The following is a 224765-nucleotide window of genomic DNA, read 5'->3' on the forward strand; positions in this document are numbered from 1 at the left end:
TCTTGCGCCAGTGTCGGAAGGGTCGCGGTGAAACGGCGATTGTCTAACTCCAATGCTGGAGAAGCCTCGCTGTTGGGCAACTAGGCCGTGAACTCATAAATGCGAAATGACCGAGATGTGGTGGAAGCGGACTTAGCGCGATTTTGAAATAGGACTACCGCAAGGGCTGCCACCCGGCCCGATACTGCTCTTCGGGTTCCTCAGTTTGCATACGTCGGCGAGAAGAGCCGAGAAGTCCTCGGACGGTCCGATAGCGTGGCGCACAAATGCGGTGATGGATTTGCCTTCGCGCTCAGCTTGCCGAGAATGGGTCTCACCAGTGCTATCCCAAACCGTCCATACTGCAGCAAGATGCTGTTTGATTTGTATTGCTGCCGTGCAAATAGCGGTTTTGGAAGGCTCAAGATTCCGATCACAAACGACAGATGCTTCGTTAACCTTCAGTTGCATCGAATGAAGTTGGTCGGAGACGCGTTCGCCGCCAACGGTGAAATAGTTGTCGAACGCATCAAAATTCCTGTCGTTGACAACATAAAAGCGATTTTCCGGCATCGCCTGTTTAAGCGCCGCCCATGGGTCATCGCAAACGGACTTGGACCATTGCCGACTTAGCCGAGCACAGATTCTTTTGAACGGCTTCGGGTCGAGGTCATTCCATCCATACGCATACACCGCAATCTCAAGCTGATCGATCTTCGGCGCGGCTTGGGGGTTGATGGCAGCTTTGCGAAACGCCTCCAAGCGATCTGTCGCCGCCTGGCGATCTTGCTGTCTGTTGAGCGAGAATGAGGGTTTCGCGGCGACATAACCGGTGAGCGCAATAAAGGGCAAGACGAGAGGCACGTCGCCGACAACGACATGAGCATCGGAGGCGAGGAAGTCTATGTCAGCATCCGAGACAGGTTGTGGCGAGGGCGAGCACGATGCCAAGATGTTGCTAAGCATCACGAGGCAAGTGAGAAAAACGGACGAAGACAAGGAGCGTCGTATCATTCCCCGCCTCTACATGATGCCGATTGCGGAAGAGTTAGCGGTTGTCGCTGAATTGTCGCAACGTCAGCAATGCGTCGTTTTCCAACTGACGTCTTTCATATTGCACTGGATCCTGATTCAAGCTCGACATGAGCCGATATGATCTGACCGACTTCGAGTGGCGCGTGATCCAACCGCTCCTGCCCAACAAGCCGCGAGGAGTGCCGCGCGTCGATGACCGGCGGGTGCTCAACGGCATCTTCTGGGTGCTGCAATCCGGTGCGCCATGGCGCGATCTGCCAGAGCGATACGGCCCACGCACCACCTGCTACAACCGCTTTGTCCGATGGCGGAAAGCAGGTGTGTGGGACCGCCTCATGGCCGACATTACAAAAGCCCATGACGGCGAGGTGCAGATGATCGACACCTCCATTGTCCGCGTCCATCAGCAAGGCGCGACGGCAAAAAGGGGGTCGAGATTATTGCCTCGGTCGTTCTCGGGGCGGCCTGACCACCAAAATCCATGCCCTTGTCGACGCTCAAGGGAGGCCGATCAAGCTAACGCTAACGGCAGGCCAGAAGAGCGACATCGCCTCCGCAGTCGACTTGATCAGGGATTTTCCCAAGGGTGCCATGCTGCTCGCCGACAAGGGCTATGATGCGAACGCGTTGCGCACGGCCATCACCGAGCGAAAGGCTTGGGCTAACATCCCGCCCAAGGCCAACCGCAAGGACCCGATCTGCTTCAGTCCCTTCCTCTACAAGGCGCGCAACCTCGTAGAGCGCTTCTTCAATAAAGCCAAGCAGTTCCGGCGGATCGCGACACGCTACGACAAGCTGGCAGAAAACTATCTTGCTGCGCTCAAGCTCGTCTCAACTCGCATCTGGCTACGCAGTAATGAGTCTACGCCCTAGGGCGTCAGCTCGATCGCGTTAAGCGTCTCCAGGCGGATCAGCGCGGTGATCCTCTGGCGATCCTTTGCAGATTGTGACCAGCGCCGCCAGCCGAAGGCCTGCGTTCTATTCGGTAGCTACCAGTATCAGCGATACCAGCACCCCGCATGCCAAATCTTGAGGCGGAGATCGCAATAGGCCTCTCAGGAGTAGGCTGGCACGAGTCGAGTATCGCGAAGCGGCAGCGCCATCGTGAAATGCAGGCCGTCCCGGTCGTAGTTCAGCTCGACCTTGGCATCACACTGGACTGCCACCACCTTCTCCAGCAACGTCGTGCCGAACCCCCGCCGCTTGGGCGGCTCGACCTTCGGGCCGTCGTGCTCGCGCCAGTCGAGATTGACGATCTGAACGTTGCTGACGCTGCCCACCGACCAACGCACGTCGAGCCGTCCGTGCGGGCGCGAGAGCGCCCCGAATTTGGACGAGTTGGAGGCAAGTTCATGGAACGCCATGCCAACCGGTATCGCAATGTCGGCGACCAACGCCACATCAGGGCCTTCGAGCAGGATACGCGGCCTGTCGCGCGTCTCGTAGTGCCTGAGTTCGCCCTCCAGCAACTTCTTCAGCGAAGCGGTCTGCCAGTAATCGTCAGTCAGCATTGAGTGGGTATCGGCGAGCGACACGATCCTGGCCGAAAAGTCGCGCACGAAATCCTCGATGCTGCCGCTAGACCGTACCGTCGCGCCCATCATCGCCCTCACATTGGCCAGCGTGTTCTTGACGCGGTGATGCAACTCCCGGATCAACAGCTTCTGCCGATCGGCAACCTCTTGCCTCTGCTCGATGTAGGATCTGACCTCCAATTGACGTGCCCTGGCGCGCAGCGCCGACCGCACCGAGTTGGCAAGGCTGGAAGCCAGGAAGGGCCGCTCAAGCACGATCAGGTAGCGATCGAGAAACGCCAGCCGCTTGTCGAATTCGGTTCCGCGCATCACGAGGAGCACGATCGGAAAATCGGACCATGCCGGTTGGTTGTCCAGCCATGATGCGAATGCGGCACGATCAGAACTGATCAAGGCTTCCTCGGCAACGACCAGGCACTGCGCTTCCGCCAGCAACGGCACGGTCTCTTCAAGCGACGCACAAATACGAGTGCAAATCTGGCTGGTCGCCAGGATCGATGCGGCGATCTGGGCATCCCGCCCCAATGGAGTCAGGATCAGGACTTCAGGTTTCGTCGGCATCATGATGCCTCGTCACTCAGCAGATCGGATTGTTTGCCTTCGAAAAAGGGAACTCCGGTCAGAATGCCTCTGAACTGATCAAGTGGCTCGCCGACAGAAAGGCCCTGGCTGCTGATCCTGAATTCCCGGATCGTATCCTCATGCGAACCAACACGCTTTTTAACCACCGATATTGCCCTTCGAAGACGTCCACCGCTCTCGAAGAAGCGCAATAGCATCACGGCATCGCACAGATAGGTCATGTCCACCGGTGTTGCCATCTGGCCGATCAGCCCATGGTTTGCCAGCAACAGGATGGTGACCACTCCCTTCTGGTTCAAATAGGTCAGGATTTCATGCATCTGCAGCACCAGATGCTGCTCTTCCGACATGGCATTGAGATAGCCGGTGAGGCTGTCGATGACGACAATCCGGACGTTGGATTCATCCACGCCGGACTGGACGCGCGCTGACAGCTCACCCGGCGAAATCGCCGCTGGATCGATCTGTTCGAGCAGGAGGGCGCCGTCGTTGATGAACCTCTTGAAATCCATGCCAAGACCGGCCGCTCGGGTCAGAAAGATACGCTCGGTCTCGTCGAACAGAAGCACCTGAACGCGTTCGCCCCGAAGCAACGCGGCGTGACAATAGGTGCAGGCGATCGTCGACTTGCCGACTCCTGACGGTCCAATCAGCAGCGTGCTCGTGCCACGGTCAAGGCCCCCTCCGACAAGCGTGTCAACGGAGCTTTCACTGAGTGCCGGCGCTCCGTGCTCGGCTTCCTTGTGCTCGCCCGCCACGAGCCGGGGGAACACGGTGACGCCGCCCGGCCGGATGACGAAATCGTGGAACCCACCGCGGATTTCCACGCCCCTCATCTTGATGACACGCAGGCGGCGTCGCTCGCCACCGTAAATGGGCGATAGTTGTTCCATGCGGATAACGCCATGACTTATGGAATGCAGATTGAGGTCATCATGTTCAGCTGTCAGGTCGTCCAGCAGCAGCACGGTGGCGTTATTGAGAAGAAAGAAGCTCTTCAGCGCCAGGACCTGGCGGCGATAGCGAAGAGAGCCCTGTGATAACAGCCGAATTTCCGAGAGGGAGTCGAACACAACCCGGTCAGGTTTTATTCGCTCGATCTCGGCGAGTGCGGCCTGCACCGTTTCGCCAAGTTCGAGATCCGAGGAATGGACAAGCGTCTGCAGTTGTGACGGGTCGAGGCTCAATTCCGGGGGAACCAACTCCAGGATTTCTATGCCCTTGAGGTCCCAGCCATGCCGGTTGGCTACCGAGGTTAGTTCCCGTTTGCTCTCGGAGAGCGTGATGTAGAGACACCGCTCTTGATTGCGGGCGCCCTCGATCAAGAACTGAAGGCCAAGCGTGGTCTTGCCGGAACCAGGTCTCCCTTCGACGAGATGAGACCGAAACTTCGCGTATCCCCCTCTTAGCACATAGTCGAGGCCTTCTACGCCCGAAGCTATTGGTGTTGCATCGTCAAGGATCACGCTGCCCCCTTTTTGATACCCTTAGGGACTGCGTAACGCCGTGGATTTTCAATGGTTCCCGCACGGCAAGGCCCGTTGATGATTACCCTGTTGCCCGCCGACCGGTTTTGACTGGGGTATCGCCGCGACTGTGCCGGATGTGAAAACATCCACGCGCGCGCTTGAATCAAGGACAATGAGATGGGCTTCTTCAGCAAACTATTTTCAAATGTTGCGAGCACGCAATCGCCCGGGAGGAACACTCAGGCGATATGCACAAGGACACCGGCGCTGGGCCAGCGCTGGCGGCTCACTCCAAAGATGCGAAGCGCATGGCCCCCCGGTCAAAAATCCACAGGCAGCAAGGAAAGAAAAACCCAGAACTGACAACAGATGGCAATGAGGTCTCGCCAAGCGCTCAACGGCCGCTCTAGGCAGCCGTGCCTCGTGCGCTTAAGGCCCGAGGTTCCAACCTGGATAGGAGGCGCCATTATGGCTCAGGACAAAACAAGATCGCACGACGAGGAGCGTGAGGCGATCCGTCTGGCCGAATAACCCGACGTATCGCCGAAGCAGGCGAAGTATTTGTTGCGCGAGGACCGGCGGCGACTAGAAAAAGGCTATGGACAAGGCAAGAGGCGGAGGGTTAGTCGGCAGCCACAAGAAGGTTGAAACACAACCTCGCCGTCGCGGGCATGTACCTCGAAGCGCAGCACTACCCTTGGTCCCGTTTCCTACCCTTGCGATCCGACGATCCGCCTTCCTCGATAATCGCCTCAGCAATGTACTCCTTCAGGTCACCAACCTCGTCCTGGATGCCCTCGGCCGCAATGCCTTCCTCTCGCGCATCCGCGATGCACTGGCTGGCGAGTTCTGAAACAACGTCGACGCGGTCCGCGACGAGGGTGGCTTCTCGACTACATGCTCGTCAATCCAGTCTGCGACAAAATGGGCCGTTCGATTGACAATGAGATCAGCATCTTCGGACAGTTTGGCCTCACCTTCCAGGTCATCTTTGGTCAACGCCTTCATGGAACTCACCGTTTGTTGGATTTATCTCCAAACGCCCATCCGCCCCCAAAAAGATGCACGTGCCTGGCGATAATAATCGAAGCCGCATATGCGCTTCGGCAGTGAAGGAACAGGGAGCGCGCGCCCACGTTGTTGGGCGCGACTCGAACCAGGTTCGATGAATTTAGGAGGCGGGCGATGAAAGACCTGGCGTTCAAACATCGGCCAAGGTGGGCCTGCGTGAAGGCGCCAAGACCGGTGGATTGGTACCGTGCAGGAAGCATTCATTCTACTTGAAAGTGCGGATCGGCCTGGAGACCGGACGCGGCTTCATCGTGACGCTTGCGAAGTCGCGGACGACGCGCTGGGCGGCAATCGAATCGCGGAAGACCCACTCGACGCCTTTGTCCTGGAAGAAGGCCTTCGCCTTGAGCCTTCAGTGGCGATCGCTGAGCTGGGGCGCTCTCATCGCGACAGCGGTGTGGATCTCAGCTTCATGGCTCTTCTCCTTCTATCTGCAGCATTTTGCCAACTACAATGCGACATACGGATCGCTTGGCGCGGTCGTCGGTTTGATGATGTGGACGTGGATTTCAGTCATCGTCCTGATCGCCGCCGCCATCAACGCGGAAATGGAGCAGCAGCGGCCGTCGACTCCACCACGGGCCCGGCGCGGCCGATGGGAGAGCGCGGGACGGTGGTCGCTGACACGTTAGGCAAGATTGCGGATTAACGCGCTTGAGGCCGCTACGATCAATAGCCACCAATCACCGGCAGGATCTCTCCAGTGATGTAGCTGGAACATTGTGGCGATGCCAGAAACACATAGGCCGGTGCAATCTCTTCCGGCTGTGCTGGCCGCTTCATGGGCGTCTTCGCACCGAATTTCGAAACGTCGCCTGCCCGCTTTTCAGAAGGGTTCAGCGGTGTCCACACCGGACCGGGCGCGACTGCATTCACGCGGATTCCCTTGTCGATGAGGTTGCCCGATAGCGCCCTTGTGAAAGCGTGGATACCACCCTTGGTCATCGAGTAATCGATCAGTTCCTTTGACCCATCTATGCCCGTTATCGACCCGGTGTTGACGATTGCCGAGCCGGGCTGCATATGCGCGACAGCCTCCTGCGCCATATGAAAATATCCATAGAGGTTGGTCTTCAAGGTGGCGTCGAAATGCTCCTCGGTCAGGTCGGCGAAATCGGTCGAATGCACCTGGAATGCTGCGTTGTTGACGAGCACGTCGAGCCTTCCCAATTGCTTGACCGTATTCGCCACGGCCTTGCGGCAGAAGGTTCGGTCCGCCACATCTCCGCGCAGAATGATGCAGCGGCGGCCTTCGCTTTCCACCGCCTGCTTGGTCACCTCGGCGTCGGCATCCTCGGACAGATACACAATCGCCACATCGGCGCCTTCGCGTGCAAAAAGAACGGCGACGGCCCGCCCAATGCCGGAATCCCCTCCGGTGACCAGCGCCACCTTGCCCTCGAGCTTGCCAGAGCCGCGCCAAAATGGAGCATCGTAGAGCGGAGCTGGTTTGATCTCTGCTTCATGGCCGGGTTTGAGATGATGCTGCTTTGGAAATGGCGGCACCGGGTATTTTCGCGCACCCGCCTGCATCGCCCCGGTGGGTTTTGATTTCGGTTTTGCTCGATCGTCGGCATCGACCCTGCGCTGTATGCGCTGCTGCTTTTGCACGGTCGTCGAGGTCGCGGTTTTCCTATCGCTCGGCATCGCTGTCTCCTGGGTTGCTGAGGACAACGTGCGTCTAAGGAAAAGGTGGCTGGGTTCGCTGCAAAAAGCGCAGGTGTTCGATTCGTGGACGGTGGATTGCCAGATCGGGGGGGCGCCTGCTTGCTCCGAAATCGGCATCGTGGTTTGGACCTTGCGTCAATTAAAGTACAGCATTCATACCGCATGTGGGGCGGTAGACCTTGGTCATGGGGGCGGCAAAATCGCTTCACCGCCTCGTCTTCCGAACAAGCCAAGCCGAACTCCGCGCCAGCGAACCACCGAGGTCATGGCCACCATTTTGAATGTGTGACCCACGGCCCGGCTGGGCGGTGGCCGAGGCCAAACCGTGCAGCCTCAAGGCGCGAATGTTGCGCGCAGCCAAGCGAAGAAACCGAGCCTCGCCGATATTGCCGCATGCACACGAGAGGCCGCCCATCGCGGTCGTATCGTTGCCCCGACATGGCAATGGCAGACGATTTCGTGCAACTGCGGATCGGTCAATTCGAAGAAGCGCTTGGCTTCACCGTAAGTGTCGTCTCGCAAGCCTTGCGCGCGAAGAATCGCATCCTCGAAGGCAACGGTCAGCGGCGAGTTGTCGTGACGCATTTTTTTGCGTAGTTCCGGGGGCTCGTGTTCGGTGCCCGTAAGCGCCTCGAGACGCCGACCGGGATTTTGCTCCAGAAGTTTCGCCCAACGTTCGAGACGCTGGCTCCGAGTCGCAATAAGGTCCGTTGGTTCAGCGTGAACGTCGGCAACGCTAGAGAGTTGGTCAAGTGTCTGGTGCTTCATAGCCTCCTCCTGTTCAACAGGTGAGTTCTTCGTCCCTTCGCGAGGGGAATTGTGGCGCTCCAAGGGGCCGACAAGGTCCGCATGCGCGGACTATTCGATCACTTTTCTGATGCCGTGGCCTTGCCAAGCGCCACATGCCGCTGGGCCGCTCATCTGCCTGATGTGACGCCGATGTGTGAACCTGATTAAGGGGCTTCAGGCGGGGATCCGCACCAACGAGCTGACCGTGGCGGCCGCAAGGGCCATGTCGAAAACCATCTGAGCGAGACGGTATCGACGCAGGACGGCTTGTTATTCAGGAACCGGACAGCGGGGTCCCAGAACGCTTTCGCCTGCGTGCTCGATTTTGGTCGCCACGTCCGCAGCCGCAATCGAAGTCCGGGACGTTAGGCATCGCCATGTGCGCGGCAGAGACCAGCGCGGCGCACCTGTTGCAAGACGTCAAAATCCCCGAGACGCGAAACAGATGGCCCGGGAAACATCACGAGCGCGCGGCATCCGCCTGGCAAACGTTGCTGCGGTCCGCAGCAGGAACTCTGTCAATCGAGGTCCCCGCGCAGCGGTGTGCAGCTTTCCCCGACGATCAATGCCGGCTGAAAGACGATGTTGCGCGTGGGCTCGGATCCCCTTTCCTCGATCCGATCCACAAGCAGGCGCAGCGCTTCGTTGGTCATATCGGCAATGGGGTGCTCGGTTCTCGTCAGCCGTGGCTTCAAGCCACCGGCGCCCGCGACAGTATCCGTCGAGACAATCGAGACGTCCTGTGGACAGCGCAAGCCAAGATCGGCAATGGCGCGCATCACGCCGATTGCCATGACGCCATTGGCAACGTAGATCGCACTTGGGCGGTTTGGCGAGCCCATCATGTCCCGCGCGACCGAATAAGCGGCTTCTTCGCGAAATTCGCCGGACCGGACGTGGCCGGGCTGCGGTGCAAGCCCGCGTGCCGCCATCGCCTCGATCATGCCGTCGAGCCTGCCCCTGCTCGTCGACAGTTGCATCGGACCGGTGATCGAGCCGATACGCCGATGACCAAGGTCGAGCAGGTAATCGACGGCCTGACGTCCCGCCGCACGATTGTCTATAGTTACCGTATCGGCGCCGTTGCCTTCGATCGATCGCCCCAGAAGAACGGTCGCCATCCCATCGAACTCATGCGGTTGGTATTGATTGGCCGCGCCCACCGGAACCAGAACCATTCCGTCGCACCCAAGAGTACGAATTCGTGACAGGATGCGCCGCTCGGTGTCAGGCTTTTCATCGCTGTTGAAGAGGACGAGTGAATAGCCCCACGCGGCCACGGCGGCCTCCGCCGACCAGACAATGCGCGCGTAGAACGGGTTGGAGAGATCGGCCACCGCCAGGGCGATCAACTGGCTGCGGTTGCGGCGCAGGTTGCGGGCAGCCAGCGAGGGTTCATAGCGCAACTCGCGAATGGCGGTGACGACGCGAGCCCTCAGCTCGGGGCTGACAAACGCGGTATCGTTCATGACGGCGGAAACCGTTGCGGTCGATACGCCAGCCCTTCTGGCAACGTCCTTGATGGTGGCCATTGTGCCCTGATAGCTAATCGTTTCGCTGAAGTTTCGTTTAGATTTGTGGCGCTGTCTAGCGGATTCATACTTGCATTGGACCGCAATTTGCGGGACGTTAGCGAAACGGTTTGCTGTCAGGAGGCATTGGACGGCAAATGAGGCGAAGGGAGGAGTATATGAAGAATCTAGCTTGCATGATCGCCGCTGGGACGCTCTCGCTCATGGCGGCCGGTGCCGCGGCGCAGGACAAGCCGCTTCTTGGCATCGTGTCCATCAGCGCCACGGAAGCCAACAATGTCCGCTACATCCAGGGCGCCACGAAAGCCGCCGATGAACTTGGCTGGGCGACCAACGTCGTCGATGCCGCCGGCAGTGCCGATCAGGCGAACGCTGCCATCCAGAATTTTGCGCAGCTCAAGGCGCATGCGATCATCGACATGGTGTTTCCCTATTCGTCGATCGGCGCGGGTCTGGCCGCTGCAGGCGACGCTGGAATACCCGTCGTTACCTGGGGCGGTGGGCTTGGCTCTACCGTTGCTGCAACAAACGGCTCGGGTGGCCCGATGGCGATTCCGGTGGTGGATCTCATGGTCAAGAAAATGGACGGCAAGGGCTCGATCCTGGCCCTCACCTACAGGACCGGGGAAGTTTGCCGAAACCGCGAAGTCGTCATGGACGAGATCGTCGCCAAACATCCAGAGATCACCGTCACCAAAAACGAGGTGCGCATTCCCGGCTACTTCGAGGACGGAGCCCAATACGCCAATGCTTGGTTGGCCTCGCATCCGGCCGGCAAGGAAAAGCTGGCGATCTGGGGTTGCTGGGACGACCCGGCGATCGGCGCCATCGGCTCATTGCGTGCCCAGGGGCGTGACGACGTCCTGGTTTATGGCATCAATGGCAATGCCCAGGCGCTGGAAAACATAAAGAACGGCTTCATGACGGCAACGGCTTGGCAGGACAGCTTCACCGAAGGCTACAACATGGTCAAAATGCTGAAGGACATCAAGGACGCCGGCGGCGCGTGGCAAGCCAAGGCGGCTGAAGTTCCAGCCGTGCTGGTGACCAAGGAAACTGTCGATGCCTTTCTCAAGGACCATCCGGAAGCCATAAAGTAGGATCTGGTTTGGAGGCGGCGTACATGATGGGTGCGCCGCAGCCAGGCGGCGCTGAAAATGACAAGTCCATTCCTGGTTGCACGCGACATCGCAAAGGCCTTTGGCGGCACGCAGGCGCTGAAGGGCGTATCGCTCGACATTGCGCCGGGTGAAATCCATGGCCTTGTCGGTGCCAATGGCGCGGGCAAATCGACCTTCATCCGTATCCTGGCCGGACTGAACCATCCCGATGCCGGTTGTATCGAACTCGACGGCCACAGCCAGGAGATTGGCACGCCGCAGCGGGCAACCGAGCTCGGCATGAGCTTCATCCATCAGGAGCTTGCATTTGTGCCAGGCATGAACGTGCTGCAAAACATAATGCTGGGCGTTCCGAAGAAAACGCGCTTTGGGCTGACTGATTGGCGGGCGATCACGCGCGACGTTGCGCCGATCGCCAGGCGTGTGGGCATATCCGCGCCGCTCAACGCGAGCGTGAAGGGCCTGTCGACGGCCGAGATATGGCTGATCAACATTTGCCGCGCGCTGGTGCGCAAGGCGCGGCTGATCGTCATGGATGAGCCGACGGCATCACTTGCGGCAAGTGAGGCAGAAAGGCTGTTCGCGATCGTGCGCGATCTTTCTGCGTCGGGCGTGGCGGTTCTCTACATTTCGCATCGGCTGGACGAGATCCTGAGCCTGTGCACCCGCGTCTCGGTCTTTCGCGACGGCCGCTCCGTGACCGAACTCACCGGGGACGCGCTGCGCCGCCCCGCGCTGGTCGAGGCAATTGTTGGCGGTGCCATTCGGGACGCTCAACGGATAGCCCCCGTAGGGCCGCGCGGCGATATCGTGATGGAAGCCAAGAAGCTGACGCGGGCGCCGAAAGTCCGCGGTGTCACTCTGCAACTCCACGCCGGCGAAGTGCTGGGAATCGGCGGCCTTGTCGGCGCCGGGCGAACCGAACTCGCCCGACTGCTGTTCGGGGCGGATCGGCCCGACAGTGGCGAGATGACACTTGCCGGCCGGCCCTACGCCCCCGCCTCCCCCGCGGCGGCAGTCCGGGCCGGGCTTGGACTTGTCCCTGAGGAGCGACGTGCGGAAGCGCTCTTTCTCTCCAAGAGCATCGCCTTCAATTTAGGCATCGCCAATCTCGACAAACTTGTTGTCGGCCGATACCTGCCGCTGATGAACCGCCGCGCTCGGACGTCCCTGGCCGGCGAGGTGATGCGGTCGCTATCGATAAAAGCGCGCAGCGCAAGCACGCCCGTTGGCAGTCTCAGTGGCGGCAATCAGCAGAAAGTTGCGATCGGCCGCTGGCTCCAGCGCATCCCGAAGGTGCTGATCCTGGATGAGCCGACGCGGGGCGTCGATATCGGAGCGCGCGCGGAGATTCACCGACTGATCCGGCAGCAAGCTGAATCCGGAATGGCGGTGCTGGTGATCTCGTCGGAGCCGGACGAACTGCCCGAACTGTGCGACCGGGTTCTGGTGATGGCGGAAGGCCGCATTGTTCGTGAGCTCAGGGGGCCGGCGGTGTCGCGACGGTCGATCGTCGAGGCAAGCTATGTCGAGCCGGAAGCACTGATGGAGGGTCACCTGGCATGAGCGATGTTGCGATAACCGCCCGGCGTCTTTCGCCTGCGACCAAGGCGGCGCTTGGTATATTTGCCCGCTACGGCACAATCATCGGACTTCTGGCGATGATCGTCACATTTTCGATCCTGTCGCCCAGGGCCTTTCCCACCGTGGGCAACTTTACCAATGTGCTGAACCAGGCCTCGTTGGCCATGATCATTGCCGGCGGACTGACGCTTGCCGTGGTTGTTGGCGAACTCGACCTGTCGATCGGCTTCGCCGCCAGCCTGCACGGCATTCTGATCACCGGCCTTGTCGTCCACGACAAGCTGCCCATCCCGCTTGCGGTGCTTATCGTCATCGCATTGGGCGCGGTGATCGGTCTCGTCAATGGCTTCATCGTCACCAAGGTCAGGGTCAATTCCGTTATTGCCACGCTGGGAGTGGGGACCATCCTTACCGGCCTGGCCTTCGCCTATTCCGCCGGCGTCCCCATCGTGGCAGGCGTGCCGGAGGCTTTTCTCCAGCTTTCCCTTGGCCGTTGGCTGTTCGGTATCCCGAACAACATCATCGTCATGATCGTCGTTCTCGGCGGGCTTTGGGTTCTGGTCGAGCGGACACCCCTTGGCCAGGAGATTCAGGCCGTCGGCGGCAACGCCGTGGCCGCCCGCCTTGCCGGGGTGAATGTCGACCGCATCAAGATTCTCGGTTTTGTCATTTCAGGAATGTGCGCTGCGTTAACCGGGATCCTGCTCGCCTCCCGCCTTGGCAGCGGAACGGCAAGTGCCGCCGATTCCTATCTCCTCACCGCATTCGCGGCGGTGTTCCTTGGCTCGGCAACGCTGCGTGACGGTGAATTCCACGTGCTCGGCACGCTGGTCGGGGCGCTCATCATCGCCTTCGGCTTCAATGGGCTCAACATTTTCGGCGCCCCGACATTCTCGCAATATGTCCTGCAGGGCGCCATTCTGATCATCGCGGTGGGCATGGCGAGCCTGGGCCGCTCACTGGCGGAACGCTGAAGGAGAGAGCGATGACAAGCGAAACCATGTCTTGGGAGGTCTACGTCGTCGAATTCGCCCGATCCAAGCAGCAGCCTTGGGTGGATCTCGTCGCCGGCATGTATGACGACGGCAAGGTTGATCTGCCCTTTTCCTTTGTCCTGCTGAAGCGTGGCGACCGCAACGTCCTGGTCGACACCGGCTTCATTCAGGAATCGACCACGGCTTTCTCGCTGAAATTTGGCATTCCCTACTGGATCTCGCCGGTTCGCATGCTGGCCGAGCTTGGCGTTGGCCCCGACGCGATCACCGACATCTTCGTGACCCATGCGCATTTCGATCACATGGGGTCGATCGCCGAGTTTCCCAATGCAGTCCTCCATATCCAGAAAAGCGAGCTGCTGTCCTGGTACGAGGCCATCGCCTTGCCACGCCGTTTCGGCTACCTGACCGCCATCATTGATCCCGACACCTTGCGCGCCGCTCTTGATGCGTCGGTGGAGCACCGCGTCTCCTTGATTGACGGCGACAAGGACGACGTACTGCCAGGCATCCATGTGCGACTGGGCAGCGGCCACACGATCGGACAACAATTCGTCATCGTCCAGTCCGCGCGGGGCAGATTGGTAATCTCCGGCGACTGTGTCTATTCCACCCGCCAGATCACCGGACACAGGCACGACGGCGTGTACGCGCCGCTGAACAATGCTGTTGGCAGCGTCTGGGAGCAGCTGAAAACCATCGACCGCATCAACACCGAGATCGGCGGCGATCTTGGGCGATTAATCGTCCTCCATGACATAGAGCGATGGAATGGCCTGCCGGTCATCGCCGAGATTGAAGGATTCCGGATCGTCAGGGCCGGATAGCCGCCTCAATGGCCCACGCCAAGTTGGGCCGGCTTCGTGTGGGGCAGCTCATGCCCTGTTGCATTGATCCTGGAACACGACTCTCAGCCTTTGGCGCAGGAGGTTCGCTGCGCGCGTCGTCATTTCAAGCTGCGTGCGCTTTTCAGGGAAGCTGCCGGCGATGGCTCCAAAGTTTGAAGTGAAAGCCTCTGCTCCCGTTGGCGGTTAGTCACGGGTAGCGGGTTCCAAAGCGATGGTTGACAAAGCTTCACGCGTCGAACGTTCAATTCGGTCGTTGTCTTTGGCCACTCTGGGATGTGAAACCCACTATCGATGGCAGCCTTAATGCGGACCATCAACAGGACGTTCCTGCCGGAATCGATTGGTACGAAAGCGACTGCTTTGATATGCCTAGCCAGGGGCCTCGCCTCTTTTCAAGGTTAGATCGCGATACTTAGCTGTCCAGTCACGGCCGTTGCCGGTGCAGATCCGGGTTTCGTCTTCGTCCATTTGAGCGGCGAGCGGTAGCGGTCGATTTTGACTTCGTGAATCCAGCCGTCGTCCGCGGGAGGCTTGCCGGCGAGAATTTGGACGAATTGCGAGAGTTGCTGACGAGAAGCCCGTCTCGGACTGTCTGCCCCACCCGAGACGGGCTGTGGAAGCTGTAGAGGCAGCTTCCGAGGCCTTGGCCACGGGGAGTTAAAACCAAGGCAAAGTCAGAACTTCGCCGCACCAAGAATGTTCCCGCTCGCCCGGTCTGCCTCGTATCTGTGGACACCAAGCAGAAACAATCGCATCCTGCGTTCGGGGAGTGAGGGCGTGGACAATTGCCGATATGACAAGCGCTCGGTTCACAGGCGCAAACGGGGAGGCGCTCAGCCTGCGCGTCTGCTGGCAAGCGTCCCAACGCGACTCGTCTTCGTGACGTTAGCCGCGGTCGCGGCCTTTGGGACGCAGTTCGTCGTGCAGCACAGTGAAGGCGCCGGCTTGGACGTCACCCATTGGATTGGACCTACGCCGGCGCCGATTGCCGGCGCCGCCTCGATCATTGACGGCGACACGATCGAAATCCACGGCATGCGAATCCGATTCAACGGCATTGATGCGCCCGAGTCCGCCCAGCTATGCGACGATGCCAACGGCATACGCTACCGGTGCGGCGCGAAGGCCGCGGCAGCTCGACGGGTTCCTGGCCGCATCATGGCCAGTCCGCTGCACTTTCGTCGGTTGGGACCACTACCATCGCTTTGTCGGGAACTGCCTGCGCGCCGATGGCGCCAGCGTCTCCGCGTGGATGGTGGAGCATGGCCAGGCGCTTGACTGGCCCCGCTACAGCCATGGCGCCTACGCCGCGCAGCAGGCGAAGGCTGAGGCCGCCAGGGTAGGTCTTTGGGTCGGGACGTTCCAGGCGCCGTGGGATTGGCGGGCAAAGCACTCGCAAGGACCTTCTATCAGCCAATCGCTCGGCATCATGGACCGACGGCTGGTTGCGCAGAGCTACGCATGCCAGCCGCGGCGAACCTGTTCGCAGATCAGGTCCTGCGATGAGGCAAACTGGTATCTGGGCAACTGCCCCTGGGGAGGCAAGCTCGACCGCGACAAGGACGGGGTTCCATGTGAAAGCCTGTGCTAGGGGGACCTCGTGAGGATCGACAGAGCTCGTGTTCGGAAAAAGATGGCCCGGTGCCTCTTGGGACTGGTCGCCGCTATGACGGCTGGGTGCAGTTCGATCGACTATCACAAGCTGGCCGCAGGCCATCTGTCTGGAAGCCTTTTTGTCATGTGGGTTTCCGAGGGCAACACTTCTGGCGATGGAAATTTCCTGTTCGTGCCCGATCCACGCGATCCGTTGATCTTTCATCGAGCAGATCCGTCTTCTCCGGGCGGCACGATCCAGCCGGGTCTCATGTACACGGACGGCGGTTCGATCCCGAAGATCGCGCAAGTCTTCAAGGGGCTGTCGCCTTGGGGGTACGCGCCGGCCTACATGATCCACGACTGGGTCTTTGTTGCCCATCACTGCATAGTGGACGGCAGTGCCGAGAGCCGGTTCGACCAAGTTCGCGGAATCGGGTTTGACGATTCGGCCGCGATCCTTGGCGAAGCGATCAAAACCTTGATCAAGGCGCGCCAAGTGGCTTCAAACGATGTGGCGCCAGGGGCCATAACATCGGCCGTTGGGAGCGCTGTAGCAAAGAACCTGTGGGATGAGAAAGGAGCATGTAAGTCCCTGCAGGTCAGCGCAAGAGATATCGCTGCTGCGGAGGCTGCTATTCCGGGATCGACCACCAAGGCGCAGAACCTGAGAACCTTTCGGGTTCCAGAATCGATCTTGCTTGCGGTTCCGCCGGCAAAGCCGGCGAAGATCGTGGCTCGCGTGACATTTTGAGGGGGGGATGGATTTTTACGTTTATGAGAGTTGGACCCGTGATCGGGGAAGGATCCATCGATCCGATTGTGGCTTCTGCAATGATGGCCAAGGCACGCAGGTCAACGGGGGGGATAGGAACGGTCGCTGGCACGGCCCGTTTGACCGAGACGCTGCATTCGCAAAAGCCGCTCAACTCAATCGCGCTGATATACGCGCCTGCGCAATATGTGATCCGTAACGGCCGCTGGGACAGCGGACAGGGCGAAGTCTATGAACAGGGGGCAAGTATGGCTCCATCTGCCCGTGAGCTTCTCATAGCGGCTGGCATCGTGAACGGTGAATGTTGAGGTCACTCGACCCTCCTTAAGGCCCTGAGAGCCTGGACTTCGAGGCAGAGAATGCCAAGGCAGGGTGCAACCATGATGCCGTTGCAAATGCCGCTACAGGCGAGGCAGATGCCGCTACCGCCCAAAACGGAATGTCGGCGTCAATCAGCGGCCGAATTCGAGTGGGAACGTTGTGGTTCTGGCGATCGTTGAATGCTTTTGAGCGAGTCGTCGCAATGCATTTCGTCCAGATCCTATGCCCCCGCGCTGAAAACGCCGTTCGGCTCCAGCCTATTTGCAGGCGAGGCGCCGCGTTGAACGACGCTTCAGGCAGAATAGGGTGATCATTCATTATATACCGTGGCACTGATCTAGGCCAACCATGCCTTCGACGTCGATCCGTAAGACCGAATACAATCCGGAAACCAGGGTCCTCTCCGTCTGGTTCGTTGCCAGTGGCAAGCGTTACGATTACGAGGCCGTGCCGCCAGAGACTTACGCGGCGTTTCGCCAAGCCTTCGCGAAAGGCCGCTTCTTCAATGATTTCATCCGAGAACGTTTCCGCTACCGGCTCATAAAAGATTCATAGACATGATCTGCGCCGGATTTGACCCAATGCGTTTTTCTGCGGCCGCCAGGCTTGTTTCTGGACGCGCTTGCTCACAAGTGAACAAAAGGGGTGCCTCGACCGCGAGGCTGGCACGGCCTACGGTCGAAGAAGCGCGCCACCGAATTGCGCCCACAATCGCTCGCAGTCCCACGCCCTGAGACTTGCCGTGCCCGGTTCGCCATAGAAGACCATCGCAGAGCGAACATCGTAACCGAGCACTGATGCATTGGCCACGAAGTGGATGGCCCTGCCCAGGCTGATCGCGCCGATCTGGGCTTCAGATTTGTTGGTCAGGTCTACCACGCCGAGAATTTCAGCGTTCCCGTTCCTGCCAGCCAAGACAGTCATCGAGATCGCGTTCTCCATGGCAAGGAGCATTGTGATTTGTCCTCGGAAGGCCTCTGTAACTCACTTCCACCAACATTGTTCCTCAGCAACCCAAAGAGCGGGTCGGCTAATGGCTGCCTCGCGCATTCTGCTAAGGTCCCGACGCTGGGCTGCGCGGCCGCCGCCGGCGCCACTGCCCGGGCGTCTCGTGCAGCGTAACTTGGTGGGGGTCACGCATGTCGACCGGTTTGCCGCAAGTCGGGCACTTGTAGAAATACCTGCGTTCGTCGGCGAGGTCGCTGCCGTGGCGCTTGCCTACAATCTTTCAATCTTTGGCCCGAGATCCCGAATCTGCGTCATCGCTTCCCCAGGCCCTTATCCCTTCGCGGCAGCTGCCGCGCCAACCAGTCCGAAGCTGCGAGGCTCGCGACCACACCATAGGTGATTTGGCTTGTTCAGGCGCGTCAAGTCCCGTCTCGCGGCGCGTGGGCTGGCTTGCTGCCCAAGAGGCGCGCAGCGCCTCCGTTGAGCGCTCGCGCCGCGACCTGTCGTTGGAAGTGGAACGATCGACACTGGACATTGCCGTTTTCAAGCACGCGGACGACCCTTTGACCAAGCACCTCAACGGAGTTTTGACTGGCCACTCGCGTTCTCTCTATCCCGGCCTCGCCTAGCTCCCACGGATGATATTTGTCCTCCTCGGCGGATACGACTTGGCGCCGTCCCTTGCCTCCAGTCCGCCGCCAAAAAAGGCCCGCTGACGAAGGAGCGGGCCGTACGGAAATCTATTGGCGAGTGGGCGCCTACCGGCCTGCCCGGGAACGCTGCCCGACAGGTCAGCGAAATGGTGGGTCACCGTGCGCGAACGGTGAAATGCGTGGAACCTCGGCTGGCCTGCGTTGTTCTGTGCCACAGTTGTTCTGTGCATAGGAGGAAGAGCCATGGCAGACGATAAAAGCAAACGCGACTTTCGCGATCGCGACCGGGTGTCAGCTGATGAAGCCTATGAAGTGGAATATTTCGCCCGAAAGGCAGGAATCACAACACAGCAGGCGAAGGAATTGATCCAAAAGCACGGCAACGACCGAGCGACCTTGGAACGGGAAGCAACAGCGCTTAAGGACCGGTGACGAGCAATGCCAACTTACCAGGTAGAAGAACTGTCCGGCGATACAGTCGTCGCCTCCGAAACCGTCGTGGAGGGCAATCCCATGAAGGCGGTGGAACGGGTTGCGGGCTGCCCGGTCTCACCAAGAGCGCGGCAGGAACACTGGTTCCGCGTCGTCGATGAAGAGGCAGCCGTCGTCCACGAATTCAGCATTGCCGATGCTGAGGAGACACGTGATTTCTCGAAATGACTAGCCTATCGGCGATCAAGCTACAGCGCCTAAGGCAAGAAGCGGAGGCGCAAGGAAAACCCCCTCCCCGAATTCTTTCGTTGGGCGTGGCCGAACGAGCAGCTGAACCGAACCTTGCCATGCAGCCGCAGTCGAGCGCTGTCACGAGCTGCGCTCTCGCGGAGCCATTCCGCCGTCCGGGTAGTAACCGGAGGCAACACGGCAGATCTGATTGACCCTGCGCCAAGACCAGTTATCGGCAGCGGGGGTCACCCGCCTCGATAGCGGGAGAAGCGGGCCCGGCAAAAGCGCCCTTGGCCAGCAGCGAGGGGCTGCCATCACACAAACCAGCCTGCAAATGTGAGGTTCCGCTCATATGCAAAAAGGCCCGCCCGTATGGGAGCACGGGCGGGCAGGGTCTGGAGTGCTAGGGATCGACCCAGCTAAGGTCAACGAGCGGTGGACGTGTTGGTTGCGGCCGCCTCCACTCGAGCCCGGCAAGCTTGCTGGCCCTCAGCAGGACGTTCCGAGCGCCACGCCAACAATCAGCCTTCCCCGCCACCTAGGAAAACCCAAGGACGGACTACTCGGGCGATCGGGTGGAGTTCGTAGAAGCTGGCGTGTGAACGCGGGAGGATCGGGCGTGCGTCCATCGCAGGAGGGATAGAGGACAACTTGGTGAAGCGGTCTCGGTGGTGTTTCGCAGTGGTTCCTCGCCGCCTTGAATTTTCTTCCTCCAAGACTACCGACGCTCCGGTGCATTGGTTGGAACGCAACGTCGCCAGGTTCATTGCTGGAAGACAGGAGGTGTCCATGCCCAAATTTCGATTTGAGACCATTGAATTCGGACGCACCACGACCTGCGAGGAGGAACTGGCAAGTGCCGAACTCGCCAGTCCCAGAGCAATAGAGATGGCCCACGCCGCGCTCACTGCGGGCCGGCCCGCCGGCGTCGACCACTCTGGCTCGAGCACGAGGGTCTACGATGAAGCTGGATATCTTGTCGCGACGGTCAATTTTTCAGACGTGCTTCGTGAGCGCTGCGAACCATCCTCGGTCGGCTCCACGACAGAGGAGCCGGGAGTGATGCGGTCTGGTTGACCGAACCGCTGTCTGCGGCCGGTGCGTGTGGGCTACGTGCTCTCAAAGCTTAGGCGGAGCGGCTAGGTTAAAACCGAGTGAAAATGCGGATACCCGTCGCCAATCTGTGAGCGCGTCGAGGTATCCCCAGTTCTGCAAGAATTGGCATCTACCAGCACCTGAAAAGTGCGTTGAATCCTGCTGGTCGCGAGCCTTGTCGAGTCCCGCCAGTGACGCTGAGCATCACCTTCATGATCTTGTGCCGGATGCATTTGGTGGCACGGGACTTCGAGGACGGCGACAGCTTACATGCCAGATCCTGTGTGGGTCCTACTTGTTTGCCCGTCTCGCAGCCTCGGCCTCAGCGACATCAACTGTATAAAGCAGTTTGCCGTTTTCATCGGAGACCCGAACCAACCATCCGGATAGCGCGTCCGCGCCCGGTCGCAAGTCGACCAAGAGATCAACAGCACAGCGAATGGCTTCCGCGCGGGCGGCGTCAAAGCTCGGCATGCGCGATGGCGGTATCCTTCGGGCGGTTTCGCCGTCGCGATATTCAAAGACATAAACCTCGCCAGCCGTGTCGCGTGCCGACGGAACTGCAACTTTATCAAGATCGCCCTTGCTGGTAGCGCCGTCGTCCTTGACAGCGAAACCGAAATTAGCCGCGGTCTGGATCAGGATAGTCTGCGCGCGGGCCAATGCCGCTCCGCCATCACCATCGACCCTGGCCATATCCACGGTCACACATTCGCTCCCCTCACCGCGAAACATGACCCGAAGGATCGCTTGGCCGTTTGGCGCGGTGGCATTCACAACTTCGGTACGAACGATCTGCATTAGCCGGCTCCTTTCCGTCTCATCGTATTCGGCCCCGACCTAGGCTGAGCCTCGGGACTTCTCAGTCCTGATGCTCTGGCATGTTCTCAAGTTGGTTCTTCGTCCAGCTAGCGACAGCGTGAACGTCACCGTCCTCGTCGCGCATGAAGTCCACCTGATTGGCTGGTACAGCGACAGGCTTGGCGCCGATGCCGAGGAAGCCGCCGACATAAATCACAACCTGGCTTCCGTGGAGATGTGAGACTTTGCCGACCTTCTCGCCACCGGCACCGTACAGGATCGCGCCGTCAACAATTTCGGGGGTCAATTCATTGCTCGCGAGCCGAACATGGTTGGTGTGGTCCATAACTCGATTTCCTGATTTCCTGGTGGATGAGACTCCCGAAACCTACGAAGCGCTTAACTGTTCCAACAGTCGACGCACTGCAGCCGGCAATGAAGCCAGCGACGATGGCGGTTTGTATCGATTGCGGCGTTGAAGGAGCCCAATGCGCAATGAAGCATCGAGTTCACGTGCGGTTCGCAACCCGGCTTGCGTCACCCTTGGTTGGCGGCGTTTCTGACCTTGGTGATCAACGCGGCAACGCGCCGCCCGCTATGGACAGCCAGCCGGCCAAAGGCACAGCTTCCTCGTGCCGGTACGCGGGGTGCCACCAGCCCTTGGTCGGTGGAAGACAGATGTGCGCGATTTCGGCCTTGCTGTGGAACGACGGGCGCAGACGCAAGTTGTGGCGAGCGGAGCGCGGCAATGATCATCGATGCACACCTTCATACTTCTGGCCAGGAAACGACGGCGGACGTGCTTAGGTCCCTCGACGATGCCGGGGTCGACATCGCATTCCTTTTGGCTCCGTTTCTTACAGCGCCGTATTGTCTCGATGACAGGGCCTCTCTGCGTGCCGGCAATCGCTACCTTTCCGACTTGGTCAGGAGGCACCCGGATCGTCTCGTGGGATTCGCCGTTGTGAATCCGCAGCATCCGGAAGCGGCCGAGGATCTCGAGGAAGCGGCTGCGCTCCCGGGCATCCGCGCCCTGAAAATGGTGCCGACCGGCTGGTATCCCTATGATGACTGTGCGCATCGCGTGTATGCGGTGGCGGCGAGACTCGACCTACCGATCCTGTTTCACAGCGGTATCTTCATTGATGGACGCTCTGGCCGCTTCTGCCGACCTTCTTTCTACGAGGCGGTGCGGGATCATCCCGGCCTGCGTGTGACGCTGGCGCACCTGGGATGGCCATGGTGTGACGAAGCCAACGCCGTAGGCGTGATCGACCGGATCAACGGCATCGATCCGGCCGAAAGCCAGTTCCGGTTCGATCTTTCGTTCGGGCCACCGCCCATTTATCGCGAAGAGGTGTTCCGCAAGGCCATTGACGTCATCGGTCCCCGTTCGTTGCAATTCGGCAGCGACCGGTTTCTGCCTTGCAGCGGCGCTCATATCCGCGCCGCAATCGATGAAGTGACCGCCATTCTTGACCAGCTCGACGTCGCGGCAGCCGGACGGCAGGCCATCATGTGGAGTACCGCATCAGACTGGCTCAGGCTCAATCCATCACAGGAAGCCCACTGATGGCACGCACACCCCGATTGCTTCCCGGCGGCCAGGCTGACGAGCGCACACATATCCTTGAAGTCCTGGGGAACGCGATCGTCGGCGGAATGGAAAACTATGTGCGCAACCTTACCGCCAACCTTCCAGCGGCGGAATTCAAGATCTCGCTGCTGTGTCCTTTCGAGAGTGCCATGACGGAAGCGTTACGCGCCGCAGGATACGAGGTGTACATCGCACCGCTGCACGACGATCCGCCCTGGAGGTCGGTTGAACTGATCTGCACATTGGTCCGTGAGATCGGCGTCGACCTGCTGCACGCCCACCTGATGAACGCCCACACCGTCGCCGCCATCGCCGGCAGGTTGAGTGGGATACCGACTGTAGCCACGCTGCATGGCATGAGCTTGCAGTCACAGGAAATCAGCGTGGCACGCACGACCGGGAGCCATACCATCGTCGTCTGTCGGCAAGCCTGGTCACAGGCGCTCGCAGTCGGATTGCCGTCCGATCTCGTGAGCCTTGTTCCAAACGGCGTCGACCTCACAGTCTACCATCCCCTGTCGGCCGATCCGGCCGAGTTTCGACAAACCATTCATGTAGGCCCCTCCGATATGCTGATCGGCTTCGTTGGCAGGCTGGCGTGGGAAAAAGGCCCGGACAAGTTTCTGAAGGCGGCCGAGTTCATCTTGGAAAGGCGCCCTGACGTGCATTTCGCAATGGTCGGCACCGGATCCATGGAAAAGGACCTTGCCGCAGCCGTGCGGCGTGGCGGGCTTGAGTCGCACATCCACATGGTCGGCCTCGCCCGCGAGCCGCACCGGATCTATCCGGCGCTGAACCTGCTGTTGCACACGTCACGCGCGGATGCGATGCCGCTCACGATCCTCGAGGCGATGGCGTCTGGCGTTCCGGTGGTGGCGATCGGCGTTGGCGGTATTCCCGAGATCGTCGCTACGGGGGAGACCGGCATCCTGATCGGTACAGCCGAATGGCCGGGTATCGTCTCGGAGTACCCGGGAGGCTGGGAAGGCGTGGCAGAGGCGGCGCTCGCCGTCCTCGCCCAGCCAGAGCGGCTGAAGGCGATGGCCGTCGCGAGCGTCAAGCGGGCGCAGGCTTGCTTTGACATCCGTCAGTCGGCCGTCCTGACCAGTCAGATTTTCCGTCAGCTCCTCCGGTCGCGCCAGGACAAGGCCCGTTTGCACTCGGTGCCCTGAGCACAGCACCGGCGCGAGTTGCAAATCGACTACGCAGGAGATGAAGGCCCCCAAGATTTCGTGGCCCGGATGCCTGTGATGACAGGGTAGAGAGGGTCAACCACGTCGAGGCTGGCCCGGTCTACCTCCTCGAAGGCGAGTCCATGCAGGAACGCCGTGGCAGCCAGCACATTGCCATATTGCTGAACCTCGACGCAGGAAGGGCCGAACCTTTCCGAGAACAGGCGTCGCGCAGCGCTCTGGGTCATCGCCCAGAACCATTTTTCCGGTCCGTCATGAGCGTCGATGGACGTGATGCCTGGCACCGTCGCCAGCACTACTCCTCCCGGGGCCAGCGCACGATGGATCGTCGCAAGGGCCCCGCGAAGATTGTAGATCATGTGCAGTGTCTGGGTAACGATCATGCAATCGAAGCAGCAAGCCTCGATAGCCTCATCATTTTGGAGATCGACCCGTACGGTCGCGTTTGGATTGGCGGATTCAGGGGCATCGATGATGTCAGAGCGCACCACCCGTTCGCCGCCGAATCGGTGTGTGTACTCACGGTCCCCGATCTCTGCGACACGCCCCCTGACATCCGTGGCATGATGGCCCAGGAAGCTCTCAATGTAGTAGCGGTCAAGCGGCGTGCCGCGATCGCCGCCAAATGCCCGGCTGAATGGCTCAATCTGGGCGAAATCCCCAAACTCGACCGTTCCTGGCATGGGTGCCAAACGACTTTGGCCACTCGTCATGACGCCAATGAATCCAAGCTGCGATGTTAGGCCACAACTTAGGACAACATGCAAAGTTCCTCGGAACGGCGCGGCTCCGCTGCACGACATGGGCCAACGAGTCTGGCAAGTGCTTCGATGCGTTGCTGGCGAAACGAACGCTTGAGAGCGGGTCCGCAATCAGAGCTGCTTAGGTGCGCAAATGTCCGATCAGTCGCTCGAGGCAACCGTGGTTGTTCTTAGACCGAGGGCGGTACCATGGGTAGGCAACCAACCGTTCGCCGCCTGCCGCTGCGGCGGCCGTCACCGCGGGGATACCACGTATCCCAATTTCAAAACTGGCCTACGCGCCCCTTCGCGTCGGCGACTATCCGCCTGATCTCGGCCGCGCGACCACAGATCGAAGAGCGGGCCTTTTGTTTTCTTAGGGAACTTCAACCAACCAGCCGCTGCCATCGAGAACTCGCCGGTCGTTGCACGGCGCCCGCCGGGGGCCGCAGGACGTTGGACATTTTCATGGAACGGAAAGCCAAAAGTGAACTTGATTGGCTACGCACTTCGAAAGGACCCGCTATGTACGCAGGCGATATAACGCAACGGCGACTGAAAATCCTTATCGAGCAGTACGTCGAAGCCCGAAAAAAGAACCACGATTTCGTATCTACAGAACTTGCCTGCAAAGCGATCCGCCAGATTATTACCCCCCGGTCGGGCAAGTAACTCTCGATAACATGGTCGCAAGATGCGCGGTTGAGCACGGGCTTACTGTTCGTTTTGATCGTAAGGACGAACCAACGACTTGATCATGCCAACCCCCGCCCGCTGGAGCAAGCAGCGACGGGCCCTTTGTTCAGTTGATGGATCGACCAGTGGAGGGTCAACTGGCATGCTTGAGGCCCTGGTGGCGTGCCCGCATGGCGATGAGCAACATCGTCTCGTCGGTCATGCCACTCTGGAAAAGCCGCACCAGGTCTGCTGCTACCTTCCCAGCTTCCGGCGATCCTGGATGCAAATGGCCTTCTTCGCACAGCTGAATGAAAACGGCCTTGAAGGAGTTCAAGTCGTTCGGATAGAGGGCTGGGTCAATGTTTAGGCGGTCAATCATCTTGTCCTCCACGCGGGCGACAGGGTTGAACGAAATGAGCGTCAAACATGGCATCAGGCCCCGCTTGTCGTCATTTAAAAAAGACATGCCAATGTGCCTGGTACGAATCGCCCTCAGGGAACACTTTATGGCGATTATTCCGTACCCCCAAACACCGGCGGCTCAGGAGCATTCGCAACTGCGTGGCGTACACGGCAGATCCATGACGGTTACTCAAGGTGATCAGGAACGTCTGACGATCCAAGGTCGACCCGCCCGTTCGATGTTCCGCCTTAAACGGAACGCTATAGGCTCAGTCGCAGATAAAGCGCCGCAGGCATAAGCAGCTGGCCGGTACTGCTAGTTTTGGATTTGGAAGGAGATTAATGGCCCTTGGTCGGATCTATCGTCATCAAGCGTTCTTTGGCTGCGACCAAGCGCCTTTGCTCGGCCCGGATCCGGGCGCACAGTGCCAGATTAAGTGCGACGCCACCTTCCTCATCCAGCAAGTCATTCGCGCGCTTTAAGGAGGTCTCAGCGCGCTTTACGCGCAATCTGGCGTTGGCCGCTTCGAAGCTATGGATCTCAATCATGGTCCGTCCTTGGATGTTACGGTCCCTTCAAAAGATAACCGCCGCCGATCGCATTGGTTCCTTCCATGGCGGACCCCGCCTTGGAGGGCACGCGACGGGGTGCACCAAGGCCGATGTTTTTGCTCTCCTTGGCGGCAGACCGGCCGAGGCGGACCTGTCTTGTCCGGACCCCGGCTTGGCCGGGTGTGCGGACGACGCCAGCGCCCATGACCTCGTGCAAGCGGGTAACCGCGATGACCGATCGCTCTTGACTAACGTAGTGCGGCGATGGTCGCTACAAACATTCGGGCCAAAGAATTTAACGCGCGATAACCTCGCCATTGCCGCTGGAACCTCCATGCCACGAGAAGATTTTCGGAGGTATGCACAGCTTGAGAGCAGAACGATGAAACTCATTGGAGATCGACAAGGAAGTATTGAGATGGTTGCGCCAGCCGAGACCTCGCGCCGGGGCATTGATTGCAAAAATGCCCTTTCTCCTCATATCGAAGAGATTACACGCGTTGCCCTAGAAGCTGGCTGGGAGCCTTGCGAGGTGGGCCTCGCCCTGATGGCCTTGGCCGCTGGCCAACTGAAGGAACTCGGTTATGGTCAGACGTTGAATTGAGGCCATGCCAAGCCTCGCATTGACGTCCTCGGGGACGTCGACGTAGGAGCCTGCCCTGGCCCTAAATGAAGCTTCAACTCCCTGAACGCCATCTAGCCAAACCCCACCAAAACAGCTGCGGCAATTGCAGGTAGAAGTCAGCACATCCGGTCTGGCCAGTCTGTCGCTTAAGCGACGACGACCTGGCTTGGCTAATACCGGCGGCCGTGTCCGCCGCCCTTCGCATCGCGGCCGCAGATAACAACGCGCAACACTTGCGAACCGGAACGGACCAAGGCGGAACTTGTCCAGAGGAGGCTCGTTGTGAGGTTGTAACGGGTGCCGCGCCCGGCCCCTTGCAACGGGTCAAGCCGAGCGCGGCGTGCATCAACGAAACGCACAAGGAAAACATATCATGATCCGCAAACTTTTGACTACCTGCGCCGTGGTCACGCTGCTGTCATCTGGCCTGCTGGTATCCGGCGCTCATTCTGAAGATGCGACCAAGCCGGCTAACGCAACCAAGACAGCGACAACCGCGCCGGTGGCAGTCCCTGACGGCAACTTGGTGAGCAAGATCATGGGCGCTGCGGTCTACAACAGTGCCGCAGATGACGCTGAGAAGATCGGCGACGTAAAAGACATTGTCCTGACAAAGGACGGCAAGGCCCAGTTCATCATCATAGGCGTGGGGGGCTTCCTGGGCATTGGTGAAAAGAATGTCGCTTATGACTTCAGCAAGGCTGAATGGGCCGAAAAGAACGGCAGCCGCTGGCTGGTCGCCAAGACGACCAAGGAAGATCTCAAGGCCCAGCCTAACTTCGATACAAAGGCTTATGATAGGGTCGCCGCCGCGCCCGGTGTCCCGGCAGCAGCTGCCACTGACAAGACAGCCACCGCCGCCATCGACAAGTCCACTCTGTCAGAACTGCCGGTCGACAAGATCAGTGCGCAGAATCTAATCGGAACCACTGTATATGGCGCCGATGATGCCAAGGTTGGAGAGATTAGCGACGTCGTCTTAACCACCGATAAAAAGGTAGATGCCATCGTTGTCGACGTCGGCGGCTTTCTTGGAATCGGCGAAAAGTCCGTCGCAGTCGGAATGGAAAAGCTTAAGTTCATGACCGACAACAACGGCAACCGCTACCTTTACACAAACCTAACGAAAGCGCAGCTCGAGGCGCAGGTCGCCTACGATAAGGGTACTTATGCGCAGAATCGTGACCAGCAGCGCGTCATCGTTAACCCCTAAGCATTAGCTGCCTGGTGGCTCGCGTCACTGGGACGCGAGCCAATCGATAGAACGGCGAAGAAATAGCACCGTGCCGGGCATGGCGCCCGGCACCTACGCTGCGCAAGGCATCGTGATTGGACAGATGGCGTTGAGTCATGCCGCTCTTGGGCGGGCAATGGACCGAGCTTCGTCCCCATCGTCAGATTTGCCGGCCAGGGCCGCCCTCCGCGAGGATCCGGGTAGGGCGCACCGTCGCCAAGCACAGCCGTCCTCCGTCACGTGCACTGACGAAAATACCTGCTAGATGCCGTGGTCACATGGCTCGAAGCACATTGTGGATATGTGACGCGGCCGTGGCTGCTTGCCCAAATGCTACCGCGATCTGGTTGAGACCCTTGGCGACGTCGCCGATGGCGTAGAGGCCCGGAACCGAGGTTTCCAAGGCCTCGTTGACGACGATATAACCCTCGTCATCGCAGTGGGCGCCAAGTTGGATCGCCAGTTCCGCGCGTACGTCGCACCCCATGGACGGATAAATGACGTCGATCTCGGCGTTGGAGGCGCCGTTGGCCATGGCAACCGTGAAACCCTCGCCACGGGGGACTAAGTCATCGACCGAATCCCAAATTTCTATATGGGCCTGTGCCGCCCTCTCTCGGGTGGCCTTTGACACATCTTGCGGATGATTAAAAAGCATTGTGACGTGAGGACTGTAGTCCTTCAAGAAAAGCGCTTCCCGTAATGCCGATTGATCGGCGCCAACAACCCCGATCCGCTGTCCCCTCGCCTCGTAAGCATCGCAAACGGGACATAGGCGGATCGATCCGCTGTCAATTGCCTGGCGCAGTCGGGGGATGGCCGGTGCCCTGTCCACGATCCCGGTTGCGAGAATGACGCAAATTGCCGAAAAATGGCCAACGTCAGTCTCGAGCAAGAAAGCGCCGTCGGTTGTTACGACCTTTTCAACGGCGGCTTTGACCAGTGGAGCGCCGTGCGCCACAGCTTGGATTCTCAAGCGCGAAAGCAAGGCCTCCCCTTGCAGGCCCTCCGGAAAACCAGGGCAGTTTCGTGTACGCGGGATCAGTTTGGCCCTCCCGTCGTCAGCATCGAAAACCATCACTGACCGTAGAAATCTGGCAAGATAGACGGCGGCTGCAAGGCCCGCCGGCCCCCCGCCGACGATGGCGACATCAACCACGCCTGTACCCGAAACACAAACCATGCGGGCCAACCTCCAACACCGGGGAATGTTCCGCGGCCAAGTGGTGCGCCAAAATCTCGATCTGCGGCGCGAGGCGTTTCCGGCGTCGGCAGCATCAATCTTCGATGACTGCGGGCGCTTGAGCGCGGGTCCCCCAGCACGTGTCCCCGCCTATCCGCCGGCGGTGGGCCAGGCATTCTTAGGCAGACTGGCCGTCGAATGCGACACCCAGCCCGTGGGCTACTGCACTTGCCGCGATCATGTCATCGAGTGCCCTTCCTGTAACCGGGCACTCCCGCAGCACCGTCCTGATCGCCTTGCCCGCTTGCTGGATGTACACGATGTCATGACGTTTCTTTCTCACCTCGACATATTGCTCGATCAACATTTTCAGGTGGCGGCACGCGATGTTGTCCGCATCCATGTGTTCCTCCATTGCCGGTCAGGCGCCCGCCGCGACGCCAGAGGCAGCGGCGGGCTCGGGACGGTTGGTTATTTGCCACCAGGCGCTGGTTTCTGGCGGCGATCCGCTATTCTCGGTCTGTGCGGCCACAACAATTCAAGCGCACGCCAGCTCGGCTGTAGCCGCGAAAGCAGGTCCGCCGCGGTCGACCGGGCGTGGCTTGATAGTTGCGGGGCAAGGCGGTGGATCGTCATCATCATGGTCCGGAAAGCGGCGCGGCCAACGCCAGCGCCCCCGCTCCCTTTTCCGCCGGCGATCCATGGCCCGCCACATCAACACGCGTTGCTGTGCCTTCGGAGGTTGCTGCGGCACGTCGTCCAGCGACTGCAAGGCTCGCAGGACGTCTCGGAGCATTACGACCGTGCCATTTTCCAGCCGTCGCAACGTCGGTCGGTCGGGGACCGTGAAGGCATCAGACGCCCAAGCCGAGAGTTTGGCCCGTTTGGCGTCTCGATCGAGGTGGGGGTCGGTCAGGATTCCCACGATGGGGTCCAGAGAAGAACAAGAAGCGCCCTTTGGGGCGCGCTGTTCAGTGCAATGTCTTGTTGAAGCATCTCCGTTTCTCCGCAATCCAAGGCCTCCCGGCCAATGGCCGGGAGGGACCGCAGGTTGGCGTTCAGGGTATCAGGCGACCTTGCGTTCCGGCTCGACGTCCTGGGCGATCTGCTGGGGAGCGGCAGGGCCTGTTGTCGTGGCGATCTGGATCCGCCGCGGCTTCAGCTCCTCGGGGATTTCGCGCACGATGTCGATCAGAAGCAAGCCGCCGTCCAGGGTTGCCCCGGTTACCTTCATGTGGTCTGCCAGCTTGAATGCCTGTCGGAAGTTGCCCAGTGCCAGACCCTGATGAAGCAACTGGTGGCTCTGGGGTTCGGCGGCTTTCTGGCCGGTCACAACCAGTTCGTGACCGTTTTGGCTCAGCTCAACTTCATCAGTGCTGAAGCCCGCGATCGCCATGACGATGCGATAATCATTGTCGCCCCTTTTCTCAATGTTGTAGGGAGGCCAGTCAGGGCGGTTGCCACTGTCAAGCATGTCGAAGAGGCGGTCAAAACCGACCGTCGAGCGGTAAAGGGAGTCAAAGGTTCTCATAGCCACATCCTCCTTGAAGCAACATGGATACAAGGTGCGCCGCCTTTGCGGCGCCGCATGTCTAGCCATTCAGGCCTCGACGGCCGACGATTTGGGGATGGACATTTCTCCCGTCAAGAATGCGGCGCTAAAAATTCCTGTCGAGTAGATTTACGCGTCGGGTCCAACCTGGATCAGGTTGCGGGAGGGCGCGCGATGAGAGTTGGCGTATTGGCTGCGACCTCGGCCATTCTGACGCCGGAACACCGGCCATCCGTAAACGACCGGGGCGATTTACGCCAACGAGGTTTAGGGGAAGGCAAGTGCCCCGATAGGGGTTTATCGGCCGATGGCGCGGCTCGGCCCTGTAAGCGCCGCGCTCGATTCGGCGCGAGATCGGCGGGTGCGCTAGCCTACCTGATTCTAGCGTCGGCAGAATGGTAACGAGCCGGCCACCTGCCAATGCCGGTGCGAAGGCCAGCGGATAATGTGCTGATCCCTTGCTAAGTGCCGCGGGATGTCCATCATGTCTCAACCATACGATAGTGTGAATGGATCCCTTTGGTAAGGAGACATCCATGTGTAACGACTACGAGCAGCATGTCGCTTGGGCCGAATATTGCCGGATCATGGCGTCCCTGGCGCTCAAAATCCCCACCCATCAAACCGAATTGGATCTGCCCCAGGCGGACGACATTCGCATCAAGGACCCCGCACCAATAATGCGCTCCGCCGGGTATGCGATCGAACTGGCCTCGATGACGTTCGGATTTCCGCCTGCCCGACCAAAGGGCGGGCCGGTGTTCAACTTCCGCTCCGAAGGCCGGCAATTCGGAAACAGCAAACGCTGCCTCGTCCCGGCGTCCGCGTTCTTCGAATTCACCGGCACGAAATACCCGAAGGCGAAGCATCGCTTCACGCTCAACGGCTCGCCGTTCATGGCCATCGCAGGACTTTGGCGTGAGGCTGTCGGCAACACGCCCCCCACCTTCACCATGCTGACGACCGATCCGGGACCAGATGTCGCGCCGTATCACAATCGGCAGGTAGTGGTCCTTCAGCCGGTGGACTGGGAGGCCTGGATTAATTTAACAAAGCCTGAGGCCGAGCTGTTGCGGCCACTTCCGGCCGGGTCGCTCTCGGTCGAGACAGTTCGCCCCGAAAGCTCATGACCTAGCTGCGCAGGATCTCTGGCACGCTTAGCGGCCCGAGGTCGAGAACTGGCGTGTATTCGCCCGTTCGGCGCCAAGCTCCCCGCACCTTTCCATTCTCCCGATCCCGCCTTGGATCGAACGTCAGCCCCTCAAAGTGATCACGGAACGCCTCCGCCGATGCGGCATCGCTGAAGCAATGGAGCCGATAGGATTCGTATTTGCCGTTGGGCCATATCGCCTGCACATGCCGCGTCTGGTGCTTGAGCCCTCTTTCCTGGCAGAAGGTCGCGATTGTGGTGAAGTTCCGGGCGGTGCACAGGTCGTCGGGCAGCGCCACCTGGTGTGGCCAGTCGCGGTCGATGACTGATGGCGTTGGTGAGGCTCGACTGCGTTTGACCACTATTCGAAATGCACCGACTGGCCGCGCATCATGGCCAGCGTCAGCGCGATTGCGGGATTTGCCGGCGGCTTCTCCATGTGCAACGAACCGTCGAAATCACGCCACGCCGCCATGCGCAATGCATCATTGTCATCGCTGGCCGCCGGGTCGAAAACGTGGGCATCACAAGGATTTCGGTCAATCTCGATCGTCCAGTCCTTGAGTGCCTTGCGGGCCATCTCTTCGACCTGGGCGAGGTCGCTGGTGAAGAAGGGGATACGGTCTCCATCTTCCGAAAGCGGCTCGACCCGATCCAGCGTCGGCCGCTCGGGAACCCAACCCAGAACGAAGGCAATATCGAAATCGATCTGGCGGTCCGGGCCGGTCGTGATCTCCAGCCGCCTGACGACGTCAGGATAGAGCTGCCTCCGCTGCGGCCAGGTGTCTGGAATTGCCTCGGCCTGCAACTTCGTTCGGTCGACGTTGATCAGTTCCATGATTTGATGGCGCGGGATCTTGGCCTCCGGCCAGCCCGCACAACAGGCTGCCGCCGCAGCCTTGTCGGCTTCGATCCAGACGGCCGCAGCTTGGTTCTCGTCCTCGGTAGGCTTGTCGTCGTCGGGAAAGCCCTTGATATCCCAGCCTTCCAACGCAAACAGGCCTTCCGCGCCTTGCAAGGCCGTTATGCCGGAGCGTGCAAACACCGCCTCGGCCGCCGCGATGCCGCGTGCGAGCTCTTGGGGTGTTGCGTTCCCAATGTTCAAGCGAAGTTCCATCATTCGCCTCCTGATTGATCCTCTTATGGGAACAAAATAAGAACAAAGAGTCAAGCGCACCCCTTGACGAGAGAGGAATATGTTCCTTATTTCACGTGATCTGGAGCAGCAAGGGACCATGGCTCGGCGTCGATCGCGCTGGCCGGCGAAGCTATGGCAATAACGGCGGAAGACAATTTTCGGATCGAGGTCTGGGATCGCGACGAGCAGGCCCTGTGCGAAACCATCTCGCGGTCCCCCGATTCCACAGTGAGCCAGGCAGCCTGGCAGGCTGCCATTCGGCGCCGGCCAGGCATGTTGCTGATCCACTACAACAGTCGGCATGTGATGGAGAAAATCCTGACACCAGGCGAGGTGAAGATCCCGCCGCAGACGATCGTTGACGGCAGTGTTCACGCCAGCCTGGATGTGGCGCTCGGAGATCTTCGCGAGTGGCATGGTCTGCGGGCCTGGTGCAGATCCTGCTCGCACCATGCACCGGTAAGGCCTGCCGTACTCATCAAGCGCTACGGAAAAGACGCTCTGTTCAGTTCGGTCGAGCGCGTGATGTTCTGCACGAGTTGTGACAGGGGCGGCCCCGTCAGGCTGGAAATTCACAAGCTGCCCCGCAATTGAGTGGAGTTCTAGGAATGCAGGACCTCATCGATTTCTTCCAAGCGAACTCGGCGCTGGTGCTGGCCAATCCGGTCGCCTTCGCGACGATCGCGGTCCTTTTCGGGAGCGGCGGTTTCATCGTAGGGCGCTACTTCTTGACCGAGCGCATCGCTAATCTCGAGAGCCGCATTGCGCGTCGCGATGACGAAATTGGAGAACTCAAATCTCGGCGTTCAGCAACGAAGCCTGAGCTGCCCCTCGTTCCCATCATAGGCACCACCGCAATCGGCGGCCACGACACGGCAACGCCCCTTGGCAGGTTGCCAGATCGACGCCCGCTTGGCAGTCTTTCAGACAGGCGGCTTCGCGGAGCGAACTGACCTCCCTTCCCCTGGAAGGGGGCACTTGCTTGCCGATGCGCCTGAAAACGAAGCAGGCTCAGGTCCATTTGGGTAACCTGGACTGGCCAGACTGGCGCGCTCGTCCCCGTTTGCGATGGCAGCCTATACGCTTGTCAAGCGTCGTATTGCTCGAGGCCGGCCGGAGCGCCACTGGAGTGACACCACCATCCTTGATGGCCAGCGATCATGTCGAACGCCAGTCTGCGTCCGGCCCGCGACTATCCCACCTTGGGGCCAAAGCCGAAGCTTCGTCCAAAACGAAGGCATCGTCGTCTTGGCAAATGGAACCAGATCTGCCGCGCAACGTCATAGAAGCAGCTTCCCGTCTGTGATGCCGGAGTAACATCGATGATCAGGATCGTTCTTGGCCTAGCCGCTTTGTTCATTATCATGGGCGACGCCGAGACGGCGAGACTGGACATGGTCGCCATCAATAATGCTCAATTTGGCGAACGCGAGCCGAAAGGCATCGACGCCACGGTGGTAAAAGCGCAGATCCTTTTGGATCGCTCACGTTTCTCGCCGGGCTTGATCGATGGGCGCGGAGGAGAGAATTTTAACAAGGCGCTCCGTGCATTTCAGGCTGCTAACGGACTCAGTGCCGATGGCACGCTGACCCGAGAGACTTGGGACAAGCTAGTAGCAACCTCCTCGCGCCCCGCCCTGGTTCCCTACGACCTGACTCGCGAGGATGTGCAGGGGCCGTTTGCCAAGCGAATTCCGGCGCGCATGGAACGGATGGCCCAACTGCATAGGCTCGGTTATCAAAATGCAGTGGAAAAGATGGCGGAGCGCTTCCATACCAGCGAGCAACTGCTTGAAAGGCTCAATCCCGGCATCGGCTTCAGGAAGGCCGGCCAGAAATTGCTGGTGCCTGACGTCGGCCGAGGCGACCCGCCCGGAGGTATTGCGAACGTCGAGGTTGACAAGAGCGCTCGTCTGGTTCGTGTGCTTAACTCGGACGGCAAAGTGCTTGCGGCATATCCCGCGTCGATCGGGAGCCAGGAAAAGCCGGCGCCGAGCGGGCTGGCTGTGGTGAATCGGGTGGTCCACAACCCGACCTATCATTACAATCCAGATTTCCACTTCAAAGGGGTTAGAACAAACCGGCCCTTCACAATCGCTGCCGGACCGAACAATCCGGTGGGATCGGTCTGGATCGATTTGTCCATCAACGGTTACGGCATTCACGGGACTGCTGACCCAGGCAAGATTGGAAAGAGCTTCTCCCATGGATGTATCAGACTGACCAATTGGGATGCCGAAGATCTCGCCTCCGAGGTGCAAAAAGGCACAAAGGTCATTTTCAAGGACGAAACCGAGGAGGCACTTGACGATGGAGCTAAGTAGGACGCTGCAGGCTTCCTGGCCGCCTCGTGATTTCAGCAGTGACCAGCGAGTTTGCGGATCGCCGCGCAGGTGAAGCCGACTGAAAAGTATAACCCAGATCCGCCGCCCTGCATTCCTAAAGGGGTCTCCCAAGCCGCGCCGGACGCATGTCGCGTACGGTTAAGAGCGGTTGGAACATTGTGGTCGCTTGGAGCTTACTTTCGCGCGGCAGCTTCTCTCCACCCGAGGTGAGCCAAAATGTCAGTAGTAGGATTCGCACTGGTCTATTTTTTCGGCTTTTCAGTCGAAGATTTTGTTGCAGGGATTGTCCCGCTGCTCGTGTGCCTCGTCTTTTTCAATTTGGTATTGAGATACAATCCGAATCCCTAGCGGCAGGGTACGCTGAAATCGATGAAGGGCGGAAGGCCTCTACCGGACGCTTTCGCGTGGACTGTAGACTCCCCCGGTTTGCCTGAGTAGCCGATGGCGATCATTGCGGCACTGTCGGCGCAGCAAGACCGTTATCTTGTGTCCTGATCGAAGTTCTTCGTTCCTCATTCGAGGCAATCAAAAAGGAAGACCACTCATGCCAACGACCGAAGCAGCTTCACCCAAAGGCTTGGGAACTGTTCGACCGGGGCGCGGCTACTCTCTTGCGAGACAACTCGGCTGGCTCCGGGCGTGACGACTCGGCCGGTGGAGGCGTTCAGTCGGGCTAATCGACGTCCGGACTGTACGCTCTGAACCAAGGCCAATGCGGGATTGCTCTCATTCGGCGGGCGCTAGCTGTGGCAGTGGCGCCACCGAGATCGCCAGAGTGACCGACGGGAGCAAACCATCACCGGCAGCCTCGCGTCGGTCATTTCCAATGCTTCAGCGTTCTGGCGGCGCGGAAATCCTGTTAGGCGTGCCTCGCGCCTCGGCGGATCAACGGAACAATGGATAAAATTGTGCGTTTTGGATTGAACAACGGAGCAACGAAATGATGCGAAAATGCGCTATTGCTATAGCCCTGTTCAGTCAGTTGCCCACCTCGGCGTTTGCCGCCACGGAATATTGGGTGGCGAAAGACGCGGTCTCCAAGCAGTGCGAGGTCGTCACGAAGAAGCCCGACGGAACCCTGGTCATCGACCTTTCGAAAATCACTTACAAAACCGAGGCGGAGGCGAATGACGCGATGAAGAAAATGCCAAGCTGCAAAAAATAGTTATCTTCGAAGGTCGAGCTGATCGGCGCGATCCATAGGAGCCATTTTGGACATTCCTCCTCACGCTGAGGATTGGGTTCGCCCGCTTCGGGGAGCATACTCGTCCGGGTCACAAGGCTGCCTCTACCTCATGTATCTCCCGGGACGCATTCATTGCCTGTCGCCCTCTGGGGCTCGACTCCGACCGTATGGTCCCGCCCGCGTCACTGACGTCGGGCTAACCAGGCTAGGTCGGGGTTCGCACCGTTCCCGGGCAAATATTCAGCCCCTATTGGGCGTGCCCAGCCCAGTTCTGCAATGCGCGCCAGGACATAGTCGTAGTCGAGTTCGCCATGATCCGGCGTACTGCGATCAGGTACCGATGCGATCTGGATATGGCCTATAAGCGGCAGCAAAGCCGCGAGGCGCCGCGTCACGTCGCCCTCCATGATCTGGACGTGATAGCAATCGAACATCAGCCTCAAGTTCGGCTTGTCGACTTCACGGATGACGTCCAGGGCCTGCGCCGTCGTGCTCAGGAAATAACCCGGTGCATTGTAGTGGTTCAGTGGCTCGATCAGGACCGTGACGGCATCACCTGCCGCTTCACAGGCATAGACAAGGTTTTCGCAGAACGCGGCTCGGGCGCGCGGCCCGCTCGAGTTCCCGGCCATGACATGGACGGCCGACGCCGAAATGTCGGACGCATAGGCAAGTGCTTCGTCAATGGCGCTGCGTGCCGCCGTCTGCCGACCCGGCAGGGCCGCCAAGCCATTCTCTCCGCGGGCGACGTCACCACGCCGCGTGTTGAGCCCGAGCATCGAGAGGCCAGTCTCCTCCAGAGCCGCTTTCGTGACGGCTGCGGGCACGTCGAAGGGCCAATGGCATTCGACGGCGTCGAACCCTGCCGCCTTGGCAGCCCGAATGGCATCTGGAAGCGGACGGTCGGCCCACAGGAAGCCCAGGTTGGCCGAGAACCTCATGCATCCCACTCGACGTTGAACGTGCTCACGACATCGCGAAGTTGCGCTGTCGTGAGCAGACGCGGATAAAGACCGCGTGTCAGCATCGCCAGGCGGGCTGTAGCTTCCAGTTCCTCAATCGCATTACAGGCCGCCTCGACGTCTTTTCCCGCCACGACTGGCCCGTGGCTGGCAAGCATGACGGCCGAACGCTTGCCGGCGAGCCCGCGCACCGCGGCTCCCATGGCCGGGTCGCCGGGGCGGAAGAACGGGAGGAGCTTGACGCGGCCGAGCTGCATCACGGCATACGGCGTGAGCGGTGGCAAGAAATCGTCCTCATCGGGGTTCGAGATCATCGACAAAGCGACCGCGTGACAGCTGTGCAAATGAACGACCGCGCGCGTTTGGGTCCGGGTATCGTAGAAGGCGCTGTGGAGCGGCATTTCCTTGGTGGGCGGGTCCCCGTCGATATGTCGACCTGCCGCGTCAAAACAGCTCAGACGGGCCGGATCGAGCCGGCCGAAACTGGTGCCGGTGGGGGATACCAACAATCTACCTTCGGTCGTACGGGCGGAGATGTTTCCTGTCGAGCCGTGGGTTAGCCCACGATCGAACATCGACTTCGCCAACGCGCACATCTGTTCCCGAAGGCGGGCTTCCTCGGTCATGATTCCAGGGTCTCCAGCGCATGGCTAAAAAAGGTTTCGCCGCCGAAATTTCCCGACTTCAGCGTGATGGCAACCGGATGTCCACCCGATCGCGCAAAGCACCACGGTACGCCAGGGGCGATCTCCTTGCCGATATCGAGCTTGGCTATGCCAAGCGCCTTGGTAATTGCCCCGGATGTCTCGCCGCCAGCGACGACAAAGCGACGCGTCCCGAGGTCGCGAGCCTTCACAGCACAGGCGGCAAGCGCCTGCTCGACCAGCATGCTGGCGCGTTCAACGCCAAGCCTTTCCTGCGCCGTCCGGACAACGTCCGGCGCGGCCGTTGCATAGATGATGGGGCTCGCAGCCGGCGCCTGTCTTGACAGCCAGTCGAGCAGCTTGTCGGGGCCATGTTCATCAAGATCGAGAGGATCCAGTCGAAGGCTGGGCTGTCCGCTTGCCACGTAGGCCGACACTTGGCGGTTGGTCATAGCCGAACAGCTACCCGACAGCACGATCGCAGCGCCCTTGTCGGCTCTCAGTTTTTCGCCCGCATGGTCCCGCGGCAGGAGACCCTCGTTCAGCCAAATCTGGGGCAGGAACATTGCCACCGCGCTGCCGCCAGTCAGGAGCGTCATGTCGTGACAGGCTAGGTCGATAGCGTGAAGATCGTCATTGGCTACCGCGTCGACAACCACGTGGGCGATGCCATCGGAATCGAGCTGGGCAAGCTTGTCGCGTATCGCTTGCGGCCCTTTCGCGACGATAAGCCGATTCACCAGCCCGACGGCCGCGGTGACCTGCGGCTGCAGCAGACGCATGAGGTTTGAATCATTCATCGGCGTCAGCGGATGATCCTTCATCGGACTTTCGGCGAGAGGTTGTTCGCCGACGAACAGATTGCCCATGAAAATCGAGCGGCCGTTTTCGGGGAAGGCAGGGCAATAGATGGTCTGGCTTACGACTAGCGCCTTCATGAGCGCTTCGGCAACGGGGCCGATATTGCCTTGCCTCGTGGAATCGAATGTGGAGCAGTACTTCCAGAAAAACCGCTTGGCCCCAGCCCGACGAAGCCAGGCCAGCGCGGCAAGGCTGTCAGCCACGGCTTCGTTGACGGGAGCGGTCCTGCTTTTGAGAGCAATGATCTCGATCGCCGCGGTGTCGGCAGGCTGATCTGCCGGCACGCCCATGCGCAAAGAGACGGGCGCGCCGGAGCGCGCGAGGAGGCCTGCCAAATCGGTCGCGCCAGTGAAATCGTCTGCTATTGCGCCAAAGAATGTGGTCATGCCGTCGTCCGTCGTTCCAGCCTGAGGCTGATTAGTTCAGTGTGCGTCTGGCAGCTTCAGACCCGCGTTGCGGGCGTAGACTTTGGCAACGGCAGCATCGTCTTCGCGTCCCAGGCCCATGCCTGATGCGGCGACGAACTGCTGCAAGGCAGCCGCGGTTATAGGCGCGGCGAACTTTGAATTCCGCGCGACGTCGAGCACGATGCCAAGATCCTTGGGCCAGATATCGATGGCGGAGCGTGGGGTATAATCGCCATCAACTACATGCGGTGCCCGGTTTTCCAGCATCCAGCTGGTTCCCGCGCAAACGGGGATCACTTCGAGAAAGGTGTCCGGGGTGATCCCCTGGGTCATGCCGAAGGTGATCGCTTCCGCCATCGCCGCGATGTGGATGCCAGCCAGCATCTGGTTGACCGCTTTCATTGCCGATCCGGCACCAGCATTGTTCCCAAGTTCGAAAACCTTTTCGGCCATGGCGTCCAGTGCCGGGCGAGCCGCCGCGAAGGCGTCCGGTGCGCCAGAGCCCATAACAGAGAGCTTGCCCTCGGCCGCCTTGACCGATCCACCCGAAATGGGAGCGTCGAGGAATAACACCCCGCGTGCCGCGCACCGGTCGGCAGCACTGCGCGCATAATCTGGTGCAACCGTCACGCACATGATCACGACTGCACCCGGGGCAAGCCGAGGAGCCAGTCCCTGCTCGCCGAACAGCACCGTCTCGGTTTGTGCTGCGTTCAAGACCACGACGACGACCGCATTCAGTGCAGGCGCGGCGGACAGGACGTCCCTATTCGACCCGCCTTCGGCACGCAGACGCGTCACCGCGTCAGCATTGACATCGGCTCCATAAACGTCGTGGCCCGAGCGAAGCAGTGACATGGCAATGCCGTACCCCATCGAGCCGAGCCCAATTACGCCGATTTTCATAGCCGGTGACCTGCTTCGTTGTCGATTGGTGAAGTGTTGGACCCACGGATCGCCGCGATCACTGCGGCGGTGACGTCACGGGTCGTCGCTTTCCCGCCAGCGTCTGGCGTGGCCAATCCTGCCGCACAAACGTCCTCGATGGCTCTCATCAGGAGAGAGGCAGCGTCCATTTCGCCGAGATGCTCCAGCATGAGGCAGGCTGACCAGAACGTGGCGATCGGATTGGCGATCCCCTTCCCCGCGATATCAAAGGCGGAGCCATGGATGGGTTCGAACATGGAGGGAAACCGGCGTTCCGGATTGATGTTCGCGGTCGGGGCAATGCCAATGCTGCCTGCGAGGGCCCCGGCCAAATCGGAGAGTATGTCCGCATGCAGGTTTGTCGCTACGATGGTATCCAGACTTTCGGGATGCAGCGTCATGCGGACGGTCATGGCGTCGACCAGCATCTTGTCCCAGGCCACATCCGGAAACTCCAGGGCGACCTCCGCCGCGATCTCGTCCCACATCACCATGCCGTACCGCTGGGCATTCGACTTGGTTACGACAGTAAGCAGTTTGCGGTAACGAGATTGCGCCAGTCGGAATGCGTAGCGCATAATGCGCGTAACGCCCACGCGGGTGAAGATGGCGACCTCGGTTGCCACCTCCTCCGGCATACCCCGGTGGACGCGTCCGCCATGGCCCGAATATTCACCCTCCGAATTCTCGCGGACGATCACCCAGTCGAGATCTCCAGGACCCTTCCCTGACAATGGAGCGGAGATGCCGGGTAGAATTCGCGTCGGGCGAACATTCGCGTACTGGTCAAAACCCTGGCAGATCGCCAGGCGAAGGCCCCAAAGAGTGATATGGTCAGGAACATCCGGTGCGCCGACGGCGCCGAAATAAATCGCATCATAGGCTTTGAGCTGTTCAAGCCCGTCGTCGGGCATCATCTCCCCGTGAGCCTTATAATGGTCCGACCCCCAATCATAGCGCGTAACGTCGAGGCGAAAGTCGCCTGCCCGCTGGCTCAACGCAATGAGAACCTCGAGCCCCGCATCGATGACTTCCGGCCCAATGCCATCGGCTGCGATGGCGGCAATCGCGTATCTTCGCATCACCTCGCCCTGTATTCGACCTTGGGTATAGAGGCCGCCTCTTCCTCGAAACCGCAGACCGATCTCACCTCCAGGGCTTCGTCAAGCCCGAGTTTCCCCATCGAACGATCAATATCGGACTGCTTGTACCTGCCCTTGGGCGTCGCCGAAATGGTCGACGCGCCGTTGAAGGAGATCCGCCCTCCGCGCAATGTAGCCCTTCTGCGATCGCGACCGAATGTGTAGCACCAAGGTCCTCGGGACTGGCGATTTGCGACGTCTCCTTCGCGGTGGAATATGGAACCACTGCCAGCACCGGGCCAAAGATATGGCGCGTAATTTGACAATTCTGTTGTCGTCCAACGGCAGAAATCCAGGAGGCGCACGCGGCATGTTTCCACGCCAAGCCGAACCATTTCACCGTGGTATGGGAAAGACAAGGTGTTTTGCAGCCGACAGCCTGGATGAGAAGGTGAGTTTCTGGACAAACAGCCATCGGCTTTTGCCAGCGAATTGCAGCAATTATGCGCCGGAGTGGATTCGCCGGCAGTGGCGCGGAAATTCATCGAGCGCGCTTGCAATCGACCCTACACCTTTCGGCGATGGTCCTTCATGCCGATGCGCTGTGGCTCTTGCTTCAGGGTGAGCGCATGCTTCGGGTCAGCCAGCACAGCGCGCGTCCCCCGAGCCATGCTGGTCAGGCCCAGCGGCCATCGCTGCTAGTCCCCTACACGACCCAAGCCGCTGGGCCGTTCCGAAAACGCTCCCATCAGCGCTTGGCCTTCGGCGTGATCTCTGTCTGCGCCTCTCGTCTGATGCTCCGCAATCGTGGCGCGGCCTTCCTTTTGCTTTTAGCAAGCAAGGCCGATGCGATCACCGGGCTCGATCGTTGATCACAATCCCGCTTCCTAGAATCCTAACGCTTGCATAGTCTCCATGATCGCCGCCGTCAGGATGGATCGTGCGATTGGTTGAGGACTTCATACGTCGCTGGCACAGGAGCCACCCTGCGCGCAATTGCGCGCTCCATGCTCTCGCAAACCAAGCTTCAATCAAGAGAGGGACGTGACAGACTCGACCGACGGTCCGGATCGTGGCGTCTTGCTCTCTTCAGCCATCACCAGCAATGCCTCAAGCGTTACCGCGATACCCGACATCAGCGCGGAAATATCGGTATTGCCGCCGGGCAACGCGAGCTCGGCAGCCCTGGTTTGCATGCTGACGCTGAGTTCCCTCAATTTTAGGCGCAGATCATCGTCCATGACATTCCTCCAATTGGCTGGAGGCCTAACGCTGTTATCGGCGACCAGTTCCTTTAATGGCTCAGCCTGGGGAGGGGGCACCAGTTCTCGGTCAGCAGTTGGAACTGCATCGGGCAGCCGGCTTCTGGCTTTCAACCGCAGTTGTTGCCCATTTGGCGGATCGGTACAAAGACGCCGCCGAGTCTTGAGTCGAGAACGCTGTTGCCGTTCTCCCAAGCCGCGGCGTCACGGATAAGACGGTTTTTGAAGACCAATTGAGCGATGCCTTGGGCGTGTCAGCGTGCGATTTGGCGGCTCACGCCGATGCCACATCCCATGGGGTTCGGTGGGCTCGACAGTGACCGAGTCACCCTTGTCCGCGACCCTTCAGATCGGACCAACGCTGCGGCGTTCGAGTTGCGCCGATGTGAGAAGCGGTTCGCCCTTTCGCGCCGTCGTTCGATTCATTCCTTCGCTTCGACATAACCGTCGGCGCGGTGTCGGTCGCAACCCGCGTTCCGACAGCGGCTGCTCGAAAACGTCATTGCTGCCGGGCAGCCATCATCATTCCGTCTTACGGGCGAACGCCCAGACCATGAGCGGGTATTCTTCGTCATTGCTCAAGTCGCGCCACAGGCCGTAGGCACGCACGGGTCCGCCGATATGGGCCCTGGCGCAGGCCTTGTTGCCCCAGCCATGGACCTTGACTTTGGCTTCGGGAAAGCCGCCCTCGACCATCAGCTGTTTGAGGCCGGCGGGCGTCCATCTGTTGTAGTCGTGCGGCCTGGCATGCACCCGAAACAGGAAGGGCGTCGCCACCATCGCCCAGCCTCCGGGCCTGGTCATTGCATGAATATTCTGTGCCGCCGCGATCGGCCGCTGCACATGTTCCAATACCTGGTCGGCGATGACGATCGAATATTGCTCTTCGGTGCGGTCCTTGCAGATGTCGAAATCGGGGAAGTCGACCGACCTGTAATTGGGGCACAGCGCCCGCCAAGAGCGGTTCCAGCCGGGAGAGATTTCGATCACATCGGAGGCTTTGCGGTTCGCCGCTTCGAGAAAGAGCGTGAACGCCTCGATCTGGCGAATGCGCAGCCAGTTGCGGGAATCGTAGCCAAGCAGGCGCTTGGCCACCTGTTTGCCGCGGTTTCTCAGGGTGCCGGCAAGGCTTGTCATTATTACATCGACCTCCTGCGAGGCCCACCGCGTCATCCTTATAGCGTTGAGAGATGCGCAAAAGATGACATCGTTGCGATGCTTTGCGTCGGCGCCTGCCTCAGTGCGACGATGCCGCGACAGGCGACGCCATCCGGCTACGTCCCCTTCTCCAGCGACGGGAGAAAGGGACGATGTACCGCCTCTGCCTAATAGTTGCCGTTGTAGTAGCGGTCGTCGCAAGGCGCGGTGTAGATGCGGCCGTAGCGGTCCTGGTAGCGGCACAGCTGTTGGCCGCGGCGCTGCGGGGTGGTGGCTGAGCCGACGACGGCGCCGAGCAGGGCGCCGCTGGCCGCGCCGATGACCGTGCTCTTGGTGTTGCCGCCGATGGCCTGGCCGACGAGGGCGCCGCCGGCGCCGCCGATCAGCGCGCCAGTGGTGGCACGCTGCTGGCCTTCGGTCTGCGTCTCGCAGCCTGCAAGGGCCGCGGTCATGAGGACGGCCAAAATCGCTTTCTTGATGATCATCTGAAGAACCTCCTTTTGAGGCCACGCGGGCCGATACCCAGCCAAGTGCGGTTGCATTGCGGCGGAACGGCGGCGTTCTTTCTCACGAAGTGAATCATGGTTTCTCGGGCGTTGATGGGGGATTCAGGCAGAGTTTCGTTTCTTGTCTTACAGCGCCATGTTCAAACATGGCACCATTCGACGCAAAGTGATCGCGGCATCGCTGTTGCCGTTGCGCCTCGTTTAGGGCTGAGCGCCCCGGCCAGTGTAGGCTGATCAACCAGCAAGGAGCCCACCCGGTATTGACCTGAGGTTGCGTCTCGTTGACCGCCACGGGCATATAAACCGCGCTTGCTCCGAAGGGCCTTCAAACTGAACTGATCGGGTACCATCACCACGACCCGGACTGGGTTCGTGGCGAATTCCCCGCCTCGCCCCGTGATGGCGTCAAAGCGAGTCCCGGCGGCGCATCAGGGATTCCGACGGCTCCTGCGGCAGTGTTTGTCTGGTATCTGGTGATCGCCGGCCCCCAGAGTGGGTTGGTTGGCGAGCATATTCGACGTGCGCGAACAACGCGTCGCAGCAATCGGCGAATACCAGAAGCAGCCAATGCCATCAGGGTGCCGATGCAGTGCGTGCCTGGCGCCTCGCCCTTCCTTGAAAACGGCTCTGCGAGTAGGCATCACCCTCCGAACACCTTGGCCTGCGAAGCGTTTGAGCAGATGCTGCTCGTGACGGCCTGACCAAGCCTGAAAGTGGCCGCCAGCAACCATCCAGCTTCCATACCTCGAGATTCGGGTAGGGCCTCAGCGACGCCGCCATGATCGTACGATTGAAGCCCTAGATTTGAAGATGAGACAGCACCGAGCTTCTTTGTCGCTGGACCTTTTTCACCTGTCGCCCCTGGTCGAAAGGAGAGGGTTTGCTTGCCGCAAGGGAGCGGTGAACAAGCCCTATCGGCGCAGGAAGGGAGGTGGCTGCGCCGATGTGGTGAGCAGCTGCCGGTCATATGTTGCACCGTAAAACAAGTGCGATAGAACTTGATCGCCACCGCTAGCATCGAAGCAAGCAACCAGCGCGCTTGACCAACACCCCGGCCTATCAGCTGCCCCCCGCTATCCGCGAACAACGATGCAAAGCTCCCTCATCCGCGCAGCGCTTTGGGTAGCACCACTGCGTTTTAGCCATCAGCCTTTGGTCTGACATGACCTCAGACAAAAGCCCACGCCTGGAACATTTTCAGGTTTCTTAGGTTCGTTTGACCGGGCGCCTGACGATCCTGTCGGTGCCAGGTCTAGAACAGGAGGAAGTCATGAAAATGCATCTTAGCGGAGCTGCCGCGGGGTTCCTGCTCCTCGCAGGTATCGGCGCCGCCGCCGCCGAAGACGTCATTATCCAGCCCGAACAGGATACGGTCATCCGTGAATATGTGAAGAAGCAGCCGCTAGCCTCGATAAAGCTTCCCGGTGTGGAGCTCAATGTCGGCTCACCCCTGCCCGACACTGTCGAGCTTCATGAAGTTCCGAATGTCAAGTACCGCTACGTCGTGATCGACAACCGCACGGTTCTTGTGGACCCGGGCACCCACAAAATCGTCAAGGTCTACGACTGACTACCTTCAGCCTGAAGAGCCCGTCGCCCTGAGGGCGACGGGCTGGCAATGAAATGGATGAGCGTTACGATGTCCGAGCCCGAGGTCCTAAAATCCCACGTCTTGGAGGCGCGCGTTGACGAGCTCAAGACCAAATTGCAGAGAGCCTGCATTACCGAGGGCGAAATGAGGATCTTCCAGAAGATCGCGGCCATTATGGAGGACGGTCAGGGCCACATTGATGGCGACGACCTGATTGCGGCGTCGTTCCTCACGGATGCTCTGTCGTACCGGCAGACGCCTTGAGCCGACCATGCCTACAATCTGCAGACTTTTTGCCTCCCGGACGCAAGCAGCCATTGTCGCGGCCATCTGGTAGCGCCGGAGCGGTTCGCGTTCAGATTGCGGTCATCGGACCGTACAATGACGAAATGGAAATCTCCGGAAGGTCCTTGGGCTTCGTGCCCTGGTCGGAGCTGCCACCGGCGCCCTAGCGTGCGTCGGCGCTCACGGCTTTGATCCTCTTGCAGCCAGGTTAGGGATAGCGATGCCGATAGATACGACCGGCGGCGGCGTTGCCGGCGGTCTGCCGGGACGCAAATGACGTTCTTTGCGAGAATGCCTGTTGGCTCTGCCGTCCTGAAGCTTCGAGACTTGCGCATGAACCAGGCGATGGCGTGCTCATCTTGGACGGTCATCGGCGAACACGTGCTCTCGAAAAACAAAACCGCGGGCCTTGGCTCGATCGGTCAGTTGTCGTCGGTCTTCACGTGCGGAGCCGTCGGAGAGCCGTAGCGGGCCGGGTCTGGAATCAGCTTCTGGAAGATCGCATCGTTCTTCGCTCGCCATGCTTCATCCGCAAGCCACAGATATTCCTGGTCCGGCATCAACGGAACGGCTTTGACGTCGGCGCTGGAGATGCGCAGGTAGAAGCTGGTACGCTCCTGGTTGACCTGCAGATAGCGCAGCGGGACAACGATGCTGTCCTTGCCCGCGATGAAAAACCCGCCGGCGGCAACGACTGCGTAATCCCATCGGTCCTTGGTACCGATCACAACATTTCGGACTTCACCGACGATCTTGTCGTCCGAACTGCGCACCTCGGAGCCGACAATCTCGTCCAAGATCTTGCGCGCAAGGGTGTATCGAGCATCTCCACCAAGCCCGTGTCGTCCGATGAGTTGTTAAAAGTGTTTCAGGACATCCATTCGAGGAAGCTGCGCATCCAGCGCCGGGTCCTGGTGGCCGATCCAGATCCGGAACGCCGGTTGTCGCTGGTTGAAGCAATACGCGACGGTGTCACGTCGGTGACGGCAATCGCCAGGGTTGTCGCGAACGCCGATGATATCGATATCGCGTCATATGATGCGGTTGTGCTCGGCCTCGGACGGTCGGGCAAGGAGAACGCGCAGCTGCTCGACGACCTTGCCAGCCAATTCGCTGGCACCTTGCCGCCGCTTTTGGTGCCTCCGTACTTGCGGCTGGTGGTGCCGTCAGCCTGCTGGAAGGCCTCGAAGATCAGCTTCTGCTTGTCTTGCGGGATGCCGATGCCGGTGTCGGCGACCGCAATGGCCAGTGCTTTGGCGGGGTGTTTGTCGCTGGTGCGACGGCCGGACCGTTCGAGACGAAAACTCAGGCTTACCTCACCCTCGGAGGTAAACTTGAATGCATTCGAAAGCAGATTGAGAACGATCTGCTGCAAGCGCTTCTCGTCGGTGCGAACCGCCTCGGGAAGCGCGGGATCGACATGGATCGTGAAGCCAAGTCCTTTGTCGGCTGCAAGCTGACGGAATGTCCGCTCCATATGCTGCCTGAGATGCGCCATGGGCATATCGTTGATGTCGACCGAAACCGTTCCGGACTCGATCTTGGACAGATCGAGAATGTCATTGATGAGACTGAGCAGATCCGTTCCGGCCGAATTGATCGTGCGCGCAAATTCGACCTGTTTCTCGTTGAGATTGCCATGCTGGTTGGTGGCAAGCAGGTTCGAAAGGATGAGCAGCGAATTGAGGGGCGTCCGCAGCTCATGGCTCATGTTTGCAAGAAATTCGGACTTGTATTTGGAGGTAAGCGCCAGCTGCTCGGCCTTTTCCTCGAGCGCCCGGCGTGCCATCTCGATTTCGAGATTCTTGTTTTCGACCTGCTTCTTCTCATTCTCCAGAAGCTGAGCCTTTTCCTGCAGCTCTTCATTCGTGGCGTGCAACTCCTCCTGCTTCTTGGTCAGCTCCGTCTGGCGCGCCTGCAGCTCGGAGGTCAGCAACTGGGATTGCTTGAGCAGACCTTCGGTGCGCATCGTCGCCGCGATGGTGTTGAGAACGATGCCGACCGACTCCATCAGCTGATTGAGAAACGACTGATGCGTGTCGCGAAACTCGCTGAACGAGGCGAGCTCGATGACGGCCTTCACCTCATCTTCGAACAAAGCCGGAAGAATGATGATGTTCGCCGGCGATGCGCCGCCAAGACCTGAGGTGACGCGCAGGAAGTCCGGCGGCACGTTGTCAAGCATGATGGCCCGCTTGTCGGCCGCGCTTTGGCCGACAAGCCCTTCGCGCAGGTCGAGGCGTTGCTTGATGGCCGCCTTGCTCTCGGCCCCGTAGGAGGCCGCGAGTTCAAGATAGGATTCCTCCTCGTCGCGATTGGTCACGTAGAAAACGCCGTACTGCGCGTTCACCAAAGGAGCGAGCTCGGACATGATCAGGCGCGACACGGTCGCAAGATCGCGCTCGCCCTGCAGCATGCGTGAGAAACGAGCGAGGTTGGTTTTCAGCCAGTCCTGCTCCGCGTTCTTCAGCGTCTGATCCTTGAGGTTGCGGATCATCTCGTTGATGTTGTCCTTCAGCGCTGCGACTTCGCCGGAGGCCTCGACACTGATCGAGCGGGTGAGATCGCCCTTGGTGACAGCGGTCGAAACCTCCGCAATGGCGCGCACCTGGGTGGTCAGATTGGCTGCCAGCTGGTTGACGTTGTCAGTGAGATCTCGCCACAGGCCCGCGGCGCCGGGCACGCGTGCCTGACCACCGAGTTTGCCCTCGATGCCAACCTCCCGTGCCACATTGGTCACCTGGTCGGCGAAGGTCGCCAGCGTCTCGATCATGCCGTTGATCGTGTCAGCCAGCGACGCGATCTCGCCTTTCGCATCCACCGTCAGTTTCCGCTTGAGGTTGCCTTGTGCAACCGCCGTGACGACTTCGGCAATGCCGCGCACCTGATTGGTCAGGTTGGTTGCCATCAGATTGACGTTGTCGGTGAGATCTTTCCAGGTGCCGGCGACGCCTCGCACTTGCGCCTGCCCGCCGAGCTTGCCTTCGGTGCCCACTTCGCGCGCCACACGCGTCACCTCGCCGGCGAAGGAATTCAACTGGTCGACCATGGTGTTTATGGTCGACTTCAGTTCGAGGATTTCGCCTTTTACGTCCACGGTGATCTTCTTCGAGAGATCGCCGCGCGCCACCGCGGTCGTCACTTCGGCGATGTTGCGAACCTGTCCGGTGAGATTCTCCGCCATGGAATTCACATTGTCCGTCAGGTCCTTCCAGGTCCCGGCGACACCGCGCACCTGCGCCTGCCCGCCCAGTTTTCCTTCGGTGCCGACTTCGCGTGCGACACGCGTCACCTCGCCCGCAAATGAATTCAGCTGGTCGACCATCGTGTTGATGGTGGATTTGAGCTCAAGAATCTCCCCCTTCACGTCAACTGTAATCTTCTTGGAGAGGTCGCCGAGCGCCACCGCGGTCGTCACTTCGGCGATGTTGCGCACCTGACCAGTCAGGTTGGCGGCCATGGCATTCACATTGTCAGTCAGGTCTTTCCAGGTGCCGGCCACGCCTCGCACCTGTGCCTGGCCGCCGAGCTTGCCGTCCGAGCCAACCTCACGCGCAACGCGCGTCACTTCCGAGGCAAAGGAGTTCAACTGATCCACCATCGTGTTGATGACATCCTTGATCTGCAGGATCTCGCCCAATGCGTCGACGGTGATCTTCTGTGTAAGGTCCCCTGTCGCGATGGCCGTTGCGACCTTGGAGACGTCGCGCAGCTGCACCGTCAGGTTGCCCGCCATGGCGTTGACGTTGTCGGTCAGATCTTTCCATGTGCCGCCGACGCCTTCCACATGCGCCTGGCCGCCGAGCTTGCCTTCCGAGCCGACCTCGCGCGCCACCCGCGTGACCTCGGATGCAAAAGAGTTGAGCTGGTCGACCATCGTGTTGACGGTATCCTTGAGCTCCAGGATTTCGCCTTTGACATCCACGGTGATCTTTTTCGACAGATCACCGCGGGCGACGGCCGTGGTCACCTCGGCGATGTTGCGGACCTGGCCGGTCAGGTTTGCAGCCATCAGGTTGACGTTGTCGGTCAGATCCTTCCAGGTACCGCCGACACCCCTCACTTCCGCCTGGCCGCCCAGCTTGCCTTCCGTTCCCACTTCACGCGCCACGCGCGTCACCTCGGAGGCGAAAGAATTGAGCTGATCCACCATCGTGTTGATGGTGTCCTTCAGCTCCAGAATCTCTCCCTGGACAGCAACCGTGATCTTTTTCGACAAGTCGCCGGAGGCGACGGCGGTGGTGACTTCGGCGATGTTGCGCACCTGGCCGGTCAGGTTTTCAGCCATGGAATTGACGTTGTCGGTGAGGTCCTTCCAAGTGCCCGCGACGCCACGCACCTGCGCCTGTCCGCCGAGCTTGCCCTCGGTGCCGACTTCGCGCGCCACGCGCGTCACTTCCGAAGCGAAGGAATTGAGCTGATCGACCATCGTGTTGATGGTGTTCTTCAACTCCAGGATTTCGCCTTTCACATCGACCGTGATTTTCTTGGACAGGTCGCCCAGTGCCACGGCTGTCGTCACCTCTGCGATGTTGCGCACCTGACCCGTCAGGTTCTCCGCCATGGAGTTCACATTGTCGGTCAGGTCCTTCCACGTGCCTCCAACGCCTTCGACACGGGCTTGCCCACCGAGCTTGCCTTCGGTGCCGACCTCGCGCGCCACACGCGTCACTTCCGAGGCGAAGGAATTGAGCTGATCGACCATCGTGTTGATGGTGTTCTTGAGTTCGAGAATTTCGCCTTTCACATCGACCGTGATTTTTTTCGACAAGTCGCCGGAAGCGACCGCGGTGGTCACTTCCGCGATGTTTCGCACCTGGCCGGTTAGATTGGTGGCCATGGCATTGACGTTGTCGGTCAGATCTTTCCAGGTACCAGCCACGCCTTTCACGCGCGCCTGCCCACCCAGCTTTCCTTCCGTACCGACCTCGCGGGCGACACGCGTCACCTCAGAGGCAAACGAGGCCAGTTGCCCGACCATGGTGTTGACGATCTTGCCGATGCGCAGGAACTCGCCACGCAGCGGTCGGCCGTCGATTTCAACCATCATCGTCTGCGACAGGTCCCCCTTGGCAACAGCGCCGATGACGCGCGCCACTTCCGCCGTGGGCTGAACCATGTCTTCAATGAGATCGTTAGTGCGCGAACCAATCGATACACCGAGCCGACACAACATCCTTGTCAAAGTTGAATGCAAGTGCGGCAACCTACTCCTGCGCGGGTGCGACGATCAGCTGCGAGCGGTGGCCGTCGAACCTAGCTTTATGCTCTAACGCACGAACCGATTCCAAAGCGGCGAGTTCAACCGCCAAAGGCGCGTCTCAATTTCCAGGAGATCGGGGACACTGACTTTGAGGTGGTGCATCGTGCCTACGTTATGTCACACCGCTTGCGCAGCCGTAGGATCGTCATTGGGGGGCCTATGCGCAGCCGGCGCCTGTAAAGGGTCAGAGGGACGGCTGTCTCGTGTGGCCGACCAGCTCGGCGGGCGTCTTCCGGCAGCTCGGCGATGACGGTTTGCGGGTCCCCTCCTTGTCAAAATTGAGACCTGGGGCAAACGCGACAATCGCCGCCATCGGAAGGTATGATTAGTGCTATGGGCAGATCATGATGCGCGCATTCTTTCGATTGGTTGCCGTTGTGATGGTGGTGTCCGGCCTGACTGGCTGCATCAGTATTCCCTACTACGCGCAATCCGTGGAGGGGCATCTGCAGATCATGACGGCGCGCAAGGATGTCGAAAAACTGATCGAGGATCCGTCGACGCCGAAGGCGTTGCGCGCCCGACTGGCCTCGGCGAGCGCCATACGACAGTTTGCAACAGATGAACTGGCCCTTCCCGACAACAAAAGCTATCGCAGCTATGTCGATGTCGGCCGGGACGCGGTGACATGGGCCGTCTTTGCCGCGCCGGAATTTTCGCTGACGCCTCGAAGCTGGTGCTTTCCCGTTTTCGGCTGCGTCCCTTATCGCGGATATTTCTCCAGGAAGGCCGCGACTGAAACCGCTGTCGAACTTCAAGGCCAGGGCATGGACGTCTATGTGAGCGGCATTACCGCATATTCCACGCTTGGCTGGTCAAGTGACCCGCTGCTCAGCACGATGCTCAGCCAGGATGAAACGTATCTTGCAGGGCTGGTTTTCCATGAACTGGCCCACCAGCGCGTCTATGTGCACGACGATTCCGCATTCAACGAGGCGTTCGCTGTCGCCGTCGAAACAACGGGCGTGAAAAAATGGCTGCGCGCGGCTGGCAATGCTGCCGAGTTGCGCCGCTACGAAGCTGTCTTGAGGCGCAAAGCTGAATTTCTTTCGCTCGTCTCGCAAACCCGGAAGGAGCTGGCGCAAGTCTATCACAGCGCCGCCACCTCGGAGCAGAAGCGGGCGGCCAAGATGGCCGCGTTTGAACGGCTACGATTGCGTTACCGACATATGCGCGACAGCCGCTGGGGTCGATACCGGGGCTACGATGCCTGGTTCGCTTCCCCGATCAACAACGCAAAGCTCGCCGCGACTTCCGTCTATAGTGATCGGGTGCCCGCGTTTCTCCACCTGTTCGACTTGTGTTCAGGCGACTATGCACGGTTTTATGCGTTGGTTCGACGAATTGGCGCACAGGACAAAGCTCACCGCGGCGAAGCGCTTGCAGCGGCGCGTAGCTGTTATTAAGCCGATTAAACGTGAAGGCGCGAAGCGCCACGGTTTATGGATTGTTTTGGACGCTTCGCGGACACACTCGCGCAGCATAGAGGAGCTAAGTGGATCATTGGTCAGCCGAGCGCCAAAGTCTGACCGTGATCATCAAGGCCGAGCTGACGGTCAGTTGTCAGGCGGAAGACATCAGCGAAGCGGACGTTCCGCAGGCACCTGATTGCGGACCTAGATACTACGAGCAATCACTTTTGGAGGATGGCCCAAACCTAACAGCCTGGCATCGCGTAGCTCGGCGACAGTGACGATCCGTTGTCCGCGTCGAGCGCCAGTCGCTCGCAGCGCTCGCCGTCGGACTCATCAATGAAGCTCTCTAAATGTCTGAAGCCGAGCTTCGCCAATATCCGCCGCGACGCCACATTGCGCGCAGCCGCCTCGGCGGTCACCCGTTCAAGCGCCAGAGTTTCAAAGGCGTAGCGCAGGACTTCGCGCGCCGCCTCGCTGCCCAGTCCGCAGCCCCAATGCGCCCGCGCCAGCACAAATCCCAAGGCGGCCGCCTTGTCGTCAGTTGCGCTGAAGGTCAGGGTGATCGTCCCGATCGCGTCTGATCCTCCTGCTTGGTCGATGGACCACTGGATCGCCTTGCCGTCAGCGAACCGCTGACGCGATCGGGCAACCCATCGCTCCCCTGCGCTTATGTCGTCGGGAACGGGATCGCCGGCAAGAGAGGCCGCTTCGACATCTGTCGCGCGCGCAAACCATGCTGGGATATCCCGTTCGATCGGCGCCCGAAGCACGAGCCTTGGTGTCGTGAGCTGGGGAAATCGGATTGTCTCCATCGGGGGGATTTTCAACTTGAGGCGGTGCCAACGCAACGGCGCTGACGCGCACTTCAGGTCAGGTCAGATCAGGTCAGGTCAGGGCAGGTCAGGTCAGGTCAGGATAAGGACGATCTTCAGGTGTCCGGATCGACGATGACGATGCGACGGTCGGCCAATACGAAATACCTGTAGGTTCATAGGCTGGTATATCTTGACGATACGCGCCGGCAGACGATGCAGCCGAATCTTGTGCCGGGCACCCTCTATGGCAACAGAAATTTCGAAATCGCCATTGGACACAGTCCCATACGGCTCACGTCTGATCGTCGAACACCTTCGACTGACGGCAGAAACCGGACAACGGTTCCATCGACGTTCCCAGCATCGCCTCAGTTCAACCGTCGGCCGGTCGATTTGTCGAAAAGATGAATCGACCGGGGCTGACCAGTCAGATGGATCTCTTCTCCGACCGTGATCTCGGCGTCGCGGGGCAGTTCCACCGTCAACATGCGGGTATCGCCGATCTCCACATACGCATATGTTTGGCTCCCAAGGCGCTCCGCCACGACCACCTCTCCCGAAAACCAAGCCTGCTCGGGCAAACAGCTGGTGAGATCTTCCGGGCGAATGCCAAACACGGCGGAGGGAATGCGGCGTTCGCCGGCAAGTCCCATGGCATCGATCGAGCGCCCGAGAACGGTGATCGTATTGCCATCACCGAACGACGCATCGATGGTGTTCATCGTCGGGCTGCCAATGAAGCGTGCCACGAACAGGTTTGCCGGCCTGTGGTAGAGGTCCAGCGGCTTGCCGATCTGCTCGACCACACCCGCATTCATGACTGCGATCCTGTCGGCCAATGTCATGGCTTCGACCTGGTCATGGGTGACGTAGATCGTCGTCGCTTTCATGCGGTTGTGAAGCTTGGCGATCTCCAGGCGCATTTCGACGCGCAGGGCGGCATCGAGATTGGAGAGAGGTTCGTCGAAGAGAAATGCCGCCGGTTCGCGAACGATCGCGCGTCCCATGGCGACCCGCTGGCGCTGGCCGCCGGACAATTGCGCAGGCCGCCGCTTGAGAAAATCCTTGATCTTGAGAACATTGGCGGCGTCTCCCACGCGCCTGCCGATTTCGTCTTGAGACGCGCCACGCATCTTCAGCCCGAAGGACAAATTATCCTCCACAGTCATATGCGGGTACAGCGCGTAATCCTGAAACACCATCGCGATGTTGCGCTCGGACGGCGACAGGGTGTTGACCTTGCTGCCCGCAATCGCCAGATCACCGCCCGATATGTCCTCAAGCCCGGCGATCATGCGCAGAAGCGTCGACTTCCCGCAGCCGGACGGGCCAACCAGCACAAGAAATTCGCCGCTGGCAATCTCGAGGTCGATGTCGTGGATCACCGGAACCTCGCCATAGGACTTACGGATTTTCTTCAGCGTAATCGCCGCCATGGTATTTTTCCTCCCGAAGCGTTTCGGCCTTGACGGCCATTATCGATATCAATATCGATAATGATAAGGTGTCAAAAGTGCAACCGCAGCAGGCCGGATCGATGACTTATTTTTCAGCGCGCCCCTCGGTGAGCAGGCCACCCAAGGCGGCAACCGCCTTCAACGCCTTGAAGCGAGATATCATGTTGGGAAATCTGGCGGCCGGCACTAGCCTGACAGAGCTGGAACTGGCGGCGCATTTCCAGTGCAGCCAGGGGACGGTGCGTGAGGCTCTCCTGCAATTGCAGGAGGAAGGTCTCGTTCGCCGCCAAGGCCATCGCGGAACGCAGGTGTGTGAATGCACGGCGGACGAAGCCATCGAGATGTTTCGCCTGCGCACCCAGATCGAATGCAGCGGCCTGTCTCGCACGATGAGTTCGCCAGACCGGAAATTGATCCCGGAACTGAATGCCATGCTGGACGACATGCTTGCGGCGGCCGATTCCGACGATGAACTTCGACTTGCCTCCATCGATCGGGATTTTCATCGTCGTATTCTCGAAAGCGCCAACCTGTCCGCCCTGGACCCGATCCTGCACCGCTGTCTCGTGCACAATCACCGCTTCAAGATTTCGCGAAGCAAAATGGCACGCGATCTGCGGGCAACGGCCTTGCGTCATCGCAGCCTCATCGAAGCCATCGAAAGCGGCGACGTCGCCAACGCCATCACGGCCATGCGCCACCATATCGCAACCATCGTCGACTTCGGTCCCGAGGTTTTCCCGGATGGCAACAGGTGAGCGCGCATCAGCCAGATCCGGGCATCATCTCGCCGCAGATGCAAGCGCTGATGGAGAAGGTGGCGGCGGAAACCGGCCCTCAACCAGATCCGACCCTTTTGCCGGCCGCGGAAGGGCGGTCTGTGTCGGCGCGCAATAGCCGGCGCTGGAATGTCAACCTGCCGGAAATGGCAGCAGAAACGGAGGTGTGGATCCCTGCCGATCCGGCGCTCGGATCCGAGCGGTGCCGAATACGCATCTTGACACCGGACAATGCCGACAACGGCATCGTTTTTTTCGTTCACGGCGGAGGTTTCGCCTTTTGCAGCCCTGAAACACATGAGCGCTGTGGCCGGGTGCTCGCAAACGAAACCCGCATGCCGGTGGCCATGCCGGATTACAGGCTTGCACCGGAAAACCCGTTTCCCGCTGGACTGCTTGATGTCGTCGCCTGTCTGCGCGCGCTTCTGGACGGCCGGGTCGACGGAACGATCGCTCGTCCCTTTTTCGTGTCAGGAGATTCGGCCGGCGCCAATCTCGCGCTGGCGGCGATGCTGCACGAGCAGGCGGCGGAGCGAGCGCTCCCGGATGGTGGCCTGCTCTTCTACGGAAACTATGCCGACGATTTCAGCGCTCATTCCTATGCGCGTTTCGCCAACGGGCCCGGCCTGACGACCTCGAGAATGCAACGCTACTGGGACTGGTATGCCGGTGGTCGCGCGATCAGCGCCGATCCGCTCGCCTGTCCGCTCGCGGCGAGTGACGAGGCGCTGTTGCGGCTGCCGCCCCTATACCTGATGGCGGCCGGAGTCGATCCGCTGTTTTCAGACACTGTGACGTTGCACGCTCGACTGAAAGACCTGGGGCGCGCGGACGATATGGAGATCGTCCCCGGCGTGACCCACGGGTTCCTGCAGAACACCAACGAGCTCGAAGCCGCACGGGAGGCGCTGCGATCCGCAGGCGCGGCAGCAAGAAGGATGTAATCCCTACTTGAGACTGAATTGCTGAAAAACGGAGGAGACAACGGCAATGAAACTTTTCAGGAAACTCGCACTCGCACTCGCAGTGGCAACAGCCGCGTCGCTGGCGTTCAGCCCGACTCGGGCTGCCGAAACAGTCCGCTTCTGGTACCATTTCGACAATCCGGCAAATCCGATGTCGGACCTGGTGGCCAAGTTCGAGAAGGCCAATCCCGACATCAAGATCGAGGCTGAAAACGTTCCGTGGAACAGCTACTACGACAATCTCTATACCGCCCTCGTCGGCGGCAACGCGCCGGACGCGGCCATGGTCAAGCTGTTCGCCCAGCCGCGCCTGGCGGAGATGGGCGCTCTGGAACCGCTTGGCGAGCGGATCGACGCCTGGCCGGGCAAGGCCGACCTTCTCGACAACCTGCTTGAACTGAACAAGAGCGCGGACGGTCAGCAGTATTACCTGCCGATCCAGTATGTCGTGCTCTACCTCTATTACCGCACCGATCTGTTCGAGGCGGCCGGCCTCAAGCCGCCGACGACCTGCGAGGATTTCCGCGAGGCGGCGATCAAGCTTACCAAAGCGCCCGACACCTACGGCTTCGGCCTGCGCGGCGGCAAGGGCGGCTGGGACCAGTGGGGCGCCTTCGTATTCTCAAAGGGTGCCGAACTGAAGCCCGGCGGCCTGACGACACCGCAAGCAATTGCCGCCAACCAGTGGTTGCTCGACCTCTTCCAGAAGGACAAGGTCATTCCGCCATCCGCGCCGAATGACGGTTTCCAGGAAATCATCGCCGCCTTCAAAACCGGCAAGACGGCGATGACCATTCATCATATCGGCTCATCCAAGGATCTCGTGGCCGCGCTCGGCGACAAGGTTTCCGCCGTGCCGGTACCGAAATGCGGCGGCAAACAGTGGACCTCCTATGGCGATGAATCGCTGGCGATCTTCTCGTCGTCCTCGGTCAAGGATGCCGCCTGGAAATGGATCTCGTTCCTGGCGGAGGGCGAAAACAACGTCGCCTTCAACACGGCGACCGGCCAGATGACCGTCACGAAAAGCGGGGCAGCGAACTGGAAGCTGCATGAACGCCGCTTTGTCGATGCCACGGTTCAGTCCTTGCCGTTCGCGCATGTTCTGCCGCAAAGTTCAGGCACGTCCGAGTTCGTCAATACCGCCTGGCAGACGGCCATGCAGCAGGCGCTGACCGGTCAGATCACGTCGCAGCAGATGATGGAACAGCTCAACACGCTCTTTGCGCAATGAGGCTCTCGCGGTTTCGGCGGCCTGCCCGGCGGAACCGTCCCGTCGCAACAGCCTGAAAATCAGGAACGCCCGCATGTCGACGATCGTTTCAACGCCCGACGTCCACAAGGCAAAGCCCTTCTGGCAAAGCCAGCATTTCATGCCTTACTGGCTGCTGGCGCCGGCTGTTTTGGTCACCGCCGTGATCGTTTTCCTGCCGATGATCCAGGCTTTCTTCACCAGCTTCTACGATCTCGTCCTGTTCAAGCCGAACGCCAGTCGTTTCGTCGGCTTCGGCAATTATATCAGGCTGTTCAACGATCCGGTGTTCTGGACGGCGTTGTGGAACACGGTGATCTGGATCGGCCTGACGGTCCCTCTGCAGATGGGGCTCGGGCTGCTCACCGCACTGCTTCTCAACCGGGAGTTCCCATGGCGCGGACTTGCGCGGGCGCTGGTTATCATTCCCTGGGCGCTGCCGAGCGTCGTCATCGCGCTGATGTGGCGCTGGATCTACGATCCGAACACCGGCGTTCTCAACGATATTCTTCTCTATCTCCATGTGCTCCAGACGGCCGTTCCGTGGCTTGCCGATCCGGGCGTCGCGCTCTACGCGATCATCGCGACACTCACCTGGCAGGGCTTTCCCTTCTTTGCGGTGATGATCCTTGCTGGCCTTCAGGGCATTCCGAAAAGCCAGTACGAGGCGGCGTCCATCGATGGCGCGTCGGCATGGCGGCAGTTCGTGCATATCACCCTGCCCGGCATCGGCCCGGTCCTGGCCACTGCCGGTCTGCTGCGCGTGATCTGGGTCGCCAATTCGATGGATGTGATCTTCGTCATGACCGGCGGCGGGCCGGGCTATGCCACCCATACGTTGCCCCTCTATGCCTTCATCAAGGCGCGACAGAATCTCGATTTCGGCTACGGCACCACCATCGCCGTCACCTTCACCCTTTTCCTCGGCGTCTTCGTCGCCGTCTATCTGGCCCGCACCATGCGCGAGGTTGAACGATGAACAAACCCAGCACCCTGCGCCGCATCCTGACGACGGACCTGCCCGTCCTCCTGATCGTGTTTTTCGCCATGGCCCCCTTTGCCTGGATGATCCTGACATCGCTGACGCCCACGGCCGTTCTCAGTGCCACCGGCGTCTCGATTTCGCCCTCCGGCTGGAGTTTCGACAACTACGTCCGCCTGGTCGAGCAGACGTCGTTTCTGAAGAACATGCTGGACAGCCTGATCATCGCGGTGGGCACCGTCATCGTCGGCCTGCTGGTATCGGTCACCGCAGCCTATGCCTTCTCGCGCTTCCGGTTTGCCGGACGCAAGGCGATCATGCTGCAGTTTCTGCTGATCAACATGTTCCCGATCGTGCTTTTGATCTTGCCGCTCTTTGTGCTGTTTCGAAAGCTGAATATTCTCGACACGCATTTCGCGCTGATCCTGGCCAATGCGACGGCGGCCATTCCCTTCGCTGTCTGGATGCTGACGAGCTATGTCGGCGCGATCCCGAAGAGCCTCGACGAGGCGGCAATGACGGACGGCTGCTCGCGGCTGACGGCATTGCGCCGCATCGTGCTGCCGCTGATGATGCCCGGCATCATTTCCACCGGCATCTACATCTTCATCACGGCCTGGAACGAATATCTCTACGCGCTCACCCTCGGCGGCCGAAACGTTCGCCCGGTGACCGTCGCGATCCAGACGCTGATCGGTGAATATCAGATCGAATGGGGCCTGCTAGCCGCGGGCGCCGTCGTGGGTGCCCTGCCCGCCACGCTGCTGTTCCTTCTCGTGCAACGCCGCCTGATCGGCGGGCTGACCCAGGGTGCCGTAAAAGGCTGACCGCAATGCTGGCGTCGGCAACGATGCCGGGCCGACCGTGAAAGAGGACCGACACATGAACCCGATCGGGTTGATCTCCATGCAATATGCAAGGCCTTTCGTGGCCGAGCATTACCCGCTCTTTGCACGCATGCGCGAGCATGGCTACGATTTCGTCGAGCTCCTGGTTCCCGAAGTCGGCGAGATCGACACAAAGCAGGCGCGCAAGGCCTTGGATGATGCCGGGCTCGGCGTCGTTCTGGCCGCCCGCGTCAACCTGCAGCGCAATCTTTCCTCGGCGGACGACGACGCCCACCGGGCCGGCATTGACTACCTGAAATACACGGTCGACTGTGCCGGGGCGCTTGGCGCGCAGATCGTCGGGGGCCCGTTGACCGGCAATCCGCTGGTCTTTGCCGGCCGTCCGCCCCAGCCCGTAACGGAAGAAGAGCGCCTTGCCCGCAAGGCGCGCTGCGTGGCCGGCCTGCGCGAGGCCGGCGACTATGCGAGAGCCGCCGGCATCCTGCTTGCCGTCGAACCGCTCAACCGCTTCGAAAGCGACGTGCTGTGCACGACGCAGCAGGCAATCGAACTGCTGGATGCGGTCGACCATCCGGCAGTCCAGCTTATGCTCGATACCTTCCATATGCACATGGAGGAAAGCTCGATTGCCGAGGCCATTCTTCTCGGCGGCAGCCGGATCGTGCATTTCCAGGCCAACGAGAACCATCGCGGCTTTCCCGGAACCGGTGCTACCGATTGGGTCTCCGTCTGCCGAGCCTTGCATGCGGTCGGCTACAAGGGTCCCATTTCGCTCGAACCCTTCCGCCGTAGCGACGATCGTTTCGGTGTTCCCTTCGCGCAATGGCGCCCGCCGCATGAGGACGAAAGCGATCGCCTCAGCGCCTCCAGCGTCTTCATCAAGTCCCACCTCACACTGACGGAATATCGCCGATGACATTGAAAATTGGTTGGATCGGGTGCGGCATTCACGCCACCCAGATGCTGCTTCCCCAACTCGTTCGCCATGACGTCCAGATCGCCGCACTCTGCGATATCGACGGCAAGCGGCTTGCCGATGCGGGCCGCCAGTTTGGCGTCCGCACCCTGACCGGTGATGCCGAAACCCTGCTCCGCACCCCCGGCATCGATGCGGTCGGCATGGCGGTCGGGCCCGACCAACATTTGGCGTTTGGCAAGGCGGCGCTCGAACGCGGCCTCGGGGTCTTCATGGAGAAGCCTCCGTCAGGCACGGCCGCCGGCGCACGCGAGCTTCTCGCTGCTTCCGAAAAGGCGCAAAAGCCGCTCCTCGTAGGGTTCATGAAGCGCTACTCGGTCGGCAACAAAATCGTCGCCAACATCGTCAGGTCCGGCCGCTTCGGCGATGTGCTCGGCCTGACCGGCTATTACATGACGGCACCCGGCTATTTTGTCGGCAATGTCGATTATACCGGCTTCTTCCTGCATCATTGCGTGCACTACATGGACCTCGTCTCCTTCCTCGTCTCCCCGGTGCGCTCGATTTCCGCGCGCAAGGTGGAAAAGACTCCGGGCCGCGTTCTCTTTCATGTCGGCTTCGAATTCGAATGCGGCGCCATCGGCAATATTGCCATGGGCACCATCCAGTCGCGGGGCACCCCGGTCGAGCGTATCGAACTGATGGGCGACCATCAGCGCATCGAGGTGGAGGATGTCATCGAGGTTCGCTGGCATCGCAACCCGCCCTTTAAGATCGACGATCCTGCCGCGACGCTGTCCGACAACGTCGATACGCTGACCTGGAAACCCAACTTCACGGCCGCCGCCAACGAGGACCCCAAAGGTTATTACTCCTTGCTCGCCGACGTCGTCCCCGCCCTTGCCGGCGCGCAGACTGCAGCACCAACCATTGCCGATGGCGTCATCGCCATGGAACGTCTGGAGACGATGCGGCACGCACTGAGCCTGTAACCACACCCAGGCCCTTGGCTGAGAGGCATCCTGTCCTGAAGATACATATCCGTGAAGCGATGAAGCACCGCCGCGCGTGAAGATCGGCCCGCCTCTGCCCTGGTCTCGAAGCTATCGCCGGTGAGCGCGAGGTCGGTCCAAGGCGACATCGCCGGAGCCCCGACCGGTCGCACCGTGCCCTTAGTCTTGTCAGAGGCGAGAACCGACAGCAGCGCCAACGTCAGACCGCCGCCCGCCGGATCGCCAACGACCACGATCGGTTAGCGACCAGCCTCTTGAGCGAGGAGCACATTGGACACGTCGCCATTTCCCTGGCGCTGGCGGCCCATCCAGCGCGGGAGCTTATCTGAAGCGGTCAATCCGATGCCAACAGGCGATGCTGGCTGGTGATGCACACGTGTCAATCCATGGCGGGCCATTGGCAGCGGTTGGTGGAGGCCAACCGGGCAGCAAAGCGCCGTTCGCTGCCCCAGTGATGGTTAGCTGGCTTTGACCGGACCGGCGACTTACGGATTCGTAAGTCTAGCGCTTGTTTATCTTTGCTGTGACAGTCTCCCGCCGGAGCTTGTCACCGATCTCTTTGGCGCCATTTGCTTGCCATTCATGGCAAGGACCGTGCGCCTATGCGTTCTCGAGGGCGCTGACAAGGTAGGTTGTCACAGGCTTTCCGGTCATCTCATCGCTGATGAATTTGAAGTCCGCGTCTCTGGCGGAGAGCGCGGGCCGATCTAGGTTTTTGGACCTGATCTTCGGCAGGCAACACGAGGGAGCATCGCTTGCCGCGAATACAAACACGTAGAGCTCGCTCATGTTCCTCTGTGGCCATTGAAAGTCGGTGCCCAGGCGCTGTCGCGCTCCGACGTCCGCCAGGAGAACTGGCCGCGACATCAGCAAATGCCGCCGGAACCGAATGAGCAAACAACAATAGATTTCGCGCCAAGCGTCTCGGCGGCTGAAATCACGGTATCGGCCAGAACCTTCTTTTTCTGCCGAAGGGGACGCGCCACGCGAATCACCGATCTCCGGAAGGTCGAAAGCCAAAGTGAAGTGTCGCGTGCCAAGTTCCTCGATCACGCCGTCATACATCTGCCGAGTGTCGTCAGTATGGGCAAACTCGAACTCTGTACCGTGTCGGGATTGGACCAAGACACGTCCGCACGTTTCAGACCAGGCTTACTCATCACGTCAGGGAGGACCAAAATGGGAACGCAGCAAGAACGAGTCAAGTCTTGGCCGCGTCACTCCGGAGTGCCGGCGTCGAAGTGCACTATCGACTCGAGGATGGTGCGGTAAAGACTGTCGACCTCTTCGTCGATTTCTTCCCGCTTGATGCCGAGCGCCTTGGCGTCCGCGATGAGCTTGTGCGTGAGTTCGTCGACTGAGATGACATCCACCTTCGTCGTCTCGGGGACATTGTTGGCGATCCATTGACCGAGGAAATTGATGCCGCGTGCGCTCATCTGGCGACAAGCTCGCGAATGCGTTTCGGTTCCGGCGCGGCCTTCTGGGCGGATCGAAAATCGCACTTGCGAGTTTATGGATTGCGGGAAGGCGCCCCGTTCGGCTTCGCCAAACAGTTGAAGGAGGCGAAATGATCAATCCGCCTAGGCGACAGGGCGAATACCTCGACCGCGACGTCGACTGCCAGGAGGCCATGGAGCCCGGCTTTCAGGCAATCGTCGATTGCATGTTGGAAGTTGGCTGGACGCGAGGTGAAATTCAGCGATCACTGAGGCGGCTCATTGCCGCCGACAACATGACCCAGAAGGAGAACGCCAAGACGGAAGCGCAGCTGGCGATCGCGCGGGCCATGATGCGCGCCGGCAAACCGCTATAGGTGCGCGCGCCGTTGAATTTGCCGAGTCGACACCACCGGCAGGCATTTGGCAGGACGAGATGATCAGTCGACTAACAAACGGACGATTACTAAAGGTCAAGATGTCTAGTTTGACAGCGCCGCTAATCCGCAAGCTCGAAAGCCTTGGTCGACTTTCATCAGATGAGCGCGAGAGCGTCGAAGCTATGCCCCTTGTAGGTAAGGCGTTGAGGCCCGGTGAGGAGGTTGCGGTGGAAGGCAACGAACCAGGCCACTGCTGCCTGGTGATTGAAGGGCTCTTGCGGCGGTACAGCACTTTGAGCAACGGCACTGTGCAAACACTCTCAATTCACATCCCCGGCGATATACCCGATCTTCAAGGCCTGCACCTTAGAATCATGGACCACACGCTCGCGTCGATCGCTAGAAGCAAGGTTGCCCTCATTGCACACCGCAACATCCTCGAGGTTCTGCGTAAATCACCTCGCTTGGCAAATCTATTTTGGCGCGAAAGTTTGGTTGATGCAGCCGTTGCGCGCGCGTGGGTCAAGGTGTTGGGGGGCCATGATGCGTTAGGCAGGTTCGCCCACCTCGCCTGTGAGCTTTATGTGCGCATGGAGGTTATGGGGCTGGTAAGGGACAATGCTTATCCCTTGCCACTAACTCAGGTTCAGCTCGGCGAGACCATCGGGGTGGCCTGCTGCCGGTTTCGTGGACACCGAGATAAGGTGTTTAACGGAACTGGAGAGTGGGAATGCAGAGAAGGAAGTTCAGCCGCGAGTTCAAGCTTGAGGCGGTGAGATTGATCGAGGATCGGGGCGTTGCGGTGGCCCAGGCTGCCCGCGACCTCGATGTCCACGAGAATGTGCTGCGCAAATGGGTGCGCGAGCTATCGGCCGATCCGCAGCGTGCGTTTCCCGGTCATGGGCAGATGAAGCCGGAGCAGCAGGAGATTGACCGGCTGCGTAAGGAAGTCGCGAAGCTGAAGGCGGAGCGCGACATCCTAAAAAAGGCCGCAGCCTACTTCGCGAGGGAAGTGACATGAGGTTCGCTTTCATCGCGAGGCACCGGAACATCTGGCCGGTGGCATGGCTGTGCAGTGCGCTGGATGTGTCCCGCTCGGGCTTCCATGCCTGGCTCAACCGCAGCCCTAGCGTTCGCTCCCAGCATGACGAGATCCTCGTTTCCAGGATCGACCGAAGCTTCAAGAGCAGCGACCGCACCTACGGCGCGCGTCGGGTCTGGCACGACGTTCTGGCAGAGGGGCTTTCCTGCGGACTGCATCGCATCGAACGCCTCATGCGGGAGAACGGCCTCCGGGCACGTCCACGCCGGCGCGGACTGCCGAAGGATACCGGCGAGCGAGCCGCCGTGTCGGACAACCTCCTCGATCGCGCCTTCGAGGCATCGGCCCCGAACCAGAAGTGGGTCGCCGACTTCACCTATATCTGGACTGCGGAAGGATGGATCTACGTTGCCGCCGTCGTCGATCTGTTCTCCCGCCGTGTCGTCGGCTGGGCGATGAAGGCCGAGATGACCGCGCAGCTCGTCACCGACGCTCTCATCATGGCGATCTGGAGGAGAGGCAAGCCCGACAGCCTGCTGCACCACTCCGACCAGGGATCGCAATATACGAGCGAGCAGTTCCAGCGACTGATGGCCGACCACGGCATCACCTGCTCGATGAGCCGGTCGGGCAACGTCTGGGACAACGCTGCGATGGAGAGCTTTTTCTCGTCGCTCAAGACCGAGCGGACAGCCCGCAAGGTCTACAGGACGAGAGATGATGCGAGGGCGGATGTGTTCGATTACATCGAGCGCTTCTATAACCCTCGGCGAAGGCACTCGACGCTGGGCTATCTGAGCCCCGTGGAGTTCGAGGAACAAGCTATGTTAGCTTAACCTCGTGTCCGAAAAACCGGCAGCAGGCCAGGGCGAGCACTGTTCACGTAAATCGTATTTTGAAGAAGCTGCGCGCTGACCGCTTTTTAGAGCACAAAGAAGGGCGGCTAGTTATTATGAACTGGGACGGCTTAAGCGAGGCGGCAGACTTCGATCCCAGCTATCTAAACCTGCGAGATCCGCTCCATTTAGATCTAACACCAGCAGCCGACAGTTAGCCATCTCGATCCGTAGATCTCATGCGTCCGGCCCGCAATTTATGCTCGCCAGATTGTTCAAACGACATGCGGCGACGTCCTCCATAAGGCCGGAACGACGCCGCACCCTGATGGCCGCGTCTTGCTGAGACACTATTTTCCGGCTATATTACCGGGCATAGTCGGAGGGTTCAGTGGGCATCTCGCAAAAACGCGCCATCCAAAATTATCGATCTCGCCTTAGTGAGCGTGGCCTGACGCGCTTTGAGGTGCTTGGTCGTGACGTTGATCGCGACCTCATCCGGTCATTGGCTCGCCGGCTGGCAGAAGAAGGCCCCGATGCCTCGCGCCTTCGTGCGGCTGTCAGCCAGACCATCGCCGGCGAGCCGCCGAAGAAAGGTGGCATCCTTGCCGCGCTACGTCGCTCCCCGCTCGTCGGGGCCGATCTCGACCTTAGCCGTTCTCGCGAAGAAGGACGCAAGGTGGAGATTTGATGCGATATCTGCTTGATACGAACATCATCAGCAACATCACCAAACCGACACCATCGGAGCCCCTGCTCGCGTGGATGGCTGATCAAAACGACGATGACATGTTCATCGCCTCACTCACAGTCGCCGAAATTCGCCGCGGTGTGCTTGAGAGGCCTTCGGGAAAACGGCGGAACGAACTGGAAAAGTGGTTCTCCGGTCCGGAAGGTCCACAGATGCTTTTTGCAGGGCGGGTCCTATCGTTCGACGAGAAAGCCGGACTGATCTGGGCGCGCCTGATGGCCGGCAGTCGAGCAAAGGGCCGCCCTCGAAGCGCACTCGATACGATCATTGCTGCTGTTGCTGAAGCCAACGACTGCGTCGTTGTGACCGACAACGAAAAAGACTTCTTCGATATCAAGATCGTTAACCCGATCCGGGACAACAGCGCCTAACGGAAGTAACACCATCCCCGTCGTCAGTTGGGTCGACGGCCGGGTCGGCTTGCTGCTGGGAACCGTTATATATGCGGAACGAGCCGCAACGCTCGGAATAAATCGGCACGCGCGACGATAGCGCCTGGCTCGTCTCCAACCAGGTTCCATTAGAACGCTGCACTTTGGAGAACCAGGAGCCCTCAAACGGCACCCCCTCGCCCGGGTGTCTGGTGTTGATAAGAGGTCAGGGCCAGCTGTTGTCGCCGGCAGATACGTTGGCCTGCGCCCCCTCTATCGGATTACACCTATCGGGCGAATTGAATGCAAGGCGAGACGCGCTCACTATCCAGTCTTCCGAAGCCCAGCACATTTCAACCCATGCTGATCTTGCTATCGGATTGTTTGCCGAAAACCCGTCTTCCCCCCGAAGCAGCTCGGCAAGCAAAGGCGGACCCGTGTCCCCCGGGTCCGCCTTTTCGCCTTATGCCGCCCACGTCGGGGTCCTACATGTCTCACAGCTGGCCACGCAAGCCGCCCGGGTGCGACACCCGGCCACGATGCACGCCTGGGCGTTGATGACCGGCGGCGAGCGCTACAGGGAGCCAGTCGTCGCATAGAACGAAACAAGGCGCGCGATCGCCGACGAAGTTGGAAAGGGCGGACAGGAGCTAATCCACAAAGCAGGTTGAAACCGCCAGATCAGGAGAACCCACTGGGGCAGTGCACTTCAAGTGCGAGCTTCCGATCGGAACCTAAGACGCGCGAACAGCATCATGGCCATCGGCACATGACAGGCCGCACCAACAATGGCACAGACTCAGGGCGGCCAGCTGTCCGCATTCTGCGCCACGTTGGCGTTTTCGAGCAGGTTGAAGAAGGAAAAGTCCAGGTTCGCTCTCATAACTACATCCTCCTTGGAGCAACATAGGTACGAGGGAACGCCAAGAAGCGTGGCGCTCCCCGACACACCGGCCCTTACGCGGCGACCGACAAGCACGAGTTGGGAATTGATTTCTGCACCGTCAAGAGGGATCGGTATGGCGGCTTCGCGAAGGTCTTCTGCCTAGTGGCAAGCGCTCCATTGAATGCCCATCTACTTCGCGGATATGTCGAACACGGAGGAAGGGAATGACTATGACACGCCAAGACGTCGTCTCGGTCCTCGGATCTATAGACGACGTGACGATTGCGCAGATAATCGCGTCCGGTGCCTCGCTCGAGGACTTGAGAGAGGCTTCGGCCTGGGCCTTTGGTGATGAGGCGCTGATGAGCCAGGGACGACCATTGCCGGGAACACGGATAGCAGCGCTAATCGACCTGATCGAGCCCGATGACGAAGGCGACCTGGCAGATCAGGCCCAGGTGCATCCGGGCGTCGGCAATTGATCAGATGCATGGATCGCCACGACATTTCGACGATCCAGAGCGCGCCGTTTAAGGTCTAGAGGGTCCTCGCAGATTTGCGCCCCCTCGCCCCAACAGCTGGGTGTCGTTCGCATCAGAGTTGGCGAGGCCCGTCGCAGGTGTGCCAGGTTTCGAGTCCTCGTTCCTGAAAGACCGCGAAGACGACCTTTGGCCGATAGTGAAGGCCGCCCTGGCGGACCAGTTTCGCAAACAAGAGCGCGAAACATGCCATGATGACGACAATCATAATCAAGCCAATAAACGGCAAGCGTAGTCTCCGCTGGTCAAGCCTCGTCAACCGCCCCACGCTGCTTCTGTCTCGGGCATCGCTGCACAGGAGGCGATGGGCAAATTGCCGACGAGTTGGCAGCTCGCTAAGCTGGCGATGTGCTGCTTCCCGTCGATATCGCAAATGTCCAAGATCGCCCAGGGTCGCGGTCGAATTTCCTCCTCCCCGTGGCACCGGTGACGCGTCGATCGATGCGGCGGTACGATTTGCCGCCGCAAGCGAAATCAGCGGTCAAATTCCGTAGGATGGCCTGCCCCGCTAATCTCAGGCCCCGTCATCCACGGCGGCGCCACGGGAACATCCTCGATCACACCGACCCTGCGTGCCCAAGTCGTAAATGTCTTGTGCGCCGCATCGACGGACTTTCGACCATCATATGCGGAGTAGCAGGTATCACTCGCCGCTGCGTGAAGCAGGCCGCGCCTTTCGACAGGCCATTCCTCCAGAAACTCTATCGCATCCATGACACAACCGATCCTTCGGAGAGCGAAGCCATCGTCTCGTACGAAAATCGCGTGCTTGAACATTCCATCTTCCATGGTGACCTCCCTTCAAAAACCCTACCTCACGCCACCTGGCGAGGATGTCGTTTCCAGCAAGTCGACGAACTTGGACGAACGCCACGGCAGCGGATCGGACACAGCGTTCAGAACAGATCGTTCCATCCAATCGACCCGACATTGCGAAGCGGCGCTCGACATAGAAGAGATTGGAAAGGCCTCTTTTTGGTTCAAGAGGTGCCTGGCAATGGAAGGGCATGCACCGCCCATGGAACGCAATGGTGTCTTGCACATTGCATGGAACGGGAGTTTCCACGCCCAGCGCCGAAAGGCGCGATTGGGCGCAAGTTGATGCCAGCTCGACGGTTGGATTGCTCGGGCATGGTTGATTGGCAGATGCCTTTGAGGTCCTAAATGCCCAGCATCGCAACCTTCAACGTCAACGGTGTCAACGGGAGGTTGCCCGTGCTCCTGAAGTGGCTGAGCCAAACCAATTATGACATCGTTTGCCTTCAGGAGTTGAAGACATCCGACGAGAAATTTCCCGCTGATGCAATAAGGACGGCAGGTTACGGCGCGATCTGGCACGGGCAGAAGTCTTACAACGGCGTGGCGATTCTCACGCGGGGAATGGACCCGGTGGAACGTCGGCGTGGCCTGCCTGGAGACCCGGACGATACTCACAGCCGCTACATCGAGGCCGAAGTGAACGGGCTCATTGTTGGCTGCCTCTATTTGCCCAACGGCAACCCAGCGCCTGGTCCAAAGTTCGACTACAAGCTCCGGTGGTTCGATCGTTTGGGCAACTATGGCCGGCAGTTGCTCAGAGATGGTATGTCGAGCGTTCTGTGCGGTGATTACAATGTCGTCCCAACCCCGATCGATGCTGTGCAGCCGGAGCGATGGCAAGGAGACGCTGTCTTCTTCCCCGAGAGTCGGGACGCCTATGCCGCAATGCTTGACAATGGTTGGATCGATGCGCTCCGGCACATCCATCCGGAGAAGGGCATCTATACCTACTGGAACTTCTCCTTCCGCGGTGGTTACGATCGAAATTCCGGCCTCCGGATGGATCATCTTCTCGTGAGCCCTTCGCTGTCGGATAGACTACGCGACGCCGGCGTCGACGTTGAGGTGCGCGGGTGGGAAAAGCCAAGCGACCACGCCCCAGCCTGGATCAAACTTGACTAAAGGAATCGCCACTCGGCCGCTGACGTGCACCAGAGGCGGTGTCGACGAAGGGGCCAGCGGTTCAGGCCATCTTCGAGCGGGACGAGGACCACTGCGTGTATAGGCTTGAATTGGAGCCTCCCGCAGCAGGATCCTGCTATCAGGACCGCCCCTTCCTGCTGTCAGGACCGGACTCATCCCTCGCGGCGCGGTGCATCAATGACGGTCACGACCTGCCCGGCCTCTGCAACCGAAACCGGACCGAGTCCCGGGCTGCTGCAACAGGCTTATCGAAGCGTCGTAGCCTGGCAAATATACGAGAAGGACGGTGACCAATGCCGGCTTGCGGGCCGAGAGCGGCAGGGTCTGGAATTTCAGTAGGCTGGCGCCATACGTGAATGCGTATATCGGGCGCCTATGCGCATTCGCGTATAATCCCATATTATACCCGATCGCGTATATTGAGAAATCATACGCGAATGCGTGTACCAGCCTCTGGAGGGATTACTATGACCAGCCAGATCGCACGCCACGAAAAGCAACTCGGCGCCATCCTGCGTCGCGCCCGCAGGCAGGCCGACCTCACGCAAGAGACGCTTGGCAGTCAAATCCATCTGCGTCAGGCTACGGTGTCTCGCCTTGAAGCTGGCGTCAGCGGTGCAGGTCAGTACGTTGATGGCCGCTCTCTCGGCCCTGGACCTTGAACTGGTCGTTCGCCCGCGCAGCAAAAGCAGCGCTACCGAAATCGAGGACCTGTTCTGATGGCTCGGCGGCCGGCTCACATGCCGCTGCACGGCAATAGCCAAGCGCGCGTTGCTTCTCGCTGAGCCACAGTGATCGAGCTCAAAAAGTGGTCGGCCAAGAAATGCAGACCACCGATCGGTCGCTCCATACACCGCTCGAACATGCCGTCTCCGAATCCGGAAGATTGGACTATCGGTGCTGGCTGATTGAGGCAAATGGTTGCAATATTGGGTGGGCAAATGCAGCGCGTCGGCTTCGATGGAAAACACAATTAACCGCGAGCTGCGCGAGTTTCACGACGCGGTTCGGCGCGAGCTTGGCTGCGATCTGGACAGGGCCAGCGGCCAGGAGGCAGCGCAGCACGACGTCAGCCTATCGCACCGCGGCCACATGGATCGAGCAAGCGGGTGGCCTCGACCAAAACGACCGCTGCCTGTTCAACCCGATCTGCCGCATGGTCAACCTGGTCGAGCTTCTTCGCCAGCCTGTCGTGCAGCGTCGAAAGCCGTGCTGCGTGGTAGACGGCGCTTCGCTTTCGCCCGTCCAAGGTGAGCGGTTCAAAGAACATGGAGACTGCTCCTCACTGTACGAAGGCAATCTTTATGGCGCCTCATCACGGTTTGCGATTCCTTCAAAAGGAGAACGCCCTATCCCTTTGGTCCCGACCCGGCCTCAGAGTCGGGCCCAAGCACCGATATTAGTCGTCGCCGGCGTTCTCGATGATCAGGTGGCGATGGCGATGCATGGGGCGATCGTCGGAGTGCCTGATTACGGTGCCGGAGCGGTGCTTTGCCAATTGCGCTCGCCGTTATCGTAGAATGTCTCCGTGCCGTGCTTCCGATGACGGAGGCGCTGGTCATCATTGTTGATGCCGGGTGCGTCCGGAGCCGCAATCTTGACGTCAGCTCCATGCAGCCGGTCGGCCATACCGCATGGACCGGGGCGAGGCCGCACTGATGATTGGGGAACCCGGTTCATGCGAAGCCGTTGTGTACAATATGGATTGAGGTCCTGCGCTTGAACGAACCAGTCCCAAATACCGAGCGCGGGCCCCCAAGGAGTTACGGGCCTCGCCCGCCGGGTCGTACTGGTGGCGGTGCGTCCGCGCAAGTCAAAAACAGGCTTGTTGCGGGGTTGCTCGTAGCATGCCTCGTTATCGGCTTCGGGGTGCTCGCCGAGGACGTCCTGGAAGGCGACACGACCGAATTTGACCTTGCCATTATGTCGGCTCTTCGCGCAGCCGATCCGGCCTATCCGATCGGTCCGCCATGGCTTCAGGAAGCCGCCGGGGATGTGACCTCAGTCGGCAGCTTGGTGTTTCTTGGCTTCGTGTTGCTGACAGGAGTTGTCTATCTTCTTCTGATCCACAAGCGGGCTCTCGCCATCTGGATGGCGGTGGCGGTGGTTGGCGGCGAACTGCTCGGCACAATCCTCAAGCTGAGCTTCAATCGGCCTAGGCCGGAGATCCCTCATGTCACGCGAGTATTCACGGCAAGCTTCCCGAGTGGACATGCAATGCTTTCAGCGATCGCGTTCCTGACCGTGGGCGCACTCCTTTCACATGCAAACCAGGAGCGGCGTCTTAAAGCGTTTTTCATGTCGATCGCGGTGTTTCTGACGGTAGCCGTTGGGATAAGCCGGGTCTATCTCGCGGTCCACTACCCCACGGATGTCTTGGCCGGATGGTGCATTGGTTCTGGTTGGGCGATCCTGTGTTGGACCGTCGCGTTATGGTTCCAGGAAAGGCCAAAACGGGGGCTGGGAACTTGAAGGTTCTGGCCCTCATCAACAAAAATGCCGGCGCTGCGGCACGCAACGGCGACATAGAGAGAGCCGTACGGGATGGGTTCGCCGAACGTGGCATTGAGGCGGATGTGCGATTGGTGGAGGGACGAGAGGTTGGAGAGCTCGCTCGGCGCTTCGTTGGCGAAAACAAGTCGAGGTCCGGCCGTGGATCAATATTGGTCGTGGGCGGTGGCGACGGCACCATCAGCAGCGCGGCCTCGGCGCTGGTGGGGACTGATCTGTTGCTCGGTGTCCTTCCGCTCGGCACATTAAACCACTTTGCCAAGGATTTAGGTGTGCCGCTCGACCTCACGGCGGCGATCGATACAATCGCGACAGGTAAGCCCCTGGCCGTCGATGTCGCCGAGGTCAACGGCCGCGTCTTTCTTAACAACTCATCGATTGGGATCTATCCCTTTTTTGTTGCAAAGCGTTCAGTCGAGCAGCGGCGCCGCGGGTTCGGCAAGCTTGCCGCCATCGGACCCGCTCTCATGAGAACGTTGAGATCCGCCTCGTGGCAGGCTGTCCACGTCGCTGCTCAGGGCACCCGCGAAAGACTGCGGACGCCCTGTGTGTTTGTTGGCAACAATTTCTACGACATCGCCGATCTTGGCCGCCGCCGCAGCCTGTCGTCAAAAGAGCTGTGCGTTTACGTCGTCAAGCAGCAGTCCTGGTTTGGACTGGCATTGCTTCCGTTCAAAATCGCGTTCGGCATGATCGACTCCACCCGAGATCTTGAAATCTATCGGGCCAGTTCACTCCAGATCACATCGCATCGCCACGCCATGCTGGTTTCTCTGGACGGCGAAGCCGTCAGTATCGACATGCCCCTGAACTTTCAGATTCGACCAGCGGCCTTGCAAGTCCTTGCACCTGCCAAAATGACCAGAACCGGTGGCCGTGGCTGAAAGCGGAGAACCTCGGTGAAAACCCTCGTGCACCTTTCGGATTTGCACTTCGGAAGAACAGAGAGCCAGCTTGTGGTAGCGATCGCGGCCGCGGTTCGCGCCGTCGACTCTGATTTGCTCGTCGTATCGGGGGATCTGACGCAGCGCGCCCGGAAAGACGAATTCCTGCAGGCGCGGGCCTTCCTTGATTCCCTTCCTGGCCCCCGCATCGTCGTGCCCGGCAATCACGATGTGCCGCTCTGGAATGTCCTCGCGCGCGCATGGAGGCCTCTATCGCGTTACAAGCGCTACATTGAGGCGGACACCGAGCCGTTCTATGCCGACAGTGAAGTCGCTGTCGTCGGGATCAACACGGCACGATCCCTGACAATCAAGGATGGCAGGATCAATGTCCGCCAGCTCGAGGCGGCGACAGAGAAGTTCTCACATATGTCCGATGACATTACCCGGGTAGTGGTCACTCATCATCCTTTTGAAGGGCTGGATTTGGAAAGCGACGAAGGCATCGTTGGCCGCGCGGATCTGGCAATGGATGCCTTCTCACGCAGCGGCGTAGACGTCATATTGTCTGGCCACCAGCATCTTCACCGCACCGGCTCGAGCGCAAGGCGTTACCTTATCGACGGCTATGCGGCGCTGCTCATTCAAGCGGGAACGGCGGTTTCATCGCGGCTTCGCCACGCTGCAAATTCCTTTAACATCATTCGCATCGAGCACCCAAGGATCTCCGTCGAATGTCGAGCCTGGCAGCCTTCGCGGGCCGGGTTCGAAATCTCAGCCAGTTATTCCTTTCGGCACGGTCCAGGCGGGTGGGAAGCTGCGTGAAGGTGATCAGGAACAGCGTCTTACTCATCCGCAAGGGAGACACCGCGCTAATGTCGCTGCCCCAGCCCTGAGAAGGCTCGCGTACAATTTCCGACCGACTTGCGAGATGTCATAGCGCTGACAATCTTTGCGGCGTCCTTGTGACGCTCAATACGACTTCGACTGCGGCCCCAGCGTGCATGCTGAGTGGGATGCAGAGCAGCACCCTTCGGGCAGGCGTGGCGGAGCCAACCGCTTGCGCTCATTGACATCGTTCGGCCCGAGTGCCGTGCCTGTCGGGGCTGAGGTCGAAGCGATGAATTTGGACGCAACACAGTTGGCCGAGGCGACGCTTTGCGCCACGACAATGCCTGACGGTCATAAAGAGAATAGCGGCTGCTGAATCAATCTGCGTCGGCAAGACTTATTCGGGCCCAGGTTCGTAACGCACGATGGCGTCGAGGATGGTGCGGTAGAGGCTGTCGACCTCTTCGTCGATCTCTTCCCGCTTGATGCCGAGCGCCTTGGCGTCGGCGATCAGCTTGTGCGTCAGCTCGTCAATGCAGATGACATCCGCCTTGGTCGTCGCGGGGACGTTGTTGGCGATCCATCGGCCGAGGAAGTTTATGCCGCGTGTGCTCATTCAGACTGAAGCTCAACCGCCGGCCTTGGTTCCCCACGACTGTTGCCGTGAAGCCTTTGCTCCCGCAATCGAGCGGTCTTGGCTTCCCTGGCCTGCCGTTCGGCATCAAGCACGAGCCTGCTTTCCCGATCGGCTCTCTCAATCTTTTCGCGATCTACTCGACGTTTCAAGGCAGCCTCCTTTGGTCCGACGGGCCAAAAAAGGTTGACGGACAAAATGGTTCCCGGAGATATTTTTCGGAGCCTCCATCATTTGTTATTGAGGGAAGTGGCAGGCGAAGATTCGTCGGCGAGAGCGGCAAGGCTCGGTTGTCTGATTATTACAAAGTGCTAAAGAATCAGCGATGTCCGATCTGAAAACACCGCTAATCCGAAAGCTCGAAAGCTTGGGTCGCCTTACCTCAGATGAACGCGAGAGCGTCGAAGCTATGCAGCTTGTAGGTAAGGAGCTTACGCCCGGTCAGCAGATTGCGGTTGAAGGCAACGAGCCAAGCCATTGTTGCTTGGTGGTTGAGGGACTCCTGCGACGGTATAGCATTTTGAGCAACGGCAATCTGCAAACCCTCTCAATTCATGTCCCCGGCGATATACCTGATCTCCAGGGCCTGCATCTTAGAACCATGGATCACACACTCGCCTCGATCGGGCAAAGCAAGGTTGCCCTGATTGCACACCGCGACCTTCTTGAGGTTCTCCGCAAATCACCTCGCCTCGGAAATCTATTTTGGCGGGAAAGCTTAGTAGATGCAGCGGTCGCGCGCGCCTGGGTAAAGGTCTTGGGGGGGCATGATGCGTTGGGCAGGCTAGCCCACTTGGCCTGTGAGCTTTACGCTCGCATGAACGTCATGGGGCTGGTCAGGGACAATTCTTATCCCTTACCACTAACTCAAATGCAGATCGGCGAGACCGTCGGGGCGAGTATAGTTCACGTAAATCGCATATTGAAGAAACTCCGCGCGGACCGTCTTTTAGAGCACAAAGACGGGCGGCTGGTCATTTTGAACTGGGACGCTTTGAGCGAGGCTGCAGACTTTGAACCCGGTTATTTGAACCTGCGAGACGCGCGCTATTTGGATCTATCGCCAGCGGCTGGCCGTTAGTCGTCTCCGTTCATTCCTCCCAGAAATCCTGCACCGAAGCATGGCGCAATTTCGCCTCGCGCGATGAGCAAGCCGCACGCAAAGTTCTGCGAAAAGCTGAAGGCACTTGGCGGATCCAAGTAGCTAGCTGCCGACGGTTGGGGAGGCACTGTGGCCTGCTGCCGGTTTTTCGGACACGAGGTTAAGCTAACATAGCTTGTTCCTCGAACTCCACGGGGCTCAGATAGCCCAGCGTCGAGTGCCTTCGCCGAGGGTTATAGAAGCGCTCGATGTAATCGAACACATCCGCCCTCGCATCATCTCTCGTCCTGTAGACCTTGCGGGCTGTCCGCTCGGTCTTGAGCGACGAGAAAAAGCTCTCCATCGCAGCGTTGTCCCAGACGTTGCCCGACCGGCTCATCGAGCAGGTGATGCCGTGGTCGGCCATCAGTCGCTGGAACTGCTCGCTCGTATATTGCGATCCCTGGTCGGAGTGGTGCAGCAGGCTGTCGGGCTTGCCTCTCCTCCAGATCGCCATGATGAGAGCGTCGGTGACGAGCTGCGCGGTCATCTCGGCCTTCATCGCCCAGCCGACGACACGGCGGGAGAACAGATCGACGACGGCGGCAACGTAGATCCATCCTTCCGCAGTCCAGATATAGGTGAAGTCGGCGACCCACTTCTGGTTCGGGGCCGATGCCTCGAAGGCGCGATCGAGGAGGTTGTCCGACACGGCGGCTCGCTCGCCGGTATCCTTCGGCAGTCCGCGCCGGCGTGGACGTGCCCGGAGGCCGTTCTCCCGCATGAGGCGTTCGATGCGATGCAGTCCGCAGGAAAGCCCCTCTGCCAGAACGTCGTGCCAGACCCGACGCGCGCCGTAGGTGCGGTCGCTGCTCTTGAAGCTTCGGTCGATCCTGGAAACGAGGATCTCGTCATGCTGGGAGCGAACGCTAGGGCTGCGGTTGAGCCAGGCATGGAAGCCCGAGCGGGACACATCCAGCGCACTGCACAGCCATGCCACCGGCCAGATGTTCCGGTGCCTCGCGATGAAAGCGAACCTCATGTCACTTCCCTCGCGAAGTAGGCTGCGGCCTTTTTTAGGATGTCGCGCTCCGCCTTCAGCTTCGCGACTTCCTTACGCAGCCGGTCAATCTCCTGCTGCTCCGGCTTCATCTGCCCATGACCGGGAAACGCACGCTGCGGATCGGCCGATAGCTCGCGCACCCATTTGCGCAGCACATTCTCGTGGACATCGAGGTCGCGGGCAGCCTGGGCCACCGCAACGCCCCGATCCTCGATCAATCTCACCGCCTCAAGCTTGAACTCGCGGCTGAACTTCCTTCTCTGCATTCCCACTCTCCAGTTCCGTTAAACACCTTATCTCGGTGTCCACGAAACCGGCAGCAGGCCAAAGCGGTGCCTTATCCCCTGAGCTATAAGCGCGATTATCTTGAGAGCTACGGCGGCCTTCTGGGAACCCGAATTGAAGTATTTGAGGGCCAAGACCAATGGTTCGTGGGGGTAGTGGAGGACGACGAAGAACGCACCTACTCATTCACGCTGGAAACCTTCGCCCTGGCGTTTGCGGAGCGCCAGAGGATGCGACTAAAGCTTCCTGCGATCGTGAGGCTATAGCGCAACCCGCAACAAATCCTATCGTTCGAGGCGACGGCTAAGAGCGCAGTCTTACGATTCTTATCTGCCAGCTCGTGGTCGCGATGCGAATGACACCTCGTCCTGTTGCGCTGTAATAGCGCTCTAGTCAGCGCAGAAACCCAAGATATGCGGCGTCGGAAACAGGGATCGGAACAGTCGGCGTCGACAAGTTTGGCGGGGCGAATATTGAGAAAGTTGAGATAACGGTCGGTGAGGAAACCGCATCTGCAAAAGCAGTCGTGACCATGGCGTGTCGGTCTTCGGATAATGTGGTCTTCAAAGGGGACGCTTCTGCGACAGTCGATCTTGACGCCGAGATGAACCTTTCAACCTGCGAGATGAACCACCTGGAAGTCCAGATCGTCATAGCTCCCGCGATGGCGCCGTTGGCCCCCGCTGGCTAAATTCGGCCAAGTCCGTATCGCAGTCAGGATCATCCGCCAGTGCGGCTTGTCGAAGGCGCTGACAATGGTCGTGGTCGGCTTGTCGGTCATTTTATCGGCCGCCCTGTGAAACACCGGTGTCTCGACGAATGGGCTGAACAGGTTCCGGTTTTTCTTCGGTTCTCTTCGTAGCGGACCTATAGAAAAGCACGAACGCGAACAGCAGATATCCAACCTGCAATATGATCAAAGTTAGGAAAGTCCAGGCCAGCGCCCTCCAGAACGAACCCGTTGCAAGGTAAGTCCAGATCGCCACTACGGCCGAAGTGGTGAACATCCCCACTAGGAATTGCGGAAAAAACACGGTTGTTGCCCGGCCCCCGTTGACGATGGCCGCCGCTCAATTTGCGAAGCGGCGGGGCCCCTCGTTTGCCCCGATTGCCGGGTGAGAGATGCCCCGGCATTGCTGAACAGTGCAATAGCGATGCCAGCCACCACGACCCATTATGGGACACCTCTGCAAAGCGGTGTCTATCGTCCGTCAGTGCGGCTTGTCGAAGACGACGACGATGTAGCTTGTGGTTGACTGTCGCTCATCGCGCCCCTTGCCAGGTAAAAGCCCGCGCCTCTGGCGGAGAGCGCGGGCCGATCAGGGTTGCCCCCGATCTTCAGCAGGCGATGGAGGGCACCGCCTGCCGCCACGCGCAAACTTTCAGAGACGGCTAATGTTCCGTCAATCCCGGTTTTGCCGTCGGTCAAAGGTCGGCTTCCAGTCGCGATTTCGGTCCCTCTGCTGGCTTTCGTAGTCGGGAATTACGGTAAAGAACACCGCCTCCCCAGCCGTCGAGCGCATCGCCGATGGCTGGCCAAACAGCAATATCGGCGCCCTCATGCCCTGGAATTACCAGAGCTGAACGGCCTCAGCTGCCCGCTTGCGCTTCCTCGACGATGGGCGCATCTGCCTGAGCAACAACGCCGCCGAGCGCGCGCTGCGGGGCGTGGCCTTGGGTCGCAAGTCCTGGCTGTTCTGCGGTTCGGATCGCGGCGGCCAGCGCGCGGCGAGCCTCTACAGCCTGTCGTCAACCGCAAAGCTCGATGACGTCGATCCTGAGGCTTGGGCTGACGTCCTGGCCCGTATCGCTGAGCACCCCCCAGCAAATCGATGAGCTGCTGCCGTGGAACTGGCGGTCGGGCGCCGAGTCAGCGCAGGCTGCTTAGCGCTCTACGGTAACGTCCGCAAGTCGGCACGGGCCTTACTTCGTGTGCCGACCCATTGCGGAAGTTCAACAGTAACCGCGAGCAATCGGCCTTCATCTTCTCCATTGTATGGCTTAGACTCGCCGCATGGGACTATTGACCTTCAGCATCAACGTCACCCTGGACGGCTGCGTCGACCACCAGGAGGGAATTGCCGACGACGAGACGCACGCCGTCTTCACCCGCCTTATGGATGAGAGCGGAGCAATGCTGTGGGGTCGCGTCACCTACGAGATGATGGAGAGTTACAGGCCGACAGTCGCCCGCGGCGATGAGGAGGCGCCGCCAGCGATACGCGAGTGGGCGGTCAAGCTGGAGGCCAAGCCGAAGTACGTAGTTTCATCGACGCGAAAGGCCTTCCCGTGGACCAACAGCCACCACATCGACGGCGACCTGCGCACGGGCGTGCAGAGGCTCAAGGACGCGACCCCGGCCGGCGTGCTCCTCGGTAGCGGTAAGCTCGCGACCGAGCTGGACCGGCTGGACCTAGTCGACGAGTACAAGCTCCTCGTGCACCCCAGGATCGCGGGCCACGGCCCGACCCTCTACCAGAGCGGGCTGCCCAGCACGCGACGGCTCGAGCTGATCTCGGCCAAGCCGCTTCGCAGCGGCGCGGTCGCCATGCATTACCGGCGCGCCCGCTGACCTAGCGCAGCCTCTTCGCGCCCAACTCGCGAGCCTGGGGGTCATAGGAAGCCTTCTCGCCGCGCAGCACGGCATACCCGCTGCTTCGCCATGGGAGCTCGGGTGATCAGGCCTAGGCCTTGTGGGCAATGGCGGCCTCCCACCCCGCCTGGAACTTCGTCCTGTCCGCTAACGGGACATAGGCGCCGCGGTGCTCACCGGATGGGTACCCCCAACGAAACCGCAGATCGGTTTTTCTTACACTCCGTGGCAGCGGGATCAGCAGGATGACGTCAGCCTATAGCAGCGCGGCCGCATGGATCGAGCGAGCGGGTGGCCTCGACCAAAGCGGCAGCTGCCCGTTCAACCCGATCTGCCGCATGGTCGACCTGGTCGGGCTTCTTCGCCAGCCTGTCGTGCAGCGTCGAAGGCCGTGCCGCGTGGTAGACGGCGCTTCGCTTTCGGCCGTCCAAGGTAGAGCCGCTGCTTCATAACCGGGCCGCTCGGGTTCCTCATCGGTCTGGTCGTGGGGTCATATTATCGCTTCGGTCAAGTCGGTACCGCCCCTTTCGTCCAAGCATGCCCTTGAGGCGGCAACGCTTGCGCGCGGCCACTCAGACACAATCCAGAAACACGCCAGAAAGACTCCAGAAATCAATCGAGCGCATAATTGACTGGAGGGTCAGTTCATCGGCTGCAGCACTGCAGCACTTGCTCGGGTTTGCGACAAGCGATGCAAAGGATCTCGATCAGCTTGATGGGTGCGTTGCTCGGCATTTCGCTCGTCACGGCCGTGGTTGGGGTATCCGATGCAAAGGTGGCGATCACCAGGGCGGAGCGTTGCAGCAATCTCAGCCGCCAAGTTGACGAAGCCCTCGAAACCCACGCCACGGCAACGCAGGTCACCGCGGCAAAAGCACTTCAGAAAAAGGGAAACCGGTTCTGCGCCAACAAGAAGCAGGCACAGGGAATTCGGATGCTAGCAAACGCTCTGAAGCTACTTGGAGTTACACCGATCGACCCAGATCAGTGACACTCAAATTCCGACCCGCATAAGAAGGAAATGACGCCATGAAAAAGTCCCTTCTCTCCGCACTCAGTCTTGCGTTCGCGCTCGCCGTCTCAATGCCGGTTCTCAGCGCCACCACTGCCGACGCCGCCACGAAGCAGGCGCCCGCAGCGGCGACCACAACTGCATCCGCGCCGGGGTCGGATGCCATGACGAAGAAACATGTCAAAAAGCACAAAAAGCACGTCACCAAGGCCTGCAAGGTGACCAAGAAGCACAAGTGCCCGGTGAAGCACAAGAAGCACACCGCGAAGAAGGCCGCCCACAAGAAGGCCTACTAAGCTCTGCTGTGTTATGAGGAGGCCGCCCCATCTGCATTCACTCGGACGGCCTTTTTTCTTGTGACTCGCTTGGTGGGTCAGCATGGCGCCAATGCGGCTTGTCGAAGACGCTGACGATGTAGGTTGTGCCGGGCCCGTGTTCCACCTTTTGGTGCTTCATCGTCCCTATTGATAAGTCGCCTATCTATTAGCTTAGGTGTATGTTTGGCCAGCCGGACGGGCCCCCGTCTAGAAGGCTCGCTGGTCAGGCCCAGGGGCCTTGCGCTGCCAGTACCCCCCTAGCAACCAAGCCGCTGGGCCGTTGCCTAAGTCTCTCGATTGGCGCGTTCAGTTCGCTTTGCTTCTTGGCGGGCAGGCGGTTTACCATCCACGCGGTCGAGAAATGTCTGGAGCGCTTGGATCATCATGCTGGCGCTTTCGACCCGTCCGCCTCCAGCCGCGAGTGTGCCCCCTCTGCTGCCCTTCGTAGTCAGGAATGACCGTGAAGGATCAGACGTCGAACAGGTCGGTTGGCCCGAGGCCGATCTCGTCGATGATGTCGGGCGTGTTAATGGCAGGTTTCCTCACCTTGCTGTCGATCGGCCACATCTTCATCAACTCGGATGGATAGGGCATGGATGGTGGCGATCAGCTCGTTCGGCTCGCAGGTTACGATGGCGAATGTGCCCACAAGTTCACCTGTCGCCTTATTGGCATACTCTTCCCATATGCCGGCCATGGCGAAAGGCTCGGCAGACTTCATGGCGATTGCATAAGGCTGTTTCTTCTTGCCCGATGGTTGAGCTTCTGCCATTCGAAATAGCCGTCGACCGGCACCAGGCAGCGTGAGGCGTAGGCCTTGCGGAACAGGCCATTGGAGGCGATGGTCTCGCAGCGCGCGTTCACCGGTGGCGGCCGGCCGCCGCCCTCCCGAGCCCAGCCGGGAACGGCCCCACTTGGCCGACAGGAACCCGGCCTTGCTCTTCACGAACGATGATCGGGTACATGAGACTTGGCGCGCCGTTCCAGATCGGAAAGCCATTTCCCATGCGCTCGATGTCGCCGGGATGGGCGGATTCGAAGCGCCGCACCATGTCGAGGATGGGCGATTTTACAAAGGCGCATCCGCACATATCGCACCCGGCATTTTGACGTTGGGAAGGCCAAAATGGGAACAGACTAGGAACATGTCAAGGCGTGTACGGGTGCTGGGTCAGTCGAGGTGCTACTTCCGCACTATCCAAACCAGCAATTCGGGGTCCACCCCGGGAACGCCGGTAAATTCTCGGATCATCTGTTCCGCGCTACTCCGCCAGCGGTCCTCGGGGATATTCTCTTCGAGCACCCACGTTCTGAAGGTATTGCGAATGACATCGCAATCGAAGGCGGAAATATGATCGGCATCGAGCAAATCAGCTTGGGCCATAGGAACCTCCGGCGTATGTTGGGCGGGAGCACCTGAGTTGACTTCCAAGCGCCCGTTTGCCGTTAGAGGCGGGCGACAATTCACGGTATGCTTAAATTCGAAACTTGCGAGTCAATTCGCAGATCGATTCGCCCCCCTTGGGCGTCACTTGGGAATGCCGGCGTCGAAGTGCACTACGGACTCGAGGACGGTGCGGTAAAGGCTGTCGACCTCATCGTCGATCTCTTCCCACTGTATGCCGAGCACCTTGGCGTCGGCGATCAGTTTTGTGTCAGCTCCTCGACGGAGATGATATCCGCCCTTGTCGTCTCGGGGACGTTGTTGGCGATCCATCGGTCGAGGAAGTTGATTCCGCGTGCGCTCATCTGGCTAATGTTGCCCCTTTAGTGCCCTGGCCTCGCGGAGCAGCGTTGAGCGGTCGTCGCCAATCGTATTTACAAGGTCTCCAGCCTGCGCCTCGGTAATTCCCGTCTCGCGCGCGAGGAACCGCACAAGAAAGTCCTCCTCTTCCTCCATCCGCGCTTGGTTCTTCCGCTTCCCCTCCCCCGTACGGTCCAGGTTTGACGGTGTTCGATGCGCTGCCTTTTTTGACCTTGGTTCGGACTGCAAAACCATCAGGCCGGCTTCTTGCGCCGCGGCGAGAAAGGCCTGGCGGGCCATCTCTATTTCCTCTGACGTAGTGATTTGACCTGTGCAAGCTTGCAGCAGCGCCGTAGAGTGTCCCATGCTCGGCGGGCCATCTCTCCATCATAAAATCGCTGCCTCAGCCACGCTGACGATTGTGCGAAAGGCTCCAGGCATTGACGCCTCAATGATCACAGGTTCCCCAAAGAACAGATCGCGCATGCTGTAGCCCTCGCTGCCAAGGAGACGAAAACTCGTTCCATCTACTGGTCACTGCACATTTGGCCTCGGGTGGGCTTTTAGGAAATACCCTAGCTGTCGGTCCTCTCGTCAGTCGGCGACTCCAGCATCGTGGTGCACAATCGCGTCCATGATTGTCTCATAAGCGCTCCCGATGTCTTCCTCAATCTCTGCGCTTGAGATGCCTATCGCCTTGGCGTCGGCGAAAAGTTTTTGGGTGAGGTCCGCAACTGACAGCATATCGTTGCTCGCGGTCTTAGGCAGGTTGGCGCCTATCCATTTGTACAAAAAGTCGGTTCCGCGTGTGCTCATTCAGCCATAAGTGCAAATGCGCTACTTTGTTCCGGAACAACTTGGCGGCCCACAGGTTCCCTAGCTGGAGGGTCACCAATGCCGACTTATTACATCGACGAGATACGGAACGACCAGCTTGTGGGATCCCACATAGCTACCGGCGACAGCCCAGAGGCCGCCCTTCAGAAGGTCACTGGAAGGAAGGTCTCGACACGAGCGTTGCAGGAACACTGGTTTAGGGTTGTGGACGAAGGCAAAAGGTCGGTGTCAGAATTTAGCTACGAGCACACGGTAACTCGACCCCGTGTTTCGGGTTAGTTTTTCGATCTAGCTCTCGTCGCGAAAATCCTGCAGCGAAGCGTGCCGCAAATCTTCCTCGCCGCGCAAGTGTTTCACGCGGCCGATCAGACCCGGCTTGACCCACTGCGTTGCCGGTCGTTTCATCCCCTTGGGTGCCGGGCCGGCATGCTCCTGGACACGCTTCCACAGGCGCTCACCGATCGCGCGGTTGTAATTGATGAAGGCCGAGCCGACATACTTGCCGGTCGCCCGATCCGCAGGGCATGACGCCCGACCATTACAGAGCCAAGTTGAGTTTGCCGCAGGATTATCCCATGGTGGCTCCCAGCTATGCTGCTCAGCGGTCGGCCCTTGAAAAATCATTGGCCTTGGCCGAAAGGCGATAACGAAAATGCCGCCGAAGAAAGGGCAATCAAGCGGAAAGAAGGCCTGATTGTAAATTCAACAACGTCGAGTTGCGTCGGCAAAGGCGAGATCTTGGTGTGGTGCCCGTGACGAGCTTCGCGGAGCCCAGTCCAACTCCGGGCGACAAGAACCCCGAGACTGGCATTCAACGGAACTACTGGTTCGTATTGAAGAGGAACGTCCCCTATTCTTCTTAGCTGGCCCGTGGACCGCTTAGCACGGGGTGCGCAAAGTCAAGGAGGGCCCGGCCGATAGTTGCGTCGCCAGCGCGTCACGCGTACGGATCCATAAGCCCCAGTACGCTTACGTCCAGAAGCACGCCAAACCCAATGACTTGCTCCAGCGCTACGTTGCGAGACAACGTTTGCAAGCTCTTGGCCGGAGCAGACTTCATGCGACTAACGAGGGCGTATCGATTGTAGACCGCCAAACCGACCATTGCGACGAATAAGCTGAACTTGAGCAGGAGAACCCAATCGTAGCTGCTGCTCGCATCGGGAAACCCGCCAAGGATCCGCCAAGTGTTCATAGCGCCCGTTACAACAATAAGCGCAACTGCCGCCATACCAAAGCGGGAGAATCGCCACAGCACGATCTCCGCGACTGCGACTTGGGATGGATGCCGCTGCGCTGCCGCGATTAGGCGACTGAGGGGCAGGAGTCCACCGATCCATGCCCCGGCACTTGCAACGTGGAGAGCTTGAGTCAATGAGCCTATGAAGCCATACGCCGCCGCGTGGCCCTGCCAGCCCTCGCAAGCCAGTAGCAGGAAAGCCGGCCCAACGATCAATTCGGGCCGCCATGAGAAACTCATCACCAGCAGCAGGAGAACGAGCGAAAGCCGAACTAACCAAACAGTTCCGAAGTCGGTTTCCATGAGAACGCCGCGCAAGGTCTCAACCATTCCTTCGCGTCCAGAGAGCCCTGCCGTAAAGCACAGGAGCCAAATTGCCGCGAAGATTAAAGCCGCAAGCGCGAGGGCAGGATAGAAGTTACGGGGTAGGGGCCTAGGCGCGGGCGAGTCGGTCCCGTTCAGCGCATAGAAAGGGAAAAGCGCCGACCCGAACAAGATCATCGCTGAGAGGAAGTAGACCCAACGGGCAAAGGCCAGACTCCCATCCACGTCCATTTCTACGGTCTTACTTCAAATTTGAAATTACCCTTCATTTTGTGCCCATCTGGTGACAGCACGTGCCAACCAACTTGATAAATACCTGGCGCAAGGGACCTCGATACAGGCGTCACCATGTCGTTATCCTGCACCGCGATCTCCCCCGTGGTCACCTTCGCACCATCCGGCCCCGACAGATCGATGCCCGAGAATCGAGCCTCAATATGTTCGCTAAAGCGCAGCCGAATCTCAGCCGGCGGAGCGGCGATGGTGCTATCGGCCTTTGGAGTAGCCTCGACCAAACGAGCATGCGCAAGCGCCTGGCCGGGGATAGCCAGCTCCGACAGAGCAAGAGCGGTGACCAGTCGGATAGTCCGGTTCAATGCGAGCTTGTTAGTGGCCGCGCATGCAACAAACACGACTGCCTGCGCCATGGCCGCGAGCTTGTACAATCAAATCTCCCGTCCACGAGAGTGACCTGCCGCCGCGCCAAGCGACAGGTCTTGCCTGGTCTACTTGACCGGAATCATGAGGTGCGCATAGGGGGTGTCGGGGAACATTACATAAGGCTGTGTCTGGTCCGGTTCGTGAGGATACAAGGCCATTATGGTCGGGGCGTTCATGACCATGACGTGGGGACCATCGTGTACCCATTTGCCGTCTGCCGGCGGCCTGGGCGCATAGGGGTCGGCATTGCTGGCCGCATCGCCCCCCTTCAGCATATAGGCGAAAGCGACCTTGCCTTCCGGCGGCTCTTTCTTGGACATGATCGCGTGCATCCAAGCCATTCCGTTCTCATCTGTGCACATGGGGTCGTCGGTGGGAGTACCAGGGTCGTCCGGGATGCAAGTGAAGCCGTTCGTGCCCTTTCTTAGCGTCTTCATCTCCCAGTTCACGACGGCGGCATTTTTGCCGACGGCCTCCGGTGCTGCCGAAATTGCATTCTCGATCAGTTGCTCATCGGTTTTGTCGGCCGCAGCCGCGGCGGATGCCCAAGCCACGGCAATAGCTGCCAAAAACACACGGCTTGAAAGTATGCGCATTGCTTACTCCCTCGCGAGCGTCAGGGTGGACCTGCGCGTCACAACGGTCAGCTCCCGCTCTTGGAGTTGGCTGCTACCCTAGGATCTGGAACGCGCCGAGCACAAGATACTCCTAATATTACGTTGGGTCACCTACGGATGTGTGGCCGGGTTCTGGCCCGAAACTGATCTCCGGAATGGCCGCTCTTGGCGCGTATATGCCATCGATGGCGTCCAGGCGATGACGGCTTCCCACCCCAATCCGAGACGGTGGTTTCCGGGCCGGCCGAGGTTCATGGGCGCGTAAATTCGGCCAGGCGCAAACGAGTTTCCCCTTAGGGCCGAATGCCGGCGTCATTGAGTGGTCGCGTGATGCTAATCCCTCCCTTGGCGAATACGGAGCCCACGACGCTCCTTGTGGGCGGCGACGTGTCGGACACGGAGTAAGGCCCGTCCTCAGTGCGAGTGCGTCGCCTTGTCCATGAGCAACCGCAATTCGGGCTGAGGCGCGACCAAGAAAGTTCGAAAAGCTTCCATGAACCCCAGTCGATCGCGAATTGTAGAACCGTACAACGACGGCTTGCGGCCATGGGTGGAGTGTGCCCTTCCGAGGAGGCGAATGGTGTGACTGCCTCCTGCAGGTTAGTCTCGACCTTTGAGGCCGGTTCGCCGTGTAGGAAGTATTGGCGACGGATGCAGCGGCGGCGATCCAAGGTTCGGGGGTGATTCCAATGACACCGTCGACCTTGGTAGCTAATCTTGTTAGTTGCGGCCTCATAAAGAGAATTGCCGCCCAGCTCCTTGCGATCGATCGACGCGTTGCCCTTGGCGTCGCCACCATTCTTGGATTGCTGGAACGCTGGCCACCTACGTGAGTTGGGCTCTCTAACGCGGTGGAGGCCTATCGGGCTGTTGGCGCACACCGGCCCCGGCCGCCCTGCCCCACGAACTGCAACCGGGCTGGCGGCAATTATACTTACTAACCTGCGTTGACCTGCGGCATCTGGAAATCGCCAGCCTGCTGTTTGCCAAGGAATCTTTCTACCTCAACGAGGGCAGACTGAGCAGAAGGCCCCTGGCCGAGGAATGACGTTCCTTCGTCGCGCGTGAGCATGTTTGGATTTCCATGAAGATCAAGCGAGCCCGGTGTCGCGTACGCTTCAGGGTGGTACCAGGCGCCTGACGCCAGTTGCACAACACCCTCCATGACGTCGCTCGACAGCACTGCGCCAGCCAGGCATGCGCCGCGGTCATTAAAGACGCGCACGGTGTCGCCATTTCCGATCCGTCGGGAAGCAGCATCGATGCTATTGATCAGAATCGGCTCACGCCCAGCCACTTTCGACTCGCGGCTCAGCTTTGCGTCGTCCAGCTGGCTGTGAAGTCGCGTCGAAGGCTGATTTGAGATTAGGTGAAGCGGAAACCGCTCGGCGGCTTTTGCCGAGTGCCATTCCTTCGGCGGCAACCAGACCGGATGGCCAGGGCAATTGTCATAGCCAAAGCCCGCGATCGTCTCACTGAAGATTTCAATGCGCCCCGATGGCGTGCGAAGCGGGTGAGCCACGGGGTCGGCACGGAAATCGCCGAACAGAACAAAGTCCTCATTCGGCGCAGGCACCTCGACAAACCCGTCTTTCCAGAACTTGTCGAACTCTGGAAGATCGACGTTTTGCGTTCGGGCTTTGGACCTGCATAGGTCGTAGGCATACTCGACCCATCCACGAATATCGCGGCCCTCCGTGAAGTGCTCCTGGAAGCCAAGCCGGCCGGCCAGGTCACTAAAGATGTCGTAGTCGTTGCGCGCCTGGCCAACCGGTTCAATCAGTTGCGGCATCGCGACGATGAAGCGGTCGCGGGGTGATGCTCCGACATCATCCCGTTCAAAGGTGGTCGTCGCCGGCAATACGATGTCCGCTTGGCGCGCCGTCGCCGTCCACCAGACCTCATGCACGATGATTGTCTCTGGCCTGTTCCAGGCTTCGACCAGGCGGTTGATGTCCTGATGGTGATGGAACGGATTGCCGCCCGCCCAATAAACGAGCTTGATATCCGGGTAGGTTATCGTCTTGCCGTTGAAAGGGATTGTCCTGCCCGGCTGAAGCAGCAGATCCGCCATTCGGGCGACTGGAATTGCCAGACCCAGCGGGTTGGTGCCAGGCTCCATCGCCGGAGAGCTGGTCGGCCGGCGCGGCGTACCCATCCCGTTGATCGACCCATAGCCGAAGCCGAAGCCGCCGCCCGGCAGTCCGACCTGGCCAAGCAAAGCGGCCAAGGCGATGAGTGCCCAGTAAGGCTGTTCGCCATGGTCGGCGCGCTGCAATGACCAGGTTGCTGAAAGCATCGTGCGGGCGTCGGCCATGCGCAGCGCCAGACCGGCAATCCTGTCCGCATCAATCCCGGTCAGGCTGGCGGCCCAGACCGGGGATTTTGGTTTGCCGTCAGCCATGCCGAGGACATAGTCGCGGAAACGCTCGTAGCCGACAGTGTACTTGTCCAGGAAGGCGCGGTCGACACGTTCATTGACAATCAGGGTGTGTGCAAATGCCAGCATGAGAGCGGCATCGGCGCCCGGCCTGATCGGCAGCCACTCGGCACCGAGCCAGTCACTACAGTCGCGTCTGAGAGGGCTGATCGACACGAACTCGACGCCTGCGTCCCGCGCCTGTTTGAGCCAGCCCGGACTCTCGTGGTTGCCGGCGCCGCCGGTGGTGATGAGCATGTTCTTTTCAGCCGCGCCGCCGAACAGAACCATGAGCTTCGTGTTCTTGATGATGCTCGGCCAGTCGGTGACAGGCCCTGCAACCGCTTCGATGCCGCCCACGATGTGCGGCAGCAGCACTGCCGCCGCACCCCAGCTGTAGTTGGTCACCTGATCGACGCAACCGCCGAACCCGTAGAGGAAACGATGGACAAGCGTGCGGGCGTGATTGATCCGCCCTGCGCTTGACCACCCATACGAACCGCCGAAGATTGCCTTGTTGCCGTGCTCTTCCTTCACCCTGCGCAGTTGGTGCGAGACCAGCTGAAGCGCCTCCTCCCAGCTTACCGGAACAAACGGTTCGGCTCCGCGCCGCCGGGACACGTCGCTAGGCCCTCGTAGCAGATAACCCTCGCGCACCATCGGCTGTGCGACGCGCGAGGCCGCATGCACGGCGCTTGGAACAGACTGGATCAGAGCCGACGGGTGGCTGTCATGGCCGAAGGGCGAGACGGAATCGATCCGACCGTCCTTCAGGTTCGCTTCGAATGCCCCCCAATGCGCGTGGCTCAGCCTGCGGCTCATTGCGCGCGATTGCCCCCGGTGCCGAGCGTCACGACCTCGCTTCGGTAGAGCTCGTCACGGCGTGTCTCCATGTGGCTTTGCACCATGGTGCGGGTCAGAACCGAGTCAGGCCATCCCGCAACGAGACAGTCATCGCTGCTTGCCCCAGCCGGACCTGCCAGAAGGCGGCCGTTGGGCCCGACGATGAAGCTTTGCCCGAGGAAACGTACGCCACCCTCCTCGCCGGTGCGGTCGGCGCAGGCGATGGTTATTTCATTGCTACAGGCGGCGGCCATCGCCAGGTGCATCGCCATCGGCGCGGCATTTGGGGGATCCGCAGACTGACGTGGCGGGACGGACCAGTTGCTGGGAGAGGCGACAAGCGTTGCGCCGCTGTTGGCGAGGGCGCGGGTCACTTCCGGAAACCAGAGATCGTAGCAGACCGCTAGCCCCACTCTCCCCCAAGGCGTGTCGATGCAGGCGAGCTGATCGCCAAGATCAAACAGGGTCGTCTCACGGCCAAAGACATGCGCCTTGCGATAGCGCGAAACAGCCCCGCCGGGCGTGACGATCACGGCGGTATTGTAGAGTTGCTTTCCATCGCGCTCCGCCATTCCGGCGATCAGATAGATGTTCAGGCGCATGGCAATCTCGCACCACGCCTTCACGCTCGGACCGTCGATGGTCTCGGCGATTGCAAGCAGTTGGGATCGGTCAGGGAAGACAAGCCCTGTCGTGCAGCATTCCGGCAGGATCACGATCGAGGCGCCACGCCGCGCCGCCTCATCGATCTTTGCCAGGGACAAAGTGAGATTTGCGGCGACCGCGCCATACAATGGCGCATACTGGGTCACGGCGACGATCGGTCGCTTGGCGCTGCCTTCATGCTGCGACATCGATATCGCTCCACTCGGTTGCCAGGAAGGCGACGCGATCTCCCGAATGCACGACCGGGTCGCGCCTCACCGCGATCACCCAGCTATCTGCCTCGACCGCAACGTCCTCTATAACATCGCCAAACAGGTTGCGGATGCTACCGATGCTGCCGCCAGCATTGACGGCGGTTCCAGGCAGTACCTTCGGCTCGAAAAGGCCGCCGGCTCTCGCCAGCCGGTGGGCGCGCCTGGTGACCCGTCTCATCTGGCGGGCTATCGGATCCGTCGATGCGGCCAGGATGCCGATCTTGCCAGCCAGCCGCATGAGGCCAGCGACACCATGTTCGACGTGATCTTCCTCCAGCCGGCCGCCCCCGCCGAGTTCGATCATGAAAGCGATCGCCCCTTGCGAAAGCGACTGGTAATCCAGCGCACCGCCGATGTTTCCCGGCAACTCGCCTGACGCGTTGGTGACAGGCATGCGGCAGGCAACAGTGGGTTCGAAGCACGCTATGTGTGCCAGCAATTCGGCTTCGGAGATCCTTGCTTCGGGATGGACCTTGTAGACGGCATAGGGCGCCGCATCGAATGGCGTGCCAAGCGTGTGGATGTTGATCACCACATCGGCGGACTTGCCGAAACGATCGAAAAGGGCCGCCGCGGCGCGCTCGGTCGCGAAACCGTTTGCCCGGCCCGGAAAGCTCTGATCCATGTCGATGCTGTCGACCAGCGCCGTCTTGCGCCGCTCCGCGAAGGCCAGCACGTTGGCAACCGGTGTCACCACGACGCTTCCGGCCATGACAGATGGGTCGAGCCGGTCAAAAAACCGCTGCGCGGCGAACACGCCATTGATTTCGTCACCGTGTACGGCGGCATTCACCCACAGACAGGGTCCGTCACCTTGGCCGCGCTTGATCAGATAGGGAATGCTGATCTCGCACCCGCTTGCCGTGGTGCCGGCACAGATTGTGCCGCGTTCGCCAATGGACACAGCAACGGGTTGCGACTGCAGGACACGCTCGTTCATGCTTCTTGATCCGTCCATCTCGCGGTTGTCAGACTGGCGCGGCCGACTTTGCCGCAGCAGGCCTGGGTAAAGCGTTGGCAGAGCCGAACGGGTAATCGGCGGCTCCGCACTTGATCGACAGCGTTCGCGCTTCGTCGTGCAGCAACGCCGTCAATGCATCCGTCTCCTCCTCAGCGAAGAAGCGGTCGGGGATGATGAGGCCGAGGGCAGCGACGGTGTCGTTCGACCGCCCCAGCACAGGAACCGCAATCGCCGACAATCCTGGCGCACTCTCTCCTCGGGTCAGCGAGACGCCGCTGCTTCTTGTCTCCTCGATCTGGCGCCGAAACACCTCGGGATCCGTCACGGTAGACGGCGTGATCGGATCAAGACGACGATTGGCGACAAACGCCTCGAAACCAGCGGGCGTGAGGCCCGCCAGCAGGACCTTGCCGGCCGATGTCGCGTGGAATGGCAGTCTGTTGCCGACGCGCCAGCGCCCGTCGATATAGTGCGGGCCTTCAACAGCGAGGATATGAAGGATGAGATCACCACGCATCACGCTGAGCGTTGTCGAATGGCCCGTTTTCTCGACGATCTGTCGCAGCACCGGCAAGGCTGCGTGCGCCAGCGGCTGTGATTTGATGTAGTTGGAACCGAGCTCAAACGCGGCAAGACCGACGCGGTAGCGTCGTGTCTGTTCGTCCTGCTCCAGAAAGCCGTTGGCGCGAAAGTCGGCAAGCAGCCGCGATACCTTGCTTTTCGGCAGGGACGCCGCTTCTGCGATTTCCGTTACCGAAAGGGTCTGTTCCTCGGTTTCGAACAGCTTGAGCAGTTTGAGCGCTGTATCGAGCGTTTTCATATCTGATGGCTGCCTCTGGTTTCGAACATGCTGACGCTTTCAGTTCAGGATCTGGAACGCGGCGTCAGTCGGCATCTTGCCGACGCCGTTGACCGTCTGGATGTCCTGCGGGCAAGCGGAAACAACCATCAGGAGATCGGCTTTCACATCGAACAGAACATGGTCGCCCGGCCGCGAGACGGGAGGCTGGCGGGTGATGACGCCTGCGCCCGACACCGGGAAGTTCATGAATAGGTTGAGCGGCCCGGGTGTGAAGGCTGACTGCCTGCCGACGCCTGCCAGCGCGGCATGAAAGTTGTCGTTGCAGTTGTCATGGTAGCCTTCGTATTTCAGCCGCTCATAGGTCTTGCGGCTGCAGCAGCACATCAACGTATCATGAATGCCCGGCGACGTGTCCTCGATCACCGTGAGCATCGGCGTGAACTGGTTGCTCACATAGGTGTCGCCAGGAGCCGGAATGATGCGGCTGGTCGCCGATCGCGTATGCTCCATCGACATGTACTCCTTCATGTCATCGAGAGCGAAGGCCCAGGTGTCGAGCACCTGCGACCCGTGCGTGTTGATGATCTTCAGCCGGCTTCCGCGGCGCACCTCGAAGGCAACGCCCTTACGGGCCGGGATGACGGTGGTTTCAGGATGGTTCATGTCTCGCTCCGCGCTTTTCATATGTCTGCCGTCTCGACCACCGGCTCGCCGCCGAGGAAGGCAGCCTTGATGCGGGGATCATGCATGACGTCCCTGGCGGGGCCGTCGGCGAATTTGCGACCGAGCTCAAGGACGATCGCACGGTCCGAGATCATCAGCGATCCGAAGACATTCTGTTCGGCCATGATGACCGTCACGCCTTTGGCGCGGATCGAATTGACCGTCTCGAACACCTCCGACTGCATCCTGGGTGAAAGGCCTAGCGACGGCTCGTCGAGCAGAAGCAGCCTGGGGCTGTTTTCGAGCACCATCGCCGTCTCCAGGATCTGCTGTTCGCCGCCGCTTAGATTGCCGGCAAGCTGGCGCCATTTGCGCCGCAGCATCGGGAAAAGCTCGGTCACGTTGTCGATGGCAGCCGAGGCCCGGCTCCTCGGCAGAAGATAAGCCCCCATCTCCAGGTTCTCGTGAACGCTCATCTGCGGGAAGTTGCACCGCCCCTGCGGCACGATGCCGATACCGGACTTGAGCCTCGCCGCTGGCGATAGACCCTCGACGGCCCTGCCTTCGAACGTCAGTTTTCCGGAGAAGTGTTTGTTGAGGCCGAAAATGGATTTGAGCAGCGTCGATTTCCCGGCGCCATTGCCGCCGATCAGGCTGGTCACCGAACCGGTGGGAAAGACCGCCGAGAAGTCACGCACGATGGGATGATCGAGATAGCCGACCGACCAGTCGCTGATTTCGAGTGCGATGTCATTGGCCATGGAATGCTAGCTCCATCGCTACGGCGTCGGCCTTGCCAAGATAGGCGTGCAGCACCCGCTCGTCCTCCTTGATCAGGGACGGCGGCCCCTCGGCGAGCTTTCGACCCTGCTCCATCACCACCACCCTGGAACAGTGCTCCATGATGAACTGCACGTTGTGCTCGACGATGATGAATGTCTGACCGTCGCTGTTGAGTGACTGGATGAGGCCGGCGATCCTCCTGATGACTGTCGGGTTAACGCCAGCCAGCGGCTCATCGAGAATGACGATCTTCGGATTGGACATGAGAGCCATGGCCAACGCGAGCAGCTTCTTTTGCCCGTAGGACAGGAACGCGGCCGGGAAGGCCGACATCGTTGAGAGCCCCACCAGATGGATCAGCTCGCGGCCGCGCTCGCTGGCCCGACGCTCGGCACCACGGCAGGCCTGCGTGCCGGCCAGCGCCTGCCACCACGGGACGCCGTCATAGGCCTGGCGCGCGATCAGCACATTTTCCATGAGTGTCAGCCGGTCATAGACGCGCACATTCTGGAACGTCCGGGAAAGGCCTGCCTGGGCGATCTGCTCGGCGCGCGCACCAGTCAGCCGCTTCCCGTCAAGCAACACGGAGCCTTGGTCCGCCCTGGCGAAGCCGGTGATACAGTCAATGGAGGTGCTCTTGCCCGATCCATTTGGTCCGATCAGGCCCAGGATCTCGCCGCGCTCGACCGCGAAGGTCAGGTCATCGACCGCCCTGATGCCGGAAAATGACTTGCTGAGACCCTCAACCGAAAGAAGTGGCTGCTGTGACGGCATCATTCGGTCCTCCTCAGCATACGGTTTCGGCGATCGGCCAGATATCCGCCCAGTCCCTGGGGCATGAACTGGATGGTTATGATCAGGACAAGTCCGAACAGGATCATGCGCAGTTCCGGTGCGAGGCGCAGCAGCTCGGGCAGCGCGGTGAAGACAAAGCTCATCAACAGCACGAACCAGAAGTGGCCGGCGCCGCCGACAATGACGATGATCAGCATCATCTGCGCATAGTAGATGTCGAAGATGCCAGGATCGACGATGCCGAGCTTGAAGACGTAGAGCGCCCCGGCGAGGCCGCCGATCAGAGCCGAAAGAGCAAAGGCCGACAGCTGGTGAAGGAAGACGGAAATTCCTTGCGACCGCGCCAGATTCTCATCGAGGTTGACCGCGACGAACGCCCTGCCGACGCGCGATCGAAGAAGCCACCAGGTCGCCGCGATGACCAGGGCACCGCAGCCCAGCGCGATCCAGTAGAACCCCGATGCCGTGTTGCCATCCAGCAGGATCGCGTTACCCAGGCGAACCTGCGGAGACGGCAAACCGGGAATGCCCATGGCGCCGCGGGTCAGTGATGTCCAGCTGCGCGCGAGCAGCTGCAAAAGCAGGCTGAAGCTGAGCGTGATGACGACGAACGCATCGCGCGAAACGCGCAGCGCGGCAAGCCCTCCGACAAGCGAGGTGACGACGCAGACGGCACCCGCGCATCCAATCGCCGTCCACGGCGAAAAGCCATGATCGGTAACCAGCAAAGCCGATACATAGGCCCCAAGGCCCCAGAACCCGACCTGCGCGAACGACAGCAGGCCGGCATAGCCATAGACCACGTTGAGGCCGGTGCTGGCGACGGCGAAGAAGATGGCAAGCGTCGCGATGCCGGTGATGTAGTCCGATGGCGACCAGAGTGGCAGCGTGAGCAAGATGACGGCACCTGCCGCCAATCCAAGCCGGCGCAAGGGAGGCCAGGGCGAATTCATGCTGGCGGCTGCCATGCTCATATCCTGACCCCTTTGCCGAAAAGACCCATCGGCCGGAACTGCAGCATCGCGATCATCACCAGGAACACCGCCGCATCCTGCAGCGAGGCCGAGCCGAGGCCACCGGCCAGGCTCTCGGACACGCCAATGATAAGGCTGGCGACGACGGCGCCCGGCAGGTGTCCGAGACCGCCGATGATGACGATCGCGAAAGCCTTGAACAGGATCGGCGCGCCCATCAGCGGATGGACTGTAAAGACTGGTGCCAGGACCGCACCGGCAAGCCCTGCGAGAGCCGTCCCGATCACAACCGCATGACCGGCGATGACCGCGGGCCGCATGCCAACGACGAGAGCGGCCTCGCGATTTTGTGAGAGCGCCCGGATCGCCATGCCGAACCGCGTCCGTGTCAGCACCAGATGCAGCGCGGTGATCGAAACGATGGCGAAACCGACCGCGATCGCCTTGATCAGCTCCACCCGCAAGCCCAGGAAGCTGATGTCCCTGAAACTGAACTCGGTGTCGACGATCTGCGGCGTGGCGCCGTAGAAGTAGATCAGCGCGTTCTGAACGACGATGCCGATGCCGAGCGTCAGGATAATGCCGCGCTCGAACTCACCCTTGCGGATGTGCCGCAGGAAAAGCACGTAGAGGAGATAGCCGAACGCGGCGACGCCAAGCGCCGACACAAACGCCGCCGGCAGGAAGCCGAACCCGAAATGGCCAACCAGCAACGCCAGGGCCAATGCGCCGAGCGTGTAGATCTGCCCGTGCGCGAAGTTGACGATTTCCAGAACCCCGAAAATCAGCGACAGGCCGACCCCGATGAGCGCGTAGATCGCGCCCATCACGAGGCCGTTGAGAATGAGTGTCGAGACAAGCATGACAACCTCGTTCGCGAAAAGGACCGCCGGCGCGATCAGGTGTTGAACAGCCCTTTGACGACAACCTTGCTGTTCTCGATCTGCAGAATCACCGCCGAGGGATGGGCCTGGTGATGATCGTCGAACTTCAGCACATCGCCCAACGTTGCCTTGAAGGACGCACTCTCCAGAGCATCCCGGATCTTGCCGGGTTCGGCCGACTTCGCCCGGTCGATCGCATCGGCGATCAGCCTGATGGCCGTGTAACCCTCATAGCTCTGGGCATTCGGCACCTCGCCAAACTTCTTGCGGAACCGCTCGACAAAGGCGGTGTTGTCACCGACCGTGATCTGTTCGGAATAAGGGAACACGCTCGTCGCGCCATTGATTGCACCGCTTTCGACGACGCCTTCCTGCAGCTCCGAAAACTCCACACGCCCGGTCAGCGGAATGGTCAGTCCGGAGGCGCGGTACTGCCGCAGGAAGTTCAGCTCGTCCGCGCCATTGAGGTAGACTGCGATTGCGTCCGGCTTGTCCGAGCCCATGCGGGCCAGAAAGGCGGAGAAGTCCTGTGTGTCGCGGCCGAAGAAGTCACCATCGCCAACCTCGACGCCGTTCTTCTCGAGCACGGTCTTCAGGGCGGCATGACCACCACGACCGTAGTCGGTGTCCTCGCCGGCGAAGGCAACTTTCTTGATCTTGCCATCGGCAATCAGATAGCGGGCGAGGCCGATGGCCAGTTCCTGGTCGGACGGGTTGATGCGGAACGTCCATTTGTTGCCGCCGACACCCGCCATCTCGGTGATTTTCGGCGAGGTCGACGTTTCGACCACCAGCGGGATCTGAGCCTTTTCGATGATCGGCATGATGCTCAGCGTGGCCGAACTGCAGAGCGCGCCGACGATGGCAGAAACCTTGCCAACACTGATCAGCTGTTCGGCGCTGGCGGCGCCTTGTGTGGGGTTGCACTGGTTGTCCTGGACGGAGAGCTGAAGCTGTTGGCCTATCGTGCCGCCTGCGGCATTGATTTCCTCGACCGCGAGCTCCGCGCCCCAGCGTTGATGCTGGCCGAGATAGGCCGCGCCGCCAGTCTGTGGGCTGCTGAGCCCGATCATGATGGGATCGGCGACGGCCATCTGCGTGCCCAGGGCCAGGGCGGCCAGGGCAGCTGCAATTCGGATGGATGTCTGCAAGGTCATGTCTTATTCCCCTATTTTAGCGTTGCAAATAGTGCAACTATTTTTCAGTTTATAGGCATGCTTTGATCACCCTCACGCTGAGGGTTTCTGTTTTCATCCCGCTTTGGAAAGTCGGTTTCCGTTTTCTTGAGGCATTGCGAACGATTCCGTTCGCGTCCGCAGGCAATGGCTCAGTTCCAGAAGCTCCGCCGGGTCGAGGCGACCAACCAGACCCGTTTCCCAGGACAGGTAGCGGCGGGCCGCCTCAAGGTTGCCGCTGTGACGGTCATGGGTGAAAAAGACGAAATCCAGCGCCTGGGCGTCCGAAGGCTGCTCCGGGGTGGAAACCACCTCGAAGCCTGCTTCGCGCCAGCTTGCGGCGCTGCCCGAGAGGTCGGCCAGATTGCAAAACCCGTCTGCCTTGAGATCTGAGGCGACCAGCCCGAGGACAGCGCTGTCGTCAGCGCACAACACAATCAGCGCCGATTTCGCCACATGTTTCAACCGCTCGCCAAGCTGATGTCTCAGTGCCCATTGAGCGCCTGAAATGTGTCCAGAGCGATAGGCCATGCTTGGCCTGAGATCCAGGATCATGGCATCCTGCGGACGCGGAAGCGGCGCGCGGGGCAGGGGCGTCGCAGGACTTGCTGGCTGCGGCGATACAATGTCGCCCCACGCCTCCTCTGCCGCCGTCAGCACGTGGCAGTCGAGCCCCATCATCGTCAGATAGCGCGCAACGACCACGGCCCGAAGACCGGTATTGTCGGCCAGCACGATGCGCGCCCGGCGCACGGCAACCCACTGGTCGGTCGACTGGATGAGCTGGCCACCAGGTGCATGGATGGCACCCATTATGTGGTGGTGGTGAAATTCGGCATCGCCGCGCACGTCAAAGAGATAGGTCGTCCGACCCCCGTCGCCGAGCCAGGCATTCACGGTCGCAATATCGATGAACGGCACCTGCCAGGCTTCGCCAAGTGTCCGTGCCCTGGCCCGCATCTCGGCCTTTGCCCGCTCGTCTGGCATTTCGTCGACGGCCCGGTCCGATCCACGTTCGAGGTCAAGACCGGCAAGTGTCCAGCCCTGGGTCCCGTTCTCCAGCGCGAAGACCGGATTGGGAAAGCCCAGGTCACGAAGGATCTGCGCACCGATGATGGATCTGGTGCGACCGGCGCAATGAACCACGACCGGAGTTTGCGGATCCGGGATAATGGCGCTTGCCCGATACGCAAGGTCGCCGTTGGGCAGACAGATGCTGCCCGGAATGTTCATCCGGCGATGTTCCTCGGGTGGTCGCCCGTCGAGCAGGACGAGCCTCCTGCCCTCCCGCTGCCAGCGATTGAGCTCCTCAGGCGATACATGTGGTACCGAGAATGCTTCCTCGACCAGTTCACCGAACGCCTTGCTCGGAACGAAGACGCCCTCGAAAAGAGATAGGCCCGCGCGTTGCCAGCCGGCCGCTCCACCATCGAGAAAAGACACATTCTGATAGCCGAGCCGCCGCGCGATTTCCGCGGCGCGTTCGGCTCGCTGCGAATAGCCGTCATCCATGAAGACCAAGCGGCAGGCCATTGAAGGCGCCAGGACCGGCAGTCTGACTTCAAGCAGGCCAAACGGCAGCGACGTTGCAAACAGCGGATGGCCCGAGGCGAATTCTCCCGCCTCGCGAACGTCGAGCAGGGCCAGCTCTTGCCTGTCGGACAGCCAAGCCTTTGCCATGGAAGCACTGATGGGTGAGGAAAATAGCATCGCGCCTGCCCTATTTCTTCGTCGCGACAGTCATTTTCATTGGCCTTGCCTCACCCGCCTCGAGATCAAACATCAGACGCTCGCTGAGCGTTTCGAGCGCCTTGCCGTAGAAATGCAGATGTCTGATCGGCTGCTCGCCATGGATTTCCACCGAGTGAATGTCGTCGGCCAGAAGCGCGATGCCCCTGCCCGGCCGCACGTCGACCTCGCCAGTCACGCGCAGGGTCGCGGGCCCGGCGCCGGTGCGTCCGTCGGTGCGCTCGTAAAGTGTGTTGTGCTCGGCACCCTCGACGGCAGCGATGCAGGCCCAGGTCGTGTGATTGTGGGGTGGTATCCGGTTTCCTGGCCGCATCACATTGAGATAGAGCGTGAAGCTGTCGTCGGGATCGGTGGCGATCAGGTAGCGGGCCTGGCGTTCTCCGGCTTCGGGGTCGGGATAGCGCTCGGGACCCCAGCGCCCGGGCAGCCTCGCGGCCCGCTCAATGACGGCGAGGACATCGGCGAGACTACCGCGGTTCGCGCCATCACGCTCGACACGCGCCTTTGCCTCGGCGATGAGTGCCTGGAGGTCACCATCAGCGATGCTGGACATTGCTTTTCCTTTCGTCACGGCGGTTGGCTGCATGCAGCACGTCAAGACCGCGCTGGAGGTCGTCGAGAAGATCCTCGGGATCCTCAAGTCCAATGTGAAGCCGCAACAGGGGACCTTTCCAGTTTGGTTCACTGGCCGTGCGTACCGGCTTTGAGGGAAGGATCAGGCTCTCGAAACCGCCCCAGCTGGATCCGATTCCGAACAGCGCCAGAGAATCGATGAAGGCGCGGACCGTGCCAGGGCTGGTGCTCACCAGTTCAACCCCAAACAGTCCCGTCGCGCCAGAAAAATCCCGGCTCCAGATCGCGTGCGAGCTATCCGTATCAAGGGCTGGATAGAGCACTCGTTCGACGGCGGGATGATCCTTCAGCGACCCAGCTACCGCCTTCGCGCTCTCCTGGTGCTGGCGCAGCCGGGCGCCCAGGGAGCGGAGCCCCCGCAGAGCAAGCCAGCATTCATCCGGCCCGGCAAGAAGGCCGTGTCCGGCGGCCCAATCGCGGATCGGCTGCAAATGGCGTGTTTTCGCCACCGCCACACCCAGCATCGCATCCGAGTGCCCGACGATGTATTTCGTCGCCGCGTGGATTGCGACGTGGGCGCCAAGGTCCAGCGGCCGGTGGAAAAAGGGGGTCGCCCAGGTGTTGTCGACAACAATGGTGATATCCGGCGAAGGGCAGGCGGCCACGATCGCCGGAATGTCCTGGACCTCGAAGGTCAAGCTGCCTGGCGACTCGCAATAGACCACCCGGGTCTGTGGGCGCACCAGATCGCCAATGGAGGCGCCGATGCCAGGAGCGAAGAACGTGACGTCGATCCCGCTGCGGCGAAGCTCGGTATCGCAGAAATTGCGCGCCGGGCCATACACCGCGTCGGTGACCAGCAGATGGTCTCCAGGGCCGAGCAGGGATTTCAGCACGCCGGCAATTGCAGCGAGTCCTGACGGATAGAGAACGGCTCCATCGCCACCTTCAATTTCGGCCATCGCCTCTGCCAGCGCGAACGACGTCTGCGTACCATAACGGCCATATCGCAACGCGCCAAATTTGCTGGCGCGGGAGCGTTCATAGGCGCCGATATCGGGATAGAGCACCGTCGAGGCGCGGACCACCGGTGTGTTCACGACACCACCGAACTCGGCCGGGTGCCGGCCGGCATGCACCAACTGCGTATCCCGTTTCAGGTTCGGAGACCGCATCGTCTAGCCCGCCATCTTTGCATGCGGCGGCAGCACCCTGCCCTGAACGATCCACGCCGGATGCCCTGCGGCGCACACAATTACGACCGGTACAAACCCGTTGAACCTGGCGACCACCGTTCGCAACTTTTTCAGCAATGTTCTCTCCCGCGCGTTGCACTATTTGCAACTCAATTGCATTATAAACAAAAGGCGTTTTACCTGTCAAGACGGGTCGGTTGCCTGCAGGCTGGATCGCGGTGACCTGACCCGCGCTGCCGGTCGACCCCGAATGGGGACAGCTCTGTAACTTACGCAGAGGCGGCGATGTCGGGAGTGCAGATGAGAGCGACGCCGCGCTTATGTATGAGCCGGCCCGGCACAGTTGCAGGCGCAGCCAGGGCCCTAGCGGGCTTCCCGATCGAAGACCGTGCCTGTCGCCGCCGGCTGCCGGGTGCCTTTGTTGAACCACACAAGGGCAACCAGTGACGCGGCAAAGGGCAGGATCAGAAAGATCTGATAGGGCACAAGCGGATTGGAGAACTGCAGCTGCAATTGCAACGCGTCGCACAATCCAAAGAAGAGAGCCGCGACGACCGCACCGACCGGATGCCAGCGGCCGAGGATGATGGCGGCCAGCGCGATAAAGCCCTTCCCCGCACTCATGCCTTCGGAGAACATGTAGACTTGGCACAACACAAGATGGCAGCCGCCGGCGGCGGCGAAGGCGCCGCTCAGTGCCAGGGAAACGTAGCGGATCGCCGTTACGTTGACGCCGGCGGAATCAGCCGCCCTCGGGCTCTCCCCGGCAGCTCTCAGTCTCAAACCCGCCTGCATCCGGTATAGGCAGACCGTGACCGCTGCCACGAGCACGGGTAGCGTGTAAGCCAGCGGATCCTGATCAAAGAGGGCCGGACCGATCACCGGCAATACCGAAAGGTAGGGGACAGGCAGCGAAGCAAATCCGCTGACTGTGGTTCCGCCGCCGGCAAGCCCGAACGTAGCGCGGGCCAGGAAGGCCGTCAGGCCAGCGCACAGCAGGTTGATGGCAATCCCGGCAACGAGCTGGTTGACCGCGAGGCTGACGCACAGCAGGGCAAGCAGCAGTCCCGCCACAGCGCCCAGCAGGATCCCGGCGACAAGCCCCACGACCGGCGAGCCTGTGAGATATGTGCCGGCGGCCGCCCCAAACGCGCCCCACAGCATCATCCCTTCCAGGCCGACATTGTAGACGCCGCTGCGCTCGGCCAGCACGCCGCCCAGGGCCGCGAAGCCGATCGGTGTTGCCAGCCTGACCCCGGAAGCCAGCAGTACGGCGATCAGACCAATGTCAGGGAGGAAGCTCATGATTTTCGTTCCGTCGGGTTGACGTGGTCGACCGGCATCGGCTTTAGCCTGAACCCATCGATCAGGCCGCCCAGAAGATCGCCTTTCCAGGCCAGGCTGGCGGCGACCAGTATGACGACCAGGCCAACAATGGCGTCGACGACGGTCCCCTCCACGCCGGCCGCCCGCTGCATCACGCTGGCGCCGGATTTGAGCGCGCCAAGGAACAGGGCTGACAGCGGGGCAACGGCCGGATTGGCGTTGGCGATGAAGGCGGCGACGACGCCATCGAAACCGTAGCCGGGGCTGAAAAGATGGAAGAGGCGATATTTCAGGCCGAGCACTTCGATGCCACCTGCGAGACCAGCCAGCGCTCCGCCCGAGGCCATCGAGGCGACGACGTGGCCCTTCACATTCAGCCCGGCGTAGCGGGCCGCCGCGGGACTTTTGCCGACGATATCAAGGGCCAGTCCCGTTGCTGTCCGGGCAAAGATGAAGGCCAGGGCCGCGGCGGCGGCGATACCGAAAACGATTCCAATATGAGCGTCGGTCTGCGGCATCAGCAGCGGCAGCCGGAATTGTGCGGGGATCTCGTCCGAGTAGGGGTAAGGTGCCCCGCTGGCGATCATCGGGCCACTGACCGCGAAACTCACGACGTAGATCGCAATATAGTTCATCAACAAGGTCACGATGACTTCGTTGATGCCCCGCCATGCTTTTAACAGCCCGGCCACGCTTGCCCACAGCGTGCCACCCGCCATCGCGCAGAGCAGTGCCGCCGGAATCGCGATCATCGAAGGCAGCGTGGGAAGATGCAGCGCCGCCAGCGTGCCGAACAAGCCGCCCATATAGATCTGTCCCTCACCGCCTATATTGTAGACGCCAGCCCTCAACGGGACGATGACGGCAAGCGAGGCAAGCAGGATTGGGGAGCTCTTGACGATCGTATTGGACAGCCCCCAGTAGTCAAAGAAGGCTTCGTGAACGAGAGCGACGTAGGCTTTCACCGGATCGGCCCCGGTCACCAAGATCAGAATTGAGCCAAGCCCCAGCGCCACGGCGACTGCCGCAACAACCCGCAGGCCAACAAGTGTCTCGCGCAGTCGCGTCATTGTGGTTCTCCCGCCGAAATGCCGGACATCAGCAGGCCAATGCGCTCGGCCGTCGCCTCCCCTGGAAGGACCTCTCCCGTGAAGCGGCCGCGATGCATGACAACGATGCGATCGGCAACCTCGGCGACATGTTCAAGTTCCGTCGAAATGTAGAGGACTGCGACGCCGCGATCCCGCGCCTCGAGTATTTTCCGCTGGACGAATTCGATCGCGCCGAGGTCAAGGCCCTTGGTCGCCTGCATGACGATCAGGACCTCGGAACCGGCTTCGATTTCGCGCGCCAGGATTATCTTCTGCTGGTTGCCGCCGGAAAGCTCTCGCGCCGGCTGACCGGGCGAGCGTGAGCGCACGTCGTAGCGTTTCATCATCCGCCGTGCCTGCTCGGCGATAAAGCGCGCGTTGATCAGGCCCCAGCGTGAAACAGGCCTGCGACGAAAGGATCGCAGCACGAAGTTGGTTGCAATCGAGTGGTCGAGCACAAGGCCGGTGCCATGCCGTCTTCGGGCACAAACCCTATCGGTGAGCCGCGCATCCGCGCTGAAACGCCAAGCCCGGTAATCTCCGCCGCGCCTGCGCTGACGCTGCCTGACACCGGCTTGCGCAGACCGCAGATAATTTCGGCCAGTTCGCTTTGTCCGTTGCCGTCGATGCCCGCCACGCCCAGGATCTCGCCCTGGCGTATCGTCAGCGAAACACGGTCAAGCGCCGTTAGTCCGCGTTCGCCGCGCGCGACAAGATCCACGCATTCCAGAACCGGATCTCCTGGTGCGGTCAGACGCGGAACCCGTACCGGCTCGACGTCCCTGCCGACCATCAGTCGGGAAAGCTGCCGCATGTCCGTCTGCCCGATGTCACGCTCGGCCACCAACTGGCCGTGCCGCATGACGGAAACCGTATCGGCGACCCGCATCACCTCATCGAGTTTATGCGTGACGAATAGGATTGTGGTGCCCGCGTCGCGCAATGCCTTCACGCGCTCGAGGAACGAGTCGATCTCGTTGGGCGCCAGCACGCTTGTCGGCTCATCCAGCACCAGTATCCTGGCGCCCCTGTAAAGCATTTTCAGGATTTCCACCCGCTGGCGCATGCCGATCGGCAGTTTCCAAACCGGCTGATCGGGATCGACAGCGAGGCCATGCCGCTCGCTCAACGCAGCGATTCTTGCCGAGTGCTGGCGCAAGTTGAGCGGACTGTGCAAAGCGCCGAGACCGAGTACAATGTTTTCGGTAACGGTCAGTGCCTCGGCCAGATGCATGTGCTGGTGGATCATTCCCACGCCATTGGCGATGGCATCGGCCGGCGACCTGAAAGACACGGCCTTGCCATCGATCTGGATGCTTCCCTCGCTGGGCCGGTAGAGACCGAAGAGCACGTTCATGAGCGTGGTCTTGCCTGCTCCGTTCTCGCCGAGAACGGCTCGAGCCGTTCCCCGCTCGACCGAAAGATTGATATTGCTCAGCGCGCTGAAGCCACCGAACCGTTTGCTGATCCGGTCAAGAACTAGGTACGACAACGACCTCTCCCGCTGTTTTCCAGGGCAGCCGCCGGCCCGGGTTCGACATTCACGGCAGGCAACGGACCCGGAGGGCCGATTTCGCCGCAATCGCGGTTCTCAGGCGGGTTCGATGACAAGTTCGCCGGCCCTGATCCTGGACGTCAACGCTGCGACCTCAGCGACGGTGTCGGCCGGAACGTCAGGCCCGAACGTCCCCAACCGCACCACATCTGGATTGTTGAAATCGTATCTGTAGTTCTTCCCGGTCAGGCCTTCGTCCCTAGCCGTGGTCAGCAGCGCGACAATCAAGGCCTTCACGTCAAGGATCGATGACTGCAGCATGATGTCGGGCCATTTGGTGATGGCGTCGTAGTAGAGCCCGAACGCCTTGGCGCCCTTCTCGCGAACGGCCTGCAAGACGCCCTGCGTGGCACTGTCCATTGTAGGCCAGATGATATCCGCTCCCTGTGCGATCTGGTTCAGCGCAGCCTCCTTGCCCTTGGCAACATCGTCCCAGTCGCCGGTCCAGGTGGCGAACACGGCGCCATCAGGTCGGGCAGTCTTGAACCCGGACTCGAAGCCGGCCAGCGTGTCATTGGTGAACTTGAACTTCTGCGCCTGGATCAGGCCCACCTTCCCGGACTTCGACAGGCGCCCGGCAAGAACGCCCAGAACGTAGGCCGGCTGACTGAAATAGAAGTCGGCCGTGCTGACGTTGTTTGCGGCATGAAGGCCGTTGGTGACAATGAAACGGGTTTCGGAAAACCGGGCCGCGACGCGGTCAATCGCATCCTGGAACTCTCCGCCGTGTCCGATCACATGGGTGAACCCGCGCCGTGCATAGTCCGAGAGAACCTCGACGTGATCCGGTTGTGTCACCTTTTCGCTGTAGGCCGTCTCGATGCCGAGCTTTTCGGTCGCGACCCCCATCGCCTCATAGCCCGACTGGCTCCAGCCATGGTCTGTGATGGCACCCGGCATGACAATCGCCGCCTTCAGGGTACCGGCGGTGGCGAGGCCGGTGCGCGCCAGCAAAAGCGCCGGCGCGGCCAGGGCCACTGTTCCAAGCAATCCGCGTCTGGTGATCTTCATCAGGTTCTTCCTCCCAGGAATTGCGCGGTCCCAGCGACTGACGCTTCCGCACGCCGGCTACTAACTGCTTGCCGTGCGGGTCACTCAAGTGAGCAGTTCTCAAGAGGGGTTGAATGGAGGATGGCCAGATGGTTGTGCTCAAGACACGTTGAGGTCTTTTCATTGGCAAGGGCCGCTCGCTTCGCCAGAAGCTGCAATCCGGAGGTTGAAGGATGAATGACGCATCATTGGCCGCACAGGCACGCCTGCTGACTGAAAACATCGAAACGCCGGACACGCTCGTTCGGCGGGCGCTTGAGAGGGCCAAAACTACGACCGGTGTCTTCATAAGTCTGATGGAGGAAGCCGCGTCGGAAGAAGCCCTGGCCGCGACGCGACGACGGCGCGGCCATACACCGCTCAGCCCTTTCGATGGCATCCCTTTCGCCGTCAAGGACCTGTTCGACGTCAAGGGCTCGGTTACCGCGGCAGGCTCACGGACAAGACTGGCTGTGGCTGCAGCGCAGCGCGACAGCGCTATCGTGGCCAATCTGCGCAGGCTCGGCATGATCCCGATCGGCAAGGCCAATCTCAGTGAGTTCGCGTTTTCCGGTCTCGGTCTCAATCCCCATTTTGGTACCCCCGCCGCCTCGGGACAGGAAGACCGTGTTCCCGGCGGCTCGTCTTCGGGATCAGCCATCGCGGTCCAGCGCGGTATAGTCGCAGTCGCGCTCGGGACGGATACGGCCGGCTCCGTGCGTGTGCCGGCCGCTTTCAACGGCATCGCCGGCTTCCGACCTTCAAGGGGACGGTATGACATGCGCGGCGTCTATCCGCTTGCCGCGAGCTTCGACACCGCCGGCCCGTTGGCGAAAAACGCCGAGGACTGTTTTTTGATGGACGCCCTGATGCGCGGCGCCGCGCCGACCAATACGCCCGCGCCGCGCCACTTCATCGTTGAGCACAGTCTTCTCGATGATCCTGATCTCGAGCCGGCGGTTGGCCAAAACCTGCTGGCGTTCGGCGATCTGCTACGATCGCGCGGAATGCTTGTCGAACGGCGCGTCATCCCGTCAATCGGCCGCGCCAGGGCTGCCATCGCGGAGTTTGGCTGGCCCGGCGGCTTCGAAGCCGCGGCGTTTCATCGGGATATCCTGGCGTCGCAGGACCGTGCGCTACTCGACCCGCGTGTGGCTGCCCGCCTCGATATCGCGGCTGCAACGCCACCGGAGAATATGATTGCCTTGCGGCGAATCCGGACGGAGCTGATCGGTGCGCTGCGCAGTGAACTCGACGGCGCCATCCTGATCCAGCCGACCGTTCCCCATGTTGCCCCGTTGCTGGCTCCGCTGGCAAGCGATGACGAACGCTTCGCCAGACTCAATCTGCGTACGTTGTCGATGACGATGATTGGCAGTTTTCTCGACATGCCAGGACTGGCCGTGGCCTCTGGAACCGACTGGCAGGGGCTGCCAACATCGGTGCTGCTGACCGGCGCAAGCGGCTCTGACGATGCGGTCCTTGCCGCCGGGCAGCTGGCACATGGCCACGGCATCGATAGTTTTTTGTAACAGCGGTTGAGAATATCCCATTCGTGCGGGCGTCTTCGCAATGGCAAGGATGTTGCCATTGAAGGAGAACAATCATGGCGCCATCCCGGGCAATGAGCGAACTGAGCATCGCCGACGGCCGCAACGGCAGTTCGTCCGGCAGCGTGTCCGAAAACGGCATCCCGATCCTCGGACAGCTCTATGAAATTCCCGCCCGCGAGGGTCGCGCCGTCGTCGTCGGTGCTGGCCAGTCGCTCACCATCATCAACGTCCATGGCTCCCAGGTCTGCGATTTCTGGGCCTTCAACGCGGCCGACCTCAACGAATTCTCGTCGATGCCGCACCAGCATGCGGTCGCGAGCGGAATCGGGCTGCGCAAGAAAGACGGGCTGATGAGCAATGCCCGCCGTCCCCTGATGACCGTCATCGAGGACACCTCGCCAGGCGTTCACGATACGGTTGTCGCCGCCTGTGACGTCCATCGTTATCGTCAGCTGGGAGCGCAGGGCTACCACGACAACTGCACGGACAATTTCAGACAGGCACTGCAGGCTATCGGCCACCAGCCGGTCACGGTGCCAGCCCCCCTCAACATCTGGATGAACACGCCCGTTGCGGCCGATGGTTCGATTTCCTGGCTGGCGCCAGTCTCATCCAGCGGCGACCGGTTCGTGCTTCGCGCCGAGATCGATGTTGTTGCGGTCATGTCGGCGTGCCCGCAAGACATGGTTCCGATCAACGGCGCTGACCTGATGCCGCAAAGCCTTGCGTTCATTGTCGGTGAGGGAGATTGATCGGATGATCCTTAACCCCATTGCCTGGCCGAACGGGGCCCAATGCGCATGCTCGATATCGTTCGACATGGACGCCGACAGCCTGATCCACATTGCCAGGCCGCGCGACGGTTTCAACCGGCTCTATCCCATCACAATGGGCCGCTATGGCCCGACAGTGGCGGTGCCGCGGATCCTGGAAACCTATCGGCGCCTCGGGCTGAAACAGTCGTTCTTCATACCCGCCTGGACGATGCAGCAGTACCCGCAGGCAGTGGAGGCAATCCTGCGTGACGGTCACGAGATCGGCCATCACGGGTTCCTGCATGAAGATCCCACCACCATCGCGCAATCCGAACAGCGTCACTGGTTCGAACAGGCTCTCGAAGTCCATCAGCACATGACGGGCAGGAAACCCACCGGTTATCGGGCACCTGTGTACAATGTCACTCAGGGAACCGTGGACCTGCTTGTCGAACATGGTTTCAGCTACGATTCCTCGCTGATGGCCGACGACATTCCCTACCTGATGAAAACCGCGGCCGGAGAGCTGTTCGAAGTGCCGCCGCACTGGGGCAATGATGACTGGCCGGCCTTCGCGCATTTCGAGGAGATCGGCTATATGATGCCCGTGCGCTCCCCTTCGATTGGCCTGTCGGCATTCGTCGAGGAGTTCGAGGCCCACTACGAGGCCGGGGGATTATGGATGCCGGTCTGGCATCCCTTCCTGACCGGCCGGCTCGCGCGCTGGCGGCTGGTGGAACAGTTTCTCGAAAGGATTCTGGCCAGCCACAATGTCTGGTTCGCGCCGCTTGCCGAGATCGTCGCGCATGTGGATGCCTTCCGGCGTGATGGGGGCCATGTGCGCGTGGAGAACCTGCCTTACTATGACCGCCCAGTGGCGCTGATGAATGATAGTCGTCAGGCGGCAAGTCCTCTGTAGGTGTTGCCGAAGTCGGCGGCTTCGCTACGCAGCCAGTCGGTGAACCGTCCAATGGTGCGCCTGGTCTTGCGCGTCGGAACAAAGGCGACGCGGTAGCTGAAACCGTCCAGGTCGGGACCATCAATCCGCGCCAGCCTGCCACCTTCGAGGCCTTCGGCGACCATGACACTGGAACACAGAAGAGGCCCGAAGCCGCGTTCCATGGCATGCAGCGCGAGACTTTCGTCGTTGATCCAGGACAGTCGGCAATCCTCCGCGCCTGCCTTGCCGGCGGTGCGTAGCCACTTCGCCCAGGTAGGACAGTCGATCGACCTGTTGTGCCATCGATATGCCAACAGCGGACGCGTCATGTAGTCTTCTATGCTGGTCGAGGCACGGGCTCCTGCCGGGATGGCGACGGTGGCGTGGTAGACGTCGGCGAGAAGAGGCAGCGACGAAAGCTCGTCGCCGACCGGCATGCCGTACCGGATCGCAACGTCGGTGTTGGCCGGACGCATGTCCACCACAGCATCCGATCCCTCGACATTCACGCTCAGCCCCGGAAATGCTTTTGTGAAGCGGGCGAGCCGGGGCATCAGCCAGCGCTCCGCGAAAGCGCGCGTCGTGGTCACGGTCAGCGTGTCCCCCTGGCTCCTGTCTTCCAGTTCCTCGAAGGCTTCCGCAAACCGGTCGAAGCCCTCGCGCAATGCCGGAAACAGCCTTTCGCCAAGCACGGTCAGGGTGACGGCCCTCGGGGTGCGATCGAACAGCTTCTGCCCGATCTGCTCCTCGAGATGACGGATCTGGTGCGAGATCGCAGTCACCGTCACGCAAAGTTCTGACGCCGCAGCCGTGAAGCTGCGGTTGCGTGCGGCAGCCTCGAATGCGCGGATGGCGTTCAAAGGCGGTATCTTGCGCATGCCTATCTCCTTCAGACAATTCGTTGCAGATATGGCGCCACCGCGGGCTCCGGCAGGACCGAAAGAACCTTGAGCCGGTCGAGCGTACGGCGGCCTTCGTTGTGCAGATGCGCGGCATGAAAAGCCGCCGCCTCGTCGAATGCGCCCGCCAGCAACCTGTCGATGATTTCCACGTGCTCGGCGAAGGTCGCGTCGTCCCGGTAGATCCCTATGAACTGTGCGAACAGCGCGTCCACGATCATCGGCAGTCGACATCCATGCAGTATCTGGCCTATGCGCTTGTTGTCGAAGTGCCGCAGGCAGGAAATGTGGAGGTCCCGCTCGATGCCTTCGACGACACCCCTGGCGATCTTGCCCTGCATCGTCATGGCGTCCAAAACCGTCTCGCGCATCTCGGCCAGGTCTTCTGGCCGCAGTTGCGGCGCTGACTGTTTCAGCGCGTGCGGCTCAAGCAGCATGCGCACTTCGCGGTCTTGCCCGATAGCCTGTGCCGTGACCGGTCCCACCAGCCATGACGAGTGAAGATTTTTCTCGACCAGACCGGATTCGCGCAGGCGCCACAGCACTTCGCGCGCAACCGGGCGACTGACGCCAAAACTGTCGGCAAGCCGCTGCTCGTCAACCCGGTAATGGCCGAACGCGATGGCGACCATGATGGCAGCCTCGACGCTGGCGATCATCTGGTCCGCCGCCAGCTTGCCGTCCGGCCTGACTGCTTCATCGAGCAGGAAATCCTGCCCCGACAGACGCCGCTTTGTCAGTGGCGACCCTTCAGGCCGGCCCGCGACGGCAAATCCGCGCCCGTCGAAACGCTCGATGAGACCCTCATCGGCGAGGGTGGCCATTGCCTTGCGTACCGTGCCCCGGCTCGTCTCGAAGACGAACGAAATCGGGCCTTCCAGCAGGATCAGCCCGGGCTCGAGCGCGCCGGTTCTAATCGCAGACGCGATCTGAAGGGCGCAACGCCGGTACAGCGCAACACTCGCGCTTTGCTGATCTGAACTTTCTGAAACCGAGGGCTGCATTGAACCTGTCGCAACGGGAGCATTCAGGCGGCTCCGTTTCCGCGATGATTACGTCCCACAAAAAATGAAGCTTGTAAACAATAGTCGTATTTCGCAGTATGGAGAAGACCCCGAGGATCACCGATCATGCCCGCCGCCCACGATCCGCTCTCCCGTCCTGCCGTTCACACCAAGCCACGTATTCTGCGGGTGCTTGGCACCGCATCCACGGTGCTGGACCCCATCCTTCGGCAGGCGAAGGCCGATCTCGGCTTCGCAGTCGAGGGTAAGGTGCTTGATGGGAACGTGGCCCACCAGGTCGGTGTCGTCGCGCCCGAAAGCTTCGACGTCTACGATCAGTGGTTCCACAATCTCGAATTCGTCTGGACTGCTCATTCCATCCGTCCGATCGAGCTCGACCGGATCAGAAGGTGGAGCGATGTCGGTCCACTCGCCCGCACCGGCAAGGCGGACACAGCCCTGCCGCCGGTGCCAGGCGGCGGGCCGAACAGGCTGCTTTACGTGCAGGGGGACGGTCGCCTCGCCGAAACGCCAGGCGAGCGGATCAGCATGCTGCCGCTGAGCCATTGTGCCGACAGCTTCGGTTATCGCCGCGAACTGCTGCCGGATGGAGCGGATATTGGCGCGGAGAGCTGGTCATGGCTGCTCGATCCAGCCTGGAAGCGCGTGACCCTGCAGAGCAATGCTTCTATTGGCGCCATCGATGCCATTTTGGCCGTTCAGGCTGCCGGTCTGGTCCAGTTCCGCGACCCTGGCAATCTGTCTGTCGCCGAAATCGACAGCCTGATGAGTGTTCTCATGTCATTGCGCCGACGCGGCCATTTTCCCCATTTCTGGGAAACCCAGTCACAATCAGCCGAGCTGTTCGCAAGAGGCCGCGCCCGCATCGGCAGCATCTGGTCCTCGGCGTTGGTGTTGCCGGCACTGCGGGGCGTCGACATCAGGACCGCGGTGCCCAGGGAGGGATATCGCGGCTGGTTTGGCGGCATGGCGATATCGCGACACACCGAAGGTTACGCTCTCGACATGGCCTATGAGTATATGAACTGGTGGCTGGACGGCTGGCCTGGCGCGGTCGTGGCCCGCCATGGCTACTACTTCTCTGCCCCTGAACTTGTCCGCAAGCACCTGAAGGCCGCGGAATGGGACTACTGGTACGGGGGCCTGCCTGCCGCGGAGGATCTTGCCGGCCCATTCGGTGACCCCGTCATCGGGCGGGGCCATGTCAGGGAGGGAGGCTCCTATCAGGAGCGCGTATCAAGGATAGCCATCTGGAATGCGGTAATGGACGAGCACAATTACCTGGTCAGGCGCTGGCATGATTTCCTCAGCTTTCGCCACTGACTTGGTGATGGCGAGGGTTGATGTTGCCCGCAGCACGCGGGCATTGCCGCCGCAACGCGTTGGGGCGGCGGCTCGTTGCAGGCCTCAGGCGGCCGCCTTGAGGCCCGAAGCGATAGAAATGGCCAGCGCCTTTGCTTTCGCTTCTGCCTGTTCGACCGATTTCGCGCGGCGCTCGCCGCCAAATTCTTCATATTCTGCCGATATCGTGTGAATGCGGGACGCGCCTAGATAATGTGCGCATGCCGCGATGCCGGGATCGAGCGCATTCATGTGCCGCCGGATGCCGTCCTCGAAACCGAATTCACCCCGCGAAGACACCACCACCAATGTCTTATCCCGCAGAATTGGCTCTATCGGGAAGTCGCCGCGCGTGAGGTCAAAAGAAAAAGTGCGTCCGATCCGCGCGATCTGGTCGAACCAGGCCTTGAGAGCCGCCGGCATGTTGTAGTTGTACATCGGCGCCCCGAGCACAATCACATCGGCCTTTTCGACTTCGTCGATAAGTTCGTCGGAACAGGCAAGCGTCGCCTTCATGGCGTCGGTGCGCGCCTCGGGCCTGGTGAAAGCAGCGGCAATCCAGTCCTGGGTCATGAACGGTGGCGGATTGGTGCCGACGTCGCGGTAGATGACTTCATCCTGACCACGCTCGGCGAGCCAGGCCTCTACAAATATCCTGCCAAGCCGGCGGGAGTGCGACCGTGCGACGCGAGCGCTCGAATCTATGTGCAGTATCGTAGGCTTTTTCATCAGGGCCACCTCTAAGCTGAAGAAGGCCGGGTTACCGTGGTGTCTCCTCAAGCGCAAAATCGAACTCCTCAAGCGCCTATGAATTGCGCTCAACCGTGCCTGACCGAATTGGGAGCTGCTCGACATAATCCACCGTCCCCTCGAAGAGATAGTCTGCACCGGTGGCGACGATCGGATCTTCCGGCCGCACGCCGAAACGCAGCGCGTCGCCGGCGGACTTGCGAGTCCACCCCTCAACAACCTGCGGTGCCAAGTCTAACCCGTTGATCGCCACAATTTCGATCCCAACAGGTCCCGCTCAGCCGGCTTCTCAGCATCAAGACCGCGGAGACCTCCGAGGCGCCGGGCCATTGATAAGGCCTCCGTCAGTAAATCTTTGGCTGTGCGGATTGACAAATTATGAAACTGTATTCATTTTCATAATTGAAACAGACAAGCGCCGCAAAAGGCGCGCCAAACATGGGGAACTGACATGAAGTCACTGATCGCACTGTCGACGGTTGCAGGATTGACTCTCGCAGGCTCGGGAATTGCGAATGCGGAGGATGCAGCGCTTTCTGGCAAAACAGTCTGTGTGAACAGATATGCGTCCGCACCCGTCATCGACGACATCCTCAAAGGCATGAACGATGGGCTTAAGGCTTCGGGCGGTGAAAAGGTGGTTCAAAATATCCAGAACCCCGAGGCTGACGCCGCTACACAACAGACGATCGCGCAGCAATTTGCCACTGGTGGCTGCGATCTCATCGTCGTCATTGGCACCGCCGCAGCTCAATCCATACAGCAGGCGACCAAAACCGTGCCTGTAGTGTTCGTCGGCGTGTCAACCCCGGTCGAGGCCGGTATTGTGCAGTCGCTCGACAAGCCCGGCGGCAACATGACCGGAGTCTCGGATCCTCTTCCCGTCGAATCGGAAATCGACGGCATGTTGAGTATTCTGCCGACGATCGAGACAATCGGTCTTATCTACAAGGTTGGTGATCCCGCAGGCGATCCGCTGGCGGCGCGCGCTGTCGCGCACATTGAAAGCAAAGGCTTGAAGCACGTAACCGCGGGTATCGCCAATGCCGGTGAAACCACCCAGGCGGCGCAATCTCTTGTAGGGCGCGTTCAGGCGATCGAGTTTCCCTGTGACACGACGACGATCTCGGGCATGGCCGGAGCGCTGAAGGTCGCCAAGGACGCCAAGCTTCCCGTGTTCGGCTGCACATCCGATGCCGTCAAGGGTGGCGCGATCCTGGCGGGCAGCTACAGTTATGTGACCGTCGGGGAGAAGGCAGCCGACCTTGTGGTGGCGGTGCTGAAGGGCGCCAGCCCCGCAACGACACCGGTGATCATCCCCAAGATTGCCGGCTTCGAGATCAACAAGACCGAAGCGGGCGCTTTGGGGCTCAAGATTCCCGAGACTATGATGACCTCGGCAGTCAAAACCTACTGAGGCGAATTTCGATGCTCATCGATGTGCTTGTGATCGGAGCCCAGATCGGGCTTCTCTATGGACCGTTGGCGCTTGGGATTTACCTAGCGATCAACGTGCTGAGCCTGCCGGATCTTACCCTTGAAGGCTCCTTCGGCCTTGGTGGTGCAGCCGCGGCAAGCAGTCTCCTCATGGGGTTCGATCCGATCAGCTCGCTGTGGCTCGGCATGTGTGCCGGCGCGCTTGCCGGACTTGTGACGGCTCTGCTGCACGTGATCCTGCAGATGAACGTTCTGCTCGCGGGCATTCTGATGACCACGGCGGCATGGTCCGTCAGCATCGCGGTGATGGGCACGGGTAATGTCTCTCTCGTGCGGGTGGAAACGTTGTTCACCTGGGCCGAGCATCTGGGCCTCGGCAACCAGTCCGCTTCGATACTTGTGGCGGGTGGTGTCACCTTGATTTTCGCCACTCTCCTGGTCTGGCTCCTGCACACCGGATACGGCCTCGCGACGCGCGCAAGTGGGCTGAACATACAGACCGCGCGCAGCCTCGGCATCCGCACGGAGATGCACCAGGTTCTTGGCCTCATGCTGGCTAATTCATTGGCGGCCGCATCGGGGGCGCTGGTGGCGCAGAGCCAAGGGTTTATGGATGTCTCCATCCAGGGCGGCGTGATCGTGGTCGGCCTGGCGGCCTTGACGATCGGGACCAGTGTCATTCGTTCCGACAAGGTCGCTGTCGGGGTGACCTCCGTCATCATCGGCGTCATCATCTATCGCTGTATCGTGGCGCTCAGCCTCAGAATGGGCATTCCGCCCAACTCCGTTCGGCTGATCACGGCGTTGCTGGTCTTCGCGTTCATCGCGGCCCGCATCCACGGCAAGGGCACGCTTACGATTTCCGGGTTCGAAGGCTGGCGTGCCCGTCGGCGCAAACATTTGCAATTCTTGGAGAACGATCGTGTCACCACCCTGCTCTGAGCGACGCATTGGTGGCGCACCACCAGCGATCCGTCTTCGCCACGCGACGAAACGCTTTGCCGGCCTTGGCAAAAAGGAAGTCTTCACCGCGCTGGATGATCTGACCCTCGATATCGCGCGCGGCTCCTACGTCGCGCTGATCGGGTCCAATGGCGCTGGCAAGTCAACCTTGTTGTCCATTCTCATGGGGACGCTGCTACTCGATGAGGGATCGCTTACGATTGACGACGAGGACATGAGCGAGAAGCCCTCATGGCAGAGGGCTTCCAAGATTGCCCTCGTTCGCCAGAACCCCGAGCACAACGTGCTGTCCTCACTCAGTATCGAGGAGAATTTTGCGCTCGCCGTGATGGGCAAGGAGCGTGCCTTTCGTCTTCGCCGCTATGACCGCGCTAGCGTGAGGCTGGCCGCGAGAAGCGCGCTTCAGCGATTTGGCATGGGACTGGAAGATCGGCTCGGCGAATCGACGGGCACTCTGTCCGGAGGGCAACGCCAGGCAGTGGCGATGGCGATGGCCGCGGTCCGCAATCCGCGCGTTCTGCTGCTCGATGAGCATGTGTCGGCGCTCGATCCCAAGCGCGCGAACATCGTGGCTGACGTCACCGAGGAGATCGTGCGCGCGCAAGATATCACGACGGTCATGGTCACGCATGATCTTGGTCATGCGCTCAGCCACACGGATCGCGTGCTGATGATGCATCGCGGCAAGGTGGTGATGGATCTGTCTGGGGAGAAGAAAGCAGCGCTCGACCTGGCCGAGTTGGCCGTCCAATTCGAGAGACTGGTCGGTGAGGCACTGCCTGACCGCACGCTCCTTGCGGCGGCTTCCTGATGAGGGACAAGATGACGGATCGGAACGCGCCAAAGGCCTCGCCGGCCGGACCCTCGTCAGGCCGGAGTGAGGCGGCCCTCGCCGGACCGCATTTGGCATTGGGTGATCGCTACGTCGCCGCGCTCAATGCGCAGATCAAGGGCGCGGGTGGCGAAGGCAAGAGTGCGCGGACCCGGGCAAAACTGAAGCGGGCGGCGTTCGATTGCTTGACGGAAAGCGATCTTGCCAGCCTGACGATTGGCTCGGTGACCGGCAAGGCAAAGGTCGCGGCAGGGACGTTCTACCTGCATTTCGACAGCATCCGCGACCTGGTGCTTGAGGTCTTCTCGGAGTTCGCCGCGGTCGACATCGCGCCGGCAATTCCCGAAGGCGACGAATTTGTCGACCTGTTCTCCCAGATGAAGGCGACATTCGTCGAAATCGTGGGAGCGTTCCGACGCCGTCGGATGTTCTTCCGGTCGCTGTTCCAGATGAAGCGTCAGGACGCGGAAGCCAACGCGGTCTGGCTGAGGCTGACAGCCCAGTGGGCGGAAATACTTTCGGCCATCGCGAGGGATCATGCGAAGCAGCCTGTTCCCGCAGCGTTCGACCGATTTATTGGGCACGCAACGAGTGCGTTGGCCGACGAGATCATGACCCGTATCTATGTCGACGAGATTTTTGGCGCGGCGTTCCCCGACGATCCGCGCAATGACGAGCACGTGGCGGAGCTCCTAGCCTTTACCCGCCATCGCATGCTGTTCGGATCCGACCCCGACCCGAAGCTGCTGACAGCGAATTCCCCACTCAATGGTTTCTCTTACCCTGCCAAGCGGTCCTGAAAAGACCCGCCACGCAGGCAACATTGCGAGGATACTCATGACACTGCGCTATCAGCATTTCATCACGCCCGAAGGCACGAAAGAATTCCCGAAAGTCGTCCGTGGTGAGGGCATCTATATCTGGGACAGCACCGGTCGCCGTCTGCTCGACGGATCGTCGGGCGCCATTTCGGTTAATGTCGGCCATGCCCATCCCAGGGTCCTGGAAGCGATGCGCGACCAGATGGGGCGCATCATCTACGCGCACAGCATGAGATGGGACAACGACCCGAATGAGCGGCTTGCCTCCAGACTCGAGCGCTTGAGCAACTGGAATTATGGCGCCGCGTTCTTCGTCTCCGGCGGCTCGGAGGCCAATGAGGCCGCGATCAAATTCGCGCGTCAGGTGGCGGTGGCGCGGGGTCAGGCATCACGCTTCAAGATCATCAGCCGCGTTCCTTCCTATCATGGTGCAACGACCGCCCTTCTCGGCATCACCGGTGACCCCGACTATGCGGCAGCCTACAGGCCGATGTTTGTCGACATGCCAAAGATCGACGCGCCGTTGATGTATCGGCGCCCGGCCGGCGAAAGTGAAGAGGATGTCGTCGACCGCTGTGTGCGGCAGCTGGAAGAAACGATCCTCAGGGAAGGTCCCGAAACCATCCTCGCCTTCATGATCGAACCAGTCGGTGGCGTGTCGACCGGAGCCCTGGTGTCCCCGGACAGCTATTCCACCCGCATCCGGGAGATATGTGATCGCTATGGCGTCATGCTGATCTACGACGAGATCATGAGCGGCGCTGGCAGGACGGGCAAGTTTCTCGCCGGCCATCATTGGCCGGATTGCCGGCCCGATATCGTCACGCTCGCAAAGGGCGTCAGCGGCTCCTATGCACCACTCGGCGTGGTCTTGGCGTCAGCAGACATGGTGAGCGATGTGCGCCGTTCCGGCGGCTTCAAGCACGGCCATACCTACTCGGCCAATCCCGTCAGCTGTGCTGCATCCGACATGGTTCTGAGGGTTGTCGAGGAAGACGGTCTGATGGAGCGGTCGCGGAATTTGGGCGCGCTGATCAAGTCCCGATTGGAGGACATCAAGGGCAAGACCGGCATCATCGGCGACATCCGAGGGCTTGGACTGCATATGGCCGTGGAGATCGTCGCAGACCAGGTCACCAAGGAACCGTTCGCGGCGGAAATGCGGGCGAGCGAGCGGATCGGAATGATCTGCCGCGACCACGGACTGCTGTTGTTCTCGCGGCGCACCGCCGGCGGTTCGTTTGGAGAATGGCTGATGGTCTGCCCTCCGCTGACGATCAGCGAAGCTGAAATCGAGGAAATGATGGAGTCGTTCACCGCCAGCATCCGCGCTTTCGAGAGAGAGATTTCGGCGAAGCCGGAATTGCGCGCAAGCGCCTGAACGCAGTGGCGGCAGCGTTGCCGCAATCAGAGAACTGGCTGATTGAACGGCGCTCGTCGAGTGCCGAAAGGAAGAGGCATGGGCAAAGCACAGATGATCGGGTGGGCTCACAGCAATTTCGGGAAGTCCGCCGCCCCGGACACCGAAACGTTGATGGCGGAGGTCGCTGGCCCGGCACTTACCCATGCCGGCGTCGGATCCGCCGACGTCGATGGCATCTTCGTTGGCGTCTACAACAATGGGTTCTCCCGACAGGATTTCCAGGCAGCCCTTGTCGGGATGAGCAATCACGAACTCGCAATGACGCCTGCGGTGCGTTTCGAAAATGCCTGCGCGACCGGTTCAGCCGCTCTTTTTGGTGCTCTCGATTTTATCGAGGCCGGTCGCGGACGCATCGCCTTGGTGATCGGCGCTGAAAAGATGACCGGCCTGCCCTCCAGCGAGGTCGGCGATGTCCTGATGTCGGGCTGCTATCGCAAGGAAGAAGCAGACGTCGAGGGCGGTTTCGCGGGTGTGTTCGGACGCATCGCGCAGACCTATTTTCAGCGCCATGGCGACAGATCCGAGGAACTTGCGATGATCGCCGCGAAGAACCATCGCAACGGCGTCGCCAATCCGGTCGCGCATATGCGCAAGGATCTGGGCTTCGACTTCTGCAACACGGTGTCGGAGCGCAACCCCTATGTCGCCGTTCCCCTAAGGCGAACCGATTGCTCCCTGGTTTCAGACGGAGCGGTAGCCATCGTCATAGCAGACGAGGAGGCAGCGTCCCACATGTCTCGAGCGATCGCATTTCGCGGCAGAAGCCATGCCAACGACTTCATGGCGCTAAGCCGGCGCGATCCCATCGCCTTTGATGGTGCGAGACGAGCTTGGGTAACGGCGCTCGATTCCTCCATGTTGACCATGGATGATCTCGACCTTGTCGAGACACACGACTGTTTCACCATCGCGGAACTGATCGAATACGAGGCGATGGGGCTGGCGTTGCCAGGTCAAGGGTTTCGCATCGTGCGCGAGGGGGTTGCGGAACGCTCCGGCCGGCTGCCGGTGAATCCATCTGGCGGCCTCAAGGCCAGAGGCCATCCGCTCGGCGCGACCGGCGTCTCGATGCATGTGATGGCGGCACAGCAACTGATGAACGAGGCCGGCGGAATGCAGGTCCCCGATGCCAGCATTGCCGGCGTCTTCAATATGGGCGGTGCCGCGGTCACCAACTACGTCTCGATCGTGGAGCGGGTGCGATGAACGGGGGAACCGCAGGTCCGATTGAACCGGTGTCGACGCGGGTGATGAACCTGTCGCATTTCGTCACCCAGGCGGCGCGCCGACTTCCCGAACGGATTGGATTTGTCTGGGGAGACAAGAGCTGGACTTGGCGCGAAATTGATCGGCGGATCGATGCAATGTCTTTTGCCCTTGCCGAGACCTATGGGGTCAAGAAAGGCGATCGCGTTCTGGTGCAGTCGCAAAACTGCAACCAGATGTTCGAGTCCATGTTCGCCTGCTTCCGCATCGGTGCGGTCTGGGTGCCAACCAATTTCCGGCAAACACCGGAGGAAGTGGCCTACCAGGCAGAGTCAAGTGGTGCCGTGGGAATGATCTGCGGCAACATGTTTGCTCACCATCAGAGCGCTTGCGCTGCTTCCAGTGCGCCTCTTCGCTTTTTTATATCGATCGGCGAATCCGAATACGGTCCTGACTACGATAGTGTCGTTTTGCAGCATGACGACAGACATGTCGAAACGGCGACAGTAGACCGGGACGACCCCTGCTGGTTCCTGTTTACGTCCGGCACGACAGGCCGGCCAAAGGCAGCGGTTCTGACGCATGGCCAGATGGCGTTTGTGATCACCAACCACCTTTGCGATCTCATGCCGGGGACGACAGAGGACGACGCATCGCTGGTGGTGGCACCACTGTCTCACGGCGCAGGCGTCCACCAGCTGACACAAGTGGCGCGAGGCGCCAAGACGGTGCTTCTGGCGACAGATCGCTTCGACATCGAAGCAGCGTGGGCCCTGATTGAGAAGTGGCGCATCACCAACGTCTTCACCGTCCCGACAATCCTTAAAATGCTCGTCGAGCATCCAGCTGTGGATCGGTATGACCACTCGTCGCTCCGACATGTCATCTATGCTGGAGCCCCGATGTATCGCACGGATCAAGAGCACGCCCTGACGAAGCTCGGGCATGTTCTGGTCCAGTATTTCGGGCTGGGCGAGGTGACAGGCAACATCACGGTGCTCCCGCCCAATCACCATCAGATGGGTGACGGTCCCGATGCGAGGATCGGCACTTGTGGCTTCGAGCGAACAGGGATGCGGGTTGCCATCAAATCACCCGAGGGCAAGGAGCTGGAACTCGGCGAGACGGGAGAAATTTGCGTGATTGGCCCTGCTGTGTTCCCCGGCTACTTCAACGATCCAGAAGCGAACCTAAAGGCTTTTCGGGATGGTTGGTTCTGCACCGGTGACGTCGGGCACATGGATAAGGAAGGCTTTCTATATATTACCGGCCGAGCGTCAGACATGTATATTTCCGGTGGTTCGAACATCTACCCCCGCGAAATCGAGGAGAAGATCCTCATCCATCCCGGCATCAGCGAGGTGGCGGTACTAGGATTCCCGGACCCAATTTGGGGCGAAGTTGGGGTCGCCGTTTGTGTCGCCGCGCCCGGCACCGACGTCGCAACGTTGGACATCGATGCTTGGCTGGTCGACAAGATTGCACGCTATAAGCTGCCGAAGCGCTATCTGTTCTGGAGGGAGCTGCCAAAGTCCGGTTATGGGAAAGTGGTCAAGAAGACGATCAAGGAATTGCTCGCCAGCCAGATCTAATCGACGCCGATCATAAACGTTTTCTGGTCAGACCATAAACCATGCTAGTCGAGAAGGCTGGAGCGTGCGTCGGTTGAGGGGCCGATAGCGGACTAGCTGCTTCTGGCGCAATATCTGCGGGAGCAGACGTTCAGCCGCTCCAAGTAGCGTCATGACAGGTTGATGTTGCTGAAGAACTTCGCAGGGCGACGTCTACTTACTCTCGCGGCCGCTTGAGGCCAGGAGATGCTGGCACTTGCAGCAGTAGCCCAATCACTCGGTGTCTTCTATGTCAAGGAGCTGCAGATAGGCGCTGGCGAGCATGGCTTGGTTGGCGGCATGCCGTACCCTCTCGTTCAGACCCCGTGAGTATGAAGGTCGCCGACCTCGCCCGGGGGCGCTTCTTCCGCCGGCAACGAAAAGCGCTCAAAAAAGCTAGGCACTCACAAGCCTCATAATGGTGTCGATATTAAATTCTAAGCGCTCATCTAAGGCGTCCCTGTCCATCAGGTCACGCTCGAAAATAATTGAGCCGGTGAAGCGGTTCGTTAGGTAATAATATCCAATTGCGGCGATAGTAATGTTCAGTTGAACGGGGTCGATCCCCGGTCTGAAATCTCCGCTGATCACGCCTCTTTCGAGTATGCTTGAGACCATCGCAACAAATTTACGGCTCGCCGTCTTGATCAACTGAGACTTCTTCACATGCTTGGCCCGGTGAAGATTCTCGCTGTTGATCAACGTGATAAATTCGGGGTTTTTCAAGTAATATTGCCATGTGAATCGAACAAGGCGCTCAAGAGCGTCCCTGGGCTCCAAATCGTCCAGATGGAGCTTCTGCTCGGCCGTCCGAATGTCGAGGTAGGCATTTTCAATGACGGTCTGGAAGAGGTTATCCTTGCTGCCGAAATAGTGATAAATCATACGCTTGTTGGCCTTGGCCTTCGCAGCGATGACATCAACGCGCGCACCGCCGAGGCCATTCTTGGCGAAATCACTCTTTGCCGCCTCCAGGATGCGAAGCTTGGTCGCTTCGGCATCGCGCGGTCGCCTCTTCTTAGCGCCATTTTTTGATTTCTCGGACGTGGCGTCCACTTCGGCCGCTCCCTTGGTTACCGTGCAGGCGACTGTGCTGATGTCGCTGAAAGTCAGTTCAATTGGCTGAGAAGTCAACAGGCCATGGATAGGGCTGCCGCTTGACTCGCGCACTCCAAAGAAGTAACTAGATAGTGCATTAAGCGACTGGGAGTGCCGACTGAACGGCGACGCTTCTCGACGTTGCTCAATAAATGCCCGCGCCTGCGGGTCGTTGCCAAATGGGAGGTAGCATGTCGACTTTCATCAAGGATTTCATCGAGCGCGAGACCATCAATCGGCGCAATTTCTTATTCGCCACGGCTGCCGGCATGGGAGCCATGGCCGTGCCATTCGGATTGGGTGGCGGCACCGCTCAAGCGGCTCTCACAGACCCGGCGATCGCCTGGTCCTACCGCGACCGCGCCTCAGCTTACTGGAACTCGATCGTGTCGGGTGGAGAGGCTTTCGTGGAATCTCTCGGCAAGCCGAAGGATTCCCTCGTCTCTCTGATCAACGAGGGATCCTCCGAAAAGTCGCTGGCTGACATCAAGGCGTTTCTTGCGAAAACCAACGGCAAATGCGCAATCGCCTGCGATGCCAATGACAGCCCGAACGCACGTCCTGTGGTTGAGGCTGTGCGGGATGCCGGCGCCTACATTTCCACCATCTGGAACAAGACCGACGACCTGCATCCGTGGGACGTCGGCGACAACTACGTCTCGCATATGACCTGGTCGGACGAAAAGCCGGCCGAGCAGACGGCGCGTATCCTGTTCGAGGCCATGGGTGGCAAGGGTGGCGTCGTGCATCTGGGCGGCATTGCCGCCAACAATCCGGCCATCGAACGTCTCAACGGCTTGAAGAATGCACTGAAGGATTTTCCCAACATCGAGCTTCTCGACGCCCAGCCCGCCGATTGGGACACGACCAAGGGCACGGAGCTGATGGCGTCCTTCCTGACGCGCTTCGGCGACAAGATCACCGGCGTTCACTGTGCCAATGACAATATCGCCTATGGCGTCATCGAAGCACTGCGCGCCGAAGGCATCGAAAACATGCCGATTGTCGCCTATGACGGAAATCCCGAGGCGGTGAAGCTTGTCATGGACGGCAAGCTTCTGGCGACCGTCTTCACCAATCCGCACTGGGGCGGCGGGATCACGGCGGCGCTTGCCTACTACGCCGCGACCGGCGCCTTCAAGCCGTCGGAGGAGCCGAAGGAACACCGCGAATTCTACGGCCCGACGGTCCTCGTCACCAAAAAGGATGCGGCGGATTTCAAGGCCAAGTACCTTGACGCTGTTCCTTCCTATAACTGGAAGGACTTCTGGGGCCCGAGCAACGGGCAGATCAAGTACAAGTAGGCGAAAAGCTCGATTGAGCGGCCCTGAAACGGGCCGCTCTCCTATTCACGGCATGCTTGGACGGGAGGCCGAAGTTGCCACGCATCCTCACGCGCGAGAACGCGATCCGCTGGGCGCCATTCCTGGTGCTTCTCGCGCTCGTAATTCTGTTCACGGCGATCAACCCCTCATTCCTGTCGCAGCGTAACTTCGCGCGCATCACGATTGCAGCCGCGCCCGCGCTCATGGTGGCGATCGGGGTAACCTTCATCATCATCATGGGCTCCATCGACCTTTCCATGGAGGGCGTCGTTTCCCTGACAGCTGTCCTGTTCTGCTTCCTGATGCTGGCGCTCGGCGGAACGCTGGCCTCGGGCGGCTGGATCGCAATCCCGGTCGTTCTCGTCGTCGGGGCCGCGATCGGTCTGGTCAACGGTCTCATTCACGTCAAGCTGAAGATACCATCCTTCATGGCGAGCCTCGCGCTCGGGTTCGTGGGCACTGGCGCCGCGATCCTCCTGACCGGCGGCGATATCGTCAAGTTCGAAGATCCGACGTTCCGCGCCCTGCTGACCTGGCGCATTCTCGGTTTCCCGCTGATGGTCTATGTCGCGGGCCTGTGCCTCGTCCTTGCCTGGTTCATCCAGGCACACACCCGCCTTGGGCGCTATTTCTATGCCGTCGGCGGCGGCGAGGACCTTGCCCATGCCTCGGGTGTCCGGGTGCAGCAAGTGCGGATGGCGGGGTTTTCGCTTGCCGGCTTCTTCTACGCCATAGCCGCGATCCTGCAGGTGGCCAAGCTTGGTCAAGCCGAGTCGGTCACCGGATCGAACTTCATGTTCGTGTCCATCACCTCGGTCGTGGTTGGCGGCGTGGCGCTGTGGGGCGGCGTCGGCGGCGTATGGAACACGCTCGTCGGCGTTCTGATCGTCGCCGTGATCAACAACGGCATGGTGGTCATCGGCCTGCCCGACTTCCTGCAGGCCGCCGTTCTCGGACTGCTCGTCATCATCGCGGTCATCCTGTCGACAGACCGGCGCTCGGTCGCGTTCGTCAAGTGAGGGCGCCATGTATGAATTGAGAGCCGTCGAAAAGAAGTTTCCGGGTGTCAGGGCGCTGAAATCGGTCGACTTCTCCATCAGTCGCGGCGAGATCGTCGGGCTGGTGGGCGAGAATGGTGCCGGCAAATCCACGCTCATGAAGGTGATTTACGGCGCCTACCAGCCCGATGGCGGCGAAATCCTCATCGATGGCAAGCCTGTGCGGTTCAGCGGCCCTCGCGACGCGATGGAAAGGGGCATCGGGATGGTGTTCCAGGAGCAATCGCTGATCACCAACCTATCGGTGATGGAGAACATCTTCCTCGGCTATGAGGACCAGTTTTCGCGCTTGGGCGTGGTCAACTGGAAGGCAATGGCCAAAGCCGCCACGAAGCAACTCGCCAAGGTCAAGCTGGATATAGACCCGCGCACGGTCACCTCGAGCCTTTCCTTCGCGCAACGCCAGCTTGTGGAACTGGCCAAGGTGCTGACCCTGGAGGAGCGGGTGCAAGGCCATCTGGTCGTCCTGCTCGACGAGCCGACCTCGGTGCTGGCAGAGGAAGAGGTCAAGCTGTTGTTCAAGCTCGTGCGGGAGCTGACGACGCGCGCTTCATTCATCTTCGTGTCGCATCGCATGGACGAGGTAATGGAGCTCTCCGACCGCATCTACGTGATGAAGGATGGCCAGGTGGTCGATGTCGTCTCGCGCGGCGCGGCGACACCGGAGGCGATCCAGCACAAGATGGTCGGCCGCCACGTCGACAAGGAATACTACCGTGAGCAGCGACAAAAGCCCTACGACGCAACGAAGCCTTTGGTCGAACTCTCGGATGTCAGCCTGCCTGGACGGGTCCGCGACATCTCGCTGACGCTGCATGCCGGAGAGGTGCTGTGCCTGGTCGGCACCGAGGGTTCGGGTCGCGAAGCGATCCTTCGAACCATCTACGGCATGCGAGCGCCCATCAAGGGTACCCTGAAGGTCAAAGGCGAGCTCATCTCCCGGCTGACGGCTCGCGGCGCGGTGGAACGGGGCGTCGGCTATGTACCGCGCGAGCGCAAGGTCGAAGGCATCGTGGCCGGTATGAATGTCTACGAGAACATGACGCTCTCGCAAATGCCGCGCTACGCTCAGATGGGCTGGCTCGACGTGGCCAACGAGCGTGCCCTTGCCCGGACATGGATCAATAAGCTGTCCATCAAGGCAAGCTCCGAATACGCCGATTGCGGCAATCTCTCCGGCGGCAACCAGCAGAAGGTCGTGCTTGCCAAGTGGCGGTCGGGGGGCTCCGACATCATGCTTCTCGACCATCCGACCCGCGGGCTGGACATCGGCGCCAAGGAGGATGTGTACGACATGATCAGGGAGATGTGCGACGATGGAGTCGGCGTCATCCTCGTTGCGGACACGCTTGAGGAGGCGATCGGCCTTTCCCACACCATCGTCGTCATAAAGGACGGTGAGATCCAGAAGCGCTTCGACTGCGTGCCGGGCTCCAAGCCGACGCTCTACGACCTTCTGCACTACATGATCTGAGAGGCCTCCATGGACATCCAACGCCTCAAGCCGCACTTCCCCTGGATCACCCTTCTGATCCTGGTCACGATCGTCGGCATCGCCGATCCGAGCTTCTTGAAGCCGGCCAATCTCTTGAGCCTCGCTGGCGATATCGTGCCGCTGTTCATCATGGCGCTTGGATTGACCTTTGCGATCTACATCGGCGGCATCGACCTTTCGGCACAATCGATGGCAAATATGATCACCGTCGTCGCTTCGGTCTATCTGGCGTCACTGGGCATATGGGTTGCCGTGCTGTGCATCCTTGCAGGGTTCGTGCTGGGCACCCTCTCCGGCTATCTGACCACCCGCATGTACGTCCCCTCCTTCATCTCCACTTTGGCCGTCGGCGGCGTGTGCTTCTCGGTGGCGCAATGGCTGTCCGGTAATCGAGCCCTGAACATGGACGCCACGCAGCGCAACGAAACCTTCGGCTGGATGATCGGTCGAACGGGCATCGTGCCACACGAACTCTTCATTGCGCTCGGCTTGCTGGCGATCTGCCTGGTCATAGAGCGGCGCACCATACTCGGCCGGGCTCTGAAGGCCGTCGGCGCCGGTGAACGGGCGGCAGCGGCATCTGGCCTTGACGTCGCCCGCTACAAGATCCTGGCCTTTGCCATTTCCGGAGCGCTGGCCGCGGTGGCCGGTCTGCTTTTCTCTGTCAAGCTGTCGGGCGGCGCGCCGACGATCGCCAACGGCTTCCTCCTGCCGGCCATCGTCGCGGTGCTTGTAGGCGGAACGCCGCTGACGGGTGGCGTCGGCGGTGTGCTCAACACCGCGATCGGCACGCTGATCGTGGCCGTCATCCGCGCCTCGATGCTCTACTTCGGCATCGCGGCGACGCAGCAACAGATGATCTTTGGCCTGGTGCTGATTGCCGCTATCGCGTTGACCATCGACCGTTCCAAGCTCCGGACCGTGAAGTGAGGCACGCCATGGCAACGATGCGCGCCGCCGTTCTGACCGCTCCTCGACGTTTCGAGTTGCAGGAGGTCGCCGTCCCGCAGGTGGGTCCCGACGACGCCCTGATCCGCGTCCTGCGGACCGGCATATGCGGCACGGACATCCACATTTTCAATGGCCATTATGCCGCCGATCGACTGCCACTGGTGCCGGGCCATGAGTTTGCGGGAACCGTCGCCGCGACGGGCAAGCACGTGACGCACATCAAGGTCGGGATGACCTGCGTCGCGGACATCAACATCGGCTGCGGCGGGTGCTACTGGTGCCGCCGCAATGAGATACTGAACTGCCCATCCATGACGCAGGTGGGCATCGGACGCGACGGCGCCTTTGCGGAATATGTGTGCATGCCGGCGCGGCTCGTCATACAGGCTCCGGATCATGTGCCGGCTGAAGTTCTCGCTCTTACGGAGCCCGTCTCCTGCGTTGTGCGCGCCGCGCGCAAGGCGCGAACGGCCTTCGGCCAGTCGGTCGTCATCCTCGGCGCCGGACCGGTCGGCAACCTGCATGTCCAGATGATGCGCCTTTGCGGCGCAGCGCCGATCATCGTCGCCGACTTGTCGGAAGACCGCTGCCGGCTGGCTCTCGAGGCCGGCGCGGACGCGGCCATCACCGACCCTGCGGAGTTGAAGTCGGCCGTCCTGGAAAAGACCGGCGGACGCGGTGCGGATCTCGTGATCGAGAGCGTCGGCTCGGCGCGACTTTACGCGCTCGCGTTCGACCTCATCCGCAAGGGCGGTCACGTCGCCTTCTTCGGCCTCACCGGGCCGAGGGACGCGGTGTCGGTCGATATCCTGCGCACCATCCTCGAGGAGAACAGCCTCAAGGGCTCCGTCGCCGGCATGGGGGAAGACATGCACGATGCGCTGACACTGTTGTCGCACGGTCGCTTTCGGACCGAGGCGTTCACACGCGCGACCTTCCCGCTCGATGACATCCAGCGCGCTTTCGAGACCCTGGCGGAGCGACCCCAGGATCTCAAGACGCAAATCGTATTGAACTGAGAGCCGGCGCGACCCGCTTGCAAGGGATCGCGAAGGGCCGGCGCACCGCCAGAACGGAGGCATCCCATGCTCGATTTCACTGACCGCGCAACCCTGCCGGATGCACCACGCGAATTCGGGTTCTGGTCGGACGGATCCTGGCGCAAGGGCGGCGCCATGTTCGAGCGCCGGTCGCCCGGCCACGACGTGCCGGTGACGCTTACGCCCAAATGCACGGTCGACGACCTCAACGCTGCCGTCGCCGCAGCGCGCCGCGCCTTCGAGGATCGCCGGTGGGCCGGACTGCCAGGGGCCGACCGCGCCGGCGTGCTGCTGAGGGCGGCCGATATCCTGCGCCGCCGCCGTGATGAAATCGCCTATTGGGAAGTCCTCGAGAACGGCAAGCCGATCTCCCAGGCCCGCGGCGAGATCGATCACTGCATTGCCTGCTTCGAGGTCGGTGCGGGCGCCGCAAGGCTATTGCACGGCGACAGCTTCAACAGTCTCGGCGATGGCCTTTTCGGCATGGTCCTGCGCGAACCGATCGGCGTGGTCGGGCTCATCACGCCGTGGAATTTCCCGTTCCTGATCCTGTGCGAACGCATTCCCTTCATCCTCGCCAGCGGATGCACCGTTGTCGTCAAGCCTTCGGAGGTCACGTCCGCGACCACGCTGCTGCTCGGCGAGATCCTTTCCGAAGCCGGCGCGCCGAACGGCGTCTATAACGTCGTCACCGGATCGGGTCGGACGATCGGCCAGGCTTTGACCGAGCATCCGGATGTCGACATGCTATCCTTCACGGGATCGACATCCGTGGGCCGCTCTTGCGTGCACGCCGCGGCCGATTCAAACTTCAAGAAGCTCGGCCTGGAGCTCGGCGGCAAGAACCCGATTATCGTTTTCGCCGACAGCGATCTCGAAGACGCGGCAGATGGCGCGGCTTTCGGCATCAGCTTCAACACAGGACAATGCTGCGTGTCGTCCAGCCGCGTCATTGTCGAGCGCTCGGTCGCTCGGGAGTTCGAGGAAATCCTTGCCGCCAAGATGGCCAAGATTGTCGTTGGCGATCCGCTCCAGCCGAAGACGCAGGTCGGCGCCATCACGACGGATGCGCAGAATTCAACCATCCTGGGCTATATCGACAAGGGCAAGGCGGAGGGGGCGACCCTGGTCACCGGCGGTGAAGCCCTGGACCTTGGCGGCGGCCAGTACATTGTTCCGACGCTGTTTTCTGGCGTCACGCCCGCAATGTCGATCGCGCGCGACGAAATCTTCGGGCCTGTCTTGTCATCCTTCCACTTTGACTCCGTCGAGGAAGCGATCAGCCTTGCCAACGACACAGTGTACGGCCTGGCTGCCAGCGTGTGGACAAAGAACATAGACAAGGCGCTGGTGGTGACACGACGGGTGCGCGCCGGGCGATTCTGGGTGAACACGATCATGGCCGGAGGACCGGAGATGCCGCTTGGCGGGTTCAAGCAGTCCGGCTGGGGAAGAGAAGCGGGAATGTACGGCGTGGAAGAATACACTCAGGTGAAGTCCGTCCACATCGAAATCGGCAAGCGTTCGCACTGGGTCAAATAATGGCGAAAGGATTCGACTATGTGATCGTCGGCGCCGGCTCGTCGGGCTGCGTGCTTGCCGCGCGGCTGTCCGAGAATCCGGCTGTCAGGGTCTGCATCATCGAGGCCGGTGGCAAGGACAGCCATCCCTATATCCATATGCCGGTCGGGTTCGCCAAGATGACCACGGGGCCCCTCACCTGGGGGCTGGTTACTGCCCCGCAGAAGCACGCCGACAATCGTGAGATCCTCTATGCGCAGGCAAAGGTGCTGGGCGGCGGCTCTTCCATCAATGCGGAGGTCTACACGCGCGGCCATGAGTCCGACTACGACCGGTGGGCCAACGAGGAAGGCGCGGATGGCTGGGCGTTCAAGGACGTCCAGAAGTACTTCCTGCGTTCCGAGGGCAACAGTATCCTCTCGGGCAACCTGCATGGCACCGATGGCCCGCTCGGCGTATCAAACATACCCGATCCGAACGTGGTTTCGCGCGCCTTTGTCCAAAGCTGTCAGGAATACGGGCTGCCGTACAATCCGGACTTCAACGGCGCGAAGCAGGAAGGCGCCGGAATTTACCAGACCACAACCCGCAACAACCGCCGCTGCTCGGCTGCCGTTGGCTACCTCAAGCCTGCCCTGAGCCGCCCAAATCTCGTGCTGATCACTGGGGCTCTGGTTCATCGCGTCGTCTTCGAAGGCAGACGCGCGGTCGGCGTCGAATACTCGATTGGCAGTTCGCGGCACGTCGTCAACGCTGGCAGCGAGGTGCTGGTGACTTCGGGTGCAATCGGCACGCCGAAGCTGATGATGCTGTCCGGCATCGGCCCTGCCGACGACCTCCGTCGCCACGGCATAGAAGCGATCCAGGATCTTCCGGGTGTGGGGCAGAACCTTCAAGATCATTTCGGCATCGACATCGTGGCCGAGCTAACGGGCCACGATTCGCTCGACAGGTACAACAAGCTGCATTGGATGCTGTGGGCCGGCATCCAATACACGCTGTTCAAGACCGGACCGATAACATCAAACGTGGTCGAGGGCGGCGCCTTCTGGCATTCTTCCGCAAACGGCGCGTGGTCTGTTCCCGATCTGCAATTCCACTTCCTGGCGGGAGCCGGTGCGGAGGCGGGCGTGCCGTCGGTCCCGAAAGGGTCGTCCGGGATCACGCTGAACAGTTACACGCTACGTCCGAAATCGCGTGGAACCGTGACGCTGCGCTCGGCCGATCCGCGTGACAACGCAGTCGTTGACCCAAATTTCCTCGCAGACCCCGACGATCTGAGAGTATCGGTCGAAGGCATCAAGATCAGCCGGGAGATATTCAATCAGCCATCGCTGCGCAAATTCATCAAGGAGCTCCGTTTCCCCGACACAAGCGTGCGCTCGCAATCAGACTACGAAGCTTACGCACGTCGCTATGGCCGCACCTCCTACCACCCGACTTGCACCTGCAAGATGGGGAAGGATGCGATGTCGGTGGTGGACCCGCAATTGCGGGTGCATGGGCTGGACGGCATTCGCATCTGCGACAGCTCGGCAATGCCGTCGCTGGTCGGCTCAAACACCAATGCGGCGACCATCATGATCGGCGAGCACGCGTCAGACCTCATCCGGGGCAACCGCTGACGGTCGGCCATCACCACTTTGTTGGCCGACCGGTGGTTCTCGCTGTCATGCGTCGAAATCCGGTGCATAGGGGATGAGCCGCTTGCCAACCACGCGGTGACCGACGGCATTCATGGCGTCAATGCGGGTCATGTCTACGCTCGACAAGGTGAAGTCCATCACGTCGAAATTCGAGCGGATGTTGTCGGGCTTCGTGGACATGGTGTTGATCGGCAAACCCTTCTGCAGGATCCACCGCAGCACGACCTGGGCGGCCGACTTGCCGTAGGCCGAACCAATCTCGGCGAAAAGCGGATGCTTGAAGACCTCGCCGCGCGCGACCGAGCAGTAGGACGAGAGCGGGACGCCGGTCTCGGCAGCGGCCTCCAGCAGCTTGCGCTGGTCAAGAAGCGGATGGAATTCAACCTGGTTCGTCACCAGCGGGGTCCCGATGATCTCCCGGGCCTGCCTCATCATTGCGGCTGTATAGTTCGACATTCCGATGTTGGCGGCAAAACCCCGTTCATGCGCCTCCTGAAGGAGCTCCAGCGAGAGCCTGATATCGCCTCCTGGCGTCGGCCAGTGAAGCAGAAGGATATCGACACGATCCAGCTTCAGATCCCGCAACGACTGTTCGACGGATGGTATGAACCGCTCCGGCGAGAAATTCTCCACGGTAACCTTTGTCGTAACGCAGAGCTCGGCACGGGGTATACCGCTCTCTGCCAAGGCCTCGCCTGTGTCGGCCTCGTTGCCATAAGCCTGGGCCGTGTCGAAGGCGCGGTAACCTGCATCGATGGCCGCCGCGATCGCGGCGCGGAGCGGATCCCCTTTAAGGGGGAAAGTCCCAAACATCCGCTGGTTCGTCTTCTGGAACATGATGTTCATCGAAATCCTCCCACTGGTTGCCGGCGGCGTAGAGCTTGCCTTGAAAGCCGCAGGCGGCTATACCACGGTTATAACTATCTAGTTACTTATTGCCAAGCCTTATGGAGAGGAAGCGTGAGCAAGGTCAGGTCCGCAGCGGAAGCTGTCGCCGCGATAGGCGACGGAGCGGTGGTAGCGGTCAATTCGTCGTCCGGCCTGCTTTGCCCGGACGCCGTGCTTGAAGCTCTCGGCAAACGCTTCGCGGCCGAAGGGGCGCCGCGCAGTATCACCACCATCCATCCGATTGCCGCCGGCGACATGTTCGGCACCAAGGGCGTCGACCACATCGCCCTGCCAGGCTTGATCAGCCGCATCATCGGCGGCTCATACCCCTCAGGACCGACCAACGCCGAGCCGCCGCTGATCTGGCAGCGTATCCTTGCCGAGGATCTGGCGGCCTGGAACTTCCCCTCCGGCATCGTGTTCGACATGCTGCGCGAGGGCGCGGCGCAGCGCCCGGGGGTGTTGACCAAGGTCGGCATGGACACATTCGTCGATCCGATGCTCGAGGGCGGAGCCATGAACGCGACGGCGCGGAAGGAGCCGATCGTGCGGCGCGTCGAGTTCAACGGCGAGACATGGCTGCACTTCCCCGCCCTCAGGCCGGATGTGGCGATCATCCGGGCGACCACAGCGGACGAGAAAGGAAACCTCACCTTCGAGCAAGAGGGTGCGACGCTCGGCGCCATGGAGATGGCGCTTGCGGCGCGCAACTGCGGCGGCATCGTCATTGCGCAGGTCAAACGCGTCGCGGCCCAAGGCACTTTGCGGCCGCATGATGTGCAGGTGCCCGGTATCCTGGTGGATTTCATAGTCGAGGCGCCGGATCAGTTGCAGACCACCGCGACCGCCTACGATCCAGCCATATCGGGCGAGCTATTTCGGCCGCTGCACACATTCCGTACGCCGGAATACAATGTCTCCAAGGTCATCGCGCGCCGCGTCGCCCAGGAGCTTCGTGCCGGATGGGCCGTCAACATCGGCTTCGGCATCTCCGCCAACGTGCCGCGCATCCTGATCGAGGAGGGCCTGCACGGCGCCGTCACCTGGGTGATCGAACAGGGGCCGGTCGGCGGCGTGCCGCTGCTCGATTTCAAGTTCGGCTGCGCCTCCAACGCCGAGGCCTTCGTCGCCTCCCCCCACCTGTTCACATATTTCCAGGCCGGAGGCTTTGACTGTTCCTTGCTTTCGTTTCTTGAGATCGGCGCGGACGGGTCGGTGAATGTCTCGCGGCTTTCCTCGACGCCGCACCGGACCGCTGGCGCCGGCGGCTTCGTGGATATCACCTCGCGGGCGCGGAAGATCGTGTTCTCAGGCAATTTCAATGCCGGCGCGAAGATGCGGCTGGAGGACGGAAAGCTGGTCATCGACAAGGAAGGCAAGGTCGCCAAGATCGTGCCGAAAGTGGATCAGGTCAGCTTCTCGGGGCAGCGCGCCGTCAGCCAGGGCCAGGATGTCACCTATGTGACTGAAAGGTGCGTCATCCGCCTTGCGGCCGAAGGCCTGGTCGTCACCGAAATAGCGCCCGGCCTCGACCTTGAGCGCGATGTCCTGCAGCAGGCGACATCACCGCTTTCGGTCTCGCCGCAATTGAAGGTGATGGACGAGGCGCTATTCCAGGACAAACCAATAGGCCTGCGGCTGTGAGCGACCCACGTCTTGATCTGAGCTTTGACGGGCCGATTGCGCGGTTGACCATCCGCAGGTCTGAAAAGCTGAACGCACTCGATGCCACGATGGTCGATGCGCTGGTCCCGCTTTGCAGGACGGTGGAGCGCTCCGCGGCGAAGGTGCTGATCCTGATCGGCGAGGGCGAGAAATCCTTCTGCGCCGGCGGCGACGTCTCCGCCTGGAGCGCGCTCGGCCCAGCGGAGTTCGCGCGGCACTGGATACGCGACGGCCACGCAGGCTTCGACGCTCTCGCCAGGCTCTCGCAACCGGTCATTGCCGTCCTCAACGGCCATTGCCTCGGCGGGGGTCTGGAGCTTGCGGCCTGCGCCGACTATCGGATCGCCGAGAGCCACTCCCGCATCGGCCTGCCTGAAACCAGCCTTGGGATCATACCCGGCTGGTCAGGCACCCAGCGCACGGTCCGTCGTTTCGGCTCGCAGCTTATCCGGCGTATGTCGATCTTCGGCGAGGTCTATTCCGCCGACGAGGCGTTGAGGCTGTCGCTTGTCGACAAGGTCGTCGACAAGGGGCGCGGCCTGGCCGCGGCTGAGGATCTTGCCGCGATCGTCGCAGCCAGGTCGGCTACAGCCACAGAGCTTGCCAAGATGCTCATCAACGCTGCTGAAGGCGAGGAGCGTGAGCGTGTTTTGGATGCGTTTGCCGGGCGTATTGCAGCCGGCAGCGATGATCTTCGACAGGGTCTGGCGGCCTTCCGGGAGAAGAGCCGCCGGCCGAAAGACTAATCTTGGGACCGATCTGAAGGCCGCAGAAGGCCGTTTCTCAGGAGGTGGCTGACCACGCAACAGCCCCCTCACCCGGGGGCTCTCGCAGGGCTGCGTCCACTGTCCAGCCTCCGTCTTCAACAAACGGAGCGGAAACGCTCCACACAAGCGTCCAGAACCTCCTCTGGATTACGCTTCCACCAGTTTTGCGCCGAGAACACCTCCACCTCGCACGGCCCGTCATAGCCGGCCGCTTCCACCGCCGCGCGGATTGCCTTCAGGTCCGCCACGCCGTCTCCCATCATGCCGCGGTCGAGCAGCACGTCGTGTGTCTGCGCCAACCAGTCGCAAAGGTGATAGCCGAAAATGCGCTTCGGCCCGGCCCGCAGCAATTCGTCGGCCAGCGAGCGGTCCCACCAGACGTGGTACACGTCGACCGCGACGCCCACATTGGGCGCGTCGATTGCAACGCAAAGATCGACCGCGTCGCGGATCGTCACCAGGCAGGACCGGTCGCCGCCGTAGACCGGATGCAGCGGCTCAAGAGCCAGGCGAACGTTTCCGGCAGCCGCATAAGGCGCCGCCTCGGCGACACGATCCGCGACCAGCTTGAGGCTTTCGCCGACGCCTTTCGTTCCCGGCTCCACTCCACCGGCGACGATGGTCAGGACAGGCGCGCCGAGGCCAGCCGCCATATCGATTGCGGCACGGAAATCGTCCATGATTGCCTGGCGGCCGGGCAGCGCCAAGGGGCCGGTGAGATAAGGGGCGCGGCATAGGCCGACCACATTCAGGCCGGCCGCGCGAACCCGCTCACCTATTTCGACGGCGCGGCTATCGATCTCGCGACGCCAGAAGACAATGCCGCGCAGGTCGCGTTCAGCGCAGGCATCGAGCACACGCTCGATCGACCGGCCCGCGCCGTACCCGTCGAGATTGTGGCCTAGCGTCGCCGTGTTCAGCGCCAGCGCGGAATGGTCCTTCCTAAAATCGCGCATAATGCCGATCACAGGCCATAGAGGGCAAGCAGCTTGCGCATGCGCCCCGCCGCGAGTTCGGGATCTCCAAGAAGACCGCATCCGTCGGCCAGCTTGAACACATCCACGAAATAGGGCAGCGGCCGCATCGACTGAGCGCCACCGAGCATGATGAAATGATCCTGGAACCCGTTCAGCCAGGCAAGGAAGACGACGCCCGTCTTGTAGTATTGCGTGGGCGCGCGGAATATCAGTCGCGCGAGCGGCACGGTTGGATCCAGCGTGGCGTGGAACCCTTGGATATCCCCCCGGCCGAACCGGTCGATGGCGTAGGCGGCGGCCGGCGCCAGCGGGTCGAAGATGCCGAGAAGGGCATGCGAGAAGCCCTGCTCGTCTCCGGCGATCAGCTCCGGGTAGTTGAAGTCGTCGCCGGTATACATCTTCACGCCGGCGGGCAGACGGCGGCGCATCGCCACTTCCTTTCCCTTGTCGAGAAGCGAAATCTTGATGCCGTCGATCTTGGCGGTGTTATCCCCGATGATTGCCAACACCGTCTCGAGCGCGTCCTCGAAGCGGTCGGCTCCCCAATAGCCCTTGAGGGCCGGATCGAACATCTCCCCCAGCCAGTGCAGGATCACCGGACGGTCGCAGCGTACAAGCACGTCGCCATAGACCGAGACATAGTCGTCCGGCGAACGCGCCACGGCCGCCAGCGCGCGGCTGGCCATGACGATCAACCTGCCACCGGCCTTCTGGATGGCCTCGATCTGTTCGAAATAGGCGCGGCGGACATCATCGAGCGAGCGTGCCTCGGCCGGTCCGAGCTGATCGGTGCCGGCGCCGTTGAAGACGAGCGCGTCCGGCAGTTCTTTCCGGGTCCGGCGGATGAGCTCCAAAGCCGAAGGCCAGTCGAGACCCATGCCACGCTGCGCGGTGTCCATTGCTTCGGCAATCCCGAGGCCGAGCCCGTCGAGGTGGCGCCTGAATGCCATCGTTGCCTTCCAGTCGATGGCGGCAGGGCTGCCGGGATCGCTGGCGCTTAAAGGATCCGCCACGACATGGGCCGCCGACAGCACGGTGCGTGGCGCGTCGGAGGACAGTCGCGCGGCGGGAATTGCCTTGCCCTGAAGCCGATAATCGGAAAATTTGCCCGTGCTGTCCGGCAACTGGATGATCATGGCGTTCTCCCTGGCCCTGCCCCGCGGTCAGAACCGCGGCACCAACATGCCCGCGTCGACGGCAATGACATGGCCGGTCGTGTATGGCAGCTCACCTGTGGCAAGCGTCGCCATGACGCGACCGACATCTTCCGGCTTTCCGAGACGCCGGATCAATGTCAGCCCCTCTTCGTCGATGCGGCGCCGGTAGGTCTCGCTGACGGCCTTGGTCATGGCCGTCTCGATCAGACCAGGCCGGATGTCGTAGACGGCGATGTTCTCGCGGCCAAGGCGAACCGCGAAGACCTGGCTGACCATCGCGGATCCGGCCTTCGACACGCAGTATTCGGCGCGCGGCTCAGCCACCGCCGTGGCATTGGAGGAAGAGACGTTGATCAGGCTGTAGAAGCGGCCGTCATCGCGCTTGCGGGCGACCAGCCGCCTGGCCCAACACTGCGAGAGGAAGAACTGCGCCTTCGTGTTGATCGCCTGACAGCGGTCATAGCTCTCCTCCGTCACATCGAGCGGATCGCCACGCGAGATGACCGACACGCCGGCATTGTTGATCAGTGTCGACAGCGGACCGATGGCGGCCTCGGCGGCGTCAAGCATGCTTTCGTGGGCGCTCAGATCGGCGACGTCGCCCGCAACGCGCGCGACCGGAACGCCGAGCGCCGCGACCGCGGCTTCGGCGGATTTCAACTCCTCGTCGTCGGCCGGACCGTTGAGCGCCACGCCGAATCCACGCCGGGCAAGCTCCAATGCAGCCGCCAGCCCGATGCCGCGGCTCGATCCTGTGACGAAAGCCGCATGACGCGATGGGATTGTCACGCCCGGGCTCCATGCTTGAGAAGCTCGCGAGCGATGATCATGCGCTGGATCTGGTTGGTGCCTTCATAGATCTGCGTGATCTTGGCGTCCCGATAGAGGCGCTCCACCTCGAAGCCGCGTATGTAACCGGAGCCGCCAAAGACCTGCACGGCATCGGCCGTGCGCGCCACCGCTATGTCTCCCGCAAAGCATTTGGCGATCGAGCAGGCCTTGGTTGCATTTTCCCCTGCATCGATCTTCTCGGCGGCGCTGCGCACGAGCAGGCGGGCCGCCTCAATGTCCTTCGCCATGTCGGCAAGCAGCCACTGTACGCCCTGGAAGTCGGCAATCGCCTTGCCGAACTGACGTCGCTGCCGGGCATAGTCGACCGCCGCCTCGAGCCCCGCCTGCGCAATGCCGACGGCCAGTGAGGCGATGCCAACACGCCCCTTGTCCAACACGCTCATCATCATGTGGAAACCGCGGCCCTCTTCACCCAACAGTGCTTCAGGACCCAGAACGACGTCATCGAAATTGAGCGCGCCAACCTGGCTGGCGCGCTGACCCATCTTATGTTCCTTCGGCCCGCGCTCTATTCCCTTGGAGTGCAGGTCGACGATGAAAATCGACATGCCGCGATGGCCTGCCTCCTTGTCGGTACGCGCCAGGACAAATCCGACGTCGGCAACCGGCGCGTTGTGGATCCAGATCTTGCCTCCGTTCAGCCGCCATCCATTCCCGTCGCGCTTGGCGGTGGTACGAATCCCGGAAACATCTGTGCCGGCTTCTGGCTCGGTAATGCAGTAGGCGGCCCTCTTTTCGGCGCGCATCGCCGGCCCCAGCCACTGCTGCCGCTGTGCCTCCGTGCCATGCTGAACGAGCAGCGTGCTGATCAGCTCGACGAGGCCGCACTGATCGGCGACGGATGCGTATCCGCGCGACAGCTCTTCCATCACCAGCGCATAGGTAAGCGTGTCGAAGCCTGGGCCGCCCATATGCTCCGGAACACCGATGCCGAACAGACCGAGCTCCCCCATCTGCTCATAAATCTCGCCAGGGAAGCGCTCGTCCCGGTCGAGCGCCTCGGCAACCGGACGAATGACATCTTCTGCAAACTGGCGCGCCATTTCGCGCACCTGCAGCTGCGTTTCGTTCAGCGGCACCGCCGACCTCCGTATGTAACTATCTAGTTACTACTATGCCGGAATCGTCGCCTGCGTCAAGCGGCGGACTTCGGATCGCGATGCGTTGTCGTTACAAGAGCTTGCGGCGCCGCGCGAACTTGAATACAAATAACCAGATGGTTACTTAAGGGAGGATATCATGAAGCCGTCTGACAAGCGCGTATTCGGCCGATCCGGTCTCAACGTCACGGCCTTCGCCTTCGGGACAGCGCCGATCGGCAATTTCCTTCAGCCGATAGATGAGCGCACTGCGGACACGATGATCCAGACCGCATGGGACGCAGGGGTTCGCTTCTACGATACTGCCCCCATGTACGGGCACGGCCTTTCAGAGCTGCGAACCGGGCATTCGCTGCGATGGAAGAAACGTGACGAGTTCGTTCTCGCCAGCAAGGTGGGCCGCCTGTTGAAGGCCGGCAAGCGCTCGCATATCGATTTCGCGCCGTGGTCGAACGCCGCGCCGAACACGATGGAATTCGACTACTCCTACGATGGCACCATGCGCTCGTTGGAGGATTCGCTGCAGCGTCTGGCACTCGAACATATCGACATGCTTTTCATCCACGACATCGACCGTTTCACCCGAGGCGACGAGCAGCCAGAGGTCTTCCGGCAGGCGATGGATGGCTGCTGGAAAGCTCTGGAAAAGCTGCGCTCGGAAGGTGCGGTGAAGGCGATCGGCGTCGGTGTGAACGAATGGGAGGTCTGCTACGAGGCGCTTAAACAGCGCGATTTCGACTGCTTCCTGTTGGCGGGCCGATATACGCTGCTGGAACAGGAGGCCTTGGACGCCTTTCTCCCGCTTTGCGTCGAACGCGGCGCGGCCGTACTCGTCGGCGGAGGATTCAACTCCGGCATCCTGGCCACGGGTGCCGTTCCGGGCGCCAAGTACAATTATTCACCCGCACCAGAAACCATCATGGCGAAAGTCGCGAAGATCGAGGAGGTCTGCCGTGCGCACGGCGTGCCGCTGCCGGCCGCCGCCCTGCAGTTCGTGGTGGCGCACCCAGCCATCCCCTCCTTCTGCGCCGGCACCCGCACCGTCCAACAGCTCGAGCAGAATCTGTCCTGGTTCAGCTACCCCATCCCTGGCGATTTCTGGCAGGACCTGAAGAAGAAGGGACTGTTGCGAGAGGACGCTCCAGTCCCGGCATGAGCGTAGACGCTCAGGGGAAATCGTTCACTGGCTTCGGGTTGAGCTATGAAGACGTGGAGATCGGCGAGCATTTCGAAATGCCTTCGAAAGATATAGCGGCGGCGGTCATCGAGGCATTCGCGGAAATGACCGACTTGCCCGATCCGGAAGCGCCGATGATGCTCAGCACCTCGCCCTTGCTGACCGTGAGGTCGATTCCTTTCAGAACGTGAAGCGCTCCGAAATACTTGAGCGCGGAGACTAGCGCGCTGTCCTTCATGACGCCGAGCGCCACCCCTACCCAGGAGGGCAGGACGGCCCTTAGCCCAATTGGCCAGACGATGTAGCGCATGTCCTGCCAGTAGTTCATGCCGAGCGAGCGGGCGGAGCGACGCATGGGTTGATCGACCGCATCGATGCCGGCACGCGCGACATTGGCGACCAGGGCGCTGGTGCAGAGCGTCAGGATCGCGCAGCCGGCTTCGAACGGATTGATACGGATGCCAAGGCTGGAAGGGTTATGACGGCAGGTCTATCGCGAAGGTCACCCGGATCGGGCTCTTCTTCTTCACCCCGATCGGCCAGCACCTGTTCTTGAGTTGCACGGCCAGGCTGGTTGCTGCTTTTGCCGCCGCGTCGGATTGTGGCCCGTATTCAACCACGTCTACCTTCTGGGCTCTCGAGGTTTTGTCCAGAGTGATCTCGAAAACCACTTTGAGTGATGGGCCTTCGACGTCAACCGGGATTCTTAAACAACCGCCGATTTTCGTTTCGAGCTGCGTAATCTCGTCAGCGTGAGCTGTACTTACGGATGCCAGTAGGGCCAAGGCAACGGCGGTTCGCATACATATCCTCCCCCAGGAGGGCTCCGACCTTACACCCCAAACATCGACCTCGCATCCTGGTTAAAGCGAGTTTGCCCGCTGCGGGTCCGGCCGATCAATCCCTCCACAGAATGAAGGAACATTATTATGGCACGTGGACTTCCACGAACCCTTGCGCACGACGCTGCGCTTGAAGCTGGCACTCATCCCCCGGTCGCTGGCCTGAAGGCAGGCCCTCATCACACATGCGAGCTAGATAGCAACGGGGAATACCAAGGCTTGTGCCGAGCGTCGGTGCCGTAACTGTCGATGCGACGACTGCGCTGCCGGAGTGGACGAGCAAGGCGCGGCGGTTGATCCTAGACGGCAAACTCTCCCATTTGCTGTGATGATGATCAGGCCAGTGACGTAAACCATCAGAGGGTAACACGACGGTTTGCGCATTTGTGTCAGGATGGAGAGACATCGGTAGTCGACAGTCAGTGCTGCTCGGCGATGCACATTGCCCACATCTCGGACAGGATATCGCGCCCGACCAACCTGCGACGGAAGCTTCGATTTGGTACGAGGCAGTCGCTCCCGGGGCGCTTCCATTGGGGCCGTGATGCCAATGGATCCGCGGTGCGGTGTGGGAGCGCCAGCCGACTAGCCTGCACTCGGCCGCAATCCTACGGCCGGCGTCCTTGCGGCGCGGTCGAGATGGATGGCACAGTGGCCATGCCGCAATGGTACCATCATTCCCGCCATTCCTGGTCCTGTTTCATGACCAGAGCCGGACATATCTACCGGCGACGTGACAAATGACCGAGGAGACAATTCCGATGAAAGCAATCGTAGTGACAGACCAGGCCGCCGGGACGGCCGGGATGAAGCCGGCCGAGCGGCCCGAGCCGCAGGCAGCGATAAACGACGTCGTCGTTCAGGTTCATGCGTCGGGCTTCGTCCCGACCGAGTTGGAGTGGCCTTCGACCTGGACCGACCGCCGCGACCAGGCGCGTACGCCATCGATCCCTGGACACGAGTTGGCCGGAGTGGTCATTGCCCTGGGGTACGGCACCACGGGTCTTTCAGTGGGACAGCGGGTGTTCGGTCTCGCGGATTGGTATCGCGATGGCACACTGGCGGAGTATATTGCCATGGAAGCACGCAACCTCGCGCCGCTGCCAGGCGACGTCGACTTCACCGTGGGCGCGAGCCTGCCAATCTCGGGTCTGACCGCGTGGCAGGGACTCTTCCAGCACGGCCGTCTTCAGGCGGGACAGAGCGTCCTTGCACATGGCGCAGCCGGCGCGGTCGGTTCGATGGTGGCGCAACTCGCACGTGAGGCCGGTGCCTATGTCATCGGCACGGGGCGCGCCGCCGACCTTCAGAAGGCGCTGGATTTCGGCGCAAATGAATTCATCGACCTTGAGAACGACGCCCTGGAAGACGTCGGTGGCGTCGATCTGGTGTTCGATGTCATCGGCGGGGACATCCAGAAGCGGTCCGCAGCTCTGATCCGGGCCGGAGGAACGCTGGTGACCGTCGTCGGCCCGGCCGAGGCGCGGCCCGCAGACGGCCTGGCGGTTGACTTCGTTGTCGAGTCCGATCGCGCCCAACTGAGTGAGATCGTCCAGCGGGTGCGGGACGGGCGACTGCGGACGAACATCGGCAAAGTTTCGGCCCTTAACGAGGCCGTTGCAACCTTCAACGCGAGCGAGCGACACACTGGGAAGACGGTCATCCGCGTTCGTTCGTGAGCGACAAGCGCCTATCGGTGTAGGGGCGACCGGCCATACTTCGAGGCAAGTACGACCGGCATAGGGCCGGCGAGATGATTGCCCTTGAGCGCAGCCATCAATCCGCCGAGGGCGCCGCCGACACATGCCAGGCAGACACGAGCCGGCTTCGGTCTCATCCGAGCTCGTGGATTGTCACGCCCGGCACAACCGCCTTGGCGATCTCGCACAGGTGCTGATGATGCGTGAGGTAGATCACCTGACCGGCACTCGCCATCTCACCGAACAACCGGAAAACCTCCTCTGACCGGACATGGTCGAAGGTCTCCATGATGTCGTCGGCGATGAATGGCACGGAGGGCCTGAACTGTGCGAACTCGTAATATCCGGCAAGCCTGAGCGCCAGGTAAAGCTGAAAACGCGCCCCCTTAGACAGCGCGTCGGCAACCTTGGACTGGCCGTCGCGCTGCAATGCAATGAGCACTTCACCGCCTTTGACCGGTTGGGTTGTCAAGCCCGAATACTGGCCGCGCGTCATCAGCGCGAAAGCGTCGGATGCCCGCCCCATCATTGCGGAGCGATGACGCTCGCGGTACACGCGCAGAGCGTTGCCGGCAGCCATGATACCCAGTTTCAGTTCGATGTAGCGAACGGCCCTGTCTTCGATGTCCAGCAGGACGGTGCGCCGTTCGGCATCGATACGGGCAACAGCGCTGTCGCCGCCAATGGCGTCCAGCTTGTCGGTCGCGCGCGTTTGCCGAATGAGCTGTTGCTGTATCGCCTCGTCAGAAGCGCGAAGCCGTTGCTCGGCTTCAGCCTTCTCGATTGCAAGGCTATTCAGATCGAGAGCATCCAAAATCGGACACGCCTGCTCGAACCCTTCCACCGCGAGCTCGGACGCAACCTGCTCCTCAAGCTCGGCGACCGCTGTGCGCAGACGGTCCCTGTCGCGCAGCAGTTCGTCGCGTTGCACGACGTCCGCTAGCGTGGCCACACCAAAGACGCCTAGGACGTCGCTCTTGCGGCGCTCATGGGCCGAAATTTCAGCATCGAGGATCTCGCGCGCATCCTGCAGGCGCTGCAGGTCATTGACGAGGCTTGCCTTGGCCTCGCGCGAGCGTTCGGCACGCTCAAGGCGTTCGGCAAGGCGGACCGCAAGCTGTTCCGGATCTTCGTCGGTCGCCGCCTCACCCGCTTCGGCCGCAACGGCGCTGACCTCGACCAGGAAATTGTCCCTGTCGGTCTCCATCTTGTCGATGCGCAGCCGCATGGCGTCCCTGTCTTGAAGACTTTTGTCGAGGTCGGCCAATTGATCAAGGACGCCGCCAATGCCAGGCGCCGATATGCCGCTCTCCAGCCAGGTGCCCTTGAGCGCTTTGGCAATTTCGGCCAGCCACTCGTCCTCGCGTCGCTCCGCGACTTCGACGGCTCGGCGCCCGGCAGCCAGATCCTCCTGTCTTGTGCCGACCGTCTTGAGCGCCTCGGTGCGCTCGGCGTCAATCTTGAACTGCCTGTCGAGGAACAGCTGCGCGACGGCCATGACCGTCTCCAGACTGTCGCCGGGATCCGTACCGACGCCGACGCTCGCCAGCGCCCCGCTCAGCTCCAGGCGTATTCGGTTTCCCTCATCAACCGCTCGCTCGGCCTTCTTGCCTGAAAGCTCGATCTCTTCAGAGGCCGCGAGCGCATCGACCCGGGCAGCAATGCGCTCCTCGATCAGTCCGATCAGACGTTCGGGGGACGTGTCCAGACCGTCTGCGAGCAAGTCTCGTGCCGCTGCGCGTATGTCGCAGAGCAGGGCCTGCCGCTCCGCGCCGTTGCGCGCAAGTTGGTCGCGCGCATGGGCGATGGCTGCCGCGGCTTCAGCGAGGCCGCGGCTTGTCGCGCGGATCTCCACGAGCTCACGCGCGTTGGCCAGGCGGCCTGCCCCAACACTATCGTCGCGAGCCATCGCTCCTGCGAAAATATCCGCCGTTTCGCCAGTGAGGTCATCGCGATGTCGTGCCCAGGCCTCGTCGCGGGCGCGGCGAATGGCGGCGGCCGCTTCGTCGTCGGTGACCGCGACCGAGGCCCGAAGCGCGTCCAGCTGTGCTGAAAGCAAATCGTGATTGCCCTGGTACTCGGCAAGACGTTCGGAAAGGATGGCCCTGCCCTTCCCGAGCTCGGCGGCAAGCGCCTTCCATGCGCCAAGCTGTCCGGCATTCGGAATGGCGATCCTGGCCAATGTCGCGGCATCTCCCGACCAGGGATGCAAACGCCCGACCGCGGCCTCCCACCGAATTGCGCCGGCATCCGCGGCCTCGCGTGCCGCCTTGATTTCGCTCAGGTGCCCACTGGCCCTGGCCGCCGACAAAGCTGAGACGAGCCTCGCCCTGGCAGGCTCTGGTACCGCCCGTTCCTCGCCAACCCGCTCGCGTGCCGCCTGGAGCGCATCGACGGCTGCCGCGGCCTCGTCGCGCGCGACGCGCAGACCGGTCGCGATCCCGGATCGCTGCTCGATCATCGTGCGAACAGCACCGATGTTTGCAGCAGGCAAAAGCAGCTTGGCAGGGTCTGCCTCGGAGGCTCGTCCCAGGGCGGCAAGGGAGCTCCTCACGGCATTGTCGAGGATCTGCAACTCCGTCCTGCGACTTGGCAGGTCGAGGCCCGCCGAGACGTGGCGCACCTTGCGGTCAGCCAAGCCGCGAACCCGTTCGGAGATCGCGAGGATCACTTCGTCGACATCGACCGAGGCGATCTTGGTCGTAACTCTGTCGAGTTCATCGACGCTTGCAGCCAGCCGCGTTCTCAGGCTGGCGTCGTCATCGATCATCTCGGTGACACTGCCCGTCCAGGTCCGTGACGGTGAAGCAATCTCAGGCAACGCGGCTAGCTGGGTTTTCTTGCGTCGGATATCGGCAAGGATCGGGATCGCGCGCAGATATCTCGCAATGGTATCGAGCCTCGCCGACAGCACCGACCGTTCGGCGATGCTGCGGTTGTACTTTTCCTGGGCGTCGAGACGTTCGGCCTCAAGTCCCTCATAGGTCGATGCCAGGGTGTCGATCTGATCGCGGCGCGATTTCAGGTCCGCAAGGCGTTTCTTGAGCAGTGCCAGTTCGGTTCCATGCGCCTGCTTGCGATAAAGCCCGTCGGCCTCGGCCTCGAGCGCGCTCAGCGTGTCGCTCGCATGGCCTAAGCCGGCGCTGGCCGTGAACAGCAGCTTGCCGAGGTCGCCGCGCGACTCCAGGATTGATTTTCCACCGGCCTCCAGCGTCTCGTCGTCCAACGAGAACATGGTCTCGTATGCGTCGCGAGACAGCCCGGCGAGATGTGCTGATATCGCCATTTCGCTGACCGGTTGGCCAGTCGCGTTCAACAATGAATTGGTGCGCTGCTTGGTGCGGGTGAACGTGTGCTCCGTGCCGCCGAGTTCGAGCACGCCGCCGATGCGCATGGCGCTGTACTCGTGCAGGAAATTGTAGCGGCTGCGTTCTTCAATGCCGAACAGCAGGTCGAGATAGCCGGCAAGCGCGGTCGACTTGCCGGCCTCGTTCAGGCCGAAGACGATGTGCAGATCGGGTCCTGACGTGGGTTTTGGCCCGAAGTCGATCGTCCTGTCGGTGAACTTGCCATAGCGAATGAGGTCAAGGCGCCGCAGCCTCATGGCGCACCGCTGGCCTTGAGACCGGCGGTGACCAGGTCAGCTCCGCTGGCAAGCACCCTGTCGAGGAACAGTTCCAGCCCGGCCTCGTCCTTGCCGGCGAAGTCGCGTCCGTCAGGAGGCAGGTCCGCAACCATCTTCTGGACGAGCGCTCTCGCCTCGGCACGGAAGGCTTCCGAGCTGGCGTCGGCGCGCATGGACTGTGCGAGTTCGAAAATCGGGTCCGCGATGCCCTCGGGTGTTTCAGCTGTGGATGGAGAGACGCTAACCTCCAGCTTCTCCACCCAGCTGTCTCCCGTCTGCTCCGCGACCTGCTCGGCTTCTGCGAGCAGCAGGTCGCGGTCGCGGATCAGCGCCCAGGATAGAGGTGATGTCCCGGTCAGGCCCAGACGGACCACAACATGACGGGACCTGACGGAGGCGCGCACATCTTCGAGCGCGGAGCGGACGCGTCCGACGACGTCGGACCATTCCAACGTTTCGGACAGATTGACGTTCACCCGCTCGAATTGCGCGATACTGGTCAGCCGTTCCTCGATCTCGACGGTGCGGTCGTCGCGTATCGTCACCAGGGTGACGGATTTTTCTCCGGCCTCGTTGATGTCCCTGCCCTGCGGGATTCCCGGCATTACCACCGTGCTCGCCCCAGGATGGACCTGGCGGACATGGATGTGCCCGAGCGCCCAGTAGGCAAAGCCATGGCTGTGCAGGTCAGCGACGTTACAGGGAGCGTAGACGTCGTGGCCCGGCGATCCGGCCAAGCTGGTATGCATGATGCCGACATTGATCGCGCCTTCGCGCGGGGCTGAGTACTTGGGCAGCAGACTGTCCGGCGCCTTGGGGCTGGCAAAGCTCAAGCCATGGAACATGACGTCCAGTCCGCCGGCGCTCTGCAGCACGGACTGAGGACGCCCACCGAAGATCGTGACCGTGTCCGGGAACACCAGCTGCTTCGATATCCGCGACATAGCGTCATGATTGCCACGGATCTTGAAAACCTTGATGCCGGCGTGGTGCAGGCGTGTCATCTGTGACGCCAGGAACCGCGCCGTTTTCATCGACGTCTGATCGCCATCATAGAGATCGCCGGCAATGACCAGCGCATCGACACGTTCCGCAAGGCAGAGATCCACGATCGAGACAAATGCCTGGCGGCTGGCGTCGCCGACGAGTTCGGCAAGATCGGGGTTTCGCAGCGCCAGCGAACGAAGCGGCGAGTCGAGATGAATATCTGCCGTGTGTAAGAATCGAAATGCCATTAAGCGGTCTCCGGCTGCGAACATACCGATGTTCGACCGTGGCCCGATAGAAGAATTTCACGACGCAGCGTTGGTGTGATTGTTGAGCCTCAGGCGAGCCCGGCAAGCGAGAAACGTGAGGCTTAGGTCGGGCCACACAATGGGCGTTGGGCCGTGGGCACGCTGAGTTCAGTGGAACCCGGGGAGGACTATCGGGCAATCAGGACGTTGGAGGTAATACATTTTTCAAATGCGCTCTATACGCTTTCGCTATGGACCTTTCCCAGGTCGCGGGCCTCGTTTCAGGCGGTGGCCGGTCACGGTACACCTCTCCCGCATGTTCCCTTGAGACTATCGTCGTTGCCTCCGCTCCGACGATGTCCGCAGCCGCGTAGCGGTCAAGGGAAATCTCCCGCTCTTCGTGAACCGTGCTGCCCTTTGGCATTGCTCGTTCTGCCTTGCGGCGAGGTGGCCCTCAACCTTTCGGCTCCTGCTTGGCTTTGGCGAAGCCGCGATCCGTCGCGATGAAGCGCTCCAGCATCGGCACAATCAGGCGAACAGGATCAGTGGGTGGCTGACCCGCGTCGCGGCCAAGGATCTCAGCATATCTGGACAGATCGCGGTGCAGCGGCGCCGGTAGTTCCACTGTGACCTTAACCGGCTTGTCGTCTGCAATCGGACCGAGTTTCAGCTTGGCCATATTCAGCCTCCGTAGGGTTCGAGCACGAGATCGCGCGTAACGACGACACGCACATTGACGCCCGGCCGTATCGTCAGTGTCGGGGCGATGTTGAGTTGGCGCTGGACGATCTGCTGGCCCACCTGGCTGAGGCTGTCGGAGGCGCCGTCGCGCAACGCGCGCACGATGTCACTTTCCTGACCGGACGAGCCGGCCTCCGCGCCAACGCTGAGGATGGTGGTGAGTGCGGCCGCCTTGAACAGCTCGGCCCAATGGTAGTCGACGCCGTCCTCAAGGCCGGCATAGCCTTGGGCGTCAGTGCCGGGCTGGCGTTCAAGAACAATAGAACGGCCGCTGGGAAAGACCAGCCTGCTCCAGACGAGCAGAACGCGCCGCTGGCCGAAGCCGACCCCGTTGTCATACTGGCCAATGACCCGCGTGCCCTGCGGGATCAGCAGCGAGCGACCCGTGGGACTGTCATAGACATTTTCGGTGACCTGGGCCGTGATCTGGCCAGGCAGATCGGACCGGATGCCGGTAATGAGTGCTGCCGGAATGACAGCCCCTGCCTGAAGCACATAGGGCGACGCCGGCGGCGTGACGCGATCCGGCGCCACGGTGCGCCGATCAGCGGCCGCATTCAGAAAGCCGAGCTGGCGGTCTTGCGTGGTCGACTGGCCGATCTGACCGGCAAGGTCGGGGCCGCCAAGGTTCGGCGGGGCAGTTCCTCCGGGCGGGGTTTCGGCCATCGCCGCGGTTGACTGCCCTGTCTGGAAGAAGACACGCGAGGTTCGGGCCGCCTCCTCTTCGGCCCGCCGGCGCTGTTCCGCCTCATCGACCATGGGTGTCGCGATCGTTGACGGCACGACGGGCTGTCCCTTGTTTTGGGCATCAAGCATCGGCCGGCCAAGATCGCCAGGCAGCGGCGGTCCAAGTACAGGCCCGGTATAGTCGCGCGGCAGACTGGCCAGTCCGTCGGCGGGCTGCCTGTTGGACGTCGAGTAGAGCTCGTCGCCATGCCTGCCGGTTTCACTCGTCTGAAGCGCGTAGATCAGCGCGCCGCCGACGCCAAGCGATGCACACAAGCCGATGCCGGCGATCACCTTGCGCGACAGGCGCGTGACGCGCGGCGGATCGGCGCGAAGCTTCATCGGGGCGGCAGCGATTTCGTTCTCGTTCATGAGTGCTCCCCTCCCCTTTGAGGAAATGTGTTCTTTGCATTCGGCGCCGCGTTGGTGCCTGACATCCACAGACCTCTCCTCGTGGCATCGGTGCGCACGATCCTGACGGTCTGTTGCCGCTTGCCACTGCCAAGCCGCAATTCCGCCGCGCCAAAGAGACGGTCGACGATCAGGGTGTTCTGGTAGACGCGGCTGTTGGCGATCTCGGCCTCGCCGTCTGGGCCGATGACGAAGATGGGCGGCATCTCGCCTTGCACGATCCCGCCTGGAAACTCGACCATGACGGCGCTGTAGAACCAATCGGGCAAAATCAATTCGACGCCGAGCGGGCGCCCGTTTAGATCGAAGCGCTCCTGCCATTCATTGATCCACGAGAAGCGATGGCGCCGGCCTTCGGCGGGCTGGCGAATGGAGGTGACGACGCTTGTCGACTGCAGGCGATCGAGCGCCGCCTTGAGGCGCAAATAGTCTCGCTTCGAGACACCGCGGCCGACGAAGGTGAGCATTTCATAGGGCGTCGCGGCCATCAGGCGCGACGTGCGCAATCCGGCATCCCGCGCGTTGACGATCTGGCTCGCGGCCCAGATCAGGATATCGGCATCCCAGATCGTCGCCATGCCGTGGTCTGGCACCGCCTCGACGCGGATCGCCACATCGCCGGCGCGGAAATCGATCGGCGCGATGCGCCTGGATTTGGCAAGGGAAAAGAAGGGATAGGCCATGAGGTCCTGCGCATCGCGTGGCGCGACAACACCGGGCAGCGCGTGGAACAGATCAAGCTGTCCGCGTTCCGACGGTTGGCGTGTGCGTCCAGACATAGGGGAGATCAGCCGGGTCAGCGCCTCTCGCGCCCGGCATAGGCGATCAGGCGAGCGGCTTGAGGCTTGGCTGGCATCACCGAGCCATGCGGATCGGATGTCGACGTCATCGCGCCGCGCTGGACCCAGGCCTGGAGGTCGTCGACGGCGTAGACGACGCGGCCGCCGAGTTTTCGATAGGCAGGCCCGGTGCCGTAGGTGCGGTGTTTCTCGAGCGTACGCGCAGAAAGACTGAGGAAATGCGCTGCTTCCGAAGTGCGCAGGTAGCGCGGCGGCAATGGCGCGGCGTCGGCATTCATGGGATGTCTCCTTGCGGCCGTCGCGATTGAACGGCGATCCATGGCCAGGATGGCGGAGCAAGGGCACCGTGGTCAGGTGCGCAATTGCGGGCCGCTATTTCGCACCGCCAAGAGGCTTTCAGGAGTGGCGGCGTCGCGCGCACATCAATTGGTGGTAGCCGCGCTCAACCATCTTCACGCCATCGCGCATCAAGCAACGCATCTGATGACAGGAAGCCCGGTGATGGCAGCCCGCGGCGCGAAAAGCTTCCGCGGTCACCGGCAGAAGACGCCTCGCCCGATACCGGGCGAGGCGTTGGCCAGTTCACTCGCCGTTGCGGCGGTTGGGGCGGGACCAGATGAGGCTGTGGCCCTCGCCTTCCTCGTCGGCGAAGAGGTTGGCGTAGATCGGAGCGGTGAAGCTCGGATCGTCCAGCTTGAGCCCGAGATAGTCGCGGCCCTCGTTGGAGCGCTTGGACCAGGCGGCGCCGATCTCGGCCTTGCCGACAACCACGCGGTGGCTTGGAGCGTTCTCGCCGCTGGCCCGGGTGTCGGGGACGATGCGTACGCCCTTGGCCTGGACGCTGAGGGTGACAATCTCGCCGGTGAACTCGTTCGCATTGGTCTTCTTGAAAGTGCCGATGGTAGCCATTTTCAGTCTCCGTTTTCTTCGTTTCCGAGCCCGCACCATGCGACCTCGATGGCGATCGCGGGGCCGGAGGCGACCGCCGCCGCATCGCTTGCGGCCGCAGCAAAGCGGAGGATGGCGCAGGCGCGCGTTTCTTGGTTCCGCGAGGAATGGGCTTTGCTCAGGGGAAGAAACGCGCGCCGCGCCATTGCGGCATAGGCGGTCGAGGCTTCAGCCGTCCTTCGGCCAGATCAGCCCGTTCGAGAGGTCGTTGGTGCGCTCGCGAAATGAAGGGGAGGCAATGGCGGCATCGGTGGACCCAGAGCCGATGCGGACTGGTTCGCCAAGATGTCAGCCTACAATGGCTTGACCCGCATCAAAGCCCCTGCCCATCCGGTTCCAAGTGCACGACCCCACACTACGAAGGTCCTGTTTGGGGCCGACAACGGACGGTCTGCTCCTGGCGCCGAGGATCGAATAGCTGCCGTTGAATACAGGATGATTTCAACGACGGCTTGCGGCTCCGTTGCCGTCATTCAGGTTGAATTGCTGAGCGCTGGAAACCTGCCGTCCAGTTTTTCGGCAATTTCCAAGGTGAATAGTGAGGGACCACCTGTCGCCAGGTGGCCCAATTCCAGTTTTTTGCCTAGACCTATTTCGCGGCCTTCTGTGCCGCGTAATAGCTTTCAAACAACGCCCCATATGCGGGTTCGACGTGGTCGACAAAGACCTTGGCGAAATCCATCGCGTCTGGGCGATCCCAAGTGTGCATCACCTCTGTAATCGCCGCGAATGTGTCAATCGGCATCGCGCCCGCCTGCGTGACCCGGGCAATGGATATGTCGGTCGCCATCTTCGACCAATTGCCCGATGCATCCACGATGCAGAACACTTTGTATCCAGCCTCGAGGGCTTTCAGTGCAGGAAACACCATGCAAATGCTGGTGAGTGTGCCTGCGATTAGCAGTGTCTTCCGCTTGGTTTTCTCGATGGCTTCGACAAAGGGGCGGTGATCCCACGCGTTGATCGGGCCGCTGCGCGGAACGTACACCGCATCGGGGTTGCTCAGAAGGATATCGGGAATGGTCGGACCATTAGCACCTTCGGGAACTGATGCCGTGACAACTGTCGGGATCTTCGCGATCTTCGCTACCTTCGCAAGAGCAGTTACGTTGTTACGGAGTTCCCTGTACTCCATATCACGGACCAACTGGAACAAGCCGCTCTGATGATCTATCAGCAGCAATACAGCATCGTTCGGGTCAATCATCCACTTGTTGGATGTCATGTCATTTCCTTTGGTTTTGGAACTGGATATGCTGCCTGCGGCGGCGGCTACCGCTGTCGTCGGCGTCGTCAGCAATGTCGCTGCGCCGGCTGCAGCGCCGGCAATAAGTATCTCTCTGCGCTTCATTTACTTCTCCGATCGATTGATATTTTTAAATGAGTTCCATCAAGCTGAAGAGGCGCGCGCTCGACCATGACTGCCAACTCAAGCCGTTTCTCGCCAATGACAGTGGACTGATCCAGTATCAGACACCGCCATGACCACCTTGGCCGCCCGGAATGCATTCTGGATGTCCACCGCGCTGCGGCGCTCTACCCGAGGCATGCCAGAGAAAATTGCGGCGAAACTTGTCGATAGCGATTTCCATAGTGCCTACTTGCCAGGTCATGAGCCGGCAGACTCGACCCGCGGCGGCTCTGGCGGCAACGGGATGAACTCCGTTTCGCCAGCGACTTCGGGGAAGCGGCCCTGCCGCCAGTCGTCCTTGGCCTGCTCGATCCGGTCCTTGGAGCTCGAAACGAAGTTCCAGTAGATGTGACGCTGCTCGGGAAAAGGTTCGCCGCCGACTAGCATCAGATGCGCTCCGCCGCGTGTGCTCACGATGATCTCCGCGCCAGGCTTGAAGACGACAAACTGCGCTTCGCCGAAAGTTCCTGTCTGGCCGGCGATTTCGATCTCGCCAGAGACGATAAACACCGCCCGCTCAATATGCTCCGTGGGCACTTGCAACCGCGCGCCAGGCTTGAGCAGGGCGTCGACATACATCAGGTCCGAATAGACCGGCACCGGCGAGCGTTCTCCGAACGCACTGCCCGCAACTACGGTGAGCGAGGCTCCCTCGGCCTGGAGCCTAGGCAGAGTGCCGTTGGCGTGATTGGAGAAACCCGGCTGCATTTCTTCGAGCGCCTTGGGCAAGGCGACCCAGATTTGCTGGCCGAACATCGTTCCACCTTGAGCCTGCAACTTCGCGGGTGAGCGCTCGGAGTGGACGATGCCGCTGCCCGCTGTCATCCAGTTCACGTCACCGGGACGGACCGTCTCAACGCTCCCGATGCTGTCTCGATGAACCATTTCGCCTTCGAGGAGATAGGTGAGGGTCGACAGACCGATATGGGGATGGGGGCGGACATTCAGGCCAGCCCCTTCTCGAAACACCACTGGTCCGAAATGATCGAGGAAAATGAAGGGACCAACCGTGCGGCGCTGTGCGGATGGGAGCGCACGGCGAACCTTGAACCCATCGCCCAGATCGCGAACAGGCGGAACGATCAAATGTTCCACTGCCGAGTCTGGCAGGGCACTCGTAACAGTCATTGCCGCCTCCATTGCAGAGTTCCAATTTGGCGCTGTCGCGCAGAGACCACGCTCCAACAGCGCAGTTTTCATCTCAAGAAGGACGTTGAGGTCCCGTCATCACATCCTGCATGGCTTTCAGGGGCGGATGTGTTGCGCCACCCATCGGTTAGGCTCGGGGTTCGGTAGAATTTCTTGATCGCGTCTAAGGATCGTAAATGCCACGTGCGTAGGTGTCGGGAAAGCCGGTATGTTACGATGCTATCCATCGGCACGGCCGATGGCTTTAAATCATCGAAGCATCCGTGGTCGACACGCAGTTTTGCCGGCGCGCCTTGCCGCCAACGATTGTATCGGCGAGCGTTGACGTGTCAGTGGGCGCTTGCATAAATAGGAGCAGCCTGCATGTTTTTAGGAAATCCATCGGTAAATTCGATAGAAAGGCCCAACGTGCTTGATGGTGTATCTCTCGACCAGTTGCGGACCTTTGTTGCTGCGGCTGACGAAGGAAGCTTCTCTGCTGCGGCCCGACGCCTCAGGCGAACCCAGTCCGCCGTCAGCGAAGCGATGGCCAACTTGGAGACGCAGCTTGGTGTCACGCTTTTCGACCGCAGCGCTCGATATCCGCGGCTGACGACCGAAGGTGGTGTCCTTCTTGCCGACGCTCGGGCTGTCGTTTCCGGCGTAGATGGCATGAAGGCACGCGCGAAGGGAATGTCGGGCGGGCTGGAGGCGGAGCTGGCTGCGGTGATCGACGTCTTCTTTCCGATCTCCGCGATTGCCGAGGTCGCTCACGAGTTTCGCGGACAATTCCCCGCCACACCTTTGCGGCTACTTGTCGAGGCCCTCGGCGGCGCGGTGCAACCCGTCTTGGATGGTCGCGCGAGCTTCGGCATTGTTGGATCTTTGCCAGTACTGCCCTCTGGCCTTGTGGCTGAGCGTGTCACCAGCGTTGACTTTGTCATGGTCGCGGCTGCAGACCATCCGCTCGCGGCGTATGGTGGCCTCATTCCACGGGATGAGCTGGCGCGACACGTTCAACTGGTGCTGACAGATCGATCCGATCTCTCGGCCGGGAGGGAGATCGGAGTCATATCGCCTTCAACCTGGCGGTTGGCTGACCTGTTTGCCAAGCACGCCTTTCTCATCAGCGGGCTGGGTTGGGGTGGCATGCCGCTCCATACCGTCGAGAAGGAGATCGCCGAGGGGCGGCTTGTTGAACTTTCGATCCAAGATATACCACGGGGCGGACTTGAGCTGCCGATATCGGCCATCTACCCAATCGCCTCACCTCCGGGACCCGCGGGCCGTTGGATGATCGAGCGCCTTAAACAGTGTTCAAATGAAATGCGGGGCAAATGGCCTATGGACAAGGTCTTCTCGATGTCCATGTCCGGCCCCGGGCGGTGATTCTGATACAGATCAATGTGATCGGTCTGCAGGCGACGCAGGGCGTAGTGTTTCCGAGCGATGGTCGAGTCTCTCGCGCACCATTGTGTCGTCGACACCGAACAAGACTGAAGCCGAACAACCGCTTTCGGAGAACGCATCGCCATCCTAAAGGGCCGAAATTGGGCACAAAGCCGCCATTTGCTTCACGATTGAGAGTAGGTGTCGGCTTGGAGACAGCACAAGAAGTGGGCAACGCGGCGGCACTCGTCAGAGATGGCGCCTTCGCGCGCGCAACAATTGGCGGTAGTCGCGCTCGACCATCTTCAGTCCGTCGCGCACGAGGCGATGCGTCTGGTAGCGAAAAGGCGAGTCCTGCCAGCCGGCGGCGCTGACCAGCCGCCGACCGAACAAAGCGGTCGCGACTTCAAAATGGGATGCCTGCTGGTCGCGGCCATCCAGGCATCGCAGCATGAGGCCAAGGCGTCGGCGCTGGGCGGCAGTCAAGCGAGCGTCCGGAACGTGCTGCCTATGGATCGAGCGAATGAACCGTTCGATCGCCTGGAGCCTGTCGTACGCCATGTCGTCGAGTGGAATGATGGCAGCCAGCGGTTCGCCTGGCTGCGCGTCTGCGAGAAGCGCCAGTTGCGTGCCGTCCGGCGCGGAGCGCACGTGATGGCCCACTTCGTCACGCTGGCCAGCGGCCAGTGAAACGTGGAGGGCGCGACCCTCCCGCACTCGCAGATTCGGCGGAACCTCGACTAGGTTCACGACCCCAGGGTCGATCTGAGGCGCCCAATAGACGGGCTGCTCGAATGCAGTTTGGTCAGGCCTGGCGGCGAAACTGCAAACCCCAGCGCTTGCGCAATGCGTGCATCGCCTTGGCCGAGCGAGAGGACGCGAAGTCCTGCTGATACTGAGGATTGCGTCGCAGGAACTCCCAGGCAATCGCATCGGCGGCGGCCCCTTTGACGAACGCATATGCCTGTGGGTCACGCCACTGCGATGTATCCGCCTTCATCCGCATCCTTCCCTTCTCAAGGATTTGATAGGGGGATGCGGCGTTGAGCGAAATCCTTGGATTCCGTCATTGACGAATGGACGAGGAGATATCCCGGCGACGAACGATCAGGCCGAGCTTTTGTGATGTCTACTGGCTTGCGCCTTGCAGTGTCTTGAATGTGTCCGTCCAGGCGCGATAGGCCTCATCATTGCCCTGGCTCCATGCGCTGAAGGCGCGCCAGGCAGCGAACGATGATGCAGGCTGCTCGAACAGCGAGCCGATCGGCTGATCGCCTGCGGGCCAGCCGGGAGGCTGATCGCTTATCGCTTCATGCGTGAGGCGCCGCAGATCGGCCAAGGCCGAGCGGATGTGCGGCAGCGGAAATTCGCAAAGGTCGGTGTTGTCAGTCGCCTCCCGAAGGATGACCGCGAGCTTGGCGACCACGCCCGCCAGGGACTGAGCAGGCGTCGCGGCAATCTCAGCCAGCAAGGCGTCCGCCTTTTCAGCGCCATCCTGCCCTTCCTTTAGGAAATCAGGACAGTCGCGGTCGGCGCCAACCCCCTCCCCGCGCCCAATCACTTCGCCTACAGGCATGAGCGCGCCGCACTCCAGGACCCCCTCCTCAGCCTGCTGCTGCCGGACGCACGAGGCCAGCATCGCAACGTGAGCGTCAATCCAGGCAAGGGACAGGAGAAGTGCTGGATCGGCCGACGGCTGGTTGTCGCCAATTGGTGGGGATTGTGAAGCTGCCTTATCTCCACTCACCGGCGCCTCCCGTTCTCACCCGTGACGAAAGGTCAATTGGTAGCTATCGTCAGAATCAATGAAGATTCTGAGCTATCAACGTCGTCGCGTAGTGGGGCCGAGCGAGGCTATTTCGCCAGACCTCATCAATGACTTCCGTAGGGTGGCATACTAAAAGCGGCTTTTTTGACCTATGTCAACCAAAAAGAACGATATTGAGAGTGATGCGATCTCTGTTCAGCAGTGTCGTGCTGCACGAGCCATGCTCGGATGGAGTCAGGGCGACCTAGCCGAGGCAGCCGCTGTTTCCAGGACTACGATAGTAGACTTCGAGAGGAGTATTCGTATTCCGCACCGAAACAATCTTGCTGCGATCCGCCGTGCGTTTGAGGCAGCGGGAATAGAATTCCTTGCGGAAAATGGCGGCGGTGCGGGCCTGCGATTTGCGCGAAGGTCTGATCAGACCTAGAGCACTCTCGCCTGGCGCGATTGCCAGGCGAGAGGATTTCGATTTACTCGCCGTTGCGGCGGCTGGGGCGGGACCAGATGAGACTGTGGCCCTCGCCTTCCTCGTCGGCGAAGAGGTTGGCGTAGATCGGAGCGGTGAAGCGACGCTTTTGTCGCGGACGTCCCCCATGGCTGAGCCCAAGGAAAACGACCCGCTTCCAGCTCGGCAATTATCTTGCCAGTGATCTCGTCGTAGAGGTTCGACCGGCCGGCGACAGGATGAGTTCGATTGGTCCGGACAGACATTGCGGTTCTCCGCGACGGGCGCCGAAGGCCTCTCCTTCCGCTTTTAACCCGTCGCGAAAAACCCGCCCCTCCTCTGACTCTCCGTCGGGAGAGCTCCTGCTCTCCCGACCATGTGAAAAAAGGGCGTACAAGGCGGAAGCACCGAAATGTCAGTCAGCGGGAATAAGTCAGTTCGGTGCTGGAGCAGGTTCGTGGCCCTGAGACCGGTTCAACAGGGCGGCCGAAGGAGCATCAGCATAGCGCCGCCGTGAGGCGGGATGCGGGACCGACCGCCCCCGGCGAAGGGCGCCATATGAAACTTTGCTCGCTAACGTGACCGCGGAGCAGGAAGCCATCCCCCCGCATGACGCATGTGGTCGATCCGGGCCACAGCTAACCCTCACCGGCCGATATTCACGAAATGACCGCCCTGCATACGCTTGCCGGCTTTCGCCATTTCCAGAAAGAAAACGCCAAGACGGAAGCGCAGCTGGCGATCCAGCGCGCCATGATGCGCGCCGGGAAGCCTTTACAGCCCGAGCCGCAGTTATTCGAAGGCGGACCCGGGGCCCGCCTTCGACGTCCGGCCTGGATTAGCCGCCCATCTTCTTTGCCATGGCGCAGAAATCTGCGTGCGACTTATTGAGCGTGGTATCGCCGCAATCTTTCAACACCGCTTTCTGCTCATCGGGTTTCATAGACGTCCATGCGGCCTTGAAATCCTTTTCCGTCTTCAAAGTTTTCATGCCGGCATCGGTGAAGAACGGTGACATCTTTGCCGGATCGTCGAGTGCAGATGTGTTGCCAGCGGCAAGAGCCGAACCGGTCATCATCGCAAGCGCCATCGCGCCCATTGTGAGCATCTTGGTGTTCATGGTTTCCTCCGTCGTTGGGTCATTCAGCATGACCTTCGGAAAAAACGTCGATTACCGAACTCGGTTCCCAGCGCTCCATTAGCGCAATCCCTGCATTACGAATTTGTAGCCCGGAATGCCGTGGGCCTCAGCCGCCCGTTTCGCATCCACACAGCCATTTCAATGATCAGCAGCGCGGGGGGTCAGAGATCGGCTCGTCAGGTAAATGGCCCGATATCCAATCGTAGATAAAATCGCTACCTCGTCTGCTCATTCCTCTCGGAAATCTTGCAGCGAAGCGTGCCGCAAATCTTCCTCACCGCGCAAGTGTTTGACGCGGCCGATCAGTCCGGGCCTGACCCAGTGGGTCGCCGGCCGTTTCATCCCCATGGGCGCCCGGCCCTGCGTGCTCCTGGACACGCTTCCACAGGCGCTCACGGATCGCGCGGCTGGAATTGATGAAGGCCGAGCCGACATACTTGCCGGTTTCCCTGTCGGCCATGAGCGCGAACGCAGGCTTGCCGGCCTCGCGCTCCACGCCAAGCAGATCGTATTCGTCGATGGCGTAGCATTTCGTCTTCAGCCAGTTCGTCGACGGGCCGCTGCGATACTTGCTGTCGCGGCGCTTTGATACCATGCCCTCAAGTCCGGCCTGGTCGAGCAGATGATAGATCGCATTGGCTTCGCCCGGCATCGGCTCGCTGAACTGGATGCGCCCGCCGGGCTCGATCATGCCGGCCAGGATTTCACGCCGCTCTTCCAGCGTCGTGTCGCGCAGATCGTGGCCATTGAGGTAAAGCAGGTCGAAGGCAACGAAATAGAGATCATGCTGCCGGCGCGTGATCGCCTGGCGCAGCTGGCCTGGGAGTTCCGTCGGGCAGCCTTGCGCTCGACGTCGGTGAGTTCCTGGCGACGCGGAAGTTCACGGTCAGGTTTTCTGGATTGGCCGCACACGCCGGGAAATCACCGGAGCAAGGCCGAAACGCGCTGCTCGCTGCGTGTCAGGCCGCCCTCGGGCTACACAGCCTCGCTCAGTCGGGCGAACCCGGCGTTAGGGTCAATGTAGGAACATTGCATGCAGGCGCGACCCTGAACGTCGTGCCGGACGAAGCGGTTCTGGAATTTGAGATCCGCGCCGCCGCGATGCCGGCGCTACAATTGCTTGATATGCGATGCCGGCGAATGATTGAGGCGAGCGCCGGCGCTTACGAAGTCACGACAGGTATCGAGCTTCGGGGCGAAGCATCGGATTGGCGCAACCCACCGACGATCGTCGACTGGGCCAAATCGGCAAACAGCAAACTTGGCGCTTTTGCGAACGTCCTGGACGCCCACTCCTTCGGAGCGAGCGAGGACGCAACTCTTCTCGCCTCAGCTGTTGCCGATCGAGGCGGGATTGCCGGTATCTTTGTTCTAGGCGCTGACATAGCGGACGGCCATCACACGCCACATTTCGACTTCGACGAAACAGTGCTTGCGGGCGGCACCCTCTTGTTGAGCGGCTTGATCGCGGCCGCGCTTTCGACTGAAAAGCAGGCTTCTGCGCAGACGCCACGTCTGTAGAGGTCGACCGGCGTGCGAAAGGTCGCGCCACGGTCAGGCCCCTCGCCGTTTCCTTTTCCTCGGGCGCTCTCCTCGCAATGGAGATGCAAGTACGCTGCCAGCCGCGGCGGCGTTGCCTCCGCTGGCCGAGGGTCGGCATGACGTCAGGCGATCAATGCTCAGCGCCATCAACAGGCTTCACGATTTCCGTTCCTGCAGAATGTTCCCGCCGTCGACAACGAGGACCGCACCGTTGATATAGCTGGCGGCAGGCGATGCAAGGAAAACGACTGCCGCTCCAACCTCTTCTGGGCGACCGGCACGTCCACATGGTGTGTTCAGGGCCGCTGACAACTCGGAGGGTGTCGACGCACCAGTTTGAATCCAGCCGGGAGCGACCGCGTTGACCGTAACCCCATTCGAGGCCACCTCGAGTGCCAGCGCATGGGTCAATCCCACCATGCCAGCCTTGGCCGCAGAGTATGCGGAAGAACCGGGACTCGATACGTACGGCCCAGTCACCGAAGCCACATTTACGATGCGCCCATATCCTGCCGATAGCATTGCTGGAAGGAAGGCCCTGGTGACCAAGAAAGCGGTCTTGAGGCTCACCGCGAGTTCATGATCCCATTCATCATTGGCAATTTCTGTGAGGCGCTTTTCAAGGGCGGGCTTCGCTCTTGTGCCCATCCCGGCATTGTTGACAAGAACATTGACCCTCCCGAGTTCGGACAAAAGGCGATCGACGTCCTCGGTCAGGGTTAGATCGCCTATGTGGCCACTTGCAGTGTGACCTGCGGCATTCAGTTCGTTCGCACGGTCGAGCACGCGATCCGTGGTTGCGGATAGTGCAACTGCGAAACCAGCCTCGGCCAGGAGCCTGGCACAGGCAAAGCCAATTCCATCTTTTGCACCTGCGCCGGTGATCAATGCTCTCGATCGCGTCACTTCAGCTCCCGTTTCGGTTGTTGCCGCGATTGGAGCCGATCACTCTCGGCCGGTCGGGGCATGCTCGTTTTCGATCGTGGCAAGGTTCAATTGAAGCTGTCAGGCCTAATTGGCCGACGTGTCTGCCAGCTTTCCCGAGAATAACGCGGCGCCACGCGTCTTGAGCAGGGCCATGGAAGTGTAATCGAGGATCGACAATCCGCCATCGACCACAAGCGTCTGACCAGTAATGAAGGACGCTTCAGCACTTGCGAGGAAGGCCACCGCCGCGGCAATCTCGTCTGGGGTCCCCATGCGATTGAAGACCCCTGGCGCAGTCTCCCATTCGCCCGAACTATCCGAGCTTAACGCAGGTTCGCTTTCATCCAAAGTTGTAGAGATCCAACCGGGGCTGACACAATTCGCCCGGATTCCGAATGGTGCACCTTCAACCGCCAACGAACGCGTGAGCGCCTCTACCCCCGCCTTCGCAACGCCGTATAGTCCCCAGTTTCCATGCAGTGTAGCTGTCGATGAGATGTTTACGATCGCACCGCCGCCGCAGTCGCGCATTGCGGGGAGCGCGTAAGAAGAGACGAAGTACGTCGAATCGAGATTAGGACCCCGCAACTTCGACCAGCGCAGGCCGGGCGGTTCATTGGCCTCAATGCCCGACCGGCGGGAGCCCACCCCGGCATTGTTGATCACGACATCCAGTCTGCCCCATTGGGCAACCTTGCTCACCAATTCTTCCACTGCCGCTTCGCTTGCCAAATCACATTGGAAGAAAGTTGCGCTACCGCCCGCAGACGCGATCTCCGCTTCTACCTCCAAACCTTTGGCACCGTCGCGACCGACAAGGGCAAGTCTCGCGCCCTCTTTGGCGAAGTACCGCGCTATCCCACGTCCAATACCGGAATTTCCCCCGGTGACGATCACGACCTTGTCTTCAAAACGCATCTCGCCCGCTCTCCTGATGAGATCATTACGCTGCCCAGTCTGATAGTTTAGAATTTTTCGCATACTCTAGCCGTCGCGGAGCCGATTTTTCGACACAGATGTCCTTCTCGCCAACATTGCCAGTGGCCTATCCAGAATGCCCTAGAACGTCAGCGTACTTTCGACAACATCGCCGATTCTCTGCCGCTTTCTCACCTGATTAGGTTGCACCGCAAACGCCTGTTGGAACGTTCGCCCGCCGAAGACGAGCGACATGGACAGCGCCTCACCATGTCGAGGCCGTCTTCGTCTCTGAGGTAACTGCCAACGGGATCGTAGCGAGGCGCATCCGGCGACCACGACGAACACAATACCATCACTTGCTTTATCCTCCCGAGGTGTAGGTTCAGCGCCCTGGTAGCAGGACGATGCTAGACATGGCCGGTGAGGACACATGTTCGAAGCATTTGTCGCGCCGGATTCAGGATGAACCTGCGAGGGGAACTCGGGTGGGAAATACGACTCGGCCAACCCACTCCTTCTTTTCTGGGCATCACAGCCACCCCGCCCCAAGGCTTGTCCTGCGGAGGATCGCACTCAGCAGGTGACGAGATCGGTGTGGCCAAAACCCTTGGAGTAGTCGAGCACGGATATGACCGTCGGCGTCACGCGGAATATTCGGACCTGGTCCGGAGTCGGCATCGGACCTGGCATGGAGGCTTGCTCCGGATACTTCAGCGGCAGCATCCGCAGGACCTTTTCTGCTTCGGCCCGGTCGGCCACCACCTGCGCGCGCGCCGCCATGGAAAGTCCAGTGATTTCCATCACCTGTGGCGTATCGTGATCGATGGTCAATGACACGCGATCATCTCGCGCCAAATTCATTGCCTTCTGGCTTTCCAGACCGCAGAGAAAATAGATGTTAAGGCCTTCGTTCACGTAGCCGACGGTCGTCGCTTGCGGCCAGCCGTCCGGCCTCAGCGTAGCGATTGTCATGATCCGGTGCTGGTCCAACAATGTCAGAACCTTGTTCTTGACCTCTTCGTTCATCGGGCGTCTCCAACGTCATTGCAGACGATCGTAGGGGCCACGGATCGTGTGACATTGATGCACATCAAGGCGATGGCCAGTTAACGCGCCCTGATGGGGAACCAGCAAGTAGCGCCACGAGCGGACATCGACCATCGACATTGACCGCCAGAGGGGACATTCGGCTCTGTTCGCCATTACGATGCTGGCTGTGAGGTCAGCCATCAACCCTCAAAACCACCGCACATCGGGCTAGGTTGAAGACGACGGGCCGAGGTCGACTCGCGCCACGGCATAAGCACCAAGCGAGATGAATTGGTCTTCCAGCGGTGTTGCGGAACTTTTCATGAAATTCGGATCGGTTGCCGCCCGCTCGAACTGGTCGGCGCCAAGAAGGGCAATACGGGCGCTGCTCGGCGCATCCGAAAGCTGCACGGAGTGCGTTTTGGCGGTGAGGTTTGCGATCCACAGGGTCGCGCGCCCATCCCTTTCAGCTGCGATCGCAGCGATGCTGTCAGCTCCGGAAATTTCTACGGACAGCAGAGTGCCTCCGCCGAGCTCCGACAGACCTGCCAACACATGGAAAGCGGGATAGACCGTTCGGCCATCCTGCTGATCATACCATGGCTGCACGAAATCGGCCGTCCTGTAGAGGTGCCCAAACGGGCCGGTGAAGTCGCCGAACGCAACGGCCTCCATTCCCTCGCGCGCGCAGGCCGCGAAATAGCCGAGCGTCCAGGCCGCATTGAACAGGCCGCGCTGGCGCGGGTCGATGCGGCTCAGACAGACGCGGGCGTTCGCTTCATTCGGCGCGGTGGAGCTTCCGTAGGGGTTCTCGCGGCAGCCGAGCTGACTGGGACCTATGCGTAGCGGCACTCGGTCGCCCATGAAAGCATGCGCAGAGCGGATCTGATGAGGGATAGCCTGAAGCGTTTCCATCACCGAGACATCATCTGGCGCGTGCACGCTTGGACAGGTGGTGAAAGTCACGTAATCGAGCGCTTCTGCTGGCGGACGCTTACGGTTGAGTTCGGTGAAGTAAGTCGCCATGCCGCCGCCCAGCGCGATCCCCGGAAAAGCCCGGCGAGCGGCGGCGTAGCTTTCGTGGAAGCTGGGCATGGCAGGCCACGGTGCTCCCGGCTGTACCGATTTCATGTCCTGTGCCGGGAAGACCGTGACGGCTTCCAGATCGAGGCCGATCCCATGAACGGCATCGGCGACCGGCTGCAATTCGCCGAAGGGATCGAGCTTACCCTTGGTAATGATCTCGAGCACGACGCCAGCGCCGGTCAACCGTGCCAGCGCGGCGTAGCTTTCGAGTTCATCCACGCCGTGGCCAAACCGGAGATCGACCTGGCAGACCATCCAGCGCGGAGCCAGACGTCGAATGAGTTCAGCTGCCTTCAACGCATGCTTCGCCTCATCGGCAGCGACGCCGACGCCAATTCGGGGTACTCGGCCGACGGCTGCGCCGATCGTTAGGCTGGTCGTAGGATTGCCCTGTTCTGGCCCCCCGGCAGGAAGCGTCCCCGACACATGGAGCCGGATGGACTGCGTGAATTTTTGGCCTTTGGGCAGGCTGTAGGGCCATGGGCGACGCAGAGGGCGCACGTAGGTCTTATAAGAGGCGTCGGACCAATTGCGTTGATCCTCCATCTCAAAGGCATCGCCTTCCATGGTGCAGGTGGCCCAGGTTCCAGGCGCGATCTCATGCGACAACGCGCGGATGTCGGTGAACGGACATTTGGGATCGATGTCGCCGGGAAACAGCGATAGCTCCTCGCCGCCATCCTCCCGCAGCACCTTCACCGGCATGCCGGCCAGGGTCTCGATCGGATGCAGCACGATGAAGCCGGTCCGGTTGGTCAAAAAGGCAGTCTCTGGCTCTGCCTGAGCGATAAACGACAGCGCGCCATCACTCCTGCCCGAAATCCGTGCCTGGTAGGTCAGGCGACCGGACGCAGCGCCGCATGTTGCACGGTATGCGACGCTGAACGCATCCGGTCTTTCGTCGATCTGGAGATCATCGAGAACGGGCGAATAAGTTCCCCAGTTTTCGTCCCGTACGAGGTACGAGATCCCGCGCAGAACTTCGATCCCGCCAATGCGGATATAGCGCAACGCCCCATTGTCGAACTCGACCGACAAGGCCCCCGTGCGCAGTGTTCGCACCGGCGACTCAAGCTGCTCGGTTCCACACAGGCGGATTGCTCGAGATGCTGCCGAGGTCAAATTGCCCGCTCCGTCGTGGCGTCGAAAATCGAGGCCCGGTTCATGTTGATGTCGATCGGCAGCCTCTCGCCGGGACGGCTGACGTCGTGCGCCCGCAGTTCCGCCATCACCGGCGCGCCGGCAAGGCGAAAGGTCGCATAACTGCGCGAGCCAGTAGGCTGCAGCAGGTCGATGGTTGCATCATAGCGAAACGTGCCATGCGCGGGCGTAGCAGTGAGCGCCCGCGTCAGATGTTCGGGGCGCAGCCCGAGCAGCACCGACTGCCCGTCCGTGGCGCCCTTCAGCGTCCGCCCCGCTACGATCGGCAGCAGACTGTCGGCCAGTTGGATGGCGGCGACGCCGCCGTCCAACTTCAGCGTGCCCGGCAGGAAGCTCATGCGTGGCGAACCCAGAAAGCCAGCGACGAAGGTCGAGGCGGGCCGCTCGAACAAGTCCAGTGGCGCGCCCTGCTGCTCGATCAACCCGTCGCGCATCAGCACGATGCGATCAGCCAGCGTCATCGCCTCGATCTGGTCATGCGTGACGTAGATCATCGTCGTGGCGATCTCCTGGTGGAGACGCTTGATCTCGCCGCGCATTTCGTCGCGAAGCTGGGCATCGAGATTGGACAGCGGCTCGTCGAACAGAAAGATGCGCGGGTTGCGGACTATGGCGCGGCCGATGGCGACGCGCTGGCGCTGCCCGCCGGACAATTGACGCGGAAACCGCCCGAGCAAGGACGTGATCCCGAGCATGCGGGCTGCCTCGGCAACGCGCGCCGCGACCTCTGGCCTCGGCATCTTGCGGGCCTTGAGACCGAAGCCGATGTTCTTGGCCACGCTCATATGCGGATAGAGCGCATAGTCCTGAAACACCATCGCCACGTCGCGGTCGCGCGGCCGGAAATCATTGACCACCTCGCCGCCGATCTCGATCGTGCCTTGTGAACTCTCCTCCAGTCCTGCGATGGTCCTCAAGAGGGTGCTCTTGCCGCACCCGGACGGGCCGACCAGAACGGTGAACTCGCCGTCGCGAATGTGGAGGTCAATGCCGCGCACCGCATGGAAGGCGCCGTAGCGCTTGTGCAAGCCGGTGATCCTGACTTCGGCCATGCCGCCCCTTTCTATCCGCGAACGGCGCCGAGCGTGAGCCCGCGCACGAGATGTCGTTGAGCAAGGACCCCCAGGGCGATCGATGGCACGAGGGAGACTATGGCAAGGGCCGCCGCTTCGCCATATTGCGCGCCCTGGAAGCCGATGAAGGCGCGGAACACCGTTGGCAGCGTAAACGCGGTTCGACTGGTCAAAATCAGCGCGAAGAAGAACTCTGTCCAGCAGGCGATGAAGGCGAAGACCGCCGCCGCGACGATGCCTGGCGCGGCGAGCGGAACGGCAACGCGCCAGAACGCCTCCCAGCGCGTGCAGCCATCGACCAGGGCCGCCTCTTCCATCGACTTCGGCATGCCGCGGAAATAGGCGAACATCATCCACACCGACACCGGCAGCGTGAAGACCGTGTAGGCTATGATCAGCCCGATATGGGTGTCGTATAGCCCGACGCCGCGGTAGATCAGGAATACCGGCAGGACGATGCCGATCGGTGGCAGGAAGCGCTGCGACAGCACCCAGAAGGACAGGTGGTGGCCGCCCGTGTTGTAGCGCGCCAGGCTGTAGGCCATCAGCGTGCCGAGCAACGCCGAAAGCACCGTGGCCGACAGCGAAATGATCAGGCTGTTGATGAGCCCGTCGAGGCCGCGATAGGCGAACAGCGCAGCTTGGTAGTGGACAAGCGTCGGCGCGGCCGGGAACCAGACAGGCGGTACGGTCAGGTAATCATCGCTTGGCTTGATCGAGGTGTTGAACATCCAGTAGAGAGGCCACAGCACGAACACCAGGAAGAAGCCGAGCAGCAGAATGCGGCCGACCGGCACCGACCGGCGTTTCCTGCGGCGGGCGGGTGCGACGGCGGCCATCAGACCGGCTCGACCTTCAAGAGCCGCCGCACCAGCAGCGTCACCACGAGCGCGGTGAAAACCAGGAACAGCCAGCTTCCGGCTGTCGCCTGCGACAGATGAAACTGAGTGAAGCCGACCGTGTAGAGATAGTAGGAGGCGGTGTAGGTTTGCGTGCCCGGGCCGCCGCCGGTCATGATGAAAATGGTATCGAACATGCGAATGGCGTCGAGCAGACGGAAGGTCAGCGCCAACAGCATCATCGGCCCGAGATGCGGCAGCGTGATCGCCCAGAAGGCCTGCCAGGCATTGACGCCGTCGAGTTCCGCCGCCTCGTAGAGGTTCGGGGGGATGGCGGTCAGCCCGGCGAGCAGGACGACAAACATGAAGGGTGTCCACTGCCAGACATCGGCGATGATCAGCGAGACGTAGAGCCATGGCCGCTCGGTCATCCAGCCGATCGTCACCTCCTGCCCCAACAGTTGCGTCAGGATGTAATTGGTCGGCCCGAAAGGCCGCTGGAGCAGCAGCGTCCATGCCTGGCCGACGATGACCGGGCTGATGAATAGCGGCACGATCAGGATCGACATGATCACGCCGCGGCCCGGAAAGCTGCGCACCATGGTGAGTGCCACGAGAAGGCCGAGCACGAACTCGATGGCGACGCTGATGCCCGACAGGCATGCCGTCAGCAACAGCGACCAGCGTGCCACGGGATCAAACACGACCCGCTCGAAGTTCTTCAATCCGACAAAGGCGTGGCCCGGCACCTGGAAGTCGTAGTTGATGAAGGAAACGACCAGCGAGAACAGGAGCGGATAAATCGACAGCGCCAGTATCAAGAGCACCGCGGGCGCGACCAGAAGCCATTTGAAGTGGCGGTCCGCCCATTGCGCGAAGACCGACAGCCGTGGCGGGGCGCCGGCGGCTTTCATGCGACTGATCGTGGCGGTCTGCGGCATCGGCTGTATTCCAAAAATCGCTAGCGGTTGCGGCGAGGTGTTGCGAGCCAAGCGCCCGCAACACCAGTTTTGCGCAGAAAAACCCGGCGTCCCCTCAGGCGGGGCTCAGAGGGTAACCGCCATGCCAAGCTTTTCCACCGTGTTGTCCGCGGTGGCGCCCGGCAGCTTCAGGAACTCGGTGTAGAAGGCCTTCTGCGACTCCACGCCAAGCCGGTCGGTGGTCTCGTTCCACTCCGTTGCCGCCGTCTCCAGCGATGCCTTCGGGTCCGCACCGGCCCACACCGCCGTGCACATCCGGTCGATGCTCAAGAAATAGTCCTGTGCGCCTGGCATGATCGGGTCGAGCAGGCCGACATTGGCCGAGTTGTTGAGGTTGGCCAGGTACTCCTTGGCGCTCGGGAACAGTGCGCCATAGAGCTCCGATTTGAAGTGCGAGATGCGGTATGGGTCGCGCAGCGCGTAGGGCAGCATGCAGCGCGCCAGCGAGATGGGCGGCGAGCAGGCCCACTGCATGAACAGATACGCTGCCTCCGGGTTGGGCGAATCCGCCGACAGCGCCTTGTTGTAGCCGGTGGCATGTTCGGGATTGCCCGGGACGACGGCATAGCCAACCTTGCCAGCGATCTGCGACTGGGGAATGAAGTTGATCGCCGTGGCGGATTGCGAATAATTCGCCGCCATACGGCCGGTGGGAGGCCAGGAATAGATCATCGCAACCTTCCCGGTCAGGAATGCCGCCCAAAGAGAGACGGCGTCGAGTTCGTTGTTGCCGGGGATCGATGCCTTGTTGGCCGCGAGCATATTCGTCAGCGTCTTGACGCCTGCATCCGAAACCAGGCCGGCCTTCATATCGTCGCCGAACAGTTTGCCGCCATTGGCGCGATATTGCTGCAGAAAGTCGAACTGATTGCCCGGGCTGCCCGCCTTGCGGAAGTGGCCGGCGCCATAGACCTTCGGCGCCATCTGGTCGGTAATGAATTGCGCGATCTGGGCGTATTCCTCCCAGGTCTTCGGCGGTGCAAGCTTGGTGTTGAACTTGGCCTGGTAGGCCTCCATCATCTTCGCATCCTCGAAGATGTCCTTGCGGTAATAGAGAGCGAACATGTCGCCATCGTCGAAGAAGCCCCAGATCTTGCCCTTGTAGGTCGGCAGGGCCTTGTAAAGAGGATGATAATCGGCGAGGTCGGCCGGGTTCATGTATTTGGCGATGTAGTCGTCCAGCGGTGCGATGACGCCGCCATCGGCGAGCGAAGGGGTCCAGGCCGGCGAGATGTCGAGGACATCATAGGCGCCCGAGCCGGCAATGTGCTCGGCGACCGCCTTGGAATACTGGTCGGGGTTCGACAGTTCGACCACATTCGACTTCATGCCCGTAAGCTGCTCCCACATCGGTCCGCTGAAATTGCGCGGGTCGAGCGCCTGCAGGCCGACCTCGTAGGTCATGTTGATCGTGACGCCCGCATGCGCCTTGGCCGCCTCGACCGCGCGGAAGGCCGAACCGTCCGCCGGTCCTTCCTTTGATGCTTTCAGGGCCGCGGCCTGCGCCTGGCCAAGCGGCGAAGTGGGATCGGCGAGCTCGAGCTTCTGCTGTGCCAGCGCCCAATCGGTCATCATCGCCAGGATGGGTGCGGACGCCGCCAACATGCCGGTCATCTGGCCGAAGCGGGTTATGAAAGTCCGGCGCGTGGTTTCGCCGCGCATGAAGGCGTCGACCTCTGCTTCGAGACCTGCCTGAAAGTCACGTTTTTCATGATCGTTCATAGTGCTTGGTCCTCCCGTTTTCCATTTGCGTCACTCGTCCGCGGGCGCGGCGGCCGAGCATTCCTCCCGTAAAGCCGCCGCGAAGGGGCCGCGGCGGCGCGCCAAATTCTCGTACTTCTAAGTCCCGAAGCGGGCGGCGAAACCGGCCAGCCTCTTCTTCCACAGCGCACTCGAAAGCACCTGGCGGTTGACCACACCGCGCGGCTCGCGGCCGTGCTGGACGTCGATCACCGCCTTGACGTCGGCGGCACCGTTGCCGGCAAAGCACTGGTCGGTCCAGCAAAGCGCATGCGGTGACAGGATGACGTTGTCGAGTTTGAGGATCGCATCGTCGACATCGGGCGGCTCCTGCTCCAGCACATCGAGACCGGCGCCGGCGATGCGGCGCTCCCGCAGGGCTTCCGTCAGCGCCTTCTGGTCGACGATCGGACCGCGCGCGGTGTTGATCAGATAAGCCGTCGGCTTCATCAGCGCGAGCCGGTCGGCATTGACGAGGTGGTGGGTCTCAGGCGTCAGCGGGCAACTCACCGACACCACATCGGCGCGGCGAAACAGATCCTCCAGCCCCACCAGTTCGACGCCCAGTTCGGCCGCTATCTGCTTGTCGGCAAACGGGTCATGGGCGATGAACCTCATATCGAACGGCTTTGCCATGCGAAAGACCTCGGCGCCGATGTTGCCGATGCCAAGCGACCCCAGCGTACGCCCGACGAGGCCGACGCCCATATGGTCCGAGCGCTGCTGGAAGCCATGAGGTCCCTTGCGGGTGAGCGCGTCCTTTGTCAGCAGCTTGCCGGTCAGTGCCAGCAACAAGGTGATGACGGAAACGGCGACGGGCCGTCGCACGCCATCGGGCGTGATGACCAGGGCGATCCCGGCGGCGGTGCAGGCCTCGACGTCGACGGTATCGTAGCCAACGCCGAAGCGGGCGACGACGGCCAGCCGACCGCTTTTGGGGACACTCGTGGCATCGAAGCGATGGGTGAGGAGGATCAGCGCATCGACGTCCTCGAGCTGGTCAGCGCGAAGCGGGCTATTCGATTCCAGGAATGCCATCTCGACGCCCGCTGCCTTGCGCAGCGGCTCGAGGTCGAAGTCGGGATAGGTCAGCGAGCCGTCCGGCTTGCGGAAATCACCGGAAAGCGCCACCTTGAACGTTTTGTCGCCCATCGTCTCCTCCGTTCTTACCGGCAGCCGTCCCGGATCTTGGACACCGCGTCGGCCATCGCGTCGTGAAGGACCCAGACGTCGCCCGAATAACAAATAAAATCAAAGCCTTGCGCATAGAAATCGTGTCCCTGCTGGACGGTGGGCACGAGGCGTCCGAGCGATTTGTTATGCTTCTTGGCAGCGGCGACGATCTTGGCCATCGCAGCGGTGAAGGTGGGGTGGGCGAAGTCGCCGGGAATGCCGAGCGAGACCGACAGATCGAAATGTCCGACCCAAAGACAATCGACCCCGGCCAGTCCCGCAATGCCGTCGATGTTCTTGACGCCGTCGGCGGTTTCGATCAGGCAGATGAACACCGAGCGCTGGTTGGCCGCTTCGAATTTGTCCGCGACCGAGCCAGGACGGTAACGGTCATGCGCGATCTGCAGCGCCACGCCACGGGCGCCAGCGGGATGATATTTCATGGAATTGATGATGTGCTGCGCCTGGTCGACGGTGCTCACCATCGGCGCGATCAGGCCTTCGGCGCCCATATCCATGGCGCGAGCGAGGAAGTGGTAGTCCTGCGAAGGCACACGCACCATGACCGGCAGATCGGCCGCCTCGAAATAGCGGATCGCGCTCTTCACAGTTTCCAAGCTGAAGCCCGAATGCTCCATGTCGAAGAAGACGAAGTCGCAGCCGGCGGACTTCAAAATGTGACCGATACCCGGCGTCGCGAACTCGGCGACCAGCGTCCCGAGCTTGACCCGCCGGTGAGACGCTAGCGCCTTGAGACCTGGCTCCGACATGCACTTGCCTCCCGTTCGCCCCAAAGGGGCGCATTGCGCCTATGCCTTGTTCAAGGCGATGCCTCGAGAACCAGGTCGCAGACCGTCACCAGCTTGGTGTCGACGAGCGGCGCGCTCTGCGTATTGAATTCGTCGAAATGAGCCGTCCGGCAGTGGTCCTCGAATGAGGCCTGGCTGTCGTAAATCTCGTAGAGCAGGACACGGTCGGGCTCGCCGCGCGCCTCCGTCACATCGAAACGACGGCAGCCGGCTTCGCTGCGCACCGACGCGGCCGCATTGGCGTCCACGAGTTCTCGGAACCTCTCCCGGGCACCCGGCTTGAGGCGGAAATCGACCCAGACGACGAAGCCGGTCATCACCTGCCTCCCGCAATTTCCAGATAGCGCTTGGACACATATTCCAGATGCCTGCGCATGGCCGCTTCGGACGCGTCGGGATCGCGCGCTGCGATAGCTTCGAAGATTTCCCGGTGGGCCTCGTAGGCCTTGCGGTCCTCACCCTTGGCCAGGGTCGTGCGCCGCTGTTCGAGCAGCCATTCGGCCAGCGCTGCGTGGATGGCCGTGAAGATTCGATTGCGGGTGATCACCGCCAGCACGTAGTGGAAGTCGACATCCGTGCGCTCGAAGCGCGTCAGGTCGCCGATCGACTGCCGGTTGATTTCGAGCGCCTCCTTGAGGCTTGCAATGTCCTCCGGGGTGGCATTGACAGCGGCGTTGCGGGCAAGCCCGACCTCGAAAAACAAACGCGCGCTCTGAAAGTCGTGCACCCCGCCCGGTGCCGATATCATATGCCGCGCCGGCCCCGAGAGGGAATCGATCACGAATTGGGGAGTGGGTCGAGTGACGCGGGCGCGCTCGCCGGATTTCACCTCGACAAGGCCCATCTTGCTCAGATGCATTAGAGCCTCGCGGATTGAGGGGCGCCCTACCCCGAACTGGCGCATGAGCTCCCGTTCCGACGGGAGCCGGTCGGCTTCGACCAGCTCTCCCTTGCGGATCATCCGCTCGAGGTGCGCTGCAACGTCGTCCGAAAGCTTCCGCTGCTTGATCAGAACTCCGATCATGTGGCATACCTGTTATACCAGTCCGATACGCTATTGCCCCAGAGCCCCTTTTGTCAACGCGGCTTCTATCAACAAACACTGGTCTTGAGTGCAAACCAGTGTGAGCGAGGCAACGCACGGTACCAACATCGGCATTTCGCGCTCCGATACCCTTCATGTCGAGCGAGATAGGGGGCCGTCAGAAGTCTATCCCTTCCACAAAAGTCCTTTGGGTCGGCAGGATGGTGCCAGCCGTGGCGCTACGTCAAAGGGATGTCCAAGAAATGGTCTGGCACCTCCCGTTTTCGCGAAGTCCACAGCCTGTCCGCGGCTTGCATAAAATCTTACCATTCACCTTCAGGCATCGTTCGGCGTGATTTGGTAGCGTGCCGTGACAACAATCAGGAAGCGAAGGTAAGGTCTCAACAAGGGAAAGAATGACTCAGTCCCCGTCAACGATCGCAATGTCCTTGATCGCCCCAGGGATGTTTCTTGTGTTTTCCTTGGTTTTTTGCTGCGCGTGGCTGGTCGAACGAAAACGGCACTACCTGCTGCTTCTTGCCCTCTCTTGCACACTGTTCTGCACGGGCGCTTCGGTGCAGATCTTTCATCTTCCGGACTCGGCGTATCCCAACGCGGTTATATCAAGCCTGTTTTACACATCGGCCGTCATTGCGGGCACCGAAGGGATCCTCGGGCGATCGCAAAAACAACTCGGGCTGCGCGTCGAGCTAGCGACGCTGCTGGTCATCACGGGCCTGATCTGGTTTTTCTGCTACGTCACGCCGCATTTGCTTGCGCGCATTTATGTCCAGAATTTCGGATATGGCGCGATCCTGCTGATCGCATCGCTTCGGCTCGTTCCCGGACGACGGACAAGGCCGGTGGACCGTGCCCTTTTCTGGATCATGTTCGTCTTTGCGGTTCAGTTCTTTCCCAGGACCGCGCTCACGGCCGGGCCGAACGCTTTGTTCTCGGCGCGCGACTTTGGCCAATCGCCGTTCTGGCAGGCGCTGCAGGTGTCATTGGCCGTGCTTGGCGCCGCGCTCGCTTTCGCGATCCTGGCGGCTGCGCTATCCGATCTACTGGATGATCTTCGTCGCGAGCGTGACAACGATCCGCTCACGGGTGTGCTCAATCGGCGAGGATTCGAGGAGCGATCTGGCGTTTTGGTCACTCGAGCCGGCGGAGCCTCCGTTTCTCTCGTCCTTTGTGACCTCGATCACTTCAAGTCGATCAACGACACCTATGGTCATCCCGCCGGCGACGACGTCCTTCGACGGGTAGGTGCGATTTTAGTCAGCGAGATCCAATCATCCGACATCGCCGGGCGGATTGGTGGAGAGGAGTTCGCTATTTTGATGCCTGACACGCCGGAGGAAGACGCCGCCGCCGTCGCGGAGCGGATTCGAAAACGGATAGAACGCCAGAGCTTTGATCGAATCCCCCCTTCGCGTCGCGTTTCTGCAAGTTTCGGGGTGGTGGAGCGTCGATCCGCGGAGAGTCTCCATGACGTGATGGTGAGAGCCGATCAACTGCTTTACAAATCCAAATCTGACGGTCGGAACCGGCTGTCACGAGCGGTGGAGGAAGAGAGGCCGCCGGCCAGTATTTCGTCGCCAAAGCTCGCCGCCGTTCACCTACTTCCACGAATGGCTCCCCGCGTCCCCCTGCGTTGAGCCCGTCCCGATTTTACAATTCCATTAGTTTCAGGGCGCGCTGAGTTCGGCGCCCTGTGTCGTACATCGGCGGCATCAATCCTACCAACCCGACAAACCCGAGCGATATTGGCGAGCAGGCGTCGTCGCTCAGATGGAAAGCCAGGTCGCGCGGTTGATGAAGCGCCGCGCGGACGTGCTCGCCAGTCCCGGCAGCTACGACAGCGACCTCCATCAACTCTGCCTGCTCATTGCGCGCCGGTAAACGCGCAAAGCCCGTCGGCTCTGGCCGGCGGGCTAGCAATGGCTGACGGCTAGCACCAGCGGGCAGAGCGTCAGGAAGCATGAGTCCTATTCCGAAGCCATCTCGCAGTGCGGTGATCAGTGCGATGTGCGTCGACACGCGGCATCCTGCGAGCCACGAAAACCGCGAAGACAGTGGCGGACACGAAAACCCAAGCGTTGTCCTCGGCCGGGGTTCAGGCAATCTGGCAGATCCTGAAAGTTAGCTTTCGAAGCCGTCGAAGTTGTGCTGCGCCACGATTTCTCCATGGCGGAAGGCAAAGCAGATTGTGCAGTGGGCGACCTTCTGATCGCCGCCCTTGACCTCGCCGTTACCGACACCAAGGACCCCGGTTTATCTAACTTGCAGGACGACGAGGTTCAGCTGCGCCGTCACGTTGTCGATCCGTCGTTTTGGCTAGCGAAAAATCTGCGGCAAGTTCGGCCACGCCGTGCCTGCCGCCCTTCGGCTTCAGCGCATTCGGCTATTCAGTCTGGATTGTTTGCGTCGTCACCGCCGGCCGCAACAGCATCGCCGCGCTCGATCGTCCCAAAGGAAAACAAGCGCGGCGCGGACGTTGCCGGACACGCAGTAAGGGTCGTCTTCAAATCATGATCCCCTCTGCTTCGACGGCCCCGCCTTGGCCAGTCAAGCAGGGCGGGGTCAAAACGCTCATCTGGCATTCCCCGCATCCGGCCCGTCCCTGCTGGACTGCGAGTAGCTCATCGAGGTGTAGCGATCGATTTCCGAGCGAGCTATGCCGAGATCCTTCAGCAGGTAGTCAGGCATCTCAATGCAGCGCGGCGCGTTCGCTGCAAACCTTCATCGCGTGATATGCCAAGCGCAGAATGCGGCTGACTAAGGCGGGCACGTTGAACTTCGCGCGGCCTCTCTTGTAGTTCGTATGATCCATCGTTGTCATTGTCGTCTCCATCTACGCGACGCAACATTCGCGCCGTCGATCGCAAGATTGTTAAGGATAGATCGGGGGAACGAGCGTTGGAGCCTCCGTCGAAATTCCCGTGGAATTCGACGGTTCCAACATTCGAAGCGTTCCCTGATGACCCTTCCCGGTGTCGACATGACAGTCACGCTGGCGATGTAGCCCGCGACCAAGGACGTGTCGCGGTTCGGCGATCCGCAGAAGCTCGTGGGCTCTCTCGGTTTTGAACCCAAGCGCCCCAAAGTCCGGACCTGCTCCGGCCTGATGCCAAGCAGGGCGGCGGTCACGTGCGTGGCAACAGCGTCGAGGCGCTCTGAGTGGCAACACGCCCGCCTGGGCCACCCCGTGCACCTTCCTGCGGGTGCGGGCCGGCCTTGGCAAGCACGTCGCCGCCGTCGCGACCGCGCGCAAGCGCCTGCTGACTAAGGGAGCTACGCGTGGGCAAGGCCGTCCCTGCGCGACGTTCAGCTCAAGGCAGAGGGCAGAGGCTGTGGGCGGTCAAAACGGGGTCGCGCACGCTTACACAACAACAGCCACAGGGAATAGGAACGCCGCTGGGTGAAGCAGGCTGAGGGCGGCCTATCGCCGGTCGCCGGTGGCATACGCGAGGCCGCAAACGAGGCGCGACGCTAGCGGCTGCGCGGCAGAGCTCTCACCCTCGAACCCAGCTCTTTGCCACGCGGTGGTCCGTGCGCGACTTAACAGATTGCCGCAAGCGACGGGCCCGCTAATAAACCGCATCCTCTTTGGCAAAGGGCTACGATAACTCAAAGCACGATCTCAGCGCGATTTTCCATGGGTATTATATTCCCTGTTTGCTTTGTAATCGATCGTGAAGGTTCCCCTGTCAATCTCGACCCCCTTATTCACATTGAAGAGAGTGACAGTTGTTGTCAGACCCTTCTCATCGGTAAGGCTCCATTTGCGCAAATCGAGCGACTTGTTATCAAAAGTCAAAGTAATGGTTGATTTTCCAAACGCTGACCTGTCGCCGAGCTTGATCGTGACAAAGCCGTCCTGTTCCCGGATACTCTTGAGTCGACTTCCAGAAAAATCGACCTTGTTGTCGAGTAACACCTTGAGGGGCGTTTTTGATAGCGAATAAAGCCGCGATGTTTTAAGCCTTTTGTTAAACACAACCAACGATTTGCCGTCGGATATTACGCTTACGCCCGACTGGTCCGCGTAGTTGAACCGGACTTTACCCGGGCGCTGGAGAAAAAACCTGCCACGGGTCTTCTCCCCCTTGGGACCTGATTGAACAAAGTCTCCGGACATTGATTTTATCGATGAGAAGTGATCGGCAATGGTCTGCGCTTCGACCGGAGCGGCAATGAGTGCGAGCGTAGATCCAACATCGATCGCGACAGCGCCGACAAGGATGAACCAAAGGCACATCAGTTTCGCTTTAAAGTGCATATCGATTGTCCGAGTCGATTGAGGGCGCGTGACCTGCAAGAGACCACGCGCCCGAATATCAATAGCCGTCCGGGCAGCGTGCAACGTAAACGCGGCCGTGACGATCGCGGTACCTGCATTGGCCGGCCTCGCTAGCGTGTCCGATTACAGCACCTGCAATTGCTCCCACGGCACCGCCGACGACCGCGCCTTGCACCGGGTCGCCGGCCACCGCAGCGCCGATCGCTGCTCCACCCAACCCTCCAACAGCAGCGCCTTGTTCTGTGCGGGAGCATGCTCCGAGCGGGATGAGCAGGCTCAAAATGAGCAATGTCTTTCTCATGATTCTCTCCTTCCTTTAATTAGCCAGTCAATAAATTCGCCACGAGATTTTCGATCCGACGACACCTGTTCCTTCTTCTTCCTTATTCGGAAGGTACTCGTGACCGTCGCGCAGACGGCTATGGCCGACGAAGCGCGGGACAACAGAACGCTTCGTCGGCACCCTGATCCGTGCGAAGGTCTTATCTGAGGAAGACGACGAGCGCCTGGCTCAGCGTTTGATCAGTCGACCCACAGCGATCAAAATACACGCGCCAATAAAGCCAGCGACCAGATAGCCGAGCCAACCGCTCAACGATATGCCGAGAATCCCGAGGATGGCGTTGGCGACAATGGCGCCGACGATCCCCAATACGATGTTCATCAGCACGCCCATGTTGCTTTTCATGATCATCTCGGCGAGCCATCCGGCGATGCCACCGATGATGATTGCCGCGATCCACCCGACACCAGGATTCTGCATAGTTTCCCCTTTCCTCGAACCACAATTGGTCCGGCGGGGGAACGTTCATTAGTCAACAAAGTTCCCGGCATCAGATGCTCCCGCAACACAAAAAAGGCGCGCTTGATTCAAGCTCCTGATGGAACGGTTGCCTGTAAGGCGGTGAGCGGGTTTCTGCCGTCTTCGCCGCGACCGAAGTAATCGCTGGCTGCTGCCAACACGGCCAGCAACGCGGCACCATTCCCTGCGAAGCCGAAGGCCTCTGCCGCCGCGAGTTTTGCACCGCGCAAATGGTCACTGACAAACTTGTCGGCAGCGCCCCGAATTTCTCCCGCAGCCTTGCCGAACAGCGCGCGTTCTTTTGCTGTTGGCTCGAATGCCTACCCGATGACATGGCCTAGCAACAATCCTGCGGCGGAGCCGGCGACTGCCTTTGCGCGATCCATGTTTGTTACGGCCCCGCGGAGGCGATTGATAGCGCAATGGCGCTGCGTCGACATGCTTACCGCGTGCCACCTCTGAGAGTCAGCATACGCAGCATCGGCAATCCCCGCACCGCCGTCCAGTTTTGAGGGTAGGATGAACTACTGGATCTACGAAAGCTGGACCCGTGATCGAGGACGTATCTATCGAGCCGATTGCGGCTTTTGCAACGAGTGCCAGGGCACGCACGCCAAAGCGGGGGACAGGAACGGCCGCTGGCACGGCCCTTTTGATCGAGAAGCTGCATTCGCAAAAGCAGCCCAGCTCAATCATGTCGATACGCGAGCCTGCTCAATATGTGATCCGTACATAACCCTCGCGCCTCCAAGGTTTCTGTTGTCACTGTGACCGACGAAAAGCCGCTCCCCGGGGCAAGACATCGGCGAACGCCGTGCACAGGGCCTGAGGATGCGCGGATTGGCGGTTGCGCCATGTCGATCCAGGCCGGTGATCGTTCGATTGGCGCAGCTCTCCGGGGGCATGCCCTGTGATCGATGGCAAGCCGCTAGTCATGGGCGGCTACGGCCATTCTTGGGTCAGGGACTTGGTCCTGGGTGGCGCGACCGACGGTGTACTCACCGACAAGACACTTCCGATCGTCCTGTCTCACTAAGAACAGCACACTATGCTGTCGATACCACGCTCGCGAAGCGTGGGTGACCGGGGTGCCGACCGATGCCCAGGCTTCTCCAGAGCCAGGATCCTTACTTGCGGGTCGTGCCACGCAGCGAAAGTCGGGCGATGACTTGGTCTTCATATTCTCGGGTTTGCCGATCCTTCGCGATTCAGGCGTGGGTGAAGGTCTGCTGCAACCAACGGCATATCCGACACCCATAGGTGCAATCGGGCGTGCGAACGTCGATGCGTGAAACTTGACCGTGCACGGGGTTTTCGGCTCCACTTCGCCATTCGCCGAGGAACCGTGGCGGCGCACCGTTCTGAGTGAGCAAAAGAACCAAAGAGAGCATCCCTATTCCCTGGTTGGGGGACGGCCGGCACGTTCGCAGTCGGGGGGACATTGAGGGCGCGCCGGCCGTGGCGGGGTGGCTTATAGGCTCTGTCCCGCTTTATCCAGCCTATCGGTATATTAGCAAAGTTGCAATTACGAGGTAGCCCTCACCGCGACCGCGAGCTGCGGTAGATAGCCTATCGCATTCAGCAATGCTTGGCCGGATAGGGAAGACGGGCCTAGGCCTGCTATCGTTTCGGCTTCGGCTAGAAGACCTGCTGTGCCAGCCATGTTGATCCACACCTAGCCAATGTCACCAGCATGGTCCTTCCTACTCCGCACCTTAGCATGGCGGCTTCTCGGACACGCTGAAGAGGTTGCCTGCCGGCTTTCGGAAATTGCTTGTCAGGGGCATTAAAGCCCGCGCCTCTGGCGGAGAGCGCGGGCCGATCTGGGTTTCTCCACCCGATCTTCGGCGAACGGCACGAGGGAGCGTCGATCGCCGCTAGCTCAAATACGCCGAGCTGGATAATGTTCCTCTAGCCTCAGTCGAAATGTCCATTTGCCGCTCTCGGTTGCCCGCGACCGTCGGCTTCGAATGCGGGATCGAAAAGGACGGAGTTAGCCCGACGCGGATCAGCCGAGATCGATCGCGCTATGCGGAATTTGCCGACGGGGAACAGCGGGGAAGAGTCTAATCACAGCGCTGAACAGTAGCGGTTCATCTTGAAGTGTGGGCGGCACGCCGCCATAGAGCCCAAGCCGGTGCCCGCGCTTAGGATAGACCGCTCCAATGATGGACAAACCGGTTTCGGACTAGCGCTCACCCGTGAGACGGCGATCCGTCGGATCGAGCATTTCGCGCAGCCTCTGCTTCGAGTAGGGAGAGTTTTTCCCGAATTTCTTCGGGCTCAGCATGCTCCAATCCGACAACGTCGTTTCGTGTCTCTGCCAGCGAAACAATGAGCTCATCAAGTTTTGCGTGGATTGCGGCGGTGTCACGATAGCCCTGTATCAGGACAACTCCTGTAATCACGATGGCCGCGACAGACAGCGCGTAGGTAACTGCATTTGTTAGGCCGAAAGGGACCAGGGCGGTGCACAATACCATCGCTACTAACATGACGTAGAACCCGGGTGGCCGGGAAAGAAAGTCGGCTGCCATGAAAAGAATTCGGTTCATTAACCGTCTCCGTCCAGATGATCGGCACCCTCAATCTCGCGTCCACGGTCGGTTCGCCAAACAGCCTGTCTCACTATACTCTGGCCAAGACGAAGACAGCTATCAGCGCGGTGATCGTCACGCAGATAGGCACAGCTGCGAGTAACGCTGCCTCGATTAGGCGGGTCTTGTTGTCGCTCAACATTAGGTGGCCTCGCGCCCGTATACTCGAAGATAGAGGGTTCGCCCGCTGCACGGGGAGCGGCGGGCGAACCCTATCAACGCAGGAAGGGACATAGCTGCGCAGATCACGAAACCCCAGTCTGAAGCTCCGCCAAGGGTCACTCCAATGGTCAGGAAGGTAATGGTTACCGCGAAGATTGGCGCCAACAGCCAGCGCGCTTGCACAACACTGATATCTATACTTTCTCATCGGGTTACTGCAGACAGGAACTTCCGCAGCAGGCACACGTTCCAAGCACCGTCCTCGTTCGGACCATTGCGCTTTCCCGCCAGACTTAGGTCTTGTGTCGTGCCAGACCGAAGCCCTGACGTGGGAACAGATGCGTTCGCCTCAAGTTGGCAATCGACGCCAATCAATGTCGTTTGGCGCCGATTTCGTAAGGAGTAAGATCATGAGAATGCATCTATCTGCGGCAGCCGCGGCGTTTCTTCTGTTCGCAGGCGTCGGCGTTGCGGCGGCCGAGGACATCCTTATCCAGCCAGAGCAGGATACGATCATCCGTGAGTATGTGAAGAAGCAGCCGCTGGCCTCGGTGAAGCTTCCCGGCGTGGAGCTCAATGTCGGCTCAGCTGTGCCGGACACAGTCGAGCTTCATGAAGTTCCCAATATCAAATATCGCTACGTCGTGATCGACAACCGGACGGTCCTTGTGGACCCGGGCACCCACAAGATCGTCAAGGTCTACGACTGACGCCCAAGCAGCAGGGTCCGTCGCCACTGGCGACGGGCTCTCTCGTATGAGCGGATTGCTATTCAAATGTCGAAGCCAGAAACCCAAAAGTCCCATCTGTTGGGAGCGCGCGTGCTGCCTCATGACAAGATTACACGAAGCCCGCATTAGCGACCGCGAAATGAGGGCCTTTCAGAAGGTCGCGGCCATCATGGCGGACGGCCAAGGCCGCATTGATGCGACGACTTTATTGCCGCGTCGTTCCTCGCCGACCCTCTGCTTGACTAGTAACGCTTTCGGTGACCACGCCAACGATTAGGTTTACGGCTCCCATGCGAAAGCAGCCAGGATCGCGTCGGGCGCGGGTGCGCTCATGGCATCACCCCCGCTCGCAGTGCGGCTATGGGCGACCGTCATCGTGGGCTGCGACCATTTCGAGGAATTCGCCCACGCATCACCCGGGCACGTCCGTCCCGGTCAAGGCGCGTGCCACCCAGGTGGCACCCTGTCACTAAATCTTGGAACTCGAAAAGAGCCCGAGCGGCCGTGGGCCGATGACGGGCCCGTTGTCCAGACCGGGGCTAAGCTACTCGACGGCCGGCAATCTCAACCTTGCAACAACTGAAGTCCCGACTGCTGGGATTGGAGGAGCGCCGCTCCCGTGGTTCGCTGCCTTGAGACAATGGGGGCATTGCTTTGGCTTCTGCCGGAAGGAAGATCTGGAGTCTTTCGAGAAACAGGATGGAGATCGAATTAGAATCTATTCCGATCTTGGGAACCAAAGAGCTTCGAAATGGTAGAGCCATCGACAGATGGCAGCAGGGACCCCGTGCGCTGTACGACAGCACGGCCACCATGGCGCATTTCAAGCATGGCCATGTGGGTCCCAAAGGAGGTGAACAATGGCCGAACCTCTGGCACGGAGAACCTGGCAGATCGCAGTTCGTGTCTTCGCCACGGGTGGGCTCGCCCTAACTCCTTATGCGATTGAGCTCCCGCATGGAGGCTTGCCCCATCTCGTTTTCGCGGACGCTCATGCGAAGGGTGGCAGCGGCGGCAAGGGTAACAGCGGCAATTCCGGCAACGGCAATGGCAACTCAGGGAACAACGGACAGGGCAACGGTCCCCCTGGGGGCAATACCGCGGGTGGCACCGGCCAAACCACTACCAATCCGGCGAATGCGGATGACGTGGGCATCCAGGCAGCGACGATCCAGGTCGTGCATCCCGACGGGATCAGCGAAACGGTGAAGGGTGGCCGCTTCCGGATGAAGGACGCTCAGGGTCGCACAATTATAGACAGGCCAGCGAAAGCATCCGATATTAAGCGTCTCAAGGCCCTGTGACCCTGACACCTGATTAGACGTCTCGGTCGGTCGAGTGGAGCAAAAGTACGACAGCTTCTGTTCGATTGCGAACATTGAGTTTGGTCAGGACCTGGGTCATATGATGTTTGATTGTTTTTTCCTGCAGGCCAAGTTTGATGGCAACCTCTTTGTTGCTAAGTCCCTCGGCAACAATTTTCAAAATTCCAGCTTCTCGATCCGAGAGCTGACTGACCAGATGGGCCTTGCCGTTGTCCGGCTGCATCCGGCCGGTGAGGAGCCTGGCTGAAAGCGTGGGAGAAACGTATCGCTCTCCAGCGGCCACACTGTGGAGGATTTCAGCCAATGATTTGGACACGACGCCTTTCACCACATATCCGCAGACGCCAAGCCTGAGCGCTTGGGCCACGTCGGCGTGGGCTTCTGAAGCAGTCAAGATCACGATCTTCTGAAGCGGGTTCCTCGCCAGGATTTTTGCAGCAGCGGCTAGCCCTCCCCCTGGCATACTAATGTCGAGCAGCATTATGCCTTGTGCGCTATCGTCTGCCAGCGCTAAGGCATCAGCGGCGTTGGCGCCCTCACCAACAATCTCGAAACCGCCGATTTCCAGCAGGCTGCGGGCAACGCCTTCACGGAAAAGCGGATGGTCGTCCACAATGGTTATCGGTACCGCGGCAGTCATCCGCCTAGCCCTCAAGCGACAGAGAGATCGTCAACCGCGTACCGCTGGCACCAGAGAGGGTCTCAAAATGGCCTCCGATACTTTCTATGCGCTCCCGAAGGCCTGCCAGGCCAAGCCCTTCGCTTGAAGAGCCGTTGAACCCAGGGCCGCTATCCGTCACTTGAACCTGGAACTTTCCGCCTTTGATCAAGGCCCTCAAGGCTTGGTCCTTTCCTTTCCCGTGGCGCCAGGCGTTGTTCAGGCCCTCTTGTGCGAAACGATAGATGCAGATCTTTTCGGAAGTCCCGAGTTCCGGCATGTCGTCGGCAAGGTCCAGCGCGACGCTTGACGATGTCCTGCGTTGGTGCTCGGCAGCGGCCAACTTCAAGATGTCGACAACGGCCGACGTCTCGATCTGGGGCAGTACCAGCCCGTGGCAAATAGCGCGTATTTCGCGCAGTGCATCATCTAGGGTGCTATGGATGTTGAGGATTTCGGCCTCGCGCAGTGCCGTTGGAGTAACGGGATCGGACAGCAGCGGGCTACCCAGTCTCAAGGCCGCCAACGCGACAAGCTGGGCCGGCCCGTCGTGAAGATCGGCCCCGATGCGACGCAGGTGACGTTCGTTGATCGCCGTGGCCCGACCCGCGGCTCGCTGAACGCGCCGCCGGAGCGAAGAGTTCTGGGCCAACAGATCTTCCAACTCGCCGACTTTGACCTCAAGGGTTGAACGTTGCGTCGCGATGGTGCGGCTGCCTCGCAGAACAATGCCAAAAAGCAACGCGAGGGCCATCATTGTGGCTCCGGCCACGACCAGCGAGCTCGACCACAGCGCCGACCTTAGCGTCGCGTGCAAGTCATCAGCGACTTCGTAGAATTCAGAGACCGCGACGACATCGCCTGACCACGGTTCGCGGATCGGACTGTAGACTTCGAGCAACGGCGACGTCGCTCCTGTCTGCTCCTGACGTTCCGTTGCATCCAGGTTGTTGAACTCAGCGGCGACACTGCCGCCGAACGCAGCCAATAGGTTCTTGCCGGGCTCGACCACTCTGCCGATCAGTGCGCTGTCGGTGGCGTAGAGAATTTTTCCGTCTCGCCTCCATAGTTTGAAAGAGACGATCCTTTTTCCAAGGACTCCCTGATCCAGGGTCTCATCAAGGGCCTGTTTGACGCCGTCGGTCAGCTCCTCGCTTCTGCGCATATCAGGTAAAAGGGGCGAGATGACGCTGTCGACGTAGAGAGCAGTTGTGCCGGCAGCATTGGTGATGACGCCGTCGCGTATTTGCGATGTGACCCACAAGCCGACAATCCACATTACGGCGATCAGGCAAAAGCCGCCAACGATGAGGAACTGAAGAGCCAACGAGGCCGTGGCCCACCAGCGGTGCAGATGAGATGCAATTGCTGCAGGGTGACTCCGCCTCACGTGCACTAAGCGTTCGACTTTACGGCTGTTCCCATCGACCACGCCATCCGAAGCATGAAGTGGGCCGTTCATCTGGGACATCACCAAAGTTACAAATCATAGCCCGGCGAGACGCACAAACCTCGGCGGCCCGGTCGAGGCCCTAACGCGCCAATTCGGTAGCGGTTCCGCTCGCGTTGACCGCCGCCGCGTTCGTTGCGATGTCGCCCACGGACTTGGCGCTGAAGCCTTCCGGTCGCGCAATCGGCCGTGTGAGGCACTTGCGCGGCAAAGAAGGTGCGGCCTGCCTCATAGCAGGAGTTTCGGCAGGAACAAGTTACATCGCGCTCGCCTCGCCCTGGGGCGGCTACAGCGAACCCGTCGCCGGGTTAGGCAAATTCAGATATCGACCACACTGGCGCGGTCAAAGCTAATTGTAGCTACAACAACCGGCCCAGCGAGAGCCGTTAAGTCCGTCGGCGATACTATCGGGTCGAGCCGCAGGGCATACGACCCGCTCATGATCATACCCCATCAACGAGCGTCGAAGCCCGCTTTCAGGGAAAGGCGAGGCGCTCGGCACGCTGTATCGCAAGAGAGGAATTTTCACCGGATCAGACATTCAAAGTCTATAGGCCTGCCGCCCAGGAGGCTTCATGACCGTTTGAAAAGTCGACAGAGAGCCGTGGAGAGGCACTCTCGCTATTGTTTCGGCCAGGCGCTGGACCAGCCGTTACAAACTAATCCACCCCATCAACGATGACGGCGTTGCAAGTCATGCTCTGCAGGCGAAGCGGCAAGATCGCTTGATAGGATGGCGAGGCATACCAGCCCTCGGCAGCGGCCCGCGAGGGAAATTCTATGATTACGGTGCGGGCGAAGGGCCAGGAGCCCTCAAGAATTGAGAACTCTCCACCGCGAGCAAGAAACCTGCCTTCGAACGCAGCCAAGGTGGGTAAAACAACCTTGCGATAGGCGTCGAACTTTGCCTGATCGTGCAGGTTTTCCTGGAAAACAACAAACGCCCGCATGCCTGAACCTCAGCCCGCCACTGTACAGCATCGCACCGATTTGACAGCCTAGCATCCGGCGTGGCCGGGGCGGCTCGCATTCACCGAGACGACAACGCCGGACATTCCCCCTGCGGCCTACATGATGCTGCAGCAAGGTCGGCGCGCAGCGCGCTAGTGTGGATGTTATCGTCACGAGTGATCCGCATCATCACTGCCTTGCGCGCCGGCCTTGGAAACGGCCGCGGCGGACCCCGAGGTTGAGATGAAACCCGTCCCCGCTCGATTCTTCGCCGGTCGCAAACGAACGTCGCTTGCCACCGCAACCTTTACCTCTGCAGATGACGGCGAAGCAGTCTGACGTTGCGATTGTTTGCCTTGAAATAGACGTCGAAGATTGAGGCGAGAGCAGGAACGCTTCCCAAGACCGTATCGAGCAGCACGCGGAGCACGGGGACCAGTCCGAAACGAATTGATGTTCCAGGGATACGCCAGCGGGAATCGAGTAGCGCAACCACACATCCAATTCGGCAATTGTCCTTGCCGCCTCAGAGGCTTGATAGCCCTGCCGGACCCCAGCCGTTGGCTTGGGGCGGGTAAGCAGATCTCCGCGCTGTAGAGCTCATTCTAGACGTCCCCGGACCAGCTGAATTCTATCCCTGAGTCCGACGCGGGGGTACGTCGTCAAGCAGGGTCGTCCTATCCGCTTGCGTCGGCTCCGCAGGCAATTCACCATTTGGCGTCATCTTGTCGACTGCCTCTGGTAGATCTTGCGTGATCCGGCGGATGAGCTCCTCGCGTGAAAGACCCGTCTGTGTCGAAAGCGAAGTCAGGGTGTCTTCGTCGATAGCTGCTTCCACGTCACTTGATTCGATTGGGGTGTTCGGCCCCCTCCCAACCCAGGAGTCGACCTTCGACCCTGCCCCTGCCCCTCTGAATCGGTCGAGGATGTCACCGAGGGCTGTTCCCGACACGCCTTTCGATATCTCATCCAAGATCCCGCCTTGAGAGTCGCTCGGGTTTCGTCCTCCGGCTCCCCGGATCATCTCACTGATCTTGTCGCGATTTTGGTATGCCAGGACGCCAAGCATAGCGACCGCCAATTTTCCCAGATTTGCCATTGAGTCCTCCATGGTTCGAATGGAGAAGGGCCTGGCTTCACAAAAGTTCCGAGAGCCACGATCGAATGTTCTGCCGGATGCAGTCGAACCCTGCGGTCCCGACTTCGATCTTGACTTCGCAGTCCACGTGCCATTGGGGCGGAGGATCAGCGTGGCTCGGGGGATTAGCGTATGCTGTTAATCGACGTAACGGCCAGGTTCGTCAGCTTGTTGTTGGTCGCCTTCTCCTCGTCGAGGATTTCACTGAGCAGCTTGTGCGCCTCGTCATGCCCGAGCTCCTTTGCCCATTCCCGCAGAGAGCCGTACCGGGAGATTTCGTAGTGCTCCACGGCCTGACAGGCCGCCAGCAGGCCCGCATCCAGGGCCGTTCCTGACGCTTCCTCCATCAGTCCGTCAGCTTCCTTGATCAGACCCTCGATAGCGTCGCACTTCTCGCCGGAGGCCTTCTTCCCTATCGACTTGAACACCTGATCGAGCTTCTTGATCTGTCCCTTCGTTTCCTCGAGGTGGTCCTCCGCGGCCTTCTTGAGCTTGGCATCCTTCGCGGCCCCGGCAACCTTCGGCAAAGCCTTGGTGATCGCGTTCTCCGCATAGTACATGTCTTGAAGTGTATGCTCGAAAATGTCAGCCAGCGTTTTCATCAGAATGCTCCTTTAGCCCGGATTGGCTTGGCAGAAAGAACGGGCGAAGCGAATGGTTCCGTGCTTTCACCGTTGGCTAACGCACTTCGCCTGTCTCTCGCGCCTCGAACCTGGTCTGGCCCAACGTGTCCAATTTGGCGCCGGCGTTGCAGCGCCTGCTGTTCATTCCGTTATGAAATCTTTCGTCACCTGTTAGATCCAAACCAAACCGTCCCGCCACAATAAAGCAAAGGCTATTTTGTCTGGCGCATTGATGCTGGAGCGAGGGCAGAAGACGTTTGCGGCCGAGCGTCGGGTCCCATGGTCATGGGCATTTACAAGGGTTCGAGTGGGCGAACTTGCACAGCTGAGAAAGCAGGTTGTGTCTCTAAGCGGCGGCGGTTCGGCAATCCGCATTGCTCCTGAAGCTGGAGCAGTCAAAACAAACGGAGTCCGCGAGATCCCCATTCATCACAGGCGGTAGACCTTGTTTTTAGCCTTTGCAAGAAGCGCGACCGATGGTCACCTCTTTCCGAATGTTGGGAGGGTGCGTGTGGGAAGTGAGGCCCGGTTTCCCCTACCTCCTATCGGGCAGAGCTACTCTCAGACAATGCCGCCGGCCCGAAGACACGGTCCAAGGCCGCCCGCCCCCTCACCGATGGATTTTCCCGCGACGCAGTCCGAGGGTGTCCTAAGGCGGTCATGGATAGGGTGTCGCGCCTTTCTTTGCTGACTTCGGCTCCGGCTTTGGCTGCTGGAACACTATTCCGCAGCCCTTCTGCGCACTGGCTATTTCGAGCGCCTGCATCTGGCCTTTCAGATTGGCGACTTGGCCAGCTTCGGCGCCGTCGCCGTGCATGAGGAACAAGGCGGGCCAGAAGACAACCATGCCGACCGTAAAGGCGACAGCATCACCTGTCGCTTTCTGATTCTGGTTTCCGGTTGCTATCGCAACTTGAGACGTCACCGCCTGTGCCTCGGCTGCGATCTGTTGACATGTTAGATTCTGATACAAAATCGGTGAGGTGTAAGCGGCAGTGATTTTCTCCGCAGGCGTGGCGCAAGCAGTCAGAAGAGCAGCCGAAGCTGCCCCCAAATATCCAAGAGTTTTCAATATTCTTCCCCCAATATACGGCCCGCCCCCGAGCCGCAAATCACAATAGGTCAGACAAATGGCTGAGAAACAATGGCGCTCTGCATCAATTGAAGGGTTATCCAGTGGGCCACTGGAATGAGCCCTAGTAGGACTTTTTGGGAACGTGCTCTTTCGCCGGACGAGTTCCAATACCCAGCCCTTGCTATAGAGCGCAGGCCATGTGCGGCGCTCAGTTGAGGTGTCACATATCGTCACGATCCTCTCGTGTACGTGCCCGGTCGCCTGATGCGTCGAAGGCGGGCTTTCGGATGCTCCTATACGAGCTTCAGTAGAAAGCCGCTGCGAACGGGGAAATCACGTTCAAGATCCGCATCGAAGAGTTTTTTTGTAAGGCTGACAGCGGCCATTATCGCTCGCGGACGACGATGCCAACTCACCCCTTGCATTGAGCAGCTCATCCGGGAGAGATCGCTCGCTCGTTGCCGATGTGAGGGTTGAACGCTAGATAAGAAGCCCTTGATCCAGACGGAAAGTGTATGCCCATTCTCGATCGCTTTCTTGCTCCCGTCGCTGATCTGATGAAACCCCCAAGGGGGCTAGATTTCGACTTCAGCCAGCCAGCGGGAGAATTGGCTCTTATTCCGCCAGATTCCATCTCTTGGCGCATTTTCAAGAACCCGGTGACGCTGTTCGTGGGAGGCGTGGCTGCCGTCATTCTCGAACTTGCAGAGCCGTCAGTCCGCTCCGGGGTCTGGGATCACAGCAGCTTTCAGAAGGACCCGGTCATGCGCCTACGACGTACAGGCGCGGCGGCGATGATGACCGTCTACGGGCCTAAGAGTGCCGCCGAAAAGATGATCGCGAGGGTCGTCAGGGTGCACGAAGGGGTCCATGGCGCAACGCCGGATGGCAAGCCCTATCACGCCAACGACCCTCGGCTTCTCGACTGGGTGCAGGCGACGGCATCATTCGGGTTTATCGAGGCCTATGCACGCTTCGCCAGTCCCATCAGTGGCGCCGAAAAATCCCAGGCTTTCGCGGAAGCCGAGCCGGCTGCGCGCCTTTACGGTGCAATCAGCGCGCCCCGTTCCATGGATGAATGGCACTCGATGCTCGACCAGATGATGCCATCGCTGGAGTCCTCGGGCATAATATTCGAGTTTCTTGACATAATGAGGACGGCATCGATCGCCTCGGGCATGCGTCCTGTGCAGCGACTGCTTGTGGCAGCCGCAGTTGAAATTCTGCCCCAGAAGGTTCGCAGGAAGTTGTTGCTGGAGGACCATGGCCTTGGAAGATTGCAATTCCACGTGGTCAACCAGATCGCGCGCTTCGCCAACATATTACCAATTAGGACGGCTCCTCCAGCTAAGGCGTCTGTCAGGCTTGGCAGGTCGCCGACCTTCCTGTACGACCTCCGAGGCGAGCATCGCTCACCGAGAAGCGGGTAACGCCCGCACAACTCGCACTCGCCTGGGTACTTGCGCAAACCCATCGATCGTTGCCATTGCAGGTACGACCAAGCTCCTCAGCGCGGTGCAATGCACAATGGAGAAGGTCGTCGCCTTACGCACCAACGCTTCTCCGAATTCGGCACGATCGTCTCGAACCTAGTCGCCGATCTCTTTGGGTAGATCGAGGGTCGCTTGCTTGTCGCTAGTGGTCAGCACCAGTTGCCAATGCAGCTTTTTGAGTGCGCACGTTCGTTACCCGATGACGGCGCTGTCCGGCACGCGTGACGCCGCGATCGTAACTCAGTCAGCAACATTGATCCGTCGGTTATGCCGCGCTGAAATGCCATCAAAGGCTGAAAGCCAGCATTTCGCCATCAACTTCCGATCGTTCCGATCCGGCGTCGGCAGAAATGGGTAGAAGAGCCTCGTGCTTCCGACAGCTCTGGCCTGGTATCTCGTCGTCCCAGGCCCTCAAGGTGGCTTGGCGGTGTTGCCAGAAACGTTCGCCAAACGCGAACAGTGCCCAGCTGCCATCATTGAATATGAGAAGCAGCCAACGCCAGCCGGCTGGCAGCAATGCATGCCGAGCGCCTCACCCCTCATCGACGACGGGTCAGCGAAGTAGGCTTCGCCGCCGGCAACAGTTCCAGTGCGGCCAGCAAAAAACCCGCCGCTCCATTCACGGCAGCGGCGGGCCGCCCCCGGGGTGTGACGGGGACTATGCCGGGGTTTCGCATACCCCTGCGGTGCTAAGGTCGGCGCATTGCGTTGCCACGGCGATTCAATTAGCTGGCGCTGAAATGGTTCCAGAAATTGGGTCGTGGTTTCAATGTGCGTCCACCAAGGATTCGCCAAGGCGTGTGTGCGCGTATAGGATGCCGTTTGTCGTCCGGACCAACCGAGGCAGACGGACGCTTGAAAGAGCCGATCACGCTTTCGCCCAGACAAAGGGAGGAGAGCGTCATGCCCTTCAAAAAATACAGTAGCGTATTCAACCCAGCCGACCTGGCAATCATCCAGAGGGTGTTCGACCACTTGTGCCATGAGCGCCGGCTCGCCCTTAAAGACGTGGATCAGAGGAATATGCTTGCCGGCGAAGTTATCGAGGCTTTTGAGAGCGGGTTCATCGAAGAAGCAGAGTTGTGGCAGTCGCTTTCCAAGCGTCGCGCGGCTCGAGCGTAAGCCTGGCTGCACTTGGCGGCGCCGGACGCGTCAAAAAGAGAAAGCCCGCCACCGAGCAAGCAGTGACGGGCCTTTCTGTTACACCGGCTCGGTGAGGGAAACCGAGCACCAGTAGAACTTGACTGCCGCAAGTCGGTTCCGAAAAAACCGTACGTCGCCTATCACATTGGTTTTGGCGTACAGCCTTACCGGGTACGCACGATCCAGTCCCCAGCTGCAATCGGATCGGCCCCTCTCCAAGCGGCGGATTGTTGAGGCTTCATCACGCCGGACGCGTCTCAATGAGCGACGGCGGGACGGCTTGAAACAATCGACTCAACCGTCATCCAAATTGCGGGCCCTGCGAAAAAAGCAGAATCGCGACCGAGATGAACACACTCGCCGGACATCCGCATTCCTGACTCCTCGCCACGATGAAACCGGATCTGCTAAAGCCGACAGCCCGCTGCCAAGGTTGATTGGGACGAGACAGCGGGCCGCTGGATGTGGTGCACCCAATGAGCAGCGGGGCTGAATCTCTGCTGCTCGCTCTCACTTATAATCGCTTGGCCAAGGTTCACGCCTTACATATTCGTAAGGAATTGTGATCCTCGCAAATCCAGGAAGTTGGCGCCGCCGCGCTCATCCAAACCAGCCGAACGTAAGGCTGACCATCATGATCGATATCAGGATCGATAGAGGCACTGCCGCGAACAGCCCCGCTTCCAAAACTCGTGTTTCTTTGTCACTGAACATATTGGACGCGCCCTGGGGATTTCTTCGTTGTCTCCTAAAGCTGCGAACCCATGATTTGTTCCTGTCCGCCAAGCCGAGAGTTGACAGTCGGCTAGCGACCTAAAGGCTGTTTTGAAAGCGAAACCAGTTCGTTCTCGTCGTTGACCCCGGCCATGTAGTTGGCGATGATGCGAGACGCGAGCCCGTCACGTGCATCGGTGGATTGATTATCGAGCTTTAGCCGCTCGTAGACTCGCGCCAACATCGCCAATTCAGATGGGTCAAAAATACCTGCTTCCGTCGCTTTTCTCTTGATCGGCATGGCTAGACGTCCCCCCTCTCCTCCCAGAAATCCTGCAGCGAAGCGTGCCGTAAATCCTCTTCGCCGCGCAAGTGCTTGACGCGACCGATCAGGCCGGGCTTGACCCATTGCGTCGCCGGCCGTTTCATTCCCTTGGGCGCCGGCCCGGCATGGTCCTGGACACGCTTCCACAGCCGCTCACGGATCGCACGACTGGAATTGATGAAGGCCGAGCCGACATACTTGCCTGTCACCTGATCGGCCATGAGCGCGAAGGCCGGCTTGCCGGCCTCGCGCTCGACGCCAAGCAATTGGTATTCGTCGATGGCGTAGCATTTCGTCTTCAGCCAATTTGTCGACGGGCCGCCGCGGTACTTGCTGTCGCGGCGCTTCGACACCATGCCCTCGAGTCCGGCCTCGTCGAGCAGATGATAGATGGCCTTGGCGTCGCCCGGCAGCGGCTCGCTGAACTGGATGCGCCCGCCCGGCTCGATCATGCCGGCCAGGATCTCGCGCCGCTCTTCCAGCGTCATGTCGCGCAGATCGTGACCATTGAGGTAAAGCAGGTCGAAGGCAACGAAATAGAGATCATGCTGCCGGCGCGTGATTGCCTGGCGCAGCTCTCCGAAGTCGGACAGGCCGGCTTTGTTGAGCACGATGATCTCGCCGTCGACAATGGCGCTTTCGGCGCCGAGGCTGGCGGATTCGTTTACCAGGTCGCGATACTTGGCCGTCCAGTCGTGGCCGTTGCGCGTATAGATCCTGGTGCCGGCGCCGTCGATGATCAGCTGCGAGCGATAGCCGTCGAACTTGACCTCGTGAATCCAGTCGTCGCCCTCGGGAGGCTGCTCGACGAGCGTCGGCATCAACGGCGGAATGAACTTCAAGCGCATGAACTGACTCGCACGATCGCGACTCAATTAGCGTATGCTTAATTAGTTCCGAGGCATTTTAACGAATCGTTGACCGCGCCGTCCTATTCTGGGACAGCGCGGTCGACCCCAACCCTGACTGCGCAGGCGGCTCCGGCAACCCACCCCCGTCGCAGTGTCGGAGCCGCTACCACACTTCCCTAGAATACCAGCAATGGTTGAATCAACTGTTACCGTACCCGCCGTTCAACGTGGGCGATCGTCCAGGAGTTTCGGCCAAGTCGACATCGGCCCATGGTGCAGGCAGGAGAGCGCTGCGATACGAGAAAGCCAAGCCGGATGCTCGAAGGGCTGGTGGGTAGCCCGACACCTCGCAAGCCACCGACAGGTCAAAACAGCGTCAAGCGGTGTGCTCCTCGAATGCTGTTCGAAATCCCCGTCGAGGATCTGGCGCAGCCCTTTTGGCGGCATGCCCCTCTATCTCAACGCGAAGGCGCCAGGCAATCGCGAGCTGATTGCTGTGCCCGCAGTTGCGTTGTGACCATAGAAAATGGCCGGACTGTTTAAGCCCGGCCAGGTATGAAGGTTCAAAACCTCCAAAGGGGAACGCGTCGGACGCAATGGGAGGAGACATCCAACGCGGTGTGCATGTGGGTCAGCACCGGTCACGTTTCAAGAGCAGCCCGCTGGCCATCGTAGCGCTTCGTAGAGCCACCGTTGCATATCATCCGTAACCGGCGCGCCCTCCCCTCCGCGGTCTGCGTACGCGAGGAAAGTCAGCTCGCTTTGCTGAGACTGTCCAGCAGAAGCCTTCCACGAGATGGATCCGGGGAAGGCTCTGCGGATGGTCATAAAAAATAGGCCTTGGATCTGCACAGCGGCGCCATGTTTTGTTAGGCGCCGTTTCGCCGCCTGTCAGGAAAATGCTGGGCGGAACGGTCACCGCGCTCTTTTCGGCAACGGCGCACGCGCCTCGCGTCGTACCGTGGCCGGTGCTCAGCCTTCACCACAGATATACCGGATCGACGCACACACCGATCGGCCGGGACATTTCCTGGGGCGACCGTTTTGCCAAGGCCGCAATGCACCTGTCAAAGCAGTTCGGCGCCCTATGAGGGGCGGAGGTGACAGCAGCCGAGGCAGCGGAGGTCGTCGTCGGCCGAGCTTGGACAGGTAAATCCGTGACACGTTGGATGCGCGTGGATGGGGGCCGATCTGGGCCTGCGACCAGACCGGCTGGGCACTCGAGCATTGATGGGGCGGTTCCGGTTCGGCACAGCCGACAGTGAGCATGGCGCCTCTGCGCCGTTAATGATCCTACGGTCGCGCAAGAACGCAAGCGTGGGATCGGCCGCGTGGCACATATGGGCGCGCGTAATAGAAATTGCGAAACACAGCCTGGAGGCATCATCGCAGCTCTGGAGGGGGATGGGCGCCGGTTCCTCGTCGCGTCCCAAGCCAGCATTGAGGCCCCTGCCCCGAAGCTGCCTCTCCTAGGGAAATTTACCGCAGTAAAAAAGGCCCCTTACACCTGTGAAAACATGCGCTTAGCTTTGAAGTAGGACACGTCCTGGTCTTTGCGCACGCCCCGCTGACTTTCAGGAGCCTGATAAAAGGAGCAGCCGGTCTCGTTAACCTTCTGTTAACCTAAAACTTCTTGCCGGTCTGTCCGAATCGGAGCTTAATGGCGCTTGTTGAGGGGATTGCTCACAAAAAGCGCCAATTCGGGTCGGACGGAAAATGAACATTGCCATGCGATTGCCACGCTTCGAGTTCGACGACAAGATCCTCGAGCAGGGCGCGGAGATATCGCGGCGCCTTAATCAGCTCCGTATGGAGAAGTTCCCCCCCAATGCGACAAAGACCCTTCGGTCATTTTCGATGGCGGAAGTCGCCCATTACCTCGGCGTCTCGCAGAACAATCTGAAGCGCCTGCATCTCGAAGGCAAGGGACCAATGCCCGAGCAAATCCCCTCGGGGCGCCGGTCCTACACCGCCGAGCAGATGCTCGAGCTTCGCCACTTCCTGGATCGGCATGGCCGGACCGAGGTCAAGAAGTACGTCCCGCACCGCAAACCAGGAGACAAGCTTCAGGTGGTCGCGGTCGTGAACTTCAAGGGCGGCAGCGGCAAGACAACGACCGCAGCCCACCTCGCCCAGCACCTTGCGCTGACCGGGCACCGCGTGCTTGCGATCGATCTCGACCCGCAGGCGTCGCTGTCTGCCCTGCATGGCTTCCAGCCCGAACTCGACCGCAACCTCTCGCTCTACGAGGCGATCCGCTACGACGACGAGCGCAAGCCGATAGCCGACGTGATCGTGCCGACGAATTTTCCGGGGCTTGATATCATTCCAGCCAATCTCGAGCTGCAGGAGTACGAATACGACACGCCGCTGGCCATGCAGGACAAATCCTCCAGCGCCGGCCGCCAGTTCTTCACCAGGATCGCCCGGGCGCTGACCGAGGTGGACGAGCGCTACGACGTCGTGGTTGTCGATTGCCCGCCGCAACTCGGCTATCTCACCTTGACGGCGATGTCGGCGGCGACCTCCGTGCTCATCACCGTCCACCCGCAGATGCTCGACCTGATGTCGATGAGCCAGTTCCTGCTGATGCTCGGCGGCATCCTGAAGACCATCAAGGCTGCCGGCGCGTCCATCGAGCTCGACTGGTTTCGCTATCTGATCACGCGCTATGAGCCGACGGACATTCCGCAGGCGCAGATGGTCGGCTTCATGCAATCGATGCTCGCGGGCCAGATCCTCGACAATCCGATGCTCAAGTCGACGGCAATCTCGGACGCGGGGCTGACGAAACAGACGCTCTATGAGGTGGAGAAATCGGCTTTTACCCGTTCGACCTACGACCGCGCGCTTGAATCGCTGGATGCTGTGAACTCGGAGATCGCAGCGCTCATCCATCGCGCATGGGGGCGGTCATGACGGGGTGTTTTACGGCAGTAAAAAGTGGACATTTCCCTCGTGAAATCAGTCGACTAACCGAAAATCGGAGTGGTTGAATGGCGCGCAGGGACATATTCGGCAGTGTTATGACCCCGGCAACGCCAGTCGCTGACAATCGCGATGTGTCGGGGTATGCGGTTCGCGGCGCGTCGCGATCGATCATGCAGTCATTCGAGGAGCTGTCCAAGAGTTCGGTCGTCGATCTCGATCCGGCTTTGGTCGATACGTCCTTCGTCTCGGACCGCATGGACGACGACGACGAAGCCTTTCAGGAGTTGCTGGCGGCAATCCGCGCGCGAGGGCAGGACTCTCCGGTTCTGGTCAGACCTCACCCGGAGGTTCCGGGCCGGTTTCAAACCGTCTTTGGCCACCGGCGCGTTAGGGTCGCCCGCCAGCTGGAGAGGCCCGTCCGCGCTGTCGTCAAGAAAATGGACGATGAGGACCATGTCATCGCCCAGGGCCAGGAGAATGCGGCGCGGGCAAACCTGTCCTTCATCGAACGGACGCTGTTTGCAGACCGCATTCTCAAACGGGGGCATTCGCCGGAGACGGTCAAGTCAGCCCTTGCCCTCGACGATACGACCTATTCGAAGATGCGAAGCGTCACCAGCAACATTCCAGAGCAGGTGATTGTGGCGGTCGGCGCCGCCAAGACCATTGGCAGGGATCGCTGGTGGCAGCTTGCCAAGCTGATGGAGCATCCGCGAGCCGTGGCGCGGGCGACCGAGTGTGTGACAAGCGCCGAGTTCGCCCAACTGGGCAGCGACGGCCGCTTTGCCCGCCTCTTTGACTGTGTGAGCGCTCCGGTGAAAAGCCCGGGGGTGAAATCAAAGCCCAGGGAGAGGGCTTGGGCGCCGCAGGACAAGTCGGTGCAAGCCAAGATCACGGACACGGGAAAGGTGTTTACGCTCGCCCTGAAATCCCGGGAAGCGTCACCCTTTGGTGCATTCATTTCCGACAGGCTGGACGAGCTTTTCGAGGCGTTCCGGGCATCGGAAGCGGCGAAGAAAACAGGAGACTGAAACCGCAAAAGAAAAAGGCCCCCGAACGAAACCGTCGCGGAAGCCCTTCTCATGTCTGTAGCAAGCTGAGAATCGCACTTCCCCGAATCACTGTCAAGAGTCGTTGGCGTCGTTTCGACGAGCAGTTTTCTTTTGCCTGATTGAAAGGCGAGGGAAATGGAGAGGCACTACACGACGACGCCCTTTGGGCGGCGGCCAATGACGCTTGGCATGATGGCAGCCCAGGTCGCGGCGAGGGCGGTGGACAAGGATGCCACGGTGCACAAGTGGCATGTATTCCAGCACGTCCGCGAGGCCCGTGACGCGGTCGGCGCAACCGATCGCGCGCTGGCGATCCTTAATGCACTTTTGTCGTTCCATCCGGACACGGCATTCAACGGCGACAGCGATCTGATCGTCTTTCCGTCAAACGAGCAGCTCATCAGTCGGGCCAACGGCATGTCGCCGGCGACGCTGCGGCGGCATCTTGCCGTCCTGGTGCAGTGCGGACTGGTCATTCGCAGGGACAGTCCCAACGGCAAGCGTTTCGCGCGCAAGGGTCCGAGCGGGGAGATCGAGCAGGCTTATGGCTTCGACCTGGCGCCAATCGTGGTGCGGGCACAGGAGTTCAAGGATCTCGCCGAGGCCGTCGTGGCCGAACGGCGGGCTCTCAAGCTGGCCAAGGAGCGGATCACTCTGTGCCGACGCGATATCGTCAAGATGATCGCGACAGGCATCGACGAAGCAATCCCGGCCGACTGGAGAGGGTTCCAGCGCGCGTATGAGGGGATCGCCGGCCGGATTCCGCGCACGGCACCGCGCCAGTCGTACGACGCCATAGCGGGAGAGCTCGAGGCGTTGTGGCTGGAGGTGCAGAACACGCTGGAAACGTTCGTCAATTCACACAATAAGAACGCCAATGAGTCTCATTCTGAGCGCCACATACAGAATTCAAATCCAGACTCCAATACTGAAATTGAACGAGGCTTTGGAGAACAGAAGGAAGCGAGCGCCAACGCCGCGGAAACCGACAACGTGCGGCACTTGCCCAAACGCGAGCTGCCCCTGGGGATCGTGTTGGATGCCTGCCCGGATATTGTGACCCTGGCCAAGAGCGGTGAAATCCGGACATGGCGGGATCTGATGGCCGCGGCCGCCACGGGCAGGGCGTATCTCGGGATCAGCCCCAGTGCCTACCAGGAAGCATGCGAGGTGATGGGCGAGGATCAGGCAGCGACCGTGATTGCCGCGATCCAGCAGCGGTTCGAACATATCTCCAGCCCTGGCGGCTATCTGCGAAGCCTGACAACACGGGCCAGGGAGGGGAAGTTCTCGGTCTGGCCGATGATCATGGCGCTGCTGCGGGCAAAACTCGAGAAGAGGAAGCAGGGTTGATGACGCCGGCGGGCGGCCCGACGCCGCTACCCGCCTCGTGCGCTAGCCGGGTTTTTTAGGTCGGGCAGCTGAACGCGGTGCGGTGCATCCTTGTAAGGGACTCGAATGTGCCATATCTTGTGTACAAGAAATATGTCCATGGATATGGCAAGGTGGCCTGAATGACTCAAGCTCTGAAACTCTCGCCAGCGGGCCAGCCACTGGTCCTGTCCTATATGGACACGGGCGGAAAGATTGCGATCGACCAGGTGGCGGCCGGATTTGGCATGTCCAAGGGCCAGCTCGCGGAGACTGCGGGATTGGCTCGCGAAACCGTCTACCGCGCTGAACGCAGTGGCGCCGCAAGAACGCAGGGTCGCCTGCGCGAGATGCTCGAGATCATCAGCCGGGTTACTGAATGGTCGGGGGGCAAGGAACAGGCAATGGCCTGGTATCGCGCCCAACCCCTGCCGGCCTTTGGAGGACGCACCGCCGAAGCGCTCGTCAAGGATGGCAAGGCGGGTTCCGTTCGGGATTATCTCGACCATATGGCCCTCGGGGGCTTTGCTTGAGGTTCGTGGGGACCTGCTACCGGGCACACGATCCACGCTGGGCATTCAAACCGACATCGGGCGATGGGGCAGCGATCAGGGGCGCACGCTTCAATCCCAAAGGCGTGCCTGCGCTTTACCTCGCTTTAAGCGTCATGACCGCGGTCAAGGAGGCCAATCAGGGCTTTGCGCATCGCATCGATCCGTGCGTCCTGTGCTCTTATGAAGTCGATTGTGCGGATGTCGTCGATCTGACGTCCGAGGCAGAGCGGGCCAAGGTCTCGATCACGACGGAAGACATGAGTTGTGCCTGGGCAATGGCACTGGCAAAGGGCGAACGGCCGCCGTCGTGGAGCATTCACGATCGCCTTGCCGCACAGGGCGTTGCCGGAATCCTGGTGCCGAGCTTTGCTCCAGGCGCCGAGGCGGACGATCGCAATCTCGTACTTTGGAAATGGGGACCTGACCTGCCTCACCAGGTGGTTGTGTTCGACCCAAGCGGCCGATTGCCAAAAGACCAATTGTCATGGCGTTGATGGGTGGGCCGAGGCCCGGCGATCTCTTGGGGTCCCGCCGGCGAGATCGGCCGATCTCGAAACCCATGTCCGTCGTTGAAACCGATCACGCCCGTCACTTGATGGAAAAGAACTTGCGTTGCGTTCAACAGGGCAGGGGAGGGGGCTTTTCGCGATCGGCTACAGGCCACTCGCCTTGGTGAGATTGACGCGGAACCGATCTCTTCGGCGCTGATACCGGCGGGTCATTTCGGCGGAGGCATGGCCGAGCTGCCTTTGCACATAGCGCTCGTCGACCTCGGCTGACGAGGCCAAGCCCGCGCGCAATGAATGGCCGGCGAACTTTTCCTTCCGTTCGCCTTCCGGCAGGTCGCCTCGGACACCAGCGGAAAGTGCAGCGCGTTTGACCAGCCGTGCCACCTCCTGGTCGTTCAGCCGCTCCGAGCCAACCGCCTTGCCTTGCCCGGTGACGCGCCGGAACAGGGGGCCATGGCCGATCCTGGCCAGTTTCAGCCAGGTCTGCACGGCGACAACCGGGCAGGTGGTATCGGATGAGCCGCGGCCGATCTCGACCTCGCGCCAGCCGGTCTTTCCGCGCAATGTGACGAGAACGCCTTTGTCCAAGACCTCGATCCAGCCGCGGCCGTCCTCGGTTTGATCCCTGGCAACGTCGAGGCCGACGATTTCGGAGCGGCGCAGGCCTCCGGCGAAACCCAACAGCAGCATGGCGCGGTCGCGTAGGCCACGCAGCGTGCCGCGGTCAAGCGTCTCGAGCATGGCAATCAGATCCTCCGGAAGAATGGCTTCTTTCTGCCGGGGAGGGGCGGCGTGGCTGTTGCGAATGCCGGCCATGACGGTGGCGATGTGTCGATCCCTTCTGTCCAGCGGCTGCCCACGCTGAGAAAAATTCCAGGTCAGGGAAGAGAGACGTCGCTCGATCGTCGAGACGGCGTTCGGTTTGGTGTTTCCTGTTCCCTTACCGGACGCGCAAGCCGTGATGTAGAGGCCGACGACCTGCGGATCTGGCGGCAACACCTCGAGATTTTGCCTGCGCGCCCAGGCACGGAAATGCTTCCAGTCCGCGGCGTAGGCGCGACGGGTGTTGGCCGAGCTTGCTGCCTCAACGTAATCGCGAGCGCGCGCGGCGAGCCCTTCCAGATAAGGCGGAACGCCAAACGCTGGCTCCAAACCGGACGTCGGCCGCGGCCCATACGCCGTCTGCGGAGCAGGCGAGGGGGGATCAACCGGTGCCTGGCTCATTTCCATCACCACGCCGATGATATCCGGCAGGTCGTCGACGCTTGCCTCGTCTTCTCGGGCGATAGGTCGCTCCTCGGATTTGCGGTCCATCATGCCACCTCGATGTCGGTGTGCACGAAATCATTGCCCTTGAACAGCAGCGGGATGTCATAGAGCTTGGCACAAGCGTAGGCGAAGCAATCGCCCATATTCAGATCCGCCTTGTGCCGGCCCTTGCCGAACCGATGGAACGCCCGGATGGCTTCGCCCCCGATCGCGCCATTGATCTCGATCATTTGCGCAGGAATCTCGTCCAGCATCAGGGTGACAAGTTCCTCCGCCTCTTTGACCGGGCAGGCACGTTTGCGCGCCAGGCCGGCCACGGCCTCATACACAACGATCGGCGAGACGCGGACACTTCCGGCCTGACCGAGGCGGGCCGCAAGCGCCAAGCCATCGTCTTCGTCGCCGATGATGGCAATGATGGCCGAGGCGTCGACAAACATCAGCTATCTCCCGACAGGTCGTCGAAAAAAGCCTTGTCGGCTTGGGCGCCGGTTTCGGGAAAGGCGCGATAGCGCTCGGCAAGCGCCTTCAGCCGCTGGGGCAGGGGGATTGCGCCGCGGCTGCGCTGATACTCCTGTTCCACGGCGTCGCGGATCGTTTCGGTAAGGCTCATGTTCTTGAGCTTGGCCAGTCTGCGAACCGCCGCATCGGTGCGGTCGTCCTTGACGGAAAACGCCATCCCCATACTCCGTGTTCTATACTGCTATACGATCCTATATAGATCCTCCGCCTATCCTCCGGCAAGGAAATCTTTGGCCTGGCGAGTTGACGGAGGGGCGGGAGCAGAGGCGCGGTGACGCTTTTGGGGGAAGCTACAATGGCCACGCCGATGCCGCACACGCTGGGCGATCGCGCGACGAGAATTGTCGCCCACACGGCCGTGCTGTGGGACGGCGCGGAAGCGTCCCCGGCACGTTTTCGGGATTTTGCTCGACGAGAAGCACATTTCTCCTGGGCAGACGAGAATGATCGATAATGCAAGATTATCGTTCGTTGTGTTTGTGCGACAGGTACAGCGCTTTTTGCCTATTTCCGTTGCCAGAAGCGCCGCCATGATTCATCGTGACTGAGATGATTCTGCGTCCCAAATCCTCTTTACGCCACGTGGCCCTTCCCGGTGCCACGGCGGTCGCACCGATCATGGCGGTGCCGGCATGGTTGCGCCGGGCCATCCCGGATGCGCAAAACCTTGCGGGAAAAGATGTTGAGGAGGTCGCGCTCGCCGCCGGCGCTACCATTGGCGCGCTCGATGCGATGGTGCGACGGCAGGAGCGGTGGGCTGGCGCCTGGCGGCAGAGGCTGGCGGTTTCGGCGGCCGCGGCAACGGCGAAGCAGGCCGGCCGCGTCGAGGATGAAAGCGCGCTGCGCGACGCCGTGCTTCACACACGACCGGGCGACAATCCCGGGCCCGCCGGCAGGATGCTTGTGGCCTGGCGCAGGCTGGCCGCAACGCCTGCGGAGAAACTGCTCACCGAGGCGGGCATCGGCGCGGTGCTGGATGACCTCGGTCTCTTGCGTAGTGATGCGGGCGTGAGCGACCTGACGGACGATCTTCGGCGGCTCGCCGCCAGTGACGGGACGGTGGAAATGATGACCGGCGCCATCGCGATCGCCGAACGCCACGGCTTTGCAGGCGCCCTGGGAGCCTGGCTCGCCGACGCCCTGCTGGCGCAACGACTGGGTTGGGCACACGCGGTGCCGCTGCTGGGCGCGGAAGCGACCTCGGGAACGGGCGCTCGCCCGCGTCGATCGGCGGCCAGCTCGGTGGCGACAAGCATTTCGACAGATCGTCAGCGTGCGAAAGGTCTGCTTGCCGCCCAGGCACGCGCTGCGCTGCGCGCCATCGATCTTTCCGCGGAGCTCGAGCGCCGCGCCAACCGGCTGCTTGCCATTGCGCCGAAACTCAGGGCCAAGGCAGCGGACGCCGTTGTCAAAAGGCTCCTGTCCGACGATGCGATCGTTGCCTCGGAAAAGATCGCCGGCATGAGTGACCGTGGGCTGCGCCGCCTGTTCGACCGGCTGGTCGAACTCGGCGCCGTCCGCGAACTTTCCGGCCGCACCGCGTTCCGCATTTACGGGCTTTGAAGACTATGGCGGAAGCGGTGCGCAGACGAGGAAAGGATCGGCCTGATGACCATCTGTTCGATCGCGAACTGGATCATCTGCCGCCGGAGGTGCGTTGGCGGGAATGGATGCTCCGCGTCGAGGCGACAATTTTTGCTGCCAGCGAGCCCGTCACGCGCGACACGCTCGCCCGCATCGTCGGCAGAAGTTGCAGCATCGACCTCCTCATCGACGACATCCGTGAAGAACTGCGCGGACGACCCTATGACCTCGTCGCCGTCGCCGGTGGCTGGAAGCACCTAACCCGGCCTGCCTATGCAGACGCCATCCGCAGTGCGGTCGGCGGCAATGAGGGCGCGACAGACCTCACGCAGTCAGAGGTGCTGGTGCTGATGTGCGTTGCCTATTTCCAGCCCATCACCCGCGCCGAGTTGTCGTCTTTCTTCGGCAAGGAGATCAGTCGCGATTTTATTGGTCATCTGCGCGGTGCCGGCCTGATCGCTTGCGGTCCGCGTAGCCCAACGCCGGGCGCCCCCTACACCTACGTGACGACAAAGGAATTCCTGCTGGAGTTCGGGCTCGACACGCTGCGTGACCTGCCCGACTTCGAGGCGCTCGAGGATGCCGGACTGCTGTCGAAGGAGAGGGTGCTGGGCGGTGAAATCATGCCCGACTTTGCGGCCGGCCAAGAGGACGTTGGAGACGAGTCGAGCGAATGACCGCGCGTTGACGACGGACGACCGCTGCGTTTGCTTTTACGGGATCGATCGGCGGTATGCGGTGGTCGGAACATTTCGGCCGTGGACCGAAATTCATGCGGAGTTCGTTTGTCATCAATGCGCTTGATGTCCGCCATTCCTGGCGATTCGCAGCCTTCCCGAAAGCGGTCATCGCTCAACCCACCCCGAAGGCCTAGTCGGGAGGGGTGCTGGTCCACTTTCGAGCAGACATATTTTCGCTCGGTGCATCGGCGCTAGTTGAAGCACATGGACTGGTGCATGTTTTCTGTCAAGTTTCGCAGTCTACCAGCCCAACGCACTGTCAACTGCGAAGGCCGTCACGGATGGACGAGAAATAGCGGTCGGTTCCTACCTGCCCGCCCTTCAACGCAACCTCCAGCCCGTCGATCGCTTTGACGTGCGAATGAGCAACGCAAAGTGGAGAACCAGGCGAGGCGGGCAGAGGCATCCTGACAGTCAGCGCGTCGACACCCATTTGTCCCAGCGCATGGCTTGACGTGTCACCGCCGGCAATGACCACGCGGCGCAAGCTCTGCTCCTCAGTCAATTGGCGCAGCAGCGCACCAAGGCCGCGGCCAAGCTTGTGGCGGGCGCCTTCCTGGCGGTCGATTTCGGCGCCCCTGTCGGCGGCGGGGCCAAGCGCGGTGTAGAGGATGACGCTCCGCCCGGCTTGCAGGCTGGCGCGGCCGCTTGCCGCCGCACGCGCGATTGCCTGCTCCGAAGCCTCCGAAACCAGTTCGACGGGATCGACCTCGATGCCGTCGAAACCGTCGCCCAGGGCATGCCGGATCTGTCGTTCGGTGGTAGGCGAGCAACTGCCCGACACGACAGCGATCCGGTCGGCGGCGCCCGGCGGCGTGAAGCCTGGTCCAGGGCTGATGATGTCACTCGACGCCCATTCGGCCAGCAACGCATACTCGATGCCGGACGAGCCGACGACGAAAGAGCCGCCCGGCTTGCGGACGCGCCAGATCTCCTTGCCGGCAAGTGCCTGGGTCTCCCGGCTGTCGACGTCGACAAGCACGATGGCCGCGCCATTCTCCACGAGGCGATCGAAGGCTTGCGACCGCGATGCGGACTGCAGCGTCGCCAGGTCAAGCAATCCCGAGGAAAGCCCGGTCTGCCGCGACAGATGGATCAGCAGGTCGGATTCATCCATCGGCGTCGTCGGGTGGCGGCTCATCACCGGATGGCGGTCGATGCGGAAATACTGGTCGCGATAGGCGGCGAACAGGTGGCCGAAGGCGGTGTAGCGCTTGAGCTGAGGCGCGCCGACCAGCAGCGGCACGCTGTCCTGCGCGAAGACCAAGCGGCCGATCTCGATCGCCCGGCCGATGCTGCCGGTCGTCGGGCTGGAATCGAAGGTCGAGCAGACCTTGTAGTGACAGATTTCGGCGTTCAGCGTCTTCAGCCAGGCGAAGGCGTCGGTGAGATGCGTGTCCATCCACCGTGGCGTCTCGCTGCGGCTGGTCCCAGCCAGGCCGATCGCCCGGCAATGGCTGAACCGCGCAAGCTGGGCCTCGTCGGGCTGCCTCATGAACAGCACGGTCGGCACGCCGCCGAGTTCGAGCGCCTCCATGACATCGGTCGAGCCGGTGAGGTCGTCGCCATAATAGCTGAGCAACAGGTTTTGCATGGCGTCAGGCTGCCTTGCCATCGCCGAATTTTTCGATCGATCGCGCCAGTTCAGGATGCTTGAGGGCGAAGTCCGCCAGCGGAATGCCGTCGACGGCCGCTTGCCAGGCTTGCTGCACGGCGCGCACGCCGGCGCCCGGCCCGTCCGGATGGCTGACGATGCCGCCACCGCAGAGATAGAGAAGATCGACCGTGCGGCCGGTGCGTTGATAGGTTTCGGGTGCCTGTCCGCCCCACTGGCCGGAGCCGGCGACCGGCAGGGCGCAGTCCTCAGGCGAAAAGATCGGTGTCGTCACCGCCTTGAAGGAGGCGACGAACGAGTCATCCGGCTCCCAATATTTCGAGGCGATGCCGTTGATCTGGAACTGATCGACGCCGAGCAGCCGCCAGAACTGCTGCCAGACCTTGAAATCCATGCCGAGGCCGGGATGGCGGGTGAGAATGTCCCAGCCATTGCGATGGGCGTGCAGCACCAGGCTGGAGCGCTTTCTTAAGTAGGCCACGCCGCCGAAGCCGATCGAGTTGATGTTGACCACCGCGCAATTGCCGCCGGCCTTCGCCACCAGATCGTGGTTGCGCATCATCTGATCCGGGTCGGCATGGGAGATGCCAAAGGCATACATGATCTTCTTGCCGGTCTTCTGCTCGTGGTCGAGGATCAGCGGCATGATCGCCTTCACCCGTTCCGCCAAGGGCGAATAGGCCGGGCTCATCAGCTTCTCGTCGTCCTTGATGAAATCGACGCCGGCTGCGATCAGCTCACTAACCATCGCCGCCGTCTCGTGCGGCCGCAGTCCCAGCGCCGGCTTGACGATGGTGCCGATGATCGGGCGATCCGCGACACCGGTCAGCCGGCGGCTGCCGGCAACACCGAACTGTGGACCCGGATGGGCGCCGCGATATTCGTTCGGCAACTGCATGTCGACGACGCGAATGCCGGACAGGCCCTTGATCGAATACGTGCCGCCGATGGCGATGGTCATCAGCGCCGCAAGATCGGTGCCGATGGCATCGAAGGGAAAGGCGATGTCGACGTCGGCGCGCTTGAACGGTCCATCGCCGGCTTGCGGAATGGAGGATCGGATGGCGTCGGGCAGCTGCCGTATCGCCAGCACGCGGGCCGCCACCCTGGCCTTCAGTTCCTCGGTCTCGCCGGGCAACGCCACGAAGGTGCCGGTCGACTGGTCGCTGGCGATCTTGGCTGCCAGCGCTTCGATGCTTTCAGACGTTTCGATGCGATAGGTGAGGGTGATCATGGTCCGCTGTCTCAAGCCAAGGCGTTCGAAAAAGATTCACCGATGCTCGAAATCTGGTATAATGAGTACATAAGTATTGCAAGGCATATCCGGCTGGAAGTTTTGGGTCGGTCGAACGACGGCAATTTCCGGGAATTGTGGCGGCAGTGTTAGATAGGGCCGGGTCAAGGGAGTGATTCGCGACGATGAACCGTTCGGAACCGATTGTCCGGCGCAAGCTTTCCGACGAGGTCTTCTTGCGGCTGAAGCGCCTGATCACCAGCGGCGAATTGATGCCGGGCGACGACATGCCCTCGGAGCGCGAATTGATGGAGCGCTTCGAGGTCGGCCGCCCTGCGATCCGCGAGGCGATGCAGGCGCTGAGCAATATGGGCCTCGTCGCCATCTCGCATGGCGAGCGCGCCAAGGTGCTGCAGCTGACCGCGAAGTCGATCATCAAGCAGGTCGATGGCGCGGCCAAGATCATCCTCTCGTCATCGAAGGACACGCTGGAGCACCTCAAGACCGCGCGCATCTTCTTCGAGCGCGGCATGGTCCGGGAAGCCGCCGAAAAGGCCACCGCCGAGGACGTGCAGCGGCTCAGGGCCACCGTTGCCGAACAGCGCGGCTTTCGCGGCGACTCGGAAGCCTTCATCTCCGCCGACATGAAATTCCATACCCAGATCGCGACGATCTCCGGTAACCCGATCTATGTCGCCGTCAGCGAGGCCATGCTTGGCTGGCTGAAGGAATATCACACCGAAATGCTGATCTGGACCGGCAAGGAACAGTTCACGCTGACCGAGCACGAGGAGATCATCGGCCGCATCGAGAAGAAGGATGCGGACGGCGCCGAGAAGGCGATGATCAAGCATCTGGAGCGCTCGCGCGCGCTCTATGTGATGAACTCGGAGAAATAACGTTCAGCTGATCCGCGCGATCGCGTAAGGTGTCATCACGAGATGACCCAGGCCAAGCGCTGAAAGGTCGACCGGCACGTCGTTCGCGGTCAGGTTCGCCAGCAACATGACTGTCTTGCCCGAGGCAGGGCGCCCAGCCAGCGCCAGCACCCTGGTCTCATCGCTGGTTTTCGCCGCGACATGTGCGAGACCGGCCAGTTCGCAAAGCTCCTTGATGGCCTGGAAGATCGGCCGGGGTGATCGTTCCGCGACGGGTTCCCCGGATGCCGCGAGCACGCCGAAGGGTCCTGCGAAGCCGGAGAGGGTCAGCATCTCCAGCCCGGCGGGTGCGACGCGCGCGGCATAGCCGATCGTCCATGCGGCTGCGAACAGGCCGGCATGGCGGGGATCGCGGTCGGCCATGGCAATGCGGTGGCCATGCGGATTGGGCTTGGTGGCGCCGCCATAGGGGTTCTGGCGCATGGCAATCGTCGACGGGCCGATCCGGTAGGGTTTTGTCCCGAAGATCGCCCGGGTCGACTGGGTGATGAACGGCAACGCCTCCAGCGACTGCATGACGCTGAGATCGTCGGCGGCGTGCACGATCGGGCAGGTGCAATGGGTGATGAAGTCGAGCAGGTCCGCCGGCACGCGCTTGCGGTTGAGCTCGGTGAAGTAGCTGAACATGCCGCCACCGAGGCGAATGTAGGGGAAGGCGCGCCGCGCGGCGGCGTAGACGTCTTCGAGCGGCGGGCATTCTGGCCACGCACTGCCCGGCGGCGTCGACTGCCGGTCGACCGAAGGCGAGACGGCAATGGCCGAGAGTTTCAGCCCTGCCTGGCGCACCATGCCGGCGACGACTGAAAGTTCAGCGTCGAGGTCGCCCGCGCCGGCGACGACGCATTCGAGCGTCGTCCGCGCCGGGTAGGCTGCCGCGAGCCGGGCAAACGAGCGCAAGGCGTCGAGCCCGTGGCCGCGCGTCGGATCGTAGTGGAACAGCAGCTGTTGCGGGCCAAGCGTCGAAAGCAGCGGCAGGTTCACCAGCGCCGTCTCGACATCGTCCGGATAGATGATCACGCCGACATCGGGCAGTGCCGGACCGGGCTCGCCGAGTTCAACGCGGACCGGCTCGCCGGCCACGGCGCCAGCCGGCGCTTTACCTTCATCCGTGATGCGCAGGCTGATCGTCTGGCGACTGGGCTCGCCGCCCGGCAGCACATAGGGCCACGGCAATGCCAGCGGCCGCACATAGGTCTTGTAGGAGGCGTCGGACCAGTTGCGCTGATCCTCCATTTCGAACGTGTCGCCCTCCATCCGGCATTCGGCGCTGACGCCGGGTCGCACTTCATGCGTGATCGCGCGCAGATCCTTGAAAGGCTGCCAGGGGTCGATGAGCAGCGGAAGCTTGGTCGCCACCACGCTGCCGTCGGTGTGCTCGACCGTCACGGGGCTTCCGGCGAGGCCGGCGATCGGCTGCAGGATGCAGAAGCCGCAGCGATTGGTTTCGAAATCGCTTTCGGGAAGGGCGCTGACATCGAACACCAGTTCGCCGCTGGCAGTGCCTTTGATGGTGGCGTGGAAGCCGAGCCGGCTTGCGTCAGGCCCCACGCAGCTTGCCGAGTAGCTGACCGAGAAGGCGTCTGCGCCCTGGTCGATGACCAGATCGGTCAGTTCAGGCTCGTAGGTGCCCCAGTCGCGGTCGCGCACGATATAGGCGATGGCACGCAGCACTTCGAGGCCGCCATGGCGGATGGTGCGCAGATTGCCGTTGACGAAGTCGGCGCTGAGCAGGCCCGCACTCAGCCTGACCGGCTTGGCCTCGACGGCACGCGTACCACAGAGGAGGAAGGCGTCGGCGGTCATTTCAGCAAGGCGTCGAGCTGCACCGGTTCGCGGCTCGCCGCCCCGGCATAGGCGGCCTCGACCAGCGCGAAGGTCTTGAGATTGTCGGCGCCCGAAGTCGCGGGCTCGGTTACCTTCGCCGGGCAGTCGACCCAGTGTTTCTGGATGGCGACGACGCTTTCCTGGATGTTGTGCCGGGGACGCGACGCCCAGGGGAGAAGCGGCGGCGAGACGTCGCTGAACACCGTGCCGCTCCTGCCGGTGACGGTGAGCCGGTAGCCCTGGGCCAGCCGGATCGTGCCGTCGCTGCCGTCGATCTCGATCAGCGTTTCGGGAAACGGCTCCACGGCGAGACTGGTCGCATAGCTGCAATCGACCACCGACGTGGCGCCACCGGCATGGTCCATCAGCATGGTCGCCACGTCCTCACCGGCGATCGCCTGGTTGATGCGAGCCGTCCTCGCGGTGATCGTCGAGACGTCGCCCAGCAGGAAGCGGGCGATGTCGAGGATGTGGATGCCTAGATCCTCGATGATGAAGCGCTTTCCCGTCGCCAGATAAGGCTGGCCGGAAAACACGTCATAGGCGGAGCGGAAGGAGATGCGGCCGAAGAAGGGCGTGCCGATCTCGCCGCTGTCGATCGCGGCGCGCACCGCCTGGATCGCCGACTGCCAGCGAAAATTCTCATGCACCATCAAAGGCACACCGGCTTCCACGCAGGCCTTCACCATCGCCTTGGCGTCGGCAAGCGTCGGCGCGAACGGCTTTTGGCAGATCGCCGGCACGCGATGCCGCGCCGCCAGCTCGACCAACGCTCGATGGCTCGGCGCGGTGGTGGCGATATCGACAAAGTCCAGCGTCTCGCCTTCAAACAACGCGGCCGCATCGGTATAGCGCCGGGCGATACCGAACTGGTCGCCGACGATCCGCAGCCGTTCCGGGTCGCGGTCGCAGATGGCGATGATCGAGGCGCCCTCCAGGTCGCGCCAGGCATGCATCTGGTTGATGGCAAAGAAGCCGCAACCGATCAGTGCTCCGCGCAGTTCCGTCATGCTCAACCCGCCTTTGCCATCTGCATCAGCGTGACCCGGCTCTGCAGCCGGCGCTGTGCCTGATCGACGACCACGGCGACGATGATGACCAGGCCCTTGATCACCATTTGCCAGAACGAACTCACCCCCATCATCACCAGCCCGTCCGAAAGAATGCCGATGACGAAGGCGCCGACGATGGTGCCGCCGATCGTGCCGCGACCGCCCGACATCGAGGTGCCGCCGAGCACCGCCGCCGCGATGGCGTTGAGCTCGAAGCTCTCGCCCGTCGCCGGATGCGAGGCCATCAGTTCGGACGAGATGATCAGGCCGACGATCGCCGCGCAGAAACCGGAGAACATGTAGACGAACATCTTCACCATGTTGACACGGACGCCAGAAATTCGCGAAGCCCGTTCATTGCCGCCGACCGCGAAGATGTGGCGGCCGAGCGGCGTGTATTTGGCGAGATAGGCCGCCGCCAGCGCCACCACGATCAGGATCCAGATCGCGACCGGCAGGCCGAGCAGCCGGCCGGCGCCGAGGAAGCCGAAGCCGGTCGTGCCGAGCTCCGGCTTGCCGACCAGGTTGGGGAAGGTGCGGCCATCCGACGACAGCAGCGCCAGGCCGCGCGCGACATAGAGCACACCGAGCGTGGCGATGAACGGCGCGACATTCAGCCTGGTGATCAGCAACCCGTTGACGGCGCCGATCAGGATGCCGACCGCCAGCGTGATCAGCGCGATCTCGAAGACGTTGAAATAGATGGTGTAGCCGATCTGCAGGTCGATGCCGTTGAGCACGAGATAGCCGGCCACCATGCCGCACAGGCCGACGATCGAGCCGACCGACAGGTCGATGCCGCCGGTGATGATGACGAAGGTCATGCCCATGGCCAGGAACGCGTTGAGCGCCACATGCTTCGACATCAGGATCAGGTTGGCGGTCGACAGGAAGTTGGGCGCCGCGATCGAGAAGAAGACCAGTACGGCGATCAGCGCGATGAAGGTTCTGAGCTTCATCAGCGTCAGCAACGCGGAGCCGCTGGAAGCGGAGGGGGCAGCCGCCTTGGCCGGAATGTCAGTCATGGGCGTTTGTCTCCGTATGCGGGACCGGTCCGTGGCCAAGTGCCGAGGCCGCGACGAGGGCTGCCTCCGTCGCCTCGGCACGATCGAACATGCCGGTCAGTTTTCCATTGCTCATCACCGCGATGCGGTCGGACAGCGCCATGACCTCGTCGAGATCCGAGGTCGCAAAGAGAATCCCCAACCCTTCGCGGGACAGTCTGCGCATGGTGCGGAAGACGTCGGCCTTGGCGCCGACATCGATGCCGCGGCTGGGTTCGTCCATCAACAGCACCTTCGGCCCGGTGAGCAGCGCCTTGCCGATCACCACCTTCTGCTGGTTGCCGCCGGACAGCGACGAGACTTCCTGCGCCGGGTCTGCGACCTTGATCGTCAGTTCCCGCACCATTTGCGTCACCGCCTGCTTCTCCTCGGTGCCGCGGATGTGGAACAGGCGCACGAAACGCGACAGGCTGGCCAGCGTCAGATTGCTGGCGACGGAGAGGATCGACACCAGCCCTTCGCGCTGGCGATCCTCGGGGATCAGCGCCAGGCCGCGCCGGATGCGCCGCGTCGTGTCGCGCTCACGCACCTCCTTGCCGGCGATGAAGATCGCGCCGGTGGCTTGGCCGTGGCGGCCCATGATGCAGTCGAACAACTCGCTGCGTCCGGCGCCCATCAGGCCGTAGATACCGAGGATCTCGCCGGCGCGCAGCGACAGCGAGACATGATCGACCGCCAGTCCGCCAGTCGCGCGCGGCAGGCAGATGTCCTCGGCGCGGAATATCTCCTCGCCCGGAACATGGCCGTCGGCCTTGGCGAAATCCTTGGCATCGGAGCCGATCATCTGCCGAACGATCCACTGCGTGTCGACGTTTTTCATCTCCTCCTGGCCGGTGATGCGGCCGTCGCGCAGCACGGTGATGTAGTCGCCGATGCGGATCAGCTCCTCCAGCCGGTGCGAGATGTAGACAATGGCCACGCCGCGCGCCTTGAGGTCGGCAATCACCTTGAACAGGATCTCGACTTCCGCCGCACTCAGCGCCGAGGTCGGTTCGTCCATGATCAGGATGCGCGCGTCGAGCGAAACCGCCTTGGCGATCTCGACCAGCTGCTGCTGGCCGATGCGCAGGTCCTCGACCAGCATGTCCGGCCGGATGCCGGCCTCCAGCCGCTCGAGGAATTGCGTCGCGCGGCGCTCCTGCTCCTTGCGGTCGATCTTGCGGAACCGGTTGGTGATCTCGCGGGTGGCGAAAATGTTCTCGGCGACGGTCAAGTTGCCGAACAGGTTCAGTTCCTGAAACACCATGCCGATGCCGCGGTTCACCGCGTCGCCGGACGACGAGAACGAGACCTCTTCGCCCTCGAGCAGGATGCGGCCGGCGGTCGGCTGCTCGACGCCGGCGATGATCTTCATCAGCGTCGACTTGCCGGCGCCGTTCTCGCCGACCAGCACGTTGACCGCGCCCTTGCGCACCTCGAAATTGGCGTGCTTGACCGCGACGGTGCCGGCATAGACCTTGGAAACGTCCTCCAGCTTCAGGATGACATCGCGTCCGGCGGCCGCGCTCATGGCTTCGGCCCGATCTCGACCTCCGCCGGCGTCACCAGCGGCAGGTCCTGGCCACTGCCCAGCGTATAGGCGCCGAGCACCTTGGCGCCGCGGCCTTCAAGTGCGTCGCGCGGCAGCTTGGACAGCACGGTCTTGTCGGCATAGGTGTTGAACGCCTTGCCGAACTGGGCGAAATCGATCTGGTTGGTGAAGTCGTTGAACTGGATGAAATCGAGGCTGTCGCGCAAAGCCGTGCCGCGCACCGCCGGTCCGATCTGCACCCGCGCGTCGGCCTTGCCGTCGCCGTCGACATCGACGTCCGCGGTCGCCGCGCGCGACTGCGTGTTGGCGGCGACGATCTTGCCCTCCAGCCGCACGGCGAAGGTCCAGGGCGAGTTGGCCTGCTTGTTGGGATTGCCGTATTTGCCGCCGGCCGCCGCCGGGTCGGCTTGCGCCAATGCGTGAACTTCGGGAAACGGTCCTGCCTTCTGGTGGAGATAGGGAACGACCTTTGTCGCCCATATCTCCTCGACCATCTTGTCCGGGTTGAAGGCGGGAGCATTGCCGCCGCCACCCGATTGTGTCGGCAGGATCTTGCAGGCGGTCAGGCTGATGCCGACGGTCACTGCAAGGATCGGCCAGGTCGGCTTGTTGTTCAGCATGGCGGCCCGTTGTTCGTCATGGCGGTCGGCACCCACAGAAAATGGAGACGAGGGGCGAACCTCGGTTCGCCCCTCCCGTTCAAGTCACGCTGGCTCAGTTGGTCAGCGCGAAGGTCTCCAGCTTGGGAGCATTGTCACCATTGATCAGAACGCAGTCCATCAGCTGCTTTTCCTTGGCCGGCGACTTCTTGTTCTTGATGAAGTCGTTGGCCTGCTCGACCGCCATCTGCGCCTGCGCGAAGGCGGGCTGCAGGACGGTCGCCTTGATGCCGCCGGAGGTGATGGAGTCGCGCACGTCGTTCGATCCGTCGAAGCCGACAACGATAACGTCCTTGCGGTTGGCCGCGACAAGCGCCGCATAGGCGCCCATCGCCATCGTGTCGTTGCCGGAGATGACGCCCTTGATGTCGGGGTTGGCCTGCAGGATCGATTCCATCTTGGAATAGGCCTCGGTCTGGCTCCAGTTGGCCGATTGCTGGGCGACCATCTTCAGATCCGGATAGTCGTCGATGACGTCATGATAGCCCTTGGAGCGGATGCCGGCATTGGTGTCGGATTCCTTGCCGACCAGTTCGACGAAATTGCCCTTCTCGCCCATCAGCTTGACGAATTCCTGCGCGCCGAGCTGGGCGCCCTGGTAGTTGTTGGAGACGATCTGCGCCACGGCGACGCCGGTGGCGTTGATCTCGCGGTCGATCAGGAAGGACGGCACGCCAGCGTCCTTGGCCTTCTGCACGGCGGCGACGGTGGCGTCGGCTCCGGCATTGTCGAGGATGATCGCCTTGGCGCCACGGCCGATCGCCGTGTCGATCAGTTGCGACTGCTTGTTGGCGTCATCGTCATGGACGAGCACCAGCGCCTCGTAACCGAGTTCCTTGGCCTTGGCTTCGGCGCCCACGGCTTCCGCCTTGAAGAACGGGTTGTCGTGCGAGGGTGTGATGATGGCGATGAGATCCGCCGCATAGGCCGGCATAGCCGTACCAAGTGCCAGCATGCCGGCGAAAGCCGCAAGCGTCATTCTGCGTGTGAGTTTCATGAAGTCCTCCCGTTGAAAAAACTCGCGCCTTGATCGCTCAAGGCCGTTGTCTGCATCGAATTCCGTCAGGCAGTGCGGGCAGCATTCCGCCCCGGGTCAAAGCCGTTCGCCGGCTTTTATCCGAAACGATCTCGCTTCCGTTCCCCACCATCCTCCACTCGTCCGGCTTCGATTTCCCAGCGAAGCGTGATCGATCCGAGCCAGTGAACAGCTAAAGCCAACTGGTATGATGAGTCAACCACAAATTCAGATGATATGTACCTGATAAGCGCTGGGGTAGGGCATCGGCGACGGTTTCGCCGATGCATCCAGGTGCTTCGGAAAGCGCCTGCGTAAGTTTTCCTCAGGTGATGCGCTGAATGCTCGCGGCGATCTCTTCCGGCTCGAAGACCCGTTTCCAGTCGTCGCGCATCAGCACCGGCTTGCCGAACTCGATCGCCTTGTTGCAGGCGTCGGAGAACACGCCCTTGGTCTCGCCGAAGATGACGGCGCCGAGCACATTCATATGGCCGAGCAGGAAGTCGAGCGCCGCTTGCTGGTCGACACCGCGCGCGACGACTTCATCGACGGCTTCCTTCATGACGACCAGCAGCGAGGCGCATACCGTTTCCGAAAGGCCGGGTTCGAGCAGGGCCATCTGCTCGACGGTGACACGGTGCGAGCGCATGACCGGCGCCCAGATGATTTTCGCGATCGCCTCGCCCTTGGCGTAATCCTCTTCCGGCCCCTGCATCAGGGCGCTGACCATATGCTGCTTGGCCTTGACGCCGCCGAAATAGTCCTTCTTGGCCGCCATGTCGGTCTCGTCGTTGAAGATCGGCGGATGGCAAGGATGGGTGACGAAATAGGTGAGGTCGGTACGCTTCGGCAGATGGCCGGCGAAAGGTGCCGCCGCGTCGAGCACCACCACCATCGTGCCAGGCGCCAGCTTGCTTTCGATGCTCGCCGCCACCTTGCCGATATGCGTGTCGGGAACGGCAAGGATCACGACATCGGCGCCGTCGAGCGCCACATCGGCGCTGACCGTGTCAAAGCCCAGGCCCGATTTCAGCCGCTCGCGGCCGGCCTCGCTGACCTCGACATGGCGTATCGTGTAGGGCGATCCGCGAAAATTGGTCGACAGGCGGTAGCCCATTTTCCCGCCGGCCCCGAACAGGGCAATCGTCGTCATGTGTCCGTTACTCCCGATTTCAAACGATGGCCGCGCCGATCGTCATGTTATTAACTGGTATAATCACACTACCATGATTTGGCAATTTGAACAGGGTCCTGCTGACAGTCTCATGCCGGCCGGTCTCCGGCCGGCAGCGCGGCATCGTCGCCCCCGCGTGCCGGCTCGACCGGTGTCCGCCGCGTCATCGCCTGTCGTCCGGCAAGCGCGAGAACGAAGATGACGACGATGCCCTGCACGATGTCCTGGGCGCCCGGCGGCAGGCCGATGATCTGCATGGTGGTGACGATCAGGACCAAGAGGATGCTGGCGAACAGGGTGCCGACAGCGGTCGCCGAGCCGCCGAAGATGAGCGTTCCGCCGAGCACCACGGCGGCGATCGACTGCAACAGGTAGGGCTGGCCCATTTCGAGGAAGGCGCCGCCGATATAGGCGCCGAGCAGCAGCCCGTTAAGCGATGCCAGCACCGATGAGATGATGAAGGCCGATGCGATCACCGGTCCGTTCCTGATGGCGGCGAGCCGCGCGGCGGTGCGGTTCTGGCCGACCGCCGACAACAGCTGGCCGAACACCGTGTAGCGCAGCACGAAGGAGGTTGCCGCCACGCCGAGGATGGCGATGACGGCCATGATCGGCACGCCGGAAATGCGGCCCGATGCCAGGTATTTCAGTGCCGGGCTGACGGTGAAGCCCGGTATTGCGCGATTGGACAGCAGCGTCGCGGTGGCCAACACATAGCCGGTCGCCAGCGTGGCGATGATGGCCGGGATGCCGAGCCCGACGACAAGCAGCGAATTGAGCGCGCCGACGGCAAGGCCGAGCAGGATCGCCGCGGCAACGCCGATGGCAAGGTTGGCATCCTGGCCCTTGATGGTGAGCAGTGCGACGAAGGCGCTGAGCGTGATCACCGAGGCGACCGAGAGGTCGATGTTGCCGCGCCCGGTCGTCACCACGAACATCTGGCCGATGCCGACGATCGTCAGGAAGGATGCCGACAAGATAATGCCAGACAGGCTGGACAGGCTGAAGCGGTTGGTGACGATCGACAGCACCAGCCACAGGAGCAGCACGCCGATCGCCGCCCAGATCCAGCGGTTCCTCTGCGCCCACAGGCTGAAGGCGGAGAGCGCGTTCATTGTTCGCTCCTGCGGTCGGCGGTCAGGCTGCGCAGCGTCAACAGCGCGATCAGGATCAGGCCCTGCGTGGCGGCATTGAAATCGCTGCTGACGCTGAGCGTGCCGAGCAGCGCGCCGATCAGGGACAGGGTGACGGCGCCGGCGATGGCGCCGATGGGCGAGATGACGCCGCCGAGCAGCGAGCAGCCGCCCATCACCACGGCGGCGACGCTGAGCAGCGTGAACGAGTTGCCGGAATTGATGTCGCTCGCCGTGTTGATCGCCGTCAGCGACAGGCCTGCCGCCCCTGCAAACAGCCCGGCCAGGAGATAGCGCACCAGGGCATAGCGCGTCGGCGACCATCCCGAGCGGATCATTGCGGTTGGGTTGTTGCCGAAGCCGCGTAGCACCACGCCGAGCGGCAGCCGGTCGATGATGAAGACGACCAGCGCGACGGCGGCGATGAGGATGACGGAAGTCGGCACCATGCCGAGCGACCAGTCGAAGAGCGCCGACAGCCATTCCGGGCTGGCGCCGCCGGGTGTCGGCTGCAGTGCATAGCCCAGCCCAACCCAGATGAAGGAGGCGCCGAGCGTGACGACGATGGCCGGGATCTTGCGCGCCTGGATCACGCCGCCGAGCCCGGCATAGGCGGCGAGCGCCGCCACCAGCGCCAGCACGCCGAGCCATGGCTGGTTATAGAGCAGCGTGGCGCTGAGCACACTGACGAGGCCGGCAAAGGCACCGACGCCCAGGTCGATCTCGCTGCCGCCGACGATGAACATCTGCGCCGCCGTCACCAGGACCAGCGATAGTGCCGGCATCAAGAGCAGATCGAGGCCGAAGATCGAGGCGACCGCCGGATTGGCCGAGATCATGACGGCGAGCACGGCGGCAAGGCCGATGAAGGGCGCCGCGTTGACCAGCTTGCGGCCGAGCCCGGCCGCGGCGGCATCCTTGCGCCCGGCGCCGGCCAGCCTGTCCGCCGGCTGCGTGAAAGAGGCGCCGACAACAGCCGATTCGGTGATTGCCTCGCCTGACAGTTCCCGCACGATACGCCCGCCGGCAAAGACCAGAACGCGATCGCAGGCGAGCAGTTCGGCGTCCTCGGTCGTATGCCAGACCAGCGCGCGTCCGCCGCGCGCGATCTCGTTGCACAGCCGGTAGAAATCCTGCTTGGTGGCGATATCGACGCCGCGCGTCGGATCGTCGAGCAGGATGATCGGCGTGTCGGCAACCAGCGCCCGGGCGACCAGCGCCTTCTGCTGGTTGCCGCCGCTGAGCTCGGTGATGTTGGAACCGAAGCGCCTGTCGTCGAGCCGCAACTTGCTGGCCGCGCCTGCGGCCGTGTCGCGATTGGCGCGATCGGAAACCAGGCTGAGTGCCGGGCGCCGGGCCAATGCGCCGATGCTGATGTTTCCAAGCACGCTCCACAGCGGGAACACGCCTTCCTTCTGCCGGTCTCCGGCGATGAAGCTGGCTTGCGCATGTCTGGTGACCGCCGCGCTCTGCTTGCGGTCGGGCCTGAAGATGGCGTGCAGCAGCTCCTTCTGGCCGCTGCCTTCGAGGCCGGCCAGCCCGACGATCTCACCGCGCACGATGTCGATGTCGTGGCCGAGCTCCGCTGTCAGCGCGCCGGAGAGCCGCGCCAGCACGTCCTGGGCCGAGGCCGCGGCGACGGCGTGCTGATGCACCGGATTGGCATCGCCGCCCATCAGCTGGACCAGCTTGCCGATCGAGGCGTCCGCGACATGGCCCTGCCATGCGGTGCGTCCGTTGCGCAGCACGACGATCTCTGTGGCGATATCGATGATCTCCTGCAGCTTGTGGCTGATGAAGATGAAGGCAAGCCCGGCCTGCGCCCGCTCGCGGATGAAGGCGCGCAACTGTTTCGACCGGTCGAGATCGAGCGAGGATGTCGGCTCGTCGAGCACGATCAGCTTGACGCCGGGCGTCGCCGCGGCGCGGGCGATCTCGACCATCTGCCGTTCGGCGATGGAGAGGTGGCCGACCTCGGCGTCCGCATCAATGGCGTTGCCGGGGAAAACCGCGTCCAGCGCCGCGCGGGCGCGAGCCCGGTAGAGCGTACGCCAGCCGGGCCGGCTAGCGGCGTCGCCCGGGGTTTCGAGAAAGAAGTTCTCGGCGACCGACAGGTTGGCGCAGAGCGACAGCTCCTGATGCACCATGCGGATGCCGCGCCGCTGCGCTTCGCCAGTGCCGTAGTCGGTGAAGTCGAGCGCCTCGCCGGCGAAGGAAATGGAGCCCAGCGTCGGCCACATCGCACCGCACAGGATGCGCATCAACGTCGATTTTCCCGCGCCGTTGCCGCCGACCAGCCCGATCACGCCGCCGGCGGCGACGGAGAGATCGATTCCGGCATTGGCGAGGGTTGGTCCAAAACTCTTGGTTATTCCGGTGAGCGTGACGACGCTTTGCCGGATAGGGGCCGCGCGCGCCGTGGCTGCGGCACTGTCCTGTTCGGCAACGGCAAGCTCGGACATTCGTCCTCCGTTTCTTCGATCGCCAGCGTCGGGCGCAGCCTTGCGGCGGCGCCCGGTCGGCACAGCTGGTGGTGTTATTTGCTCAGCAGGTTCTGCTTCACCCAGTCCAGCGAGTAGCTCGGACTGATGATCTGGCCGCCCGGCAGCTTCGCATAGTCCTTGAGGTTGCTGGCATCGACCGTCGCCACCGGCATGATCATCAGCTTGGGCGCCTTGGCGCCCTTCAGCAGCGACAGGCCAAGCCAGAAGGCGGCGCCGCCGATGCCCGGCGTGGTGTTCATCGACACGGTCTGGTAGCCGTTCTTGGCATTCTCCTCGGCCCACCACTTCACGAAGTCGGTGCCGCCGCCGCCCTCGATGATCGGCATCTTGCCGGCGTAGTCGCCGCCATATTGGACGAAGGCCTGCGCGATGCCGACATCATCGCTGCCGCCCTGGCCGAGCACGGCGTCGACATGCGGCAGCGAGGGCAGCACGTTGGCGATCGCCGCCTGCGCCACCGAGGCGGTCGCCTGGCCATAGACGGTGGCGACCACCTTGATGTCGGGGTACTTCGCCAGCACCGACTGCTGCGCATTGAACATGTCGTTGTCGGGCGCCGAGCCCTTGACGCCGCGCACCTGCAGGACGTTGCCTTTGCCGCCGAGCATCTTGAAGACCGCTTCGGCCTGCGTGGCCTTGTAGCCCTTGAAGTCGAAATTGAGCTGGTAGTTGCAAGGTGCCGAGGCCACCGAATCGAAGGAGATGACGATGATGCCGGCCTTGCAGGCTTTTTCGATGATGCCGTTGACCGCGGTTTCAGAGGCGGCGTCGACGGCGAGCACGTCGACCTTCTTGAGGATCAGTTCGGCGATCTGGCTGTTCTGCTGCGCGACGGAGCCGTCGCCGTTCATGACGATATAGTCGGCGATCTGCCCGGCGGACTTGGCTTCCTTGGCCGAGGCTTCGAATGCTTCCACCATCTGGTGCCGCCAGGTGTTGCCGTAATAGGCGTTGGCGAGCGCGATGACCGGCGCGTCCGAAGACGCCATTGCCGGCATCACGGCAACGCCCACCATCGCAGCGCCGGCGAGCGCCGCCACAGTTGCAAATCTCATGGTATTTCCTCCCAAAAACACGATTGGCTTGGCTGCCACTTGAACACGGCGCAACCCGTTGGGACACGCTATGTCAGGTACATATTATACCAGCATACCAAATAGGCAAGCGCTTTGCTGCCTACGCGGGTCGCTGGCTGAGCAAGCGCAGACCCACCAATCCCGTTGAATTGGCATGTCGTCTGGTCCGACAGACCCGGATCCCGAGGGTCAGGTCGAGACTTCCAAGCCTCCTATGCGAAACGTCCGCTATCGCCATCCTGAAGTCGCGAAGCTGTCATTCGGCTTTCGGCCCCAAGGTCGACAGCTATGGCCGCATACCTGTCCTAGACGCAAAATCTCGCCAAAGCCCGATCGCAGATGTAGCCCGATCGCAGATGTAGAGAGTATCAACATCGGTTGCCCATGTTCGGGTCTAGCGGTCGCATTGGATGACGCAGAAGAGTTGCACAATCCCGGGCCGAGGACCTCAACGGCAAGATCGCCAAGCGCACGCTGCTGCCTGGCCGCTACATTCCCACCACCGCCATCCGCGAGGCCTGGCTGGTCGAACAGGGTGCGGCCGTGCAGGTCTTCTTCATTGCCGGCGGACTCACCATTTCGGCGACGGTACAACGGCAGAAGTATCTCAGTCCTGCAGCAGTTACTGGATCTTGGACTCTCTCGCGATCTTAACATCATATAGCCCCTTGAGGGCATCATGGTTGCCGGTCCCGGCAGCGGCGCGGAACACCTGTTCAGCTTCTGCGAACCAAAGACGTCGAGTTATGGTTGTCCGCAACAATCTCGCCGCTCGCTTCCGCGGATTGGCAGATGGGCGGCGTTTAAGACGGCGTCTCCGTGGGTATCTCGAGGCATGCGCACTCAGTTTTGCCCGAGATGACGGGCAAGGGCGGGCATCGGGCCTGGGATTCGGTGTTTGCGCCAGCGGCCCCACATTTGCCCACTTCGACAAAGGATCGCACGCACGACCCGTCAGTGGCGACGGTTTCTTGAACGGCCCGGATGAGTCGGAAACCGTCCGGTTTCAGGCTTCGGGCCATCAATGCGGCGGACAGTTCATTTTCGCCGATGCCGCTTTTGATCGGCCCTTTGAGCACCGCGGCCTTGACGAACTGCCAGCAAAAAAGGGTCCGTCGCTGGATCGACATCTGCGACGTGGGTATGGACGCATCCACTTATGCGCAATATGGATAACCATGTGGTCTGCTGCGGCGCTGTTGTCGCCGAGTCTCTCGGCAGGCGACGAAAACGTCCGTTCAATGACGCTGCGCCGGCGGGTGGCCTTCCGATCTGAGGCCGCCCTGCAAAGTGTCGATATCAGGGGAATTGGTCATGACTGACAACAAGCCGGCCGCAGACGTCACCAAGGACTGGCAAGCGACGCAGGGCCAGAAGTCTGCCGCCACGCGCCTTCGCCTGTTCGCCGCACTGTCGTGGATTGTCGCCATTGGCGGCGAGATTGCCGGCATTGTGTTGTTCTATCAGCACAAATTCGACCACGGAAACCTGCCCCTGTTGATCGGCATTCTGGTCGGGATCGCGATTTTCGCGATCGCCGGCAACTTGCTGTGGAAGGCTGCCAACAGGCACGATCCGGCCCATGCATCCGACACGTTCAGGTTCTTCGTCCAAAACCAGCTCGGCGCGATCATCACGCTGATCGCTTTCCTCCCGCTGATTTTCCTGATCCTTACCGACAAGAACATGGATCCGCAGACCAAGAAGGTTGCCGGCGGCATCGGCGCGGCGCTGGCCGTGCTCGCGACAGTAATAGGGGTCAGCTTCAAGCCGCCATCGGTCGAACAGTACACGCAGGACATGAATGCCTGCGCGACCCAGATAAAGTTGGGGCAACCCACCACCGCCTGTTCTCCCGACGTCGCCGCCCAGGCGCAGGAGATCGCCACGGACTCGGCCGCTGTTGCCGCGGCGACTAAGGACGCGAGCCACCCCGCTGGTCAGGATGTCGTCTACTGGATCGCGCCTGAAAACGGCGCGGCGAAGTCCGCGGAGCCTCATGTCTTCCACCTCTGCGCAGGCGTGAGTCCGCTAAGGGACAAGACAGTCAATAGCGGCTCGGTGACGGAGGCACGCACAGAACGCCATCCGGATCACGAAGCAGATCGATATGGAACAGAAGCAGTGCGGGTTCTCCGGCGCGCCATAAATCCGCCTGCATTATTCGCCCCGGCTGATGGCGGAGCGACTGCGCAAGGGCAGGCTCAGGATGGATCCGAAGAAACCGTCAATTGCGTTCCGTGCGGCCGGCGAGAAGGCTTTTGCAAAGTGGGACAATGCACGCCGCGGGTGCACGTGTCTATAAAGGGCTGTAGGCCTGTCCGCGGAAAGCTGCCGAAGCATGATTCTTGCCCATCCGGGTCGATCCACTTCGGGCGACAGTCTGAGCAAGGGTAGCTAGTTTCGCGGCGCGTGGAACCGAGTCGGGGCTCGAAGCTTTAGAATTCAGCAAAGAATTCATGTGGCTCGGCTAATGTTCAGTGATAGAGAAACACGGATCTTGGAAGCAGGGCTGTTCGCCGCGGTGCCGCTCTCGATCCTGATCGCGGTCGCGATGGTTAGCCTTACCCTTGGCTGGTTTGGATGAGCAATGCGGCATCCACTTCCCGGATCGATGACTTGACAACAACCTCCCGGTGACGCCCTGTCGGTCGACCAACGCGACATAGGTTTGGCAGAAGGGCCTGTCGGTAAAGCGCGCAAGAAATCCATAGCCGCTATCGCAGAATTCTCGGTGCGACCTTTCACGACAGGCGTGGTTTCTCTCAGTGAGCGCTTTCGGCTGCTGCGGTGGTCTCACACGAACATGCCTTCCGAGGATCACCAAGATGCCCTCGATTGAAAACGCCGCCCTGGCAGCTGCTATTGAGCGGTATCTGGACGAAAAGTCTGGCGAGCCGTGCTTGTCGATGGCTGAGTCGATTTCAGTCCTGCGAGCACGAACTGGCAACCGCCATTCCGATATCGCAATCGAGAAGATGATCGACACGGCGGCGGCGCAGCGTGGCATGGATATGCTGTATGACCGAAGCACGGGTGGTAAAGGTCGGTAGACGCTTATGATCGCGTTGGAGCAGGCGGCCCAACCCCCGCTTCGGAGCCAGTTACGGAAGGCGCGGCGGCCGAGCTGACGGAAACCGACTAAGGGCGCCTTCTGACATCCCGCAACCGCTATTTCCTCGATCATCAAGCGTGGCCCCCTCGGTCTGTCGGTCGAGCGAGACGATTTTTTCAAGGCCGAGCGCCCGATCTCCGAATATGCCGATCTCGCGAACGCGGCGGGCTCAATCACCGTGTGACGACCGCGATGCCGGCGACGAACGATCGTCGCCGGTATATCCGCGTCCTATTTTTTGCGCGGCAAGCTTCGACAACGCCAAAGCCGCTTCGCCATCTCTCGTGAAGGACTCGATTTTCTGTCGTCCGCGTGTGCCGATGCGCCCCCATTGGCGCACCAGCGACACCTCGCCGAAAAGCGTAGGCTGAAGCGACAGAGTGTAATAGCGCGCCATGTTGCGGGTCGGATCCACTCGGCGCAGAAATTTCGGGACGGGACCATTGGGCATGTCCCGGATTATCCGCGCCATC

At 61.1% G+C, this 224765-nt stretch carries 218 protein-coding genes and 13 pseudogenes; 96 read left to right on the forward strand and 135 right to left on the reverse strand.

The window, feature by feature from the left end; genetic code table 11:
* Nucleotides 1–132: 132 nt before the first annotated feature.
* Nucleotides 133–993 carry a hypothetical protein gene (locus AC56QQ_RS34700; protein ID WP_497129495.1) on the reverse strand — a complete coding sequence of 287 codons (861 nt, stop codon included), beginning with the start codon at nt 991–993 and terminating at the stop codon, nt 133–135.
* Between the two features lie 128 nt (nt 994–1121).
* On the opposite strand from AC56QQ_RS34700, the pseudogene AC56QQ_RS34705 reads away from it, so the two are divergent.
* Nucleotides 1122–1806: pseudogene (locus tag AC56QQ_RS34705) on the forward strand (IS5 family transposase); the annotation flags it as partial.
* A 263-nt stretch (nt 1807–2069) separates the two neighbouring features.
* On the opposite strand, the gene AC56QQ_RS34710 reads toward AC56QQ_RS34705, so the two are convergent.
* A complete protein-coding gene (locus AC56QQ_RS34710) occupies nt 2070–3113 on the reverse strand; it encodes a sensor histidine kinase (RefSeq protein WP_497129497.1) in 1044 nt (347 codons plus the stop codon).
* Nucleotides 3110–4597, reverse strand: a complete 1488-nt coding sequence (locus AC56QQ_RS34715; protein ID WP_497129499.1) for an ATPase domain-containing protein — start codon at nt 4595–4597, stop codon at nt 3110–3112. Before AC56QQ_RS34715 ends, AC56QQ_RS34710 begins: the two co-directional genes overlap by 4 nt.
* A gap of 601 nt (nt 4598–5198) precedes the next feature.
* Between AC56QQ_RS34715 and AC56QQ_RS34720 the strand changes: the two genes are divergently transcribed.
* Both AC56QQ_RS34720 and AC56QQ_RS34725 read left to right on the forward strand, forming a co-directional pair.
* Nucleotides 5199–5453 carry a hypothetical protein gene (locus AC56QQ_RS34720; protein WP_497129501.1) on the forward strand — a complete coding sequence of 85 codons (255 nt, stop codon included), beginning with the start codon at nt 5199–5201 and terminating at the stop codon, nt 5451–5453.
* Nucleotides 5454–6024: 571 nt separating this feature from the next.
* Nucleotides 6025–6320 (forward strand): annotated as a pseudogene (locus AC56QQ_RS34725) (YihY/virulence factor BrkB family protein); the annotation flags it as partial.
* A gap of 20 nt (nt 6321–6340) precedes the next feature.
* Here AC56QQ_RS34725 and AC56QQ_RS34730 read toward each other — a convergent pair.
* Complete coding sequence (locus tag AC56QQ_RS34730; RefSeq protein ID WP_497129503.1) at nt 6341–7318, reverse strand: SDR family oxidoreductase; 978 nt, start codon at nt 7316–7318, stop codon at nt 6341–6343.
* Between AC56QQ_RS34730 and AC56QQ_RS34735 the strand changes: the two genes are divergently transcribed.
* The gene (locus AC56QQ_RS34735; RefSeq protein ID WP_497129687.1) at nt 7212–7628 is read left to right on the forward strand and encodes a hypothetical protein; all 417 of its coding nucleotides are present in this window, start codon (nt 7212–7214) and stop codon (nt 7626–7628) included. The two genes, AC56QQ_RS34730 and AC56QQ_RS34735, sit on opposite strands and share 107 nt — an antisense overlap.
* Nucleotides 7629–7672: 44 nt before the next feature.
* On the opposite strand, the gene AC56QQ_RS34740 is transcribed toward AC56QQ_RS34735, so the two are convergent.
* Together AC56QQ_RS34740 and AC56QQ_RS34745 are read right to left on the reverse strand one after the other, a co-directional pair.
* A complete protein-coding gene (locus tag AC56QQ_RS34740) occupies nt 7673–8107 on the reverse strand; it encodes a hypothetical protein (RefSeq protein ID WP_497129505.1) in 435 nt (144 codons plus the stop codon).
* A gap of 539 nt (nt 8108–8646) precedes the next feature.
* Complete coding sequence (locus AC56QQ_RS34745) at nt 8647–9660, reverse strand: LacI family DNA-binding transcriptional regulator (RefSeq protein WP_489863908.1); 1014 nt, start codon at nt 9658–9660, stop codon at nt 8647–8649.
* A 158-nt stretch (nt 9661–9818) separates the two neighbouring features.
* Between AC56QQ_RS34745 and AC56QQ_RS34750 the strand changes: the two genes are divergently transcribed.
* The 8 genes from AC56QQ_RS34750 to AC56QQ_RS34785 all read left to right on the forward strand — a co-directional run bounded on the left by AC56QQ_RS34750 (nt 9819) and on the right by AC56QQ_RS34785 (nt 17452).
* Nucleotides 9819–10760 (forward strand): sugar ABC transporter substrate-binding protein, encoded by a 942-nt coding sequence (locus tag AC56QQ_RS34750; protein ID WP_489863907.1) that lies wholly within the window; start codon nt 9819–9821, stop codon nt 10758–10760.
* A gap of 57 nt (nt 10761–10817) precedes the next feature.
* Nucleotides 10818–12347, forward strand: coding sequence for a sugar ABC transporter ATP-binding protein (locus AC56QQ_RS34755; protein ID WP_497129507.1), 1530 nt, complete (start codon nt 10818–10820; stop codon nt 12345–12347).
* Entirely contained in the window at nt 12344–13339 is a 996-nt protein-coding gene (locus tag AC56QQ_RS34760; RefSeq protein WP_489863905.1) for an ABC transporter permease, read from the forward strand. The genes AC56QQ_RS34755 and AC56QQ_RS34760 overlap by 4 nt, the downstream gene beginning before the upstream one ends.
* 11 nt (nt 13340–13350) lie before the next feature.
* Nucleotides 13351–14187, forward strand: coding sequence for an N-acyl homoserine lactonase family protein (locus AC56QQ_RS34765; RefSeq protein WP_497129509.1), 837 nt, complete (start codon nt 13351–13353; stop codon nt 14185–14187).
* Between the two features lie 1111 nt (nt 14188–15298).
* On the forward strand, nt 15299–15799 hold the full coding sequence (locus AC56QQ_RS34770; RefSeq protein ID WP_497129511.1) for an excalibur calcium-binding domain-containing protein: 501 nt from the start codon (nt 15299–15301) through the stop codon (nt 15797–15799).
* Nucleotides 15800–15808: 9 nt separating this feature from the next.
* Nucleotides 15809–16555, forward strand: coding sequence for a hypothetical protein (locus AC56QQ_RS34775; protein ID WP_497129513.1), 747 nt, complete (start codon nt 15809–15811; stop codon nt 16553–16555).
* Nucleotides 16556–16593: 38 nt separating this feature from the next.
* Complete coding sequence (locus AC56QQ_RS34780; protein ID WP_497129515.1) at nt 16594–16884, forward strand: hypothetical protein; 291 nt, start codon at nt 16594–16596, stop codon at nt 16882–16884.
* A gap of 361 nt (nt 16885–17245) precedes the next feature.
* Nucleotides 17246–17452, forward strand: coding sequence for a KTSC domain-containing protein (locus AC56QQ_RS34785; protein ID WP_497129517.1), 207 nt, complete (start codon nt 17246–17248; stop codon nt 17450–17452).
* A 117-nt stretch (nt 17453–17569) separates the two neighbouring features.
* Here the strand turns inward: AC56QQ_RS34785 and AC56QQ_RS34790 are convergent, their stop codons facing one another.
* Complete coding sequence (locus AC56QQ_RS34790) at nt 17570–17851, reverse strand: hypothetical protein (RefSeq protein ID WP_497129519.1); 282 nt, start codon at nt 17849–17851, stop codon at nt 17570–17572.
* 890 nt (nt 17852–18741) lie between these two features.
* Between AC56QQ_RS34790 and AC56QQ_RS34795 the strand changes: the two genes are divergently transcribed.
* From AC56QQ_RS34795 to AC56QQ_RS34805, 3 genes are all read left to right on the forward strand, one after another.
* On the forward strand, nt 18742–18930 hold the full coding sequence (locus AC56QQ_RS34795; protein ID WP_497129521.1) for a DUF3606 domain-containing protein: 189 nt from the start codon (nt 18742–18744) through the stop codon (nt 18928–18930).
* A 6-nt stretch (nt 18931–18936) separates the two neighbouring features.
* Complete coding sequence (locus AC56QQ_RS34800) at nt 18937–19158, forward strand: hypothetical protein (RefSeq protein WP_489863897.1); 222 nt, start codon at nt 18937–18939, stop codon at nt 19156–19158.
* A gap of 792 nt (nt 19159–19950) precedes the next feature.
* Nucleotides 19951–20238, forward strand: coding sequence for a hypothetical protein (locus AC56QQ_RS34805; protein WP_497129523.1), 288 nt, complete (start codon nt 19951–19953; stop codon nt 20236–20238).
* A 309-nt stretch (nt 20239–20547) separates the two neighbouring features.
* On the opposite strand, the gene AC56QQ_RS34810 is transcribed toward AC56QQ_RS34805, so the two are convergent.
* Both AC56QQ_RS34810 and AC56QQ_RS34815 read right to left on the reverse strand, forming a co-directional pair.
* Nucleotides 20548–21057 carry a DUF6894 family protein gene (locus tag AC56QQ_RS34810; RefSeq protein ID WP_497129525.1) on the reverse strand — a complete coding sequence of 170 codons (510 nt, stop codon included), beginning with the start codon at nt 21055–21057 and terminating at the stop codon, nt 20548–20550.
* Nucleotides 21058–21118: 61 nt separating this feature from the next.
* Nucleotides 21119–21403 (reverse strand): PRC-barrel domain containing protein, encoded by a 285-nt coding sequence (locus tag AC56QQ_RS34815; protein ID WP_497129527.1) that lies wholly within the window; start codon nt 21401–21403, stop codon nt 21119–21121.
* 402 nt (nt 21404–21805) lie between these two features.
* Here AC56QQ_RS34815 and AC56QQ_RS34820 point away from each other — a divergent pair, with 402 nt between their 5' ends.
* The gene (locus AC56QQ_RS34820; RefSeq protein ID WP_489863894.1) at nt 21806–22630 is read left to right on the forward strand and encodes an amidohydrolase family protein; all 825 of its coding nucleotides are present in this window, start codon (nt 21806–21808) and stop codon (nt 22628–22630) included.
* Nucleotides 22630–23826 carry a glycosyltransferase family 4 protein gene (locus AC56QQ_RS34825; RefSeq protein ID WP_489863893.1) on the forward strand — a complete coding sequence of 399 codons (1197 nt, stop codon included), beginning with the start codon at nt 22630–22632 and terminating at the stop codon, nt 23824–23826. The genes AC56QQ_RS34820 and AC56QQ_RS34825 overlap by 1 nt, the downstream gene beginning before the upstream one ends.
* 29 nt (nt 23827–23855) lie before the next feature.
* Here AC56QQ_RS34825 and AC56QQ_RS34830 read toward each other — a convergent pair whose 3' ends face one another.
* From AC56QQ_RS34830 to AC56QQ_RS34840, 3 genes are all read right to left on the reverse strand, one after another.
* Nucleotides 23856–24560 (reverse strand): methyltransferase domain-containing protein, encoded by a 705-nt coding sequence (locus AC56QQ_RS34830; RefSeq protein ID WP_497129529.1) that lies wholly within the window; start codon nt 24558–24560, stop codon nt 23856–23858.
* An 856-nt stretch (nt 24561–25416) separates the two neighbouring features.
* Nucleotides 25417–25731: a hypothetical protein gene (locus AC56QQ_RS34835; protein ID WP_497129531.1), complete on the reverse strand. Its 315-nt coding sequence runs from the start codon at nt 25729–25731 to the stop codon at nt 25417–25419.
* A gap of 275 nt (nt 25732–26006) precedes the next feature.
* Entirely contained in the window at nt 26007–26216 is a 210-nt protein-coding gene (locus AC56QQ_RS34840) for a hypothetical protein (protein ID WP_497129533.1), read from the reverse strand.
* A 385-nt stretch (nt 26217–26601) separates the two neighbouring features.
* Between AC56QQ_RS34840 and AC56QQ_RS34845 the strand changes: the two genes are divergently transcribed.
* Together AC56QQ_RS34845 and AC56QQ_RS34850 are read left to right on the forward strand one after the other, a co-directional pair.
* Nucleotides 26602–26823, forward strand: coding sequence for a hypothetical protein (locus AC56QQ_RS34845; protein ID WP_497129535.1), 222 nt, complete (start codon nt 26602–26604; stop codon nt 26821–26823).
* A 394-nt stretch (nt 26824–27217) separates the two neighbouring features.
* Nucleotides 27218–28057 (forward strand): PRC-barrel domain-containing protein, encoded by an 840-nt coding sequence (locus AC56QQ_RS34850; RefSeq protein ID WP_497129537.1) that lies wholly within the window; start codon nt 27218–27220, stop codon nt 28055–28057.
* Between the two features lie 295 nt (nt 28058–28352).
* On the opposite strand, the gene AC56QQ_RS34855 is transcribed toward AC56QQ_RS34850, so the two are convergent.
* The 3 genes from AC56QQ_RS34855 to AC56QQ_RS34865 form a co-directional block, all read right to left on the reverse strand.
* Nucleotides 28353–29237 carry an NAD(P)/FAD-dependent oxidoreductase gene (locus AC56QQ_RS34855; RefSeq protein WP_497129539.1) on the reverse strand — a complete coding sequence of 295 codons (885 nt, stop codon included), beginning with the start codon at nt 29235–29237 and terminating at the stop codon, nt 28353–28355.
* A 202-nt stretch (nt 29238–29439) separates the two neighbouring features.
* On the reverse strand, nt 29440–29664 hold the full coding sequence (locus AC56QQ_RS34860) for a hypothetical protein (RefSeq protein ID WP_497129541.1): 225 nt from the start codon (nt 29662–29664) through the stop codon (nt 29440–29442).
* Between the two features lie 663 nt (nt 29665–30327).
* The gene (locus AC56QQ_RS34865; RefSeq protein WP_497129543.1) at nt 30328–30792 is read right to left on the reverse strand and encodes an Hsp20 family protein; all 465 of its coding nucleotides are present in this window, start codon (nt 30790–30792) and stop codon (nt 30328–30330) included.
* A 557-nt stretch (nt 30793–31349) separates the two neighbouring features.
* On the opposite strand from AC56QQ_RS34865, the gene AC56QQ_RS34870 reads away from it, so the two are divergent.
* Nucleotides 31350–31943, forward strand: a complete 594-nt coding sequence (locus tag AC56QQ_RS34870) for an SOS response-associated peptidase (protein WP_497129545.1) — start codon at nt 31350–31352, stop codon at nt 31941–31943.
* A gap of 1 nt (nt 31944) precedes the next feature.
* Here the strand turns inward: AC56QQ_RS34870 and AC56QQ_RS34875 are convergent, their stop codons facing one another.
* Complete coding sequence (locus AC56QQ_RS34875) at nt 31945–32262, reverse strand: hypothetical protein (protein ID WP_497129547.1); 318 nt, start codon at nt 32260–32262, stop codon at nt 31945–31947.
* 62 nt (nt 32263–32324) lie between these two features.
* Entirely contained in the window at nt 32325–33518 is a 1194-nt protein-coding gene (locus AC56QQ_RS34880; RefSeq protein WP_497129549.1) for a hypothetical protein, read from the reverse strand.
* Between the two features lie 191 nt (nt 33519–33709).
* Here AC56QQ_RS34880 and AC56QQ_RS34885 point away from each other — a divergent pair, with 191 nt between their 5' ends.
* The 3 genes from AC56QQ_RS34885 to AC56QQ_RS34895 all read left to right on the forward strand — a co-directional run bounded on the left by AC56QQ_RS34885 (nt 33710) and on the right by AC56QQ_RS34895 (nt 36611).
* Nucleotides 33710–34054: a hypothetical protein gene (locus AC56QQ_RS34885; RefSeq protein ID WP_489863881.1), complete on the forward strand. Its 345-nt coding sequence runs from the start codon at nt 33710–33712 to the stop codon at nt 34052–34054.
* 369 nt (nt 34055–34423) lie between these two features.
* Nucleotides 34424–35425: a L,D-transpeptidase family protein gene (locus AC56QQ_RS34890; RefSeq protein ID WP_497129551.1), complete on the forward strand. Its 1002-nt coding sequence runs from the start codon at nt 34424–34426 to the stop codon at nt 35423–35425.
* Between the two features lie 961 nt (nt 35426–36386).
* Nucleotides 36387–36611, forward strand: coding sequence for a hypothetical protein (locus tag AC56QQ_RS34895; RefSeq protein ID WP_497129553.1), 225 nt, complete (start codon nt 36387–36389; stop codon nt 36609–36611).
* A 203-nt stretch (nt 36612–36814) separates the two neighbouring features.
* On the opposite strand, the gene AC56QQ_RS34900 is transcribed toward AC56QQ_RS34895, so the two are convergent.
* From AC56QQ_RS34900 to AC56QQ_RS34940, 9 genes are all read right to left on the reverse strand, one after another.
* Nucleotides 36815–37573, reverse strand: coding sequence for a hydroxypyruvate isomerase family protein (locus AC56QQ_RS34900; protein ID WP_497129555.1), 759 nt, complete (start codon nt 37571–37573; stop codon nt 36815–36817).
* A complete protein-coding gene (gene otnC, locus AC56QQ_RS34905) occupies nt 37570–38220 on the reverse strand; it encodes a 3-oxo-tetronate 4-phosphate decarboxylase (protein ID WP_489863877.1) in 651 nt (216 codons plus the stop codon). The genes AC56QQ_RS34900 and otnC overlap by 4 nt, the downstream gene beginning before the upstream one ends.
* Entirely contained in the window at nt 38217–39485 is a 1269-nt protein-coding gene (gene otnK / locus AC56QQ_RS34910) for a 3-oxo-tetronate kinase (RefSeq protein ID WP_497129557.1), read from the reverse strand. Before otnK ends, otnC begins: the two co-directional genes overlap by 4 nt.
* A gap of 36 nt (nt 39486–39521) precedes the next feature.
* Nucleotides 39522–40412, reverse strand: coding sequence for an L-threonate dehydrogenase (gene ltnD / locus AC56QQ_RS34915; RefSeq protein ID WP_497129559.1), 891 nt, complete (start codon nt 40410–40412; stop codon nt 39522–39524).
* Nucleotides 40409–41515, reverse strand: a complete 1107-nt coding sequence (locus tag AC56QQ_RS34920) for a tartrate dehydrogenase (RefSeq protein WP_497129561.1) — start codon at nt 41513–41515, stop codon at nt 40409–40411. The genes ltnD and AC56QQ_RS34920 overlap by 4 nt, the downstream gene beginning before the upstream one ends.
* Nucleotides 41515–41706 carry a hypothetical protein gene (locus tag AC56QQ_RS34925; protein WP_497129563.1) on the reverse strand — a complete coding sequence of 64 codons (192 nt, stop codon included), beginning with the start codon at nt 41704–41706 and terminating at the stop codon, nt 41515–41517. The genes AC56QQ_RS34920 and AC56QQ_RS34925 overlap by 1 nt, the downstream gene beginning before the upstream one ends.
* Nucleotides 41707–42546: 840 nt before the next feature.
* Complete coding sequence (locus AC56QQ_RS34930) at nt 42547–42756, reverse strand: hypothetical protein (protein WP_497129565.1); 210 nt, start codon at nt 42754–42756, stop codon at nt 42547–42549.
* Nucleotides 42757–43299: 543 nt separating this feature from the next.
* Nucleotides 43300–43914, reverse strand: a complete 615-nt coding sequence (locus AC56QQ_RS34935; RefSeq protein WP_497129567.1) for a methyltransferase domain-containing protein — start codon at nt 43912–43914, stop codon at nt 43300–43302.
* Between the two features lie 188 nt (nt 43915–44102).
* Nucleotides 44103–44420, reverse strand: a complete 318-nt coding sequence (locus tag AC56QQ_RS34940) for a YMGG-like glycine zipper-containing protein (RefSeq protein WP_497129569.1) — start codon at nt 44418–44420, stop codon at nt 44103–44105.
* Nucleotides 44421–45711: 1291 nt separating this feature from the next.
* Here AC56QQ_RS34940 and AC56QQ_RS34945 point away from each other — a divergent pair.
* Together AC56QQ_RS34945 and AC56QQ_RS34950 are read left to right on the forward strand one after the other, a co-directional pair.
* The gene (locus AC56QQ_RS34945) at nt 45712–46011 is read left to right on the forward strand and encodes a DUF1236 domain-containing protein (RefSeq protein ID WP_489863869.1); all 300 of its coding nucleotides are present in this window, start codon (nt 45712–45714) and stop codon (nt 46009–46011) included.
* A gap of 69 nt (nt 46012–46080) precedes the next feature.
* Complete coding sequence (locus AC56QQ_RS34950; RefSeq protein ID WP_497129571.1) at nt 46081–46296, forward strand: hypothetical protein; 216 nt, start codon at nt 46081–46083, stop codon at nt 46294–46296.
* A 443-nt stretch (nt 46297–46739) separates the two neighbouring features.
* Here the strand turns inward: AC56QQ_RS34950 and AC56QQ_RS34955 are convergent.
* Together AC56QQ_RS34955 and AC56QQ_RS34960 are read right to left on the reverse strand one after the other, a co-directional pair.
* A pseudogene (locus AC56QQ_RS34955) lies at nt 46740–47114 on the reverse strand (PRC-barrel domain-containing protein); the annotation flags it as partial.
* A gap of 329 nt (nt 47115–47443) precedes the next feature.
* A pseudogene (locus AC56QQ_RS34960) lies at nt 47444–51454 on the reverse strand (HAMP domain-containing protein); the annotation flags it as partial.
* Nucleotides 51455–51927: 473 nt separating this feature from the next.
* On the opposite strand from AC56QQ_RS34960, the gene AC56QQ_RS34965 reads away from it, so the two are divergent.
* Nucleotides 51928–52986, forward strand: coding sequence for an aminopeptidase (locus AC56QQ_RS34965; protein WP_489863914.1), 1059 nt, complete (start codon nt 51928–51930; stop codon nt 52984–52986).
* 251 nt (nt 52987–53237) lie between these two features.
* Here the strand turns inward: AC56QQ_RS34965 and AC56QQ_RS34970 are convergent, their stop codons facing one another.
* Both AC56QQ_RS34970 and AC56QQ_RS34975 read right to left on the reverse strand, forming a co-directional pair.
* Nucleotides 53238–53807 carry a GNAT family N-acetyltransferase gene (locus tag AC56QQ_RS34970; protein WP_497129573.1) on the reverse strand — a complete coding sequence of 190 codons (570 nt, stop codon included), beginning with the start codon at nt 53805–53807 and terminating at the stop codon, nt 53238–53240.
* Nucleotides 53808–54178: 371 nt separating this feature from the next.
* Complete coding sequence (locus AC56QQ_RS34975; RefSeq protein ID WP_497129575.1) at nt 54179–55246, reverse strand: ABC transporter ATP-binding protein; 1068 nt, start codon at nt 55244–55246, stop codon at nt 54179–54181.
* 29 nt (nt 55247–55275) lie between these two features.
* Here AC56QQ_RS34975 and AC56QQ_RS34980 point away from each other — a divergent pair, with 29 nt between their 5' ends.
* The 7 genes from AC56QQ_RS34980 to AC56QQ_RS35010 all read left to right on the forward strand — a co-directional run bounded on the left by AC56QQ_RS34980 (nt 55276) and on the right by AC56QQ_RS35010 (nt 62001).
* Nucleotides 55276–56025, forward strand: a complete 750-nt coding sequence (locus tag AC56QQ_RS34980) for a GntR family transcriptional regulator (protein ID WP_489863857.1) — start codon at nt 55276–55278, stop codon at nt 56023–56025.
* Nucleotides 56022–56990 (forward strand): alpha/beta hydrolase, encoded by a 969-nt coding sequence (locus AC56QQ_RS34985; RefSeq protein ID WP_489863856.1) that lies wholly within the window; start codon nt 56022–56024, stop codon nt 56988–56990. Before AC56QQ_RS34980 ends, AC56QQ_RS34985 begins: the two co-directional genes overlap by 4 nt.
* 46 nt (nt 56991–57036) lie before the next feature.
* The gene (locus AC56QQ_RS34990; protein ID WP_497129577.1) at nt 57037–58245 is read left to right on the forward strand and encodes an ABC transporter substrate-binding protein; all 1209 of its coding nucleotides are present in this window, start codon (nt 57037–57039) and stop codon (nt 58243–58245) included.
* A 73-nt stretch (nt 58246–58318) separates the two neighbouring features.
* A complete protein-coding gene (locus AC56QQ_RS34995; RefSeq protein WP_489863854.1) occupies nt 58319–59242 on the forward strand; it encodes a carbohydrate ABC transporter permease in 924 nt (307 codons plus the stop codon).
* Nucleotides 59239–60072: a carbohydrate ABC transporter permease gene (locus AC56QQ_RS35000; RefSeq protein ID WP_489863853.1), complete on the forward strand. Its 834-nt coding sequence runs from the start codon at nt 59239–59241 to the stop codon at nt 60070–60072. The genes AC56QQ_RS34995 and AC56QQ_RS35000 overlap by 4 nt, the downstream gene beginning before the upstream one ends.
* Nucleotides 60073–60127: 55 nt before the next feature.
* Nucleotides 60128–61009 carry a sugar phosphate isomerase/epimerase family protein gene (locus tag AC56QQ_RS35005; RefSeq protein WP_497129579.1) on the forward strand — a complete coding sequence of 294 codons (882 nt, stop codon included), beginning with the start codon at nt 60128–60130 and terminating at the stop codon, nt 61007–61009.
* Entirely contained in the window at nt 61006–62001 is a 996-nt protein-coding gene (locus AC56QQ_RS35010) for a Gfo/Idh/MocA family protein (RefSeq protein ID WP_489863851.1), read from the forward strand. Before AC56QQ_RS35005 ends, AC56QQ_RS35010 begins: the two co-directional genes overlap by 4 nt.
* On the opposite strand, the pseudogene AC56QQ_RS35015 reads toward AC56QQ_RS35010, so the two are convergent.
* The 3 genes and pseudogenes from AC56QQ_RS35015 to AC56QQ_RS35025 form a co-directional block, all read right to left on the reverse strand.
* Nucleotides 61980–62255 (reverse strand): annotated as a pseudogene (locus AC56QQ_RS35015) (steryl acetyl hydrolase); the annotation flags it as partial. The gene AC56QQ_RS35010 and the pseudogene AC56QQ_RS35015 overlap by 22 nt on opposite strands.
* Before the next feature lie 367 nt (nt 62256–62622).
* A complete protein-coding gene (locus AC56QQ_RS35020) occupies nt 62623–63087 on the reverse strand; it encodes a hypothetical protein (protein ID WP_489863850.1) in 465 nt (154 codons plus the stop codon).
* 152 nt (nt 63088–63239) lie between these two features.
* Nucleotides 63240–63461 carry a DUF768 domain-containing protein gene (locus tag AC56QQ_RS35025; RefSeq protein ID WP_489863849.1) on the reverse strand — a complete coding sequence of 74 codons (222 nt, stop codon included), beginning with the start codon at nt 63459–63461 and terminating at the stop codon, nt 63240–63242.
* Nucleotides 63462–63592: 131 nt separating this feature from the next.
* Here AC56QQ_RS35025 and AC56QQ_RS35030 point away from each other — a divergent pair, with 131 nt between their 5' ends.
* The 6 genes from AC56QQ_RS35030 to AC56QQ_RS35055 all read left to right on the forward strand — a co-directional run bounded on the left by AC56QQ_RS35030 (nt 63593) and on the right by AC56QQ_RS35055 (nt 68209).
* A complete protein-coding gene (locus tag AC56QQ_RS35030) occupies nt 63593–63838 on the forward strand; it encodes a hypothetical protein (RefSeq protein ID WP_489863848.1) in 246 nt (81 codons plus the stop codon).
* A gap of 59 nt (nt 63839–63897) precedes the next feature.
* A complete protein-coding gene (locus AC56QQ_RS35035; RefSeq protein ID WP_497129581.1) occupies nt 63898–64617 on the forward strand; it encodes a Crp/Fnr family transcriptional regulator in 720 nt (239 codons plus the stop codon).
* Nucleotides 64572–65719, forward strand: a protein-coding gene (locus AC56QQ_RS35040) for an IS3-like element ISMlo4 family transposase (protein ID WP_157866075.1) whose coding sequence is annotated in 2 segments (ribosomal slippage) — nt 64572–64821 and nt 64821–65719 — 1149 coding nt in all. Because the reading frame shifts where the segments join, the coding sequence is not laid out codon by codon here. Before AC56QQ_RS35035 ends, AC56QQ_RS35040 begins: the two co-directional genes overlap by 46 nt.
* Nucleotides 65720–66110: 391 nt before the next feature.
* Nucleotides 66111–66410, forward strand: coding sequence for a hypothetical protein (locus tag AC56QQ_RS35045; protein WP_120017150.1), 300 nt, complete (start codon nt 66111–66113; stop codon nt 66408–66410).
* Complete coding sequence (locus tag AC56QQ_RS35050; protein ID WP_489863845.1) at nt 66410–66841, forward strand: type II toxin-antitoxin system VapC family toxin; 432 nt, start codon at nt 66410–66412, stop codon at nt 66839–66841. Before AC56QQ_RS35045 ends, AC56QQ_RS35050 begins: the two co-directional genes overlap by 1 nt.
* 1116 nt (nt 66842–67957) lie before the next feature.
* Nucleotides 67958–68209, forward strand: coding sequence for a hypothetical protein (locus AC56QQ_RS35055; RefSeq protein WP_489863844.1), 252 nt, complete (start codon nt 67958–67960; stop codon nt 68207–68209).
* A gap of 531 nt (nt 68210–68740) precedes the next feature.
* Here AC56QQ_RS35055 and AC56QQ_RS35060 read toward each other — a convergent pair.
* Entirely contained in the window at nt 68741–69055 is a 315-nt protein-coding gene (locus AC56QQ_RS35060) for a DUF982 domain-containing protein (RefSeq protein ID WP_497129583.1), read from the reverse strand.
* 375 nt (nt 69056–69430) lie between these two features.
* On the opposite strand from AC56QQ_RS35060, the gene xth reads away from it, so the two are divergent.
* From xth to AC56QQ_RS35090, 6 genes and pseudogenes are all read left to right on the forward strand, one after another.
* Nucleotides 69431–70207: an exodeoxyribonuclease III gene (xth, locus tag AC56QQ_RS35065; RefSeq protein WP_497129585.1), complete on the forward strand. Its 777-nt coding sequence runs from the start codon at nt 69431–69433 to the stop codon at nt 70205–70207.
* Nucleotides 70208–70695: 488 nt separating this feature from the next.
* Nucleotides 70696–70948 (forward strand): annotated as a pseudogene (locus AC56QQ_RS35070) (helix-turn-helix domain-containing protein).
* Nucleotides 70949–71051: 103 nt separating this feature from the next.
* Entirely contained in the window at nt 71052–71747 is a 696-nt protein-coding gene (locus AC56QQ_RS35075) for a hypothetical protein (RefSeq protein ID WP_489863843.1), read from the forward strand.
* Between the two features lie 350 nt (nt 71748–72097).
* Nucleotides 72098–72700, forward strand: coding sequence for a phosphatase PAP2 family protein (locus tag AC56QQ_RS35080; RefSeq protein ID WP_497129587.1), 603 nt, complete (start codon nt 72098–72100; stop codon nt 72698–72700).
* Nucleotides 72697–73623, forward strand: a complete 927-nt coding sequence (locus AC56QQ_RS35085; RefSeq protein WP_489863841.1) for a diacylglycerol/lipid kinase family protein — start codon at nt 72697–72699, stop codon at nt 73621–73623. The genes AC56QQ_RS35080 and AC56QQ_RS35085 overlap by 4 nt, the downstream gene beginning before the upstream one ends.
* A 15-nt stretch (nt 73624–73638) precedes the next feature.
* Nucleotides 73639–74448 carry a metallophosphoesterase family protein gene (locus AC56QQ_RS35090; RefSeq protein WP_489863840.1) on the forward strand — a complete coding sequence of 270 codons (810 nt, stop codon included), beginning with the start codon at nt 73639–73641 and terminating at the stop codon, nt 74446–74448.
* A 403-nt stretch (nt 74449–74851) separates the two neighbouring features.
* On the opposite strand, the gene AC56QQ_RS35095 is transcribed toward AC56QQ_RS35090, so the two are convergent.
* Nucleotides 74852–75070, reverse strand: coding sequence for a DUF768 domain-containing protein (locus AC56QQ_RS35095; RefSeq protein WP_497129589.1), 219 nt, complete (start codon nt 75068–75070; stop codon nt 74852–74854).
* A 343-nt stretch (nt 75071–75413) separates the two neighbouring features.
* Between AC56QQ_RS35095 and AC56QQ_RS35100 the strand changes: the two genes are divergently transcribed.
* A complete protein-coding gene (locus AC56QQ_RS35100; protein ID WP_497101092.1) occupies nt 75414–76169 on the forward strand; it encodes a Crp/Fnr family transcriptional regulator in 756 nt (251 codons plus the stop codon).
* Between the two features lie 181 nt (nt 76170–76350).
* Here AC56QQ_RS35100 and AC56QQ_RS35105 read toward each other — a convergent pair.
* Nucleotides 76351–77498 (reverse strand): IS3-like element ISMlo4 family transposase gene (locus AC56QQ_RS35105; protein ID WP_157866075.1). Its coding sequence is split into 2 segments (ribosomal slippage): nt 76351–77249 and nt 77249–77498, totalling 1149 coding nucleotides; the frame shifts between segments, so codons are not numbered across the junction.
* Nucleotides 77499–78004: 506 nt separating this feature from the next.
* On the opposite strand from AC56QQ_RS35105, the gene AC56QQ_RS35110 reads away from it, so the two are divergent.
* A complete protein-coding gene (locus AC56QQ_RS35110; protein WP_497101099.1) occupies nt 78005–78208 on the forward strand; it encodes a hypothetical protein in 204 nt (67 codons plus the stop codon).
* Here AC56QQ_RS35110 and AC56QQ_RS35115 read toward each other — a convergent pair.
* Together AC56QQ_RS35115 and AC56QQ_RS35120 are read right to left on the reverse strand one after the other, a co-directional pair.
* Nucleotides 78131–78298, reverse strand: coding sequence for a hypothetical protein (locus AC56QQ_RS35115; RefSeq protein ID WP_489863827.1), 168 nt, complete (start codon nt 78296–78298; stop codon nt 78131–78133). The two genes, AC56QQ_RS35110 and AC56QQ_RS35115, sit on opposite strands and share 78 nt — an antisense overlap.
* A 1-nt stretch (nt 78299) precedes the next feature.
* Nucleotides 78300–78524 (reverse strand): exopolysaccharide production repressor protein, encoded by a 225-nt coding sequence (locus tag AC56QQ_RS35120; RefSeq protein WP_489863912.1) that lies wholly within the window; start codon nt 78522–78524, stop codon nt 78300–78302.
* 598 nt (nt 78525–79122) lie between these two features.
* Between AC56QQ_RS35120 and AC56QQ_RS35125 the strand changes: the two are divergent.
* The 4 genes and pseudogenes from AC56QQ_RS35125 to AC56QQ_RS35140 form a co-directional block, all read left to right on the forward strand.
* Nucleotides 79123–79405 (forward strand): annotated as a pseudogene (locus tag AC56QQ_RS35125) (IS66 family transposase); the annotation flags it as partial.
* Between the two features lie 126 nt (nt 79406–79531).
* The gene (locus AC56QQ_RS35130) at nt 79532–80089 is read left to right on the forward strand and encodes a dihydrofolate reductase family protein (protein ID WP_489863826.1); all 558 of its coding nucleotides are present in this window, start codon (nt 79532–79534) and stop codon (nt 80087–80089) included.
* A 712-nt stretch (nt 80090–80801) separates the two neighbouring features.
* Nucleotides 80802–81101 (forward strand): hypothetical protein, encoded by a 300-nt coding sequence (locus tag AC56QQ_RS35135; RefSeq protein ID WP_489863825.1) that lies wholly within the window; start codon nt 80802–80804, stop codon nt 81099–81101.
* A gap of 38 nt (nt 81102–81139) precedes the next feature.
* A complete protein-coding gene (locus AC56QQ_RS35140; protein WP_489863824.1) occupies nt 81140–81418 on the forward strand; it encodes a hypothetical protein in 279 nt (92 codons plus the stop codon).
* A gap of 489 nt (nt 81419–81907) precedes the next feature.
* Here the strand turns inward: AC56QQ_RS35140 and AC56QQ_RS35145 are convergent.
* From AC56QQ_RS35145 to AC56QQ_RS35160, 4 genes and pseudogenes are all read right to left on the reverse strand, one after another.
* Nucleotides 81908–82530 (reverse strand): annotated as a pseudogene (locus AC56QQ_RS35145) (SOS response-associated peptidase).
* 92 nt (nt 82531–82622) lie between these two features.
* A complete protein-coding gene (locus tag AC56QQ_RS35150; protein ID WP_489863823.1) occupies nt 82623–82823 on the reverse strand; it encodes a hypothetical protein in 201 nt (66 codons plus the stop codon).
* Between the two features lie 369 nt (nt 82824–83192).
* A complete protein-coding gene (locus AC56QQ_RS35155; RefSeq protein ID WP_489863822.1) occupies nt 83193–83483 on the reverse strand; it encodes a hypothetical protein in 291 nt (96 codons plus the stop codon).
* A 294-nt stretch (nt 83484–83777) separates the two neighbouring features.
* Nucleotides 83778–83999, reverse strand: coding sequence for a DUF768 domain-containing protein (locus AC56QQ_RS35160; RefSeq protein WP_489863821.1), 222 nt, complete (start codon nt 83997–83999; stop codon nt 83778–83780).
* Nucleotides 84000–84544: 545 nt separating this feature from the next.
* Between AC56QQ_RS35160 and AC56QQ_RS35165 the strand changes: the two genes are divergently transcribed.
* The gene (locus AC56QQ_RS35165) at nt 84545–84667 is read left to right on the forward strand and encodes a MucR family transcriptional regulator (RefSeq protein ID WP_489863820.1); all 123 of its coding nucleotides are present in this window, start codon (nt 84545–84547) and stop codon (nt 84665–84667) included.
* 290 nt (nt 84668–84957) lie between these two features.
* On the opposite strand, the gene copD is transcribed toward AC56QQ_RS35165, so the two are convergent.
* The 21 genes from copD to AC56QQ_RS35270 form a co-directional block, all read right to left on the reverse strand.
* Entirely contained in the window at nt 84958–85815 is an 858-nt protein-coding gene (copD, locus tag AC56QQ_RS35170) for a copper homeostasis membrane protein CopD (RefSeq protein WP_497129591.1), read from the reverse strand.
* Between the two features lie 2 nt (nt 85816–85817).
* The gene (gene copC, locus AC56QQ_RS35175) at nt 85818–86249 is read right to left on the reverse strand and encodes a copper homeostasis periplasmic binding protein CopC (RefSeq protein WP_497129593.1); all 432 of its coding nucleotides are present in this window, start codon (nt 86247–86249) and stop codon (nt 85818–85820) included.
* A 60-nt stretch (nt 86250–86309) separates the two neighbouring features.
* Nucleotides 86310–86840 (reverse strand): hypothetical protein, encoded by a 531-nt coding sequence (locus AC56QQ_RS35180; RefSeq protein WP_497129595.1) that lies wholly within the window; start codon nt 86838–86840, stop codon nt 86310–86312.
* Nucleotides 86841–87798: 958 nt separating this feature from the next.
* Nucleotides 87799–90102, reverse strand: coding sequence for a molybdopterin-dependent oxidoreductase (locus AC56QQ_RS35185; protein ID WP_497129597.1), 2304 nt, complete (start codon nt 90100–90102; stop codon nt 87799–87801).
* Nucleotides 90099–90977, reverse strand: a complete 879-nt coding sequence (locus tag AC56QQ_RS35190) for a nitrilase-related carbon-nitrogen hydrolase (RefSeq protein ID WP_497129599.1) — start codon at nt 90975–90977, stop codon at nt 90099–90101. The genes AC56QQ_RS35185 and AC56QQ_RS35190 overlap by 4 nt, the downstream gene beginning before the upstream one ends.
* Complete coding sequence (locus tag AC56QQ_RS35195; RefSeq protein WP_497129601.1) at nt 90964–91983, reverse strand: M14 family metallopeptidase; 1020 nt, start codon at nt 91981–91983, stop codon at nt 90964–90966. Before AC56QQ_RS35195 ends, AC56QQ_RS35190 begins: the two co-directional genes overlap by 14 nt.
* 28 nt (nt 91984–92011) lie before the next feature.
* A complete protein-coding gene (locus AC56QQ_RS35200) occupies nt 92012–92824 on the reverse strand; it encodes an IclR family transcriptional regulator (protein WP_497129603.1) in 813 nt (270 codons plus the stop codon).
* A gap of 39 nt (nt 92825–92863) precedes the next feature.
* Complete coding sequence (locus tag AC56QQ_RS35205; RefSeq protein WP_497129605.1) at nt 92864–93469, reverse strand: DUF1989 domain-containing protein; 606 nt, start codon at nt 93467–93469, stop codon at nt 92864–92866.
* Nucleotides 93470–93486: 17 nt separating this feature from the next.
* The gene (locus tag AC56QQ_RS35210) at nt 93487–94230 is read right to left on the reverse strand and encodes an ABC transporter ATP-binding protein (protein WP_497129607.1); all 744 of its coding nucleotides are present in this window, start codon (nt 94228–94230) and stop codon (nt 93487–93489) included.
* Nucleotides 94220–95029, reverse strand: a complete 810-nt coding sequence (locus AC56QQ_RS35215; protein WP_497129609.1) for an ABC transporter ATP-binding protein — start codon at nt 95027–95029, stop codon at nt 94220–94222. Before AC56QQ_RS35215 ends, AC56QQ_RS35210 begins: the two co-directional genes overlap by 11 nt.
* Entirely contained in the window at nt 95026–96015 is a 990-nt protein-coding gene (locus tag AC56QQ_RS35220; RefSeq protein ID WP_497129611.1) for a branched-chain amino acid ABC transporter permease, read from the reverse strand. Before AC56QQ_RS35220 ends, AC56QQ_RS35215 begins: the two co-directional genes overlap by 4 nt.
* A gap of 2 nt (nt 96016–96017) precedes the next feature.
* Nucleotides 96018–96884: a branched-chain amino acid ABC transporter permease gene (locus AC56QQ_RS35225; protein ID WP_497129613.1), complete on the reverse strand. Its 867-nt coding sequence runs from the start codon at nt 96882–96884 to the stop codon at nt 96018–96020.
* 35 nt (nt 96885–96919) lie between these two features.
* Nucleotides 96920–98062: an ABC transporter substrate-binding protein gene (locus AC56QQ_RS35230; RefSeq protein ID WP_497129615.1), complete on the reverse strand. Its 1143-nt coding sequence runs from the start codon at nt 98060–98062 to the stop codon at nt 96920–96922.
* A gap of 93 nt (nt 98063–98155) precedes the next feature.
* Complete coding sequence (locus tag AC56QQ_RS35235; RefSeq protein WP_497129617.1) at nt 98156–99790, reverse strand: rhodanese-like domain-containing protein; 1635 nt, start codon at nt 99788–99790, stop codon at nt 98156–98158.
* Between the two features lie 10 nt (nt 99791–99800).
* The gene (locus AC56QQ_RS35240) at nt 99801–100382 is read right to left on the reverse strand and encodes a cysteine dioxygenase family protein (RefSeq protein ID WP_497129619.1); all 582 of its coding nucleotides are present in this window, start codon (nt 100380–100382) and stop codon (nt 99801–99803) included.
* The gene (gene metC / locus AC56QQ_RS35245; RefSeq protein ID WP_497129659.1) at nt 100366–101541 is read right to left on the reverse strand and encodes a cystathionine beta-lyase; all 1176 of its coding nucleotides are present in this window, start codon (nt 101539–101541) and stop codon (nt 100366–100368) included. The genes AC56QQ_RS35240 and metC overlap by 17 nt, the downstream gene beginning before the upstream one ends.
* Nucleotides 101542–101961: 420 nt before the next feature.
* Nucleotides 101962–102903 (reverse strand): ABC transporter permease, encoded by a 942-nt coding sequence (locus AC56QQ_RS35250; RefSeq protein WP_497129621.1) that lies wholly within the window; start codon nt 102901–102903, stop codon nt 101962–101964.
* Nucleotides 102900–103994 (reverse strand): ABC transporter permease, encoded by a 1095-nt coding sequence (locus tag AC56QQ_RS35255; RefSeq protein ID WP_497129623.1) that lies wholly within the window; start codon nt 103992–103994, stop codon nt 102900–102902. Before AC56QQ_RS35255 ends, AC56QQ_RS35250 begins: the two co-directional genes overlap by 4 nt.
* On the reverse strand, nt 103991–104362 hold the full coding sequence (locus AC56QQ_RS35260; protein ID WP_497129625.1) for a hypothetical protein: 372 nt from the start codon (nt 104360–104362) through the stop codon (nt 103991–103993). Before AC56QQ_RS35260 ends, AC56QQ_RS35255 begins: the two co-directional genes overlap by 4 nt.
* Nucleotides 104363–104397: 35 nt before the next feature.
* Nucleotides 104398–105597, reverse strand: a complete 1200-nt coding sequence (locus tag AC56QQ_RS35265; RefSeq protein ID WP_497129627.1) for an ABC transporter ATP-binding protein — start codon at nt 105595–105597, stop codon at nt 104398–104400.
* A gap of 9 nt (nt 105598–105606) precedes the next feature.
* Nucleotides 105607–106581, reverse strand: a complete 975-nt coding sequence (locus AC56QQ_RS35270) for a BMP family protein (RefSeq protein ID WP_497129629.1) — start codon at nt 106579–106581, stop codon at nt 105607–105609.
* A gap of 212 nt (nt 106582–106793) precedes the next feature.
* Here AC56QQ_RS35270 and AC56QQ_RS35275 point away from each other — a divergent pair, with 212 nt between their 5' ends.
* The 3 genes from AC56QQ_RS35275 to AC56QQ_RS35285 all read left to right on the forward strand — a co-directional run bounded on the left by AC56QQ_RS35275 (nt 106794) and on the right by AC56QQ_RS35285 (nt 109826).
* Nucleotides 106794–108131, forward strand: coding sequence for an amidase family protein (locus tag AC56QQ_RS35275; RefSeq protein ID WP_497129631.1), 1338 nt, complete (start codon nt 106794–106796; stop codon nt 108129–108131).
* Between the two features lie 74 nt (nt 108132–108205).
* A complete protein-coding gene (locus tag AC56QQ_RS35280; protein ID WP_497129633.1) occupies nt 108206–108904 on the forward strand; it encodes a DUF1989 domain-containing protein in 699 nt (232 codons plus the stop codon).
* A gap of 4 nt (nt 108905–108908) precedes the next feature.
* Complete coding sequence (locus AC56QQ_RS35285) at nt 108909–109826, forward strand: polysaccharide deacetylase family protein (RefSeq protein ID WP_497129635.1); 918 nt, start codon at nt 108909–108911, stop codon at nt 109824–109826.
* Here the strand turns inward: AC56QQ_RS35285 and AC56QQ_RS35290 are convergent.
* The 3 genes and pseudogenes from AC56QQ_RS35290 to AC56QQ_RS35300 form a co-directional block, all read right to left on the reverse strand.
* A complete protein-coding gene (locus AC56QQ_RS35290) occupies nt 109805–110725 on the reverse strand; it encodes a LysR family transcriptional regulator (protein WP_497129637.1) in 921 nt (306 codons plus the stop codon). The genes AC56QQ_RS35285 and AC56QQ_RS35290 overlap by 22 nt on opposite strands.
* Before the next feature lie 11 nt (nt 110726–110736).
* The gene (locus tag AC56QQ_RS35295) at nt 110737–111378 is read right to left on the reverse strand and encodes a GntR family transcriptional regulator (RefSeq protein ID WP_497129661.1); all 642 of its coding nucleotides are present in this window, start codon (nt 111376–111378) and stop codon (nt 110737–110739) included.
* 192 nt (nt 111379–111570) lie between these two features.
* Nucleotides 111571–111750, reverse strand: a pseudogene (locus AC56QQ_RS35300) (hypothetical protein); the annotation flags it as partial.
* Between the two features lie 126 nt (nt 111751–111876).
* On the opposite strand from AC56QQ_RS35300, the gene AC56QQ_RS35305 reads away from it, so the two are divergent.
* Complete coding sequence (locus AC56QQ_RS35305; RefSeq protein ID WP_497129639.1) at nt 111877–113094, forward strand: ABC transporter substrate-binding protein; 1218 nt, start codon at nt 111877–111879, stop codon at nt 113092–113094.
* An 84-nt stretch (nt 113095–113178) separates the two neighbouring features.
* Here the strand turns inward: AC56QQ_RS35305 and AC56QQ_RS35310 are convergent, their stop codons facing one another.
* Together AC56QQ_RS35310 and AC56QQ_RS35315 are read right to left on the reverse strand one after the other, a co-directional pair.
* Nucleotides 113179–113898 (reverse strand): FMN-dependent NADH-azoreductase, encoded by a 720-nt coding sequence (locus AC56QQ_RS35310; RefSeq protein ID WP_497129641.1) that lies wholly within the window; start codon nt 113896–113898, stop codon nt 113179–113181.
* 19 nt (nt 113899–113917) lie between these two features.
* Complete coding sequence (locus AC56QQ_RS35315) at nt 113918–114115, reverse strand: hypothetical protein (protein WP_497129689.1); 198 nt, start codon at nt 114113–114115, stop codon at nt 113918–113920.
* A 198-nt stretch (nt 114116–114313) separates the two neighbouring features.
* On the opposite strand from AC56QQ_RS35315, the gene AC56QQ_RS35320 reads away from it, so the two are divergent.
* From AC56QQ_RS35320 to AC56QQ_RS35350, 7 genes are all read left to right on the forward strand, one after another.
* A complete protein-coding gene (locus tag AC56QQ_RS35320) occupies nt 114314–115279 on the forward strand; it encodes an ABC transporter substrate-binding protein (RefSeq protein ID WP_497129643.1) in 966 nt (321 codons plus the stop codon).
* An 11-nt stretch (nt 115280–115290) separates the two neighbouring features.
* Entirely contained in the window at nt 115291–116241 is a 951-nt protein-coding gene (locus tag AC56QQ_RS35325; RefSeq protein ID WP_497129645.1) for an ABC transporter permease, read from the forward strand.
* Nucleotides 116180–117073: an ABC transporter ATP-binding protein gene (locus tag AC56QQ_RS35330; RefSeq protein WP_497129647.1), complete on the forward strand. Its 894-nt coding sequence runs from the start codon at nt 116180–116182 to the stop codon at nt 117071–117073. Before AC56QQ_RS35325 ends, AC56QQ_RS35330 begins: the two co-directional genes overlap by 62 nt.
* 11 nt (nt 117074–117084) lie before the next feature.
* Nucleotides 117085–117894 (forward strand): TetR/AcrR family transcriptional regulator, encoded by an 810-nt coding sequence (locus AC56QQ_RS35335; RefSeq protein WP_497129649.1) that lies wholly within the window; start codon nt 117085–117087, stop codon nt 117892–117894.
* Nucleotides 117895–117931: 37 nt separating this feature from the next.
* A complete protein-coding gene (locus tag AC56QQ_RS35340) occupies nt 117932–119296 on the forward strand; it encodes an aminotransferase family protein (RefSeq protein ID WP_497129651.1) in 1365 nt (454 codons plus the stop codon).
* Between the two features lie 78 nt (nt 119297–119374).
* The gene (locus AC56QQ_RS35345) at nt 119375–120544 is read left to right on the forward strand and encodes an acetyl-CoA acetyltransferase (protein WP_497129653.1); all 1170 of its coding nucleotides are present in this window, start codon (nt 119375–119377) and stop codon (nt 120542–120544) included.
* Nucleotides 120541–122136, forward strand: coding sequence for an acyl-CoA synthetase (locus tag AC56QQ_RS35350; protein ID WP_497129655.1), 1596 nt, complete (start codon nt 120541–120543; stop codon nt 122134–122136). The genes AC56QQ_RS35345 and AC56QQ_RS35350 overlap by 4 nt, the downstream gene beginning before the upstream one ends.
* A gap of 414 nt (nt 122137–122550) precedes the next feature.
* Here the strand turns inward: AC56QQ_RS35350 and AC56QQ_RS35355 are convergent, their stop codons facing one another.
* Nucleotides 122551–123210, reverse strand: coding sequence for a TetR/AcrR family transcriptional regulator (locus tag AC56QQ_RS35355; RefSeq protein ID WP_497129657.1), 660 nt, complete (start codon nt 123208–123210; stop codon nt 122551–122553).
* A 233-nt stretch (nt 123211–123443) separates the two neighbouring features.
* On the opposite strand from AC56QQ_RS35355, the gene AC56QQ_RS35360 reads away from it, so the two are divergent.
* The 7 genes from AC56QQ_RS35360 (at nt 123444) to AC56QQ_RS35390 (ending at nt 132267) form a co-directional block, all read left to right on the forward strand.
* Nucleotides 123444–124556, forward strand: coding sequence for a sugar ABC transporter substrate-binding protein (locus AC56QQ_RS35360; RefSeq protein WP_497129359.1), 1113 nt, complete (start codon nt 123444–123446; stop codon nt 124554–124556).
* A gap of 74 nt (nt 124557–124630) precedes the next feature.
* Nucleotides 124631–125596: an ABC transporter permease gene (locus AC56QQ_RS35365; RefSeq protein WP_497129361.1), complete on the forward strand. Its 966-nt coding sequence runs from the start codon at nt 124631–124633 to the stop codon at nt 125594–125596.
* A 7-nt stretch (nt 125597–125603) separates the two neighbouring features.
* Entirely contained in the window at nt 125604–127109 is a 1506-nt protein-coding gene (locus AC56QQ_RS35370) for a sugar ABC transporter ATP-binding protein (protein WP_497129363.1), read from the forward strand.
* 9 nt (nt 127110–127118) lie between these two features.
* Nucleotides 127119–128060 carry an ABC transporter permease gene (locus tag AC56QQ_RS35375; protein ID WP_497129365.1) on the forward strand — a complete coding sequence of 314 codons (942 nt, stop codon included), beginning with the start codon at nt 127119–127121 and terminating at the stop codon, nt 128058–128060.
* Between the two features lie 8 nt (nt 128061–128068).
* Complete coding sequence (locus tag AC56QQ_RS35380) at nt 128069–129100, forward strand: zinc-dependent alcohol dehydrogenase (RefSeq protein WP_497129367.1); 1032 nt, start codon at nt 128069–128071, stop codon at nt 129098–129100.
* Between the two features lie 66 nt (nt 129101–129166).
* A complete protein-coding gene (locus AC56QQ_RS35385; RefSeq protein ID WP_497129369.1) occupies nt 129167–130663 on the forward strand; it encodes an aldehyde dehydrogenase family protein in 1497 nt (498 codons plus the stop codon).
* Nucleotides 130663–132267: a GMC family oxidoreductase gene (locus AC56QQ_RS35390; protein ID WP_497129371.1), complete on the forward strand. Its 1605-nt coding sequence runs from the start codon at nt 130663–130665 to the stop codon at nt 132265–132267. The genes AC56QQ_RS35385 and AC56QQ_RS35390 overlap by 1 nt, the downstream gene beginning before the upstream one ends.
* Nucleotides 132268–132312: 45 nt before the next feature.
* On the opposite strand, the gene AC56QQ_RS35395 is transcribed toward AC56QQ_RS35390, so the two are convergent.
* Nucleotides 132313–133134, reverse strand: a complete 822-nt coding sequence (locus AC56QQ_RS35395) for an aldo/keto reductase (protein ID WP_497129373.1) — start codon at nt 133132–133134, stop codon at nt 132313–132315.
* Between the two features lie 114 nt (nt 133135–133248).
* Between AC56QQ_RS35395 and AC56QQ_RS35400 the strand changes: the two genes are divergently transcribed.
* The gene (locus AC56QQ_RS35400) at nt 133249–134820 is read left to right on the forward strand and encodes an acyl CoA:acetate/3-ketoacid CoA transferase (RefSeq protein ID WP_497129375.1); all 1572 of its coding nucleotides are present in this window, start codon (nt 133249–133251) and stop codon (nt 134818–134820) included.
* Nucleotides 134817–135587, forward strand: coding sequence for an enoyl-CoA hydratase/isomerase family protein (locus AC56QQ_RS35405; RefSeq protein WP_497129377.1), 771 nt, complete (start codon nt 134817–134819; stop codon nt 135585–135587). The genes AC56QQ_RS35400 and AC56QQ_RS35405 overlap by 4 nt, the downstream gene beginning before the upstream one ends.
* A gap of 116 nt (nt 135588–135703) precedes the next feature.
* Here AC56QQ_RS35405 and AC56QQ_RS35410 read toward each other — a convergent pair whose 3' ends face one another.
* From AC56QQ_RS35410 to AC56QQ_RS35425, 4 genes are read right to left on the reverse strand one after another with little or no spacing between them, the layout of a single operon-like run.
* Nucleotides 135704–136564, reverse strand: coding sequence for a sugar phosphate isomerase/epimerase family protein (locus AC56QQ_RS35410; protein WP_497129379.1), 861 nt, complete (start codon nt 136562–136564; stop codon nt 135704–135706).
* 8 nt (nt 136565–136572) lie between these two features.
* On the reverse strand, nt 136573–137721 hold the full coding sequence (locus AC56QQ_RS35415) for a dihydrodipicolinate synthase family protein (protein WP_497129381.1): 1149 nt from the start codon (nt 137719–137721) through the stop codon (nt 136573–136575).
* 27 nt (nt 137722–137748) lie between these two features.
* A complete protein-coding gene (locus AC56QQ_RS35420) occupies nt 137749–138531 on the reverse strand; it encodes a 3-ketoacyl-ACP reductase (protein ID WP_497129383.1) in 783 nt (260 codons plus the stop codon).
* Nucleotides 138528–139673, reverse strand: coding sequence for an acyl-CoA dehydrogenase family protein (locus AC56QQ_RS35425; RefSeq protein ID WP_497129385.1), 1146 nt, complete (start codon nt 139671–139673; stop codon nt 138528–138530). The genes AC56QQ_RS35420 and AC56QQ_RS35425 overlap by 4 nt, the downstream gene beginning before the upstream one ends.
* A 160-nt stretch (nt 139674–139833) precedes the next feature.
* Here AC56QQ_RS35425 and AC56QQ_RS35430 point away from each other — a divergent pair, with 160 nt between their 5' ends.
* Nucleotides 139834–140850, forward strand: coding sequence for an aldo/keto reductase (locus AC56QQ_RS35430; protein ID WP_497129387.1), 1017 nt, complete (start codon nt 139834–139836; stop codon nt 140848–140850).
* A gap of 43 nt (nt 140851–140893) precedes the next feature.
* Here the strand turns inward: AC56QQ_RS35430 and AC56QQ_RS35435 are convergent, their stop codons facing one another.
* Nucleotides 140894–141331, reverse strand: coding sequence for an ABC transporter permease subunit (locus AC56QQ_RS35435; protein WP_497129663.1), 438 nt, complete (start codon nt 141329–141331; stop codon nt 140894–140896).
* Between the two features lie 16 nt (nt 141332–141347).
* The gene (locus AC56QQ_RS35440; RefSeq protein ID WP_497129389.1) at nt 141348–141674 is read right to left on the reverse strand and encodes a hypothetical protein; all 327 of its coding nucleotides are present in this window, start codon (nt 141672–141674) and stop codon (nt 141348–141350) included.
* Between the two features lie 800 nt (nt 141675–142474).
* Here AC56QQ_RS35440 and AC56QQ_RS35445 point away from each other — a divergent pair.
* The gene (locus AC56QQ_RS35445) at nt 142475–143392 is read left to right on the forward strand and encodes an NADP-dependent oxidoreductase (protein ID WP_497129391.1); all 918 of its coding nucleotides are present in this window, start codon (nt 142475–142477) and stop codon (nt 143390–143392) included.
* 154 nt (nt 143393–143546) lie between these two features.
* Here AC56QQ_RS35445 and AC56QQ_RS35450 read toward each other — a convergent pair whose 3' ends face one another.
* From AC56QQ_RS35450 to AC56QQ_RS35495, 10 genes and pseudogenes are all read right to left on the reverse strand, one after another.
* Nucleotides 143547–147017, reverse strand: a complete 3471-nt coding sequence (locus AC56QQ_RS35450; RefSeq protein ID WP_497129393.1) for an ATP-binding protein — start codon at nt 147015–147017, stop codon at nt 143547–143549.
* Nucleotides 147014–148273 carry a metallophosphoesterase family protein gene (locus AC56QQ_RS35455; protein WP_497129665.1) on the reverse strand — a complete coding sequence of 420 codons (1260 nt, stop codon included), beginning with the start codon at nt 148271–148273 and terminating at the stop codon, nt 147014–147016. The genes AC56QQ_RS35450 and AC56QQ_RS35455 overlap by 4 nt, the downstream gene beginning before the upstream one ends.
* Before the next feature lie 454 nt (nt 148274–148727).
* Entirely contained in the window at nt 148728–148952 is a 225-nt protein-coding gene (locus tag AC56QQ_RS35460; RefSeq protein WP_489863817.1) for a DUF2274 domain-containing protein, read from the reverse strand.
* Between the two features lie 2 nt (nt 148953–148954).
* Entirely contained in the window at nt 148955–150112 is a 1158-nt protein-coding gene (locus tag AC56QQ_RS35465; protein WP_497129395.1) for a TraB/TrbI/VirB10 family type IV secretion system protein, read from the reverse strand.
* Nucleotides 150109–150393 (reverse strand): TrbG/VirB9 family P-type conjugative transfer protein, encoded by a 285-nt coding sequence (locus tag AC56QQ_RS35470; protein WP_497129667.1) that lies wholly within the window; start codon nt 150391–150393, stop codon nt 150109–150111. Before AC56QQ_RS35470 ends, AC56QQ_RS35465 begins: the two co-directional genes overlap by 4 nt.
* Nucleotides 150391–150930 (reverse strand): annotated as a pseudogene (locus tag AC56QQ_RS35475) (replication initiator protein A); the annotation flags it as partial. The gene AC56QQ_RS35470 and the pseudogene AC56QQ_RS35475, both read right to left, overlap by 3 nt.
* A 17-nt stretch (nt 150931–150947) precedes the next feature.
* Nucleotides 150948–151229 carry a helix-turn-helix transcriptional regulator gene (locus tag AC56QQ_RS35480; protein WP_489863790.1) on the reverse strand — a complete coding sequence of 94 codons (282 nt, stop codon included), beginning with the start codon at nt 151227–151229 and terminating at the stop codon, nt 150948–150950.
* 304 nt (nt 151230–151533) lie between these two features.
* Entirely contained in the window at nt 151534–151860 is a 327-nt protein-coding gene (locus AC56QQ_RS35485) for a DUF736 domain-containing protein (RefSeq protein ID WP_113190782.1), read from the reverse strand.
* Nucleotides 151861–152488: 628 nt separating this feature from the next.
* Nucleotides 152489–153124 carry an isochorismatase family protein gene (locus tag AC56QQ_RS35490; protein WP_497129669.1) on the reverse strand — a complete coding sequence of 212 codons (636 nt, stop codon included), beginning with the start codon at nt 153122–153124 and terminating at the stop codon, nt 152489–152491.
* 384 nt (nt 153125–153508) lie between these two features.
* The gene (locus AC56QQ_RS35495) at nt 153509–154438 is read right to left on the reverse strand and encodes a pirin family protein (protein WP_497129397.1); all 930 of its coding nucleotides are present in this window, start codon (nt 154436–154438) and stop codon (nt 153509–153511) included.
* A 429-nt stretch (nt 154439–154867) separates the two neighbouring features.
* Here AC56QQ_RS35495 and AC56QQ_RS35500 point away from each other — a divergent pair, with 429 nt between their 5' ends.
* Nucleotides 154868–155827 (forward strand): LysR family transcriptional regulator, encoded by a 960-nt coding sequence (locus tag AC56QQ_RS35500; protein WP_497129671.1) that lies wholly within the window; start codon nt 154868–154870, stop codon nt 155825–155827.
* 249 nt (nt 155828–156076) lie between these two features.
* On the opposite strand, the gene AC56QQ_RS35505 is transcribed toward AC56QQ_RS35500, so the two are convergent.
* The 3 genes from AC56QQ_RS35505 to AC56QQ_RS35515 all read right to left on the reverse strand — a co-directional run bounded on the left by AC56QQ_RS35505 (nt 156077) and on the right by AC56QQ_RS35515 (nt 157466).
* Nucleotides 156077–156388, reverse strand: a complete 312-nt coding sequence (locus AC56QQ_RS35505) for a DUF2285 domain-containing protein (protein WP_489863921.1) — start codon at nt 156386–156388, stop codon at nt 156077–156079.
* A gap of 244 nt (nt 156389–156632) precedes the next feature.
* Nucleotides 156633–156833: a transcriptional regulator domain-containing protein gene (locus AC56QQ_RS35510; RefSeq protein WP_497129399.1), complete on the reverse strand. Its 201-nt coding sequence runs from the start codon at nt 156831–156833 to the stop codon at nt 156633–156635.
* 123 nt (nt 156834–156956) lie between these two features.
* Nucleotides 156957–157466: a Y4oE-related protein gene (locus AC56QQ_RS35515; protein ID WP_489863787.1), complete on the reverse strand. Its 510-nt coding sequence runs from the start codon at nt 157464–157466 to the stop codon at nt 156957–156959.
* A gap of 280 nt (nt 157467–157746) precedes the next feature.
* Here AC56QQ_RS35515 and AC56QQ_RS35520 point away from each other — a divergent pair, with 280 nt between their 5' ends.
* A complete protein-coding gene (locus tag AC56QQ_RS35520) occupies nt 157747–158022 on the forward strand; it encodes a helix-turn-helix transcriptional regulator (protein WP_489863786.1) in 276 nt (91 codons plus the stop codon).
* A 43-nt stretch (nt 158023–158065) separates the two neighbouring features.
* Here the strand turns inward: AC56QQ_RS35520 and AC56QQ_RS35525 are convergent.
* From AC56QQ_RS35525 to AC56QQ_RS35540, 4 genes and pseudogenes are all read right to left on the reverse strand, one after another.
* Nucleotides 158066–158164 (reverse strand): annotated as a pseudogene (locus tag AC56QQ_RS35525) (DUF736 family protein); the annotation flags it as partial.
* Nucleotides 158160–158306: pseudogene (locus AC56QQ_RS35530) on the reverse strand (ArdC-like ssDNA-binding domain-containing protein); the annotation flags it as partial. The pseudogenes AC56QQ_RS35530 and AC56QQ_RS35525, both read right to left, overlap by 5 nt.
* Nucleotides 158307–158878: 572 nt before the next feature.
* Nucleotides 158879–159160, reverse strand: coding sequence for a hypothetical protein (locus tag AC56QQ_RS35535; RefSeq protein WP_489863785.1), 282 nt, complete (start codon nt 159158–159160; stop codon nt 158879–158881).
* A 295-nt stretch (nt 159161–159455) separates the two neighbouring features.
* Nucleotides 159456–159995 (reverse strand): ATP-dependent DNA ligase, encoded by a 540-nt coding sequence (locus tag AC56QQ_RS35540; RefSeq protein ID WP_497129673.1) that lies wholly within the window; start codon nt 159993–159995, stop codon nt 159456–159458.
* Between the two features lie 50 nt (nt 159996–160045).
* Between AC56QQ_RS35540 and AC56QQ_RS35545 the strand changes: the two genes are divergently transcribed.
* The gene (locus tag AC56QQ_RS35545; RefSeq protein ID WP_497109063.1) at nt 160046–160702 is read left to right on the forward strand and encodes a peptidase dimerization domain-containing protein; all 657 of its coding nucleotides are present in this window, start codon (nt 160046–160048) and stop codon (nt 160700–160702) included.
* Between the two features lie 177 nt (nt 160703–160879).
* Here the strand turns inward: AC56QQ_RS35545 and AC56QQ_RS35550 are convergent, their stop codons facing one another.
* From AC56QQ_RS35550 to nanR, 12 genes are all read right to left on the reverse strand, one after another.
* Complete coding sequence (locus AC56QQ_RS35550; protein WP_489863784.1) at nt 160880–161611, reverse strand: SDR family NAD(P)-dependent oxidoreductase; 732 nt, start codon at nt 161609–161611, stop codon at nt 160880–160882.
* 123 nt (nt 161612–161734) lie between these two features.
* Nucleotides 161735–162568 (reverse strand): SDR family NAD(P)-dependent oxidoreductase, encoded by an 834-nt coding sequence (locus AC56QQ_RS35555; protein WP_489863783.1) that lies wholly within the window; start codon nt 162566–162568, stop codon nt 161735–161737.
* A 576-nt stretch (nt 162569–163144) separates the two neighbouring features.
* Nucleotides 163145–163597 carry a pyridoxamine 5'-phosphate oxidase family protein gene (locus AC56QQ_RS35560; protein ID WP_489863782.1) on the reverse strand — a complete coding sequence of 151 codons (453 nt, stop codon included), beginning with the start codon at nt 163595–163597 and terminating at the stop codon, nt 163145–163147.
* Between the two features lie 231 nt (nt 163598–163828).
* On the reverse strand, nt 163829–165808 hold the full coding sequence (locus AC56QQ_RS35565; protein ID WP_489863781.1) for a D-apionate lactonase family protein: 1980 nt from the start codon (nt 165806–165808) through the stop codon (nt 163829–163831).
* On the reverse strand, nt 165805–166899 hold the full coding sequence (locus AC56QQ_RS35570; RefSeq protein WP_497129402.1) for an ABC transporter ATP-binding protein: 1095 nt from the start codon (nt 166897–166899) through the stop codon (nt 165805–165807). Before AC56QQ_RS35570 ends, AC56QQ_RS35565 begins: the two co-directional genes overlap by 4 nt.
* 11 nt (nt 166900–166910) lie before the next feature.
* The gene (locus AC56QQ_RS35575) at nt 166911–167759 is read right to left on the reverse strand and encodes a carbohydrate ABC transporter permease (RefSeq protein ID WP_497101071.1); all 849 of its coding nucleotides are present in this window, start codon (nt 167757–167759) and stop codon (nt 166911–166913) included.
* A complete protein-coding gene (locus tag AC56QQ_RS35580; protein WP_497129404.1) occupies nt 167759–168700 on the reverse strand; it encodes a carbohydrate ABC transporter permease in 942 nt (313 codons plus the stop codon). Before AC56QQ_RS35580 ends, AC56QQ_RS35575 begins: the two co-directional genes overlap by 1 nt.
* Before the next feature lie 105 nt (nt 168701–168805).
* Nucleotides 168806–170461: an extracellular solute-binding protein gene (locus tag AC56QQ_RS35585; RefSeq protein ID WP_497129407.1), complete on the reverse strand. Its 1656-nt coding sequence runs from the start codon at nt 170459–170461 to the stop codon at nt 168806–168808.
* Nucleotides 170462–170578: 117 nt separating this feature from the next.
* On the reverse strand, nt 170579–171631 hold the full coding sequence (locus tag AC56QQ_RS35590) for an NAD(P)-dependent oxidoreductase (RefSeq protein ID WP_489863777.1): 1053 nt from the start codon (nt 171629–171631) through the stop codon (nt 170579–170581).
* A gap of 14 nt (nt 171632–171645) precedes the next feature.
* Entirely contained in the window at nt 171646–172422 is a 777-nt protein-coding gene (locus AC56QQ_RS35595) for an HpcH/HpaI aldolase family protein (RefSeq protein ID WP_489863776.1), read from the reverse strand.
* Between the two features lie 50 nt (nt 172423–172472).
* Nucleotides 172473–172778 carry a putative quinol monooxygenase gene (locus AC56QQ_RS35600; RefSeq protein ID WP_489863775.1) on the reverse strand — a complete coding sequence of 102 codons (306 nt, stop codon included), beginning with the start codon at nt 172776–172778 and terminating at the stop codon, nt 172473–172475.
* Nucleotides 172778–173485 (reverse strand): transcriptional regulator NanR, encoded by a 708-nt coding sequence (nanR, locus tag AC56QQ_RS35605; protein WP_489863774.1) that lies wholly within the window; start codon nt 173483–173485, stop codon nt 172778–172780. The genes AC56QQ_RS35600 and nanR overlap by 1 nt, the downstream gene beginning before the upstream one ends.
* A 443-nt stretch (nt 173486–173928) precedes the next feature.
* On the opposite strand from nanR, the gene AC56QQ_RS35610 reads away from it, so the two are divergent.
* Together AC56QQ_RS35610 and AC56QQ_RS35615 are read left to right on the forward strand one after the other, a co-directional pair.
* Entirely contained in the window at nt 173929–175143 is a 1215-nt protein-coding gene (locus tag AC56QQ_RS35610) for a GGDEF domain-containing protein (RefSeq protein WP_497129409.1), read from the forward strand.
* Between the two features lie 529 nt (nt 175144–175672).
* Nucleotides 175673–176020: a hypothetical protein gene (locus AC56QQ_RS35615; protein WP_497129411.1), complete on the forward strand. Its 348-nt coding sequence runs from the start codon at nt 175673–175675 to the stop codon at nt 176018–176020.
* Between the two features lie 175 nt (nt 176021–176195).
* Here AC56QQ_RS35615 and AC56QQ_RS35620 read toward each other — a convergent pair whose 3' ends face one another.
* The 5 genes from AC56QQ_RS35620 to AC56QQ_RS35640 form a co-directional block, all read right to left on the reverse strand.
* Nucleotides 176196–176327 (reverse strand): hypothetical protein, encoded by a 132-nt coding sequence (locus AC56QQ_RS35620; protein WP_497129413.1) that lies wholly within the window; start codon nt 176325–176327, stop codon nt 176196–176198.
* Nucleotides 176328–177128: 801 nt separating this feature from the next.
* On the reverse strand, nt 177129–177767 hold the full coding sequence (locus AC56QQ_RS35625) for a LolA family protein (protein WP_497129415.1): 639 nt from the start codon (nt 177765–177767) through the stop codon (nt 177129–177131).
* Between the two features lie 58 nt (nt 177768–177825).
* On the reverse strand, nt 177826–178089 hold the full coding sequence (locus AC56QQ_RS35630) for a YMGG-like glycine zipper-containing protein (RefSeq protein ID WP_497129417.1): 264 nt from the start codon (nt 178087–178089) through the stop codon (nt 177826–177828).
* A gap of 210 nt (nt 178090–178299) precedes the next feature.
* On the reverse strand, nt 178300–178551 hold the full coding sequence (locus AC56QQ_RS35635; RefSeq protein ID WP_489863769.1) for a GlsB/YeaQ/YmgE family stress response membrane protein: 252 nt from the start codon (nt 178549–178551) through the stop codon (nt 178300–178302).
* Between the two features lie 2234 nt (nt 178552–180785).
* Complete coding sequence (locus AC56QQ_RS35640; RefSeq protein WP_497129419.1) at nt 180786–181145, reverse strand: low affinity iron permease family protein; 360 nt, start codon at nt 181143–181145, stop codon at nt 180786–180788.
* Between the two features lie 614 nt (nt 181146–181759).
* On the opposite strand from AC56QQ_RS35640, the gene AC56QQ_RS35645 reads away from it, so the two are divergent.
* Both AC56QQ_RS35645 and AC56QQ_RS35650 read left to right on the forward strand, forming a co-directional pair.
* Entirely contained in the window at nt 181760–182059 is a 300-nt protein-coding gene (locus AC56QQ_RS35645; RefSeq protein WP_497129421.1) for a DUF1236 domain-containing protein, read from the forward strand.
* An 881-nt stretch (nt 182060–182940) separates the two neighbouring features.
* Nucleotides 182941–183384, forward strand: a complete 444-nt coding sequence (locus AC56QQ_RS35650; RefSeq protein ID WP_497101074.1) for a hypothetical protein — start codon at nt 182941–182943, stop codon at nt 183382–183384.
* A 13-nt stretch (nt 183385–183397) separates the two neighbouring features.
* Here the strand turns inward: AC56QQ_RS35650 and AC56QQ_RS35655 are convergent, their stop codons facing one another.
* The 7 genes from AC56QQ_RS35655 to AC56QQ_RS35685 form a co-directional block, all read right to left on the reverse strand.
* A complete protein-coding gene (locus AC56QQ_RS35655; protein WP_489863765.1) occupies nt 183398–184045 on the reverse strand; it encodes a LuxR C-terminal-related transcriptional regulator in 648 nt (215 codons plus the stop codon).
* A 4-nt stretch (nt 184046–184049) separates the two neighbouring features.
* On the reverse strand, nt 184050–185534 hold the full coding sequence (locus AC56QQ_RS35660; protein WP_497129675.1) for a sensor histidine kinase: 1485 nt from the start codon (nt 185532–185534) through the stop codon (nt 184050–184052).
* A 638-nt stretch (nt 185535–186172) separates the two neighbouring features.
* Nucleotides 186173–186463 (reverse strand): DUF1330 domain-containing protein, encoded by a 291-nt coding sequence (locus tag AC56QQ_RS35665; protein ID WP_489863763.1) that lies wholly within the window; start codon nt 186461–186463, stop codon nt 186173–186175.
* A 308-nt stretch (nt 186464–186771) separates the two neighbouring features.
* Nucleotides 186772–186960 carry a DUF4112 domain-containing protein gene (locus AC56QQ_RS35670; protein ID WP_497101075.1) on the reverse strand — a complete coding sequence of 63 codons (189 nt, stop codon included), beginning with the start codon at nt 186958–186960 and terminating at the stop codon, nt 186772–186774.
* Between the two features lie 135 nt (nt 186961–187095).
* Nucleotides 187096–187575, reverse strand: coding sequence for a YidB family protein (locus tag AC56QQ_RS35675; RefSeq protein WP_497101076.1), 480 nt, complete (start codon nt 187573–187575; stop codon nt 187096–187098).
* 152 nt (nt 187576–187727) lie between these two features.
* Complete coding sequence (locus AC56QQ_RS35680) at nt 187728–188204, reverse strand: YciE/YciF ferroxidase family protein (RefSeq protein WP_489863762.1); 477 nt, start codon at nt 188202–188204, stop codon at nt 187728–187730.
* 679 nt (nt 188205–188883) lie between these two features.
* A complete protein-coding gene (locus AC56QQ_RS35685; RefSeq protein WP_489863761.1) occupies nt 188884–189297 on the reverse strand; it encodes a hypothetical protein in 414 nt (137 codons plus the stop codon).
* A gap of 518 nt (nt 189298–189815) precedes the next feature.
* Here AC56QQ_RS35685 and AC56QQ_RS35690 point away from each other — a divergent pair.
* Both AC56QQ_RS35690 and AC56QQ_RS35695 read left to right on the forward strand, forming a co-directional pair.
* On the forward strand, nt 189816–190730 hold the full coding sequence (locus AC56QQ_RS35690; protein WP_497101077.1) for an oxygenase MpaB family protein: 915 nt from the start codon (nt 189816–189818) through the stop codon (nt 190728–190730).
* A 966-nt stretch (nt 190731–191696) separates the two neighbouring features.
* Nucleotides 191697–191915 carry a hypothetical protein gene (locus tag AC56QQ_RS35695; RefSeq protein WP_489863759.1) on the forward strand — a complete coding sequence of 73 codons (219 nt, stop codon included), beginning with the start codon at nt 191697–191699 and terminating at the stop codon, nt 191913–191915.
* Nucleotides 191916–192741: 826 nt separating this feature from the next.
* On the opposite strand, the gene AC56QQ_RS35700 is transcribed toward AC56QQ_RS35695, so the two are convergent.
* Both AC56QQ_RS35700 and AC56QQ_RS35705 read right to left on the reverse strand, forming a co-directional pair.
* Nucleotides 192742–192951 (reverse strand): hypothetical protein, encoded by a 210-nt coding sequence (locus AC56QQ_RS35700; protein ID WP_489863758.1) that lies wholly within the window; start codon nt 192949–192951, stop codon nt 192742–192744.
* A 2-nt stretch (nt 192952–192953) separates the two neighbouring features.
* The gene (locus tag AC56QQ_RS35705; protein ID WP_489863757.1) at nt 192954–193823 is read right to left on the reverse strand and encodes an ATP-dependent DNA ligase; all 870 of its coding nucleotides are present in this window, start codon (nt 193821–193823) and stop codon (nt 192954–192956) included.
* Between the two features lie 1719 nt (nt 193824–195542).
* Here AC56QQ_RS35705 and repA point away from each other — a divergent pair.
* The 5 genes from repA to AC56QQ_RS35730 all read left to right on the forward strand — a co-directional run bounded on the left by repA (nt 195543) and on the right by AC56QQ_RS35730 (nt 200228).
* A complete protein-coding gene (gene repA / locus AC56QQ_RS35710; protein ID WP_497101078.1) occupies nt 195543–196745 on the forward strand; it encodes a plasmid partitioning protein RepA in 1203 nt (400 codons plus the stop codon).
* A gap of 77 nt (nt 196746–196822) precedes the next feature.
* Nucleotides 196823–197788 (forward strand): plasmid partitioning protein RepB, encoded by a 966-nt coding sequence (gene repB / locus AC56QQ_RS35715; protein WP_497129423.1) that lies wholly within the window; start codon nt 196823–196825, stop codon nt 197786–197788.
* Nucleotides 197789–197944: 156 nt separating this feature from the next.
* A complete protein-coding gene (repC, locus tag AC56QQ_RS35720) occupies nt 197945–199162 on the forward strand; it encodes a plasmid replication protein RepC (RefSeq protein ID WP_497129425.1) in 1218 nt (405 codons plus the stop codon).
* A 161-nt stretch (nt 199163–199323) separates the two neighbouring features.
* The gene (locus AC56QQ_RS35725) at nt 199324–199713 is read left to right on the forward strand and encodes an antitoxin Xre/MbcA/ParS toxin-binding domain-containing protein (RefSeq protein WP_497129427.1); all 390 of its coding nucleotides are present in this window, start codon (nt 199324–199326) and stop codon (nt 199711–199713) included.
* The gene (locus AC56QQ_RS35730; protein WP_489863753.1) at nt 199710–200228 is read left to right on the forward strand and encodes an RES family NAD+ phosphorylase; all 519 of its coding nucleotides are present in this window, start codon (nt 199710–199712) and stop codon (nt 200226–200228) included. The genes AC56QQ_RS35725 and AC56QQ_RS35730 overlap by 4 nt, the downstream gene beginning before the upstream one ends.
* 159 nt (nt 200229–200387) lie before the next feature.
* On the opposite strand, the gene AC56QQ_RS35735 is transcribed toward AC56QQ_RS35730, so the two are convergent.
* From AC56QQ_RS35735 to AC56QQ_RS35745, 3 genes are read right to left on the reverse strand one after another with little or no spacing between them, the layout of a single operon-like run.
* Nucleotides 200388–201560 carry a site-specific integrase gene (locus tag AC56QQ_RS35735; RefSeq protein WP_497129429.1) on the reverse strand — a complete coding sequence of 391 codons (1173 nt, stop codon included), beginning with the start codon at nt 201558–201560 and terminating at the stop codon, nt 200388–200390.
* Nucleotides 201557–201952, reverse strand: a complete 396-nt coding sequence (locus tag AC56QQ_RS35740) for a type II toxin-antitoxin system VapC family toxin (protein ID WP_489863751.1) — start codon at nt 201950–201952, stop codon at nt 201557–201559. The genes AC56QQ_RS35735 and AC56QQ_RS35740 overlap by 4 nt, the downstream gene beginning before the upstream one ends.
* Nucleotides 201952–202191, reverse strand: a complete 240-nt coding sequence (locus AC56QQ_RS35745) for a type II toxin-antitoxin system VapB family antitoxin (RefSeq protein ID WP_497101079.1) — start codon at nt 202189–202191, stop codon at nt 201952–201954. The genes AC56QQ_RS35740 and AC56QQ_RS35745 overlap by 1 nt, the downstream gene beginning before the upstream one ends.
* A 392-nt stretch (nt 202192–202583) precedes the next feature.
* On the opposite strand from AC56QQ_RS35745, the gene AC56QQ_RS35750 reads away from it, so the two are divergent.
* Nucleotides 202584–203597, forward strand: a complete 1014-nt coding sequence (locus AC56QQ_RS35750) for a DUF1403 family protein (protein ID WP_497129677.1) — start codon at nt 202584–202586, stop codon at nt 203595–203597.
* Between the two features lie 5 nt (nt 203598–203602).
* Nucleotides 203603–204295, forward strand: a complete 693-nt coding sequence (gene scpB / locus AC56QQ_RS35755) for an SMC-Scp complex subunit ScpB (RefSeq protein ID WP_497129431.1) — start codon at nt 203603–203605, stop codon at nt 204293–204295.
* A gap of 322 nt (nt 204296–204617) precedes the next feature.
* Here scpB and AC56QQ_RS35760 read toward each other — a convergent pair whose 3' ends face one another.
* Together AC56QQ_RS35760 and oiaX are read right to left on the reverse strand one after the other, a co-directional pair.
* Nucleotides 204618–205952 (reverse strand): four-carbon acid sugar kinase family protein, encoded by a 1335-nt coding sequence (locus AC56QQ_RS35760; protein WP_497129679.1) that lies wholly within the window; start codon nt 205950–205952, stop codon nt 204618–204620.
* Nucleotides 205953–205956: 4 nt separating this feature from the next.
* Nucleotides 205957–207207 carry a 3-oxo-isoapionate-4-phosphate decarboxylase OiaX gene (oiaX, locus tag AC56QQ_RS35765; protein ID WP_497129433.1) on the reverse strand — a complete coding sequence of 417 codons (1251 nt, stop codon included), beginning with the start codon at nt 207205–207207 and terminating at the stop codon, nt 205957–205959.
* A gap of 185 nt (nt 207208–207392) precedes the next feature.
* Here oiaX and AC56QQ_RS35770 point away from each other — a divergent pair, with 185 nt between their 5' ends.
* Entirely contained in the window at nt 207393–208106 is a 714-nt protein-coding gene (locus AC56QQ_RS35770; RefSeq protein ID WP_497129435.1) for a transcriptional regulator NanR, read from the forward strand.
* A 3-nt stretch (nt 208107–208109) separates the two neighbouring features.
* Here the strand turns inward: AC56QQ_RS35770 and apnL are convergent, their stop codons facing one another.
* From apnL to AC56QQ_RS35820, 10 genes are all read right to left on the reverse strand, one after another.
* The gene (gene apnL / locus AC56QQ_RS35775) at nt 208110–209948 is read right to left on the reverse strand and encodes a D-apionate lactonase (protein ID WP_497129437.1); all 1839 of its coding nucleotides are present in this window, start codon (nt 209946–209948) and stop codon (nt 208110–208112) included.
* Nucleotides 209945–210979, reverse strand: coding sequence for a Gfo/Idh/MocA family protein (locus AC56QQ_RS35780; RefSeq protein WP_497129439.1), 1035 nt, complete (start codon nt 210977–210979; stop codon nt 209945–209947). Before AC56QQ_RS35780 ends, apnL begins: the two co-directional genes overlap by 4 nt.
* 2 nt (nt 210980–210981) lie before the next feature.
* The gene (locus tag AC56QQ_RS35785; protein WP_497129441.1) at nt 210982–212046 is read right to left on the reverse strand and encodes an ABC transporter permease; all 1065 of its coding nucleotides are present in this window, start codon (nt 212044–212046) and stop codon (nt 210982–210984) included.
* A complete protein-coding gene (locus tag AC56QQ_RS35790; RefSeq protein ID WP_497129443.1) occupies nt 212039–213595 on the reverse strand; it encodes a sugar ABC transporter ATP-binding protein in 1557 nt (518 codons plus the stop codon). The genes AC56QQ_RS35785 and AC56QQ_RS35790 overlap by 8 nt, the downstream gene beginning before the upstream one ends.
* Nucleotides 213592–214236, reverse strand: a complete 645-nt coding sequence (locus tag AC56QQ_RS35795; protein ID WP_497129445.1) for a DUF2291 family protein — start codon at nt 214234–214236, stop codon at nt 213592–213594. The genes AC56QQ_RS35790 and AC56QQ_RS35795 overlap by 4 nt, the downstream gene beginning before the upstream one ends.
* A gap of 94 nt (nt 214237–214330) precedes the next feature.
* Complete coding sequence (locus AC56QQ_RS35800) at nt 214331–215272, reverse strand: D-ribose ABC transporter substrate-binding protein (RefSeq protein WP_497129447.1); 942 nt, start codon at nt 215270–215272, stop codon at nt 214331–214333.
* 343 nt (nt 215273–215615) lie between these two features.
* The gene (locus tag AC56QQ_RS35805) at nt 215616–216443 is read right to left on the reverse strand and encodes a phosphogluconate dehydrogenase C-terminal domain-containing protein (protein ID WP_497129449.1); all 828 of its coding nucleotides are present in this window, start codon (nt 216441–216443) and stop codon (nt 215616–215618) included.
* Nucleotides 216444–216553: 110 nt separating this feature from the next.
* Nucleotides 216554–217579 (reverse strand): ABC transporter permease, encoded by a 1026-nt coding sequence (locus AC56QQ_RS35810; protein WP_497129451.1) that lies wholly within the window; start codon nt 217577–217579, stop codon nt 216554–216556.
* The gene (locus tag AC56QQ_RS35815) at nt 217576–220059 is read right to left on the reverse strand and encodes an ATP-binding cassette domain-containing protein (RefSeq protein WP_497129453.1); all 2484 of its coding nucleotides are present in this window, start codon (nt 220057–220059) and stop codon (nt 217576–217578) included. Before AC56QQ_RS35815 ends, AC56QQ_RS35810 begins: the two co-directional genes overlap by 4 nt.
* 74 nt (nt 220060–220133) lie before the next feature.
* Nucleotides 220134–221156, reverse strand: coding sequence for an ABC transporter substrate-binding protein (locus AC56QQ_RS35820; RefSeq protein ID WP_497129455.1), 1023 nt, complete (start codon nt 221154–221156; stop codon nt 220134–220136).
* 453 nt (nt 221157–221609) lie between these two features.
* Between AC56QQ_RS35820 and AC56QQ_RS35825 the strand changes: the two are divergent.
* From AC56QQ_RS35825 to AC56QQ_RS35845, 5 genes and pseudogenes are all read left to right on the forward strand, one after another.
* Nucleotides 221610–221765: pseudogene (locus AC56QQ_RS35825) on the forward strand (flagella basal body P-ring formation protein FlgA); the annotation flags it as partial.
* A 383-nt stretch (nt 221766–222148) separates the two neighbouring features.
* Nucleotides 222149–222499 carry a hypothetical protein gene (locus AC56QQ_RS35830; RefSeq protein ID WP_497129457.1) on the forward strand — a complete coding sequence of 117 codons (351 nt, stop codon included), beginning with the start codon at nt 222149–222151 and terminating at the stop codon, nt 222497–222499.
* Nucleotides 222492–223574, forward strand: a complete 1083-nt coding sequence (locus AC56QQ_RS35835; RefSeq protein ID WP_497129459.1) for a hypothetical protein — start codon at nt 222492–222494, stop codon at nt 223572–223574. Before AC56QQ_RS35830 ends, AC56QQ_RS35835 begins: the two co-directional genes overlap by 8 nt.
* 431 nt (nt 223575–224005) lie before the next feature.
* A complete protein-coding gene (locus AC56QQ_RS35840; protein WP_497129461.1) occupies nt 224006–224230 on the forward strand; it encodes a hypothetical protein in 225 nt (74 codons plus the stop codon).
* A gap of 153 nt (nt 224231–224383) precedes the next feature.
* A complete protein-coding gene (locus AC56QQ_RS35845) occupies nt 224384–224476 on the forward strand; it encodes a DUF2958 domain-containing protein (RefSeq protein WP_497129681.1) in 93 nt (30 codons plus the stop codon).
* On the opposite strand, the gene AC56QQ_RS35850 is transcribed toward AC56QQ_RS35845, so the two are convergent.
* Nucleotides 224462–224764, reverse strand: coding sequence for a WGR domain-containing protein (locus AC56QQ_RS35850; protein ID WP_497129463.1), 303 nt, complete (start codon nt 224762–224764; stop codon nt 224462–224464). The genes AC56QQ_RS35845 and AC56QQ_RS35850 overlap by 15 nt on opposite strands.
* Nucleotide 224765: the final 1 nt, after the last annotated feature.

This window comes from Mesorhizobium sp. RCAM 05099 (assembly GCF_059683685.1).

What these genes read in the sequence shown, in the direction of transcription:
- AC56QQ_RS35600 (WP_489863775.1), bottom strand. Translation starts at nt 172,778, where the DNA reads ATGACCGGCTTCGTCGTCTGGGTCGATTTCCGCCTCAAGCCGGGTGCC.
- AC56QQ_RS34765 (WP_497129509.1), top strand. Translation starts at nt 13,351, where the DNA reads ATGACAAGCGAAACCATGTCTTGGGAGGTCTACGTCGTCGAATTCGCC.
- AC56QQ_RS35700 (WP_489863758.1), bottom strand. Translation starts at nt 192,951, where the DNA reads ATGCCGATCAAGAGAAAAGCGACGGAAGCAGGTATTTTTGACCCATCT.
- AC56QQ_RS35840 (WP_497129461.1), top strand. Translation starts at nt 224,006, where the DNA reads ATGCCCTCGATTGAAAACGCCGCCCTGGCAGCTGCTATTGAGCGGTAT.
- AC56QQ_RS34730 (WP_497129503.1), bottom strand. Translation starts at nt 7,318, where the DNA reads ATGCCGAGCGATAGGAAAACCGCGACCTCGACGACCGTGCAAAAGCAG.
- AC56QQ_RS35280 (WP_497129633.1), top strand. Translation starts at nt 108,206, where the DNA reads ATGGCGCCATCCCGGGCAATGAGCGAACTGAGCATCGCCGACGGCCGC.
- copD (WP_497129591.1), bottom strand. Translation starts at nt 85,815, where the DNA reads ATGGACGTGGATGGGAGTCTGGCCTTTGCCCGTTGGGTCTACTTCCTC.
- AC56QQ_RS34835 (WP_497129531.1), bottom strand. Translation starts at nt 25,731, where the DNA reads ATGTCTTTTTTAAATGACGACAAGCGGGGCCTGATGCCATGTTTGACG.
- AC56QQ_RS34870 (WP_497129545.1), top strand. Translation starts at nt 31,350, where the DNA reads ATGTGTAACGACTACGAGCAGCATGTCGCTTGGGCCGAATATTGCCGG.
- AC56QQ_RS34945 (WP_489863869.1), top strand. Translation starts at nt 45,712, where the DNA reads ATGAAAATGCATCTTAGCGGAGCTGCCGCGGGGTTCCTGCTCCTCGCA.
- AC56QQ_RS35275 (WP_497129631.1), top strand. Translation starts at nt 106,794, where the DNA reads ATGAATGACGCATCATTGGCCGCACAGGCACGCCTGCTGACTGAAAAC.
- AC56QQ_RS35645 (WP_497129421.1), top strand. Translation starts at nt 181,760, where the DNA reads ATGAGAATGCATCTATCTGCGGCAGCCGCGGCGTTTCTTCTGTTCGCA.
- AC56QQ_RS35100 (WP_497101092.1), top strand. Translation starts at nt 75,414, where the DNA reads ATGTCCGATCTGAAAACACCGCTAATCCGAAAGCTCGAAAGCTTGGGT.
- AC56QQ_RS34935 (WP_497129567.1), bottom strand. Translation starts at nt 43,914, where the DNA reads ATGACAAGCCTTGCCGGCACCCTGAGAAACCGCGGCAAACAGGTGGCC.
- AC56QQ_RS35495 (WP_497129397.1), bottom strand. Translation starts at nt 154,438, where the DNA reads ATGACTGTTACGAGTGCCCTGCCAGACTCGGCAGTGGAACATTTGATC.
- AC56QQ_RS34845 (WP_497129535.1), top strand. Translation starts at nt 26,602, where the DNA reads ATGAAACTCATTGGAGATCGACAAGGAAGTATTGAGATGGTTGCGCCA.
- AC56QQ_RS35135 (WP_489863825.1), top strand. Translation starts at nt 80,802, where the DNA reads ATGCAAAGGATCTCGATCAGCTTGATGGGTGCGTTGCTCGGCATTTCG.
- ltnD (WP_497129559.1), bottom strand. Translation starts at nt 40,412, where the DNA reads ATGAAAATCGGCGTAATTGGGCTCGGCTCGATGGGGTACGGCATTGCC.
- AC56QQ_RS35285 (WP_497129635.1), top strand. Translation starts at nt 108,909, where the DNA reads ATGATCCTTAACCCCATTGCCTGGCCGAACGGGGCCCAATGCGCATGC.
- AC56QQ_RS35350 (WP_497129655.1), top strand. Translation starts at nt 120,541, where the DNA reads ATGAACGGGGGAACCGCAGGTCCGATTGAACCGGTGTCGACGCGGGTG.
- AC56QQ_RS34930 (WP_497129565.1), bottom strand. Translation starts at nt 42,756, where the DNA reads ATGGACGATGATCTGCGCCTAAAATTGAGGGAACTCAGCGTCAGCATG.
- AC56QQ_RS34830 (WP_497129529.1), bottom strand. Translation starts at nt 24,560, where the DNA reads ATGACGAGTGGCCAAAGTCGTTTGGCACCCATGCCAGGAACGGTCGAG.
- AC56QQ_RS34975 (WP_497129575.1), bottom strand. Translation starts at nt 55,246, where the DNA reads ATGGCGGCGATTACGCTGAAGAAAATCCGTAAGTCCTATGGCGAGGTT.
- AC56QQ_RS34920 (WP_497129561.1), bottom strand. Translation starts at nt 41,515, where the DNA reads ATGCGAAGATACGCGATTGCCGCCATCGCAGCCGATGGCATTGGGCCG.
- AC56QQ_RS35595 (WP_489863776.1), bottom strand. Translation starts at nt 172,422, where the DNA reads ATGTCGGAGCCAGGTCTCAAGGCGCTAGCGTCTCACCGGCGGGTCAAG.
- AC56QQ_RS35115 (WP_489863827.1), bottom strand. Translation starts at nt 78,298, where the DNA reads ATGACCGACAAGCCGACCACGACCATTGTCAGCGCCTTCGACAAGCCG.
- AC56QQ_RS34880 (WP_497129549.1), bottom strand. Translation starts at nt 33,518, where the DNA reads ATGCCACTCGCGAAGATCTCCGAGCGCCACATCCAGGCTGGCGTGAAC.
- AC56QQ_RS34755 (WP_497129507.1), top strand. Translation starts at nt 10,818, where the DNA reads ATGACAAGTCCATTCCTGGTTGCACGCGACATCGCAAAGGCCTTTGGC.
- AC56QQ_RS35005 (WP_497129579.1), top strand. Translation starts at nt 60,128, where the DNA reads ATGAACCCGATCGGGTTGATCTCCATGCAATATGCAAGGCCTTTCGTG.
- AC56QQ_RS35485 (WP_113190782.1), bottom strand. Translation starts at nt 151,860, where the DNA reads ATGGCTACCATCGGCACTTTCAAGAAGACCAATGCGAACGAGTTCACC.
- AC56QQ_RS35295 (WP_497129661.1), bottom strand. Translation starts at nt 111,378, where the DNA reads ATGGTCGCCATCGCGTTCGGCCATTACCGGGTTGACGAGCAGCGGCTT.
- AC56QQ_RS34795 (WP_497129521.1), top strand. Translation starts at nt 18,742, where the DNA reads ATGGCAGACGATAAAAGCAAACGCGACTTTCGCGATCGCGACCGGGTG.
- AC56QQ_RS35210 (WP_497129607.1), bottom strand. Translation starts at nt 94,230, where the DNA reads ATGGCCAATGACATCGCACTCGAAATCAGCGACTGGTCGGTCGGCTAT.
- AC56QQ_RS34850 (WP_497129537.1), top strand. Translation starts at nt 27,218, where the DNA reads ATGATCCGCAAACTTTTGACTACCTGCGCCGTGGTCACGCTGCTGTCA.
- AC56QQ_RS35465 (WP_497129395.1), bottom strand. Translation starts at nt 150,112, where the DNA reads ATGAACGAGAACGAAATCGCTGCCGCCCCGATGAAGCTTCGCGCCGAT.
- AC56QQ_RS35665 (WP_489863763.1), bottom strand. Translation starts at nt 186,463, where the DNA reads ATGCGGGCGTTTGTTGTTTTCCAGGAAAACCTGCACGATCAGGCAAAG.
- AC56QQ_RS35780 (WP_497129439.1), bottom strand. Translation starts at nt 210,979, where the DNA reads ATGACGGAACTGCGCGGAGCACTGATCGGTTGCGGCTTCTTTGCCATC.
- AC56QQ_RS35395 (WP_497129373.1), bottom strand. Translation starts at nt 133,134, where the DNA reads ATGAACATCATGTTCCAGAAGACGAACCAGCGGATGTTTGGGACTTTC.
- AC56QQ_RS35035 (WP_497129581.1), top strand. Translation starts at nt 63,898, where the DNA reads ATGATCAGTCGACTAACAAACGGACGATTACTAAAGGTCAAGATGTCT.
- AC56QQ_RS35620 (WP_497129413.1), bottom strand. Translation starts at nt 176,327, where the DNA reads ATGACAACGATGGATCATACGAACTACAAGAGAGGCCGCGCGAAGTTC.
- AC56QQ_RS35790 (WP_497129443.1), bottom strand. Translation starts at nt 213,595, where the DNA reads ATGAGCGCGGCCGCCGGACGCGATGTCATCCTGAAGCTGGAGGACGTT.
- AC56QQ_RS34890 (WP_497129551.1), top strand. Translation starts at nt 34,424, where the DNA reads ATGATCAGGATCGTTCTTGGCCTAGCCGCTTTGTTCATTATCATGGGC.
- AC56QQ_RS35760 (WP_497129679.1), bottom strand. Translation starts at nt 205,952, where the DNA reads ATGCAAAACCTGTTGCTCAGCTATTATGGCGACGACCTCACCGGCTCG.
- AC56QQ_RS35745 (WP_497101079.1), bottom strand. Translation starts at nt 202,191, where the DNA reads ATGGCGTTTTCCGTCAAGGACGACCGCACCGATGCGGCGGTTCGCAGA.
- AC56QQ_RS35805 (WP_497129449.1), bottom strand. Translation starts at nt 216,443, where the DNA reads ATGACGACGATTGCCCTGTTCGGGGCCGGCGGGAAAATGGGCTACCGC.
- AC56QQ_RS34965 (WP_489863914.1), top strand. Translation starts at nt 51,928, where the DNA reads ATGCGCGCATTCTTTCGATTGGTTGCCGTTGTGATGGTGGTGTCCGGC.
- AC56QQ_RS35510 (WP_497129399.1), bottom strand. Translation starts at nt 156,833, where the DNA reads ATGCGGATGAAGGCGGATACATCGCAGTGGCGTGACCCACAGGCATAT.
- AC56QQ_RS35490 (WP_497129669.1), bottom strand. Translation starts at nt 153,124, where the DNA reads ATGACATCCAACAAGTGGATGATTGACCCGAACGATGCTGTATTGCTG.
- AC56QQ_RS35160 (WP_489863821.1), bottom strand. Translation starts at nt 83,999, where the DNA reads ATGAGCACACGCGGAACCGACTTTTTGTACAAATGGATAGGCGCCAAC.
- AC56QQ_RS35215 (WP_497129609.1), bottom strand. Translation starts at nt 95,029, where the DNA reads ATGATGCCGTCACAGCAGCCACTTCTTTCGGTTGAGGGTCTCAGCAAG.
- AC56QQ_RS35165 (WP_489863820.1), top strand. Translation starts at nt 84,545, where the DNA reads ATGACGCCCGACCATTACAGAGCCAAGTTGAGTTTGCCGCAGGATTAT.
- AC56QQ_RS35385 (WP_497129369.1), top strand. Translation starts at nt 129,167, where the DNA reads ATGCTCGATTTCACTGACCGCGCAACCCTGCCGGATGCACCACGCGAA.
- AC56QQ_RS35140 (WP_489863824.1), top strand. Translation starts at nt 81,140, where the DNA reads ATGAAAAAGTCCCTTCTCTCCGCACTCAGTCTTGCGTTCGCGCTCGCC.
- AC56QQ_RS35430 (WP_497129387.1), top strand. Translation starts at nt 139,834, where the DNA reads ATGAAGCCGTCTGACAAGCGCGTATTCGGCCGATCCGGTCTCAACGTC.
- AC56QQ_RS34740 (WP_497129505.1), bottom strand. Translation starts at nt 8,107, where the DNA reads ATGAAGCACCAGACACTTGACCAACTCTCTAGCGTTGCCGACGTTCAC.
- AC56QQ_RS35785 (WP_497129441.1), bottom strand. Translation starts at nt 212,046, where the DNA reads ATGACTGACATTCCGGCCAAGGCGGCTGCCCCCTCCGCTTCCAGCGGC.
- AC56QQ_RS35835 (WP_497129459.1), top strand. Translation starts at nt 222,492, where the DNA reads ATGACTGACAACAAGCCGGCCGCAGACGTCACCAAGGACTGGCAAGCG.
- AC56QQ_RS34750 (WP_489863907.1), top strand. Translation starts at nt 9,819, where the DNA reads ATGAAGAATCTAGCTTGCATGATCGCCGCTGGGACGCTCTCGCTCATG.
- AC56QQ_RS35655 (WP_489863765.1), bottom strand. Translation starts at nt 184,045, where the DNA reads ATGACTGCCGCGGTACCGATAACCATTGTGGACGACCATCCGCTTTTC.
- AC56QQ_RS34895 (WP_497129553.1), top strand. Translation starts at nt 36,387, where the DNA reads ATGATGCGAAAATGCGCTATTGCTATAGCCCTGTTCAGTCAGTTGCCC.
- AC56QQ_RS35520 (WP_489863786.1), top strand. Translation starts at nt 157,747, where the DNA reads ATGTCAACCAAAAAGAACGATATTGAGAGTGATGCGATCTCTGTTCAG.
- AC56QQ_RS35195 (WP_497129601.1), bottom strand. Translation starts at nt 91,983, where the DNA reads ATGAACGAGCGTGTCCTGCAGTCGCAACCCGTTGCTGTGTCCATTGGC.
- AC56QQ_RS35650 (WP_497101074.1), top strand. Translation starts at nt 182,941, where the DNA reads ATGGCCGAACCTCTGGCACGGAGAACCTGGCAGATCGCAGTTCGTGTC.
- AC56QQ_RS35705 (WP_489863757.1), bottom strand. Translation starts at nt 193,823, where the DNA reads ATGCGCTTGAAGTTCATTCCGCCGTTGATGCCGACGCTCGTCGAGCAG.
- AC56QQ_RS34840 (WP_497129533.1), bottom strand. Translation starts at nt 26,216, where the DNA reads ATGATTGAGATCCATAGCTTCGAAGCGGCCAACGCCAGATTGCGCGTA.
- AC56QQ_RS35155 (WP_489863822.1), bottom strand. Translation starts at nt 83,483, where the DNA reads ATGGCCCGCCAGGCCTTTCTCGCCGCGGCGCAAGAAGCCGGCCTGATG.
- AC56QQ_RS35480 (WP_489863790.1), bottom strand. Translation starts at nt 151,229, where the DNA reads ATGAATGCCGACGCCGCGCCATTGCCGCCGCGCTACCTGCGCACTTCG.
- AC56QQ_RS34805 (WP_497129523.1), top strand. Translation starts at nt 19,951, where the DNA reads ATGCCCAAATTTCGATTTGAGACCATTGAATTCGGACGCACCACGACC.
- AC56QQ_RS35225 (WP_497129613.1), bottom strand. Translation starts at nt 96,884, where the DNA reads ATGCTTGTCTCGACACTCATTCTCAACGGCCTCGTGATGGGCGCGATC.
- AC56QQ_RS34770 (WP_497129511.1), top strand. Translation starts at nt 15,299, where the DNA reads ATGCCAACGGCATACGCTACCGGTGCGGCGCGAAGGCCGCGGCAGCTC.
- AC56QQ_RS35095 (WP_497129589.1), bottom strand. Translation starts at nt 75,070, where the DNA reads ATGAGCACACGCGGCATAAACTTCCTCGGCCGATGGATCGCCAACAAC.
- AC56QQ_RS35150 (WP_489863823.1), bottom strand. Translation starts at nt 82,823, where the DNA reads ATGGCCCAAGCTGATTTGCTCGATGCCGATCATATTTCCGCCTTCGAT.
- AC56QQ_RS35575 (WP_497101071.1), bottom strand. Translation starts at nt 167,759, where the DNA reads ATGGCCGCCGTCGCACCCGCCCGCCGCAGGAAACGCCGGTCGGTGCCG.
- AC56QQ_RS35585 (WP_497129407.1), bottom strand. Translation starts at nt 170,461, where the DNA reads ATGAACGATCATGAAAAACGTGACTTTCAGGCAGGTCTCGAAGCAGAG.
- AC56QQ_RS35555 (WP_489863783.1), bottom strand. Translation starts at nt 162,568, where the DNA reads ATGCGTTTTGAAGACAAGGTCGTGATCGTCACCGGGGGAAATTCCGGT.
- AC56QQ_RS35075 (WP_489863843.1), top strand. Translation starts at nt 71,052, where the DNA reads ATGCAGACCACCGATCGGTCGCTCCATACACCGCTCGAACATGCCGTC.
- nanR (WP_489863774.1), bottom strand. Translation starts at nt 173,485, where the DNA reads ATGATCGGAGTTCTGATCAAGCAGCGGAAGCTTTCGGACGACGTTGCA.
- AC56QQ_RS35580 (WP_497129404.1), bottom strand. Translation starts at nt 168,700, where the DNA reads ATGCCGCAGACCGCCACGATCAGTCGCATGAAAGCCGCCGGCGCCCCG.
- AC56QQ_RS35240 (WP_497129619.1), bottom strand. Translation starts at nt 100,382, where the DNA reads ATGTCCAGCATCGCTGATGGTGACCTCCAGGCACTCATCGCCGAGGCA.
- AC56QQ_RS35255 (WP_497129623.1), bottom strand. Translation starts at nt 103,994, where the DNA reads ATGACGCGACTGCGCGAGACACTTGTTGGCCTGCGGGTTGTTGCGGCA.
- AC56QQ_RS35460 (WP_489863817.1), bottom strand. Translation starts at nt 148,952, where the DNA reads ATGGCCAAGCTGAAACTCGGTCCGATTGCAGACGACAAGCCGGTTAAG.
- AC56QQ_RS35260 (WP_497129625.1), bottom strand. Translation starts at nt 104,362, where the DNA reads ATGATGAAACGCTACGACGTGCGCTCACGCTCGCCCGGTCAGCCGGCG.
- AC56QQ_RS35020 (WP_489863850.1), bottom strand. Translation starts at nt 63,087, where the DNA reads ATGTATGACGGCGTGATCGAGGAACTTGGCACGCGACACTTCACTTTG.
- AC56QQ_RS35000 (WP_489863853.1), top strand. Translation starts at nt 59,239, where the DNA reads ATGAACAAACCCAGCACCCTGCGCCGCATCCTGACGACGGACCTGCCC.
- AC56QQ_RS35610 (WP_497129409.1), top strand. Translation starts at nt 173,929, where the DNA reads ATGTCCTTGATCGCCCCAGGGATGTTTCTTGTGTTTTCCTTGGTTTTT.
- AC56QQ_RS35360 (WP_497129359.1), top strand. Translation starts at nt 123,444, where the DNA reads ATGTCGACTTTCATCAAGGATTTCATCGAGCGCGAGACCATCAATCGG.
- AC56QQ_RS34785 (WP_497129517.1), top strand. Translation starts at nt 17,246, where the DNA reads ATGCCTTCGACGTCGATCCGTAAGACCGAATACAATCCGGAAACCAGG.
- AC56QQ_RS35230 (WP_497129615.1), bottom strand. Translation starts at nt 98,062, where the DNA reads ATGACCTTGCAGACATCCATCCGAATTGCAGCTGCCCTGGCCGCCCTG.
- xth (WP_497129585.1), top strand. Translation starts at nt 69,431, where the DNA reads ATGCCCAGCATCGCAACCTTCAACGTCAACGGTGTCAACGGGAGGTTG.
- AC56QQ_RS35440 (WP_497129389.1), bottom strand. Translation starts at nt 141,674, where the DNA reads ATGCGAACCGCCGTTGCCTTGGCCCTACTGGCATCCGTAAGTACAGCT.
- repB (WP_497129423.1), top strand. Translation starts at nt 196,823, where the DNA reads ATGGCGCGCAGGGACATATTCGGCAGTGTTATGACCCCGGCAACGCCA.
- AC56QQ_RS35820 (WP_497129455.1), bottom strand. Translation starts at nt 221,156, where the DNA reads ATGAGATTTGCAACTGTGGCGGCGCTCGCCGGCGCTGCGATGGTGGGC.
- oiaX (WP_497129433.1), bottom strand. Translation starts at nt 207,207, where the DNA reads ATGATCACCCTCACCTATCGCATCGAAACGTCTGAAAGCATCGAAGCG.
- AC56QQ_RS35270 (WP_497129629.1), bottom strand. Translation starts at nt 106,581, where the DNA reads ATGAAGATCACCAGACGCGGATTGCTTGGAACAGTGGCCCTGGCCGCG.
- AC56QQ_RS35325 (WP_497129645.1), top strand. Translation starts at nt 115,291, where the DNA reads ATGCTCATCGATGTGCTTGTGATCGGAGCCCAGATCGGGCTTCTCTAT.
- AC56QQ_RS35055 (WP_489863844.1), top strand. Translation starts at nt 67,958, where the DNA reads ATGACACGCCAAGACGTCGTCTCGGTCCTCGGATCTATAGACGACGTG.
- AC56QQ_RS35455 (WP_497129665.1), bottom strand. Translation starts at nt 148,273, where the DNA reads ATGGCATTTCGATTCTTACACACGGCAGATATTCATCTCGACTCGCCG.
- AC56QQ_RS35250 (WP_497129621.1), bottom strand. Translation starts at nt 102,903, where the DNA reads ATGAGCTTCCTCCCTGACATTGGTCTGATCGCCGTACTGCTGGCTTCC.
- AC56QQ_RS35340 (WP_497129651.1), top strand. Translation starts at nt 117,932, where the DNA reads ATGACACTGCGCTATCAGCATTTCATCACGCCCGAAGGCACGAAAGAA.
- AC56QQ_RS35735 (WP_497129429.1), bottom strand. Translation starts at nt 201,560, where the DNA reads ATGATGGACCGCAAATCCGAGGAGCGACCTATCGCCCGAGAAGACGAG.
- AC56QQ_RS34940 (WP_497129569.1), bottom strand. Translation starts at nt 44,420, where the DNA reads ATGATCATCAAGAAAGCGATTTTGGCCGTCCTCATGACCGCGGCCCTT.
- AC56QQ_RS35725 (WP_497129427.1), top strand. Translation starts at nt 199,324, where the DNA reads ATGACTCAAGCTCTGAAACTCTCGCCAGCGGGCCAGCCACTGGTCCTG.
- AC56QQ_RS35130 (WP_489863826.1), top strand. Translation starts at nt 79,532, where the DNA reads ATGGGACTATTGACCTTCAGCATCAACGTCACCCTGGACGGCTGCGTC.
- AC56QQ_RS34790 (WP_497129519.1), bottom strand. Translation starts at nt 17,851, where the DNA reads ATGCTCCTTGCCATGGAGAACGCGATCTCGATGACTGTCTTGGCTGGC.
- AC56QQ_RS35120 (WP_489863912.1), bottom strand. Translation starts at nt 78,524, where the DNA reads ATGTTCACCACTTCGGCCGTAGTGGCGATCTGGACTTACCTTGCAACG.
- otnC (WP_489863877.1), bottom strand. Translation starts at nt 38,220, where the DNA reads ATGACCGAGGAAGCCCGCCTTCGGGAACAGATGTGCGCGTTGGCGAAG.
- otnK (WP_497129557.1), bottom strand. Translation starts at nt 39,485, where the DNA reads ATGACCACATTCTTTGGCGCAATAGCAGACGATTTCACTGGCGCGACC.
- AC56QQ_RS35590 (WP_489863777.1), bottom strand. Translation starts at nt 171,631, where the DNA reads ATGGGCGACAAAACGTTCAAGGTGGCGCTTTCCGGTGATTTCCGCAAG.
- AC56QQ_RS35290 (WP_497129637.1), bottom strand. Translation starts at nt 110,725, where the DNA reads ATGCGCAAGATACCGCCTTTGAACGCCATCCGCGCATTCGAGGCTGCC.
- AC56QQ_RS34810 (WP_497129525.1), bottom strand. Translation starts at nt 21,057, where the DNA reads ATGCAGATCGTTCGTACCGAAGTTGTGAATGCCACCGCGCCAAACGGC.
- AC56QQ_RS35630 (WP_497129417.1), bottom strand. Translation starts at nt 178,089, where the DNA reads ATGAGAAAGACATTGCTCATTTTGAGCCTGCTCATCCCGCTCGGAGCA.
- AC56QQ_RS35370 (WP_497129363.1), top strand. Translation starts at nt 125,604, where the DNA reads ATGTATGAATTGAGAGCCGTCGAAAAGAAGTTTCCGGGTGTCAGGGCG.
- AC56QQ_RS35335 (WP_497129649.1), top strand. Translation starts at nt 117,085, where the DNA reads ATGACGGATCGGAACGCGCCAAAGGCCTCGCCGGCCGGACCCTCGTCA.
- AC56QQ_RS35180 (WP_497129595.1), bottom strand. Translation starts at nt 86,840, where the DNA reads ATGCGCATACTTTCAAGCCGTGTGTTTTTGGCAGCTATTGCCGTGGCT.
- repA (WP_497101078.1), top strand. Translation starts at nt 195,543, where the DNA reads ATGAACATTGCCATGCGATTGCCACGCTTCGAGTTCGACGACAAGATC.
- AC56QQ_RS34710 (WP_497129497.1), bottom strand. Translation starts at nt 3,113, where the DNA reads ATGATGCCGACGAAACCTGAAGTCCTGATCCTGACTCCATTGGGGCGG.
- AC56QQ_RS34815 (WP_497129527.1), bottom strand. Translation starts at nt 21,403, where the DNA reads ATGGACCACACCAACCATGTTCGGCTCGCGAGCAATGAATTGACCCCC.
- AC56QQ_RS35750 (WP_497129677.1), top strand. Translation starts at nt 202,584, where the DNA reads ATGATTCTGCGTCCCAAATCCTCTTTACGCCACGTGGCCCTTCCCGGT.
- AC56QQ_RS35660 (WP_497129675.1), bottom strand. Translation starts at nt 185,534, where the DNA reads ATGTCCCAGATGAACGGCCCACTTCATGCTTCGGATGGCGTGGTCGAT.
- AC56QQ_RS34970 (WP_497129573.1), bottom strand. Translation starts at nt 53,807, where the DNA reads ATGGAGACAATCCGATTTCCCCAGCTCACGACACCAAGGCTCGTGCTT.
- AC56QQ_RS34950 (WP_497129571.1), top strand. Translation starts at nt 46,081, where the DNA reads ATGTCCGAGCCCGAGGTCCTAAAATCCCACGTCTTGGAGGCGCGCGTT.
- AC56QQ_RS35320 (WP_497129643.1), top strand. Translation starts at nt 114,314, where the DNA reads ATGAAGTCACTGATCGCACTGTCGACGGTTGCAGGATTGACTCTCGCA.
- AC56QQ_RS34820 (WP_489863894.1), top strand. Translation starts at nt 21,806, where the DNA reads ATGATCATCGATGCACACCTTCATACTTCTGGCCAGGAAACGACGGCG.
- scpB (WP_497129431.1), top strand. Translation starts at nt 203,603, where the DNA reads ATGGCGGAAGCGGTGCGCAGACGAGGAAAGGATCGGCCTGATGACCAT.
- AC56QQ_RS35625 (WP_497129415.1), bottom strand. Translation starts at nt 177,767, where the DNA reads ATGCACTTTAAAGCGAAACTGATGTGCCTTTGGTTCATCCTTGTCGGC.
- AC56QQ_RS35635 (WP_489863769.1), bottom strand. Translation starts at nt 178,551, where the DNA reads ATGCAGAATCCTGGTGTCGGGTGGATCGCGGCAATCATCATCGGTGGC.
- AC56QQ_RS35025 (WP_489863849.1), bottom strand. Translation starts at nt 63,461, where the DNA reads ATGAGCGCACGCGGCATCAATTTCCTCGGTCAATGGATCGCCAACAAT.
- AC56QQ_RS35535 (WP_489863785.1), bottom strand. Translation starts at nt 159,160, where the DNA reads ATGAACACCAAGATGCTCACAATGGGCGCGATGGCGCTTGCGATGATG.
- AC56QQ_RS35675 (WP_497101076.1), bottom strand. Translation starts at nt 187,575, where the DNA reads ATGGAGGACTCAATGGCAAATCTGGGAAAATTGGCGGTCGCTATGCTT.
- AC56QQ_RS35615 (WP_497129411.1), top strand. Translation starts at nt 175,673, where the DNA reads ATGGCGGAAGGCAAAGCAGATTGTGCAGTGGGCGACCTTCTGATCGCC.
- AC56QQ_RS35740 (WP_489863751.1), bottom strand. Translation starts at nt 201,952, where the DNA reads ATGTTTGTCGACGCCTCGGCCATCATTGCCATCATCGGCGACGAAGAC.
- AC56QQ_RS35570 (WP_497129402.1), bottom strand. Translation starts at nt 166,899, where the DNA reads ATGGCCGAAGTCAGGATCACCGGCTTGCACAAGCGCTACGGCGCCTTC.
- AC56QQ_RS35810 (WP_497129451.1), bottom strand. Translation starts at nt 217,579, where the DNA reads ATGAACGCGCTCTCCGCCTTCAGCCTGTGGGCGCAGAGGAACCGCTGG.
- AC56QQ_RS35375 (WP_497129365.1), top strand. Translation starts at nt 127,119, where the DNA reads ATGGACATCCAACGCCTCAAGCCGCACTTCCCCTGGATCACCCTTCTG.
- AC56QQ_RS34745 (WP_489863908.1), bottom strand. Translation starts at nt 9,660, where the DNA reads ATGGCCACCATCAAGGACGTTGCCAGAAGGGCTGGCGTATCGACCGCA.
- AC56QQ_RS35560 (WP_489863782.1), bottom strand. Translation starts at nt 163,597, where the DNA reads ATGAACGAAGAGGTCAAGAACAAGGTTCTGACATTGTTGGACCAGCAC.
- AC56QQ_RS35305 (WP_497129639.1), top strand. Translation starts at nt 111,877, where the DNA reads ATGCCCGCCGCCCACGATCCGCTCTCCCGTCCTGCCGTTCACACCAAG.
- repC (WP_497129425.1), top strand. Translation starts at nt 197,945, where the DNA reads ATGGAGAGGCACTACACGACGACGCCCTTTGGGCGGCGGCCAATGACG.
- AC56QQ_RS35380 (WP_497129367.1), top strand. Translation starts at nt 128,069, where the DNA reads ATGGCAACGATGCGCGCCGCCGTTCTGACCGCTCCTCGACGTTTCGAG.
- AC56QQ_RS35050 (WP_489863845.1), top strand. Translation starts at nt 66,410, where the DNA reads ATGCGATATCTGCTTGATACGAACATCATCAGCAACATCACCAAACCG.
- AC56QQ_RS35410 (WP_497129379.1), bottom strand. Translation starts at nt 136,564, where the DNA reads ATGCGCGATTTTAGGAAGGACCATTCCGCGCTGGCGCTGAACACGGCG.
- AC56QQ_RS35640 (WP_497129419.1), bottom strand. Translation starts at nt 181,145, where the DNA reads ATGAACCGAATTCTTTTCATGGCAGCCGACTTTCTTTCCCGGCCACCC.
- AC56QQ_RS35235 (WP_497129617.1), bottom strand. Translation starts at nt 99,790, where the DNA reads ATGCTATTTTCCTCACCCATCAGTGCTTCCATGGCAAAGGCTTGGCTG.
- AC56QQ_RS34865 (WP_497129543.1), bottom strand. Translation starts at nt 30,792, where the DNA reads ATGAGAACCTTTGACTCCCTTTACCGCTCGACGGTCGGTTTTGACCGC.
- AC56QQ_RS35470 (WP_497129667.1), bottom strand. Translation starts at nt 150,393, where the DNA reads ATGGTCGAGTTTCCAGGCGGGATCGTGCAAGGCGAGATGCCGCCCATC.
- AC56QQ_RS35690 (WP_497101077.1), top strand. Translation starts at nt 189,816, where the DNA reads ATGCCCATTCTCGATCGCTTTCTTGCTCCCGTCGCTGATCTGATGAAA.
- apnL (WP_497129437.1), bottom strand. Translation starts at nt 209,948, where the DNA reads ATGACCGCCGACGCCTTCCTCCTCTGTGGTACGCGTGCCGTCGAGGCC.
- AC56QQ_RS35030 (WP_489863848.1), top strand. Translation starts at nt 63,593, where the DNA reads ATGATCAATCCGCCTAGGCGACAGGGCGAATACCTCGACCGCGACGTC.
- AC56QQ_RS35850 (WP_497129463.1), bottom strand. Translation starts at nt 224,764, where the DNA reads ATGGCGCGGATAATCCGGGACATGCCCAATGGTCCCGTCCCGAAATTT.
- AC56QQ_RS35190 (WP_497129599.1), bottom strand. Translation starts at nt 90,977, where the DNA reads ATGTCGCAGCATGAAGGCAGCGCCAAGCGACCGATCGTCGCCGTGACC.
- AC56QQ_RS34760 (WP_489863905.1), top strand. Translation starts at nt 12,344, where the DNA reads ATGAGCGATGTTGCGATAACCGCCCGGCGTCTTTCGCCTGCGACCAAG.
- AC56QQ_RS34825 (WP_489863893.1), top strand. Translation starts at nt 22,630, where the DNA reads ATGGCACGCACACCCCGATTGCTTCCCGGCGGCCAGGCTGACGAGCGC.
- AC56QQ_RS34885 (WP_489863881.1), top strand. Translation starts at nt 33,710, where the DNA reads ATGCAGGACCTCATCGATTTCTTCCAAGCGAACTCGGCGCTGGTGCTG.
- AC56QQ_RS34900 (WP_497129555.1), bottom strand. Translation starts at nt 37,573, where the DNA reads ATGAGGTTCTCGGCCAACCTGGGCTTCCTGTGGGCCGACCGTCCGCTT.
- AC56QQ_RS35200 (WP_497129603.1), bottom strand. Translation starts at nt 92,824, where the DNA reads ATGAAAACGCTCGATACAGCGCTCAAACTGCTCAAGCTGTTCGAAACC.
- AC56QQ_RS35445 (WP_497129391.1), top strand. Translation starts at nt 142,475, where the DNA reads ATGAAAGCAATCGTAGTGACAGACCAGGCCGCCGGGACGGCCGGGATG.
- AC56QQ_RS34720 (WP_497129501.1), top strand. Translation starts at nt 5,199, where the DNA reads ATGGACAAGGCAAGAGGCGGAGGGTTAGTCGGCAGCCACAAGAAGGTT.
- AC56QQ_RS35010 (WP_489863851.1), top strand. Translation starts at nt 61,006, where the DNA reads ATGACATTGAAAATTGGTTGGATCGGGTGCGGCATTCACGCCACCCAG.
- AC56QQ_RS35390 (WP_497129371.1), top strand. Translation starts at nt 130,663, where the DNA reads ATGGCGAAAGGATTCGACTATGTGATCGTCGGCGCCGGCTCGTCGGGC.
- AC56QQ_RS35415 (WP_497129381.1), bottom strand. Translation starts at nt 137,721, where the DNA reads ATGATCATCCAGTTGCCGGACAGCACGGGCAAATTTTCCGATTATCGG.
- AC56QQ_RS35060 (WP_497129583.1), bottom strand. Translation starts at nt 69,055, where the DNA reads ATGGAAGATGGAATGTTCAAGCACGCGATTTTCGTACGAGACGATGGC.
- AC56QQ_RS35695 (WP_489863759.1), top strand. Translation starts at nt 191,697, where the DNA reads ATGCCCTTCAAAAAATACAGTAGCGTATTCAACCCAGCCGACCTGGCA.
- AC56QQ_RS34995 (WP_489863854.1), top strand. Translation starts at nt 58,319, where the DNA reads ATGTCGACGATCGTTTCAACGCCCGACGTCCACAAGGCAAAGCCCTTC.
- AC56QQ_RS35770 (WP_497129435.1), top strand. Translation starts at nt 207,393, where the DNA reads ATGAACCGTTCGGAACCGATTGTCCGGCGCAAGCTTTCCGACGAGGTC.
- AC56QQ_RS35795 (WP_497129445.1), bottom strand. Translation starts at nt 214,236, where the DNA reads ATGCTGAACAACAAGCCGACCTGGCCGATCCTTGCAGTGACCGTCGGC.
- AC56QQ_RS35450 (WP_497129393.1), bottom strand. Translation starts at nt 147,017, where the DNA reads ATGAGGCTGCGGCGCCTTGACCTCATTCGCTATGGCAAGTTCACCGAC.
- AC56QQ_RS34800 (WP_489863897.1), top strand. Translation starts at nt 18,937, where the DNA reads ATGCCAACTTACCAGGTAGAAGAACTGTCCGGCGATACAGTCGTCGCC.
- AC56QQ_RS35680 (WP_489863762.1), bottom strand. Translation starts at nt 188,204, where the DNA reads ATGAAAACGCTGGCTGACATTTTCGAGCATACACTTCAAGACATGTAC.
- AC56QQ_RS35205 (WP_497129605.1), bottom strand. Translation starts at nt 93,469, where the DNA reads ATGAACCATCCTGAAACCACCGTCATCCCGGCCCGTAAGGGCGTTGCC.
- AC56QQ_RS35345 (WP_497129653.1), top strand. Translation starts at nt 119,375, where the DNA reads ATGGGCAAAGCACAGATGATCGGGTGGGCTCACAGCAATTTCGGGAAG.
- AC56QQ_RS35815 (WP_497129453.1), bottom strand. Translation starts at nt 220,059, where the DNA reads ATGTCCGAGCTTGCCGTTGCCGAACAGGACAGTGCCGCAGCCACGGCG.
- AC56QQ_RS34700 (WP_497129495.1), bottom strand. Translation starts at nt 993, where the DNA reads ATGATACGACGCTCCTTGTCTTCGTCCGTTTTTCTCACTTGCCTCGTG.
- AC56QQ_RS34990 (WP_497129577.1), top strand. Translation starts at nt 57,037, where the DNA reads ATGAAACTTTTCAGGAAACTCGCACTCGCACTCGCAGTGGCAACAGCC.
- AC56QQ_RS34860 (WP_497129541.1), bottom strand. Translation starts at nt 29,664, where the DNA reads ATGGATGCGGACAACATCGCGTGCCGCCACCTGAAAATGTTGATCGAG.
- AC56QQ_RS35515 (WP_489863787.1), bottom strand. Translation starts at nt 157,466, where the DNA reads ATGCTGGCCTCGTGCGTCCGGCAGCAGCAGGCTGAGGAGGGGGTCCTG.
- AC56QQ_RS35220 (WP_497129611.1), bottom strand. Translation starts at nt 96,015, where the DNA reads ATGGCAGCCGCCAGCATGAATTCGCCCTGGCCTCCCTTGCGCCGGCTT.
- AC56QQ_RS35505 (WP_489863921.1), bottom strand. Translation starts at nt 156,388, where the DNA reads ATGGCGTACGACAGGCTCCAGGCGATCGAACGGTTCATTCGCTCGATC.
- AC56QQ_RS35800 (WP_497129447.1), bottom strand. Translation starts at nt 215,272, where the DNA reads ATGAAACTCACACGCAGAATGACGCTTGCGGCTTTCGCCGGCATGCTG.
- AC56QQ_RS35185 (WP_497129597.1), bottom strand. Translation starts at nt 90,102, where the DNA reads ATGAGCCGCAGGCTGAGCCACGCGCATTGGGGGGCATTCGAAGCGAAC.